Origin of the sequence: Pseudomonas viridiflava, from assembly GCF_900184295.1 — a bacterium.
Lineage (GTDB): Bacteria > Pseudomonadota > Gammaproteobacteria > Pseudomonadales > Pseudomonadaceae > Aquipseudomonas > Aquipseudomonas viridiflava.
The window spans coordinates 566,605-792,435 of record NZ_LT855380.1 but is presented as its reverse complement, the minus strand read 5'-3'; the positions used below and the strand labels follow the sequence as shown (position 1 = coordinate 792,435).

Genomic DNA, 225,831 nt, shown 5'->3' with positions numbered 1-225,831 from the left:
GATGCCACGCCTCTCCAAGCCGCCAAAGCCCAGACCGCCGCTCCGGCCGTTGCGCCAACACCCGCACTGGTTGTCGATGACTCCCTGACCATTCAGCCCGCCGTCAGCTTCGCCGAATGGCAGGCAGGTTTTCGCGCTCAGGCTCTGAAGGCCGGGATCCGCGCCGACGTCTTCGATCAGGCCTTTGCCGGGGTCACGCCGGACATGAGCGTCGTCAAGGCCGATCGCAGCCAGCCCGAGTTCAGCCGTCCGGTGTGGGAATACCTGGATGGTGCGATTTCTGCCGCTCGCGTGCGTAAAGGTCAGGCACTGCTCTCGCAATACGCTGATGATCTGCAGAAGATCGAACAGCAGTACGGCGTGGACCGTCAGGCGCTGGTCGCGGTGTGGGGCATGGAGAGCAACTTCGGGCAGTTCCAGGGTTCGCAGTCAGTCATCCGCTCACTGGCAACGCTGGCCTACGAAGGCCGCCGTCCGGGCTTTGCGCAGAGCCAATTGCTCGCCGCACTGGAAATCCTTCAGCATGGCGACATCACGCCAGACAGAATGCTGGGCTCTTGGGCTGGCGCGATGGGTCAGACCCAGTTCATTCCGACGACCTACAACACCCACGCCGTTGACTTCGATGGCGACGGCCGCCGCGACATCTGGAACACGCCAGCCGACGCCCTCGCCTCCACTGCGCATTACCTGCAAAGCTCCGGCTGGCAGCGCGGTCAGCCATGGGGCTTTGAGGTCGTTCTGAGTTCAGGCTTCGACTATGCACTGGCCGACTCGACGACTCGCAAAAGCCTGGCCGAATGGCAGCAACTGGGTCTGAAACAGCCTGACGGTTCGGCGATTCCGGTCGCCGCCAGTCAGCAACAGGCAGCGCTGCTGTTGCCAGCCGGTTATCGCGGTCCGGCGTTCCTGGTGCTGGATAACTTCCGCGCGATCCTCAAGTACAACAACTCGACGTCCTACGCGCTGGCGATCAGTCTGCTTTCTGATCGATTCAAGGGCGCAGGTTATGTCGTGGGCAGTTGGCCACGCGGAGACGTGCCGCTGAGCCGCTCTGAGCGCATCGAGCTGCAAACCCTGCTCTCTGCCCGTCAATACGACGCAGGCGCGCCAGACGGCATCATCGGCGCCAATACGCGCAAGGCCATCCGCAGCGCACAACAATCATTCGGCTGGCCCGCCGATGGCTACCCGACGCATGAACTGCTGAACAACCTGCGTAAGCCGTGAGAATGTGACGCAGAGCGTGGGCACGATCAACATCACAATCTGATCGTTCCCATGCTCCGCGCTCATCGTTATACACAAGTCTGCCTCGACACTGATCGTGCCCATCGCTCCGCGTGGGCATGCATCCTGTGACGCTCCGCGTCACAAATGGCACAGACTGAAGACTCAGTGAGCCGAGCGCATGACGTGGATAACGCTGGAGCTTGGGCGCGCATCTGCGCCACATTCAAGAGCGGACGCGGAGCGTCCTGAGCGGCATTCCCACGCGGAGCGTGAGGAACGATCAGAGTGATCTCAGGCACGCCGATCATGCCCCTGCCAGCGCAATAATCCAGAGATAAAAAAAGGCCAGGTATCACTACCAGGCCCTTTTTGTCTTGCCGCGTATCGTCAGAGCATCGCTTTGGCGATCTTGGCCTGCTCATCAGCGTGGTACGAAGAACGTACCAGCGGGCCCGATGCGACATTCTTGAAGCCCATCTTGTAGCCTTCTTCGGCGAACCAGGCGAACACGTCCGGATGAACGAAGCGTTGTACCGGCAAGTGGTTACGCGAAGGCTGCAGGTACTGACCCAGGGTCAGCATGTCGATGTCGTGCTCGCGCATGCGTTGCATGACTTCGATGACTTCCTCGTCGGTCTCGCCCAGACCCAGCATCAGGCCGGACTTGGTCGGTACGTGCGGGACCATCTGCTTGAAGCGTTGCAGCAGGGTCAGCGACCACTGGTAATCCGAACCCGGACGCGCAGCCTTGTACAGGCGCGGCACGGTTTCCAGGTTGTGGTTGAACACATCCGGTGGCTCGGCAGCCGTGATTTCCAGCGCCACGTCCATACGACCGCGGTAGTCCGGCACCAGCGTTTCGAGCTGCACGCCCGGCGAAAGCTTGCGGATTTCGCGGATGCAGTCGGCAAAGTGCTGGGCACCGCCGTCACGCAGGTCATCACGGTCAACCGAGGTGATCACGACATACTTCAAACGCAAGTCGGCAATCGCGACAGCCAGGTTCATTGGCTCATCGGTGTCCAGCGCCTTGGGACGACCATGGCCGACGTCGCAGAACGGACAGCGACGGGTGCAGATGTCGCCCATGATCATGAAGGTCGCGGTGCCGCCGGAGAAGCACTCGCCCAGGTTCGGGCAGGACGCCTCTTCGCAGACGCTGTGCAGCTTGTGCTTGCGCAGCAGTTGCTTGATGCGGTCGACTTCCGGGGAAACCGGAATACGTACACGGATCCAGTCAGGCTTTTTCGGCAGATCGACCGTCGGAATGATCTTCACCGGAATGCGCGCAACCTTCTCCGCGCCGCGCAGCTTGACGCCGGCTTCGACTTTCGGACGGGCCACACGCTCGGATACGTCGAGCGCCGGGATCAGGGTTTGCACGGTGTCAGTCATATTCGTTTATTCCGCCCGTTAGGGTCGCCTGCTCAGCGTAGTCGAGGTGTCTGACGAGCTGCGCGCGCAGTCGGGCACTTACCTCGGAAAATTCTATCTGCTCTGCGTGATCGCTCAGCTGGGTCATTGCCAGCCCGGCGTAGCCACAGGGGTTGATCCGGCGGAACGGCTCAAGGTCCATGTCGACGTTCAGCGCCAGACCATGAAACGAGCAACCGTTGCGAATGCGCAAACCCAGCGATGCGATCTTTGCGCCATTCACGTATACGCCCGGTGCATCCGCCTTGGCGGCTGCCGTCACCCCGTAACTGTCCAGCAGGGCGATGAGCGTGTTTTCGATCCGGGTGACCAGATCGCGCACGCCGAAACCGAGGCGCCTGACATCCAGCATCAGGTACGCCACCAGTTGACCGGGGCCATGATAAGTCACTTGGCCGCCACGATCGACCTGTACGACAGGAATATTGCCCGGCAACAGCAAATGCTCCGCCTTGCCGGACTGTCCCTGGGTAAAAACAGGAGGATGCTGCACCAGCCAGACTTCGTCCGCCGCGTCTTTGCCGCGGCCATCGGTGAAGCGCTGCATGGCGTGCCAGGCGGTTTCGTAATCGATAAGACCCAGATCACGAAAGCCCAGAGCGTCACCCATCAGAGCACCATGTGCACGACACCCGTAGCGCGCAGAGCACTATTGATATCGCGCAACTGGTCTTCGCCCGTGGCGACGATATGCAGTTGTACGGTGGTGTACTTGCCGTTGCTGCTCTGACGCTCGGCGAGCGTCTTGATGTCGATCTTGGCGTGTCGGCTCAAGACCTCGATCACGGCATCGGTGAAGCCGACACTGGTGTCACCGATCACCTTGATCGGGTAGTCAGCGCAGGGGAATTCGATTTTGTGCGACTTGACGTCGGTATCTGTCATGGCAGTAAAGGTCTCACAAGCCGTGACGACGGACACGCGGCCCGCTCAGATCATGAGCAGGCCGCGAGAAGGTCGGCATTGATTACTAATAAGGTCAGTTGAACAAGCCGTAGAAGAACAGGCGGATGCTATCCCACACGCGGCGGAAAATGCCACCTTCCTCGACAGGTTCCAGCGCAATCAGATTAGCGGTGTGAACCACCTTGTCTTCCATCTTCACTTCAACCTTGCCGATCACGTCGCCCTTGGCGATTGGCGCAACCAGTTGCGGGTTCATGGTCATGCTGGCAGACAGTTTTTTCATGTCGCCTTTTGGCATGGTCATGCTCAGATCTTCAGCCAGACCGGCCTTGACCTGACGAGCCGTACCTTTCCAGACCGGAGCCTGGGCCAGTTCGGTGCCCTTCTGGTAGAAGTTCTGGGTTTCGAAGAAGCGGAAACCGTAGGTCAGCAGCTTCTGGGTCTCGGCTGCACGGGCCTGCTCGCTGTTGGTACCGAATACCACGGCAATCAGACGCATGCCGTCACGCACAGCGGAGGACACCATGCAGTAGCCGGCCTCTTCGGTGTGGCCGGTTTTCAGACCGTCAACGGTCTTGTCGCGCCACAGCAGCAGATTGCGGTTAGGCTGCTTGATGCCGTTCCAGAAGAACTCTTTCTGCGAGTAGATCGCGTAGTGAGCCGGATCTTCGTGAATGATCGCGCGGGCCAGCTTGGCCATGTCGTGAGCCGACGAGTAGTGGTCCGGGTTCGGCAGACCGGTCGGGTTCATGAAGTGGCTGTTGGTCATACCCAGATCGCCAGCCGTCTTGTTCATCATGTCGGCGAACGCGTCTTCGCTACCGGCGATGTGCTCGGAGATCGCGACGCTGGCGTCGTTACCCGACTGGATGATGATGCCGTGCAGCAGATCGCTGACGGTTACCTGGCTGCCCACCTTGATGAACATCCGCGAACCGCCTGTGCGCCAGGCGTTTTCACTGATGGTCACCGGATCGTTCTCGCCGATCTGGCCACGACGGATTTCCAGGGTCGCGATGTACGCGGTCATCAGCTTGGTCAGGCTCGCAGGCGCCAGACGCTGATCACCGTTGTTCTCGACCAGGACGTTGCCACTGGTAGCATCCATCAGCACATAGGCCTTGGCGGCCAGCTGCGGCGCGGCCGGTGTCATCTGTTCTGCGGCCCAGGCAGCCGGAGTGATTATCAGGGGTACAAGCAGGCACAAACGTTTTGCAAAGGTGGTGATGTTCATCCGTCTCTCGAAAATGCTAATGGGCAAACATGCCCTTGCGGGCAAAGCTGAACAGACCGGCGAAGCGAAAACACTTCGGTACGGCTCGTGGCGCCAGGCTGTAACCCTGGCTGACAAAGTCGTCTGTTCGACACACGACCTCGTGGGCAGTTGCCTGCATCGCCTGCTCGAAGGCAAAAGCGCGAAGCCTGCAACTGCAGCTCGCCCTCCACTACTGCTGGAGGGCGACTGTCATAAAATCCGTTACTGGTCCGATGTCACCACGCTCGGCTGACCGAGGTTGGCCGACCGAACGCTGTCCTGCAACTGCTGGGCTTCACCCGGCGTGCCGACGGGTCCCATCCTCACGCGATAAAGCGTCTGCTGATTGCGCGCTATCGAACTCACGAAAACCGGCGCTCGAACCATCCCGCTCAGCTTCGACCTCAGGAGCTCCGCAGCGTCCGGATTCGCGAAGGCTCCGACCTGGAGAAATAGCCCAGCGGCTTGTCCTGAATCGTTTTTTTTTGCGTCAACCTGTACAGGCACGACGGGAGCAGCGTGTTGCTGAGGTGGCGGTGTGTACTGTTCGACCGTTCCGGTGGAGGTACTCAACGCAGGCGGTGTCGCCTGTGCCACCACTTGCGGCTGATTGAGCATCAGCGGCGCAGGGCGCCCGCGCTGCGCCCACCACTCCTGCGGATCGATGCCTTCGACCTTGACCCGCGCGGTACCGCTTTCGGCGTAACCCAGCTTCTTCGCAGCAGCGTAGGACAGGTCGATGATGCGATCCGAATAGAACGGACCACGGTCGTTGACCCGCAGAATCACCGTGCGGTTGTTGTCCAGGTTGGTCACTTTGACGTAACTGGGCAGTGGCAGCGTCTTGTGCGCCGCGCTCATGCCGTAAAGGTCGTAAACCTCGCCGTTGGCGGTGTTCTGGCCATGAAACTTGGTGCCGTACCAAGACGCGGTGCCCGAAGCGACGTAGCGCTTGGACTCGCTCATCGGGAAGTAGGTCTTGCCCAGCACGGTATAAGGGTTGGCCTTGTAGGGACCGGTGTGCAGGGTCGGCGTCGCGTCCGGGATGCGTGAAACATCCACATCCCACCACGGCGCGCCGTCCTTGTGGGCACGGTTGATGTCCAGACCCGGCATAGAGCGCACTACCGCGCCGCCCTTGGGCGACTGCTGCGTGGTACGCGATGGAGACGAGCAACTGGCCACCAACAGGGCCAGCCCTGAGAACGCCAGTAATTTCAATGATGTACGAATCGGCAATGCCCGCATTACTTGACGCCTCGAGCTTGAACCAACGATTCAGACAGCTGATACACGGCCATGGCGTACATCACACTGCGGTTATAACGGGTGATTGCATAAAAATTGTTCAAACCCATCCAGTATTCGGGACCCTTGTCGCCGTCGAGGCGAAACGCTGTCACCGGCATGTCGTCGCGCAGCGCATCATGACTCGCCCAGCCCAGCCCTCGCAACTCCCCGACCGACATCACCGGATCAAGGCCCGGACTCAATCCCTCGTCAACGCGGTCGCCACGAGCATCTGCACGGCTGACGACCTGCTGTCCGCCCACCCAGCCGTGGCGCTTGAAGTAGCTGGCCACACTGCCGATGGCATCATCAGGATCGGTCCAGATATTGATGTGGCCGTCGCCGTCGAAGTCCACGGCGTAGGCGCGGAAGCTGCTCGGCATGAATTGCGGCAGGCCCATGGCACCGGCGTATGAACCCTTCAGCGTCAACGGATCGACCTGCTGTTCACGCGCCAGCAACAAAAACTCTCTCAGTTCCTTGCGAAAGAACGGCGCGCGGGGCGGATAGTCGAAACCCAGCGTCGACAGTGCATCGATCACGCGGTAATTGCCGGTGTTGCGACCGAAGAAGGTTTCAACGCCAATGATCGACACGATGATCTGCGCCGGAACGCCGTATTCCTGCTCGGCACGCGCCAGGGCGGCCTCATGCTGACGCCAGAAATCGACGCCGCGGGCAATGCGCGTGTCGGTGATGAACATCGGGCGGTAGTCTTTCCACTGTTTCACGCGCTCGGCAGGACGGGAAATGGCATCGAGGATGGCCTGCTTGCGCTCGACCTCCCGGAACAACCCCATCAACTGCTCGCCGGCAAAACCGTGGTCACGGGTCATCTCGCCGACGAATTCGGCCACTTGAGGCGAGCCATCGTAATCCCCGGCAATGCTCTCCTGCACCGATCCAAGGATGCCCACCAGGCCGACCACCGGAGCATATCGAGCCCAGTTACGCATTGCTTGCATTGAGTTGTTCACCTTAATCAAACCTGAGCGATCCATTTACGATGCGTATGGATCGACATCAAAACCCCAAACGCTGACAGTAGGGTCACGAGCGAAGTTCCGCCGTAACTAATGAAGGGCAGCGGGACACCTACAACCGGCAGCAGGCCACTGACCATACCGATGTTGACGAAAACGTAAACAAAAAACGTCATGGTCAGCGCCCCTGCGAGCAACTTTCCGAATAATGTCTGCGCCTGGGCGGTAATCACCAGCCCGCGACCGATCAGCAGCATATAGATGATCAGCAGCGCACAGATGCCCACCAGACCGAACTCCTCGCCCAGTACCGCGATGATGAAGTCAGTGTGGCTTTCCGGCAGGAAGTCCAGGTGCGACTGGGTGCCCAGCAGCCAGCCCTTGCCGAAGACGCCACCCGAACCGATGGCCGCCTTGGACTGGATGATGTTCCAGCCGGTGCCCAGCGGGTCGCTTTCCGGGTCAAGGAAGGTCAGGACGCGCTGCTTCTGATAGTCGTGCATGAAGAAAAACCACATCGCCACGGCCGCCGGCACAGCTGCGGCCAGTACGCTGATGATCCAGCGCCAGCGCAAACCGGCCATGAACAGCACGAAGGCACCCGATGCCAGGATAAGCAACGAAGTCCCGAGGTCCGGCTGGCGTACGATCAGAATAAACGGCACCCCGACCAGCGCCAGGCTCACCACCACATGCTTGAGGTGCGGCGGCAATGTCCGCTTGGACAAGTACCAGGCAATGGTCGCCGGCATGATGATTTTGAGGAATTCGGAAGGCTGAAAGCGGATGACGCCCGGAATATTGATCCAGCGCGTCGCGCCCATGGCGTTGTGCCCCATGACATCCACGACCACCAGCAGCAGCACGCCAATCACGTACAGGACCGGCACCCAGCGGGCCATGAACCTGGGTTCCAGTTGGGCGATGACCACCATGGCAACAAGACCGATGCCGAACGAGCTGGCCTGCTTGATCAGCAGGTCCCAGTTCTTGCCGCTCGCCGAATACAGAACGAACAGGCTGCCCGCCGCCAGCGTCAGCAGCAGAATCAGCAACGGACCGTCGATGTGAATGCGCTGCAAAAAAGTGGCGCGGCGGCGCATCACATCTTCGCTGGACAGGATGCGGTCGAAATTACTCTTCACGGGCCGCAGCCTCCAGATTCATGGAATCGGCGTACTCGGGCTTGAGCTGGCCGTTCTCGTCTAGCAGCCAGGCATCCATCACCTGACGAACAACAGGTGCCGCCACGCCGGAGCCGGACTCGCCGTTCTCCACCATCACTGCGACGACGATTTTCGGATTGTCGGCGGGCGCAAAGCCGACGAACAGGGCGTGGTCACGATGCCGTTCCTGAACCTTGGTGCGGTCGTACTTCTCGCCCTGCTTGATCGCCACGACCTGTGCCGTACCGCTTTTGCCGGCGATGCGGTATTGCGCACCGATGGCCGCCTTGCGTGCGGTACCGCGCGCACCGTGCATCACTTCCTGCATGCCGTGGTTGACTCTGGCCCAGTTGGCCGGGTCGCGCAGGATGATGTCAGGCATAGGGTTCTCGTCCACCGGCGGCTTGCCTTCGATGGTTCTGGCCAGATGCGGCCGGTTCCACACGCCCTTGTTAGCCACCAGCGCAGTGGCCTGAGCCAGCTGCAACGGCGTGGCCTGCATGTAGCCCTGGCCGATACCGAGAATCAGGGTTTCGCCGGGGAACCAGGCCTGACGGCGAGTGGCTCGTTTCCAGTCACGGGACGGCATCAGGCCTGGGGATTCTTCGAACATGTCCAGGGAGACTTTCTGGCCGATGCCGAACTTGTTCATGTACGTGGAAAGCCGATCAATGCCCAGCTTGTGGGCCAGGTCGTAAAAATAGGTGTCGTTGGAGCGCATGATGGCGGTGTCCAGATCGACCCAGCCGTCACCGGTGCGGTTCCAGTTACGGTATTTGTGGTCGTAATTGGGCAGTTGATAGAAGCCCGGATCGAACACCCGCGATCCCGGTGTCACGACACCTGCATCAAGACCGGCAATGGCGACCGCAGGCTTGATGGTCGAACCCGGCGGATAGAGCCCGCGCAGAATTCGGTTGAACAGTGGCCGGTCGATGGAATCGCGCAACTCGGCGTACGCCTTGAAGCTGATACCAGTCACGAACAGGTTCGGGTCGAAGCTGGGTGCGCTGACCATCGCCAGCACTTCACCGGTTTTCGGGTCCAGCGCCACAACGGCGCCACGACGTCCGCCCAGCGCAGCCTCCGCCGCTTCCTGCAGATTGATGTCCAGGCTCAGGACAATGTCCTTGCCGGGGATCGGATCGGTACGCTTGAGCACCCGCAATACGCGGCCGCGAGCGTTGGTTTCGACTTCCTCGTAACCGACCTGACCGTGAAGTTCGGGCTCGTAGAAACGCTCGATGCCGGTCTTGCCGATATGGTGGGTGCCGCTGTAATTGACCGGGTCGAGGCTTTTAAGCTCTTTCTCGTTGATGCGGCCCATGTAGCCGACCGAATGCGCGAAATGCGGCCCCTGCGGATAATGCCGGACCAGTTGCGCCACGACCTCGACGCCCGGCAGGCGGAACTGATTGACCGCAATCAGGGCAATCTGCTCTTCCGTCAGCTCGAACAGAATGGGAACGGGCTCAAATGGACGCCGCCCCTGCTTCATGCGTTTTTCGAAAATGATCCGGTCGTCAGGCGTGAGCTGCAGTATCTCGACGATGGTGTCCAGCACTGCGGACCAGTCGCCGGAACGCTCACGCGTAACCGAAAGACTGAAACTGGGCCGGTTGTCCGCCACCACAACGCCGTTGCGGTCATAGATCAGGCCCCGGCTGGGCGGGATCGGCTGAACGTGAACACGGTTGTTTTCCGAGAGCGTCGAGTGGTAGTCGTACTGAATGACCTGCAGAAAATACAGGCGAGCGATCAGCACGCACACCAGCAACACGACCGCCACAGCACCGAACACGACCCTGCCGCGCACCAGGCGTGCGTCTTTCTCATGGTCTTTGAGGCGGATCGGTTGAGACATTTAGGCCGTATTCACAGTAAAAACGATGCTACTTGTGATAAGGGTGCCCGGACAGAACTGTCCAGGCGCGATACATCTGCTCACCGATCAGGATACGCACCAGCGGATGCGGCAAGGTCAGCGGCGACAGCGACCAGCGTTGCTCGCTGCGGGCACAGACTTCCGGCGCAAGCCCCTCGGGACCGCCCACCATCAGATTGACCGTGCGTGCATCCAGGCGCCAGCGATCGAGTTCGACCGCCAGCTGTTCGGTGCTCCACGGTTTGCCCTGCACTTCCAGCGTGACAATGCGCTCGCCCGGCTGCACCTTCGCCAGCATCGCTTCGCCTTCCTGACGGATAAAGCGCGCGACGTCGGCGTTCTTGCCACGGGTATTGAGCGGAATTTCCACCAGTTCAAGCGCAAGCTCGGACGGCATCCGCTTGGCATACTCATGCCAACCTTCTTCCACCCACTTGGGCATGCGCGAACCAACGGCGATCAGACGCAAACGCACGATAATGCCTTATTCGTTACCCGGAGTATGGTGCGCAGCGCTGGCAGCGCGGCTTTGCTCGGCACCCTGCCACAGACGTTCCAGGTCATAGAACTGGCGTGCAGCGGCAGTCATCACGTGAACGATAACGTCGCCCAGGTCCAAGAGGACCCAGTCGCTGTCGCCCTTGCCTTCTTCGCTCAGCGGCATGAGGCCGGCAGCCTTGACCTTCTCGCGAACGCTGTCGACCAGTGCATTCAGCTGGCGATTGGACGTACCGGTGCAGATCAGCATGTAGTCGGCGATGCTGGTCTTGTCACGGACATCGATGGACAGAATGTCTGCGCCCTTGACGTCTTCCAGTGCGGCGGTTGCCACGGCGACGACTTCTTCACTGCTCATTTTTTGCTTTGTCATATAAAACTCATTCAGCTCGTATGTGTGGGAGCGCCCAAACGCTTATCTGTAAAAAAGCAGTTTCAGGGCGACCCATCAGTGTTCGGCGCACGGTAAAGCCCGTGCGCATCGATATAGGCCAGTACCGCGTCTGGCACCAGAAAACGTACCGACTTACCGCTGGCCAGCAGTTGACGGATCTGGGTGGCAGACACCGATAAAGGCGTCTGCCAGACGAATGTAATGTTGCCGCCCGGCCCTTTCAGGGCTTTTGGATCGCTGACTGCGCGTGCCGCCAGCAGGTTGCGCATGGCATCCGGCGACTCGCTGTCCGCGTCCGGGCGTTGCAGCACCACGATATGGCAGTGCTCCAGCAATTCTTCCCACCGATGCCAGGAGGGCAGCCCGCAAAAGGCATCCCAACCCAGCAACAGAAACAACTGGTCCTGAGGCGCGAGTTCGGCGCGCATCGATTCCAGGGTGTCGAGGGTATACGACGGTTTGTCCCGCTTCAGTTCACGGTCATCCACCGTCAGGGGTGACACGCCTTGCACTGCACTGCGGACCATCGCCAGACGATCCTCGGCCGTGACACTCGGCATGTCGCGATGCGGGGGCCTGGCGCTGGGCGTCAGGCGCAACTCATCGAGTTCCAGCAGTTCGGCCACTTCCAGCGCACCGCGCAAATGGCCGATATGAACCGGATCGAACGTGCCCCCAAGCATGCCGATACGTCTGGGCAGCGTTGTCATGGGCTCGCTCAAGTCAGGCTTGTCCGCGCAGCTGACCGTCACCGATCACGATGTACTTCTCGCAGGTCAGCCCTTCCAGGCCGACCGGTCCGCGGGCGTGCAGCTTATCAGTAGAAATGCCGATCTCGGCACCCAGCCCGTATTCGAAGCCGTCGGCAAAGCAGGTCGGCGCGTTGACCATCACCGAACTCGAGTCGACTTCCGCCATGAACCGGCGCGTCTGACCCTGATGATCGGAAACGATGGCATCGCTGTGATGCGAGCCGTAATGGTTGATGTGCTCGATGGCTTCATCCAGACCAGTGACGACACGAATCGACAGAATCGCCGCCAGGTACTCGGTGTGCCAGTCCTCTTCGGTTGCCGCATTGACATCAATCAGCTCGCGGGTGCGCTCGCAACCACGCAGCTCGACGCCCTTCTCACGGAACTGCGCAGCCATGGGCGGCAGAAACTCGGCGGCAACGGTCTGATCGACCAGCAGGGTCTCCATCGCGCCGCAGATACCGTAGCGATACGTCTTGGCGTTGAACGCGATCTTCTGCGCCTTCGCCAGATCGGCATGGGCACTCACGTAGACATGACAGATGCCGTCCAGATGCTTGATGACGGGAACACGGGCGTCACGGCTGACGCGTTCGATCAGGCCCTTGCCGCCACGCGGAACAATGACGTCCACGTACTCGGGCATGGTGATCAGCGCACCGACGGCAGCACGGTCGGTGGTTTCGACCACTTGCACGACGGCAGCAGGCAGCCCGGCATCGGCAAGACCACGCTCGATGCAGGCGGCAATCGCGCGATTGGAATGAATGGCTTCTGATCCGCCACGCAGGATGGTCGCGTTACCCGACTTCAGGCACAGACTGGCGGCATCAATGGTCACGTTCGGACGCGACTCATAGATGATGCCTACAACACCCAGCGGCACGCGCATCTTGCCAACCTGAATACCCGACGGCCGATAACTCATGTCGCGAATCGCGCCGACCGGGTCCGGCAGACTGGCGACCTGACGCAACCCGACGATCATGCCGTCGATGCGTGCGGGGGTCAGGGCCAGACGTTCCAGCATGGCCGGCTCGAGACCGTTGGCCTGACCGTTGGCCAGGTCCAGCGCATTGGCGGCGGACAGCTCGGCACGGGCTTCGTCCAGAGCGGCAGCAGTGGCCAGCAGCGCGCGGTTTTTCTGCGCGGTGCTGGCACGGCCGATCACTCGCGAAGCTTCGCGGGCGGCGCGACCCAGGCGGGTCATGTAGTCAAGAACGGACTCAGTCATGGTCTCAGTGGTCTTGGCAAAGAGGAAAGCGGCCGATTATAGCTGTCGAGCCGCTCGAACGACAGCGCAGACAGGCGGATGGTCGATAACAGTGCGCACTTTTCTGCAACTGTCGCCATTCGCAACGGTCGAGATACCGCCATGACGCGCATCAGGCGTGCCTGAGCCCAGTCACTTTCAGAAACAACAAAGTTTGCCGACACGACACATTCAGCTGCAATTCAAGCAGCGCTTGTTATTATCGGCAGCCTCCTATTTCAGTTGCCAGCCTATGCCGACCGCACTTCCCGACAGCTTCTTTCATCGCGACGCCCAGACACTGGCGCGCGAGCTGCTGGGCAAGGTCATCCGGCACAAGGTTGGCGAGCTGTGGCTGGCGGCGCGCATCATCGAGACCGAAGCCTACTACTGCGCCGAGAAAGGCAGCCACGCCTCGCTGGGCTATACCGAGAAGCGCAAGGCACTGTTTCTCGAGGGCGGTCACATTTATATGTATTACGCCCGGGGCGGCGACTCACTGAACTTCAGCGCCGAAGGGCCGGGCAATGCGGTGCTGATCAAGTCGGCGTACCCATGGACCGACTCGGTCAGCGATGAAAACGCGCTGGCGCAGATGCAGTTGAACAACCCTGACGCCAGCGGTGCCATCCGTCCTCCACAGCGGCTGTGTGCGGGTCAGACGCTGCTGTGCAAGGCGCTGGGCCTTAAAGTGCCGATGTGGGACGCAAAGCGTTTCGATCCACAGAAGCTTCTGGTCGAGGATGTCGGCCAGCACCCGACTCGTATCATCCAGACCACACGACTGGGCATTCCCACCGGGCGCGATGAGCACCTGATGTATCGCTTCGTCGATGCCGATTACGCCCGCTTCTGCACGCGAAATCCTCTCAGACGCGGCCAGGTCGAAGGCCGCGACTACTTACTTCTCGATCAAGGAAACTGACCCATGGGCGAACTGCTCAATGGCATGACCGGCTGGCTGACGGCAAACCCTTCGTGGGTCGCCGTCGCGATCTTTGTGGTGGCGTTCATAGAATGCGTCGCGATTGTCGGGATCGTCGTGCCGGGCACGGTCATCATGTTTGCCATTGCCGCACTGGCCGGCAGCGGCATCCTGCCGTTGAGCGAGGTGTTGCTGCTGGGTTTTCTTGGCGGATTGCTGGGCGACGCAGTGTCGTACTTCATTGGCCGTCGCTTCCATCAGCGAATCCGCCAGTTGCCGGGGCTGCGCACCCATCCTGAATGGATGACGGGCGCGGAATCCTATTTCCACAAATACGGCATCGCCAGCCTGCTGGTGGGACGCTTCATCGGCCCGCTGCGGCCAATGCTGCCCATGATCGCAGGCATGTGCGACATGCCGTTCCCGCGCTTTGCGGCGGTGAGCGTAGTGGCCGCCGCCGGCTGGTCGATTGCCTACCTGATGCCGGGCTGGGCCGCCGGTGCGGCCATCCGGTTGCCGCTGCCGGAAGGCTTCTGGCCAGAGGCCGCTGTAGTCGGTGCAGGTCTGGCACTGCTGATCGGGCTCAGCATTCAAAGCAGCATTCGCCAGAAGCGTTATGCAACCAAAGTGATATCACTGACCAGCCTGCTGCTGGTCGCCTCGCTGTTCGTGGGCTGGCCGTACCTGAAGGATTTCGATAACGGACTCATGACGCTGGTGCAGGAGCACCGCAGCGAAACGGCTCAACACATTGTGGTGCTGGTCACTGGGCTGGGCGACTTCAGGACTCAGTTGTTTGCTGCCGCGTTGCTGATCATTGTGCTGCTGATCGCCAGACAATGGCGTCATGCAGCGTTCGCGCTGGCGACCACACTGGGCACCGCTATTGCCAATGGCACGTTGAAAGCATTCTTTGCGCGGGCTCGCCCGGAAGTGCTGCTCGATCCGCTCACCACTTACAGCATGCCGAGCGGGCACAGCTCGGCGGCATTCGCGCTGTTCATGACCGTCGCCGTGCTGGCCGGACGTGGCCAGCCGGTGCGGCTGCGCCTGACGTGGTTGCTGGTCTTCGGGATTCCGGCACTGGCGATTGCCCTGTCGCGGGTGTACCTGGGCGTGCATTGGCCGACGGATATTCTGGCAGGCATGCTGTTGGCGTTTTGCATCTGCGCCGCGAGTCTTGCGATCATCCAGCGCAACGAGTCGCTGCCAGCCATGTCACCCAAAGTCTGGTGGCTGATTATCCCGGCCCTGACCGCCCTGCTCGGCTCGTTTGCCGTGCACGCCCTGTCGCACGGGGTGCTGCGCTATCAGTATTGAGGACTGACGCTGATCGTTCCGACGCAGAGCGTGGGCACGATCATTCATACGACTCCAGGCCCTAACGCTGATCGTTCCTACGCTCCAGCGTGGGAATGCATCTCGGGACGCTCCGCGTCCAAGGGGTCACGCCGAAACATCTGCGTGACCGGACGTAATGGAGTGCGGAGCGTCCCGGGCGGAATGCCAACGCAGGCTCAGGCCTGCAGATCGCCCTGCATCTCATCCAGCAATTCCTGAATGGCATCCAGGCGCTCTTCGGGATCGTCGATTTCCAGCAGTTCGATCTTGTCTTCTTCGGTAAACGGCAGCAGATACGCCAGCTGATTGGACAGCGACTGCTGACCCGTGGCGCTGACGCCCATGTTCAGCGACGCAACCATCGGGTGTTCGGCCAGCGCTTCGAGCAGCGCAACCAGATCGGCATCCTCTTCCTGCAACGGGCGCTCTTCGGGCTCGTCCAGCCACTCCACGTCTGCCACCAGCAACTGATCGCGCTGCACCTCTGCGGCCACCACGCGGAAGCGTCGTCCGCCGACCACGCGAATACCCAGCAGGCCATTGTCCTGCTGCTGAAAATCCTGAACCAGCGCTTCGCAGCCGATCAGCGAGTAGCCGCCGGGAGCAGAGCCCGTTTCACTCCCCTGAGTGATGCACACCACACCGAACCCTGCGCCCTGCTTCATGCAGCGGCCGATCATGTCCAGATAGCGTGCCTCGAACAGTTGCAGGTCAAGCACGCAACCCGGAAACAGCACAGCGTTCAATGGAAACAAAGGCAACGTCATAAAAAGCCCCTTTAAACGACCAACGACATCGCCAACGGCAGAAACACTGCCGTCGCAACCCCCATCAGGCTCATCGCCAGTGCAGCGAAAGCCCCTGATTCTTCTCCTTCCTGCAGCGCGACGGAAGTCCCGACCGCATGCGCTGTCAGACCCAGGGCCATGCCCCGTGCAGCCTGATTCTCGACACCCGCCAGCGACAGCAGACCGGGGCCGAAAATGGCACCGAACACGCCGGTAATCAATACGAATACCGCCGCCAGCGCTGCGACGCCACCCATCTGCTCCGCCACCAGCATGGCGATGGGCGAGGTCACCGATTTGGGCGCCATGGTCATCAGAATCATGTGATCAGCGCCGAACAACAGGCCCAGTCCCACGCAAAGCCCCGTGGCAAAAACGCCGCCAATCACCAGCGTAGTCAAGGTCGGCCACAACAACTGCCGAATGCGGCGCAGATTCAGATAAAGCGGCACGGCCAGCGCGACGGTGGCCGGCCCGAGCAGAACCCCTAGTATTTCAGTGCTTTTACGGTATTCGGCGTAGTCCAGACCACACGTCAGCAGAATACCGATCACCACCAGCATCGAGACCAGCACCGGCTGCAGAAACAGCCAGCGGGTTTTCTCGTAGGCGGCCATGGCCAGTTGATAGGCGCCCAGCGTGATGGCAATGCCGAATAGCGGATGATGGATCACCGAGACCCACGCGCCGTGCCAGTCCAGATTCATGACGGCTCCCGACGGCGGGCCTGACGCTCGATGAGCTTCTGCATCAGCCAGCCGGCGAACGTCAGGGAAATCATCAGCGACAACGACAAGGTGCCGAAAATGGCCCAGAAATCCTGAGCAATGGCGCCCGCGTAGACCATCACGCCCACTGCGGGCGGCACCAGCAACAACGGCAGGTAACGCAACAGACTGCTCGCGGCCACGCTGACGTGTTCACTGACCTCACCGCGCATCATCAGAAACGCCATGAGCAGCACCAGACCGATGATCGGCCCTGGCAGTATTGATAGAAACAAATGGTTGAGCGCTGTCCCCAGTAATTGGAACAGCACCAGCCAGGTCAAACCTCTTAGCAACATGAGCACTCCAGCACACTAGACAGATCCGGCGAATTCTCGGCCGCATTATAAACATGACGCGCCAGTGCCTATGTGCAGGTATTCGCCTGCATGACGTTCCTTGACCAACCTGCAACCCTCTGCTGATCTAGTGGTTCGCCCGCAGGCAATGTCCTACGCGGGCAGCGGCATCACGCTACAACATCACATGACAAGGAGAGTGAAATGCCTTTTGTACCGGTTACAGAACTCAAGAACTACATCGGCAAGGAACTGGGATGTTCCGACTGGCTGACCATCGATCAGGAACGCATCAACCTGTTCGCCGAGGCGACAGGGGATTTTCAGTTCATCCACGTCGATCCGGTCAAAGCTGCAAACACCCCGTTCGGCGCAACCATCGCCCACGGTTTTCTCACGCTGTCGCTCATCCCCCAACTGATGGGTGATCTGTTAGTACTGCCCGAAGGCATGAAGATGGTGATCAACTACGGACTGGATACCGTGCGCTTCGTTCAGCCGGTGCTGGTCAATTCCCGTGTGCGCCTGAAGGTCGAACTGACCGATGCTACCGAGAAGAAGCCCGGCCAGTGGCTGCTCAAGGCGACCACGACCATGGAGATCGAGGGTCAGGAAAAACCGGCGTTTGTCGCCGAGCCGCTGTCAATGTGCTTCGTGTAACCTGTCTGAAAAACGAAACAGTCGTAACAGACTGTTTCGTACCCGTTACTCACTGCGGCATACTCGCCGACGGTTGAGACATAACATCTGCAAAAGCAGAGCCACGCTCAATCCTGAATCACTCTTCCGGGATCTCACATGCGCGCGCTCGCCCCACTGGCTTTGACACTCTTGATCGCAGGCTGCGGTGATGGCGAATCACTGCTGCCTCCAGACGGCCGTCTCGCGGATGGCGGGCGCTACCGTGGCGATCTGGTCGACGGCGTGCTGCAGGGTCAGGGCCGGATCGATTACCCCAACGGCAGTTGGTACGAAGGCCAGTTTGATCGCGGCCAGAGAAATGGTACCGGCGAGTTGCACGCCAGCAACGGCGACATTTACAAAGGCGGCTTCGAACAGGGCCTGTTCAACGGCCAGGGCAAGCTCACCACCAGCAGCGGCGCCAGCTATGTCGGCGGCTTCAGGCTGGGGCGCCGCGAAGGCGAAGGCACCCAGAAGGACAAGGGCCTGATGTACCGCGGCCAGTTCAAGGAAGGCCTGTATGACGGTCCGGGTCGCCTGGAACTGGAGGACGGCAGCCAGTACCAAGGCCTGTTCGCCAACGGCAAGCCCAACGGCGAAGGCATACGCAGTGACGCCAGCGGCAATCAGTACAGCGGCATGTTCGTTGATGGCCAATTGCAGGGCAACGGCAGCTTCACCAGCGCGGACGGCGACCAGTACGTTGGCCGCTTTCGCAACAGTCAGCTCGACGGCCAGGGTCGCTATGAGAACAGTGACGGCGACGTCTGGAGCGGCGAATTCAAGGAAGGCGCGCTGACCGGCAAGGGCGAACTGCTCGGTTCCGACGGCAGCCGCTATCAGGGCAGCTTCGATAACTGGCGCTTCGCAGGCGAGGGAAAGCTGCACCTGCCGGACGGCAGCACCTATGTCGGTGAGTTTGCCGATGACACCTATCAAGGCAAAGGCGTACTGACCGCGGCCGACGGCACGGTGCAGAGCGGCATCTGGGCCAACGGTCAACGTATCCGCGACGCCAGGGGCAAGCTGTTGCCCGACGCGCTGGAAACAGGCCTGCTTGCTCAGGGTTCGCTGCTGGAAAAAGCGCTGGCTGCCGTGCCCGCCTCCACCGCCGCACCCGAACTGTACAGCCTGGTGGTGGGCGGCGACGGCAAGCAAAGCGTGTTCATGCGCGAAGCGGATTACGTGAGCAACCTGCTGGCCACGCGTTTTGGCGCAGTCGGGCAGATCAGCCTGGTCAATCATCGCGAACATATGGACGACCGGCCGATGGCGACCCGCGAGACCATCACCCGCGCCGTGCAGACGTTGGCGCAGCGCACCGGCCCTGAAGACCTGATCTTCATTTACCTGACCAGCCACGGCACGCAGGACCACGAACTGGTGCTCGACCAGCCGCGCCTGTCACTGGCCGACCTGCCTGCCGACGCACTGGCTGCAGCGCTGGCTCCGCTGAAAAACCGCGACAAGGTCGTGGTGATATCGGCCTGCTATTCAGGCGGTTTCATCCCGGACCTTAAAGACGAGCGAACGGTGATCATGACCGCGTCCCGCGCTGACCGTGTTTCCTTCGGCTGTTCGGAAGAGGCCGACTTCACTTATTTTGGCGATGCACTATTCGGCAGGGCGCTGGTCGAAACCGATGACCTGCAGCAGGCTTTCAATGACGCCAAAGCCTACGTGTCCCGACGCGAAACCGAAGACAACTTCGAAGCGTCAGAGCCGCAGATCTGGGCACCCAAGGGCGTTATTGCCCGCTGGCAACTGCTGCGCAGGAATCAGGCAGAACGCGCGCTGAATACGGCGTTGAATCGCAAGGAAGCGAAGACCTCGAGTAGCCGCTAGGCTTATCAGTATCAAGGGAGAAACATTATGTACTTGACGCCGCAACACATCCTGCTCGCAGGGGCCACTGGCCTGACCGGCGAACATCTGCTGGACCGCCTGCTCAACGAACCTACCGTCAGCCGCGTTCTGGCTCCCACACGCCGGGCGCTGGCAGCGCATCCTCACCTTGAAAATCCGGTGGGCGACCTGAACACGTTACTGCCGTCGCTGGGTGGCCGCGTGGACATCGCGTTCTGCTGCCTGGGAACGACCATCAAACAGGCTGGCTCGCAAGACGCCTTCAAGGCCGTTGACCTGGATCTGGTTGTGGCCTTCGCCAAACGGGCACGTGAGCTGGGTGCCCGACACCTGCTGGTCATCAGCGCCGTCAATGCAGATGCCAGATCCAGCGTGTTCTACAGCCGCATCAAAGGCGAGATGGAACAGGCGCTCAGGGCACAGGACTGGCCGCAACTGACCATCGCCCGCCCGTCCCTGCTGGTGGGCAATCGCCCGGAAACCCGCTGGGCCGAGCAACTGGCCGCGCCAATCGCCAAACTGATCCCCGGCAAATATGGCGCCATCGAAGCCTGCCAACTGGCCCGAGCGCTGTGGCGACTGGCGCTGGAAGAACAGGACGGAGAACGCATTGTCGAGTCGGATGAGCTGCGCAAGCTGGGGAAATAAAGAAGTCCCTGATCGTTACCACGCTCCAGCGTGGCAACGCCTCCCGTGACGCTCCGCGTCACAAAGCGGACGCAGAGCGTCAGGGGCCTGCATGCCGACGCAGAGCACTCAGCGTTATACACAAATCATCTGGTTGTCCGGAGAGTCAACGGCACTGATGTGCTTTTGTAGCGCGATGGCATGAACACCGCAGAACGCGACGTGGGTGAAGGCTGAGTCCTGGCGCTGATTCGGGGGGCAATCGGCATGGATGCCGATTGAGCTGCACTGGGCCATGGATGGCCCATTTGCAGCGACCCCCGAATCAGTGTCAGGACGAAGGAACCCCGGCGAAGCCGGGGCCGGAACCGGAGCAAAAGGCTTTGCTTACTTTGGCCTCTCAAAGTAAGTCGCCGAGGGGCGAAAAGGTGACGGAAGCCATGCGCTCGGCTCACTGAGTCCGCAGTCTGTGCCATTTGTGACGCGGAGCGTCACGGGAGGCATGCCCACGCGGAGCGATGGGCACGATCATTCTTGAGGCGGATTTGTGTATAACGACGAGCGCAGAGCATCGGCCCGATCAATATTCAACGACCGTCAAAGCCCGCCCGTGGCCTGAACACCGAAACCCAGTGCTGTCAGCAGCGACAACGGCAGCAATAACGTGTCGAGGACGGCGCTGCCCGGCATGTCCAGTGCCGGATAGCTCGGCGCTTCAGCCCCGAAACGGTCGGTCGCACAGCAACCGCCCTCCAGCGCATACATGTTGAGCCGCGTACCGGCGTAAACCACCGGCGCGCCGGGCTTGGCGGCGTTAAGCGTGCGTGCGGTGGCGCAGCCGGTCATGACCAGCGCCAGCGCAATCACCAGCAGCTTATTCATCGCCACCGACATGGTGCTCGCCCCAGCGCGGCAACATGTCTTGCGGCACGTTCAGCAGATTGAGAATTCGCGCGACCACGAAATCCACCAGATCGTCGATGGTCTGCGGCTGATGGTAGAAGCCGGGCGATGCGGGAAGGATCACAGCGCCCATGTTCGACAGCTTAAGCATGTTCTCCAGGTGAATGCTGGAGAACGGCGCCTCGCGTGGTACCAGAATCAACTGACGACGCTCTTTCAGCGTCACGTCGGCCGCTCGCTCGATCAGGTTGTTGCAGGCGCCGGTCGCAATCGCCGACAGCGTGCCGGTCGAACAGGGCACCACCACCATCGCACTGGGCGAGCCCGACCCCGAGGCCACTGGCGACATCCAGTCATCGCGGCCATAGACCCGAATCTGCCCCGCCGCCGCACCGGTGTACTCGGTGAGGAACGCCTGCATCATCATCGCCTTGGGTGGCAGGCGCACATCGGTTTCTGTGGCCATCACCAATTGCGCCGCCTTGGAGATCAGAAAGTGCACCTCCCGATCCTCACGCACCAGACAGTCCAGCAGGCGCAGACCGTATTGCGCGCCCGAGGCGCCGGTCATGGCGACGGTAATGCGCTCTGGCCCGCTCATTTCAAGGCCTCTGCCAGTTTGCCATGCAGGCCGCCAAAGCCGCCGTTGCTCATGATCACAATATGCGTGCCCGGTTGAGCCTGGCTCTTGACCCGCGCAATGATCGCTTCAAGCGAATCGCAGACCACCGCAGGCACCGAACACTCGGCCGCTGTGGCGCCCAGGTCCCAGCCCAGATTGGCAGGCGCATACCAGACCACCTGATCGGCCTGCTGTACGCTTTCCGGCAGACCGTCGCGGTGTGCGCCGAGCTTCATGGAGTTGGAACGCGGCTCGATCACGGCAATGATCGAAGCGTCGCCGACCTTCTTGCGCAGACCGTCCAGCGTGGTGGCAATCGCTGTCGGATGGTGAGCAAAGTCGTCATAGATCGTGATGCCATGTACCTCGGCAACCTTCTCCATGCGTCGCTTGACGCTCTTGAATGCACTGAGCGCTTCGACGCCCTGCGCAGGCACCACGCCCACATGACGCGCTGCCGCCAGGGTCGCCAAGGCATTGGCTACGTTGTGCTGTCCCGTCATGTCCCACTCGACCGTGCCCTGCACCTGGCCTTCAAAGATCACCTCAAAACGCGAGCCGTCTTCGCTCAACAGACGGGCCTGCCATTGGCCGCCCTGCCCGGTGGTCTGTACGGGTGTCCAGCAACCCATCTCGATGACCCGCGACAACGCTGGTTCGGTCGTCGGATGAATCACCAGACCTTCGCTCGGAATGGTGCGCACCAGATGATGGAACTGGCGCTCGATGGCTGGCAGATCCGGGAAGATGTCCGCGTGATCGAACTCAAGGTTGTTGAGAATTGCGGTGCGCGGGCGGTAGTGGACGAACTTGGAGCGCTTGTCGAAGAAGGCACTGTCGTACTCGTCAGCCTCGACCACAAAGAACGGTGTTTCACCCAGACGCGCCGACACTGCGAAATTCTGCGGGACACCGCCAATCAGGAAGCCTGGGCTCATGCCTGCGTGTTCGAGCACCCAGGCCAGCATGCTGCTGGTGGTGGTCTTGCCATGCGTACCCGCCACGGCGAGAACCCAGCGACCTTGCAGCACATGGTCCGCCAGCCACTGCGGGCCGGACACATAAGGCAAACCTTTATTCAGGACATACTCGACCGCAGGGTTGCCACGCGACAGGGCGTTGCCGATCACGATCAGGTCCGGCGCAGGATCGAGCTGCGCAGGGTCGTAACCCTGGGTCAGTTCGATGCCCTGGGCTTCGAGCTGCGTACTCATGGGCGGATAGACGTTGGCGTCGGAGCCCGTGACCCGATGCCCCGACTCTTTGGCGAGCACCGCCAGCGAACCCATGAACGTGCCGCAGATACCAAGGATATGAATGTGCATGACCAACCTCTCAGAACATCCCGGCAGGTTAACGTAGGGACGGTGAAATGGCACCCAGAGTTTGTCCGTGGTCACGTCGTTCAGGGTCTGGTCGAGCGCACAGACATGAGGCTAAAGTTCAGGTCCCGAAGGCGAGGCAAATAGCCTACTCTTGATAACCTGCTGCCAGATGTTTGAAAGCTGAATCGATACAGACTTCCTCACAACAAGAACCAGGAGACATACCATGCGCTACGCTCATCCCGGTACCGAAGGCGCCATCGTCAATTTCAAGGAACGCTACGGTAACTACATCGGCGGCGAGTTTGTCGCCCCGGTCAAAGGTCAGTATTTCACCAACACCTCGCCTGTTACCGGCAAGGCCATCGCCGAATTCCCCCGCTCCACCGCCGAAGACATCGACAAGGCGCTCGACGCCGCCCATGCAGCCGCAGAAGCCTGGGGCTCGACCTCGGTGCAGGCCCGCTCGCTGGTCCTGTTGAAGATCGCAGACCGCATCGAAGCCAATCTGGAAATCCTGGCCATCACCGAAACCTGGGACAACGGCAAGGCGATTCGCGAAACCCTGAACGCCGACATCCCGCTGGCCGCCGACCACTTCCGCTACTTCGCGGGCGTACTGCGCGCGCAGGAAGGCAGCGCTGCCGAGATCGACGGCAACACCGTGGCCTATCACATTCATGAACCGCTGGGCGTGGTCGGGCAGATCATTCCCTGGAACTTCCCGATCCTGATGGCCGCGTGGAAACTTGCGCCTGCGCTGGCAGCCGGCAACTGCATCGTGCTCAAGCCTGCCGAGCAGACGCCGCTGGGCATCAGCGTGCTGATCGAACTGATCGGCGATCTGCTGCCACCGGGCGTATTGAATATCGTGCAGGGCTATGGCCGTGAAGCAGGCGAAGCGTTGGCCAGCAGCAAGCGCATCGCCAAGATTGCCTTCACCGGCTCGACCCCGGTCGGCTCGCACATCATGAAGCTGGCGGCGGACAACATCATTCCGTCCACCGTGGAGCTGGGCGGCAAGTCGCCGAACATTTTCTTCGAAGACATCATGAGCGCCGAACCGGAGTTCATCGAGAAAGCCGCCGAAGGTCTGGTGCTGGCGTTCTTCAACCAAGGCGAAGTCTGCACCTGCCCGTCCCGCGCGCTGGTGCAGGAGTCGATTTATCCACAGTTCATGGAAGCGGTGATGCGCAAGGTCGAGAAGATCAAGCGCGGCGATCCGCTGGACACCGACACCATGGTCGGCGCTCAGGCGTCCGAGCAGCAGTTCGACAAGATTCTGTCCTACCTCGACATCGCCAAGGGCGAAGGCGCCGAGCTGTTGACCGGCGGCAAGGTCGAGAAGCTGGAAGGTGATCTGTCGAGCGGCTATTACATTCAGCCGACGTTGCTCAAGGGCAACAACAAGATGCGCGTGTTCCAGGAAGAGATCTTCGGCCCGGTGGTCAGCGTCACGACCTTCAAAGACGAGGCCGAAGCGGTGGCCATCGCCAACGACACCGAGTTCGGTCTGGGCGCAGGCCTGTGGACCCGCGACATCAACCGCGCCTACCGCGTGGGCCGCGCCATCAAGGCCGGTCGTGTCTGGACCAACTGCTATCACCTCTACCCCGCGCATGCGGCGTTCGGTGGCTACAAGAAATCCGGCGTCGGCCGCGAAACCCACAAGATCGCGCTCGAGCACTATCAGCAGACCAAAAACCTGCTGGTGAGCTACGACACGCATCCGCTGGGGTTCTTCTGATCCACTGACGGGATGATCGTGCCCATCGCTCAGCGTTGGGCATGCATCTCGTGATGCTAAGCGTGACAGTCGAGTGCTTGAGATCACGCTGATCGTTCCTACGCTCCGCGTGGGAATGCCTCCCAGGACGCTCCGCGTCCGCTCTCGAAGGTGGCGCAGATGCGTGGACAAGCTCCAGCGTTATCCACGTCATGCGCTCGGCTCACTGAATCCGCAATCTGTGCCATTTGTGACGCGGAGCGTCACGGGATGCATGCCCACGCGGAGCGATAGGCACGATCAGTGTCGAGGCAGATTTATGCATAACGATCAGAGCTCTGCATGGGCACGCTCAGCTATGTGCGCACTATCGTCGTGCGCCCTTTTGCCAGGCAATGCTCCGGCATGACGCATCTTCCCTCAGACTTACCCGCTACGCCCCGCAAACTCGCACTCATCGTCAGGATGGAGTATTAATTGCTTACATCGCTTCCCACAGTCGTTTGAACCGGGACGTCACCGGTTCGGCCGAAAGACCACGTCCGACGCGAGCAGCGGGACGTCATGGAGAATCTGTATGGCGAGCTTTTCTCATTCTGTCGGCGCGCAGACGTATCGCTTCGACAGCCTCAAAGAAGTCATGGCCAAGGCCAGCCCTGCGCGTTCCGGCGATTTTCTGGCCGAAGTCGCAGCGCAGAACGATGGCGAGCGTGTAGCCGCGCAGATGGCGCTGGCCAACATCCCGCTCAAGCACTTTCTTGAAGAAGCGCTGATTCCGTACGAAGACGACGAAGTCACGCGTCTGATCATCGACACCCACGACGCCCTCGCCTTCGCGCCTGTCAGCCACCTGACCGTCGGCGGCTTTCGCGACTGGCTGCTCAGCGATCAAGCCGATGAAACCAGCCTGCGAGCACTGGCTCCCGGTCTAACGCCGGAAATGGCTGCCGCCGTTTCGAAGATCATGCGTGTACAGGATCTGGTACTGGTTTCGCAGAAAATCCGCGTCGTCACGCGCTTTCGCAACACCGTCGGCCTGCGCGGTCGCCTGTCGACCCGCCTGCAGCCCAACCACCCGACCGATGATCCGTCCGGCATTGCAGCCAGCGTGCTGGACGGCCTGCTGTACGGTAACGGCGACGCCATGATCGGCATCAACCCGGCCACCGACAGCACCTCGTCCATCATCGCGTTGCTGGAAATGCTCGACGCCATCGTCCAGCGCTACGAGATTCCGACCCAGTCCTGCGTGCTGACCCACGTCACCACCTCCATCGAAGTGATCAACCGCGGCGTGCCGGTGGACCTGGTGTTCCAGTCGATCACCGGCACCGAAGCTGCCAACGCCAGCTTCGGTATCAACCTGAACCTGCTGCAGGAAGGTTACGAAGCGGGACTGAGCCTCAACCGCGGCACGCTCGGGCAGAACCTGATGTATTTCGAGACCGGGCAAGGCAGTGCGCTGTCGGCGAACGCGCACCATGGGGTCGATCAACAGACCTGCGAGACCCGCGCCTACGCCGTTGCACGGCATTTCAATCCGTTCCTGGTCAACACTGTGGTCGGCTTCATCGGCCCCGAGTACCTGTACAACGGTAAACAGATCATCCGCGCCGGGCTTGAAGACCATTTTTGCGGCAAATTGCTGGGCGTGCCGATGGGCTGCGACATCTGCTACACCAACCATGCCGAAGCCGATCAGGACGACATGGACACGCTGCTCACGCTGCTGGGCGTCGCCGGGATCAACTTCATCATGGGCATCCCCGGCTCCGACGACATCATGCTCAACTACCAGACCACCTCGTTCCACGACGCGCTCTATGCCCGGCAAAGCCTGGGCCTGCGTCCGGCTCCGGAATACGAGGCCTGGCTGGAAAAAATGGGCATCTTCACGCAGGCCGACGGACGTGTGCGTTTCGGCGACAGCCTGCCGCCCGCCTTCCGCCACGCCCTGGCGCATCTGGCATGAGGGAACCGCCTGTGAATGAAATGGAAAGCATTGAAGCCAGGCCGGACGCCACGCCGCCCAATCCCTGGCTGGAACTGCGTCGCCTGACATCGGCTCGTATCGCCTTGGGCCGTACCGGCACCAGCCTGCCGACCTCGGCGCAACTGGACTTTCAGTTGGCCCATGCCCAGGCACGCGACGCTGTGCATCTGGCATTCGATCATGCAGCCATCAGTGCCCAACTGGCGGGAAAAGGCCGAGAAACCCTGTTACTGCACAGCGCCGCCGCCGACCGCGACAGCTATCTGCAAAGGCCGGATCTGGGAAGACGCCTGAACGATGAGTCTGCCAGCCAGTTGCGCGACTACGCCGCCGCTCATCCGGGCGGGCTCGATCTGGCGATAGTGGTGGCAGACGGCCTGTCGGCGTTGGCCGTTCATCGCCACGCGGTGCCCTTTCTGGTGCGCCTGGAAGAACAGGCTGAAGCAGAAGGCTGGACGCTGTCGCCTGTGATCATGGTGGAACAGGGTCGCGTGGCCGTCGCCGACGAGATCGGCGAGCTGCTTGGCGCAAAAATGGTGGTGATCCTGATCGGCGAACGCCCCGGCCTCAGTTCTCCTGACAGCCTGGGCCTGTATTTCACCTACGCGCCGAAAGTGGGGCTCAACGATGCGCACCGCAATTGCATCTCCAACATTCGCCTGGAAGGCCTGAGCTACGGGATGGCAGCCCATCGCCTGCTGTACCTGATGCGCGAGGCCTGCCGCCGTCAGGTGTCAGGGGTAAAGCTCAAGGACGAAGCCGAGCTCAAGACTGTGGAATCCGACGAGGCCGCCGACAACCTGAACAGACGCACTGGCAATTTCCTGCTCGCCGGTCCCGACGACCCGCATTAGATTGCGCTTTCTAAAGCCGCCAGTCAGCATCGCTGTGACCATCCTGGCGCATTGCATTAGCCCATAGTGAAGTTGAGGCCCGACCATGCGGATCATAAAAGCCACGCTCGAACACCTGGACCTGCTCTGCCCGTTGTTCGTCAAATACCGTGAATTCTACGGCGAGCTGCCATTCCCGGATTCGTCACGGGACTTTCTGGAGAAGCGCCTGCGCCGCGAAGAGTCAGTGATTTATCTCGCGCTGGCGAAGGATGACGAGAACAGATTGCTGGGCTTCTGCCAGCTCTACCCCAGCTATTCCTCGCTGTCGCTCAAGCGCGTGTGGATTCTCAACGACATCTACGTCGCCGAAGACGCCCGCAGACAATTGGTCGCCGACCACCTGATGAAAGAAGCCAAGAAAATGGCCAAGGAAACCCAGGCCGTGCGCATGCGCGTGTCGACCAGCAGCAACAACGACGTGGCGCAGAAAGTCTACGAGTCGATTGGCTTCAAGGAAGACACCCAGTTCAAGAACTACGTGCTGCCGATCAACTCGGACCGTTGATTCTGTTCGCGAGCAATCCGGTTTTTTCCGCTTTTGCTCGCCAATACCTCCTGCCTCGTAACAGTTGTAACATCTCTGTTGAAAGCTTGCGGCCCTCTGCCCGCATTCTCCTTCTATAATGCCGCGCGTACTGCACACGTAGTTTCTTCCGCATGCGACCCGGTCAAGGGTTCTCGCCTCAGGTGCTTCAATGGAATTCAACCCGCTCGACCTCATCCTGCATCTCGATGTTTACCTCGACATGCTGGTGACCAACTATGGCACGTGGATCTACGCGATTCTGTTTCTGGTGATCTTCTGCGAGACCGGTCTGGTGATCATGCCGTTCCTGCCGGGCGATTCCCTGCTGTTCATCGCAGGTGCCGTGGCAGCCGGTGGCGGCATGGACCCGGTTCTGCTCGCCGGGCTGTTGATGCTGGCAGCGATACTGGGCGACAGCACGAACTACGTCATCGGCCGCACGGCCGGTGAAAAACTGTTCAGCAACCCCAGGTCGAAGATTTTCCGTCGCGACTACCTACTGCGCACCCAGGTGTTCTACGAGCGTCATGGCGGGAAGACCGTCACGCTGGCGCGCTTCCTGCCGATCATCCGCACCTTTGCCCCCTTCGTGGCGGGCGTCGGCCGCATGCATTACCCGCGCTTCGTCGGTTTCAGCATGCTGGGTTCGGTGCTGTGGGTGGGCAGTCTGGTCACGCTCGGTTTCTTCTTCGGCAACGTGCCGTTCATCAAGCAGAACCTGACGTTCCTGGTCTTGGCAATCATCGTACTTTCCCTGCTGCCGATGATCATCGGCGTCGTGCGCAGCCGCACAGGCCGCTCTGTCGACGTCAGCTGATCCATGTGGTCATTCAGCAACTGGCGCAGGCAACGCACGCTGGCGAAGCACCCGGTCTCCACTGAGCTGTGGCAAACCGTTCGCCAGCGCCTGCCGATCCTCGACGGCCTGAGTGCCGAGCAGGAAGCGCAGTTGCGCGATGCCTGCGTGCTGTTTCTGCACGACAAGCATCTGACCGCACTACCGGGCGTTGAACTGAACGATGAACACCGGCTGTTTCTGGCCGCACAGGCGCAACTGCCGTTGCTGAATCTCGGCGACCTGAACTGGTATCAGGGCTTTCACGAGATCGTGCTCTACCCTGACGACTTCGTCAGCCCGCAGCGTCATCGCGACGCCAGCGGCATCGAACACGAATGGGACGGCGAACACAGCGGCGAGGCATGGCTGCAAGGCCCGGTGATTCTGGCCTGGCCAGGCGTGGTGTCGAGCGGTGACTGGGACGGCTACAACCTGGTGATCCACGAACTGGCACACAAACTGGACATGCTCAACGGCGACGCCAACGGTCTGCCACCGCTGCACAGCGATATGCGCATTACCGAGTGGGCCAGCATCATGCAGAGTGCCTTCGACGACCTCAACCGTCAGCTCGACCTGAACCCAGACGCCGAAACCACCATCGACCCGTACGCCGCTCAGGACGCCGCCGAATTTTTCGCCGTCACCAGCGAATACTTTTTCAGCGCCCCCGACCTGTTGCACGCCAGCTATCCCGCTGTCTACGACCAACTCAAAGCCTTCTACCGCCAGGACACCCTCGCCCGGCTGAAGGCTTTGCAGGAGCAGGACCCGGCTTACAAGGACACCGACTGAAACCGCCAACCCCGCGCGTGGCAACCAAAACAGAATATGCCTATAATCCGGACCACTTTTTGGCGGTTCGCGCCAAAATCTGTCTGGTCAACTACGGGGGCAAAGCCCAATGAGCTACAGCAAGATTCCGGCGGGTAAAGACCTGCCGAACGACATCTACGTCGCGATCGAAATCCCGGCCAACCACGCGCCGATCAAGTACGAAATCGACAAAGACACCGATTGCCTGTTCGTTGATCGTTTCATGGCCACCCCAATGTTCTACCCAGCCAACTACGGCTTCATCCCCAACACCCTGGCGGATGACGGCGACCCCCTCGACGTGCTGGTCGTGACCCCATACCCGGTTTCCCCAGGTTCGGTCATCCGCGCACGCCCGGTCGGCATCCTGCACATGACCGACGACGGCGGCGGCGATGCCAAAGTCATCGCAGTCCCGCACGACAAGCTGTCCCAGCTGTACGTCGACGTCAAAGAGTACACCGACCTGCCAGCCCTGCTGCTTGAGCAGATCAAGCACTTCTTCGAGAACTACAAGGATCTCGAAAAAGGCAAATGGGTCAAGATCGAAGGCTGGGGCGACGCAGAAGCCGCCCGTGCTGAAATCACCAAATCGGTTGCAGCCTTCAAAGGCTGATTGACGGTTTGCTGTGTCGAGACACCTGCGTTGCGGGTGTCTTGGCATAGATGTCCGTAACACCCTCCCCTCGCAACGCCCCTCTACTGCGATTTTTTTCAAAACCCGCGTTTAAAAATGCGTTTAATCGCTCTCTCGCAATAAACATCCCGTCAACGCCCGCACACCCGGCCTGAACAAATCCCTCAGCGTTTATCCAAAATTCGGCGATTACGGAACATGCCTACACAACAAACGTCCCGTCTGTAATACCTCTAGCCGTACACCCCCAGCGACAACGCCGACATCAACACCTCGTTCATTTAAACGCCCTGATCGCGCCAGTAAACTCGGCCCCATGAATACATCAGGCGATCGACTCCGCATCCTTCTCAAAGAGTGCCACCTCACTGCGACTGATTTTGCTGCCAACCGCAAGATCACGCCGCAACACGTCAATAATTGGTTCAAGCGCGGCGTCCCCATGGCGCGTATTGATGAGGTGGCTGAATTATTAACCGTTAACGCCCGCTGGCTGCGCACCGGCGAAGGCCCCAAACACCCGTCCGACTCCGCCAATGAAAACAACGGCGGCGACACTCGACTGATCGTCCATCAGGATCAAGGAAGAAACATGCTGCGTGGAGACGTGGAAATTCAGATCTTCAAGGAAATCGAATCCACCCATGGCGTCAGCAAAACCGTCCTGGCCGAAGCCCCCGGACAAAAAATCCGCCTGCCGCTGCAGGTCCTGCAAACCATGGGCATCGACCCCAGAAACTGTCTGTGCGTCGCCATGGTCGGCAACAGCATGGCCGACAAGATCCAGGATGGCTCGATTCTGGGTGTGGACCGCGAACTGACGCAGGTTATCGACGGCGAAATCTACGCTATCGAACACGGCGGCATTCTGCGCGTGCGCTACCTCTACCGCCTGCCCAACGGCGGCCTGCGCCTGCGCAGCCACAACGACGCCGAATACCCCGACGAAATCTTCAGCGCCGAAGACATCGAAGACGAACGCATCCGCATCCTGGGCTGGATCTTCTGGTGGTCCACCCTCAACAGCCGTAGAAATGCGATGCTGCTGTTCTGACACGGGCGTGATGGCACATCAAGGCTGGGCATGGGCGGCAAACATCAGTATGCTGTCCGCCATCCAAAGCATCCCCGCCCAGCGGCGATGCCACGGCACGGCAGATGACGCATCTGCCCTGCTCTCTTATCAGCATTCCTTGCGAATGCACCTTTTGCAGGCGATTGCGGTTTACCAAAAATAGACCAAAATTGCCCACGAGAAGCCGGCCACAAGCCGGCTTTTTAATGTCTGAAATAATCCTGCCCCATCCAAGAATCTTCCTGAAAGCTTAGCTATTCCGGGGGTTCAGACATTTCCCTGTCCGATGGTGTCAACGCCATTTGACCTCATCCGAGGATGAAGTGAGGGACAGGTGGGGGGGGGGGGACCGCACTATTGAATTGAACCAATAACAACCGAGCTACTCAGGTCTTTCTGGAGACTAGGCAGGCCGATCCCAAACCTCTAAAAATACGCAGCCTTGCTCAGTAACCGACTTCTTTCTGATGCCGAAAGGCCAATTCATAGACAGCATCACCCGCGCGCTGATGCCTATAGAGCGCCACATAACCCGAATCACCAAACTCGATAATTAGCTCACGTAACTCCGGCAGATCTGGAAATGGGCGACCTACTTCGGGCCTCCTTCCAAGCGAGCAAATTGTCGCTCAATCACTTGGGCCGCTCGCTGCGCTATCTGTGGACCCTTTTCGACAAGCAACCGACGACAACACTCCAAGCCTTGCGCAGTACCTTCAGTGATAATCAATCGTGGCACTTGGGAAGCTCCGCCTCAGCCTCAGTACCCCAGGTATTGAGCCAGGCCCGAGCCTCTTGGCCGGTCATATGCCGACCCGTTTCCTGATAGACGGCCCACGACGCCAAGGCTTCCTGCTTGAAGCCCTCGCGAGCTTCTTCGCGATCGACGTACTGCGCTATCGCTTCGCGCATAACCCAATGGGGCGAACGTTGACGCAGACCAGCCAAGTGCTGAATGCGACTTTTCAGCTCGTCATCAATTTTGATTGAAGTGGCCATAGCCGAACCCTCGTTATCTAAAGGTATTACCTTTTGATAAGTTATTAGTCCCCCTGCTCATCTGTCCATACGCCCAGAAGACGGACGACTGCACGCAGAGCCAGAATGGGGGGACAGCGGAGGGGGATAGATACACGATTAACACAGCGTTGGACAATTGACTCGGTAGAAGCATGAGTCCTGCATCCAGCACGTTTTCCAGGCAGGCGACTGGTTGCGCTGCATCAGTCTGCGAAGCCCAGCCTCCTCCGCCGCGCCACCAACGCCCGTCGCAACGCGACATCCGCATACTCCATGAAAATCCCCGCCAACCTCTTCAGCGCTGCCTCCTCCCCTTCGCTGCCCACGATAAAATCAAACCCCAACGCCCGCTTGTTCTGATCGGGCAGCTCATCCCAACTGGTCATGAGGTAGCCGTACACAGCACTGACGACATGATGCCTATTCGTCGATCCAGACCTGGCAACAGATGCCCCGACACGGTTGCGAACACCCGGTCGACTGCGCTGGAAAACTCGGCAGTTTTTACACAGCAGTTGGGTTGATGCAGCCCTGCGAAGCGGTTTCTGTTTTTTATTCTGGCTCATGATTTCTGATCCTTGCGCTCTCGCGACGACTCGTCCTTATGAAACACATTCGCGCTAAAGAATGCTATAGCGTGTAGTGCTATAACGTGCATTCAAGCGAAATCCCTTTCTTTTGTAAAGGGGCAGCGCTATGAAACTGAGTAAAGCAATCGGCGCCGCACTCAAGGAGGCGCGTGAGGCGAAGGGACTGACGCAAGAGGACTTTGTCGGGGTCAGTGGCCGCACTTATCTGTCTGAAATCGAGCGCGGGCTGAAGAGCCCGACGTTGGAGAAACTCGACCAGCTCGCCACCAGAATCGGTATTCATCCACTGGAGTTGCTGGTTTCGTGTTACGCCATGCAGTGCTCGATGAGTGAACGCGAGTTAGTGGATCTGCTGGATGAGCGTTTGAGAAAAGCGCAGGACCCACTGTGAAGGCCAAGCACCTCAGCCCAAACCCTGGTGCCAGAAACTGACACCCCGCCATGCTCAGATAACCCTGGTGGGAAACGATCCCGGCGCAAGGCCCTGATCTTTGCGGAAATCACTCTTTGAAAGCTTTTGAGAGGCTCGTCAAATGGCGTTCAAAAAACCGTCTCTAGCCTGGATAGTGCTGGTTCCTCTGCTTGCCTGGACAACGCCCGGCTGGACACAAACGCCTGAGGTCAACGACCAGATTGACGGCCTTGTCAGAGAGCCTCTTGTCCTGAACGTCCTTCTGCCTGACGGACAGACGGCGACGCTGGATGCATTTGTCACACGCCCCGACAGGCCCGGACGCTGGCCGGTTGCGTTGATCACCCATGGCACCGATGGCAATCAGATTGATCGCGCTATCAGCCCTAACCGATTTTCATCCGCGGCAATAGCCTTTGCTCGCCATGGTTACGCGTCAGTTGTGGTCATGCGCCAAGGGTATGGAAAGTCTTCAGGCGTCACCGATTACCAGCACCAGGTTGGAACCTGCGAGCACCCCCATCATGCGAAGGCCGGTAAAATTGCAGCCGACGATCTCATCGCCGCTCTGAGCGCCATCCGGCTTGAATCGTGGGCCTCGCCTGATGAAGCCATCATGATGGGGCAATCTGCAGGAGGCTTCGCGGTATTGGCTGCCGGTGCCGACAATCCTCCGGGCGTGCAAGCGATCATCAACTTCGATGGTGGTCGTGGCGCAACCAAGTCGGGTGGGGTTTGCGACAAAGAGCACTTGTTAGCATCCATCGCAAGCTTTGGCAGGCGATCACATATGCCTGCCCTCTGGCTTTATGCCGTCAATGACGAGGTGTTTCCTATGCCGCTGAGCAGAGAGATGTTTGATACCTATCTCTCTGCCGGAGGCATCGGTGAGTTTCAGGAGGCTCCGGCATTCGAAAAAAACGGTCATGTCTTTATAGAATGGGCGCCTGAACAAACGTGGTGGAATACCGTTGCCGACTTTCTGAGCAAACAGCAGCTTGCATCTCAGGAAATCGTGGCACTGCCTGCAACCGATCTTCCCGCACCCGCAGAACTGAGTGCTGCAGCAAAGGACGCCTTGCGTGCATATGCGCAAGACCAGTCGTACGAGAAAGCGTTCGCAACCAATGGCAAAGGTGTCTGGGGCTGGAGTAAGGGTGAGCGAACTCAAGACGATGCCGCTGCCAGGGCGATGGAATACTGTCAAAAGAATGTTATTGACGATGGGCCCGCTTGCACCGTCTACGCGCTAGGCAACCATCTGATGGCTTCAGGTGCGTAAGTTGACGCCAGCTCCCACTGAAGGACGCCGGACGTCAGCCGCTAATCCGCACACTCACCAGACCGGTCCAGCCCCCGATCTCTCCAAAGCCTCCAGACCTTGTCCCATCCGGCCTCATGGCTCACCCCCTCAACCACCACCACCCGATTGCACACACCGCTGCGCAACCGCTCGCGATACGCCTGCGCCAGCGCAGTCGGAACGACTTCATCCAGAGTCCCTGAGAAATGCCGTTGAGGGATGCCCGCCAACCGACGCGGGTAGTCCAGTGGATCGAGTGATCCTGCAAGGGGTGTCAGGTGTTGGGTGTGTGCCCATAGGCGCGGGCTGAGGTTGCCTGCGAGCGTCTGGACTTGGGTCACGTCATCTCGCTGAGCAGCCAGCAGCAGCGCCAGGGCGGCCCCGCCGGAGTAGCCGACCAGTTCGAACGACGGGTTCCCGTAACGCTGCTTCAGAAGGTCGAGTGCCTGACTGAGGCTGGTGACGACTTCCTGCGAGAAACGTCGATCTGTCCAGAGCGCTGTCCTGCAGCCAGGCGAGGTGACGAACTGACAAGGTCGTGCGAGGTAGGCGTTGGGTGTCGGGTCGTCGATGGCCAGACGCAACACCAGCAATTTTCGGGGGCTGGGGTCGAGGCTGGGTTGGGTCGCGCTGGCCCAGGCATGACCGTCGCCTTCAAGGTAAACGCGCAGACGGCCCGCAGGCGGGACATGGTTCGGCAGCAGCGCAGCCAGCGCGAACGGCTGGCCGGGCAGGATTTGCAGCTGCCGTCCGTGCTCGTCAGCCAGTTGTTGCAATGCCTGACGCGGCGATTGGCAGCCTGCGATGAGGGCGCCGATCAGCAGCGCCATCAAAGCCTGAAGGAAAACGCCCCAGCGGTGAGGGCCGGGACGGGAGTTAGTCATCAGAAGTCGTAACGCACTTTTGCCGAGAACACATCGGCATCGAAATCCGACTTGCCGATGTAGTCGTAATTCAGGCCAAGGGTGATCGCCCCCAGCTTGTAGTCCGCACCCACGCCTGCTTCGTAGCTGTCACGTACCGCCCTGGCACCGCTGGTCACGAACGGTGTGCTGCCGAGCAGGAAGGTCGATGTGCTCTTGGCCTCGTCGGCGGCGAAGTCGTGATACGCCATCAGTTTGGCTTGCGGTTCCAGCGTGCCCGCGCCGAGAACGAAACTGCCCGCCACTCGTACACCCGCGCCCAGCTCGATGGCTTCATAGCGCTGGTCTTCGACCTTCAACGCGGCCGACGAGTTTTTCTCGCGATAGCCGTCGATGTTCACCTGGCTGTAACGCGCAGCCAATCGTGGCTCGATCAGCGTTTGCGGGGTGACGTGGTAGGTGTAGCCGCCCACCAGATTCAGGCCCAACAGGTCGCTGTCATAGTCCGATTTGGCACGCGTACCGGCAATGCTGCGTTTGCCCTGATTGTCGTTGAGGCCGTAGGTCAGGCTGGAATCGACAAAGTAGTTGCCCAGTTCGAAACCGCTGTACAGGGTGAATGCATGGCTGTCGACTTCGGTCTTGTTGCCGTTTTTGCCATTCACGTCGGTATTGATGAAGCTGTACGCCAGACCCACGGTCAGGTTCTCGTTCAACTTGCCGTCAGCGCCGACTGCAACGCCGTGGCTATAGGCGTTATAGCCCGCCACGCCGTCACGCTGGCCTTGAGTGGCGTCGCTGTAAAGCGACTGGACCCATACGCCCGCTTCCTTGAAGCCTTCGCCCGACGACGCGCCGCGTATCGAGCTGGTGCGGCTGCCGGTGACGCCACTGATCAGGCTCTGGCTGGTGGTCGCGGCACGGGTTGCGCCGCCGTTGATTTCCGGCGTCAGTTGCGAGGCCAGCCTGGCAACCTGAGCTTCATCAGCGTTCAGCAAGGCTTGCTTGAACGGATCGCTATCGTTCATTTTGCCGATGATGCTGTCATCGACGAGGTTGACCAGCGTTTTCTGGCTATTGGTCGAGCCGCCGTTATCGGTGACGATCTGGGCAACCTGTTCCTTGCCTTTGGCCGTCACCACCGCAACCACTTGAGTACCGCTGACGGTGTAACTGTCGACGTTGAGCAGCGCCGATGTGCTGACGACATCAAGCTTACCGTTCGGGTCGACTTTCACACCCTCTTTGTCAAGCAGATCAATTCGGCCTGCCTCGAGCAGTTTGTAGGTAGTGCCTGTGGCGCTGAAATCCTCACCCTTGGCGGCCAGCCTGATCTGGGCACCTGGTTCGAACTGGGCGGCGTCGGTGACTCTCAGGACGGCCGTATTCACGTTGGTGGCACTGCTGAGATTCAGGGCCAGCGCAGAGTTGCCTGCGACGTAAATGCCGCCATTGATGCTGGTGTGCGGAGCTTCCAGCGTAAAGGTGGTCGACGGGCTGTCGATATAACCTACTGCGATCACACCATCCTTTTTCAGACGGATGTTATAGCCGTCAGTGCTGGTATTGGTCGCCGTGAAGGACGTGTCACCTTCCAGTTCAATATTACTCAGGTCTATCAGGTTGCCGACAATGACACTGCCCTTGCGCAGGATCAGTTCGACCGGGCGATTGCTTGCTGAGGCATCGATGGCCTTGTCGGCAGAAATGATCGAGCCATTGTTGAAGATATTGAAATCGCCTCTTTCAAGGAACCACGGCTGAGCGCCCGGCAAATTGAAGCGAGTATTACCGATGGCGATGGCAGTACCCTGCCCGCGTATCGTCCCGTCGTTGGTCAGGTGCGTGGTGTTGCCGGTGAAGCTGGCGCCGTCGATCCGCACGCCTTCAGCGTTTTCACCTGTAGCGACAATGGTGCCCTGGTTGTTGAAATAGCCCAGCTCTGCAAAAGCCCCCGAGCTGCTGGTGGTCAGGTCAACACCCGTCGCGCCCTTGCCGGAGACATCGATCTGGCCACGATTGAAGAAGGTGCCGACGATCTTGCCGCCCTCTACGCTGACACCTTTCACCCCTTCTCCGCCGCTGCTGGTGATGGCGGCATTGAGAATCAGATCCTTGTCGACCCTCGAACCGTTGAGACCGACGATAGTCTGCAAACCGCTCCCGCTATAACTTCCGCCCATGTCGAGGTTACCAGTGTGAGTCTGGCCCTGGCTTTTGAAGCCGGCATTGGTCAGTTGAACGGTTTCGGCGAATGCGGGCATCGCGTAGGCGGCCACCGAGAGGGCGAGCAGGGTCTTGCGCAGAACAGGGATCACAGTTCATTCCTTTAACAGCGTATTGGACAAGCTTCCGTGCGTGGTAGAACCTGACTGTAATAGCGGGCAGTGGCGTCGCGCAGAAGGGCGCGGCGAGAATACAGAAAGGCCATCATAATGGCATCATTTATTTGACGTCATTAAAACGACAACAGCCTGTATTCGAGACTACTCATAGATAAAATAAAACTACGATATCCGCGATTTTTGCAGCAATCTGCTGCACAACAGCTCGCCGTTGCAGACTGAAAAATCTGCAATCGAACGCTTGACGCGGTTTTCAACTCATACCTTCAGCGTTCAACGATTCCCACCTCACACCACTCACTGAGGCCTTCCGTATGACTGACACTCCCTATACTCCGCCCAAGGTCTGGCAGCACGAAGCCGCGTCAGGCGGCACCTTCGCCAGCATCAATCGTCCCACCGCCGGCCCTACGCACGAAAAGGAACTGCCGGTCGGCAAGCACCCGCTGCAGCTTTATTCGCTGGCCACGCCGAACGGCGTCAAAGTCACGATCATGCTGGAGGAATTGCTGGAACTGGGACACAGCGGCGCGGAATACGATGCTTGGCTGATCAAGATCTCCGAGGGCGATCAGTTCTCCAGTGGGTTTGTCGGGGTCAATCCGAACTCGAAGATCCCGGCGCTGGTGGATCGCAGTCACGACACGCCGGTGCGTGTGTTCGAATCGGGATCGATTCTGCTGTACCTCGCGGAGAAGTTTTCCAGCTTCCTGCCCGCCGATCCGGCCGGGCGGACCGAAACATTGAACTGGCTGTTCTGGCAGATGGGTGCAGCGCCTTATCTGGGCGGCGGTTTCGGGCATTTCTATGCCTACGCGCCTGAGAAACTGGAATACCCGATCAACCGTTTCGCGATGGAAGCCAAGCGTCAGCTGGACGTGCTGAACCGTCGTCTTGGAGAAAGCCGTTATCTGGGAGGCGACACTTACACCATCGCCGACATCGCCGTCTGGCCGTGGTATGGCGCGCTGGTGCAGAACAAGGTGTATTCGGCGGCAGAGTTTCTATCGGTGCACGAATACCCGAACCTGATCCGCTGGACCGAAGAAATCGCAGCGCGGCCTGCAGTGATACGCGGCAAGAAGGTGAATCGCACCTGGGGCGAGGAATCGGAGCAGGTTCCAGAGCGGCACCAGGCGTCTGATCTGGATAAGTAAGGCGTCACGCGGCGCTGTTGTGATGCTTCAACCAGCATCACATCAGTGCCGACACGATGGCCAACATCGCTTAACCTTATGCGCTGTTGATCCGCCATCTGACACCGGAGCCCCACATGCCGCACGACAAAGACCCACGCGCCCACACCGCCCTGTCGCAACGCGGCCGCAGTGCAGGCAGCGGTCCGGGGTTGTCGGTCAATCCGCCGGTCGTGCGGATCAGTACGGTCCTGTTCGACAGCCTCGCGGCCTTGCGCGAAGCGGAAGTGCGGACGGCCGGGCCTGAGCGCTCGTTGACGTACGGTGCCAACGGCAACCCGACGGCGTTTGCGTTGCAGGACCTGATCACTGAACTGGAAAGCGCCCACGGCACCTGCCTTTATCCCACCGGGCTGGCTGCGGTCGCTCAGATGTTTCAGTCGTTTTTGCGTCCCGGCGATCATGTGCTGATGACAGAGTCGGTCTACGGGCCGGTGCGGCGTCTGGCCAACACGATGCTGAAAGCGTTCGACATCCAGTTCGATTACTACGCCGCGAATGGCAGCAACATCGAATCTCTGATCAAGCCCAACACACGCATGATCTACGCCGAAGTGCCCGGTTCGCTGACCTTCGACATGTGTGATCTGCCTGCGCTTTCGCGGCTGTGCAAAGCGAAAAATCTGTTGCTGGCTGTGGATAACTCGTGGGGGTCTGGCGTGTTGTTCAAGCCGCTTGAGCTGGGTGCAGACATTTCACTGATGGCGCTGACCAAGTACGTGGCCGGGCATTCGGACGTGATGATGGGCAGTGTCAGCGTTACCGAAGCCCATTGGAAAACCCTCAAAACCATGAACATCGCCGTTGGCAATACGGTCAGCCCGGACGATGCGTATCTGGTGCTGCGTGGCGCCCGCAGTCTGGCGGCACGTATGGCTATGCATGAGCGTCATGCCCTGCAGGTTGCGCAGTGGCTGCTGGAGCAACCGCAGGTGGCGCGAGTGCTGTATCCGGCGCTCGAGAGCGATCCGGGCCACGCCATCTGGAAGCGGGATTTCCATGGCTGCAATGGTTTGCTCAGTTTCGAATTCAAGACGACCGATCGTCAGGTGCTCGACCGTTTCGTCGGTGCCCTGAAGCTGTTCGGGATCGGTTATTCGTGGGGCGGTTTCGAAAGCCTCATCACCGAGATTGAACAACATGGCCCCGATCGCGGTGACGGCCCGATGCTACGCCTGCAAATCGGTCTGGAAAGCCCGGACGACCTGATCGCCGACCTGCGGTCAGGTTTCGCCGCAGTCTGAACCCTGCGGGCTAATCTGAAAGCGCTACAGCGCTGTCATCCGGCTGCCGAACAGGTCGCCGTCATTTGCCCCACGGGCGTCGCTCTGCTAGTGTCGCCCGGTTTAATCTCTACCGGAAATGCCCTCATGGCCCGCAAGAAAGCTGCACTGGATTTCGAACAGTCTCTCGCTGATCTGCAAACGCTGGTAGAGCGACTGGAGAATGGCGAGTTGTCACTGGAAGACTCTCTCACCGCCTTCGAACAGGGCGTGCGTCTGACGCGCGACTGTCAGAGCGCTCTGACCGCTGCCGAGCAGAAGGTTCAGGTGTTGCTGGAGCGCGATGGTGAACTGGCCGAAGAGCCTTTCGACGACGCGGAATTGCCTGAATGATCGCGAGCTACCAAGCGCAAAGCCAGGCCCGCGTCAACGCGGCGCTCGAAGGTCTGTTTCAAGCCCCAACCCCTGAATTGACACGCCTCTACGACGCCATGCGCTACAGCGTTATGAATGGCGGCAAACGCGTGCGCCCGTTGCTGGCCTATGCAGCATGTGAGGCACTGGGTGGTGTCGCGGAAGATGCCAACGGCGCGGCCTGTGCGGTCGAGCTGATCCATGCCTATTCGCTGGTGCATGATGATTTGCCTGCGATGGACGATGACGATTTGCGTCGCGGCCAACCCACGACCCACAAGGCGTTTGACGAAGCCTGCGCGATTCTGGCGGGCGACGGCCTGCAGAGTCTGGCGTTCACCGCCCTGCTCGCGCCGAACCTGACCTCACGTGACGCGCAGACGCGCCTGCAGATGGTCAGCACTCTGGCGACAGCAGCCGGTCCGGCCGGCATGGTGGGTGGTCAGGCGATCGATCTGGGTTCGGTGGGTTTGAAGCTGGATCAGGCTGCACTGGAATACATGCACCGCCACAAGACCGGCGCGTTGATCGAAGCCAGTATTCGACTGGGCGCACTGGCCAGCGGCCGCGCAGACCAGACACAACTTGATGCACTTCAAGTGTATGCCCGGGCCGTAGGCCTGGCTTTTCAGGTGCAGGACGACATTCTCGACGTGGAAAGTGACACTGCCACCCTCGGCAAACGCCAGGGCGCCGACATTGCACGCGACAAGCCGACCTACCCTGCCTTGCTGGGGCTTGAAGCTGCCAAAGGCTACGCCCTGGAGCTTCGCGATCAGGCGCTGACTGCACTAGAATTGTTCAGTAATGCAGCAGAACCTTTGCGCGAACTGGCCCGTTACATCGTTGAACGCCGTCACTGATCAGCATTACCGACCATCGAAATCGGGTGAATCAACAGCGCTTCATCCGGTCACAGTCATCAGGTCCGGTTCAGCCGGACGCCGCTGATGCACTTCATGGGCAGCTTGCGATGCATAAGGTAAACTGCCGCCTCTTTTACTTATAACGATTCGCCTGATGCCCACGACGTTCAAAGAGATTCCCCGCGAGCGCCCGGTTACGCCGTTGCTCGACCGAGCCAATACACCGGATGGCCTGCGCCTTCTGGGTGAAGCCGAGCTGGAAACCCTGGCCGATGAGCTGCGCCTGGAACTGCTCTACTCCGTTGGCCAGACCGGAGGGCATTTTGGTGCCGGTCTCGGCGTCATCGAGCTGACCATCGCCCTGCATTACGTGTTCGACACGCCGGACGACCGCCTGGTGTGGGACGTTGGCCATCAGGCCTACCCGCACAAGATCCTGACGGGCCGTCGCGCGCGCATGTCCACGCTGCGCCAGAAAGACGGTGTCGCGGCATTCCCGCGTCGCAGCGAGAGCGAGTACGACACGTTCGGCGTTGGTCACTCCAGCACCTCGATCAGCGCGGCTCTGGGCATGGCGATTGCCTCGCGCCTGCAGGGCAGCGACCGCAAGTCCATCGCCGTGATCGGCGACGGTGCGCTGACGGCGGGCATGGCATTCGAGGCGTTGAACCACGCCCCGGAAGTGGCCGCGAACATGCTGGTCATCCTCAACGACAACGACATGTCGATCTCGCGCAACGTTGGCGGGCTGTCTAACTATCTGGCCAAGATCCTTTCCAGCCGCACGTATGCAAGCATGCGTGAAGGCAGTAAAAAGGTGCTTTCGCGCCTGCCCGGTGCTTGGGAAATTGCCCGTCGCACCGAGGAATACGCGAAAGGCATGCTGGTTCCCGGCACGCTGTTTGAAGAGTTGGGCTGGAATTACATCGGGCCTATCGACGGTCACGACCTGCCGACGCTGATCGCCACGTTGCGCAACATGCGTGACCTCAAGGGGCCGCAGTTCCTGCATGTGGTCACCAAGAAAGGCAAGGGTTTCGGTCCTGCCGAAGTCGACCCGATCGGCTACCACGCGATCACCAAACTCGAACCGTTGAATGCGCCTGTCGCGATCCCGAAAAAGGTCAGCGGCCCCAAGTATTCCGGGGTGTTTGGTCAGTGGCTGTGCGACATGGCCGAAGCGGATTCGCGGCTGGTGGGCATTACTCCAGCCATGAAGGAAGGCTCGGATCTGGTCGATTTCAGCGAGCGCTACCCTGAGCGTTATTTCGACGTGGCGATTGCCGAGCAGCACGCCGTCACGCTGGCTGCAGGCATGGCCTGTGAAGGCAGCAAACCTGTGGTCGCGATCTATTCCACCTTCCTGCAACGCGGTTATGACCAACTGGTGCATGACGTGGCGGTGCAGAACCTCGATGTACTGTTCGCCATCGACCGCGCCGGTCTGGTGGGCGAAGACGGCCCGACGCATGCGGGCAGCTTCGACTTGTCTTACCTGCGCTGCATCCCCGGCATGGTGGTGATGACGCCGAGCGACGAAAACGAACTGCGCAAGATGCTCAGCACCGGCTACCTGCATAACGGCCCTGCCGCCGTGCGCTATCCGCGTGGGACGGGTCCAAACGCCGTGATCGAAAAGGACCTTGAGCCTGTTGAAATCGGCAAGGGCATCGTGCGTCGTCAGGGTCAGGGCGTCGCGATTCTGGTGTTCGGCGTGCAACTGGCCGAAGCCTTGGTCGTTGCGCAGAAGCTGGACGCTACAGTCATCGACATGCGCTTCGTGAAGCCGCTCGATGAAGCACTGGTTCGTGAGGCAGCAGCCAATCACGAACTGCTGGTCACGCTCGAAGAGAACGCCATCATGGGTGGCGCGGGCGCGGCGGTCAGTGAGTTCTTGGCGCGAGAAAACATCCTCAAATCCGTGCTGCACATTGGTTTGCCGGACGTTTACGTCGAACACGCCAAACCTGCGCAGATGCTGGCCGAGTGTGGCCTGGATGCGCCAGGCATCGAAGCGGCGATCAACAAGCGGCTGACGCTGATTGGTTGATTGACGCGAAAACATTGAAAGCGCTCATTGAGCGCTTTTTTTGTGTTTAACACCGCTCAGGACGCTCCGCGTCCGCGCTCCCCCGCTGCCGTCAGCCTAGCTGCGATGGAATCCGGTACAGATACAGCAGCACCACGCTCGCAAATGCCAGCAGGCAGACGGGCAATGGGTGCAGGCCGAAGAGCACGGCAATGGCGGCGATCCAGGCAGGGAGCCCGGCGTAGAGGAAGGCCAGACGTCGAACAGCGGCAAGGTGCAGCCAGGCGGCGGGTTCCTGAGGGGTGTCGAGTGCGGTCTGGGTGGTGATCAACGCACGCTTGTAAGCCCCGAACGGCTTGAGGCTGACGAACATCGACCCCACGCCTGCGACGAACAGCGGAAGAGCCAGCACGGTCATCATCGGTTCGTTACTGCCGAAAAACAGGCAGACGACCAGCAACGGCGCAAGGGTGAGGCCGAGCTGGCGCCACCATGCCATCGCCAGTCGCTGGCGAACCTGACTGCGGGTCAAGCGGGCCCAACCTCGCTCTGATGCTCGTTGCCCATCATATGGCCCAGCTTGCCGGCCTTGGTGGCCAGGTACAGCTTGTTATGCGGATTCTGACCGGTGTGCAGCGGCACGCGCTCCGCAACCTTGATCCCCATGTCGGTCAAGGCTTTGACCTTGCGTGGATTGTTGGTCATCAGACGCAGCGACTGGACGCCCAGATGCTGGAGCATTGGCAGGCAGATCGCATAGTCGCGCTGATCAGCCGCAAAACCCAGACGCTCGTTGGCTTCAACGGTGTCGGCACCACCGTCCTGCAATTCGTAGGCGCGGATCTTGTTCATCAGGCCGATACCGCGACCTTCCTGACGCAGGTACAACAGTACGCCACGGCCTTCAGTGGCAATGGCGCGCAAGGCGGCTTCAAGCTGGGAACCACAATCGCAACGCTGACTGAACAAGGCGTCGCCGGTCAGGCATTCGGAATGAATACGACCCAGAACAGGGGTGCCATCTGCCACGTCACCCAGACTCAGGACAACGTGTTCACGCCCGGTTGCCGACTCGATGAAGCCGTGCATGGCAAATTCTGCAAAAGGTGTGGGCAGTTTGGAAGCGGCGACAAATACGACGGGCACCGTGTGCTCCTAATCAGTATGAAGACTGGAAATTCGCAAGATTTGCATTGTAACAGCAGGTTCCTGCAGACGCTTAGGCTGAATTCTCGGGCATTCAGATCGTAAAGTTCGATCGATAGAACCCAATCGAACCCCAAGCGGGCGGGACATTCACGACCCACCCCGAAAATGCTGGTAACCACGGGTCGACGGCGTGACGTCCTGTCCGTCGCCATCAATCAGCGCGACGCCCTGCCCCGCAACGACTCGGCCGATGACATGCACCGGCCAGCCGGCTTCCAGCAAGGCTGCCAGATGAACCGGTGGCAGCGTGAACGCCAACACGTAGTCATCGCCGCCGCTGAGAGCCTTTTGCCGAGCGGACTGAGTGTCGAAAAGCGTGAGCAGTTCGGCGGACATTGGCAGCGTGTCGCGCTCGATCAACAGTCGGACGTTCGATGCCTGGGCAATATGTCCACAGTCGGCGAGCAGACCGTCGGAAATGTCCAGCGCGGACGTGGCCTTGCCCCGCAGCGCCTGGCCGAGCGCCAGTTGCGGCTGAGGCGACCAATAGCGCGCCAGCAGAGGCTCTGCAACAGACGGCTCGGCGTTGCGCTCACCCAGGACCAGTGGCAAGGCTCCGGCAGCGTCACCCAGCGCACCACCGACGCACAACAGGTCGCCTTCCCGGGCACCGCTGCGTGTCAGCGCCAGCCCGGCGGGCACGCCGCCAAACACAGTCAGCGTCAGGCTCAACGGTCCACGGGTCGTGTCGCCGCCGATCAGGCTCAACGAACAATGTTGCGCCATCCGGCTCAGCCCGAACGCGAACGCCTCGAGCCAGTCGATATCGACGCTCGGCAAGGTCAAAGCCAGGGTGAAGCCGACGGGACGCGCGCCCATGGCCGCCAGATCACTGGCAGACACCGCCAGCGCGCGTTGGCCGAGCAGAAAAGGGTCGCAGACTTCGGGAAAATGCACCCCGGCAACCAGGGTGTCGGTGGAGATCGCCATCTGTTCACCGGGCGGCAACGCCAGCAAGGCGCAGTCGTCGCCGATGCCCAGCGCCACTTCTTCGCGCGCCTGCGCACAGGGCGCAGCGGCGAAGTAATGACGGATCAGCTCGAACTCTCCCATGAAGGTCAGGCGCTGATCAGCGCTTGTGGGCCTTCACTTCGACTTCACGCAGGCGCGGCGCCAGCTTGTCCAGCACGCCGTTGACGAACTTGTGGCCGTCAGTGGAGCCGTAGACCTTGGCCAGCTCGATGCCTTCGTTGATCACGACGCGGTAAGGAACGTCGATACGCTTGAGCAATTCGAAGGTGGACAGGCGCAGAACCGCCAGCTCGACCGGATCGAGTTCTTCGATGGTCAGGTCCAGGCAAGGCGACAGCGCTGTGTCGATCTCGGTCTTGTTGGTGGCAACACCGTGCAGCAGCTCACGGAAGTAGGCGCCGTCAACGTTGCTGAAGTCGTTGTCGACACGGAACTGTGCCTCGATTTCGTTCAGCGAATGACCTGCCATGTGCCATTGGTACAGGGCCTGGGTCGCCATCTGACGCGCTTCGCGACGCTTGGCGCTCTTGCCTTTGGCGGCCTCGGGCGACTTGGCATCGCGCGGGTTGAACTGATCGGTATCGTCGGAAATCACTTGGCCTCCAGCTGCGACAGCAGACTGACCATTTCGATGGCGGACAAGGCAGCTTCAGCGCCCTTGTTGCCAGCCTTGGTGCCGGAGCGTTCGATGGCCTGCTCGATCGAATCGACCGTCAGCACGCCGAAGGCAACCGGAACACCGAACTCCATGGAAACCTGAGACAGGCCCTTGACGCACTCACCGGCAACGTATTCGAAGTGCGGGGTGCCGCCACGAATGACTGCGCCCAGCGCGACGATGGCGGCGAACTCGCTGCGTTGCGCAACTTTCTGCACAACCAGTGGAATCTCGAAAGCACCCGGCGCACGGATGATGGTGATGTCGCTTTCGCTCACGCCATGGCGTACCAGCGCATCAACGGCACCGCTCACCAGGCTTTCCACGACGAAGCTGTTGAAACGGCCAACCACCAAGGCATAGCGGCCTTGGGGGGCGATGAAGGTACCTTCGATGGTCTTCAAGGTCATTCGGTGAGTCTCGTATTAAAGAGCAAGCCCGCCTTGAGGCGGACTTTGGAGGATTTTAGGCCACGAATCACAACTGTCAGGCCGATGGACACGAAAAACAGGCTTTCGCGTGCATCGACCTGCCGGTATTTATTCGGAGGGCACGTATTCTACAACTTCCAGATCGAAACCGGATATCGCATTGAACTTCATTGGTGAACTCATCAGGCGCATTTTGCGCACGCCCAGGTCACGAAGGATCTGCGAACCCGCGCCGACGGTGCTGTAAGTGGTCGGTGTCTTGATCGGTTGCTGCCCGGCCGTTTCGCGGATATGGGCCAGCACCACGTCGCCATCCAGCGGATGACCCAGCAGCAGAACCACGCCGCTGCCTGCCTTGGAGACCGCGCTCATCGCGGCTCTCAGGCTCCAGCGGCCTGGCTGCCTGACCATCAGCAGGTCGCGCAGCGGGTCCATGTTGTGCACACGCACCAGGGTCGGTTCTTCCGCGCAGATCTTGCCCAGCGTCAATGCGAGATGGACATCGCCTTCGACCGAATCGCGGTAGGTCACCAGGTTGAAATGCCCCAGTTCGCTGTCCATCGGCTGCTCGGCAATCCGCTGAACGGTACGCTCGTGGATCATCCGATAGTGAATCAGGTCGGCGATGGTACCGATCTTGATGTCGTGTTCGAGGGCAAATGCCTCAAGCTCCGCACGACGCGACATGGTGCCATCGTCGTTCATGACTTCGCAGATCAGACCGCTCGGTTCGAAACCGGCCATTCGCGCCAGGTCGCACGCGGCTTCGGTATGACCGGCGCGGGCCAGCGTGCCGCCTGCCTGAGCCATCAGCGGGAAGATATGGCCGGGGCTGACGATGTCATCTGCCTTGGCGTCCTTCGCAGCAGCAGCCTGCACGGTGCGCGCGCGGTCTGCAGCCGAGATGCCGGTGGTCACGCCTTCGGCGGCCTCGATTGACACGGTGAACTTGGTGCCGAAACCGGAACCGTTGCGCGGCGCCATCAGCGGCAGCTTCAGGGTCTCGCAGCGCTCGCGGGTCATCGGCATGCAGATCAGGCCACGTGCGAAACGGGCCATGAAGTTGATGTGCTCAGGCTTGACGCATTCGGCGGCCATGATCAGGTCGCCTTCGTTCTCGCGGTCTTCGTCATCCATCAGGATGACCATCTTGCCCTGGCGAATGTCTTCTACCAGTTCTTCGATACTGTTGAGCGCCACGCGGCACCCCCTTCAATCAATTCAGGATTTGAGGTAGCCGTTCTCGGCCAGAAAGCTTTCGGTGATGGTGCCGTGACCCGGCTCTGCGGCCTTGTCGCCCAGCAGCAGACGCTCCAGATAGCGCGCCAGCAGGTCGACTTCCAGATTCACCTTACGGCCTGGACGGTAGTCGGACATGATGGTCTCGCTCAGCGTGTGCGGGACGATGGTCAGCTCAAACTCGGCGCCGTTGACCGAGTTGACGGTCAGGCTGGTGCCATCGACCGTGATCGAGCCTTTGTGGGCGATGTACTTGGCCAGTTCACGCGGCGCTCGCACACGGAACTGGATGGCGCGGGCGTTATCTTCACGCGAGACGATCTCGCCCACGCCGTCGACGTGACCGCTGACCAGATGACCGCCCAGACGCGAGGTTGGCGTCAGGGCCTTTTCCAGGTTCACGCGGCTGCCTGACTTGAGGTCAACGAAGGCGGTGACGGTGAGGGTTTCACGACTGACGTCGGCCCAGAAGCCGTCGCCGGGCAGTTCGACGGCCGTCAGGCACACGCCGTTGACGGCGATGCTGTCGCCCAACTGGACGTCGCTCAGGTCGAGCTTGCCGGTTTCCACATAAACGCGGACATCGCCGCCTTTAGGGGTCAGTGCGCGGATGCTGCCGATGGAAGCGATGATGCCGGTAAACATGAGTCCTCCTGGAGAACAAGGGCTTCGCGTTTAGCGAAAGTCTGGAATTATACGCCGGGTACGGGAACAGGGAGAGCAATGACTCGCCAGTCATTGCCGACGGCGCGCATTTCTACGATCTTCAGTTCCAGCGCTTCGCTCATCTGCGCCAGCGGCAGGTCGAGCAATGGTCGGGCCGAGGAACCGAGAAACTTGCCGGCGATGAAAATCTGGAATTCGTCCACCAGCCCAAGACGCGTGAACGCACCCGCCAGCCGCGGACCGGCTTCGACCAGTACTTCGTTGACGCCGCGAGTCCCCAGTTCAGTGAGCAACTTGCGCAGGTCCACGTGACCTGCGCTGTCAGCCATCGCGACAATCTCGTGGCCTTCATCGTGATAACGACCCCGGGCCGACGCTGCGGCGCAGGTGGCGACCAGCGCACTGCCTGCCTGAAAGAATGGCGCGTCGAGCGGCACGCGCAGACGGCCGTCGATCAATACACGCAGTGGTGCACGAGCCGCCGCCAATGCAGTCAACTCAGCGTTCAGGCCCAGCTCGTCCGGGCGCACGGTCAGGCGGGCCTTGTCGGCCAGCACGGTATCGGCACCGGTCAGCACCACACTCGATTGCGCCCGCAGACGCTGAACCGCAGAGCGCGCTTCGGGACCTGTAATCCACTGGCTTTCACCGCTGGCCATGGCCGTGCGGCCATCCAGACTCATCGCCAGCTTGACCCGCACATAAGGCTGGCCGGTTTCCATGCGCTTGATAAAGCCCTTGTTCAGGGCACGCGCTTCGGCTTCGAGCACGCCGCACTGGACTGCAATGCCTGCGGTCATCAATCGCAGCAAGCCACGACCGGCCACCTCCGGGTTGGGGTCCTGCACGGACGCCACGACCCGTGTGACCCCGGCATTCACCAGCGCATCGGCGCAGGGCGGCGTACGACCATGGTGGCTGCACGGCTCAAGGGTGACGTAGGCGGTTGCGCCTCTGGCCTGTTCGCCAGCCTGACGCAACGCATGGACTTCGGCATGAGGCTCGCCAGCAAGGGCATGCCAGCCCTCGCCGACGATCTGTCCTTCCCGCACGATCACGCAACCGACCCGAGGGTTGGGGTGCGTGGAATACAGCCCTTTTCGCGCCAGTTCCAGCGCCCGGGCCATGTAATGAACGTCCAGAGCAGCCTGTTCAGTCAGCAATGCACTCATTCCTTGCCAGGCTCGCGGGCCAGGCGGTCGATTTCTTCACGAAATTCGTTGAGGTCCTGAAAGCGCCGGTAAACCGAGGCGAACCGGATGTAGGCCACTTCGTCGAGTTTCTGCAACTCGCCCATGACCAGTTCACCCACGACGAGGGATTTGACTTCACGCTCCCCGGTCGCACGCAGCTTGTGCTTGATGTGCGCCAGCGCCGCTTCGAGACGTTCGACACTGACGGGGCGTTTCTCAAGGGCACGCTGCATACCGGCGCGCAATTTCTCTTCATCGAAGGGCTGACGGCTGCCGTCGGTCTTGATCAGGCGCGGCAGCACCAGCTCGGCGGTTTCGAACGTGGTGAAGCGTTCGCCGCAGGCCAGACACTCGCGACGGCGGCGGACTTGTTCGCCTTCGGCGACTAGGCGGGAGTCGATGACTTTGGTGTCATTGGCACCGCAGAAGGGACAGTGCATGGTGGCAGGCAACAAAAGAATGAGGAGCGCCATGGTAGCGCATCCCGCTGGCAAGACAAGGCTTGGGGTTTACGGTATATAGACGCGCAATATCGTGATGTGAAATTGCCCGAGCTCGGTAATACTGCATCGGTATCCGGCGTCGTACAGCCTTTCGTTTTTTGTCTTGTGGAGCTCTTGATGACGCTACGCCCCCTTTTTCTGCTCGGACTGTTCGGCTTGCTGGCCGCCTGCAGCAGCAATGACGCCCCCGAGCCGGTCCCGGCCAAGCCTGTTGCGCCAGCGATCAAACTTCCCACCGGCCCAGGTCCGTTGCAGCCTTATCAGCGCGAATTGAGCGGTCAATTGCTGGGTGTACCAGCTGGGGCCGAAGTCGAGCTGGCGATGCTGGTGGTCGATGAACGCAATCGTCCGCAGAAATTGCTGACCAGCACCAAGCTGCAAGGTAACGGGCAGTCGCTGCCGTTCCAGTTGCGCTTCAACCCGGAAGCCTTTCCGGTGGATGGCCGGGTCGAGTTGCGTGGCCGGGCCAGCCAGTCGGGGCAGTTGATTCTGCATCTGCCGTCGATGCGTATTCAGCAGGCCACCAGCCAGGCCTTGGGGCAGTTGCAGTTCGTCAAGGCACCATGACCGCCCCGCAACACCTTCAGCAGGCGCTGCACGAATTGCTCGGCGATGCCCGATTGGTCGTGACAGCGCTGCCGCAGACCACGCTGAAGCTGTGGCTTATCGACGCCGACAACATGGACCGCGCCTTCAGCCCGGACGAGACGCGCCGCATCCTGGAAGAGCCGCCTTACTGGAGTTTCTGCTGGGCGAGCGGTCTGGCGCTGGCGCGTTTTCTGGCCGAGCAGCCGCACTGGGTAAAGGGCAAGCGCGTGCTGGACTTCGGTGCGGGCTCAGGCGTCGCGGGCATTGCTGCCGCCAAGGCGGGCGCGCTGGAAGTGGTGGCCTGCGATCTCGATCCGTTGGCAATCGCTGCGTGCAAGGCCAACGCAGACCTCAACGACGTGCGCTTGAACTACTCGGCGGACTTCTTCGCCGAGGCCGACCGCTTCGACCTGATTCTGGTCGCAGACGTACTCTACGACCGCGCCAACCTGCCCTTGCTCGACCACTTCCTGAGGCGCGGCCGTGAAGCGCTGGTGGCAGACTCGAGGGTTCGGGATTTTCAGCACCCTGCCTATGAACGCCTGGACATGCTCCATGCGCTGACCCTGCCCGATCTGGCCGAGCCGCACGAGTTTCGTGATGTGAGCCTGTATCACGCCGTACGCGTATAACGGCCCTCAAGGACAGGCCCAATTTGCCAGACAACATGCAGGCTGCATGAGAACCACACTCTATGTGGGAGGCGGCTTGCCGGCGATGGCGTCAGGACAGTCACTGAAGCGTCGCCTGAAAGAATGCTTCGCCGGCAAGCCACCTCCCACAGTTTGAGCCGGTGTCCGACCAACCTGATCTACTGATCCCCCCCCGCTCTCGCCGAGACTTCCCTTCCAGCATTCCCCGGCGGGCTTTATAGTTGGCGGCATTCAGATTCTCCGAGACGCGCCATGAGCCAGGACACTGCTTACATCTTCGATGCAACCACGGCGACTTTCGATCAGTTGGTGATCGACAAGTCATTCGACCAACCCGTACTGGTGGATTTCTGGGCCGAGTGGTGTGCGCCGTGCAAGGTGCTGATGCCTCTGCTGCAACAGATCACCGAGAGCTACCAGGGTGAGTTGCTGCTGGCCAAGGTGAACTGCGACATCGAGCAGGACATCGTCGCCCGTTTCGGCATCCGCAGCCTGCCAACCGTGGTGCTGTTCAAGGATGGTCAGCCGGTGGACGGTTTTGCCGGAGCACAGCCGGAATCTGAAATCCGCAAGATTCTCGAACAACACGTGGTCATGCCACCACCGCCCGCCGCTGATCCGCTCAAGCAGGCGCAGGAATTGTTTGCAGAGAGCCGCTTTGCCGACGCTGAAGCCATGCTCAAAGTCGTGCTAGGCGAAGACAACACCAACGCGGCGGCGCTGATTCTGTACGCGCGCTGCCTGGCAGAACGTGGCGAGCTGAGTGAAGCGGGTCAGGTGCTGGATGCCGTCAAGAGTGACGCCCACAAGGCCGAGCTGGCGGGCGCCAAGGCGCAGCTGACCTTTCTTGCCGAAGCCGCCACCCTGCCGGATGCCGCCGAGCTTAAAAGCCGTCTGGCGCAGAATCCGCAGGACGACGAAGCGTCCCATCAACTGGCCATCCAGCAGTTGTCCCGTCAGCAGTACGAAGCGGCACTGGACGGACTGCTCAAGCTGTTCATCCGCAATCGCAACTACGCCGAAGGCCTGCCGCACAAGACGTTGCTGCAGGTGTTCGACCTGTTGGGCAACGACCATCCGCTGGTGACGATGTACCGTCGCAAGCTGTTCGCAGCGCTGTACTAAGCAAGACGCTGGCCGGTGCCGGTATCCCAAGGATGCCAGACACCGGCCAGCGTTGAATCATTTCGCAGCGACCCAACTGTACAGCGGCGCATCCGCCCCGCTCTCGACCTTCACATTCGCGCAATGCCGCAAACGCACCAACAGGCGTTTGCCCGCTGCAGTGCTGCCCGCAACGCCTTCCAGTTGCGCCAGAAGGTCCGGCCCGCTCATCTGTCCGGCCTTTTGCAAAAGGTCCTGCGCCACCTGCCAGACCTTGTCGTCCTGATTGACCGGCCTGCTCTCGACCACAACCGCCGCTGCTTCAGGCGCCGAGGCCTTCAACTGCGCGCCCAACTGGGCCCAATCGCCTTCGTCCAGTTCCAGTGTCAAATCCACCGGCCACTGGCCCACGGTTCCACGAATACGCAACATGATATGCACCTGCCGACAGTCAGAGGCACATGCTCCCACACGTGGGCGCGCATTCCCACGCTCAGTCACACAGCCAGCGACTCATCAATGCCTCATCGCCCATCATGAAGCTGCCGAACGCCCTGATGTCGTAAACGTTTTCCCAGTGCTCGACGATCTTTCCATCGCGAAAGCGCCACAGGCCGCAGAACGGCATGGCGATTTTCTTGCGTTCGCAGGTGGCGCGCATGTAACCCATGACCGAACCGAAGTGATCGTCCGCAACGATCTCGTGAACGTCCATGTACAGGGTCTGGCGGGTGTGCTCAATCAGGTCCAGCTCATGGTTCTGCACCGACCGTCTGCCGATGACCATGGACAATCCGCCCCGGGCACCTCGATCCGCCTTGTGCAGCACAATATCGTGATCCGCGAACTCGGCGATGCGGGCCAGATCCTTGTAGATCGCACGCAGGGTTTCAACGTTGGGATGGAGCTTTTTCATGAGGGGTCTTCCTTGATGCGGTGCAGGTCCCTGGATGTATTGCTGCCACTGACGACGCATCCTGCATTCATTCAGTGGCTACCCCATTCAGGGTAGGATCTGACGACCTGGTCCGTGAGAACGGTTCGGCATAATCCGAACCTGCGCTATTCCAGCCCTCGTTACTGGAAGCACCGTCGCTCAGGAAAAAACACCTCACGCCACACATGACTTGTTATAAGATCACATAACGATTTTTCCCGAAAACGCACTACCGGAGTCTGTTATGCGCCGTCTGCTACTCGCCCTGCCCTTCGCCCTGCTGCCACTCGCTGTCGCCCATGCCGCTGAAGAACACGATCATGATCACGGCGCAGAACACGGCAGCCTTGGCGCTCATGAGCACGGTGTCGGGCGTCTGGACGTGGTATTGGAAGGCAAGACGCTGGAGTTCGAATTCGACAGCCCGGCCATGAACATTGTCGGGTTCGAGCACGAGGCAACGTCGGCTGAAGACAAGGCCAAGCTGGCCAAGGCGCGTGAGTTTCTGCTCAAGCCCAATGCGCTGTTCAGCATCGCCGATGCCGCCAACTGCTCGGCCACGTCGGTCAAAGTGGAAAGCCCGCTGTTCGGCGACAAGGATGATGATCACGAAGAACACGCCAAAGACGGCGACGCCGATCATCACGAGCACAGCGAAATTCATGGCACCTACAAATTCGTCTGTGATGCACCTGCCATCCTGAAGAAGCTGGACCTGTCGCAGATCTTCAAAACATTCCCCGATACCAAGAAGCTTCAGGTACAACTGATCTCGCCAAGTGGCCAGTCGGGCGCAGAAGTGATCGCAGCGAACCCTACGCTGAAGTTCTGATCCCCCTTCGCGGCACATTGACCGGGCCTGGCCCGGTCTTTTGATTTTCAACCGAGCGTGAGTCAGACCATGACCCAAGCACTGATCGAGCTGTCCGACCTGAGCTTCAACTGGCCGGGTCAGCCGCAGCTTCTGGACATCCCCGAATTTCGCCTGGAAACCGGCGAAACCCTTTTCCTGAAAGGTCCGAGCGGCAGCGGCAAGACTACGCTGCTGGGCCTGCTGGGCGGTGTGCAAAAACCCACTCGCGGCACCATCCGCCTGCTGGGGCAGGAGCTTTCGAGCCTGTCCGCAGCAGCGCGGGACCGTTTCCGTGTCGACCACACCGGCTATATTTTTCAGCAGTTCAACCTGCTGCCGTTTCTGTCGGTGCGCGAGAACATCGAACTGCCCTGCCACTTTTCCAAAGTCCGCGCCGAGCGTGCGAAACAGCGGCATGGCAGCGTTGAAAAAGCGACAACGACCCTGCTGACTCACCTGGGTCTGAAAGACCCGGCCATGCTGACCCGACGTGCAGACTCGCTGTCCATCGGCCAGCAACAACGCGTCGCCGCAGCACGCGCCCTGATCGGTCAACCGGAACTGGTGATCGCCGACGAGCCGACCTCCGCACTGGACGCCGACTCACGCGAAGCCTTCATTCGCCTGCTGTTCGCCGAATGCCGCGAAGCCGGCGCCAGCCTGTTGTTCGTCAGTCATGACCAGAGCCTGGCACCGCTGTTCGATCGCAACCTGTCGTTAAGCGACCTCAATCGCGCCGCCGTTGCCGTGGAGATTTGAGATGTATCTGTTTCGTCTGGCCATGGCCAGCCTGGCCAACCGCCGCTTCACCGCGTTCCTCACTGTCTTCGCCATCGCCCTGTCGGTCTGCCTGTTGCTGGCCGTCGAGCGGGTGCGTACCGAAGCACGTACCAGTTTCGCCAGCACCATCAGCGGCACAGACCTGATCGTCGGCGCACGCTCCGGCTCGATCAACCTGCTGCTGTACTCGGTGTTTCGCATCGGCAACGCCACTAACAACATCCGCTGGGACAGCTTCGAACATTTTGCCGAGAGCAAGCAGGTGAAATGGGCGATTCCGATTTCACTCGGCGACTCGCATCGCGGCTACCGGGTGATGGGCACCAACGCGTCGTACTTCGAGCATTATCAGTTTGGCCGCCAACAGCATCTGGAGCTGGCCGAAGGGCGTGAATTCAAGACCGATCCGTTCGAAGTCGTGCTCGGTTCGGAGGTCGCCAAGGCGCTGCATTACAAGCTGGGTGACAAGCTGGTGCTGGCTCACGGCGTAGCAGCGATCAGTCTGGTTAAGCATGACGACAAGCCGTTCACCGTGGTCGGCATCCTCAAACCCACCGGCACACCGGTAGACCGCACACTGCACATCAGCCTGGGCGGAATGGAAGCCATCCACATCGATTGGCACAACGGCGCGCCGGCTCGTGGCAATGAACGCATCTCTGCCGATCAGGCGCGCAACATGGACCTGACGCCGACAGCGATCACAGCATTCATGCTCGGCCTGAACAGCAAGATCTCGACCTTCAGTCTGCAGCGCGAGATCAACGAATACCGTGGCGAACCCATGCTTGCGATTCTGCCGGGCGTGGCCTTGCAGGAACTGTGGAGTCTGATGGGCACGGCTGAAAAGGCTCTGTTCGTGATTTCGCTGTTCGTGGTGCTGACGGGGCTGATCGGCATGCTGACGGCCATCCTCACCAGCCTCAACGAACGCCGCCGCGAGATGGCAATTCTGCGGTCGGTCGGAGCCAGACCCTGGCACATCGCGAGCCTGCTGATACTCGAAGCCTTCGCGCTGGCGCTGGCGGGTGTTGTCAGCGGCCTTGCACTGCTCTATATCGGTATCTTCGTGTCTCAGGATTACGTAATAAATACTTACGGTTTGTACCTCTCGCCTATGCCACCTGGCCAATATGAATGGACATTGCTGGGTGGCATCCTCGCTTGCGCGCTGTTGATGGGAACCGTGCCAGCCTGGCGAGCCTACAGGCAGTCACTGGCAGATGGTCTGTCGATTCGTTTATGAGGACCTTCATAATGCGGCGCATGCTACTCACTCTGCTGCTCTCGGTTTCCACGTCACTGTGGGCCGCCGAGCCGCGTGTACTGACCTGGGCCGAAATGATTCCGCCTGATGCACCTGTCGTGAAGCCGGTGACCACGCCGATGCACGACCTGTCGAAGATGTCCGATGCATTGGCCATGGAGCAAGCACCTGCGGCCAGCCAGCTGGCGCCCCACGCGCCGGTGGTCAAGGCACTGGATGGCAAGCAGGTGCGTCTGCCGGGTTACATCGTGCCACTGGAGGTCAGTGAGGAAGGCAGAGTGATCGAGTTTTTGCTGGTGCCGTATTTCGGTGCCTGCATCCATGTGCCGCCGCCGCCGGCAAACCAGATCGTGCATGTCACGAGTGAGCTGGGTGTGAAGGTCGATGAGCTGTATCAGCCGTACTGGATCGAAGGACCGATGCAGGCCAAGTCGTCTTCAAGCGAACTGGCAGAAGCGGGTTATCAGATGCAGGCAGACAAGATTTTTGTCTACGAATTGCCAGACACGTGAAGAGAAAGGGGTTCCCAGCGATTTCATTGAGCTGAGTCAAAGTCGCCGCTCGACAGCGCTTTAACATTCCGCCCATAAATTTCGACTGATTTCCTGGAGCCCCAATGAACAGACATCTGCTTCGCGCCTCTCTCGTCGCGCTCGCCATCGCCGCCCCTACTGCCGCCCATGCATACGAGGCTGGCGACTTCATCGTTCGCGCTGGCGCGGCGCACGTACAACCCAACGAAGACAGCGGCGAGGTCAGACTCGACGGCTCCAAGGTTTCAGGCACCAAAGCCACGCTCGACGGCAATACCCAGCTCGGTCTGACGTTCGCCTACATGCTGACCCCGCACATCGGCATTGAACTGCTGGCCGCCACCCCGTTCAGTCATACCGTTGCGGTGAAGGGCCTGGGCCCGGGTCTTGACGGCAAGCTGGCCGACATCAAGCACCTGCCGCCGACCCTGTCGTTGCAGTACTACCCAATGGAGCCGTCCTCCAAATTCCAGCCTTATGCGGGCGTGGGCATCAACTACACCATGTTTTTCGACGAAGACCTGACGGGCGACCGCAAGAACCAGGGCTTCAGCAACCTCAAGCTGCAGGACTCGGTCGGCCTGGCCGCGCAACTGGGCATGGACTACATGATCACTGACAACGTACTGGTGAACGCATCGGTCTGGTACGTCGACATCAACACCCAGGCCACCGTGGACGGCCCGTCGGCACTGGCGGTCGGCCGCACCAAAGTGGATGTGGAAATCGATCCGTGGGTCTACATGGTCGGCGTGGGTTACAAGTTCTGATCCACTGCGCGTCAGTCGTTTAAAACACAAAGGCACCCGTTGGGTGCCTTTGCTTTTATGGGCGTTCAAATGCCTTGAACGTGCCACCGTCTATGTGAACGGTCGAGAATAACCGTGGGCCATTGCTTGCTCTTGGAAACTCCAATTCGTAATGGGCCCAGAGAAACTGGTCAGGCGTCTTCAAAACAGTGTTGTCGTGTGCGTCTATAAAGCGTCCGACAGACGTGATAACGAAGCCCAGGACCGTAATCAGTCCTGGATACATCTGTAGGTACTGAAAGAAAGTAGGCCCCGTCGAGTAGCTGTATCGAACAGAGCTCGGGCCAAAAATAACCATAAGAGCCCCACAAATCGTCAGGATAAAACCACACGTAGTCACAAACCCTGGCGCGATGGGGCCTACGTCTCTGCGACCCGCCTTCGCTGCATCCAGATAACGTGAATACCGGTCCATGAAATCATCGACGAAGAACTCGCCAGGCACATCGCGCACTACAATTTTTGGGCGGTTATCAACATCGTTTTTGTCCTGCATGCCGTACGTCCGCTGTAAAAGGACGACGGATGCTAAGAGTCGTTATGCGGGTTGAGAAGATCAAAAGTCGCAACTACAAAAAAGACAGAACGATCCTACAGCCTCGATACCGAGCGCGGACGCGGAGCGTCCTGGACGGCGTTACCACGCAGAGCGCTCATCGTTATACACAAGTCCTCTTGGAGGAATACGATGATGATCGTTCCTACGCTCTGCGTGGGAACGCCTCCCAGGACGCTCCGCGTCCGCTCTTGAATGTGGCGCAGATGCGTGCCTAGGCTCCAGCGTTATCCACGTCATGCGCTCGGCTCACTGAATCCCCAGTCTGTGCCATTTGTGACGCTCTGCGTCACATTCGGGGTTCGGCTTTCACACTGATCGTGAATCAGCGCCCTATCAACAGTGCCAGCCCCGTGTTCAATGGCGTGGGCGCGTCGATGTTGAAGTGATCGAGCAGCCGCTGATTGCTGGCCCGCGAATGCTTGATATCGCCTGAGCGCGGCGCCTGATAGCTGACCTGCGGTTGCTTGCCTGTGACCTGCGCCAGCGCGGCGAGCAATTCGTTGAGCGAGGTGGTCTGGTTCAGGCCGACATTGACGGCACCTTCGATGACGCTGTCCAGTTCCAGTCCCTGCAGCAGCAGCTTGACCAGATCGCCGATGTAGAAGAAATCGCGGGTCTGCTCGCCGTCGCCGAATACTGTGATGGGCAGGCCTTTTTCGATGCGTTCGGCAAAGATGCTGATCACGCCGGAGTAAGGCGATGAAGGATCCTGACGCGGCCCGAAGATGTTGAAGAAGCGGAAGATCACCGGTTCAAGTCCGTGCTGGCGACGATAGAAGTCCAGGTAGAACTCACTGGCCAGCTTGTCCGAGGCGTAAGGCGTCAGCGGCGCTTTGGTGGTGTCTTCGGTGATGGCCTGGCCTTCGCCGTTGTTGCCATAGACCGCAGCACTGGAGGCAAAGATCACCCGTTTGACGCCCGCTTCGCGCATGGCCTCGCACACATTCAGGGTGCCGATGAAATTGCTTTGATGGGTGCGCACAGGATCGTCCACCGAGGCCTGCACCGAGGCCACCGCCGCCAGATGCACAACCGCCTGACAGCCCTGCGCAGCTCGCCTGACCAGTGCAGCATCGGCGACATCGCCCACGATCAGCTCGACCTTGGGGTTGTCCAGCGGCAGGTTGCTGCGTTTGCCCGCCGACAGGTCATCGAGGATGCGCACGGCATGTCCGCGAGCCAGCAACGCGTCGGTCAGGTGCGAGCCAATGAAACCCGCGCCGCCAGTGATCAGAACAGGAGCATCAGACATGTCGGTAATACCGGTCCAGCAGGCTCGGCAGTCCTGCACGCCAGGCGCGGGGCTTGATGCCGAAGGTATGGAGAATTTTCTTGCAGGCCAGCACGGCGTGCTGCGGCTCTTCGCCCGCATCGGGACGTGCGGCGTGGGCCTGCGCGGTGGGCGACTCGACGGCCAGCGGATGCAGCAGGCGCGCCTCGGTCAGCACCGCCTGCCCCAGCGCCAGCGGCGTGGTGGCCTCATGTCCGGCGTAGTGGTACGTGCCCCAGAGCGGCGCTTCGCAGTCGAGCTGCTTGAGCACCGAAATCAGCACGCGGGCTGCGTCATCGACCGGCGTCGGATTACCTCGACGGTCATCGGCCAGCAGCAATTCCTGAGGTTTTTCGGCACTCGACAGGAAACGACCCAGCACCCCATCGGCGCTGTCATCCAGCAGCCAGCCGAAACGGACCAGCACGTGTTGCGGACAGGTTGCACGCACGCTCTGCTCGATACGCCACAGCGCCTGACCACGCAGGCCAAGCGGCACGGGCTCGTCCTTTTCGCTGTAGGCAGTGGCACGCGAACCATCGAAGACTCGATAGCTGGAAGGCTGGACCAGCGTGATGTTGTGGTGCTGACACAATTCGGCCAGCCGCTCGACGGAGCGTTCCTGGCGGGTCAGACGCGCTTCGCTTACCGTCTCCGCCTGAAACCAGTCGAAGTAGTAAGCAAGGTTGATCAAGGCATCGGGACGGGTGTCATCGAGCAGTTGCGTCAGGCTCGCTGCGTCCCAACCGTCTTGCGGTGGACGCGGCGCGAGGAAGCCAATGTCTTCCTCGGCACCCAGACGAATCAACGCCTGCCCGAGGGCATTCCCGCCGCCCAACAGCATAAGGCGCATTCGCATAGAGTCAGCAGGCTCGGTATCAGAATCATCAAATAGATAAATGAAAAACGCCTGCAAACATAACACGTTGGCCGCCAACCCCCAACAGTTGCGCAGCCTGGCGGGTTAATGACGCGTCAAGTGGCTGCCGTACCGGGCGCACCGCCGCCCTTGGGCAGGCTCAAAGGTGCCGGGGACGCCGACGGTGCCGATGGCGCTGGCGGCCCCTCGGCTTCGGTACCCGCCTGAGGCCCTGCGATGCCGGGGCTCATCACCATCTGTGGATAAGTCTGGGCGAAGCGCACGCTCGGGTGTTTATCCACAAGCCGCTTGAGCCGCTCGTTGAAGGCACGCCCGACTGCGTATTGCCCACCGGAAGAGGTGCGGAACTGCGCGGTAAGGACCACGCCGTTGAGATCCATGCGATCCACACCGAACACTTCCAGGGGACCTTGCAGGTTGTTCTTGAGCAAAACATCTTCGGTGATCGAGTGCCCGACTTCACGGATCAGCGACAGCGCATCATCGATGTCCGAGTCGTAGGTGAACTGCACCGAGAAGAACGCGTAGGCAAACTGGCGGGACTGGTTGGTGACGGCCTTGATCTGCCCGAACGGCACCGAGTGCACGAAACCCTTGCCATCACGCAGGCGCACGGTACGAATGGTCAGGCTCTCGACGGTGCCGGAATGTCCGGTGCTGAGCACCACCCAGTCGCCGATGGAAAAGGTGTCTTCCACAATAATGAACAGGCCGGTAATCACGTCCTGCACCAGTTGCTGCGAACCGAAACCGATCGCCAGACCGACCACACCGGCACCGGCCAGCAACGGCGCGACGTTGATGCCCAGATTGGCCATGGTGGTGATCGCGCAAATCACCACCAGCACGATCTTCACGGCGTTGCGCAGCAGCGGCAGGATGGTCTTGACCCGCGTACTTGGCTGACGACCGCTGCGATGATTGATCGGCGGCTTGAGAGCTTCCTGAATCGCAGTGTCCAGCACCACCCACAACAGCCAGGTCACCAGGAAAATCAGACCAATACTGCTCAGCGATTCACTGATGACCCGGCCGAGCGTATTGCGCTGGGCGAACTCGAACATCGAGAAGCCCCAGATCCGGCCCAATACTTCGATAAACGTGATCGCCAGCGCGATGCGCACCACCGCATACAACAGGCTCAACAGACGCGCCTTGTACACGTGTCCGCCACGCCCGAGCTCTTCGGCAGGCTTGAACAGGTGCTGGAAAACGGTGCTCATGAACACCGTGGCAATCAGCAGAATGGTGGTGAACAACGCGCAACGCAGCGCTTCCTGACTGTCTTCGCCAGCACCGATCAGGTTGATGGCCGACACCAGAATCATCAGCAGGATAGGCAGGTGCCACAGGTTCGAGAAGATTTTCAGCGACTGTTGCAAGGCCGGACGCTGCAGACGACTGCTCAACGAACGGTTACGAATCAGGTGGGCCACCGGGCGACGCACCTTGATGATCAGCATGCAGAACACGACCGAGGCAAACAGACCGGTAAACACAGCGACACTGGTGGTCACGTTGCTGCCCAACTGACGGGCGATCTGCGGGCTGGTCAGTGCATCGCTGAGCGCGGCCAGAAAGCCGACCACGAACAAGGGCCTTGGCGCATAGCGGCGGATCATGCGTACCGCGGCACGCTTGTGCCCGGAGTTGAACATCACGATCACGCACAGCAACACCGAAGTCGAGACAATGCCGCTGCTGGTGGCGTAGGCGAAACACAACGCCAGCGCCCGCCCGACCGAGGAAGGCATGAAGTGGCTGACGTAGAGGGTCAGCGGCAGACAGATGATAGCGGGCAGCGTGAACGGCAGGACATACTTGAGCAGCGCCTGACTGCGCTGACGCACACTTAGGAACGCCGTTCGACACAGCCGGACGGCGATGAAACGTCCTACGGTGGTCAGGACCGCAAAAGCGCCTATCCAGACGAAAGACAGAATCAGGAAGTCGCCGACGACACTCCACGGCGAACGCGTGGTGCGTTTGTTGACCAGTTTTTCGAGCTCGTCGGCCGCCCGATCGGCACGCAGTTGCCATGCGTCCAGCAGGTTCTCGTCGAGGTTGAGCTTGTCCTGCACGTCATCAATGCTGGTGCTGATTGCGCCCAGCAGGCCGCCTTGCACAAGGAGCTCGGCAGCGGGTTCAGTGGCCGCGGGGTCTGCTCCATCTGCCGCCTTGGCGTCGGCTTTGTCTGAAGCCTTGGAATCGGCCTTGGCATCGGCTTTGTCAGCCGCCTTGCTGTCCGGCTTTTCAGCGGCCTTGTCGTCGGCGGGGACTGCGGCACTCATCGGCAACGCAGGCACATCCGCGGCTTGAACATGGAAGCTGCCCGCGAACAACAGCAGACCCGTAAGGATCAAGGTTTTCAGCTGAGACGCCACGCAGTTTACTCCTTCAATGGACAGGCAGGGCTTCAGCCCCAAGGAACTGATTCCTGTTTGCGTGGCAAGTTCGGTTTCGACCCGGGAAATAGATGAGCCGATGTTTCAGATGGCCTTTTGCCGGTTAACGCTTATGCAGTGCCTTGCCAATCACCAGCGGGCCGGGACCGGTGATTGCCAGCCCGGCGAACAGGATCATCAGCAGCCAGGCGAACTGGCCCTGCTCGAGTGACCATTCGGGGTGAACGAAGAGGACCGCCACAGCCAATACGGCCAGAATCGGCAGACACGCCAGCCGCGCCCACACACCCAGTATCAGAAGCACCGGGCAGATCACTTCGGCAAACACTGCCAGCCCCAGCGTCAGGGTACCGCCGAGGCCGAACGGGTCCTCTATGCGCTGCACTTCCACGCTCCAGTGCATCAGCTTTGGCAGGCCGTGCACGTGCAGTAACAGCAGCGAGACGCTGACGCGCATGAACAACAGCCCCCAGCCAATAAGGGTTTGAGCGCGTTTCGGCGACACGCCGGACTGAAGGTGCGATGCGTTGGACAGCATGGTCTAGGATCTCTCGGGCAGGCTGGGCTTTGGCAGGATTATGCGGCGAGCCGGTTGCAGGAAATTGTTTCGATGTGCCGAGTTCACGGACAGGCAGATGGGCACATACACGCAATTTCTGCGAGCGGACTGGATCGATACTGCAGCAGTGCGCCCGGACAACTGCGCCAGCCCGATCAACCCGACACGAGAGAGAGAACTGCATGAGCACTTTCAAGACAAAAGACGGCACCGAGATCTATTTCAAGGACTGGGGAACGGGCAAGCCAGTGCTCTTCAGTCATGGCTGGCCGCTGGACGCGGACATGTGGGAATACCAGATGGAGTACCTGAGCAGCCGTGGCTATCGCACCATCGCGTTCGACCGTCGCGGGTTCGGCCGCTCAGACCAGCCGTGGACCGGCTACGACTATGACACCTTCGCCGATGACATCGCTGCACTGATCGAACACCTGGACCTGCGCGACGTGACGCTGGTGGGCTTTTCCATGGGTGGCGGTGACGTGACCCGCTACATTGGCCGCCACGGCACCGAACGTGTCGCCAAACTGGCACTGCTGGGTGCGGTGACACCCTTTTTCATGAAAACCGATGACCATCCGCAAGGCGTGGACAAGTCGGTTTTTGATGGCATCAAGGCGGGCCTGCTCAAAGACCGCGCACAATTCATCGCCGACTTCGCCACCCCGTTCTATGGCATCGATAAAGGCCAGACCGTCTCTGATGGCGTGATGACCCAGACACTGAACATCGCGCTGTTGGCTTCGCTCAAGGGCACCGTGGACTGTGTGACCGCGTTCTCGGAAACCGACTTCCGTCCCGACATGGCAAAGATCGACGTACCGACGCTGGTCATTCATGGCGACGGCGACCAGATCGTGCCGTTCGAGGCGACCGGCAAGCTGGCTGCCGAGATGATCAAGGGCGCTGAATTGAAGGTCTATTCCGGCGCGCCACATGGCTTTGCGGTCACCCATGGGCAGCAACTCAACGAAGACCTGTTGGCGTTTCTGGCTGATTGATGCCCACGCAAGCCGCCTGACAGTTCACCGGACTGTGGAAGGCGGCTTGTCGGCGATCGCGTCAGTTCAGTCTGTGATGCAGCGCCTGAAAAAACGCATCGCCGGCAAGCCGGCTCTTATCAAACAACCTGTAACCCACTGAAGAAACTGGATTTTGTGGGAGCGGACCGGGCGGCGTTCCGTTTGTCCGCGAATACTGTATTTCAGACGATGAATATTCGTCGGATGTACTGGCCTTTTCGCGGACAAGTCCGCTCCCACTGAGTTTGCTGCGCGACAGCGCTACGTCGAAGACGTGGTGGCGCCTCCCACGACAAGCAGAGTGTCTTCAGTCAGTTACGCACTGGCTGAAGACATGCGATCAGTCAGCCTGCACGGTCAACTGATTCTGCTCACCCAGTCCGGCGATCCCGAGGCGGATGCGCTGGCCTGCCTTGAGAAAGACCGGTTCGGGCTTCACGCCAAGGCCCACACCAGGCGGTGTGCCGGTTGAAATCACGTCGCCCGGCTGCAGGCTCATGCAGCGGCTCAGGTAGGCGATCAATTGCGGGATGGTGAAGACCAGCGTGCGGGTGTTGCCGTTCTGATAGCGATGGCCATCGACTTCCAGCCACAGGTCCAGCGAATGCGGATCGGCGATCTCGTCGCGAGTCACCAGCCAGGGACCGAGCGGACCGAACGTGTCGAACCCCTTGCCCTTGTCCCAGGTGCCGCCGCGCTCCAGTTGCCATTCGCGTTCGGACACGTCGTTGATGACGCAATAACCGGCCACATGCTCCATGGCATGGGCTTCGTCGATATTGCGCCCGCCCTTGCCGATCACCACACCCAGCTCCACTTCCCAGTCGGTCTTGACCGAGCCTCGGGGAATCTCGATGTTGTCGTTCGGGCCGCAAATGGCGCTGGTCCATTTGTTGAAAATGACCGGCTCCTTGGGCACTTCCATGTTGGATTCAGCGGCATGGTCGGCGTAGTTGAGGCCGATGCACACGAACTTGCCCACCTGCCCGACGCAAGCGCCGATGCGGGGCTGGCCTGTGACCAGTGGCAGACTGACGGGATTGATGGTTGCCAAGGCGGCAAGGCCGGCCGGGGTCAGTACATCGCCCGCAATGTCTTTGACATGGCCGGACAGGTCACGAATCTGATTGTCAGCGTCCAGCAGGCCGGGTTTTTCCGCGCCTTTTTCTCCGTAACGTAGCAGTTTCATCGGGTTCTCCTGTTGTCTGTCGAACATGCAAACCGGGGTCAGACGCTCATGCCGCCATCAATGACGTGCACCGCACCTGAGGTGTATGAAGACGCATCAGAGCCCAGGTAAAGGACCAGTTGCGCGATTTCCTCGACGCTGCCGATGCGCCCCATGGGCTGGCGGTCGACGAACTGTTGATAGACCTGAGCCTCGGAAACACCTTGTTGCTCGGCCTGGGCAGCGATGCGCGTGCGCAGCGACGGCGAATCCACCGTACCCGGACAAATAGCATTGCAACGAATGCCCTGCCCAATGAAATCTGTGGCCACCGACTTGGTCAGCCCGATTACCGCCGCCTTGCTGGCACTGTAGGCAAAGCGATTGGGCACGCCCTTCACGCTTGAAGCCACGGATGACATGTTGATGATCGAACCGCCGCCGCGGGCAAGCATGCCGGGCAGAAACGCCTGAATCATGCGGTACATGGCCGTGACATTGAGGTCCATGGAGCGCTGCCACGCGGCCTCGTCGCAATCCAGAATCGTTCCTGCGTGCACGTACCCTGCGCAGTTGAACAGCACGTCTACCGGGCCGATCCGCTCGCAGGCCCGCTGGATATCCTGCGCAGAGGTCACGTCCAGCCGGATGGCTTCAACGCCTTCAATGCCCCGCAGATTGTGCAGATTGATGTCGGTCGCAATGACCTCGGCACCAGCGTTCGCGAACGCCTTGGCACTGGCCAGACCAATACCCTGCCCCGCCGCCGTTATAAGGACTCGCTTGTCGTTCATGATGCTTCTCCTTGCGAAAGAACAGCACCGACAACCCTAGTTTGCCAACACTCTGCACGCCGAGAATCGGACCGATGCCACTGATTCACGCTGAACTGAAAGTCTGCACGTAGACGCCTTCATTTCGATGACGTCGATCGGGCTTGCTGTGCAGATCTGGTCGAAGCTAACCCGATAAACCTTTCAGATGCCTGAACACGACAGCCAATTAGAGGGCTGCCACATGGCGTTTTCTTAATAAATCGACGCTCTGGTTGGTGATAAAAACGATCGATCTGCAACAGCGCAGGCAGTGTTGAATCAGATCAACGTTTTCTACCCGCCGGAGGTTCCTCTCATGAACGACTATCTGTTAGGTCATTCTTCAGCAGAACTGGAGCGCCTTAAATTCCAGGCGAACATTCTGTCGCCCATCACCACACGCCTGCTGATAGAAAGTGGCCTGGAGGAAGGCATGCATGTGCTGGACCTCGGCAGTGGGCCGGGCGACGTCGCCATGCTGGCGGGCAGGCTTGTCGGACCGACGGGCAGTGTCACAGGAATCGATCGCAGCCCCGAAGCCGTCGAACTTGCAAACTTCAGAGCCGCGGAAGCAGGGTTGAGAAACGTCAGGTTTGAGGTCTTTGATATTCAGGACTTTCAGAGCCCGTCACCTTTCGACTGCGTCGTGGGGCGCTGTGTGACGATCCATCAGCGCGATCCGGTCGCTTTTCTGCGTCAGGCGGCAAGCCTGGTCAAGCAAGGAGGAACACTGGCGCTGCATGAGGTGTTCATGGCGAACTTGCCGATGGAGTCGTACCCAAATATCCCTATGCTGACCACTGCGGGCCAACTTATCTGCGCAGCCTTCGACACCGGTGGCGTAACGCACGGCACTGCGGCACACCTGATCAAACATTTTTCAGACGCAGGGCTGCCCCAACCTGAGCTCTTCTGCCAGCGGCACGTTGGCGGGGGCGAGCACTCATTCATGTACCGCTGGGCCGCAGAAACGCTGAAAACCGTGTATCCGCACCTGATCAGTATCGGGCGGGTCACTGCCGACCCGGAATACCTGGAAACGTTTGAAGACCGACTGAAAGCCGAGGCAGTGGCCACCTGCGCCCAGATAATTGGGCCGAACCAGATCACCGCTTGGGTCAGGCTATGACAACCAGCGTTTGAGCAGAAAGATCAAGGCGCAACGTCTGCGGTCATAATTAATACACATCATGAGTACTAATATCACTGCCAGTCGAACGGCCCCTGCGCTTCGTGCGCCGGGGCCGTTCTTTTTTAGCTGGCAAGCGGCGTCCAGACCCTGGCTGAACCTGCCCCATCCAGCGCAGAAACCCTTGATGTCATCAGGAAAAACGTCATGAACAACAGTTCGATAGCGCGCTCTCGTCGATTTCCGGTCACCCGTCTGGCGCTGCTGATTTCACTGAACTCTGCATGCCTGTTCAGTCCGTTGAGCCAGGCAGATGAAGCACCTGCGGCGACCAGCGACGAAGCGGCCACGACGCTGGGCACGGTATCGGTCATCGGGCAGGGTGAGACGCGACAGGTGCAGCGAGTCACGCAGAAAGATGTCGAGGCCTACTCAGCCGGCACCAGCCCGCTGAAAGTTCTGCAGCGCCTGCCTGGAGTCAATTTCCAGTCCGGCGATCCGCTGGGACGTGAAGAAGGCAGTCAGCGCATCAGCCTGCGCGGATTCGACATGCACCACCTGGGCTATACGCTGGACGGCGTCACGCTGGGCAACATGAGCTTCGGCAACTTCAACGGACTGAGCATCACCCGGGCGATCATTGCCGAGAACATCAAGGCCAGCGAAGTGGCGCCGGGGATCGGCTCGCTGGGCACCGCGTCGAACAGTGATCTGGGCGGCACCATCCAGTTCACCACGTCCGATCCGGACAAGGAATTCGGCGCGCGCCTGTCGCAGACGCTGGGCAGCTATGACACCCGCCGCGAATTTATCCGCGTGGACACCGGCGAGTACAACGGCCTGTCCGCCTATGTGTCGGGCGAGAAATACGACGCAGACGCCTGGAAAGGCCACAACAATCCACAGCAGTCGGACGCGGTGAACGCCAAGGTCAATTACAACTTCGGCGACAACCGCATCAGTTTCTTTCACAGCACCTCATCCCACGAAGAGGCCAACCTGCCCTCGTTGTCGCAGAGCATCATTCAGCGACTGGGCTACAACTGGAGCTACTACACGCCGGACTGGACCCGCGCGGTCAATGCGGCCAACGGTATCTACACAGGCGGCGTGACCAGCGCGTCCGATGCAACTTACAACGCCAGCAGTCTGCGCGATGACGAACTGGACATTCTCAACGGCAACTTCTCCCTGACCGACGATCTGGTGCTGGACACCACGGTCTACCACCACCACGACTCCGGCCGGGGCAACTCGTATTACCCGTTCATCTTCACCAGCGGCTCGACGACGGTGCCCAGCAACTCGATCCGCAGCACGGTGTACGGCATCGACCGTACCGGCTTCCAGACATCGCTTACCTACTACCTGGGCCAGCATGAAATCCAGGGCGGTTTCTGGATTCAATCGAACAAGAACGACATCGCCCGTTACCTGTTCGATACCACCAACGCGACGCCGCAGAACCACATCGTCAAAACCAACGGTCTGCCGCTGGCGGCCACGGTGCTGGACCAGGACTACAACGACCTGACCCGACAGTTTTACCTGCGCGACACCTACACCCTGCTCGACGACCGTTTGAAGCTTGAGTTCGGCGCCAAGAACACCGTGACAACGTCCACCGCAAGGGGCAAGGGCGGTGGTTACGCCAGCGGTTCGCTGGAAGCGCGGGATCGATTCCTGCCGCAGGTGGGCGCGACGTACAAGCTCGATGACGAGGATGAAGTCTTCACCTCGTACTCCGAGAACATGGCCGCATTCCCCAGCGGCGGCTACAGCCCGTTCTTCACCACGCAGACCGCAGTCGATGCGCAGAACGGCTTCAAGGACCTCAAACCGGAAACCTCGAAGACCGTTGAACTGGGCGTACGGCGCAGCACTGCGCTGTATTCGGCCTCGGCGGCGATCTACAGCACGAAGTTCGATAACCGTCTGGTGGCCATCACCAATTGCACCGGTATCGTGATCTGCCAGAACGGCGTGGCCAACGTCGGTTCCGTGACCAGCCGGGGCATGGAGTTGTCATTCGGCCTGACGCCCGATGAGCACTGGCGCTGGTCCAACTCCCTGTCCTACAACCACAGCACCTACGATGACGACTACGTCAGCGGCGGCAACACCGTACCGGTGAAAGGCAAGACGGTCGTCGATACGCCGAAACTGATGTACGCCAGCAACCTGGACTGGAACTGGGAGCACTGGAACGCGGGGCTGCAAGGCAATTACCTCAGCAAGCGTTATTACACCTACACCAATGATTCGAGTGTCAGCGGCTACTGGGTGGCGAACGCCAACCTGGGGTATGACTTCGGCAAACTGGGCGCGGTGAAGGACACGAGTCTGTCGCTGAACGTGGTCAACCTGTTCGACAAACGCTATATCTCCACGCTCAACACCGACGCCAGCGCGGCCACCGACCCACTGGGCAACCTGCAGATTCTGCAGGTCGGCACGCCGCGCAGTGCGTTCGTGACGTTAGGCGTCAAGCTCTGAGGCAACCTGCACTCAGACGAAAAAGCGGTCCTTGAGCGGTACCAGCGCCGCACCAATGGCGGCGGCATCGCCATTGGTTTCGCTGAGCAATAATTTGGGACGCGGTGGCGGCGCCTGATAACGATGCGTCCCCCAGAAGGTGGTGGACGCGATCAGACGCCGTCCCAGCGCAGGCGGCAACTGCCCGCCGAACACCACGGCCTGAGGATCGAACATACCCGCCAGGGCGTTGACCAGCCGGTCCAGCGTCGGTTGGGTGCGCTCGATCCAGGTGTCGACACCCGGCCAGTCAGGATCGAAGCGCGCGCGCAGGTCCTCGACAGAATCCACCTCGATGCCATTTTTGTGCAGTTCCTCGACCAGATAACGCAACGCCGGTCGATTGACCGCTTCTTCGTCGGTATAGAGCGTGATCTCGCCTGCATTGCCGTGACTGCCGAAGTACGGCTTGCCGTTGATGACCACGCCAGCGCCGAAACCATAGTTGAACGACAGGTAAATGAAGTTGCTGGCCCAGGCGCCCGCGCCCACCAGGCTCTCGCCGATGGCGGCCGTGGTCGCGTTGTTTTCGAGCCACACCGGCATGTTGAATCGCTCTTCCAGCACGGGCTGCAGATCCATCAACGACCAGTCACGCAAGGGCTCTGGCGCATTGACCTGACGGTTCTTGAGAAAGAAACCGGCGATGGCGAAGCCCATGCCCACCACACGCTCGGGTTTGATGCCGTTGCGCTGCAGGACTCGCTCGATGGTCTTCTGCAGCGCGTCCAGCGTGCTGTTGCGGCTCAATGGCGGCGTACGCAGGACGACCTGCTCCAGCAGGTTGCAGCTCAGATCGGACACACAGACCACCGCCGATCCGGTGTTGATCGAAACGCCAATGGAATAGACCGCCTCGTTGACCAGCTCGATGCGCGGGCTGGGCTGACCCCGACCGTTCCTGACCCGCTCACCACTGCGCAGGAGTCCCCGACCGATCAGTTCCTCGATCAGTCGGTGTACGGATTGCTGCGCCAGATCCATCTCCGCCGAAACAGTGGCGCGAGTGATCGAGCCTCGACGACGGAGGATATCCAGCAGTTTGCGTTCATTGAGGCTCAGCGAAGCGTGCGTATCAGGTGGAGTATCGCGATCAAGGGGCATGGGTTCGACAGTCAGAAAGAGGATTAAAACAGTCCGTGTGTAGAGCAGTGTATCGCCCCGCCACAAACCAAATACTTCAATCATGAAAATTTAATAATGGAGCTGCAGGTAACAAATACTACACATTACCTGTATTAGATAGCTTCCAGTTCACACGGGGTGCTTTCATGCTTTCAATCAGTCATACGCTCTGGGCGTTGACCTTGCTGGCCATCACCGGCCAGGCCAGCGCCACCGAGTTCTGGTACAGCCATAGCGGTCCGACAGCCTCGGCCATTGCCGATCTGTGCAGGCATTTCAATGCCGAACGTGACGAACAGGACCGCCTGCACTGCATCCGCCAGGGCACTTATGAACAGACCCTGCAGAAGACCGTTGCCGCATACAGGGCCGGTATCAGCCCGGCGCTGGTCGAAATCTACGACGTCGCCACGCCTGACATGTTGCTGGGGGCCGCCACTGTTCCTGTCGAAGCCTTGATGTCCCGACAGCAGAGAGCCTATTCGGCAGACACCTTCCTGCCTGCGCTCAAACGCTATTACTCCGACGAACATGGCGTGCTGGCCGCCCAACCGTTCGCCGTCTCGACTGCCGTGCTCTACGTCCACCGCGACGCACTGGCTGCTGCGGGAATCACCGAAACACCGACCACCTGGGCAGCCTTTTCCACGGCACTGCGCTCTCTCAAGAACAACCACCATGACTGCCCCATGGCCACTGACTTTTCGCCGTGGATCTGGCTGGAACAGACCAGCGCGGCCCAGGGTTCCGCCATCGCAGTCAGATCCGGTGGTGTAGACCGATATCGATTCGATCAGGGCACGCATTTGCAGTTGATGAACGATCTGGCGCAATGGACCCGTGAAGGCCTGGTCCGCCATCAGGAGTCGACCCGCAGTGGTCAGCAGGCACTGGCCTTTGCCAGCGACGAGTGCGCGATGCTGCTGGACTCCACAGGTTCGTGGAACACCGTACGCAGCACACTCAAGCCCGATGTCGACGTCACTCTGCTGCCGATCTACGCCGACACCCGAAGGCAGTCCAACCTGCCGGGCGGCTCTTCGCTGTGGGTCATGCAAGGGCATTCCACACACGAGTACGACGTCGTGTCGGAGTTTCTCGCGTTCGTGCTGCGTCCCGATAATCAGCGTGTGTTCAGCTCCCGCACCGGCTATCTGCCTGTGACCCAGGCGACGGCCAAAGCGGTTCGAAACGACGAGCGTGCCGCGCTGGCGATCAAGGTGGGTCTGTCGTCTCTCGATGACATCGACAGCGCGCCGGACAATCCACTGCGCTGCGGCTTCATCACCCTGATGCGGGTGATCTGGTCGCAGGAGACCGGGAACGCACTGGCAGGTCGGCAGAACATGGGGCGTGCCCTGAGCCAGACCGCTCTGCGCGGCAACGAATTGCTCGGCCTGTTTCAACAGATGCATCAGCCGCTGGCTCAGAATCAACAGAGCGAACGGCTGCCATGAAGGCCAGTGGATACTTCCCGCAGCCACGCGTGGCGTTGTTGTTCGCATTGCCGCAATTACTGGCGCTCGCCCTGTTTTTCTACTGGCCGGCGCTTCAGGCCATCTGGTGGTCGTTCCATCTGGTTCTGCCGTTCGGCGGGCATGAAGTGTTCGTGGGCCTGAGCAATTATTGGCGCGTGCTGAGGGATCCGGGCGTGCTCGCCTCCCTCGGCTCGACCCTGATCTTCAGCCTGTCGAGCGTCGCGCTGTCAATGCTCATCGCCCTGACACTGGCGCTGTGCCTGGAGCTGAAACTGCGCGGCAACGCCATATTTCGCAACCTGCTGATCTGGCCCTACGCAGTCTCCGGCGCCACCATCGGCATCGTCTTTCACGTGCTGGCCAACCCGGTCATGGGCATTCTGGCCTGGCTCAATGCAGTGGTGCCCGGCACATGGGCGCCTTACGCCAACCCGCTGCAAGGCATGCTGCTGTTGATCGTCGCCTACGCCTGGTGTCTGGTGCCGTTCAATTTCGTCATGCTGGTGGCGAGCCTGAAATCCGTTCCAGACGATTACCTCGCAGCAGCAGCGCTGGACGGTGCAGGTCCGTGGCGGCGCATGATCGACATGCAACTGCCGCTGATTGCGCCCTATCTGTTGTTCGTCTTCATCATCGACCTGCTGGAAAGCCTCTCCAACAGTTTCGGGCTGATCGACACCCTCACCCAGGGCGGCCCCGGCGACACCACGCAGGTACTGGCCTACAAGATCTACACCGACGGCTTCCGCGGACTGGACCTGGCAGGTTCTTCAACGCTGTCAGTGCTCATGCTGTCGGCGGTCGTGCTGCTGAGCGTCGCGCAGTTCAAGCTCATGTCGCGGCTCAAACGACGCGGGGTGAAGGCATGATCCAGCACAACCGACTGCTCAACCTCGGCGCTTACCTGCTGCTGACCCTGGGGCTGATTTTCGCGCTGGGCCCGCTCTATATCGCAGTCTGCTCGGCCACCGTGGACAACCCGCAGTTGCTCGAACATGGCCTGGCGGTTGTTCCGGGCGATCAGTTACTGGTAAACCTGCAGAAAGTCACTCAGCGTCTGGACCTGTTGCGCCTGCTGGGCAACAGCCTGATCGTCGCGATCATGGTGGTCATCGGCAAGCTCGCGCTCTCGGCGCTGACCGCGTTTGCCGTGGTGTACTTTCGCAGTCGCTACACCACCTGGATTTTCTTCGCTGTGCTGGGCGCGTTGTTGCTGCCGCTCGAAGTACGCATCATCCCGACCTACGCCGTGGCGAGTGATCTGCTCGGCCCGCTGCGTACCGTGCTGCGCTGGCTGGGCATCGAAAGCCTGCCGGTGCCGACTCTCAACCTTCTCGACAGTTACACCGGTTTGGCGCTGCCACTGATCGCCTCGGCCACCGGCACGTTCCTGTTCCGGCAGTTTTACCAGACGCTGCCCGCCGAGCTGGTTGAAGCAGCGCGCATGGACGGTGCCGGGCCGTGGCGCTTTTTCATCGACATTCTGGTGCCGCTGTCAAAAACCAATTTCGCGGCGCTGGGCACGCTGGTGTTCATCGGCGCCTGGAAAGACTACCTGTGGCCGCTGGTTGCGACCAATCGCGAAGACATGCGCACGCTGGTGCTGGGCGTGGCCAGCTTTCTGCCCACCGATGCCAGCCAGCTTCCCGAATGGAACCTGCTGATGGCCGCCGCCGTTGTCAGCATGCTGCCCCCTATCCTCGTCATTGCGCTCATGCAGCGATGGTTCGTCAAAGGCCTGATCGGAGTCGGCAAATGACCGCGCTTCTTCCTGTTACCGATTTCCCGACTGCGCGTTCACCCCAGATAACCCTCAGGAATCTGCACAAATCACAGAGTTCGGGACCGCTCTTTCAAGGGCTGGATCTGGTGTTCAAAGCCGGTGAACTGAACGTGATTCTGGGTCCGTCCGGCTGCGGAAAGTCCACCCTGTTGCGCATGATCGCCGGGCTGGAGGACGTCACTCAGGGCCAGATTCTGATGGGGGAGCGCGACGTCACAAAGCTGCCGCCCAAGGAGCGCGGCTGCGCCATGGTGTTCCAGAACTATGCGCTCTACCCGCACATGAGCGTTGCCGACAACATCGGCTACCCGCTCAAAATGGCGGGCATCGCCTACAAACAACGCGTGCTGCAAATCAAGGAGTGCGCCACCTCGCTGGGGCTGGAAACCCTGTTGGAGCGCAAGCCGGGCGAGCTGTCCGGTGGTCAGCGCCAGCGTGTAGCCATTGGCCGTGCCTTGATCCGCAAACCGCCCGTGCTGCTTTTCGACGAACCGCTGTGCAATCTGGACAGCGCGCTGCGCCATGAAATGCGCCTGTTGATTCGTCGCCTGCATCAACAGACCGGCGCAACGATTTTGTACGTCACCCACGATCAAACCGAAGCGATGACGCTTGCCGAGCATGTGGTGATTCTCAACCAGGGCCGTGTCGAACAGATCGGCACGCCAAGCGACATTTATGACCGGCCCGCCAGCACGTTCGTTGCCGGGTTTATCGGCACACCGTCCATGAACCTGCTGCCGGTGTATTGCCTTGAAGACAAGGTCCTGACGCTGGCCGACGGACAACGGCTCCCGCTCAAACTGCACCTGTCTGGCAACAGCCCGGGCAAGTGGCTCATGGGGCTGAGACCCGAGGCATTCAGTCTCAGCCAGGACGGTGTTCGCGCTGTCGTGGAGTCGTCGGAAAATCTCGGCAGCCACAGCCTGCTCTACTGCCAACTGGCCGGCATTCGTTGCGTCGTCAACCTTGCTGGCCGCCATCTGCTCGCCCCCGGCACCCAGGTCCGTCTGGCTTTCGGCCCAACGGCACTGTTGTTCGACCCTGAAAGCGGTCGCCACCAGCCCGCTTCTTTCTCCAACCCTGTGTAAGTGATCCCTGACATGTCCAACCGTGCTCCGCTCGTTCGCTCATCGCTGATTGCCCATCGCGGCGCTAAAGCCTATGTACCGGAAAATACCCTGCTCGCTCTGGAAACCGCCGCGCAGCATGGCGCCAAATGGGTTGAAATCGACGTAAAGCTGACCCGCGACGGTCGGCCCATCGTCATCCACGACGACCTGCTGGACCGCACCACCAATGGAAAAGGCGCGGTCGTGCTGCACACCTTCGAAGACATCCGCAAACTGGACGCGGGAAGCTGGTTCTCACCCACCTTCGCTGGCCTGCAGGTGCCGACCTTCGAGGAAGTGGTGGCCTGTGCGTTACGCCTGAACCTCGGCTTGCAGGTCGAGCTCAAGCCCACCATTGGCGACGACGTGGAAACCGCCGAGGTCGTCATCCCGATACTCAGGCGAATGTGGCCGGTAACGCTGGAGGGCCTGTTTGTCTCGAGCTTCTCAGTGCGCTCGCTCGTCCGCGCCCGCCAGTTGTGGCCGCAAGTGCCGCTGGCAATGGCCTCTCTGGTCGCTCCCGCTGATCCGGCTGCGTTGCTGGCCGAGTACGGCTGCCGGATTCTGCATGTGCTGGACGACATGCTCGACGACCACCACCTCGCACGCCTTCGTCATAGTGGCGTCGAGTTCGCCGTGGCAACCATCAACAACCCCTATCGAGCGCGCTACCTGCTGGCCCGGGGCGCACAATCGATTCTCAGTGACTACCCTGACTTGCTCGACAAGCCCGACGAAGAGGATCTGCAATGAATGATCGATTGAGCATTGCCCTGCGCTGCGTCGAACAGGCGAGCGCGCTGGCTCTTGAGCACTTCAACAATCGCCACACCCTGGACATCGCCACCAAAAGCCCGCAGGACCTGGTGTCCGAGGCAGACCTCGAGGTCGAGCATCTGATACGGGCCCGGCTCAATGAGTATTTTCCGGATGAGCCTGTACTGGGCGAGGAACTGGGCGGCGAAGTCATTATCGACGGCTGGGCGCTGGACCCCATCGACGGCACCGGCAACTTTCTGCGCGGCTCGCCGTTGTGGGGCATTTCGCTCGCCTATCTTTCAGCGGGACAGCCCGTGATCGGCGTCATCGCCTACCCGGCACTGGAGTACACCTTGTCAGCCCAGTCCGGCAAAGGTGTCTGGCTGAACGGCGACCCCTTCGCCCGCCCGGAACCGCCACAGAATCTGCGCATCGTCGGCATTGGTTCGAGCAACAACTGGCCTGCCGAGTCGCTGGCACAACTGGAACTGAGCCTGCGCCACAACGGCTGGGGGCTGGCCGCTTACCGTTGCGCCACCATTGGCCTGGGCTTCGCGGCGCTCGGTCAGATCGATGGTTACCTCGAACGGTTTACCAATTTGTGGGACATCGCCGCAGGCGCCGTTATCTGCCGGGAAGCGGGTTTGCTATGCAGGATCGAGGGCAAGCAGATACCGGCCGCCATGAGCGTTGCCGTGGGAAGCGAGGAATTGATGGCAATCTTTGCAGGATCTCGCAGCGACTGAACCCGCAGGAAAAACGCATCCGTCATGGCGACGGATGCGTGACAGGCGTCAGGCGGTGGCCTGGGCCAGCGTCGGATAATCGGTATAACCCTCTGCACCACCGCCGTAGATCGTGGCCGGATTCATCGGCGTCAGCGGCGCGCCCGTCTTCAGACGTTCGGTCAGATCCGGATTGCTGATGAAGGGACGACCGAACGCCACCAGATCAACATGACCATCCACCAACTGCGAAGTAGCCAGATCAAGGTCATAGCCGTTGTTGGCCAGATAGGTCTGATGGAAGCGTTTGCGCAATTGTCCGTAATCGAACGGCGCCGCATCGCGCGGCCCACCGGTCGCGCCCTCGACAACATGCAGGTAAACAACGCCCAACACATCGAGTTCTTCAACGATGTAGTTGTACTGCGGCTGAGGATCGCTGCTGCTGATCGCGCCAGCCGGAGATGCAGGCGAAATACGCACACCGGTGCGCTCGGCACCGATCTCGGCAACCACCGCAGCGGTGACTTCCAGCAACAGACGCGCACGATTCTCGACAGAGCCGCCGTAAGCGTCAGTCCGCGTATTCGCGCCATCCTTGATGAACTGCTCCAGCAGATAACCGTTCGCGCCATGCACTTCCACACCATCAAAGCCAGCCGCAATGGCATTCGCCGCCGCTTGACGGAAATCATCCACGATGCCCGGCAATTCACTCAACTCCAGCGCACGCGGCTCGGAAACATCATGGAAACCGTTGTTCACGAACGTCTTGGTCTCCGCCCGAATCGCCGAAGGCGCAACCGGCGCAGCGCCATCCGGCTGCAAATCCACATGGGAAATACGCCCTACGTGCCATAACTGCACAAAAATACGCCCACCCCTGGCATGCACCTCGTCCGTCACCTTGCGCCAGCCATCGATCTGCGCCTGGGTATAGATACCCGGCGTGTCCTGATAACCCTGCGCCTGCGGCGAAACCTGAGTGGCCTCGGTGATCAGCAAACCGGCAGAAGCGCGCTGACCGTAATAGGTTGCAGCCAGCTCACTCGGCACCAGTCCTGCGCCCGCACGGTGCGGGTCAGAGGGGCCATGACGATACGGTTGGCAAGGATTAGATTGCCTAGGCGGTACGTGTCGAAGAGGGTTTTTTCGGTCATTTCAGGGCCTGTGATCTGGAGAGTTTTGGTCAGTAGGATGAGCTTTGGGCGCGTATAGGAGGAAGCGCTTGAGGACATCTTTGGATAGAAAACAGGATTATGATGATAACCAAAATCTAAACCGTCAAGCCTTTTGATGTTAAGCAACATCTATATAGGGATGGAGATACGCAGGCATAAAAAAAGCGAAGCCAGGTGAGTGGCTTCGCTTTGGGTGTTGCGGTTCTGAAGGCGTTGCGATCAGAACGGAATATCATCATCAAAACTATCGAAATCAGCAGCCGGCTGCGGTGCTTGCTGCTGTGGCGCAGGGCGGGATTCGCGTTGCTGTGGAGGCTGCTGGTTGTAGTTCTGCTGTGGCGGAGCCGACTGCTGCGGGCGCGACTGCTGTGGACGAGGGGCGGACTGGTTAGGGGCGGACTGGTTGTAGTTGCCGCCACCCTGGCCCTGTTGTGCGTCGCCCTGTGGACGGCCGCCCAGCAACTGCATGGTGCCTTGCATGTCAACGACGATTTCGGTGGTGTAACGCTTGATACCGTCTTTTTCCCACTCGCGGGTCTGCAGCTTGCCCTCGATGTAGACCTGCGAACCCTTGCGCAGGTATTCGCCAGCGATTTCGGCAACCTTGCCAAACATCGAAACACGGTGCCACTCGGTCTTCTCGACCTTCTGACCGGTCTGCTTGTCAGTCCACTGTTCGCTGGTTGCCAGACTCAGGTTGGTCACGGCGTTACCGTTAGGCAAGTAGCGAACTTCGGGATCCTGGCCGCATGTACCGACCAATATGACTTTGTTAACCCCACGGGCCATAACGTTCTCCTAGGCTTCGCACGCTTCTGATGCTGGGTTGATCAGCTTTTCGAGAGAGGCACGATCCAATAATTTTGTATCCAGTTTGATATAGATGGCTGCCTCCTCGGCAACCACCACTGCATCCGTTACGCCGGTTACGGACTTTAAACGCTCTGCCAGGCCTGCATCACGCTGCGCCTCTGGCGACAACGGCAGACGTAGGCTGGTCACGTAAGGCGGTTCACGCATGGTCATTGCAAACGCAAGCCAGACGGCGGCCATGGCTGCACCACCAAGGAACACCACATCGAGCCCACCGTGCTGGAACAACCAGCCGCCCAGTATCCCACCTGCAGCCGATCCAAGAAACTGGCTGGTGGAATAAACCCCCATTGCCGTCCCTTTTCCGCCAGCCGGTGACACTTTGCTGATCAGCGACGGCAAAGACGCCTCCAGCAGGTTGAACGCGGTGAAGAATACCACTGTCCCTATGACCAGTGTCCGCAACGTGTTACCAAATGCCCAGAAGTAGAGCTCGGATACCATCAGCACCGTCACGGCACCGAGCAGAACGCGCTTCATCTGGCGCTTCTTCTCACCGTATATGATGAACGGGATCATCGCAAAGAACGAAATCAGCAGTGCGGTCAGGTAGACCCACCAGTGCTGTTCCTTGGGCAGACCGGCTTTTTCGACCAGCGCCAGCGGCAGTGCGACGAAGCTGGACATGAGCATGGCGTGCAATACGAAGATGCCCAAATCCAGACGTAGCAGGTCCGGGTGACGTAACGTCTGCCCGAGCGCCTGTTTGGCGACGCCGGACTCACGATGCAGCAGCGGGCCGTTTGCCTTGGGCACGATGAACGCGATGATCAGGATTCCCAGCAGAGCCATGCCGCCGGTGGCCAGAAACAGCCCCGACAACCCGAACACGCCGGTGATGACCGGACCGACGACCATTGCGACGGCGAACGACAGACCGATGGTCATGCCGATCATGGCCATGGCCTTGGTGCGGTGCTGCTCGCGGGTCAGGTCGGAAAGCAGCGCCATGACCGCAGCGGAAATCGCACCGGCACCCTGCAGGATACGGCCGGCGATGATGCCCCAGATTGAATCCGCATTCGCCGCGACAACGCTGCCGATGGCGAAGATGATCAGACCCAGGTAGATGACCGGACGCCGACCGATGCGGTCGGAAATGATCCCGAACGGGATCTGCAGCACAGCCTGGGTCAGGCCGTATGCGCCGATGGCCAGACCGATCAGCGCGGGGCTGGCGCCCGCCAGGTCCATGCCGTAAGTGGCCAGGACCGGAAGCACCATGAACATACCGAGCATGCGGAACGCAAAGACCAGCGCAAGACCGCCTGCGGCACGTGTCTCGCCGCTGCTCATTCGTTCGCTGTGGAGATCGTGCATGGAGAAACCTCGTGTGAACCGGCGGCGATTCTACCAGTCCCATCGATTGACGGGGTATATCGCGACGCTTTGCCGCGTTTACATGACAGAGTATTCATCTCTGCCTGTAAAGCCGGCGGATAGTGTGTATCCATCCAGTATTTATCCGTATACTCCCATGTTTTCGACGCCCGCCGTGCGAGGCCATTTTGGACAAGATCCTGATTCGTGGGGCTCGAACCCACAACCTGAAAAATATTGACCTGACCCTTCCACGCGACAAGCTGATCGTTATCACCGGATTGTCCGGCTCTGGCAAATCATCATTGGCTTTCGACACGCTCTACGCCGAAGGGCAGCGGCGTTATGTCGAGTCGCTGTCAGCCTATGCCCGGCAGTTCCTGTCGATGATGGAAAAGCCGGACGTCGATACCATCGAAGGCCTGTCGCCTGCGATTTCCATCGAACAGAAGTCGACGTCCCACAACCCGCGCTCGACCGTGGGCACCATCACCGAGATCTACGACTACCTGCGTCTGCTGTATGCGCGAGTCGGCCAGCCTCGCTGCCCGGACCATGACATTCCGCTGGAAGCCCAGACCGTCAGCCAGATGGTCGACCTGGTGCTGGCCCAGCCAGAAGGCAGCAAGCTGATGTTGCTGGCGCCGGTCATTCGCGAGCGCAAGGGCGAACACCTGTCAGTCTTCGAAGAGCTGCGTGCCCAGGGCTTCGTGCGGGCTCGGGTCAACGGCAAGTTGTGCGAGCTGGATGAACTGCCGAAGCTCGATAAGCAGAAGAAGCACTCCATCGATGTGGTCGTGGACCGCTTCAAGGTGCGTGCGGACCTGCAGCAGCGTTTGGCCGAATCCTTCGAAACGGCATTGAAGCTGGCCGACGGCATTGCGCTGGTTGCGCCGATGGACGATGAACCGGGTGAAGAGACGATCTTCTCCGCACGCTTTGCCTGCCCTATCTGTGGCCACGCGATCAGCGAGCTGGAACCCAAGCTGTTCTCGTTCAACAACCCGGCTGGCGCGTGCCCGACCTGCGACGGTCTGGGCGTGAAGCAGTTCTTCGACATCAAGCGACTGGTCAATGCCGAACTGACGTTGGCCGAAGGCGCGATACGCGGCTGGGACAGGCGAAACGTCTACTACTTCCAGATGCTCGGCTCGCTCTCCAAGCACTACGGCTTCAGCCTGGAAGTACCGTTCAAGGAATTGCCTGCCGATCAGCAGAAGATCCTGCTCAACGGCAGCGGCTCGCAGAACGTCGACTTCCGCTACCTGAACGACCGTGGCGACATCGTCAAACGCGCACACCCTTTCGAGGGCATCGTGCCGAACCTGGAGCGTCGCTACCGGGAAACCGAATCGGCAACTGTACGCGAAGAGCTGGCCAAGTTCCTCGGCACCCAGCCCTGCCCTGACTGCCGCGGCACGCGTCTGCGCCGTGAAGCGCGTCATGTGTGGGTGGGCGAGAAAACACTGCCAGCCGTCACCAATCTGCCGATTGGCGATGCCACTCACTACTTCGACACCCTGAAGCTGACCGGTCGCCGTGGCGAAATTGCCGACAAGATTCTCAAGGAAATCCGCGAGCGCCTGCAGTTTCTGGTGAACGTGGGCCTTGATTACCTAACCCTGGATCGCAGCGCGGACACCCTGTCAGGTGGCGAGGCGCAGCGTATTCGTCTGGCCAGCCAGATCGGTGCGGGTCTGGTCGGGGTGATGTACATCCTCGACGAGCCGTCCATCGGCCTGCACCAGCGTGACAACGACCGCCTGCTCGGCACGCTCAAGCACCTGCGGGACATTGGCAACACGGTGATCGTGGTCGAGCATGACGAGGATGCGATTCGTCTGGCCGACTACGTGGTGGACATTGGCCCTGGGGCTGGTGTGCATGGCGGACATATTGTCGCCGAAGGCACGCCTGATCAGGTCATGTCACATCCCGACTCGCTGACCGGCAAGTACCTGTCGGGCCGCGTCAAGATCGAAGTCCCAGCCAAGCGCACGCCTCGCAACAAGAAGCTTTCGCTGACGCTGAAAGGCGCTCGCGGCAACAACCTGCAGAACGTGAACCTCGAGATCCCGATTGGTCTGCTGACCTGCGTCACGGGCGTCTCGGGATCGGGCAAATCGACGCTGATCAACAACACGCTGTTCCCGCTCAGCGCAACTGCACTGAATGGCGCGACCACGCTTGAAGCCGCCACACATGACAGCATCAACGGCCTGCAGCATCTGGACAAGGTCGTGGACATCGACCAGAGCCCGATCGGTCGCACGCCTCGCTCCAACCCGGCGACCTACACCGGACTGTTCACCCCCATCCGTGAACTGTTTGCCGGTGTGCCGGAGTCGCGTTCACGTGGTTACGGTCCGGGCCGGTTCTCGTTCAACGTCAAGGGCGGGCGCTGCGAAGCCTGTCAGGGCGATGGCTTGATCAAGGTGGAGATGCACTTCCTGCCGGACATCTACGTGCCGTGCGATGTGTGCAAGAGCAAGCGCTACAACCGCGAAACGCTGGAGATCAAGTACAAGGGCAAGAGCATCCATGAGGTGCTGGAAATGACCATCGAAGAGGCGCGTGAATTCTTCGATGCCGTTCCCGCCCTGGCGCGCAAGCTGCAGACCTTGATGGATGTGGGGCTTTCCTACATCAAGCTGGGTCAGTCGGCGACGACGTTGTCGGGGGGCGAGGCTCAGCGCGTCAAGCTGTCGCGCGAGCTGTCCAAGCGTGATACCGGCAAGACGCTGTACATCCTCGACGAGCCGACCACAGGCCTGCACTTCGCGGATATCCAGCAACTGCTCGACGTCCTGCACCGCCTGCGCGATCACGGCAACACCGTGGTCGTGATCGAGCACAACCTGGACGTCATCAAGACGGCGGACTGGCTGGTCGATCTGGGTCCGGAGGGCGGTTCGCGCGGCGGACAGATCATCGCCACCGGCACGCCGGAACAGGTCGCAGAGATGAAGCAGTCCTATACCGGGCATTACCTCAAGCCGTTGCTGATACGCGACAAGGCTTGATGGTTTCCGACCTGCCGGGTCTGGCTTCGGCCGGATCCGGTCAGGTCCCTGCCTGAAAGCTCGAATCGAAGACGAAAAAAAGCTCCTGTCACGCAAGTGCAGAAGCTTTTTTCGTTACAGCCGATGTCGGATCAGAACTGAGATTGCAGGTAGTTCTGCAAGCCGATGGACTTGATCAGACCCATTTGCTGTTCCAGCCAATAGGTGTGGTCTTCCTCGGTATCCGCCAATTGCACACGAAGGATGTCACGGCTGATGTAGTCCTTGTGCAGCTCGCAGAGGGCGATGCCCTTGCACAGCGCAGCACGGACCTTGTACTCGAGACGAAGATCGCTGGCGAGCATCTCAGGCACTGTGGTGCCGATATCCAGATCGTCCGGACGCATGCGCGGCGTGCCTTCAAGCATCAGGATACGACGCATCAACGCATCGGCGTGTTGCGCTTCTTCTTCCATCTCATGATTGATGCGCTCGTAGAGCTTGGCGAAACCCCAGTCTTCGTACATACGCGAATGGATGAAATATTGGTCACGAGCCGCCAGTTCGCCAGTGAGCAATGTGTTCAGATAATCGATTACTTCTGGATGGCCTTGCATCGCACCAGATCTCCTGCTTCAAAGGCGATAGTTTGAACCAAGCGTCGCCGCAGGTCACTCGGAAAAACGCAATAATCCGATAAAAAGCGTCGAATTTACGCCATCCAGAAGCGAAAAACCGCCCAAATGAGGGCGGTTCTGTTTCTCACTTCGACTCAGCCCAGTTTCATACCCAGAGCGTCGGCGATGCCTTGACCATAAGCGGCGTCAGCTTTGTAGAAGTGCTGCAACTGACGCTGCACGACGTCGCTGGATACGCCACCCATTGCACCGGCAATATTATTGATCAACAGCGCCTTCTGATCGGCGCTCATCAGATTGAACAACTTGCCCGCCTGACTGTAGTAATCACCGTCCACGCGGTGGTCGTGACGATCAGCGGTACCGCTCAATGCCAGTGCTGGCTCGGCATAGCGCGGATCCTGCTTGGGCGCGTCCGAGTAGCTGTTTGGCTCGTAGTTCGGTGCAGCGCCACCGTTGGTGCCAAATGCCATCGAACCGTCACGCTGGTAGCTGTAAACCGGGTTCTTCGGCGCGTTGATCGGCAGTTGCTGGTGGTTGGTGCCTACGCGATAGCGGTGGGCATCTGCGTAGGCGAACACACGACCTTGCAGCATACGGTCTGGCGAAAGCCCTACACCAGGCACCATGTTGCTCGGACCAAACGCTGCCTGCTCGACTTCAGCAAAGTAGTTAAGCGGATTGCGGTTCAACTCCATCTCACCGACTTCAATCAACGGGTACTCTTTCTGCGACCAGGTTTTGGTCACGTCGAACGGGTTCTCGTGATGGTTGTTGGCCTGAGCTTCAGTCATCAACTGAATGCACACCTGCCACTTCGGGAAGTCGCCTTTTTCGATAGCAGTGAAGAGATCGCGCTGAGCATAATCAGGATCGGTACCGGCAATGCGTGCAGCATCCTCGGGCGTGAGGTTCTTGATGCCTTGCCTGCTTTTGTAGTGCCACTTCACCCAGTGACGCTCGCCATTGGCGCTGATCAGGCTGTAGGTGTGGCTGCCAAAGCCGTGCATGTGGCGGTAGCCATCAGGAATACCGCGATCCGAAAACAGGATAGTGACCTGGTGCAAGGCTTCTGGAGAGTGCGACCAGAAGTCCCACATCATCTGCGGACTTTTCAGGTTGGTCTGCGGCAGACGCTTCTGCGTGTGGATGAAGTCAGGGAATTTCAGCGGATCACGGATGAAGAACACCGGCGTGTTATTGCCCACGATGTCCCAGTTACCTTCCTGGGTATAAAACTTCACAGCGAAGCCACGAGGATCGCGTTCAGTGTCAGCCGAGCCGCGCTCGCCACCGACCGTGGAGAAGCGAATGAAGATGGGGGTCTGCTTGCCTACGGTGTTGAACAGATCGGCGCTGGTGTACTGAGTGATGTCTTTGGTCACGGTGAAGGTTCCGTGAGCACCCGAGCCCTTGGCGTGTACGCGACGTTCTGGAATGTTCTCGCGATTGAAGTGTGCGAGCTTCTCGATCAGATGGAAATCGTCCAGCAGCAAAGGACCCCGTGGGCCTGCCGAGCGGGAGTTCTGGTTGTCGGCGACTGGCGCACCACTGGCGGTCGTAAGCGTCTTCTGGGTCATGCAATGTCTTCCTCAGGCTCTATATAGCCGGCTAATCAGCTTGAGCGAGATTATTATTCGAAAGCATCACATGAGGAAATTTATTAATTGTTAAATGTTGATAGGATTACTTAATTTAAGGCAACAAAAAACCGGGCGCAGGGCCCGGTTTCTTGTTCAAACTGATGTCTTATTCAGCAGCTTCTACAGAGCCACCGATAGGACGATCAACCAACTCGACGTACGCCATAGGCGCGTTGTCGCCAGCGCGGAAACCGCACTTGAGGATGCGCAGGTAGCCGCCCTGACGGGTTGCATAGCGCTTGCCCAGATCGTTGAACAGCTTGCCGACGATTTCTTTCGAACGAGTACGGTCGAAAGCCAGACGACGGTTAGCAACGCTGTCTTCCTTGGCCAGGGTGATCAGCGGCTCGGCAACGCGGCGCAGTTCCTTGGCTTTCGGCAGGGTAGTCTTGATCAGCTCGTGCTCGAACAGCGACACCGCCATGTTTTGAAACATGGCTTTGCGGTGAGAGCTGGTACGGCTCAGGTGACGTCCACTTTTACGATGACGCATGGTTCATTCCTTACCAAACTCACGTTCGGTGATTACGACGATCAGGCCGTAGCCTTGTCGTCCTTCTTAAGACTTGCCGGCGGCCAGTTGTCGAGGCGCATGCCGAGGGACAGACCACGGGAGGCCAGAACGTCTTTGATCTCAGTCAAAGACTTCTTCCCAAGGTTCGGAGTTTTCAACAGTTCTACTTCGGTGCGCTGAATCAGGTCACCAATGTAGTAAATGTTCTCCGCCTTAAGGCAGTTAGCCGAACGTACAGTCAGTTCCAAATCGTCAACCGGACGGAGCAGGATCGGATCGATCTCGTCTTCCTGTTCGATTACCACTGGTTCGCTGTCGCCTTTGAGGTCGACGAACGCAGCCAACTGCTGTTGCAGAATGGTTGCAGCGCGGCGAATGGCCTCTTCAGGATCCAGCGTACCGTTGGTTTCCAGATCAATAACCAGCTTGTCCAGGTTGGTACGCTGTTCGACACGGGCGTTTTCCACCACGTATGCGATACGGCGAACCGGGCTGAACGAAGAGTCAAGCTGCAAGCGACCAATGCTGCGGCTTTCGTCTTCATCGCTTTGACGCGAGTCTGCCGGCTCATAACCACGACCACGAGCTACGGTGAGCTTCATGTTCAAGGCGCCGTTAGACGCCAGGTTAGCGATTACGTGATCGGGGTTAACGATCTCGACATCATGATCCAGCTGAATATCGGCAGCGGTAACCACCCCCGAACCCTTCTTCGACAAGGTCAGCGTAACTTCGTCTCGACCGTGCAGCTTGATAGCCAGACCTTTAAGGTTCAACAGGATTTCAATGACGTCTTCCTGTACACCTTCGATGGCGCTGTACTCATGGAGTACACCGTCAATCTCGGCCTCGACTACTGCACAGCCGGGCATGGAGGACAACAAAATGCGGCGAAGCGCGTTGCCCAGGGTATGGCCGAAACCACGCTCGAGAGGCTCGAGAGTGATCTTGGCGCGGGTTGGACTGACAACCTGCACATCAATATGGCGGGGTGTCAGGAACTCATTTACCGAAATCTGCATGGATGCACCTATTTTCTAGCCCTTACTTGGAGTAGAGCTCGACAATCAGGCTTTCGTTGATGTCGGCGGATAGATCACTGCGAGCTGGTACGTTCTTGAAAACGCCCGATTTCTTCTCAGTGTCTACTTCTACCCATTCTACGCGGCCACGTTGGGCACACAGATCGAGAGCCTGGACAATACGCAGTTGGTTCTTAGCCTTTTCGCGGATAGCAACAACGTCGCCAGCACGAACCTGATAAGAAGGAACGTTAACGGTTTTGCCGTTGACGCTAACAGACTTGTGCGAAACCAATTGACGGGATTCGGCACGAGTCGAGCCGAAGCCCATGCGGTATACAACGTTGTCCAGACGGCATTCGAGCAGCTGCAGCAGGTTCTCACCTGTTGCGCCTTTCTTGCCGGCGGCTTCTTTGTAGTAGCCGCTGAACTGACGCTCGAGAACGCCGTAGATACGACGGACTTTTTGCTTTTCACGCAGCTGAGTACCGTAATCGGACTGGCGACCGCGGCGCTGGCCGTGGATGCCTGGAGCTGCTTCGATGTTGCACTTGGATTCGATAGCGCGAACGCCGCTCTTCAGAAAGAGATCGGTGCCTTCACGACGAGCAAGTTTGCATTTTGGACCAATGTAACGAGCCATTTCTTACAGTCTCCTGGATTACACGCGGCGCTTCTTCGGCGGACGGCACCCGTTGTGCGGGATTGGCGTCACGTCGGTGATGCTGGCGATCTTATAGCCACAGCCGTTCAATGCACGGACAGCGGATTCACGACCTGGGCCTGGACCCTTGACATTGACGTCGAGGTTCTTCAGACCGTATTCCAGCGCAGCTTGACCAGCACGTTCAGCAGCTACCTGAGCAGCGAACGGCGTGGACTTGCGGGAACCACGGAAACCCGAACCGCCGGAGGTAGCCCACGAAAGAGCGTTACCTTGACGATCGGTAATGGTGACGATTGTGTTGTTAAACGACGCGTGGATGTGGGCGATGCCATCAACCACTGTCTTTTTAACTTTTTTACGAGGACGAGCAGCAGGTTTTGCCATGACTAAATTCCTGTCGTTGCGCTGGAGCGATTACTTGCGGATCGGCTTACGCGGACCTTTGCGAGTACGCGCGTTGGTCTTGGTACGCTGACCGCGTACTGGCAGACCACGACGATGACGCAGACCGCGATAGCAGCCCAGGTCCATCAAGCGCTTGATTTTCATGTTGATTTCGCGACGCAGGTCACCTTCAGTGGTGAACTTCGCCACTTCGCCACGCAGCTGTTCAATCTGCTCGTCGCTCAGATCTTTGATCTTCGCCGCCGGGTTAACCCCGGTGGTTGCACAAATTTTCTGTGCAGTGGTGCGACCAACACCATAGATGTAGGTCAGCGAGATAACAGTATGCTTGTTATCTGGAATGTTAACGCCTGCAATACGGGCCATTCAGTGGGACTCCAATTGACAGCTACCTACGCCCCGGAAGCCAAGAAATAGGGCGCGAGATAATATCGCTGTAGTAACAAATAATCAACCCAGCAGCGCACTAGCTGCTGGGCTTAAGCACAAATCACAATCAGCCTTGGCGCTGCTTATGACGTGGTTCCGCGCTGCAAATTACTCGAACAACACCTTCGCGGCGAATAATCTTGCAGTTACGGCACAGCTTTTTCACCGATGCACGAACTTTCATCACCAACTCCTCGAACCTTAGGGGTGCTTCAGCGCAGCATACCGCCGCTGCCACCGTAGCCCTTCAGGTTGGCTTTCTTCATCAGGGATTCATACTGGTGCGAAACGAGGTGAGATTGCACTTGGGACATGAAGTCCATCACAACCACGACCACGATCAGCAACGAGGTCCCGCCAAGGTAGAACGGTACGTTTGCCGCAACCACCAGAAACTGGGGAAGCAGACACACGGCCGTCATATAAAGAGCACCGAACATGGTCAAACGAGTCAAAACGCCATCAATGTAGCGCGCCGACTGCTCGCCTGGACGAATACCCGGAATAAAGGCACCGGACTTCTTCAGGTTTTCCGCTACGTCTTTCGGATTGAACATCAACGCCGTATAGAAGAAGCAGAAGAAAATAATCCCTGCACTAAACAGCAGAATATTCAACGGCTGACCAGGAGCGATCGACTGCGAGATGTCCTGCAACCAGCCCAGACCTTCAGACTGACCAAACCAGGAACCCAGCGAAGCCGGGAACAGCAAAATGCTGCTCGCAAAAATGGCCGGAATCACACCAGCCATGTTCACTTTCAGCGGCAAGTGGCTTGTCTGCGCAGCGAAGACCTTGCGGCCCTGCTGACGCTTGGCGTAGTGAACGGCGATACGACGCTGACCACGCTCAATGAAGACCACGAAACCGATGATCGCTACTGCCAGCAAACCGATCGCGACCAGAGCGAAGATATTGATATCACCCTGACGTGCAGACTCGAAAGACTGCCCTATCGCTCTCGGAAGACCGGCGACGATACCTGCGAAAATCAACATCGAGATACCGTTACCGACACCGCGTTCGGTAATCTGCTCGCCCAGCCACATCATGAACATCGCACCTGCCACGAAGGTGGTTACGGCCACAAAATGGAAACCCAGGTCCCCAGAAAACGCTACGCCCTGACTGGCCAGGCCGACGGACATGCCGACAGCTTGAACCAGAGCCAGGACTACGGTGCCATAGCGGGTGTACTGGCTAATCTTGCGACGGCCAGCTTCACCTTCCTTCTTCAACTGCTCCAGTTGCGGGCTGACGGCGGTCATCAACTGCATGATGATCGATGCCGAAATGTACGGCATGATCCCCAGTGCAAAGATGCTCATCCGTTCCAGCGCGCCACCGGAAAACATGTTGAACAAGCTAAGAATGGTCCCCTCATTCTGTCGAAACAGTTCTGCGAGTCGGTCCGGGTTGATACCTGGAACCGGGATGTGTGCGCCTATTCGGTAGACGATAATCGCCAGGAACAGAAAACGCAGACGAGCCCAGAGTTCAGACATACCGCCTTTGCCGAGCGCAGAGAGAGCACCTTGCTTAGCCATTTATTCCTCGAACTTGCCGCCAGCTGCTTCGATAGCCGCACGCGCACCTTTGGTGGCGGCGATACCTTTGATGGTGACAGCGCGAGTAACTTCGCCCGACAGCATGATTTTCACACGCTGTACGTTCTGGTTAATCACGTTGGCATCCTTCAGGGTCTGCACAGTTACGATGTCGCCTTCCACCTTGGCCAACTCGGACAGACGCACTTCTGCGCGGTCCATGGCTTTCAGGGAAACGAAACCGAATTTTGGCAGGCGACGATGCAGCGGCTGTTGGCCGCCCTCAAAGCCCGGAGCAATGGTGCCACCGGAGCGGGAGGTTTGACCTTTGTGGCCGCGGCCACCAGTCTTACCCAAACCGCTACCGATACCACGGCCCGGACGATGCTTTTCGCGACGGGAACCCGGCGCTGGACTCAGATCATTGAGTTTCATCGATTAACCCTCGACTCGCAGCATGTAGTAAGCCTTGTTGATCATCCCGCGATTTTCGGGAGTATCCAGGACTTCTACAGTGTGACCGATGCGACGCAGACCCAAACCCTTAATGCACAATTTGTGATTAGGGATGCGGCCGGTCATGCTTTTGATCAGCGTTACTTTTACGGTAGCCATGATCAGATGATCTCCTCAACACGCTTGCCACGTTTGGCAGCGATGGACTCAGGAGACTGCATGCCCTTCAGACCCTTGAAAGTGGCGTGAACCACGTTTACAGGGTTAGTCGAGCCGTAGCACTTGGCCAACACGTTCTGAACACCAGCAACTTCCAGCACTGCGCGCATAGCGCCGCCAGCGATGATACCGGTACCTTCAGAAGCAGGCTGCATGTACACCTTCGAAGCGCCATGGGCGGACTTCATTGCGTACTGCAGTGTGGTGCCGTTCAGATCCACCTGGATCATGTTGCGGCGAGCAGCTTCCATCGCTTTCTGAATTGCAGCAGGCACTTCACGTGACTTGCCACGGCCAAAGCCAACGCGCCCTTTACCATCACCCACTACGGTCAACGCAGTGAAAGTGAAGATACGGCCGCCTTTTACGGTTTTGGCCACGCGGTTAACTTGAACCAGCTTCTCGATGTAGCCTTCGTCGCGTTTTTGGTCGTTATTTGCCATAACTTAGAACTCCAGCCCGCCTTCACGAGCAGCATCAGCCAGCGCTTTGACACGGCCGTGGTACTTGAAGCCAGAACGGTCGAAAGCCACTTGCGATACGCCCGCGGCTTTTGCACGCTCGGCGACCAGCTTGCCAACCTTAGTGGCCGCGTCGATGTTGCCAGTGGCGCCATCACGCAGTTCTTTGTCCAAAGTCGAGGCGCTTGCCAGGACTTTGCTGCCGTCGGCCGAAATGACCTGGGCATAAATGTGCTGCGAAGAGCGGTGCACGCAGAGACGCACGACTTCCAGCTCGTGCATTTTCAGGCGTGCTTTGCGAGCGCGACGCAGTCGGGTAACTTTTTTGACGGTCATTTGCTATGCCCTACTTCTTCTTGGCTTCTTTACGGCGGACGACTTCGTCCGCGTAACGCACACCTTTGCCTTTGTAAGGCTCAGGACGGCGGAAGTCGCGGATCTCAGCGGCCACTTGACCAACCAACTGCTTATCGATACCGCGAATCAGGATATCGGTCTGGCTGGGGGTCTCAGCGGTGATGCCATTCGGCAATTCGTAATCCACCGGGTGCGAGAAGCCAAGTGCCAGGTTCAGGACCGTGCCTTTTGCTTGCGCTTTGTAACCAACACCGACCAGCTGGAGCTTGCGCTCGAAGCCTTGGCTTACGCCCTGGACCATGTTGTTAACCAGTGCACGAGTTGTGCCGGCCATTGCGCGGGTTTGTTGATCGCCATTGCGAGCGGCGAAACGCAGCTCACCAGCTTCTTCAACAATCTCAACAGACGAATGGACGTTCAGTTCTAGAGTGCCCTTGGCACCCTTCACCGAAAGCTGCTGGCCGACGAGTTTGACTTCGACGCCGGATGGCAACTTAACGGGGTTCTTAGCTACGCGTGACATGCTTATCCCCCCTTAGAACACAGTGCAAAGCACTTCGCCACCGACACCGGCAGCGCGCGCAGCACGATCCGTCATCACACCTTTGTTGGTGGAGACGATAGACACACCGAGACCGCCACGAACTTTTGGCAGATCGTCGGAGGACTTGTACTGACGCAAGCCTGGGCGGCTGACGCGCTTAACTTCTTCAATGACCGGACGGCCTTCGAAGTACTTAAGCTCGATGGACAGCGATGGTTTAACTTCGCTGCTGATCTGATAACCCGCAATGTAGCCTTCGTCCTTCAGGACTTTTGCTACAGCAACCTTCAACGTGGAAGATGGCATGCTTACGACGGGCTTTTCAGCCATCTGGGCATTACGGATACGAGTTAGCATGTCCGCTAACGGGTCCTGCATACTCATGGGCTAGACGCTCCTAAAACAAAATAATTAGCCTTACGGCTACAGCTTATCGCCGAGATTTTCCGGGCAAGTGAAAACACGGGCTCAGGCGAGCCGGCAATTCTAGTCCTACCCCGGAAATGAATCAAGCCCCAAAAGGGGCTTGATTCAAATTCAGGCTTCATTCCAACCGACAACCTGCGCCGTCGATCGGATTGAAGCGAGAGTTGCGCCTTACCAGCTGGCTTTAACCAGACCTGGTACGTCGCCACGCATGGCAGCTTCACGCAGCTTGTTACGGCCAAGGCCGAACTTGCGGTAAACGCCGTGTGGACGACCAGTGATGCGGCAACGGTTACGCATGCGCGCAGCGCTTGCGTCACGTGGTTGCTTCTGCAGAGCTACGGTAGCTTCCCAACGCGCTTCTGGACTTGCGTTCAGATCAACGATGATTGCTTTAAGCTCGGCACGCTTCTTGGCGTACTTGGCAACAGTGAGCTGACGCTTCAGCTCACGGTTTTTCATGCTCTTCTTGGCCATTTTCCTACTCCAATCAGTTGCGGAACGGGAATTTGAAAGCACGCAGCAATGCGCGGCCTTCATCATCGTTCTTGGCAGTGGTGGTCAGGGTGATGTCCAGACCGCGGAGAGCATCGATCTTGTCGTAGTCGATTTCCGGGAAAATGATCTGCTCTTTCACGCCCATGCTGTAGTTACCACGACCATCGAAGGACTTGGCATTCAGGCCGCGGAAGTCGCGAACCCGAGGCAGGGAGATCGACAGCAGACGATCCAGGAATTCATACATACGATCGCGGCGCAGAGTCACTTTGACGCCGATCGGCCATCCTTCACGGACTTTAAAGCCAGCGATGGATTTCCGAGCGTAAGTCACAACGACTTTTTGACCGGTGATCTTTTCCAGGTCAGCAACAGCGTGCTCGATGATTTTCTTGTCGCCGATCGCTTCGCCCAGACCCATGTTCAGGGTGATTTTGGTAACGCGCGGAACTTCCATCACGTTCGCGAGCTTAAGTTCTTCCTTAAGCTTCGGAGCGATTTCCTTCCGGTAAATCTCTTTTAGTCGTGCCATGGTCTTCTACCTAGCAGTGTTCAAGCATCAACCGCTTTTTGGGTCGACTTGAAGACACGAATTTTCTTGCCGTCTTCAACTTTGAAACCAACGCGGTCAGCCTTGTTGGTTGCGCCGTTGAAAATGGCGACGTTGGAAGCGTGCAGTGGCGCTTCTTTCTCGACGATACCGCCCTGTACGCCCGACATCGGGTTAGGCTTGGTATGGCGCTTCACCAGGTTGATCCCACCAACGACCAGACGGTCGTCAGCGAGAACCTTGAGCACCTTACCGCGCTTACCTTTGTCTTTGCCGGCGATCACGATGATCTCGTCGTCACGACGAATCTTTTGCATGTCGGATCTCCTTACAGAACTTCTGGGGCGAGCGAGACGATCTTCATGAACTTCTCAGTACGAAGTTCACGCGTCACTGGCCCAAAGATACGGGTACCGATCGGCTCCTGCTTGTTGTTCAACAGAACAGCAGCATTACCATCGAAGCGGATGATGGAGCCGTCTGCACGACGAACGCCATGGCGAGTGCGGACTACAACAGCAGTCATCACTTGGCCTTTCTTCACCTTGCCGCGCGGAATTGCTTCCTTCACGGTTACTTTGATGATGTCACCGATACCAGCGTAACGACGATGGGAGCCACCCAGCACCTTGATGCACATAACGCGGCGTGCGCCGCTGTTATCGGCCACATCGAGCATGGATTGAGTCTGAATCATATAATTTCTCCGACCCTTAGCCCTTAGACTTCCACAGCGCGTTCGAGGATATCAACCAATGCCCAAGACTTGGTCTTGGCTACCGGACGAGTTTCACGAATCGTGACCTTGTCGCCGATATGGCACTGGTTGGTTTCGTCGTGCGCGTGCAGCTTAGTCGAACGCTTAACGTATTTACCGTAGATTGGGTGCTTTACGCGACGCTCAATCAGAACGGTGATGGTCTTGTCCATCTTGTCGCTGACGACACGGCCAGTCAGCGTACGGACGGTTTTTTCGGCTTCAGCCATGATTACTTACCTGCCTGCTGGTTGAGCACAGTCTTCACGCGAGCGATGTCACGCTTAACTTGCGAGAGCAGGTGAGACTGCCCCAACTGGCCAGTTGCTTTCTGCATACGCAGATTGAACTGGTCGCGCAGCAGGCCGAGCAGTTGCTCGTTCAGCTGCTGTGCTGATTTTTCACGAAGTTCATTCGCTTTCATCACATCACCGTCCGCTTAACAAAGGAGGTGGCGAGTGGCAGCTTTGCAGCAGCCAGGGCGAAAGCCTCACGCGCCAGCTCTTCAGTAACACCCTCGATTTCATACAGGACTTTGCCTGGCTGAATCTGGGCAACCCAGTACTCGACGTTACCCTTACCTTTACCCATCCGAACTTCGAGTGGCTTCTTGGTGACAGGCTTGTCCGGGAATACACGGATCCAGATCTTGCCGCCACGTTTTACGTGACGGGTCAGAGCACGACGCGCTGACTCGATCTGACGAGCGGTGAGACGACCACGAGCGACAGACTTCAGCGCGAACTCGCCGAAGCTGACTTTGCTACCGCGCAGTGCCAGACCACGGTTGTGGCCGGTCATCTGCTTGCGGAACTTCGTACGCTTTGGTTGCAACATTTGGCGTACCCCTTACTTAGCAGCTTTTTTACGAGGCGCTGGTGCTTGTGGTTTCAGTTCTTCTTGGCGACCACCAATTACTTCGCCTTTGAAGATCCAAACCTTTACACCGATCACACCATAAGTGGTGTGAGCTTCGTAGTTGGCATAGTCGATGTCGGCACGCAGGGTGTGCAATGGCACACGCCCTTCGCGATACCATTCAGTACGTGCGATTTCAGCACCGCCGAGACGACCGCTCACTTGGATTTTGATGCCTTTGGCACCAATGCGCATTGCGTTCTGTACAGCGCGCTTCATAGCGCGACGGAACATTACACGACGCTCCAGCTGCTGAGCTACGCTCTGCGCAACCAACATACCGTCCAGCTCCGGCTTGCGGATCTCTTCGATATTGATGTGCACAGGCACACCCATTTGCTTGGTCAGGTCCTGACGCAGTTTCTCAACATCTTCACCTTTCTTGCCGATCACGATGCCGGGACGAGCGGTGTGGATGGTGATACGTGCAGTCTGAGCCGGACGATGGATATCGATACGGCTTACGGACGCGCTTTTTAGTTTGTCTTGGAGATACTCTCGCACCTTCAGATCAGCGAACAAATAGTCCGCATAAGTCCGACCGTCGGCGTACCAGACGGAGGTGTGCTCCTTGACGATTCCCAGGCGAATGCCAATGGGATGTACTTTCTGACCCATCTCTTCGACTCCGTTACTTGTCAGCAACCTTGACAGTGATATGGCAAGACCGCTTGACGATGCGATCAGCACGGCCTTTGGCACGTGGCATGATTCGCTTCAGCGAACGCCCTTCGTTGACGAAAACGGTGGAGACCTTAAGGTCATCAACGTCTGCGCCTTCGTTATGCTCGGCGTTGGCTACAGCCGACTCCAGCACTTTCTTCAGGATCTCGGCGGCTTTCTTACTGCTGAAAGCCAACAGGTTGAGCGCTTCGCCCACCTTCTTCCCGCGGATCTGGTCGGCGACCAAGCGGGCTTTCTGGGCGGAGATTCGAGCGCCCGACAACTTAGCGGCTACTTCCATCGTTCCTTACCCCTTAACGCTTGGCTTTCTTGTCTGCCACGTGCCCACGATATGTGCGGGTACCGGCAAACTCGCCCAGTTTATGGCCGACCATGTCTTCGCTCACGAGAACGGGAACATGTTGACGACCGTTATGCACTGCAATGGTCAAACCGACCATTTGTGGCAGGATCATCGAACGACGCGACCAGGTTTTAACTGGTTTGCGATCGTTCTTTTCCGCCGCCACTTCGATCTTCTTCAGTAGGTGAAGATCAATAAAAGGACCTTTTTTCAGAGAACGTGGCACTGTCGTATCCCTCTATTTACTTGCGACGACGGACGATCATTTTGTCGGTACGCTTATTACCACGAGTCTTCGCGCCCTTAGTCGGGAAGCCCCACGGCGATACCGGATGACGACCACCAGAGGTACGACCTTCACCACCACCATGTGGGTGGTCAACCGGGTTCATGGCAACACCACGAACGGTTGGGCGAACGCCACGCCAGCGTTTGGCACCAGCTTTACCCAGCGAACGCAGGCTGTGCTCGGAGTTCGAGACTTCGCCAAGCGTTGCACGGCATTCAGCCAATACTTTACGCATTTCACCGGAGCGAAGACGCAGGGTTACGTACACACCTTCACGAGCGATCAGCTGTGCGGAAGCACCAGCGGAACGTGCGATCTGTGCGCCTTTACCTGGCTTCAATTCGATGCCGTGTACGGTGCTACCAACTGGAATGTTGCGCAGTTGAAGAGCGTTGCCCGGCTTGATTGGTGCCAGAGCACCCGCAATCAGCTGGTCGCCAGCACTCACGCCTTTAGGGGCGATGATGTAGCGGCGCTCGCCGTCTGCGTAAAGCAGCAGAGCAATGTGAGCAGTACGGTTTGGATCGTATTCGATACGCTCGACAGTGGCAGCGATGCCATCTTTGTCGTTGCGACGGAAGTCGACCAGACGATAATGCTGCTTATGGCCACCACCGATGTGACGGGTAGTGATACGGCCATTGTTGTTACGACCACCAGACTTCGATTTTTTCTCGAGCAGCGGTGCGTGAGGAGCGCCTTTATGCAGCTCCTGGTTGACCACCTTGACCACAAAACGGCGGCCAGGGGAAGTCGGTTTGCATTTAACGATTGCCATGATGCACCCCTTCCTTACTCAGCACTGCTGCTGAAATCGAGATCTTGGCCTGGCTGAAGGGAGATAACTGCCTTCTTCCAGTCATTACGCTTGCCCAGACCGCGAGCAGTGCGCTTGCTCTTACCCAGAACATTCAGGGTAGTAACACGCTCTACTTTCACGCTGAACAGGCTTTCGACGGCCTTCTTGATTTCCAGCTTGGTTGCGTCAGTTGCAACCTTGAAAACGAACTGGCCTTTCTTGTCAGCCAGAACCGTGGCCTTTTCGGAAACGTGCGGGCCAAGTAGAACTTTAAATACGCGTTCCTGGTTCATCCCAGCAGCTCCTCGAATTTCTTCACGGCCGACACGGTGATCAACACCTTGTCGTATGCGATCAGACTAACTGGATCGGAACCCTGTACGTCACGAACATCAACGTGCGGCAGGTTACGAGCAGCCAGGTACAGATTCTGGTCAACAGCGTCAGACACGATCAGGACATCAGTCAGACCCATGCCATTCAGCTTGCTCAGCAAGTCTTTGGTTTTCGGTGCTTCAACAGCGAAGTCCTGAACCACGACCAGACGATCAGTACGAACCAGTTCAGCAAGGATGGAGCGCAGTGCTGCGCGATACATCTTCTTGTTGAGCTTCTGAGAGTGGTCCTGTGGACGAGCTGCGAAAGTGGTACCGCCGCCACGCCAGATTGGGCTACGGATAGTACCGGCACGAGCGCGGCCAGTACCCTTTTGACGCCATGGGCGCTTACCGCCACCGGATACGTCAGAACGGGTCTTTTGCTGCTTGCTACCCTGACGACCGCCAGCCATGTAGGCCACGACTGCCTGGTGAACCAGCGTCTCGTTGAATTCGCCGCCAAATGTCAGTTCGGAAACTTCGATTGCTTGAGCGTCATTTACATTTAATTGCATGTCAGCTTCCCCTTAACCGCGAGCCTTGGCTGCCGGACGTACAACCAGGTTGCCGCCAGTAGCGCCAGGAACAGCACCCTTGACCAACAACAGATTGCGTTCAGCGTCCACGCGCACTACTTCCAGGGACTGCACGGTCACGCGCTCAGCGCCCATATGACCGGACATTTTTTTGCCCTTGAATACACGACCAGGAGTCTGGCACTGGCCGATAGAGCCCGGGACGCGGTGGGAGACGGAGTTACCGTGGGTGTTATCCTGACCACGGAAATTCCAGCGCTTGATCGTACCCTGGAAGCCTTTACCTTTGGACTGACCGGTTACATCAACCAGTTGACCTGCAGCGAAGATTTCAGCGTTGATCAGATCGCCAGCCTGGTAGTCGCCTTCTTCAAGACGGAACTCCATGATGGTACGACCGGCAGCTACGTTCGCCTTGGCGAAGTGGCCAGCCTGAGCGGCTGTAACACGCGAAGCACGACGCTCGCCGACAGTGACTTGCACTGCACGATAGCCATCGGTTTCTTCGGTTTTGAACTGAGTGACGCGATTCGGCTCGATCTCAATGACCGTGACCGGAATGGAGACACCTTCTTCGGTGAAAATACGGGTCATACCGCATTTACGACCGACTACACCAATAGTCATGTTGTAAACCTCATGAGTGTACGGGGCTTTCACCCGCTATGGCCGCCCATTTCAGAGCGTTACACGACTAAGACCCAAGTCTTAGCCGAGGCTGATCTGAACTTCCACACCGGCCGCAAGATCGAGCTTCATAAGAGCGTCAACGGTTTTATCCGTTGGCTGGACGATGTCCAGAACGCGCTTGTGAGTACGGATCTCATACTGGTCGCGCGCGTCTTTGTTGACGTGCGGAGAAACCAGAACGGTGAACCGCTCTTTACGAGTCGGCAGTGGAATCGGACCACGCACCTGTGCACCAGTACGTTTCGCGGTTTCCACGATTTCCTGGGTTGATTGGTCGATCAGGCGATGGTCAAAAGCCTTCAACCTGATACGGATTTGCTGGTTTTGCATTGGATTCAGACTCCAGATTGCTGTTCCCACCGAGCGCAATACGCCCGTTAAAAGGAGGCGCAATTCTATAGACGAGCAGACAGGGTGTCAACCCAATAAAAAAGCCCCCGCAAGGCGGGGGCTCTTTCAGGACATCAACGCTTAGGCGATGATTTTGGCTACGACGCCAGCGCCGACGGTACGACCGCCTTCACGGATAGCGAAACGCAGACCGTCTTCCATTGCGATAGGCTTGATCAGGGTAACGGAAACTTTAACGTTATCACCTGGCATAACCATTTCGGTGCCTTCCGGCAGTTCGCAGCTACCAGTTACGTCGGTAGTACGGAAGTAGAACTGTGGACGATAGCCTTTGAAGAACGGAGTGTGACGACCGCCTTCTTCCTTGCTCAGAACGTAGATTTCAGCTTCGAACTGAGTGTGCGGCTTGACGGTGCCTGGCTTGACCAGAACCTGGCCACGCTCAACGTCGTCACGCTTGGTGCCACGCAGCAGAACGCCGCAGTTCTCACCAGCACGACCTTCGTCCAGCAGCTTGCGGAACATCTCGACGCCAGTGCAAGTAGTCTTGGTAGTGTCACGCAGACCTACGATTTCTACTTCTTCCTGGATCTTGATGATGCCACGCTCAACACGACCGGTTACAACAGTACCGCGACCGGAGATGGAGAAAACGTCTTCGATTGGCATCAGGAACGGCTTGTCGATAGCACGAACTGGTTCTGGGATGTAGCTGTCCAGAGTTTCAACCAGTTTCTTGACAGCAGTAGTGCCCATCTCGTTGTCGTCTTGGCCGTTCAGAGCCATCAGAGCCGAACCGATGATGATCGGAGTGTCGTCACCTGGGAAATCGTAGGTGCTGAGCAGGTCACGCACTTCCATTTCAACCAGTTCCAGCAGCTCAGCGTCGTCAACCATGTCAGCCTTGTTCAGGAAGACAACGATGTACGGAACGCCAACCTGACGGGACAGCAGGATGTGCTCGCGAGTCTGAGGCATCGGGCCGTCAGCAGCGGAGCAAACCAAGATAGCGCCGTCCATCTGCGCAGCACCGGTGATCATGTTTTTTACGTAGTCGGCGTGACCTGGGCAGTCAACGTGCGCGTAGTGGCGAACGGCCGAATCGTATTCAACGTGAGCGGTGTTGATGGTGATACCACGAGCCTTCTCTTCCGGGGCGCTGTCGATCTTGTCGAAGTCAACCTTGGCGGAACCGAAAACTTCGGAGCAAACACGAGTCAGAGCTGCGGTCAGCGTGGTTTTACCATGGTCAACGTGACCGATGGTGCCAACGTTGACGTGCGGTTTGTTACGTTCAAATTTTTCTTTAGCCACGACAAATAACTCCTAGCCTAAAGGCGCTGAATCAGCCTTGTTTTTTGGTTACAGTTTCGACGATGTGCGACGGCGCTGTATTGTATTTTTTGAATTCCATAGAGTAGCTTGCGCGACCCTGAGACATGGAGCGAACGTCGGTCGCATAACCGAACATCTCACCCAACGGAACCTCGGCGCGGATAACCTTGCCGGAAACCGTATCTTCCATACCCAGAATCATGCCGCGACGACGGTTAAGGTCGCCCATCACGTCACCCATATAGTCTTCAGGCGTAACAACCTCTACCGCCATGATCGGCTCAAGCAACTCACCACCGCCCTTCTGGGCCAGTTGCTTGGTCGCCATGGAAGCAGCCACCTTAAACGCCATCTCGTTCGAGTCGACGTCGTGGTAAGAACCATCAAACACGGTAGCCTTCAGGCCGATCAGCGGATAGCCGGCAACAACGCCGTTCTTCATCTGCTCTTCGATACCCTTCTGGATAGCCGGGATGTATTCCTTAGGAACAACACCACCCACCACTTCGTTCACGAATTGCAGACCTTCCTGACCTTCGTCAGCAGGCGCAAAACGGATCCAGCAGTGACCGAACTGGCCACGACCGCCGGATTGACGAACGAACTTGCCTTCGATTTCGCAGTTCTTCGTGATGCGCTCACGATAGGAAACCTGAGGCTTGCCGATGTTGGCTTCGACGTTGAACTCACGGCGCATCCGGTCAACCAGGATGTCCAGGTGCAACTCGCCCATGCCAGAGATGATCGTTTGACCAGTCTCTTCATCAGTTTTTACGCGGAAAGACGGGTCTTCCTGAGCAAGTTTGCCCAGTGCGATACCCATTTTTTCCTGGTCATCCTTGGTCTTTGGCTCAACGGCAACCGAAATAACTGGCTCCGGGAAGTCCATGCGAACCAGGATGATTGGCTTGTCAGCGTTGCACAAGGTTTCACCAGTGGTGACGTCCTTCATGCCGATCAGGGCCGCGATGTCGCCAGCGCGTACTTCCTTGATCTCTTCGCGGGCGTTTGCGTGCATCTGCACCATACGACCCACGCGCTCTTTCTTGCCCTTGACCGAGTTGATCACTCCGTCGCCGGATGCCAACACGCCCGAGTAAACGCGGACGAAGGTCAGGGTACCCACGAATGGGTCGGTAGCGATCTTGAACGCCAGAGCCGAGAACGGCTCGTCGTCGTCTGCATGACGCTCCATTTGAATTTCCTCGTTATCAGGGTCGGAACCCTTGATAGCAGGAATATCGATTGGAGCCGGCAGGTAGTCGATCACGGCGTCGAGAACCAGGGGAACGCCCTTGTTCTTGAACGAAGAACCGCAAACAGCCAGAACGATCTCGCCAGCAATGGTGCGCTGACGCAGAGCGGCCTTGATTTCCGCGTTGGTGAGCTCTTCACCTTCGAGGTACTTGTTCATCAGCTCTTCATTGGCTTCGGCCGCAGCCTCGACCATGTTGCTGCGCCACTCGTCAGCCAGCTCCTGAAGCTCTTCAGGGATCGGCTTGCGAACAGGAACCATACCCTTGTCGGAATCATTCCAGTAAACAGCCTCCATGGACATCAGATCGATCTGACCCTGGAAGTTGTCTTCGGAACCGATAGCCAACTGGATTGGCACTGGCGTGTGACCCAGGCGCTGCTTGATCTGAGCGATAACGCGCAGGAAGTTAGCACCGGCACGGTCCATCTTGTTCACGTAAACGATACGTGGAACACCGTACTTGTTGGCTTGACGCCATACGGTTTCGGACTGCGGCTCTACGCCGGAAGTACCACAGAACACCACGACCGCGCCGTCGAGTACACGCAGGGAACGTTCAACTTCAATGGTGAAGTCAACGTGGCCCGGGGTATCGATGACGTTGAAGCGATACTGGTCCTTGTGCTGCTTTTCCGAACCCTGCCAGAAGGCAGTGATGGCAGCAGAAGTAATGGTAATACCACGCTCCTGCTCTTGAACCATCCAGTCCGTGGTCGCGGCGCCGTCATGCACCTCGCCCATCTTGTGACTTTTGCCGGTGTAAAAAAGGACGCGCTCGGTGGTGGTGGTTTTACCAGCATCCACGTGAGCGACGATACCAATGTTACGGTAACGGCCAATCGGTGTAGTACGAGCCATAAAGCCCTCGCAAAATTAGTGACGCTGAAATTAGAAGCGGTAGTGCGAGAAAGCCTTGTTGGCCTCAGCCATACGGTGCACATCTTCACGCTTCTTGACCGCAGCACCTTTACCTTCGGCGGCGTCCAACAGTTCGCCAGCCAAACGCAGAGCCATAGACTTCTCACCGCGCTTGCGCGCGAAGTCTACCAGCCAACGCATTGCCAGAGCATTACGACGGGACGGACGAACTTCGACAGGAACCTGGTAAGTAGCACCGCCTACACGGCGCGACTTTACTTCGACCAGCGGAGCGATGGCGTCGAGAGCTTTCTCGAAGATTTCCAGGGGATCGCTGTTCTTACGCTCTTTAACCTTCTCCAGCGCGCCATAAACGATACGCTCGGCAACGGCTTTCTTGCCGCTTTCCATCACGTGGTTCATGAACTTCGCCAGAATCTGGCTTCCGTATTTTGGATCGTCAAGCACTTCGCGCTTGGCTGCTACGCGTCTTCTTGGCATGGATAAGCCCTCAAACGGTCTTCAGGTTAGCTCGGGACCACCATCCTGAAAAGGATGCGCCCGACCTTACTCTTATCGACTCAGAAAAATAGAAATCTGCAATTTTAATCAGAAACCAAATACTACTTAGGCTTCTTGGTACCGTATTTCGAGCGACCCTGGTTACGGCCTTTAACGCCGGAGGTATCCAGAGAACCACGAACGGTGTGATAACGAACACCTGGCAAGTCTTTTACACGACCGCCACGGATCAGTACCACGCTGTGCTCTTGCAGGTTGTGACCTTCACCACCGATGTACGAGGAAACCTCGAAACCGTTGGTCAGGCGCACACGGCAGACTTTACGCAATGCCGAGTTAGGTTTTTTCGGCGTGGTGGTATACACACGAGTGCACACACCGCGACGCTGCGGGCAGTTCTGCAGCGCAGGCACGTCGGATTTCTCGACGATACGCTTACGCGGCTGACGTACCAGCTGGTTGATAGTTGCCATCTACTAGCTCCACTGTTGTCTTGCGACGCTATTGTCTTACAAGAAAAGCAAATGACAGGGCACAAGCCCCGCCAAATTTAGGGGTACAAGAGTCTAAAGAGGATCCTGTCCCCAGTCAAGACAAAGCCCCGACGTCCACATCAGGCGAACAGCACGAATGCTGTGCGACTGATCCGAGTGCCGAGGCTTTAGTCTCAGTTACCGCTGGAGTTCAACGCTTCAGTCAGAGCGGCTTCTACCTCGCTCGCACTGACACGCATCGGTTTGTCCATTTCACGGCGACGCTTGCGCTCGCTGTGATAAGCCAGACCGGTACCGGCCGGGATCAGACGACCCACGACCACGTTCTCCTTCAGGCCGCGCAGGTAGTCGCGCTTGCCAGTCACAGCTGCTTCGGTCAGTACGCGGGTTGTCTCCTGGAAGGAGGCCGCGGAAATGAACGACTCAGTGGACAGCGATGCCTTGGTGATACCCAGCAGTACGCGTGTGAACTTGGAGACAAACTTGTCTTCCGTGCTCAGACGCTCGTTCTCTACCAGTACGTGAGTCAACTCCATCTGGTCGCCCTTGATGAAGCTGGAATCGCCAGACTCGGCAATCTCAACCTTACGCAGCATCTGACGCAGAATGGTCTCGATGTGCTTGTCGTTGATCTTCACGCCCTGCAGACGGTATACGTCCTGGATCTCGTTGACGATGTACTTGGCCAGCGCACTCACACCCAGCAGACGCAGGATGTCGTGTGGATCGCTCGGACCGTCGGAGATAACTTCGCCGCGGTTCACTTGTTCGCCTTCGAAGACGTTCAGGTGACGCCACTTCGGAATCAGCTCCTCGTACGGATCGCTACCGTCGTTCGGGGTAATGACCAGACGGCGCTTGCCTTTGGTCTCTTTACCGAACGCGATGGTACCGCTGACTTCTGCAAGGATCGAAGCCTCTTTCGGACGACGCGCTTCGAACAGGTCGGCAACACGCGGCAGACCACCGGTGATGTCACGGGTCTTCGAAGTTTCCTGCGGAATACGAGCGATAACATCACCGATCGCGATCTGCGCACCGTCCGCAACACCAACAAGGGCGTTTGCAGGCAGGAAGTACTGGGCAGGTACGTCAGTACCCGGCAGCAACAGATCCTTGCCATCCAGACCTACCATCTTCACGGCCGGACGGATGTCCTTGCCGGCAGCTGGACGGTCTTTGGCATCGAGCACTTCAATGTTGGTCATACCGGTCAATTCGTCGGTCTGACGCTTGATCGTGATGCCTTCTTCCATGCCGACGTAGGTAACAGTACCTTTCATCTCGGTGACGATTGGGTGAGTGTGCGGATCCCACTTGGCAACGATAGAGCCAGCGTCGACCTTGTCGCCCTCCTTCACCGAAATCACTGCACCGTATGGCAGCTTGTAACGCTCACGCTCACGACCGAAGTCATCGGCGATTGCCAGCTCACCGGAGCGGGATACCGCAACCAGGCAACCGTCAACACGTTCAACGTGCTTCAGGTTGTGAAGACGGACAGTACCGCCATTTTTCACCTGAACGCTGTCAGCTGCGGAGGTCCGGCTTGCCGCACCACCGATGTGGAACGTACGCATTGTCAGCTGGGTACCCGGCTCACCGATGGACTGTGCAGCGATAACGCCGACAGCTTCACCAATGTTGACCTGATGCCCACGAGCCAGGTCGCGACCGTAGCACTTGGCGCAGATGCCGTAGCGGGTTTCACAGCTGATCGGCGATCGAACGATCACTTCGTCGATGCTGTTCAGCTCGATGAACTCGACCCACTTCTCGTCTACCAGCGTACCGGCAGGCACGATCACTTCTTCAGTGCCTGGCTTGAATACGTCACGGGCGATGACTCGACCCAGTACGCGCTCACCCAGAGGCTCGACAACGTCACCGCCTTCAATGTGCGGAGTCATCAGCAAGCCGTGTTCGGTGCCGCAATCGACTTCGGTAACTACCAGATCCTGCGCGACGTCTACCAGACGACGAGTCAGATAACCGGAGTTAGCGGTTTTCAGTGCGGTATCCGCAAGACCCTTACGAGCACCGTGAGTCGAGATGAAGTACTGAAGTACGCTCAAACCTTCACGGAAGTTCGCAGTGATCGGCGTTTCGATGATGGAGCCGTCCGGCTTGGCCATCAGACCACGCATACCGGCCAGCTGACGGATCTGGGCAGCAGAACCACGCGCACCCGAGTCAGCCATCATGTACATCGAGTTGAAGGATTCCTGGTCGACTTCGACACCATGACGGTCGATCACCCGCTCTTTCGAGAGGTTCGACATCATCGCCTTGGATACTTCGTCGTTCGCCTTGGACCAGAGGTCGATCACCTTGTTGTACTTCTCGCCCTGAGTAACCAGGCCCGAGGCGTACTGACTTTCGATCTCTTTAACTTCTTCGGTGGCCGCGTCAATGATGCGAGCCTTCTCGTCCGGGATAACGAAGTCGTTAACGCCGATCGAAACACCCGAGATAGTCGAGTAGGCAAAACCGGTGTACATCAACTGGTCAGCGAAAATGACGGTCTCTTTCAGACCAACCACACGGTAGCACTGGTTGATCAGCTTGGAGATCGCCTTCTTCTTCATCGGCTGGTTGACGACGTCGTAGGACAGGCCGGCCGGAACCACCTGGAACAACAGCGCACGGCCGACAGTGGTGTCGACGATACGGGTGTTCTTGACGCTGCCACCATCACGATCGTTGACCGTTTCGTGGATGCGGACCTTGACCTTGGCGTGCAGCGCTGCTTCGCCGGCGCGGAATACGCGGTCGACTTCCTGCAGGTCTGCAAACACACGGCCTTCGCCCTTGGCGTTGATCGCTTCACGGGTCATGTAGTACAGACCCAGTACAACGTCCTGCGAAGGAACGATGATTGGCTCACCGTTGGCTGGCGACAGGATGTTGTTGGTCGACATCATGAGCGCACGCGCTTCGAGCTGGGCTTCCAGCGTCAAAGGAACGTGAACGGCCATCTGGTCGCCGTCGAAGTCGGCGTTGTACGCAGCACAGACCAGAGGGTGCAGCTGGATAGCCTTACCTTCGATCAGTACCGGTTCAAATGCCTGGATACCCAGACGGTGAAGCGTTGGCGCACGGTTCAGAAGCACTGGGTGTTCGCGAATCACTTCAGCGAGAACGTCCCACACTTCCGGCAGCTCGCGCTCGACCATCTTCTTGGCAGCTTTGATCGTCGTGGCCAGGCCACGCATTTCCAGCTTGCCGAAAATGAACGGCTTGAACAGCTCGAGAGCCATTTTCTTAGGCAGACCGCACTGATGCAGACGCAGGGTCGGGCCAACGGTAATTACCGAACGACCGGAGTAGTCAACGCGCTTACCGAGCAGGTTCTGACGGAAACGACCTTGCTTACCCTTGATCATGTCAGCCAGGGATTTCAGAGGACGCTTGTTGGAACCGGTGATTGCGCGACCGCGACGACCGTTGTCCAGCAGGGCATCGACCGCTTCCTGCAGCATGCGCTTTTCGTTGCGCACGATGATGTCAGGAGCGGACAGATCCAGCAGACGCTTCAAACGGTTGTTACGGTTGATCACTCGACGATACAGGTCGTTGAGGTCGGACGTCGCGAAACGGCCACCGTCCAATGGAACCAGAGGACGCAGATCTGGCGGCAGAACCGGCAGAACGGTCAGCACCATCCACTCAGGGAGGTTGCCGGAACCCTGGAAGGCTTCCATCAGCTTCAGACGCTTGGACAGCTTCTTGATCTTGGTCTCGGAATTGGTTTGCGGAATCTCTTCACGCAGACGGCCAATTTCGTGCTCCAGATCGATAGCGTGCAGGAGTTCACGGACAGCTTCGGCACCCATACGGGCGTCGAAGTCGTCACCGAACTCTTCCAGCGCTTCGAAGTACTGCTCGTCGTTCAGCAGCTGACCCTTTTCGAGGGTGGTCATGCCTGGATCGATAACGACATAGCTCTCGAAGTAGAGAACGCGTTCGATATCACGCAGGGTCATGTCCATCAGCAGGCCGATACGGGACGGCAGGGACTTCAGGAACCAGATGTGAGCGACTGGCGAAGCCAGTTCGATGTGAGCCATGCGCTCGCGACGAACCTTGGCCAGAGCCACTTCCACACCGCATTTTTCGCAGATGACACCGCGGTGCTTCAGGCGCTTGTACTTACCGCACAAGCACTCGTAATCTTTTACCGGGCCAAAGATCTTGGCGCAGAACAGACCGTCACGCTCAGGCTTGAACGTACGGTAGTTGATGGTTTCCGGTTTTTTAACTTCACCGAACGACCACGAGCGGATCATCTCAGGCGACGCGAGGCCGATGCGGATAGCATCGAACTCTTCGACTTGACCCTGGTTTTTCAGCAAATTCAGTAGGTCTTTCAAGGCCTTTCCTCCTGGCGGAGCAGGGAGCAGGGATTTACGCCCTGCTCCCGATTCACGTCACGTGTTATTCGGTTTCCAGATCGATATCGATACCGAGCGAACGGATTTCTTTGATCAACACGTTGAAAGACTCGGGCATGCCCGGCTCCATACGGTGATCGCCGTCCACGATGTTTTTGTACATCTTGGTACGACCGTTCACATCGTCCGACTTGACTGTGAGCATTTCCTGCAGAGTGTACGCCGCGCCGTATGCTTCCAGCGCCCACACTTCCATCTCCCCGAAACGCTGACCACCGAACTGTGCCTTACCACCCAGCGGCTGCTGGGTAACCAGGCTGTAAGAACCAGTGGAACGCGCGTGCATCTTGTCGTCCACCAAGTGGTTCAGCTTCAGCATGTACATGTAGCCAACTGTTACAGGACGCTCAAACTTGTTGCCTGTGCGACCGTCGAACAGTTGCATCTGGCCGCTCTCTGGCATGTCAGCCAGCTTGAGCATTGCCTTGATTTCGCTTTCCTTGGCGCCGTCGAACACCGGAGTGGCCATCGGAACGCCGTTACGCAGGTTCTTCGCCAGATCCAGAACTTCCTGGTCGGTGAATTCGTCCAAGTTTTCCTGCCGGCCACCGATCTCGTTGTAGATCTCGGTGAGGAACTTGCGCAGCTCAACCACTTTACGCTGCTCTTCGAGCATGCGGTTGATCTTCTCGCCCAGGCCCTTGGCCGCGAGGCCCAAGTGGGTTTCAAGGATCTGACCGACGTTCATACGCGAAGGTACGCCCAACGGGTTGAGTACGATATCCACCGGCGTACCGTTGGCATCGTGCGGCATGTCTTCAACCGGCATGATCACAGAGACCACACCCTTGTTACCGTGACGACCGGCCATCTTGTCGCCCGGCTGGATGCGACGACGGATTGCCAGGTAGACCTTGACGATCTTCAGTACGCCAGGTGCCAGGTCATCGCCCTGTTGCAGCTTGCGCTTCTTGTCTTCGAACTTGTCGTCCAGCAGACGGCGACGATCGACGATGTAGGCCTGAGCTTTTTCGAGCTGCTCGTTCAGAGCATCTTCAGCCATGCGCAGCTTGAACCACTGACCATGCTCAAGACCGTCGAGGACTTCGTCGGTGATTTCCTGACCTTTCTTCAGGCCAGCACCGCCTTCTGCAACACGACCGACCAAGGCAGAGCGCAGACGCTCGAATGTAGCGCCTTCAACGATGCGGAACTCTTCGTTCAGATCCTTGCGGATCTCGTCGAGTTGCGACTTCTCGATGGACAGTGCACGTGCATCACGCTCGACACCATCACGGGTGAAGACCTGAACGTCGATGACAGTACCTTTGGTACCGGTCGGTACGCGCAGGGAAGTGTCTTTAACGTCGCTGGCTTTCTCACCGAAGATCGCACGCAGCAGCTTTTCTTCCGGAGTCAGCTGGGTCTCGCCTTTCGGAGTGACCTTGCCGACCAGGATGTCGCCGGCGCCGACTTCGGCACCTACGTAAACGATACCGGCTTCGTCCAGCTTGTTCAGCGCCGCTTCACCCACGTTCGGGATGTCGGCAGTGATTTCCTCTGGGCCAAGCTTGGTGTCACGGGCCACACAGGTCAGTTCCTGAATGTGGATCGTGGTGAAGCGATCTTCCTGAACCACACGCTCGGACAGGCAGATGGAGTCTTCGAAGTTGAAACCGTTCCAGGCCATGAACGCGATGCGCATGTTCTGACCCAGTGCCAGCTCACCCATGTCGGTGGACGGACCATCGGCCATGATGTCGCTGCGCTGAACGCGATCACCCTTGCTCACCAGCGGACGCTGGTTGATGCAGGTGTTCTGGTTGGAACGGGTGTATTTGGTCAGGTTGTAGATATCTACACCGGCCTCACCTGTTTCAACTTCGTCGTCAGCAACACGAACCACGATACGGCTGGCGTCAACCGAGTCGATCACACCGCCACGACGAGCCACGACGCAAACGCCGGAGTCACGCGCAACGTTGCGCTCCATGCCGGTACCGACCAGCGGCTTGTCAGCACGCAGTGTAGGTACAGCCTGACGCTGCATGTTGGAACCCATCAACGCACGGTTGGCGTCGTCGTGCTCAAGGAATGGGATCAGGGACGCTGCTACCGATACAACCTGCTTGGGCGAAACGTCCATCAGGGTAACGTCGGCAGGTGCCTTGACCGTAAATTCGTTGAGGTGACGTACCGCAACCAGCTCGTCGATCAGCTCTTGCTTGTCGTTCATTGCGGCCGAAGCCTGTGCAATGACGTGATCCGCTTCTTCGATTGCCGACAGGAAAACGATCTCGTCGGTAACCAGACCTTCTTTAACAACGCGGTACGGGCTCTCGAGGAAACCGTACTGGTTGGTGCGAGCGTAGGCTGCCAACGAGTTGATCAGACCAATGTTCGGACCTTCCGGCGTTTCAATCGGGCACACGCGGCCGTAGTGAGTCGGGTGAACGTCTCGAACTTCAAAGCCGGCGCGCTCACGAGTCAAACCGCCAGGGCCGAGTGCAGAGACACGACGCTTGTGGGTGATCTCGGACAGCGGGTTGTTCTGGTCCATGAACTGGGAAAGCTGGCTGGAACCGAAGAACTCTTTCACCGCTGCAGCGACTGGCTTGGCGTTGATCAGGTCCTGAGGCATCAGGCCTTCGCTCTCTGCCATCGACAGACGCTCTTTGACCGCGCGCTCTACACGCACCAGACCTACACGGAACTGGTTTTCGGCCATTTCACCAACGCAACGAACGCGACGGTTACCGAGGTGGTCGATGTCATCGACGATGCCTTTGCCGTTACGGATGTCAACGAGGGTCTTCAAGACCGCTACGATGTCTTCCTTGCACAGCACGCCCGAACCTTCGATCTCGGTGCGACCGATACGACGGTTGAACTTCATCCGGCCTACAGCCGACAGGTCGTAGCGCTCCGGGCTGAAGAACAGGTTGTTGAACAGAGTCTCGGCAGCATCCTTGGTTGGTGGCTCGCCAGGACGCATCATCCGATAGATCTCGACCAGCGCTTCCAGTTGGTTGCTGGTGGAATCGATCTTCAATGTATCGGAGACGAACGGACCGCAGTCGATGTCGTTGGTGTACAACGTTTCGATGCGAACAACCTGAGCCTTGGCGATCTTGGCCAGGATTTCAGTGTTCAGCTCGGTGTTGCACTCGGCGATGATTTCACCGGTAGCCGGATGCACGATGACCTTGGCTGTGGTGCGGCCCAGGACGTAGTCCAGCGGCACTTCGAGCTCTTTGATCCCGGCCTTTTCCAGCTGGTTGATGTGACGAGCAGTAATACGGCGACCTTGCTCGACAATGACCTTGCCTTTGTCGTCCAGGATATCCAGGACAGCAATCTCACCACGCAGGCGCTGAGGCACCAGCTCCAGGCTCAGGTTTTCACCGCGAACATGGAATACGTTGGTGGTATAGAAAGCATCGAGCACTTGCTCGGTGGTGTAACCCAGTGCGCGCAGCAGTACGGACGCAGGCAGCTTGCGACGACGGTCGATACGGACGAATACGCAGTCTTTCGGATCGAACTCGAAGTCCAGCCACGAACCGCGGTAAGGAATGATACGAGCGGAGTACAGCAGCTTACCGGAGCTGTGCGTCTTGCCACGGTCGTGGTCGAAGAATACACCAGGCGAACGGTGCAGCTGAGACACGATAACGCGCTCGGTACCGTTGATTACGAAGGTACCGTTTTCAGTCATCAGGGGGATTTCACCCATGTAGACTTCTTGCTCTTTGATGTCCTTGATCGCTTTGTTCGACGACTCTTTGTCGAAGATGATCAGACGAACCTTGACTCGCAGAGGTACAGCGTAAGTCACACCGCGCAGCACGCATTCCTTGACATCAAATGCCGGTTCGCCCAAGCGATAACCTACATACTCCAGCGCAGCATTGCCGGAGTAGCTGATGATCGGGAAAACGGATTTGAAGGCTGCATGCAGACCGACGTCGCGGAACTGATCTTTGGTCGCTCCCGCCTGCAGGAATTCGCGATACGAATCCAGCTGGATGGCCAAGAGATACGGCACATCCATTACGTCCGGCAACTTGCTAAAGTCCTTGCGGATACGTTTTTTCTCAGTATATGAGTAAGCCATCAGCGTTCCCCAGCTTGGTCACCTGCTTGTTTGGCTCCCTCCCGACGGAAGCAGCCAGAAAATCGTGCAAACCCCTTGGTTTGCGCCACCGTCATCGGTGGATCCTGCACGTTAAAGACATTGACCGCGCCAATCGTCTATAACGGAAAAAGGCCGGTGGCAAAAGCCACCAGCCATCAGCCTTTCGCTAGATGCGTGGGCTGGACACTCAAATCGATGCTTATTTCAGCTCGACTTTAGCGCCTGCTTCTTCCAGAGTAGCTTTGGCTTTGTCAGCTGCGTCTTTGGCAACAGCTTCCAGGACCATTGCTGGGGCGCCGTCAACGACTGCCTTGGCTTCTTTCAGGCCCAGACCGGTCAGTTCACGAACTGCCTTGATGACGTTAACTTTCTTCTCGCCAGCTTCCAGCAGCATGACGTTGAATTCAGTTTGCTCTTCAACAACAGCAGCAGCAACAGCTGGACCAGCCGAAGCAGCGGCAGCAGTAACGCCGAATTTTTCTTCGAAAGCTTTGATCAGCTCAACAACTTCCATTACGGACATGTTGCCAACGGCTTCGAGGATATCGTTTTGAGAGATAGACATGACTCTAATTCCTGATTTGGGGACGGCCTACGCGACCATCGAAAAAAACAAAAAACGCGAGAAGCGGCGAACCCTTAGGCTGCAGCTGCTTCTTTCTGGTCGCGAACAGCCGCCAGAGTACGAGCCAACTTGCTGGTAGCGCCTTGAATCACGCTCATCAGCTGAGAAATTGCTTCGTCACGGGTCGGCAGGGTTGCCAGTACATCGATCTGATTAGCTGCGAGGAACTTGCCCTCGAACGCAGCTGCCTTGATCTCGAACTTGTCCTGACCTTTTGCGAATTCCTTGAACAGACGAGCAGCAGCGCCCGGATGTTCGTTGGAGAATGCGATCAAGGTCGGGCCTGTGAACACGTCGTTGAGGACACTGAAATCAGTGTCGGCAACAGCGCGCTTGAGCAGGGTGTTACGTACAACACGTACGTAAACGCCAGCTTCACGAGCCTCTTTACGGAGTCCGGTCATAGCGCTAACTGTCACGCCGCGGGCATCAGCCACGACTGCGGACAGACCAGCTTTGGCAGCCTCGTTGACTTCAGCGACGATGGCCTTCTTGTCTTCGAGTTTAATTGCCACGGGTTTAACTCCTGCTTGTTACCGTTTCACCTGGCCGAAGCCTGATGTCGTTTTGGTGTCTGATTCGGTAAGGAACCGGGAGCACCATCTGCGTAGGCTTGAGTTTTAAGACTTGCGCCGCCTACGGTCTTGGATAGCCCCCGCCAGGCAGGGACCCCAATTTTTTTGGCGGCACGTCAGACGTGCCGCCTTTGTCTTACGCGTCCAGCGAGCCCTGATCGATCACCAGGCCTGGGCCCATAGTGGTGCTCAGAGTAACGCGCTTGACGTAGATACCTTTCGAGGAAGCAGGCTTGATACGCTTCAGATCAGCGATCAGTGCTTCAACGTTTTCCTTCAGCTTGACGGCGTCGAAGCCGACCTTGCCAACGGAAGTGTGGATGATGCCGTTCTTGTCGGTGCGATAACGAACCTGACCAGCCTTGGCATTCTTGACGGCGTTAGCAACGTCAGGAGTAACAGTGCCGACTTTCGGGTTAGGCATCAGACCGCGAGGACCCAGAACCTGACCCAACTGACCCACAACACGCATTGCGTCCGGGGAAGCAATAACCACGTCGTAGTTCAGGTCGCCAGCTTTCATTTCGGCAGCCAGGTCGTCCATACCAACGCGATCAGCGCCGGCAGCCAGAGCGGCTTCAGCAGCAGGACCCTGGGTGAAAACTGCAACGCGTACAGTTTTGCCAGTGCCGTGCGGCAGAACGGTAGCGCTACGAACTACCTGGTCGGATTTACGAGGGTCAACGCCCAGGTTTACAGCGATGTCAACGGACTCGCTGAACTTGACAGTCGACAGCTCGGTCAGCAGAGCAGCTGCGTCTACAAAGTTGTAGGCCTTGCCAGCTTCGATCTTGCCAGCGATTGCCTTTTGACGCTTGGTCAGCTTAGCCATTACACACCCTCCACGTTAAGGCCCATGCTACGAGCGGAACCGGCGATGGTACGCACGGCCGCATCCATGTCAGCAGCAGTCAGATCCGCATTTTTTGCTTTTGCGATTTCTTCCAGCTGAGCACGGGTCACGGTGCCAACTTTAACGGTGTTCGGGCGAGCCGAGCCGCTGGTCAGACCTGCAGCTTTCTTCAGCAGAACCGACGCAGGGGTACTTTTTGTTTCGAAAGTGAAGCTACGGTCGCTGTATACAGTGATGATCACTGGAGTCGGCAGGCCTGGCTCAATACCCTGGGTACGGGCGTTGAACGCTTTGCAGAATTCCATGATATTCACACCGTGCTGACCCAGAGCCGGGCCTACTGGCGGGCTTGGGTTAGCCTGAGCGGCTTTCACTTGCAGCTTGATGTATGCACTAATCTTCTTGGCCATGAGGCACTCCAATTACGGGTACAAGCGCCAATAAAGGCTCCCCGGTTGCTTACGCGTATATCCCAGTGACGAAAAAACCCCACAGCCTTAGGCTGCGGGGTATGGGATTCCAGCTCAGTTATGCCTTTTCGACCTGACTGAACTCCAACTCTACCGGAGTAGAGCGTCCGAAAATGAGCACCGCCACCTGGATACGGCTCTTTTCGTAGTTGACTTCTTCGACCGTGCCATTGAAATCGGCAAACGGACCGTCGGTGACGCGAACAACCTCGCCTGGCTCGAACAGAGTCTTCGGCTTCGGCTTGTCGCTACCGTCGGCGACACGACGCAGAATCGCTTCTGCCTCTTTGTCGGTGATAGGTGCAGGCTTATCAGCGGTACCGCCGATGAAGCCCATGACACGTGGGGTATCCTTGACCAAGTGCCAAGTACCCTCATTCATGTCCATCTGAACCAGCACGTAACCAGGGAAGAACTTGCGTTCGCTTTTGCGTTTCTGGCCATTACGCATTTCAACCACTTCTTCAGTGGGAACCAGAATTTCGCCGAAGCCATCTTCCATGCCTGCGAGCTTCACACGCTCGACCAACGAGCGCATGACATGCTTCTCGTAACCCGAGTAAGCATGCACTACGTACCAACGCTTAGCCACGGGACACCCTTAGCCAACAATCAAGGAAACAAGCCAGCCGAGCAGGGAATCAAGCCCCCACAACAGCAACGCCATAACCAGAACAACAGCCACAACAATCAGCGTGGTCTGCGTGGTTTCTTGGCGAGTAGGCCAAACGACTTTACGGATCTCGGCACGTGCCTCCTTCGCCAGAACGAAGAAGGACTTGCCCTTGCCAGTCTGCAGAGCGACAAACGCAGCTGCAGCAGCGATAACAAGGAGAGCGAGAACACGGTACAGGATCGGCTCAGCAGAATAGTACTGATTGCCGACGACACCCACGACGACCAAAACGACTACGAGGAGCCACTTCAGCATATCGAAGCGAGAGTCTGATGCTTCAGCCTTGGGATTCATCTACGGAGATCCTGTGAAAAGAAAGCCAGATTACATCTAGGGAATCTGGCAGGTCAGGAGGGAATCGAACCCCCAACCTACGGTTTTGGAGACCGTCGCTCTGCCAATTGAGCTACTGACCTAAAAGCAAAATCAGGCCGACCATTATGCGGACCTGACAACAGTATTTCAACACCTTATTCAAATCCCACCAACCAATGGCGCAGACCTGAACAGCTCCAGGCAAACCGCGCATTGCGCGTCTACCTAAAACAAAGGCAGATATTTTCATATCTGCCTTTAGCAATGGAGCTCTTGAGCGGATTCGAACCGCTGACCTCACCCTTACCAAGGGTGTGCTCTACCAACTGAGCTACAAGAGCAATACAATCTGCATAAGCTGCAAACATGGAGCGGGTAGCGGGAATCGAACCCGCATCATCAGCTTGGAAGGCTGAGGTTCTACCACTAAACTATACCCGCGCAATTTGCAGCTCGCGCTAAATCTGGTGGAGGGGGAAGGATTCGAACCTTCGAAGTCGTAGACGTCAGATTTACAGTCTGATCCCTTTGGCCGCTCGGGAACCCCTCCTGAGCAGGGCAGCATTCTCAACTCATGCCACCCTTCTGTCAACCTTTTTCTCAGTAAAAACCTGAGGTTACATGCGTTGACCATTTCCACTTCGTTCGCGAGACTTACACCTCACTGCGAAGCGGGCGCCATTCTATGCAAACTATTCTGCAGTTGCAATGCCTTCACATGACATTATTTTGTTTTTTAACTGAGGGAAGTCCTGAGCCAGCTGGTTAATGACTCCAGACTCGACAAGACGTCGACTTTCAGGCGCGATTTTCAGCCAGTAACCCGCACCGGCGCCGGGCTGCAGAGCCTGGAACTGCGACTGGATATCCAGGCTATTGAGCCGCTGCTCCACCGCGCGAGCGTCTTCCTGGCGTGAGAAACCGCCCAGGTAAAGGCAGTTCGAATCGGCATCTCGGGGCAGATGCGCAGGATCAGACTCACTCAGCAAGCGTATGTCCTGCTGCGCAGCGCGATGCAATGCCAGCGGAAGCACTTCCTTCGCCCGCAGAGGCGCCTCTTGTTGATGCCAGATGTAGTAGAAGCCATTCAACATCAACAGAAGAAGAAACAACCAACGCATAGAAACCTCAGGGCAGCGGGCAAGCCAAGGCCAGACCGACAAAAACCAGATCAGGAACAATACGAGCGCCCGGGATAACATCGGCGATAAGACTCGCATCACCGCCCGTGATGAATACGGCAAAATCCTCGCCCCAATATTCTCGCGCAATTTCCAGCTGCGTCATCGCAAAACCACGAATCATCAGAGAGCAGCCACGCTCTACCGCCTCAGCAGTAGAACGACCGGGAACGAGATCCGTAAGAGCTCGCTGCGCTGTTGCATCGTCATACCTTATACGACGTGTGTGGGTGCGCAGCTGATCACGCATCAGAGGCATGCCCGGGCATATGAAACCGCCCAGGTGCTTGCCATCAGAAGCCACGAAGTCAGAAGTGACAGCAGTACCGAGATCGATGACCAGACAAGCCTTTCGAACGCCATGGTAGGCACCGACAAAGGCCAGCCAGCGATCAAGCCCAAGTCGCTCGAATTCCTCATAGCCGTTCACGACGCCTGCCAGCTCACGCGCTGGCAAAGCGCAGACCGGACTGACAGCGAATTCACTGGCAAGTATCGACACCAGCGCCTCCGTCTCTACAGCGTTGCGCACACTCACCAGACGACAATGACTCAACGCTAGGCCCGGCAGCTTCTGTAGATTGCCCAGCAAGGCACTGTCCGAATCGACGACACCACCCGCCAGTACCGCAGCATCGCCTCGCGAGGTTACACGCCACTTGATGAAGCTGTTGCCACAGTCAAGTTCAAGAATCATCGCGCAACCTCAGGCTGAGCTCACCACCGCTAAAGCTTTTTTCCACGCCATCCACTTCCAAACGCAATGCGCCGAGCGCATCGATACCCAAGACAATACCGTTTACAGGCTCGACACCCGAGAGCAACGTGACGGCCGAGCCCTGCCACAAGTGACCACACTCCCACTCATCACGAAATGCCTCGAATCCCTTTTGACGATGCTCAACCAGATACGACTCAATCTTTTGACTCATGCGAACAGCCAGCTCATTGCGATCCACAAGGGCACCGGTCTCGAGACGGATAGACGTCCAGGACTGATCAACCTCGGCGCAAAGCTGCATATTTACGTTGACCCCCACGCCTATGATCACGTGACAGACGTCAGCAGGGTCTCCGATCAACTCAAGCAGTATTCCGGCGATCTTCTTTCTACCTACGAGGACATCGTTGGGCCATTTAAGGCCTGCACGCTCAACGCCCATATCGCGAAGCACAGTCATGACGGCAAGACCTATGAGTAGGCTCAACCCCTCCAACTGGCGCATACCGCCGTCGATACGCAGCGCAAGGCTGTAGTACATGTTGGCCGCAAAAGGGCTTACCCACTTACGACCACGACGCCCCCTGCCTGAGCTTTGTCGCTCAGCCAGAACGAGAGCAGGCATGCTGCAATCACGAGAGATAAGCCGTGCAGCTTCGGCATTGGTTGAGTCAACAGAGTCGAGCGTATGAAAAGTCCAGCCATCGGGAAGGCCTAGACGCGACAACGCGTCGCCATCCAGCAAAGACACAGGCGTGGATAGCTTATAACCACGCCCACGTACCTTATGAATTTCGATACCCAGATCCGTCTCGAGCAGTTGAAGCTGTTTCCAGACCGCGCTTCGGCTGATTCCGAGGGCATCTCCCAAGACCTGTCCTGAATGAAAGGCCCCATCAGCAATAAGCTTCAACAACGTCAACATGTAAGGATCGCCTTGCAATAAGGCACGCATGATAGCCACGCGGAAGCACGCTGCATAGAAACGAACGCTGGATTTTTGAAACGCAGAAAAGACAAAACCCCTCACCGCGTGAGCGATGAGGGGTTCTGGAATTGAATCTTGACGATGACCTACTCTCACATGGGGAAACCCCACACTACCATCGGCGATGCATCGTTTCACTGCTGAGTTCGGGATGTGATCAGGTGGTTCCAATGCTCTATGGTCGTCAAGAAATTCGGGTACCGAAGCGTGCCGTGCGGCGCGATTCAGCAAATTGGGTATGTGATATCGGTATCGTTCGTGACGCAAACTTTCGGTTCGTGTCGTCTTCACAGTCACCGCAATCTGTGCTCGTTCGAGTCGCAGATTGCTTGGGTGTTATATGGTCAAGCCTCACGGGCAATTAGTATTGGTTAGCTCAACGCCTCACAGCGCTTACACACCCAACCTATCAACGTCGTAGTCTTCGACGGCCCTTCAGGGAACTCAAGGTTCCAGTGAGATCTCATCTTGAGGCAAGTTTCCCGCTTAGATGCTTTCAGCGGTTATCTTTTCCGAACATAGCTACCCGGCAATGCCACTGGCGTGACAACCGGAACACCAGAGGTTCGTCCACTCCGGTCCTCTCGTACTAGGAGCAGCCCCTCTCAAATCTCAAACGTCCACGGCAGATAGGGACCGAACTGTCTCACGACGTTCTAAACCCAGCTCGCGTACCACTTTAAATGGCGAACAGCCATACCCTTGGGACCGGCTTCAGCCCCAGGATGTGATGAGCCGACATCGAGGTGCCAAACACCGCCGTCGATATGAACTCTTGGGCGGTATCAGCCTGTTATCCCCGGAGTACCTTTTATCCGTTGAGCGATGGCCCTTCCATACAGAACCACCGGATCACTAAGACCTACTTTCGTACCTGCTCGACGTGTCTGTCTCGCAGTCAAGCGCGCTTTTGCCTTTATACTCTACGACCGATTTCCGACCGGTCTGAGCGCACCTTCGTACTCCTCCGTTACTCTTTAGGAGGAGACCGCCCCAGTCAAACTACCCACCATACACTGTCCTCGATCCGGATAACGGACCTGAGTTAGAACCTCAAAGTTGCCAGGGTGGTATTTCAAGGTTGGCTCCACGCAGACTGGCGTCCACGCTTCAAAGCCTCCCACCTATCCTACACAAGCAAATTCAAAGTCCAGTGCAAAGCTATAGTAAAGGTTCACGGGGTCTTTCCGTCTAGCCGCGGATACACTGCATCTTCACAGCGATTTCAATTTCACTGAGTCTCGGGTGGAGACAGCGCCGCCATCGTTACGCCATTCGTGCAGGTCGGAACTTACCCGACAAGGAATTTCGCTACCTTAGGACCGTTATAGTTACGGCCGCCGTTTACCGGGGCTTCGATCAAGAGCTTCGCTTGCGCTAACCCCATCAATTAACCTTCCGGCACCGGGCAGGCGTCACACCCTATACGTCCACTTTCGTGTTTGCAGAGTGCTGTGTTTTTAATAAACAGTCGCAGCGGCCTGGTATCTTCGACCGGCGTGGGCTTACGCAGTAAATGCTTCACCCTCACCGGCGCACCTTCTCCCGAAGTTACGGTGCCATTTTGCCTAGTTCCTTCACCCGAGTTCTCTCAAGCGCCTTGGTATTCTCTACCCAACCACCTGTGTCGGTTTGGGGTACGGTTCCTGGTTACCTGAAGCTTAGAAGCTTTTCTTGGAAGCATGGCATCAACCACTTCGTGTCCTAAAGGACACTCGTCATCAGCTCTCGGCCTTGAGACCCCGGATTTACCTAAGATCTCAGCCTACCACCTTAAACCTGGACAACCAACGCCAGGCTGGCCTAGCCTTCTCCGTCCCTCCATCGCAATAACCAGAAGTACAGGAATATTAACCTGTTTTCCATCGACTACGCTTTTCAGCCTCGCCTTAGGGACCGACTAACCCTGCGTCGATTAACGTTGCGCAGGAAACCTTGGTCTTTCGGCGTGGGTGTTTTTCACACCCATTGTCGTTACTCATGTCAGCATTCGCACTTCTGATACCTCCAGCAAGCTTCTCAACTCACCTTCACAGGCTTACAGAACGCTCCTCTACCGCATCATCAAAAGATGATACCCGTAGCTTCGGTGCATGGTTTGAGCCCCGTTACATCTTCCGCGCAGGCCGACTCGACTAGTGAGCTATTACGCTTTCTTTAAAGGGTGGCTGCTTCTAAGCCAACCTCCTAGCTGTCTAAGCCTTCCCACATCGTTTCCCACTTAACCATGACTTTGGGACCTTAGCTGACGGTCTGGGTTGTTTCCCTTTTCACGACGGACGTTAGCACCCGCCGTGTGTCTCCCATGCTCGGCACTTGTAGGTATTCGGAGTTTGCATCGGTTTGGTAAGTCGGGATGACCCCCTAGCCGAAACAGTGCTCTACCCCCTACAGTGATACATGAGGCGCTACCTAAATAGCTTTCGAGGAGAACCAGCTATCTCCGAGCTTGATTAGCCTTTCACTCCGATCCACAGGTCATCCGCTAACTTTTCAACGGTAGTCGGTTCGGTCCTCCAGTCAGTGTTACCTAACCTTCAACCTGCCCATGGATAGATCGCCCGGTTTCGGGTCTATTCCCAGCGACTAGACGCCCTATTAAGACTCGCTTTCGCTACGCCTCCCCTATTCGGTTAAGCTTGCCACTGAAAATAAGTCGCTGACCCATTATACAAAAGGTACGCAGTCACCCAACAAAGTGGGCTCCCACTGCTTGTACGCATACGGTTTCAGGATCTATTTCACTCCGCTCTCCGCGGTTCTTTTCGCCTTTCCCTCACGGTACTGGTTCACTATCGGTCAGTCAGTAGTATTTAGCCTTGGAGGATGGTCCCCCCATATTCAGACAAGGTTTCTCGTGCCCCGTCCTACTCGATTTCATTGCAAAGAGACTTTCGCGTACAGGGCTATCACCCACTATGGCCGCACTTTCCAGAGCGTTCCGCTACTCTCAATCCAACTTAAGGGCTGGTCCCCGTTCGCTCGCCACTACTAAGGGAATCTCGGTTGATTTCTTTTCCTCAGGGTACTTAGATGTTTCAGTTCCCCTGGTTCGCTCCATACACCTATGTATTCAGTGTAAGGTAACCATCTTATGATGGCTGGGTTCCCCCATTCAGACATCTCCGGATCACAGTCTGTTTGCCGACTCCCCGAAGCTTTTCGCAGGCTACCACGTCTTTCATCGCCTCTGACTGCCAAGGCATCCACCGTATGCGCTTCTTCACTTGACCATATAACCCCAAGCAATCTGGTTATACTGTGAAGACGACATTCGCCGAAAGTTTGTTCTCACAAACTTTACCTTAGCCTGTTCACCACCAGTGAAAGTGGTCAACAGTCTATTTCTTTCTATCACATACCCAAATTTTTAAAGAACGATCTAATCAAAGACTAGAAATCAACATTTAGCCTTCATCCGAAGGAAATGCTCATTTCTAAGCTTTACAGAAGCAGTAAATGGTGGAGCCAAGCGGGATCGAACCGCTGACCTCCTGCGTGCAAGGCAGGCGCTCTCCCAGCTGAGCTATGGCCCCGTAACCGGGTGTCGTACGCGCTCTGACCAACTTCACCAGGTAACTGGTGGGTCTGGGCAGATTCGAACTGCCGACCTCACCCTTATCAGGGGTGCGCTCTAACCAACTGAGCTACAGACCCAATATAGGGTGTGCAAAGCAAAAGCTGCTTCTAATCGTCTTCTTCAATGAATCAAGCAATTCGTGTGGGTGCTTATGGTGCAGCTGAGTCGTCGATTAAGGAGGTGATCCAGCCGCAGGTTCCCCTACGGCTACCTTGTTACGACTTCACCCCAGTCATGAATCACACCGTGGTAACCGTCCTCCCGAAGGTTAGACTAGCTACTTCTGGTGCAACCCACTCCCATGGTGTGACGGGCGGTGTGTACAAGGCCCGGGAACGTATTCACCGCGACATTCTGATTCGCGATTACTAGCGATTCCGACTTCACGCAGTCGAGTTGCAGACTGCGATCCGGACTACGATCGGTTTTGTGAGATTAGCTCCACCTCGCGGCTTGGCAACCCTCTGTACCGACCATTGTAGCACGTGTGTAGCCCAGGCCGTAAGGGCCATGATGACTTGACGTCATCCCCACCTTCCTCCGGTTTGTCACCGGCAGTCTCCTTAGAGTGCCCACCTTAACGTGCTGGTAACTAAGGACAAGGGTTGCGCTCGTTACGGGACTTAACCCAACATCTCACGACACGAGCTGACGACAGCCATGCAGCACCTGTCTCAATGCTCCCGAAGGCACTCCTCTATCTCTAAAGGATTCATTGGATGTCAAGGCCTGGTAAGGTTCTTCGCGTTGCTTCGAATTAAACCACATGCTCCACCGCTTGTGCGGGCCCCCGTCAATTCATTTGAGTTTTAACCTTGCGGCCGTACTCCCCAGGCGGTCAACTTAATGCGTTAGCTGCGCCACTAAAATCTCAAGGATTCCAACGGCTAGTTGACATCGTTTACGGCGTGGACTACCAGGGTATCTAATCCTGTTTGCTCCCCACGCTTTCGCACCTCAGTGTCAGTATGAGCCCAGGTGGTCGCCTTCGCCACTGGTGTTCCTTCCTATATCTACGCATTTCACCGCTACACAGGAAATTCCACCACCCTCTGCCCTACTCTAGCTTGCCAGTTTTGGATGCAGTTCCCAGGTTGAGCCCGGGGATTTCACATTCAACTTAACAAACCACCTACGCGCGCTTTACGCCCAGTAATTCCGATTAACGCTTGCACCCTCTGTATTACCGCGGCTGCTGGCACAGAGTTAGCCGGTGCTTATTCTGTCGGTAACGTCAAAACAATAACGTATTAGGTTACTGCCCTTCCTCCCAACTTAAAGTGCTTTACAATCCGAAGACCTTCTTCACACACGCGGCATGGCTGGATCAGGCTTTCGCCCATTGTCCAATATTCCCCACTGCTGCCTCCCGTAGGAGTCTGGACCGTGTCTCAGTTCCAGTGTGACTGATCATCCTCTCAGACCAGTTACGGATCGTCGCCTTGGTGAGCCATTACCTCACCAACTAGCTAATCCGACCTAGGCTCATCTGATAGCGCAAGGCCCGAAGGTCCCCTGCTTTCTCCCGTAGGACGTATGCGGTATTAGCGTCCGTTTCCGAGCGTTATCCCCCACTACCAGGCAGATTCCTAGGCATTACTCACCCGTCCGCCGCTCTCAAGAGAAGCAAGCTTCTCTCTACCGCTCGACTTGCATGTGTTAGGCCTGCCGCCAGCGTTCAATCTGAGCCATGATCAAACTCTTCAGTTCAAACATCTAACTGGGTTTTGAGAAAACCCTAAACTTGGCTCAGCAATCGTTGGTTACATCGTTGATTTCTCGCGGAGTAACTTGGGTTGCTGATAATCTGTTGACTTCAGTCTGACACCACAAGCACCCACACGAATTGCTTGATTCAGTTGTTAAAGAGCGGTGGGTTGAGCCTTTCGTCTCAACCGAGGCGCGCATTCTACAGCGTCCTCTGTAACTGTCAAGCGATTATTTTCTGAAGTTTTCCAAGTTTCCTTATCAACTTCAATCACTTGCGCTTCGATCAACTCTGCGTTGCTCGTCAGCGGGAGGCGAATTCTACAGCGTTACAACCGCGTGTCAAACTCTTTTTTCTCACCGCTGTCGATTCAGACAAACTCGACCGACTTCCTCGCTGACCTCATCCGATAAACCCTTGTAACTCATTGAACTACAAGGCTTTTTCGTTTCCGTCTGCGCCGGAAGTGGGGCGAATTATAGACACCTCAACGAGCGCGTCAACCGTTATTTTGAACTTTCTTCAGAAACCAGCGTAACGCGCCCAAAAGCCTTCTTGCCGGCCTGGCAGACATGCGTCGAACCCAGCTTGAAGATAAAGCCGCGATCCACGACCTCTCCATCTATACGCACACCACCGGAAGCCAACAGATCACGAGCAACTGCTGCGTTCTTTACCAGGCCCGCCTTATTAAGGACGGCCGAGATCGGCATGTCTTCAGCAGCCCCTACCGATATCTCCGGCAGATCGTCAGGCAGCTCGCCTTCCTTCATACGGTTACCCGCAGAGCGGTGCGCATTGGCCGCAGCTTCTTCGCCGTGAAAACGCGCGACCAGTTCTTCAGCCAGCTTGATCTTGATGTCACGCGGATTGGCACCCGCCTCGCAATCAGCCTTGAAGCCCTCGATCTCTTCCATGCTGCGGAAGCTCAGCAGCTCGAAGTAGCGCCACATCAAGGAGTCAGGCATCGATACCAGCTTGTTGTACATGATGCCCGGTGCTTCCTGGATACCGACATAGTTACCCAGCGACTTGGACATCTTCTTGACGCCATCCAGCCCTTCGAGCAACGGCATGGTCAGGATGCACTGCGGCTCCTGCCCATAAGCGCGCTGAAGCTCACGTCCCATCAGCAGGTTGAATTTCTGGTCGGTACCGCCCAGCTCGATATCGGCGCGCAGCGCGACCGAGTCGTAGCCCTGAACCAGCGGATAGAGGAATTCGTGAATCGCGATCGGCTGACTGCCTTTATAGCGCTTGTCGAAATCATCACGCTCGAGCATGCGCGCGACCGTGTACTGCGAAGACAGACGAATGAAGTCGGCAGGACTGAGCTTGTCCATCCAGGTGGAGTTGAACGCCACCTCGGTTTTGGCAGGATCGAGAATCTTGAACACCTGAGCCTTATAGGTCTCGGCGTAGTCCAGAACCTGCTCACGGGTCAATGGCGGACGAGTGGCGCTCTTGCCGCTCGGGTCACCGATCATGCCGGTGAAGTCACCTATAAGGAAGATGACCTGATGACCCAGGTCCTGGAACTGGCGCAGCTTGTTAATAAGGACGGTATGACCCAGGTGCAGGTCGGGTGCCGTCGGATCGAAACCGGCCTTGATGCGTAGCGGCTGGCCGCGCTTGAGTTTGGCGACCAGTTCGGCCTCGACCAGGAGTTCATCCGCGCCGCGCTTGATCAGCGCCAGCTGCTCTTCAACCGACTTCATATCAGCCCCCAATTTAAAGGGAACCAACCATACAAGATCAGAGCCCAATTACAAGTTTTTGCCCAGCGCACACCTACGATTCCAGAAGGGATTCGTGGGGAGGGTTGCTTCGGGCAGCTTTTGGTTATATTTTATACAGTTATTTCATCTTCATCATGTCATTCATCTTTTCCATTTCACCTTTTTCAAAGTCAAAATTACCTATGATAGACACACCGCCTAAAGCGCCCCCGCTTTATCCGAAGAGTCACCTGCTCGCTGCAAGCGGCATTGCTGCCCTGCTGAGCCTGGCTCTCCTCGTTTTCCCATCCAGCGAAGTTGAAGCCAAACGAACCAATCTGGCGCTCGATCTGGAAATGCCCACAGATCCGAACGCACAAGACCAAGACGCTCCGCAAGCCGCTCAAGCCACACCTGAAAACTCCGAATCGCCCTTCGCTCAGATCGACAATGGCGATGAACAGACCGCCGAGACCGCCAGCAAGCAGCCCGAGCCAGCCAAACCGGCGCCGGAAGCAGCCAAGAACCCGAATCATCGTGAAGTCGTAGTCGCCAAGGGCGATACCCTGTCCACCCTGTTCGAAAAGGTGGGTCTTCCGGCAACGACCGTCCATGAAGTACTGGCCAGCGACAAGCAGTCCAAGGAGTTCAGCAAGCTGCAGAACGGCCAGATCCTGCAGTTCGAGCTCACGCCGGATGGTCAGCTCAAGCAATTACACACCAAGCTCAGCGAGCTCGAGACCATCAGCCTGTCCAAATCGGCCAGCGGTTTCACGTTCAGCCGCGAAGTCAGCAAGCCCAACGTTCGTAACGCGTACGTCCATGGCGTGATCAACAGCTCGCTCTCGCAATCCGCGCAGCGTGCAGGGCTGACTCACAGTATGACGATGGACATGGCCAACATCTTCGGCTACGACATCGACTTCGCCCAGGACATTCGCAAGGGTGACGAATTCGACGTGGTCTACGAGCAGAAAGTCGTCAACGGCAAGCCCGTCGGCACCGGCAATATCCTGTCCGCCCGCTTTACCAACCGCGGCAAGACCTACACAGCGGTTCGTTACACCAACAAGCAGGGCAACACCAATTACTACACCGCCGATGGCAACAGCATGCGCAAGGCGTTCATCCGTACTCCGGTGGACTTCGCCCGCATCAGTTCGATGTTCTCCATGGGTCGCCAACACCCGATCCTCAACAAGATCCGCGCCCACAAAGGCGTCGATTACGCAGCGCCACGTGGTACACCTATCAAGGCAACCGGCGATGGCAAAGTCCTTCTCGCAGGTCGTCGCGGCGGCTACGGCAATACCGTGATCATCCAGCACGGCGATACCTACCGCACGCTGTACGGCCACATGCAGGGCTTCGCCAAAGGCGTACAAACCGGCTCATCGGTGAAGCAAGGTCAGGTGATCGGCTATATTGGAACAACCGGCTTGTCGACAGGCCCGCATTTGCACTACGAATTCCAGGTCAACGGCGTACATGTCGACCCACTGGGCCAGAAACTTCCGATGGCGGATCCTATCGCCAAGTCCGAAAAGCAGCGGTTCATGCAGCAAAGCCAACCTTTGATGGCGCGCATGGATCAGGAAAAGGCCACCACGCTGGCCTCGAATAAAAGGTAATCCATGGCCTTCTTCTATATAGGTGTGATGTCCGGCAGCAGCCTCGATGGGATTGATATCGCCCTATTGGAGCAAGACGACCGACCAAGACTTCTGGCAACCCACTACATTCCCATGCCGGAAGACCTGCATGCGGAATTGCTGGGTCTCTGCTCCAGTGGCACGGATGAACTGACGCGCGCGGCAATTGCCGAGCAGAAGTGGTGCCATCTGGTTGCCAAGGGTGTTTTGCAACTGCTGGAAGAACAAAACATGGTCGCCGGCCAGATCCGAGCAATCGGCAGCCACGGTCAGACTATCCGCCACGAGCCGGCACGCGGTTTCAGCATCCAGATCGGCAACCCTGCGTTGCTGGCCGAGCTGACCGAAATCACGGTCGTCAGTGACTTCCGCCGTCGTGACATCGCAGCAGGAGGCCAGGGCGCACCCTTGGTCCCGGCCTTCCACGAAGCGTTGTTCGATGACAACAAGGAACACCGCGCAGTACTCAACATCGGCGGGTTCAGCAACCTGAGTCTGATCGAGTCCGATCGCCCGGTGACCGGTTTCGATTGCGGCCCGGGCAATGTCTTGCTCGATGCCTGGATTCAGTCGCAGCGCAATCTGAGCTATGACAAGGATGGCGCCTGGGCCGCCAGCGGACAGGTAGATGCGGCGTTGTTGAAGACGTTGTTGAGCGACCAGTTCTTCCTGACCAAGGGTCCGAAGAGCACTGGCCGCGAAGTGTTCAACCTCGGCTGGCTGCATCATCATCTGTTCCAGTTGCCAACCCTGGCACCGGAAAACGTCCAGGCGACATTGCTTGAACTGACCGCGCTGACCATTACCGAATCTCTGCAGTCGGCTCAGTCGAGCACGATGGAACTGCTGGTCTGCGGCGGCGGCGCTCACAACACTGCGTTGATGAATCGACTGGCCGAGTTGTTACCCGATACACGTGTCAGCAGCACCGCGAAGTTCGGCGTCGATCCTGACTGGGTGGAAGCCATGGCGTTTGCCTGGCTGGCGCATTGCTGTCTGGAAAGCGTACCGGCCAACCGTCCTACGGTGACCGGTGCCAAAGGTCTGCGAGTGCTGGGTGCTATCTACCCGGCCTGATGCCCCGGCTGATCCAAAGCGCCAGAACGAAAAACGCCGCTCAATGAGCGGCGTTTTTGTAACTGCAGCGTACGATCAGATAGAGAACGACGAACCGCAACCACAGGTCGTGGAAGCATTCGGGTTCTTGATCACGAAGCGCGAGCCTTCCAGTCCTTCCTGATAGTCCACCTCGGCACCCGCCAAGTACTGGAAGCTCATCGGATCGACCACCAGACTGACGCCTTCGCGTTCGACGATGGTGTCGTCGTCTGCAACGTCTTCATCAAATGTGAAGCCATACTGGAAGCCGGAACAACCGCCCCCCGTCACGAAGACACGTAGTTTAAGGCGATCATTGCCCTCTTCATCGACCAGGGATTTCACCTTGTGCGCTGCACCTGGGGTGAATTCCAAAGCCGTCGGAGTGAAGGATTCGACACTCATGTCAGATATCTCCCGGCGATAAGCCGTCGTAATGCGTAATGACGGGCATTATCCGCTTGTCCTAGAAAATCGGTCAACTATTTGCAGAGCAGCGGCAAATGGAGCAGCACCCCGCTTGCCGCTTGATCCCGAGTCTTACGGCATCATACCGGCGTGGGACAGGCCCAGCCGTTCGTCCAGACCAAACAGGATGTTCATGTTCTGCACCGCCTGACCCGACGCGCCCTTGACCAGGTTGTCGATGACCGAGAGCACGACGACCAGATCACCGCCCTGCGGACGATGCACGGCGATACGGCAGACGTTTGCACCGCGCACGCTGCGTGTTTCCGGATGGCTGCCTGCAGGCATTACGTCCACGAACGGTTCATCGGCGTAACGCTTCTCGAACAGCGCCTGCAGATCGACCGACGTGTCGGTGACTGTCGCGTAAAGCGTGGAGTGAATACCACGGATCATCGGCACCAGATGCGGGACGAAGGTCAGACCGACGTCACCACCCGCCGCGCGGCGAAGCCCCTGAGTGATTTCGGGCAGATGACGATGACCTTTGACGGCATAGGCCTTGAAGCTTTCGTTGGCTTCCGAGTACAAGGAACCGATGCTCAGACCACGCCCGGCACCACTGACACCCGACTTGCAGTCGGCAATCAAACGCGTGTTATCGGCAATGCCTGCTTCCAGCAACGGCAGGAAACCCAACTGGGTTGCAGTCGGGTAGCAGCCAGGAACCGCAATCAAGCGAGCATTCTTGATTTGCTCACGATTGACTTCCGGCAGGCCGTAGACCGCATCCTGCAACAATTCAGGTGCGCCGTGCGGCTGGCCGTACCACTTCGACCACTCGACAGGGTCCTGCAGGCGGAAATCTGCGGACAGGTCGATCACCTTGGTGCCCGCCGCGAGCAACTCGCCAGCCAGCGCATGGGCAACGCCATGAGGTGTCGCGAAGAACACCACGTCACAGGCACCCAGTGTTTGAACATCCGGAACGCTGAACGCCAGACCGTCGTAATGGCCTCGCAGGTTCGGGTACATGTCGGCGACGGGAAGACCGGCCTCCGAGCGGGAAGTAATCACCACCACTTCAGCCTGCGGATGCTGTGCCAACAGACGCAGCAGCTCGACTCCGGTGTAACCCGTGCCGCCGACGATACCGACCTTGACCATAACCTGCCCTCAACGAAACAACTGGAAAGCGGTCGATAATATGGGCCTATGGCCTCTGCGACAACCGACAACGTGACGTATGGACACTCTAGCCTCTACTATTCGGCCACCGTGAACCTGGGAATAACCAAAAATGCTCTATCTATGGATCAAAGCGCTGCACATCATCTCGATGGTCTGCTGGTTTGCAGGTCTCTTCTACCTGCCACGACTGTTCGTTTATCACTCCATGAGCGAAGACACCATAAGCCGCGACCGCTTCTGCATCATGGAGCGCAAGCTGTACAGAGGTATCATGGGCCCGGCAATGATCGCGACCCTGATCTTCGGCGGCTGGCTCATCAGCTTCAATCCAAGCGGATATTTCAGCCAGGGCTGGATGCACGTCAAGCTTACGCTGGTGGTGTTGCTGATCGGTTACCACCATGTGTGCGGCGCGCAGGTCAAACGTTTCGCCCGGGGCGAGAACGGACGCAGCCATGTGTTCTACCGCTGGTTCAATGAAATCCCGGTCCTGATTCTGCTGGCCATCGTCATTCTGGTAATCGTCAAACCATTCTGATGCACGACTGGATGGTGCTCATTCGGGTCTCATTCAAATAACAGGCGCTCTGCCCTTTTGCAGATGCGCCTGGCTCGCTCTCACTTCAAGACAAGGAAGCCCTGTATGGCCGAAACCCACTTCAAGATCGTTTTTGAAGGACAGGTGCGTGATGGCGTAGAGCCCGAGGTTGCGAAAGCCAATCTGGCGCGTCTGTTCAAGAGCGAAACCGCGGCTGTCGAAAAACTGTTCAACGGTCAGCCTGTTGCACTCAAGCGGGGCTTGCCCCACGACGAGGCCGAGCACTACATAAAGGCGCTGTATGAAGCTGGCGTCGAGGCGCGGATTGAACCGGATCCGGCAATCAGCCTGAGCATCAACGAGAAAGACCTTCCCGCGCCCGCCTCCCCTTATGCGCCACCTCGATCACACGTGGGAACTGCCGAGTTCGCCGAGCACTCAACGCTCAAAATATTCAGCATCAACGGAAGGATCGGTCGTCTGCGTTACCTAGCATGGACGCTGGTGCTGAGCGCTGCCAGCCTGGCGCTGCTGTCCATCGCAATCACGATCATGAGCCAGTCACTGATCGCCGGCGGGCTGCTGATCGCGATCATTGCGATGGTATTCGTGGTCATCAGCTCAATGATGGGCGTTCAGCGGCTGCACGACATCGGCTGGTCAGGCTGGCTTCTGCTGCTCAATCTCGTGCCTTTCGTGGGCAGTGTCTTCCCCTTCGTGATGACTGCCATGCCCGGCACCAAAGGACCCAACCCATACGGGGCACCGCAGCCGCCCAACTCACGCGGCGTCAAGGTTCTGGCCGGGCTGTGGTTGCTGCTGATTCCCGTCATCCTCGTCAGCGGCATTTTCGGCGGGATGAACACACTCAAGGAAGAAATTGAGGTGCAGACCGACGAGTACGAGCAGTCCCTGCCTTATGACGATGAAGCGCAACGCGACAACGCCCAATCCAGCCAGGCCGACACTGAAAATGTGCCTGAAGACGAAAGCGACTCGCAATAAAAGGCTCATGGCCCGGTAGACTGCCGACCGCACTACGCTCAATGGAGAACTGCATGACCCGTTACGCCCTGATCACCGGTGCATCCAGCGGCATAGGCCTGGCCATGGCCGAAGCACTGGCGCGCCGTGGTCGCAGCCTCATTCTGGTCGCTCGCCAGCGAGATCATCTGGAAACCATCGCTCTGGAGCTGACGCAGCGATTTGGCGTGGAAGTGCTGTTTCGCGCCTGCGATCTGGGCGAGCCTCTTCGGCTTTCCGGGTTTCTGCTTGAGCTGGAAGACGGCGCGCATCAGATCGATCTGCTGGTCAACGCAGCGGGTATTGGTAGCAGCGGCCCATTCCTCGCGCAGGACTGGGGCGTCGAACAGGATCTGATCGACCTGAATATTCTGGCGCTGACGCGTCTGTGTCACACCGTCGGCAATCTGATGGCGATTCAGGGTGGCGGCCAGATACTCAATGTCGCGTCGGTGGCTGCATTCCAGCCCGGCCCATGGATGAGTACGTATTACGCGAGCAAGGCTTATGTCCTGCACTTTTCCGAAGGCTTGCGCGAAGAAGTGAAGAAAACCGGGGTCAAGGTATCGGTGCTCTGCCCCGGTCCGACCCGGACGGCTTTTTTCCGTACCGCTCAGCTCAAGGTCAATATCGACAAGATGATGAGCCCCGAAGAAGTTGCGCTGTACACCGTACGGGCCTTGGCGAAGAACCGCGCCGTCATCATACCGGGCTGGCGCAACAGGCTCTGGACGTTCAGCCCGCGACTGGTTTCACGCTGGCTGGCCAGACAGATCAGCGGTTACATCAACAAATCCTGCTGCCCGCGCTGACCCACAAAATGGCTGGGCGAGCCCTGTCTCGCTCAGTACACTCGACAGCGGTGATACCCCGCACGCACCATCAACCGATAAGGAGCATACGGCTGTGGATACTTTGTTCACCAAGATCATCAATCGGGAAATTCCGGCGAAGATCATCTACGAAGATGATCAAGTGCTGGCGTTCCACGATATCGCCCCTCAGGCCCCGGTACACTTTCTGGTCATTCCCAAGAAGCCGATTCGTACGCTGAACGATCTGACCGAAGAAGATAAAGGCCTGGCTGGACACATCCTGTTCACGGCGCAGCGTCTGGCACTTGAGCTGGGCTGCGAAGAAGGATTTCGTGTGGTCATGAACTGTAACGAGCTGGGTGGACAGACCGTTTATCACATTCACATGCACGTGCTGGGTCAACGCCAGATGAACTGGCCGCCGGGCTGAGTCAGCTTTCCAGCCCCATACGTCCTTCCAGCTTCCGGCATCGAGAGGCTGGCAAGGCGGTACCCTGCTCCGCTGATTCGGTTAAACTCCTTCTCAGGATCTATCCGGAGGTGCCCATGGCTACCGAACGTCACTACTCCCCCATTGACCGCTTGCTGCTGCAGGCCGACAGCGCGATGCGCACGTTGCTACCGTCAAGCGGCCACTCCCGTCGGCCGTCACCTGCCGTTGTGCAGACTGATCACAAGATGAGCGATGTCGACTCCCGTCACGTCGCGGGCCTGATGCGCATCAACCATACAGGTGAAGTCTGCGCCCAGGCGCTGTATCAGGGTCAGGCGCTGACCGCCAAGCTGCCCAAGGTGCGCAAGGCCATGGAGCATGCGGCCGAAGAAGAAATCGACCATCTGGTCTGGTGCGAACAACGCATCCATCAGTTGGGCAGTCACACCAGCGTGCTCAACCCATTGTTCTACGGTCTGTCATTCGGAATGGGTGCAGCGGCCGGTATCATCAGCGACAGGGTGAGCCTGGGTTTCGTTGCAGCGACTGAAGATCAGGTCTGCAAGCACCTGAGCGAACATCTGGAACAACTGCCCGTCGAGGACAACAAGTCTCGGGCGATTCTCGAACAGATGCTCAGTGACGAGGAGCATCACGCAGAATCGGCACTGGAAGCGGGCGGTTTTCGCTTTCCGGCACCGGTCAAGTTCGGCATGAGTATCCTGGCCAAAGTCATGACCAAGAGCACTTACCGCATCTGACAAAACCGCATGAACAAAAAAGGCGCCCTCGAGAGGCGCCTTTTTTAGTTACGGCTGCTGGCCGATCCGAGTCTGGACTCAGACCGCTACGTTACGACCGTAGAAGATTTCCAGCATCTCGTGCTTGACCTTCGCGGTCACCTGCTCACGCTGTTCGGTGGACAGGTTGCTGGTCGCATCGCCGAACAGGTAGTTATCCAGTTCGAACTCTTTGAGCAGCATCTTGGTGTGAAACAGGTTTTCCTGATACACGTTCACGTCGGTCATCTGGTAACCGTTGCGGGTGTCTTCGGACAGGTAGTTCTGGATCGAGTTGATCTCGTGGTCGATGAAGTGCTTCTTGCCTTCCACGTCACGGGTAAAGCCACGCACACGATAATCGACCGTCACGATATCCGACTCGAACTTGTGAATCAGATAGTTCAGGGCCTTGAGCGGTGAAATGACGCCACAGGTCGACACATCGATATCCACGCGGAACGTGGCGATGCCGTCTACCGGGTGAATCTCCGGGTAGGTGTGAACTGTGATGTGGCTCTTGTCCAGGTGGGCCAGAATGGTTTCCGGCAATGGACCTGGGGACTCTTCGATCTGGCTTTCGGTAGGCGTCACCGGCTGCTCGGAGATCAGAATGGTCACACTGGCGCCCTGAGGATCGTAATCCTGACGCGCAATGTTCAGGATGTTGGCACCAATGATATCGACAACATCGGTCAGAATCCGCGTCAGGCGTTCTGCGTCATACACACTGTTGATGTATTCGACATAAGCCTGCTGGTCTTGCGGAGTTTCCGCATAGCAGATGTCATAAATGTTGAAGCTCAAGGTCTTGGTCAGGTTATTGAACCCGTGGAGCTTGAGTTTGCTTTTCACCGTTAAAAACTCTCTATATGTGTGCGGCGCCGGCCGCGTGATCAAGCATGCCCGTCAGATGAGTCCGGCTCAGCTGCGTAGGACGGTTAACACCTCTTCGCGTTGGCGATTTTGGTTGTCTGTTCGGGCGCGACAGCAGATAACCAATGCACGCTGCGCCCTGAAAAAGTGGCGCATTATGCAGACGTCCGAAGCCGTCTGCCAGAGTGTGCGCCGTTTTTATGATCGTTGGATGTCTGGAGGTCAGCCCAGTTCGACGATTTCATAATCGTGGGTGATCTTCACACCCGCATTGCCGAGCATGATCGAGGCAGAGCAATACTTTTCTGCGGACAGCTCGATGGCGCGTTTGACCTGGGCTTCTTTAAGCCCGCGACCTTTGACGACAAAGTGCAGATGGATTTTGGTGAAGACTTTCGGATCCTCGTCTGCACGCTCTGCCTCGAGGAAAGCTTCACAGCTCTCGACCGGCTGGCGGGACTTCTTGAGGATGCTCACGACGTCGTAATTGCTGCAACCGCCCAGACCGATCAGCACCATCTCCATAGGACGAACGCCCAGATTGCGACCGCCACTTTCGGGCGGGCCATCCATGACCACTACGTGACCGCTGCCGGACTCACCGAGGAACATGGCTTCACCAGCCCATTGAATGCGTGCCTTCATCGCCAAGACTCCAGTGCTAAAAAAGGGGCGTCAGCTTAGCACAGGGCCACCCCGCTCCCTGATCACATGATGAAAAATGCCTTTCGCAGCCGATGTGTAGGAATATTCGGAGATTGGGCCTGCAGCTCGTCGAAAAGCTGGCGAGAATGCAGGTGCAGCCGATACCTACAGGTATGCCATTTGGCGCAGGTCCTCATTTCGGAATTCACGCATGGCCGCACTCACACTTGCATCTAAAACAAAGAATCTGGAAAAGCTTCTTCCACACGCACAACGCCGTCGCTACGCCGCCAAGAGCAACATCATCAACGCCGGTGACGGCTCTGACTCGCTGTTTCTCATCATCAAGGGATCGGTCACGATCCTGATCGAAGACGACGAAGGCCGCGAGATGATCATCGCCTACCTCAACAGCGGCGACTTTTTCGGCGAGCTGGGTCTTTTCGAACAGGCGGGGCAGACGTCAGTGCGCAGCGCCTGGGTAAGGGCAAAGACTGAGTGCGAAGTGGCCGAGATTGCCTACGACAAGTTTCGTGAACTGACGCAGCAGGAGCCGGATATTCTTTATGCCCTTGGTGGCCAGATGGCGGATCGCCTGCGCAACACCACGCGCAAGGTGGGGGATCTCGCATTTCTGGACGTCACCGGACGTGTGGCTCGTACCCTGCTGGACCTGTGCAAGCAACCCGATGCCATGACCCACCCCGACGGGATGCAGATCAAGATCACCCGTCAGGAGATCGGTCGCATCGTGGGCTGTTCACGGGAAATGGTGGGGCGAGTGCTCAAGGCGCTCGAAGAGCAGAGCCTGATCGATGTCAAAGGCAAGACCATGGTGGTGTACGGCACACGCTGACGTGCGAACGGGTCAGATATCCGCAAGCAACTGCCGATAGGCGCTCAGCAGCCCGGACACATCAGCCTCGGGAAACGCTTCATGCAACGCGATATGGCTTTCGGCCCGGACGTGCGCGTCGAGCTCGCAGATCACGTTGAAGCGATTGACGGCGGCGACCATCTGCACCCTTTCATCGTCCAGCAACAAGGCGGCGTGAGCCAGTACAACAGGTCGCGCGCCGCCCTGGCTCTGACGCCAGCGCTGGGCCGTGCCGACCATCTTGCGACCGTCGAGGTTGACGTTGAAACGACCGTCGCAGAACGCACCCTCCACTTCACCCAGCGAAGCCTCGCCACCCAGCTCATTCAACATGTCGAGAATGGGCTGACACAGACGGCGATACGCTGTCTCGATACGGTCCCGATCAAGGTCAGTCGAAGGCTGTGCATAGACCAGTGCAATGTTCACGGTGGCGGACGACTGCGGCACCGGTTCGCCGCCGGTTTCCCGCAGCAGGATCGGCCATCCGTTATCCGCCAGGGTTTCGCTCGCTTCGACGAAGCCAGGAAGCCGGCTCAAGCGACGCGGCATCACCAGCGCCTGATCATTGGGGCGCCAGAACAGCACCCCATGCTCTGCCTCGCCCGCACACACAGCAGCCAGAACATCCTGCTCGGCCTGCAGTCCTTTTTCGACACAGATGTCGATGATCGAGTCTGACATACGAACGCTCTGGCTCCTGCTACGTGTGGAACAGTCAGTCGAGTGTCGAGCCGCTTACAGGTGCTCCGCGCTCAGGGAAGAACAGGCGCTGCAGTTCCGTACCTGGATGTTCAGCACGCATGAACGCCTCACCGACCAGAAACGCATACACATCACTGATTTCCATCAATTCGACATCGGCACGATTGAGAATGCCGCTTTCGGTGATGACCAGACGGTCGCGAGGAACACGCGGCAGCAAGTCCAGCGTGGTTTCCAGACTGACATTGAACGTGTGCAGGTTACGGTTGTTGATGCCTACCAGCGGGGTGTCGAGTGTCTTGAGTGCGCGATCCAGCTCGTCGCCGTCATGCACTTCGACCAGCACATCCAGCCCCACGTTTTTGGCGACGGCGGCCAGTTCGGCCATCTGCACGTCGTCCAGCGCCGACACGATGAGCAGAACACAGTCCGCGCACAAGGCACGGGCTTCGACGATCTGATACGGATCGATCATGAAATCCTTGCGGATCACAGGCAGGTTGCACGCCGCCCGGGCATCTCTCAGGTATTGATCCGAACCCTGAAAGAAGTCGATATCGGTCAGCACTGACAGGCAGGTTGCGCCACCGGCCTGGTAGCTTTTGGCGATCTCGGCAGGCAGGAAGTTTTCCCGGATCACGCCTTTGCTGGGCGATGCCTTCTTGATTTCAGCAATGACCGCAGGCTGCTTCTTCCTGGCCTGTTCGATCAACGCCTTGGCAAAGCCACGCGCAGGATCGGCTGCAGCAGCTTGTTGCTCAAGCTCGGCCAGGCTGACGACAGCGCGGCGGGCCGCGATTTCCTCAGCCTTACGGGCAAGAATCTTTTCCAGTACGGTTGGTACGCTCATTCTTCGTTCTCCTGCTTGAACACTGCCGTAAAGGCGCCCAACTCTTCCAGTTTTTCCCGGGCAAGGCCGGTATGAAGCGCGTCATGCGCCAGTGCTACGCCCTCCTTGAGGCTCGTGGCGTGGTCTGCAGCATAAAGTGCAGCCCCTGCATTGAGCACAATCATTTCGGCGGCTTTCTGACCGTTCTCGGTCTTGCGACGACCCAGAGCATCACGGATCAGCTCAAGCGAGGCCGCCGGGCTTTCCACCGCCAGGCCATACAGGCTCTGACTCTTGATGCCCAGGTCTTCAGGCTGCACCCAGTATTCGGTCACTTCGCCATTCTTGAGTTCCGCGACGAACGTCGGTGCGGCCAGGCTGAACTCGTCCAGCCCGTCCTGCGAGTGCACCACCAGCACATGCTTGCTGCCCAGACGCAGCAACACTTCGGCCAGCGGACGGCACAACGCCTGATTGAACACGCCAACCACCTGATGGCGTACGCCGGCCGGATTCGTAAGCGGGCCGAGCATGTTGAACAGGGTGCGCAGGCTCAGGTCACGACGCGGACCCGCCGCGTGCTTCATGGCGCTGTGATGAGACTGGGCGAACATGAAACCGATGCCGACGCTGTCGATGCAACGCGCCACCTGAACCGGCGTCAGGTTCAGGTAAACGCCTGCGGCTTCCAACAGATCGGCACTGCCGCTCTTGCCCGAAACCGCACGGTTGCCATGCTTGGCCACGGTGCAGCCCGCTGCTGCAATCACGAAAGCGGATGCGGTCGAAACGTTGAAGATGTTGGCGCCGTCGCCGCCGGTGCCGACGATATCGACCACGCCTTCCAACGTCTTCAGCTCGACGTGATCGGCCAGCTCACGCATGACCGACACCGCGCCGACGATCTCATCGATGGTTTCGCTTTTCATGCGCATGCCCATCAGGAAAGCACCGACCTGTGCTTCAGTGCACTGGCCGGTCATGATCTCGCGCATGACATCGCGCATCTCGTCCGTGGTCAGATCCAGCTGGTTGACCACGCGGTTCAGCGCGCTTTTGATATTCATGGGGGTATTCATAAAAAGTCCTTAACCCTGACGACTGCCGCCGCGCTGCTTGAGGAAGTTGGCGAACAGCTCATGGCCCTGCTCGGTCAGGATCGACTCGGGGTGAAACTGTACCCCTTCGACGTTCAGTGTCTTGTGACGCAGGCCCATGATCTCGTCAACCGAGCCGTCGTCATGTGCTGTCCATGCAGTCACTTCCAGAGCGTCAGGCAGTGTATCCAGCTTGACCACCAGCGAGTGATAACGCGTGACGACCAGCGGATGGTTCAAGCCTTCGAACACGCCCTGGTCTTCATGGATCACCGGACTGGTCTTGCCGTGCATGACCTGACGCGCACGGACCACGTCACCGCCAAATGCCTGACCAATGGACTGATGCCCAAGGCAGACGCCCAGAATCGGCAGTTTGCCCGCGAAGTGCTTGATCACTTCCAGCGAGACACCGGCTTCATTGGGTGTGCAAGGACCGGGCGAAACGACGATGCGCTCGGGGTTCAGGGCTTCGATCTGCGCGATGGTCAGCTCGTCATTGCGGATGACCTTCACGTCGGCGCCCAGTTCGCCCAGGTACTGCACGACGTTGTAGGTGAAGGAATCATAGTTATCGATCATCAGCAGCATTTTGCTATTAACCTTTTGAATTTACTGACTTCGTTTACGCCTTCAGATCGCGATTCGCTCAAGCATCCGCCTTTTCAGCCACATCGAATGAGGTGACAGTGGCGGGAGAACATGACGAATTGAAGACATACAGGTGCGGGTCCGGCAGGGCCGGCAAGGAAATAGTCAGGCGCGCCAACGCCAGCGGGCGTGAGCCTTGATAACGCGCATCAAGAGTTTGCTGACAATCGTCACGGAAGGGGTCTCATCGGTACGTTTCGGGACATTAGCGTACCGATGAGAGCGGTGCAATATGAATGTATCGGGCGAAGCGCTCGATAACGTCGATGGGCGAGCCTGGGAAAGGCTGCAAGAAGGCCGCGCCTCCGTGTGGAGGCGGGAAAGAGGCAGGTCGTTCAGAACGCGATCTCACGCACGTAGGCCTGGCAGGCCTTGAGCGCAATCAGTCCCTGGTCGCCGTCGTCGGCGATGGCGACAATTCGTTGAGCAGCCGTTGGGTCAAGTTCGGCTCGCGGCCCTCCATGAACCACGCGGCCGGAGTCGGTGGCGGCTGACACTCCAGCACCACCGCTCGGGGTGGCGAGGAGGACTGACAGCCGCAGATCAGCAGTGGCCAGGCGATCACGCAGGCGGACCTGAGAAGTCTGTGCATCACTCAATTCCTTGTGAAGGGTTGTGTCGCTGTTTTGCAGACGGACTTCCAGCGCCCGTCGCCTGGCCTGCTCAGCGGTTTGCCAGTCGCTGACTGCCCTGGACGCCAGTTCGCGCTCCTGCAAACAGGCCATCGCCTGCTCGGAGAGTTGCTGCTCGTAGCGCGTGGCCTGCCATTCCCAGGCAAGCCAGCCACCGAGGCCTGAACCGACCACGACCGCCAACAACACGAAGCGCAGATCCAGACCATTCACGGCAGCACCTCCAGGGCGCGTTGATAGAGCGCCTGTCGATCGGCCAGACCATTGATGCCGCCATTGATACGCCGGGTGATCATCAGGAAATCGCCCTTGTCCGCCAGCGCGTTCAGGTTGGCGCGATCCCAGAACCATGCCGCCGACATCGCGGCATGGTCGGGCCTTTCAAGCAGCTCGGGCTGGCGCAACAGATCCAGACCCAGCGCCTCCCCGCACGCTTCATAGTTGGCCCGCCCCGTGACCTGAATCAGCCCACGACCCCGGTAAAGCTGGCCGTCGCCGTCTGCGTCGGGCGTGTTGCCCAGACGCAGCGCCAACTGACCCGTGTCGTACTTCGCCAGGTAACTGTCGTTGCCCAGTTCACGCACGTACCGCAACTGGCCGGACTCATGACCGATCTGCGCGATGAATGCCGCCACGCGCAGCCGTGTGTCGATGCAGTAGCAAGTCATCGCGATGTTGAGAGCAGGAACGAAAACGCCGGCTTTAAGGCCGGCGTTGGGGAGGATGTTTAGCAATTGTTGCTGGTTGACAGGCATGGGTCCTCCTTGGGCAGACGGGCTCAAACAAACGGCGTTGCTGGCGCAACAGGCCATTCGAACGACACGGGAAAGCCAGGCAGCGCATCGAGTTGGGCAAGCTGCACGCGGTAAAGCCAGTACGCATCACGCTCGGCCTGTAGCGCAGGCAGGGATTTGAGTTGAGCCTCGATGGTGCTTTGCAACGTGCCCAGCGTGTTGTTCAACGCCTCGATTTTCGCAGTAGCCATGGCCGCATAGCGGTCACGCTGAACTCGACCGTCTACGGTGACGACAGGCTCAAGCGGTTCAAGCGGCTCAAGAACCGGGCCAAACTCGCTGAAGATTGCACGATCAAACAGCTTTCTGGCTTGCGGCCTCGGGTCGTTGAAGGAAACGGTGACCGCCTCTTCACCACGCGTATCTTTGGTTTTCTCGAAAACCACCAAAAGAATAATGGCGTTATGGGACTGATCGGCCCAGCGAGGGTTGCGAATGCTCGACATCACCCAGGGCAGCTCATCATCGCTCACACCTGTCGGCGGCGTTGGCACTTCAGGCGGCTTTACGTACACGAACGGCGACGCAGGCGGAACCGGCCATACGAACGACATAGGAAACCCCGGGATGTCTTCGAGGTGGGCGAGGTCTGCCCGGTAAGCCATGTAGGCATCAAGCTCGGCCTGCAGCGCAGGCAGGGATTCAATCTGAGCCTGGGTGGCCGTTCCCGATGCGACAGCGTTCTGCAGGACAGACAGATCGTTGGTCAGTGCATCGATTTTGCGGCTCTCGTCGGCCGAGTAGTTGCCACGCTTCATCATGACGGCGATCCGCACCATCTGCTCGGTGGGCTCGGCAATGACTCCAAACTCACCCGCGACGGCGCGATTGAACAGCGCGACAACTTGCGGATCCTGGTCATTCGCAGAGATGGATATCCCCTCCTCACGACCGGAATCCTTGTTTTCTTCAAAAATCACCCACAGGTTCAGGGTGGTGTGGGCTTGATCCGCCCAGCCAGGGTTGCGGGCGCTGAGTACTGTTTTCATGTGAATACCTTTTAATCATTATTGAGAGCAAAAAAACGCCGGCGTGAACGCCGACGCTGGGGGAAGGATCCAGGGAGGTTGTTTTCCAAGACGCATGCCCCGTTCACTATTGGGCACTTCGGCGCCACTGATGCTTTAAGCAGACACGGCTTCTTCGACTGGCTGCACATACACAAACGGCTTTGCCGGAGCCACAGGCCAATCGACCTTCGCTGGATAACCTTCCAACGTTTCAAGCTGGGAAAGTTGCACGCGATAAAGACGGAACGCATTGAGCTCGGCCTGTATCGCAGGCAAGGAGTTCACTTGCGCTTCAGTCTCCATCTTCAACGCCGTGGCGTCTTGCAGCGTATCCAGCTCAGCAACCAGCTCGTTGATTCTGGCAGTGGCTGTTGCTGAAAAGGCTTCCCGCTGGAGCGTAACCAGCGTTAATACCGTTTGCTCGGTGGGCTCCAGTACCTCGCCAAACTCACCGGCGACAGCACGGTTGAACAGGTCGACGCCGTGAGGCTCGGAATCTTTGGGAGACGCAGCAAAAGGCACCTCACCATAGATATCTTTCATTTCTTCAAATAACACCCACATCTCAATAGAGGTGTGTGCCAGATCGGACCAGCGAGGGTCGCGAGCGCTTAATACTGTGTGCATATAAATACCCTTAGCTGGTTCTTTGAAAGAGAGTGCGTTCGCCGTTGGAGAAAGCGCCATGCGCACGCCATGTGCCGACACCAATGGTTCCTGAGTTATTGGTACTGCCATCACTGCCGTTCGTGGAGCTGTAAATGAGATTGTTGCCCGCTACCAATCCACCCTGATTGACCGCACCCATAGAGTTGATGACGCGCGCGAATGCATAAGAACCCGTCCCGCCCAGCCCTATACCGACAATTTTTGCCATCAAGTTCTGATCATTGATCAGGTCGCCGAAATCCGCTGCATCTACTTGAAGGCGTAAACTTCCCGCACCGTTGTAACCAATACGTATTTTATTGGCGGTCATGTAAGGACCGCCGCCTTGTTCGATAGGCATATAACCCAGCTTGGTCTGAAGCGCACACATCGCCGAATCAGAGGCTCGCCGCATGTAAGGTTGTGTAATATCCCCGGCGGCCAGTCCTACGTAAGTGATGCTGTCAGCTAACGATCTGCTTGCGACGCGCGAATCCACTTCGCTTTTTACGTACACGTCGGCTACGTTGGCTTTACTGGCCGGATTAAAGTTATTGGAATACCAGAGATTGCCCAGATCGGCGGCGTCGACCGTCGCTTTCAAGCCCGTCGAGGACCAGCCTATTTTGACCAGATTGGCTAGCTGGCCTACTCCACCGCCTTGCTGAACGGGCGTATAACTCAGCTTGGTCTGAAGCGCGCACATAGCCAAATCCGACGCTCGACGCATGTAGGGTTGTGTCACGTCACCGCCGGCCAGCCCCACATAAGTGATACTGTCAGCTAACGCCCTGCTTCCCACACGTGTATCGACTTCACTTTTGACGTAGACGTCAGCCACGTTGGCTTTATCGGCCGGGTTAAAGTTTTTGGAGTACCACAGATTGCCCAAGTCGGAGGCATCGACGGTCGCTTTAAGATCTGAACCGGACCACCCTATTTTTATCGAATTACCTTGTTGCCCTACGCCGCCGCCCTGCTGAACAGGGTCAAAACCCAGCCTTGACTGCAGGAAATAAATACCCCCGTCCGACTCACGACGCATATACGGCGAATCAGCCTGGTTGCCTGCCATGCCTACATGAGTAATCGAATCGCGAAGAGGTCGCTGAGTATGCCGAAAGTCTGACTCCGCCTTGGTATAAGCATCCGTAACACCGTACCCGGCAAGCGTCGTAGGATTACCCCCCTCCTCAACCTGCCCATACCGATTGACCTTCACCCGGCTATAACTACCCGCCGCCACGCCACTTCGCCCCAGCGCTCGCTCGAAGACCAAGCCTGTGGTGCCCAAAACCGGAGCCGTTGTGTTGGTCAACTGCCAGACCGTACCGCCGTTCCTCGTACCTGCCTGCACCGGCACAAGGTGACCGGGGGTGCACTCGGTACTTTCATTGGCGTCCTGCGCTCGTGTCCAGGCGTCTGCTGCTGCCAAATAGATCCAGTTCTGCGCCGGGTTGTCCTGGTTCTTGACCAGTACCCGGTCGCCTGCCACCAGCGTGACGTCGTCGATGGTCTGCAAGCCGCTCAAGCCGATCGCCATGGTCGTGGCGCAGCGCACGGACTTTTTGTAGTCCGAAGCGGCGAGACCGAGAATGGCCCTGTGCAGTTGCGTGACATCCGCTTCGCTGGGCACCAGACCGGCCCCCAGAATCACGTTCAGAATCTCCTGCGTCACCGAGTTTCCCCACTGCGCCGGAATCAGCGAGCCGGGGGTGCCGGTCGCCGGGTTTTCATCTACAAACTTGCCGCTGACCAGGCCTACGCCTGGCACACTCTTGGGATAATCCATAGGTTGTTCCTCAGTTGAAATTAACGAATTCGATGCCGTGCGCCGGTGCTGCTCGACGAATCAGGCATTCGATTGCGGTTCCGGGATTGACCCCGAAACGCTCTCCCCAGTAACTGGCGCCAAAGCGCCGACCCAGCCGCTGGCGCCCGCCGGTGTTCAGGGTCCACATGAATTGCGCGTTCCAGGTGCCGAAATGCGCCTGCCCAAAACGAGAACGCCCCATACGGGGCGTTCTGAATTCGGTGACGGAGGCATCGGGATAGCCCTGGCTGACGGCAATCCCGACGTAGAACGCCGCGTTCTGCCCTCCTACGGCTACCAGCCGCTGACGTACCGATAGGCGTCGGTCTTCGAACAGTGGCTTGAGGCCAAGGCAGGGGTCGGGCAGGTTCATGACCCGCTCCCAATCCGGAACCAGTTCGCTGACGGTGGCCGGGTCCATCTCGTTGAGCAGGTCGAAGGCGCGGCCGTCAATGCGAGCGAACTCATGGGACAGGCCGGCGATCAGTTGCTGCACCTCGGGCACGCGCTCCGGGTCCCAGGCAGGTCCGGGCGGTAGCAGGGCTTGCAGTTGTTCGGCGTAATGCTCGGCGGTTCTTATGACGACCATAGAATCCCCCCGAAGGTGAGCAGCTGATTGGCGGCTGCCGTGACATTGGCCGTCGGTGAGATCAACACGTGGTCGGTTTCTCCGGTCGCCCGGCTGATGGCCTCGGCAATGTGCGTCAGCAACAGGGTTTCACCCAAGCCCGCCTCGCGGTTATGCAGGTCCGCCAGTTGCGCCTGCACAGCGGCGCGCACCGCCGTGGTGTCCGGCGTCAGGCTGATGGTGTAGGTCACTGGTTTCTGCACCGGCGCCAGCACGTACAGTTCGGCCGTGACCGGGCGCAGCGGCTCGATGTATGCCGCCACCTGGGCCAGCTGATCCGCATCCGGCGTCGGGGTGGCGTCATCGTCGCGCATGAAAAACACCGCGACGGTGCCCGGCCCCATATAACGACGTACACACCAGGCTCGTGTTACGCCCGGCACGTCCAGCGCCCAGGTGACGTAGTCGTCCTGATTGCCGCCGTGCGGGATGACCCTGTAGGAACGCACGACACGAGCCCGCAGCGACTCGGTGCTTTCCCGGGCGATGCCGCCGGTCAGGCCGTCGGCGATCACGGTAAAGCTGCTGTCGATGCCTTCGACAGGCTGCACGACGGTCATGACCTGACCGGCATCCGCATTGCCCAAGGCTCCCGCGTCCACCGCCTCGACAGTGGTCGTGTTGTTGCCTGCCACTGTGGTAACGCCCTGGGTTACGCGATAGAAACGCCCATCGCTGAACTGCAGGATCGTGTCGACATCCAGCACAGCGCCCGCGGCCGCCACAAAACGCACGGCGCCGGTGGCAGGCTGCGCGGGTTTGCGCGGTTGCCTGAGACGCAGGATGGCCTGGCGCTCCAGGGTTTCTTCATCGGCGGTGTCCGGCAGAATCTGGTCCGCGATCCAGTCCTGATAGCCATACAGCCCATAGGCAGCGCCACTGTGGGCGCGGGACAGCACGCGGGCATCGGACTGACGAAGCGCGTCGCCCGCCAGATCAACCTGTGTGCGGTTGACGAGTGCGGGTAACGTGGGGGTTTCAAACGGCATAAATCACCTGCCACTGTTCTGAAGGGTTGAAGCGCACGACCTGACCGTCCGGGACGACCAGCTCGACGCCCAGGTTCAAGCGATTGCTCTGAACCTGTTCGGTGAAGATATTGATGCGTTGGACGTGACCGTCGTCGATCAGCCAGCTCAACGCTTCGCGGGCATAGAACTCGGCGTCGCGCTGCGTCTGAGCGGTGAGCTTGACCCTGCGCAGCAGCCAGAGCCTGGAACCAATCCGGTCATTGGCAACGGCCGGGTAGGTGTCGCCCCACCAGCCGAAGCGCTCTGCATCGTCGAACGGATCGTCCGCTTCGGCGCGGCGCCAGGTGAACAGGCTGATGATCACCGAGCGCAGCAACGAAGCCTGCAAGGAGCCTTCGATAATCATCAGCCACCTCCAACGGGCGGCCCGCTCTGGTCGGGACCGGAGCGCACGCTGCCGTGCAGATGAGTGATCTGGCTGATGCCGCCGGCAATCTGGTCGCCCTGGGAAACGATCTTTCCGGTCTGGGTGATCTGCGGCGTATCGAAGTTCACCGCCGTCGCCGCCTTGATGTTCAAGGTGTTGGTTTCGATGTCGATGACCTTGCCGCGCTTGAAGTGCACCTTGTCGCCCTCATCGGTGTAGATCGCCACTTCGCCCGACTCCAGTCCCTGAAGGCGATAACGGCGGTCGGCGACGACCAGCAGCAGCCCATGGGAGCGGTCGCCGCCGATGAAGGCAGCGATGCCTTCGGCGCCGGCCAGCGGGTTGCTGGTGAAACCGTAGGGTTCGAAATGCTCCATATCGCCCCTGACCTCCCCTGCCGTCAGACGCATTTGCAGCGCCTGCATTTTGCTGCTGGCCCTTGCGAGCACGACCGTGCCGCGCACCAGCATGCGGTTGAATAGACTCATGCAAGTGTTCCTTCGTCATTGGGTTGCGCGTAGCTGTAGGCGTCCTTGTTGACCGGCACCTTGCTGCGCTTTTCAGGATCACCGGGCTCGGCTTCAAAACCCTCTATCGGCCCCACCACCAGCGTGGTGGTGGTGCCCTTATCGCTGAGCGAATAGGTAATGGCTGAAATCAGCATTTCCTGATCCAGATCGAGGATCGAATCAACGACCCGGACCAGGGTGTTATGGCGCCATAGCGCGCCGTTGGCCTGCCGCCAGCCCTGCACCTTGTAGGTCGTGAGCCGCGTCTTGCCCTGGCGATGACCGCGCTCCCATTTGGCACGGCTCAACGCCAGTGCCGGTGTGATTGGCGACTCCTCATGGATGACCAGCACACGCGCAGGCGTAACGCTGCTGTCAGTGACCGAGGCCGATACCTCGGACGCCGCCTTGCCGAATGTCTTGTCATTGCCCGCCTGCTGGCCAATGACCTGGTACTCGGAAAAGAGTCCGGAAAAATCCAGCGGCGCAACGGCTGACAGTACGTTCCTGCCCAGTTCCAGCGCGTCCACTGCATTGCCCATGCTGCCGGGCCTGGCGAGCACGACATTGCCGTATTCGTCATCGGTGGAAAATATCCGGAACACGGTCAGCAGGCGGTCGATGGACTTGAACACGGTCTCACCGGGCTCGATGGTGTGCTTCGATTTCCTCGAGGTTTCCGGTATCTCGCTGAGCACCTTCACGTTGTAGGACGCGGCCAGCTCCCTGACGATGGTCAGCGCCGACACGTCGTTCCACTCGCCAGGTTTGTTGATCGCAGAACAATCAATGAGGTCGGCCGTCAGGGAGCGCCCGGAGATCTTCAAGGTGATCTGCTTGTCGTCATAGCTCACAGGTGTGGCGAACACCCGGCCTGTCAGGATCAGCTCGCCGCCGATACTGACCGCACACCGGGCACCTGCCCGAACAGGTCTGACCATGTCCGTTCCAGGCCATTGCCAGGTCAGGCTGATGTCGAAGCTGCGCGCCTGACGCTCGATGCCTGCGGAGATTTCCACGGTTTTCCAGCCAGCGTAATCCTTGTCATCCACCGTCAAGGTGACAACATTGGGGTCGATCATGGGTTACTCCTGAGCGATCTTGAGCGTGCCGGGCGGCACGAAGCCTGGATGCGGAATACGGTTGCGCTGAACCACTTCGCGCGAGCGGCTTGCGTCGCCGAAACGACGGTACGCCAGCACCAGTGCCGGTAAAGGTTCGGAGACCTTCATGTCCTGCAGGCGTACACCGGAAGCAGCCACTGCGTTGAGGTGACTGATCAGTGCATGACGCAGCGTATTGAGCGCCAGGTAATGCTCCGGATCGGCTTTCAATGAGGCGTCCCAGATCGCCGCGCTGAGCGTGTCGCGCAGTTCGATCACATCGTCGGCCACCGGCACATCCGCACGTTGCAGCGGTTGAACCCGTTGCTGATCCAGCGAAGGAACGACCAGAATCGGTGTCGTGCTGACCGCCACCGGCATGCTGGCCACAACCCGCGCCACCTTGACGAGCAGCGCGTCCTGCACCAGATCCGCCGTGGCCTGAGCAGTCACCCCGGTATCGAGACCTCCGCCCTGATTGACCTGATTGATGCTGGAGACCGCCTGCGCCTGTTGAGTGGCGTCGGAGATGATCGAGCGATACGGAACCGCCTCGACACCCGAATTATTTCGGGAGACCGAGGCGCCGGACGCAACGTTACCGACGCTACCTGTGCCATTGGAACCGCTGGAACCACTGGAGCCGCCGCTACCCGAGCTACCGGAACCACTGCCGGAACTGCCCCCCGTATTGCCACTGCCAGAACTACCTGAACCACTGCCTGTGCTGCCACCGCCAGAACTTCCGCTGCCAGATCCAGTGCCGCCTGCGCCGACGTTGCTACTGCCGCGCTCTCTGCTGCTCCGGCGGCTGTCACCCTGGAAGCTGGCAAAGAACGTGGAGAACATCGTACTCACGGTGTAAGGCGCGTTGACCAGCGAATGCACCAGTGCGGTGGCATCCGAATAGACCGTCATGAACGAGGAGAACTGCCGCTGAATCGTGGCGAATACGCCAGACAATGTGCTGCGCAGCGCCTGAATGTTGATGCGCACCGCATCCACCGTCGCCATGACCGCCCGGTAGCGCCTGAGCGCAGAACCCAGCAATCCGTCCGACGCCTGCATGAGCTGGCGTCCCGTGTTGAGCGTCGACGTCGGAAACTTCAGCGGCTGATCCGGGTAGAACTTCAGGTTCAGACGCACGATTCCGCCTTCGGCCAGGCTGTGCGTCATGTCGCAATCGCCAACCTGCACCTGCATCCGTCCCAGCCAGGGATGCACCAACTCACCAGCGCCCGACGCTTCCAGCGCCTGAAGCAGCTTGTCCCTTTGCTCAAAACAGTCCGGCCCGACAATGAACGCCGTTACCGTATGGACTTGCGATTGCTTGCCCAGCGACTCGAAGTAAGGTTCGTTGCGCTGCGGAAACTCATGCAGTTGTCCTTTGCGTCCTATCGGAACGGCCGTACTGCTGATGAAAAAGCCGACACCCCGAAAGGACGCGGGCAACAGGCTGTCACGCCATGTACTCATGATGCGGCTCCTGCGCCGAGGGTTCGATAACCCACGCTTGGCGATATCGTCAAACCCGGTTGATTGGTCTGCATCTGTTCAGTGCGCATGCCAGGCGGCGCGTTTTCAAAGCGAATATTGAGCTCGCCTTCAAGCCGTGAACCCATGCCTGCGCCCTGTTGCAGCAACAGGCTGCCAGGGGCTGGCAGGTTGGGCGCACTCAGCAACTGGCTGGTTGCCGGTATGCCCATTGCCTGATTGATCTGCTGCTGTTTCAACTGGCTGACCTGCACAGCGTCGGAGGTCAGAAACGCCCCTTTGCCACCACCGGGACCGGCGTTATCCACACGCCGTTCTTCAGCGAACTCGTTGAGCTTTTGAGTGGCTTTTTGCAGCAGAGACTTGTCCTCGGAGCCCATACCGAACCAGCTCAGGATCGGGTCAATGAACGGCTTGATGTCCGTGAACAGAACCGAAAAGAAGGTTTTGATCGGCGCCCACTTCTCGTTGATCGAATCCATCGGCGACCAGTTGAACAGCCCCGTCAGCGCGTCCATGAGCGGCGCGGTCTCGGCCTTGATGCCTTCCCAGATACCCGTGAAGAAACCGCTCACGGGTTGCCAGGCAGCCGAAACCATGTCCATTGGCGACCAGTCGAACATTGATTGAAAGTAACCAATCACCGGCGAAGCCAAGGCCTGGATAACACCCCAAAGCGCGCTGAAAAACGCGGACAACGGCTCCCAGTTCGAGATGATCAGTCCGATCGGCGACCAGCTGAACAACGTCTTCATCACGTCGAACGCCGACGCAGCCAGCGTCTTGATGCCGTCCCAAAGCCCACCGAAAAACGCGGATAACGGTTGCCAATTCGAGACGACCAGACCGATCGCCGTCCAGCCGAAGACTGTCTTGAATACTTCCCACAACGCCATGACCGGCTCACGGATCGCAGCCCATACCGCCTGGAAATAAGGGGCAACGGTCGACCAGTTGGCGATCAGCAGACCGGCGGCCAGCGCCAGCGCCCGCACGATAATGCCCACCGGAGACATACCGAGGACCGAGCTCAGCACTCTGCTGGCGTTGGTCGCCGCGATGACGGCCACCTGCAGCACGCCAAAGGCAATCGCAGCGCCCACCACACCCTTGATGACGCCCGGGTGTTCGGCGGCCAGTGCTGCGACCTGAGAAATCATCGGCCCGATCACGGCCATTGTTTCGTTCATCGCAGGCAGAAACATGCTGCCGATGTTGATGCTCAGGCGATCAACCCGATTCTCCATCTCTTTGAGAGCGACCGCTGTCGTCTCCGAGTTGGCCTGGAACTCCTGCTCGATAGTCCCTGCCGACTGCACCCCTTCTCCGACTTTCGCCAGGTTGGAGCGCAGCACATCCAGGTTCTTCAGCAGCGGCGTGATAGCGCCCAGCGACTCTTCACCAAACAGTTGCGTGATGACCGCCGACTGTGTGCCCGGATCGACCGTCGAGATGGCCTTCAGTACCTTCTCGATGGTCCCGGACGGGTCCTGTTGCATGCCCTGGGTCAACTGGTTGATGTCCAGCTGCAGGGCCTCAAAAGCCCCGGCCTTGGCTGCGCCGCCCTCGGTAATCGACTGCATGAAACTCTTGATGCCCTTGGCGGCCACATCGGTCGGTACATCCACCCCGGCCAGCGTGGCGCCCATGGCGGCAATCTCGCCCGACGCCCGACCCGCCACAGGCCCGAGCGGGCCCATCGCGGTGACCATGGTCGCAATCTGCTTCTCCAGATTGTTGCCGCCCAGCACGTTGATCTTCTCGGACAGCGCCGCGACCTGTGGCTGAGTCATCTCGAATGAAGAACGCCACTTGCCCATCATCTCGCCAGACTGAGCTGCGGTCTGGTCGAACGCGATGCCCATTTTCACGGCATCGGTGGCAAACCCGGTCAGCTCGGCGCGTGGCACATTGGCCTTGGCGCCTTCAGTGACAATCGCCGCAAGACCACTGGCGCTTTCCGGAAGCCGTTCACTCAGGTCAAGAATGTCACGGCTCATCGCCTGGAATTGCTGCGGGGTATCAAACGTCACCGACCGTTTCACACCGGCCATGCTTGTCTCGAAACCCATTGCGGCCTTGACCGCATCGATCAGCGGCTGCGCCAGGGTGCTTTCGTTGATCATGTTTTCGAGCGGGACTTTTCCCAGCCCGGAGTCCTCAAGCCCTTGCTGGAATCCTTTGACGTTCTTGTTGATCGTCTCCAGCGTTGGAGACAGTTGATCGACGCCGGTGATCAGCGTTTTTATAGTGTCTGCCATCACTCCCCCTGCAGGATCTGGTTGATGCGTTGCGCCTGCAAGATCGACTCGGTGATGATGTCCAGCTCCCTGGACATCATCAGTTCGGGGTCGGTCTTCCAGAAGTACGCGAGGTCGTAAACGACGGCTATCAGGCCTTCAAGGTCGCTGATGCCGCTGCCATGAAAAAACTCGCGACCTTCCAGCTCAACGTGTTGATGTCACACAGATCCATCTGGTTGACGGACGACGGCGGAATGCCGGCGCAGACGGCGATGTATTTCGCCGCCACGTCCAGATCGAGGGACACGTCCTCGTTCTTGTCGATCCGGTAAGGCAGGGCCTTGATGGCGCGCGCTTCCTGTGCGGTGGGGCGGCGAAACGTCAGTTGCGAGACGGTTTCACCATGAGCCTCGATCGGGCTCACCAGTTCGATGATTTCGCTCATTGCCAGCTCCCCTGACTGCCATCGAATCGCAAGTCGATGGTGCCGTCATCGGCCTTGCTGACAGGTTCTTCGACCAGATAGGCGCCGGACAGAACGTAGGTCTTGCCATTATTGAATTCGCAGGTGATGGTCATATCCACACCGGTGGTGAGCAGTTTGAGCGGCATGTCTGGCGTGTGTACGGCCTTGAATTTCAACCAGGCGGCTTTATCCACTTCCTTGAAGTAGCCCGGCACGACGGTGTCACGCTTCACGTTCATCAACGGGGCTTCACCGCCGCCGCTGATGGTCAATTGGGTGCCATCCACTTTGATGTAGCAGGTACCCGCAACTTTCTGAGCCATGTTCTTTTATCTCCAGAATGAAAAAACCCGCACGAGGCGGGTTTGAAAGTGATGTTGGTGGAAAAACTTACGCCGCTTCGTCGTACTGCAGGCGGAACTGGTTGAGCAGTGCAAACACGCGCAGGCCGTTGATGTAATCCGGCGGGAACATCACGTTCACGCGGCTCGGATCGTTGCCGTCACGTTCAACGATAAGGTGCTGGGCGAACACTTCCGCGTTCTCCACATGGCCTTCTTCTTCAAGACGGGCGTACTGCGCGATCAGCTCACCGCGAATGGTGCTCGGCGTGATGATCGGCTGACCGGCGCCGAAACGCGTGCCATCGCTGGCCAGCTTGTGGCGACCGTACTTGCTGGTAATCACACCCTGCAGACGGCGAATGATGAACGCCGACTGGTGCATGGTTTCGCTGTCCAGGTAAGAGTTGTCGGCCTGGCCGTAAGCGTTCTTTTGATAGGTGGTGATCGAGCGCTGAATGCGCACATAACCGCCTTCGTAGTACGCCGTGGCAATGCCGTAACGCAGCAACGATTCACGCTCGGTCAGCGTGAAACGCTGGCTGGCCGGTGCAGGGTCCAGACCGGGCATGGTGCCGCTCTGGGTCGGACGGCTGGCGTCGGCGGAAATGAACACAGCCGTGCGTGCCGCCAGAGCAGCCGCTTGCAGCCAGACCGGCTGTGGCGCTGCCATCTCGACGGCCTGAATGGTGATGTGCTGATCGTTGCGCAGTTGACCTGCGGCGACCAACGTACCGACCGTGCCACGCTTGGCGCTGTAGACATGACCGTACAGTTGACGCGCCCAGCTCCAGCGACCGGTGCTGTCGTCCATGGCCGCTTTCCAGGCATCCAGCGTGCTGGTGTCGGTCCATGGCAGGCACAGGAACTCGAAAGGCTCATCGCCCAGAGCAGCCAGCGCCTGAACCTGGTCAGGGGTGCCGACGCCGCCGGTCATGGCGGTGACTTCAGCGGTGAGGCCTGCCGGAATCGCTTCGCCATTGGTCTTGCCCAGGCGGTTGAATTCCAGGCGGATGTCGTTGCCGCTCACGCCGCTCCATTTGCAAGAGAGGGTCAGCACGCCCGCGTCGACGACCGACCGGACTGGCAGGTCAGGCGTGGCGTTGATCTTCACCGACAGGGCATTGGCAGCCTGAGCCGCCGTTGCGCCATTGACCACAGTAGCTTGCACGCGCACGCCGCCGACATACAGGTTCAGCAGACCGGTTTCGGTCGCTGCGCCCGCTACGGTAACCGTTGCAACGGCTTTGGCGCCTTCGGTGTTGAGTAGCGGCAGGCACCAGACTTCACCGGTCGGGTCGGCCTTGCGCCAGGTTTCGTACATGGCGGCGAGCATGGAGCCCTGACCACCAAGGTTCTTCGCCAGCGCCACGCTTGGCACCAGCACCAGCGAACCGATTTCCGGGCCGGTGACATCGTCGTTGACCTGAGCAACGATCAGACGGCGCATGCCGGCCGACGCGCTGTTGGCGGCCGAGTTGTCCATCTCCGCATAGAACAGCGGCACGCGGACATCGGATGGAATGTTGTTAAAGCTGATAGCCATTGTTTGGCTTCCTCTTGATTAAGCCGTTTCGGCGGATTGAGTGGGGGATTGCTCGGTTTGCAGGGTGATATCGCCGTCGTTGTGACGGCGTTGCCACCAGGCGTTGAACGTCACGACGCGTCCTTCGGCAGGCAACAGATCGCCTGCTTCAGGGTCGGGCACGGTGCGGCCTTCGGCCGGTAGAACGGTGATGCGTTGGGTCATGGTTTTACATCTCCTGAGAATTTCACTTCGATACGCCCGTCCGGGCCTGGGTATTTCAGGTTGGGGTCTGCCGGGTCGATGCTGTCCATCTCGAACGTGGCACCGGTAAAGCCCGGCAACCCGTCCAGATACGCCTCGTGCCAGGTTTCGGCGGGCTGGCTTTCAAGGTTGCGACCCAACTGAAACTGCGAGGCGAAGCCGAAGCGATAGGTCACGCGGTCACCGCTGATCTGCACCAGCGCGCCACCCTGGTATTGCATCGGGTCGTACTCGCGCTCCGGGCTCCAGCCCACCAGCGCACGCCATAGCTCGGCGCGAATGGCATGCAGTTGTTCACTGGCTTCCTGTCCGCGCTTGTCGCCGCCATCAAGCACCACCACCACGTCCAGCCGGTCGGTGATGGTCTGGCGAACGACGTTCTGCAGATCGTTGGCCGTGGCGAGATCGCCGGTGGCAATCACATAAGCCGAGGGATGCGCGAGTTGATCGCCGAGGGCAACAGCCGCCCAGTCGATCCCTGCACTGATTCGCCCGGCAAAGGTCGGGCAGGTCGCCTGCAGATGGGCAACTATCGGGGTTATCTTCATGAGTGAATCCGCGTGTAAGAAATGTCGATCCAGCACGCCAGCAATGGCTGCCAGTCTGGAAGGTATGGACGGCTGAACGCCTTGAGCTATTGGGTTGCCTTGTCGAGCACCTTGTTGGCCTTGTCGGCAGCACGACTGGCCGTGTGCGCTGCCTCGCTGGCAACCGTGGCGGCGCTTTCGACCTTGCCAGCGGCTTCGGTCGTACTCTCGGCCAGCCGGTCCAGACGAAGATCGCGCCTGCCCAGTGCTGCGTCGTAGGCCTTGCGCACCTCGGCCAGCTGTTGAGTGTGTTCGGTATTCGCCGACCATTGACCGGCCTGAAACCCGAGCATCAGGCAGCCTGCGATCATCAACGCGGCGATCACCCAGACCTCGATCTGGCGCCAGGCGCGACGGGCGATGAAATCAATTACGCATCTGTGCATCGTTGGCACCTCCGAGCTGGGAACGAAGCCGGGCTATCTCGGCGCTTTGGGTGGTCACCTTGTCGGTGAGCTGCACGATGTGGCTGGTCAGCGCTTCGATCTTGCCCTCCATGCGGCCAACGGCTGCGGCGAGTTCGTTGCGCTCCTTGGCGAACTGATCAGCCCGCGCTTCAGCCTCCTTGCGAATCTGTCGCTCGGAGTCGAGCAGTTCATTGAGGCGCCGGACGGTGCCGATGTCGGCGTTATCCATCGCCCGGTCGGCGGCGTCTCTGGAAAGAAACTTGCGCAGCCATAAAAAGCCGCCAAGCAGAATGGTGCCAGTGCCGCCCAGCCAGGTAGCTGTGCCTGGTCCAAGGTCGGTTGGGTCCATCTTTGCTCCACGCATAAAAAAGGCCGCACAGTGGCGGCCGGGGAAATCCATGACGGTAGTCCGCCAGGGCGGGCTTCGGGGCGGATCACGAATGACCCGTTTCAACAGTTGCGCGGCCTGCCTTGAGCAGCAGTTCCGAGGCGCAAATCGCATATCGTGGGACCTTTTTACCCCCCTCCGGAAAGGCTGGGAAGGGGCAATTTCGGGGTGGGTCGAGTTTGACCGGACTTCAACCCGAGTTCGACCGCAGCTGTGCAGTCAACCCGGATGAGCGGTGCGAAACACCGCGTGATCCGACGCGAAATCAGGCTCTGTGTGCGACCTCCTTCCTGTTGCTTCGAGAGGCGCTACGCGCAGAAAGCGCAGCCAGGATGCTCTGATGGAGCTTGTCGACCCAGTTGCGGTAGGTTCGATCGGCGCCTTCATTAATGCCCAGCAAACGCATCTGCTCGCGCACCGGCAACGACTCCACATAACGCAGGGTGGCGAGCTGCGCCAATTCAGGTCCTCTGCTCCTGGCCGGGCTGCGCGCCATCTCGGCAACAGCGGCTTCGACTTCGCTGCTTATATAGTCCATGCCGCTGCCATTGCCGATCAGCGAGCGCGAACCCGGCGTGCTGCGGGGAATGTAAGCGCCCCATTCCATGATCCCGGCCATCGGGCTACTCAATCCGCCGCTCAGCCCGATGCGATTGCGCTGCTCGCCCCAATGCATCATCACCGCTTCTACTTCTTCAATCATTGTGTCGCTCCTGACTTCTGTACAAAGAACGCCTATCGACGTCCTCAGGAAAGGCAGACAATACAATCTGTATTTTTTATACACAACACGCCATTACAATGTGTATATTGAAGAACACCCTACAGCCTGTATGATTCGACGCATGAATAAATGGTATGAAGTCGCGAGACAGGTCATGGATACCCAGCAGATCAGCCAGGAAGAAATGGCTGAACGCATGGGGGTTACGCCCGGCGCGGTCGGGCATTGGCTGAACGGCAAACGCGAGCCCAAGATCGAGGTCATCAATCGATTGCTTGGCGAGCTGGGCCTGCCGATCCTCACTACCTCCATCCCTTGGAACGAGCCCGGACAGCAGAACGTTGCGCCAACGGAGCAGCCTTCGCGTTTCTATCGCTACCCGGTGATCAGCTGGGTCGAAGCCGGTGGCTGGAACGAGGCGGTCGAGCCCTATCCGGTCGGTTACTCGGACACCTTCGAATTGAGCGACTACAAAGCCAAGGGCCGAGCCTTCTGGCTGGTGGTGCGCGGGGATTCGATGACGGCACCCGCAGGCCAGAGCATTCCGGAAGGCATGTTGATTCTGGTGGACACCGGCATCGAGCCAACCCCTGGAAAGTTGGTGATTGCCAAGCTCCCGGAAAGCAATGAGGCAACGTTCAAGAAACTGGTCGAGGACGCCGGGCGCTACTTCCTGAAGCCGCTCAACCCTGCCTATCCCACCATCGCGATCAGCGAAGAATGCAAACTGATTGGTGTTATCCGGCAGATGACCATGCGCCTCTGATCACCGTGGTGATCCCCAAGCCTCGCACAGCGAGGCTTTTTTATGCCCGGCATTCGGGGTCATGACTTCCAGATAGGAAAGGTTTGCCGCTTGCGTGGGAAATATTACTCAACTACTGTACGCACATACAGTAAAAAGGAGTTCACGCATGCAAAACCTGAGACCTGAAGCCTCGCAACACGATGCCTACCTGACGCTCGCCCAGCGTATCCAGGACCTGATCACCAGCCCCAAGGCGCAGATAGAGCACCAGGTACTGTTAGTCCGGGAGCCTGGTGAATCACCTGTTCATTGGGAGCAGATCGTCGAGCAGATCAGCGAGGCCGAGGGTATCAACGTGACGCGTAACTTCGAAAACGGCTCGGTCAACGTGTCGTGGTACGTCGAATCCGCAGACGCGTACTAATACAAATCGTATTTAAATATACAATCTGTATTGCGCCACTCCGCTACATATCGTATTGTTTGTTCGCACCTCGTCATGGAGTACGAACATGCAGACCACACGACCCAAAGCACGCTGCCCGGTGTATCTGCACCCGGCAGCCTGCGACAGACATCTCATCGAGATGATCCAGCGGCAGACCGGGCAGTTCCTGGTCCTGACAAATTCCAGCCACAGGCCCTCGCCTGCCATCAATACGCACCCTGCCCCGTCAGGTGGAGACGCGGCATGACGCTACGCCTTTCATCTGCACCGACACAACCACAAGGAGTCACGGAATGAACGACATACTCGACCAGCTTCGCAAGGAATTCGCCACGCCGTGCCCATCGCTGAGTGCCGTGCGCGAGCGCTACTTCTCCCATCTGTCCAACGACCGCAACCTGCTGCGCAAGATCAACGCCGGGCGTATCGCCCTGAAGGTCAGCCGCACCGGCGGCACGCGCCAGGGCCATCCGTTCGTCTACCTGCACGATCTGGCGAATTACCTCAACGATATCGTCACGGACAGGGCCGCATGATTTACGCCAGTGATAGGCCAACCATTGGGCGGTAACTTTCGATAGCGCTGGCGGTCATGAAGAGGCTTGCTACGTTTCCTAGACAGAATAAAAAACAGGAAAGGATCTTTCTCATGATCACGATATCAAGGCGATGGCCCTTCGCGGCCTGTCTGCTTTCGCTGGCCTGTAGCACGGCCGTTGCCGCGCCTTACTCGACCATGGTGGTGTTCGGTGACAGTCTGGCCGATGCCGGGCAGTTTCCCGACACGGACGGACCTGCCGGTTCGACCCTGCGCTTCACCAATCGGGTCGGGCCGACCTATCAGGACGGCAGCGGCGAGGTTTACAACCTCAACTCGTCCACGCTTATCGGCAGAATGCTCAACGTTCCTGCTGGCGATCTGGCCGCTTCGACCTCACCCGTCAACGCTGCGCTGGGTCTGCCGGATGGCAACAACTGGGCGGTGGGCGGCTATCGGACCGACCAGGTTCTGGACTCGATCACCACGCAGTCCGACGCGGTGACGCCCATCACCAGCGGATCGCAGACCGTTCTGCGCAGCCGCCCGGGCTATCTGCCGACCAACGGGTTTCGTGCCGATCCGAACGCGCTCTATTACCTGACCGGAGGCGGCAACGATTTCCTGCAGGGCCGCGTACTGAGTTTCGGCGATGCCGAGGATGCCGCCGACCGTCTCGCCGACAGCGCGCAGGTGCTGCAGCAGGCGGGCGCACGCCACATCATGGTCTGGCTGCTGCCGGACATCGGCCAGACGCCTGCGTTGAGCGGCACGGTGCTGGAGTCCTTGACGTCCAGGCTCAGCGCCCGATTCAACGAGCAGCTGGTCAGCCGCCTTTCACAGATTGATGCGCAGATCATCCCGCTCAACGTGCCGCTGCTGATCAGCGAAACCCTGGCGCAGCCTGCGCGATTCGGCTTCGATCCAAATGAAGACCTTGTCGGCACCTGTTTCAGCGGCGACAGCTGTGACGAAAGCGCCACCTTCGGACGCTCAGGCACAACACCTGATCCGACCAAGCTGTTCTTCAACGACCGCGTTCACCCGACCGAAGCCGGGCAGCGGCTGCTGGCCGACTATGCGTATTCATTGTTGTCGGCGCCCTGGGAAATCACCCTGCTGCCTGAAATGGCCAACAGCACCCTGCGTGCTCATCAGGACGAGCTGCACGCCCAATGGCTCAGCGACTTTGGCAACTGGCAGGCGGTCGGCCAATGGCAAGGCATCCTCTCGGCAGGCGGTCAGAAACTGGACATCGACGCTCAGGACACCGCTGCAGATGCAGACGGCAAGGGCTACAACCTGACGATCGGCACCAGCTACCGTTTCGCCGAAAACTGGCGCACGGGTGTCGTTGCGGGCGCCTATCGACAGAATCTCGAGGCGGGACCGCGAGATTCGGACTACAAACTCAACAGCTACATCGCCACCGCGTTTCTGCAGTATCAGGCCAACCACTGGTGGGGTGATCTGGCGGCCTCGGGCGGCAAACTGGATTACGAGAACGCCGAGCGCAAGTTCGCATTGGGCGTGAGCCAAGGTCAGGAGAAAGGCGATACCGACGGTGAAATGTGGGCTGTGAGCGCACGTGTCGGCTTCGACATCGCAGGCACGGCCAGTCGCTGGCACCTGTCGCCGTTCATCAGCGCGGACTATGCGCACATCGATGTGGACGGCTACTCAGAAGAAGGCGCTCGTTCGACAGCTCTGACCTTCAGCGACCAGACGCGCAAATCCAAACGAGCAGGCGTGGGTTTGCAGGGCAAGTTCCAGGTCACTCCATCGACGCAGGTCTGGGGAGAAGTCGCGCGTGAACGGGAGTTTGAAACCGATCAGCAGGACGTGACCCTGTCGCTCAACAGCGTATCGTCCATCGACTTCACGCTGGACGGCTACACGCCGCAACGCAACCTCAACCGCGCCACACTGGGCGTCAGCCAGAAACTCACCCAGGACCTCACGCTGCGCGCCAACTACAACTGGCGCAAGAACGATGACGTGACCCAGCAAGGGGCTAACGTGGCGCTGAGCCTGAACTTCTGAGTGAAGGAATGGGACGCGAAGCGTCCCCGGATGCATGCGGAAGATGATCGTTCCCACGAGAGCGCTCATCGTTATACACAAGTCTGCCTCGACACTGATCGTGCCCATCGCTCCGCGTGGGCATGCATCCCGTGACGCTCCGCGTCACAAATGGCACAGATTGCGGATTCATTGAGCCGAGCGCATGACGTGGATAACTCTGGAGCTTGACCACGCATCTTGCGCCACATTCAAGAGCGGACGCGGAGCGTCCTGGGAGGCATTCCCACGCAGAGCGTGGGAACGATCAGCATGACCTCAAGCACTCCGATCATGCCCATCCATGCTTGTGCTCAGCGTTATACCCGTATCTTGCTGCGACCACGGACTGTGGAGGCTCTCACTCCGCTGCGGTCTGCTCCGCCAGCGCCACTGCGCGGAACATCGCGCGGCGTTTGTTGAGGGTTTCTTCCCACTCCAGCGCAGGCACCGAATCAGCCACAATCCCGCCGCCCGCCTGCACATGCAGTTCGCCGTTCTTGATCACCGCCGTACGAATCGCGATGGCAGTGTCCATGTTGCCGTTCCAGGCAAAGTAGCCCACGGCGCCGCCGTAAACGCCACGCTTGACCGGTTCCAACTCATCGATGATTTCCATCGCGCGAATCTTCGGTGCGCCGGACAAGGTGCCCGCCGGCAGAATCGCCCGCAGAGCGTCCATCGCCGTCAGGCCTTCCTTCAACTGGCCGGTGACGTTGGAGACGATGTGCATCACGTTGGAATAACGCTCGATGACCATCTTCTCGGTCAGCTTGACTGTGCCGATCTCCGATACCCGACCGGTATCGTTACGACCCAGGTCGATGAGCATCAGATGCTCGGCGATTTCCTTATCGTCGGACAGCAGGTCTTTTTCCAGCGCCAGATCGGCTTCTTCGTTGGCACCGCGCGGGCGGGTACCTGCAATAGGACGCACAGTGATGAGGTTGTCCTCGACCCGCACCAGCACTTCCGGCGAACTGCCAACGACATGGAAATCGCCGAAGTTGAAGAAGTACATGTAAGGCGTCGGGTTGAAGCAGCGCAGCGCCCGGTACAGATCGATGGGCGCGGCCTTGAAGTCGATGGACATGCGTTGCGACGGAACGACCTGCATCACGTCGCCCGCCAGGATGTACTGCTTGATGGTATCGACTGCGGCTTCGTAATCGCCCTGAGTAAAACTGGAGCGGAATACCGGATCGGGCGCAGGAGGACGGTCCAGATCCAGACCACGGCGCGGCGTGATTGGCTGACGCAGTTTGTCCATCAGTTCATCAAGCTGCTTGCGCCCATGCTCATAGGCATCCTGCTGTGCAGGATCGACCAGCACGATGGCGTGCATCTTGCCCGCCAGGTTGTCGAACACCACAACCGCATCGGACACCATCAGCAGGATATCGGGCACGCCCAGTGGATCCGGGTTCGGGCAGTTGGCCAGGCGCTTCTCGACATAACGCACGCAGTCATAACCGAAATAACCGACCAGCCCGCCATTGAAACGCGGCAGACCGGCGATGGTCGGCACGTTGTAGCGCGCCTTGAATACTTCGACGAACGCCAGCGGGTCTTCCGATTCGTGAGTTTCGATCTCGACGCCATCGTGGGTAATGCTGACGCGATGGCCATGCACACGCATCACGGTGCGACATGGCAGACCGATGATCGAATACCGCCCCCACTTCTCGCCGCCCTGCACCGACTCCAGCAAATAGGAGTTCGGCTGGTCGGCCAGTTTCAGGTAGATCGACAGCGGTGTGTCGAAGTCAGCGAGGGTTTCGCGGGCAAGCGGAATGCGGTTGAAGCCATCAGCGGCCAAACGCAGGAATTCTTCACGGTTCATGAGCAACCTCGTGGTTTGAGGATAAAACGGTCAGTAAGGCAAACGCACCGGCAGGCCGGCCAGAAACAAGTCAGGCGCGCCAACGCCAGCGGGCCAGGGCCTTCATGACTTTCATCCAGAGTTTGCGAGTGACCACCACGATGGAATCTCTAAAGGAGGGACGTTCGATGTCGGGCAACAGTATCTCAGCGTCCTGATCCAGGCAACCGGGAATCAGCTTGCGCAGATCATCGATCACCATCGCCGGAGACTCCTCGGCAATCGGGCGACCATGGTTGTAGCCGTAGCTCATCGCAACGCAGGCCACACCGGCAGCCTTGGCAGCCTGCACGTCGGTCCGCGAGTCGCCGACGAACAGGGATTGCGAGGCCGGAACACCGGCCATTTTCATGACGAAAAACAACGCCGCAGGATCGGGCTTCTTTTGCGGCATGGTGTCGCCACCGACGATCCAGCGAAAGAACCGGCCCAGCTTCATTTCATCGAGCAACGGCGCAACAAAGCGCTCCGGCTTGTTGGTGATGAGGGCCATCTGCACGCCCATCTTCTGCAGCCACTTCAGAGTTTCCCGCACGCCCGGATAGACCACAGTGAACTCGTGCTTTTGCGCGTAGGCTTCCATGAAGATGTCCAGCCCGCGCTCGGCCAGCGCGTCATCGACATGGCTGTGGTCGATGTCATTGGCCAGCGCACGACGCACCAGCACCGGCGCACCGTTGCCAACCCAGGCGCGTACCGACTCAAGCCCGGCCGCAGGACGACCCAGCTCAAGCAGCATTTTGTCCACGGCGACGGCAAGGTCCGGCACGGAGTCCACGAGGGTTCCGTCCAGATCGAACATGATCAGCTTGGGCAGTTGACCTGCAAACAGCTGCTCGAAGCCGCTCATGCGTGGGCAGACGCCAGTTCGGCACGCATTTTCTCGATCACTTCGCGGTAATCGGGCGCGTTGAAGATGGCAGAGCCTGCCACGAAGGTATCGGCACCGGCAGCCGCGATTTCGCGGATGTTGTTGACGTTGACGCCGCCGTCGATCTCCAGACGGATATCGCGACCCGACGCATCGATCAGCGCCCGTGCTTCACGCAGCTTGTTCAGCGTGCCGGGAATGAACTTCTGGCCACCGAAACCGGGGTTGACGCTCATGAGCAGGATCATGTCGACCTTGTCCATGACGTACTCCAGCAGGTTCAAGGGCGTCGCAGGATTGAACACCAGACCCGACTTGCAGCCGCCTTCACGGATCAACTGCAACGAGCGGTCGATGTGCTGAGTGGCTTCAGGGTGGAAGGTAATGTACGTGGCACCGGCTTCGACGAAATCGCCGATGATGCGGTCCACCGGGCTGACCATCAGGTGCACATCGATGGGCGCTGTAACGCCGTACTTACGCAGCGCGCTGCACACCATCGGACCAATGGTCAGGTTCGGGACGTAGTGGTTGTCCATGACATCGAAATGCACGAAGTCCGCGCCTGCGGCCAGCACATTGTCGACTTCCTCACCCAGGCGGGCGAAGTCAGCGGAAAGAATCGATGGGGCAATAACGAAGGGCTGCATGACGCACCTGTTTGAGCAGAATCACAGTGGCGCGCATTGTACTCCAACGTTTCTGGATATGTCGCAGGTGCACTCTGGATGTTTTTGTCAGGCATTCAGCGGGTAAATGTCAGAGATCGCTTCATGCCTGATACAACCCGAGCAATTGTCGGAGGCGTCCGATGCGCAACGGCATCAGGCCGCCTGCGTCCTCAATTTCTCGCTCCGCCCACGCAGCCACTCCAGCACCAGCAGCAACACCACCGAAAAACCGATCAGCAGGGTGGCGGCAGCGGCGATGGTCGGGCTGAGGTTTTCGCGGATACCGCTGAACATCTGACGTGGCAATGTCGCTTGCTCGGGACCGGCGAGAAACAGCGTCACCACCACTTCATCGAACGAGGTCGCGAAGGCGAACAGCGCACCGGAAATCACGCCCGGCGCGATCAGGGGCAAGGTCACGCGGCGAAACGCAGTCAGCGGCGAGGCGCCCAGGCTGGCCGCTGCACGCACCAGATTGTGATTGAAGCCCTGCAACGTCGCCGACACCGTGATGATCACGAAAGGCACACCCAGCACCGCGTGCACCAGAATCAGCGAGGTATAGCTGTTGCCCAACCCGAGCGGTGCGAAAAACAGGTAACTGGCGACCCCGACGATCACCACCGGCACCACCATCGGCGAGATCACCAGCGCCATGACCAGCGCCTTGCCGGGGAAGTTGCCCCGCGTCAGGCCAATGGCCGCCAGCGTGCCGAACACCATGGCCAGCACGGTCGCGGCCGGAGCGACGATCATGCTGTTCTTCAGCGCACGCATCCACTCGGCAGAGTTGAAGAAGTCCTGATACCACTGCAGGGAAAAGCCTTGCAGCGGATAGACCAGAAAGCTGCCGGAGTTGAACGACAGCGGAATGATGACCAGCACCGGCAGCACGAGGAACAGCAGCACCAGCGCACAGATGATGCGCAGCGCGAAATACCAGATACGCTCGATCGGCGATGTGTAAGGATTCAGCATGGTGACGCTCCTCAGCTCAGACGCAGGCGGCTGGCGCCGACCAGCCAGCTATAAATCAGATACAGCACGATGGTCGCCAACAGCAGCAGACCTCCCAACGCTGTGGCCATGCCCCAGTTGATGCTGGTGTTGGTGTAGAACGCGACGAAGTAGCTGACCATCTGATCGTTCGGGCTGCCCAGCAGGGCCGGGGTGATGTAGTAGCCGATCGACAGAATGAACACCAGCAGGCACCCGGCACCGATCCCGGCGTAGGTCTGCGGGAAGTACACGCGCCAGAAGCTGGTGAACGGATGACAGCCCAGAGAAATCGCGGCGCGCATGTAGGTCGGGGAGATGTTCTTCATCACGCTGTAGATCGGCAGGATCATGAACGGCAGCATGATGTGCACCATCGAGATGTACACACCCACCCGATTGAAGACCAGTTCCAGCGGCTTGTCGATAATGCCCATCGCCAGCAACGCGCTGTTGATCAGTCCGCTGGACTGGAGCAATACGATCCAGGCCGCAACCCGCACCAGAATCGAGGTCCAGAACGGCAGCAGCACCAGAATCATCAGCAGGTTGCTTTGCCGTGAAGGCAGGCTGGCGAGCAGGTAGGCCAGTGGATACGCCAGCACCAGACAGATGACGGTAATGACCAGTCCCATCCAGAAAGTGCGGGCGAAGATGTCCAGATAGATCGCTTGATCGGGGGTCGCGGGGGCCACTTCACCGAGGTCATCGATGCGATGATCCAGCGCGGCCAGTACGTAATACGGGGTGATGCTGCTGGTGTTGCGGCGCACGGCCTGCCAGTAGGCAGGATCGCCCCAACGCTCATCCAGCGCTTCGAGCGCTTCTTTATAAGAGGCAGGCTCAGTCTTGAACGGCAACGCACGAGCCGTCTTGCTCAGCAGGCTGCGATAACCGGCCAGCTCTACGTTCAAGCGTCTGGACAGATCGCCCAAGGTCGAATTCTTGCGGGTTTCAGCCAGGTCCAGGCTCATTGCCTTGTAGACCGACTCGGGCGGCAGCCCTTTTCCATCCCATTTCTGGACTTCGATCACGGTGCTCGGCAAGGCGGCAACGACTTCCGGGTTATCGACGCTTTTGTAGAGCAGCGCGGCGATAGGGACCAGAAACACCAGCAACAGGAAGATGACCAGCGGAGCGATCAGTGCCTGGGCCTTCCAGCGGTTGACCCGCTCTGCGCGAGCAAGACGTTGCTTCAAGTTGGGGCTGGCGCCTTCAGTCAGGGGCACGGCGATGGCCATAGCGAACTCCGGAATCTTTCAACGAAGGGTGTTCCCCTTGGTACAGGGAACACCCGGATCTAACGCAACGTGACGCGCTTACTTGGCAGCCCAGGCAGTGAAACGCTGCTCCAGGGATTCGCCGTTGTCAGTCCAGAACGACACGTTCATCTGCACCTGATCCTTGATGTTCTCAGGGGTCGTCGGCATGTTCTGCAGGGTTTCCTTGTCCAGCAGCGGTACCGCCTGAGTGTTGGCCGGGCCGTAGGCAATGTTCTGCGAGTAGACCTTCTGCTGTTCCGGGCTCAGGCTGTAGGCGATGAATTTCTTCGCAGCTTCAGCGTTTTTCGAACCCTTTGGAATGGCCCATGCGTCGAAGTCGTAGACGCCGCCAGTCCACACCACTTTCAGGTTGCTTTCTTTCTGTACGGCGGCGATGCGACCGTTGTAGGCCGAGCTCATCACCACGTCGCCGGAGGCGAGGTATTGCGGCGGCTGTGCGCCAGCTTCCCACCACTGGATGTTCGGCTTGAGCTCATCGAGCTTCTTGAACGCGCGGTCCTGGCCGTCTTTGCTGGCCAGCACTTTATAGACGTCCTTCGGCGCAACGCCGTCGGCCATCAGAGCGAATTCCAGGGTGTACTTGGCGCCCTTGCGCAGGCCACGCTTGCCCGGAAATTTCTTGGTGTCCCAGAAATCCGCCCAGCCGCTCGGTGCGCTGGCAACCTTGTCGGCGTTGTAGGCGAGCACAGTGGACCAGACGAAGAAACCGGCACCGCAGGTGGTGATGGCGCCCGGAACATAGTCGGAAGCCTTGCCCAGCATGGCCGGGTCAAGTTCCTCGAACATGTCCTCGTCGCAGCCACGCGCCAGCTCCGGCGACTCGACTTCTACCAGGTCCCAGGACACGCTCTTGGTGTCGACCATGGTCTTGATCTTGGCCATTTCACCGTTGTACTCACCGGCGATGATCTTGCCGTTACCCGCCTTTTCCCACGGCGCGTAAAAGGCTTTTTCCTGCGCGGACTTGTTGGCACCGCCAAAGGAAATGACCGTCAGGTCAGTGGCTGCCATGGTCTGCGCTGCGCACATCATCCCCAGGGTGATGGCGGTGAACTTCAATGATTTCAGCATTTATTCTTTTCTCCACGAGCAGTGTTGGTAAGCGATTGGAATGGGCGATCGATTCGCCTCTGTTATTGCTTTTATCGATAGATCAATGCACTTGCTGCAAGGGGTCGAGCGCGCGAACGTGCTCGACTTGCCATCCGATGGGCACCACGTCACCAACGCTCAGCGCAGGGTCCAGCTCGGCGATGGGCTGCTTGACGAAGAAGTCGGTCTTGCCTGCCACTTCCAGACGCACACGCACGTGGTCGCCCAGGTAGATGAACTCGGCAACACGGCCAGAGAAACGATTGGTGCAGCTCTCGCTGCGGCCATTGAGGTGGATGCGTTCCGGGCGAATGGACAGCGTGACCGGACCGCCCGGCTGCCCGACGTTGATCGCCAGCGCGTGGACTTTCTCACCGCGCTCCAGCTCGACGACACAGCGGTCGCCATCCTGGCTGACCAGACGGCCGTTGAGGCGGTTGTTCTCGCCGATGAAGTTGGCCACGAAGGTGTTTTTCGGCTCTTCATACAGGCTGCGCGGCGGCGCGATCTGCTGGATTTCACCCTGATGGAACACCGCCACGCGGTCGGACATGGTCAGGGCTTCGCCCTGGTCGTGGGTCACGTACACCACCGTCACGCCGAGGCGCTGGTGGAGGTGCTTGATCTCCATCTGCATATGCTCACGCAGTTGCTTGTCGAGTGCGCCGAGGGGTTCGTCCATCAGCACCAGCTGCGGTTCGAAAACCAGCGCGCGGGCAAGGGCCACGCGCTGCTGCTGGCCGCCGGACAACTGGGCCGGATAGCGATGCGCGAACGTATCCAGCTGGACCATGCCCAGCGCACGTTTCACTTTCTCGCCGACATCGGTCTTGCTCATGCCACGCACCGACAGCGGGAACGCGAGGTTCTCGGCCACCGTCATGTGCGGAAACAATGCGTAATTCTGAAACACCATGCCGATGTCGCGTTTGTGCGGCGGCACGTTATTGATGGCACGGCCGCCGAGCAGGATTTCACCGGCAGTCGGGGTTTCGAAACCGGCCAGCATCATCAGGCTGGTGGTCTTGCCGGAACCGGACGGTCCGAGCAGGGTAAGAAACTCGCCTTTGCGAATATCCAGGTTGAGGTCTTTGACGATCAGTGCTTCGCCGTCGTAGCTCTTCTGCACACCACGAAAGCTGACCAGAACATCACTTGCTCCAGCGCTTGTATCGACGTCGCTCATTACCCACACCTTTGTTTTCTGTCTGCGTGGCTCGAAGACTAGAACAGCCCGAAGCCCCCGCAAATCGGGGCTGATGAGAGATTAGCCTAGGCAGGCTGGAAGGCCAGGGGTAGGGATTGCCCTACAAGGATGGCGGGGATGGGTATGTCTTCTAAACTGCGCGGAATCAGGTGGGAGCGGACTTGTCCGCGAAAAGTAGCCAACCCTGAGCATCTGCGTCGCCTGACCCATTCTTCGCGGACAAGTCCGCTCCCACGGGTCGGTGTCCAAAACTCTGATACATGTCGTTTTCAGACTCAGAGCAGCTTGTGCTCCATCGCATATTTCACAAGGTCAGCCAGCGAGTTGAGCTTCATTTTCTGCATCAGGCGCGCCTTGTGGGTGCTGATCGTCTTGCTGCTCAGTGCCAGTTGCTGGGCGATGTCGTTGACGTTCGCGCCCTGGGCCAGTCGTTCGAATACCGAAAATTCGCGCTCGGACAGCAGCGAGTGCAACGGGCGGTTGTCGGTAAGGCCCACTTCGAACACCATGCGGTCGGCCAGTTCGGGATCAATGTAACGCCCGCCTGCCGCCACGCGACGGATCGCCGTCAGCAGCAGCGCCGGATCGCTGTCCTTGGTGGCGTAACCTGCGGCACCGACCTTCAAGGCGCGGGCCGCCATCTGCGCCTCGTCATGCATCGACAGCACCAGAATGGCTGGCGGATTGTTCAGGGCACGAATTCTCGGGATCGCTTCAAGTCCGTTGACACCCGGCATGGAAATATCCAGCAGCACCACCTCGCAAGCCACGTGGCGCAGCGTCTCCAGCAGTTGCTCGCCATTGCTCGCCTCGCCCACCACCTGCAGGTCCTTGGCCAGGCCGATCAACTGCTTGATGCCCTCACGCACGATGGTGTGGTCTTCGGCTACCAGTACACGGATCACTTTGCTCGCTCCTGTCCAGCGGGGTCCAACGGAATATAGGCGCGCAAGGTTGTGCCCTCACCCAGCTCGCTGTCCAGCTCCAATCGACCGCCCAGCATCAATACCCGTTCGCGCATCCCGACCACGCCGAACGACGCCGACCTGCCGGACTCGATGACAAAGCCCTGCCCGTCGTCGGCAACCGTCATGCAGAGCATGTCGCGCTCGAGCGTCAGGCTGATTTCGACCGTGTGCGCCTGCGCGTGGCGCATAACATTGGTCAGCGCCTCCTGAAGGATCCTGAACATCCCCGTCGCCTTCGCATCGCTGAGCGACGGTAGATTATCCGGAACCTGCACCAGACACGGGATCTGCGTGCGCGCCTCGAAACGCCGGGCCTGCCACTCGATGGCCGACGCAATGCCCGCATCGAGAATCGGCGGTCTGAGCGCGGTCGCCACATCGCGTACCAACTGGAACAACTGCGCGATCAGCTTCTTCATGCTGCCCAGCCGTTCTCTCAGGCCGGGGTCCAGATCGGCGTAGGCCAGTTCGCACATCGAGGTTTCCAGCTTGAGCACGGTCAGCATCTGCCCCAATTCGTCGTGGACCTCGCGGGCGATCCTGGCTTTTTCTTCTTCACGCACGCTTTCCAGGTGAGCCGACAGTTCACGCAACTGATCATGGGCGCGACGTCGTTCGCTGACATCGCTGAGGAAGACCACCAGATATTCCGCCTCGCGAAAGCGCAGAAAGCTCAGCGACACATCGACTGGCAATACGCTGCCGTCGGCGCGCACACAATTGGTCTCGAACAACTGCGGGCTTTCTTCAGTCGAGCGAGCGTTTTTCCACAGGTTGAGCCAGCGATCCATATGCAGGCTGGGATCGAAATCAATCAAGGGCCTTTCGACGACTTTACCCGGCGCATAACCGAGCATGGTTTCTGCCGCCCGGTTGGCGTAGCGCACGCGGCTGTCCCAGTTGACCCAGAGAATGCCGACGGTGCTCTGGTCGATGGAAAACTGCGCCAACCGTAGCGACTCCTCGCCTTGCACCCGGCGGGCGATGTCATCGCGGGCCGTGAGCAACTCCTGCTCGAGCGCCTGCTGCTGACGACGTTGCCAGATCACGATGGCGAAACAGGCCAGCAGCATCACCAGCAGCAGGATGCACAGGTTCTGCCAGAGGCCCGGTGATTCGCTGAAATGCGAAGGCGTCAGCGGCATCCAGCGGGTGTGCAGTTGGTCCAGTTCTCTGGCCGGAATGGCACGCAACGCTTCACCGATGATGTCCGCAAGCTCCGGGGCATCCCGGCGCGACGCGACCCTCAGCAACAGCGGCAGGCCGATGTCGCCCACCACCGCAAGACCTGCAAACTCGGGCTCGCGCAGCAGGCGACTGAGCTGGGCTTCATCGGCCACGGCATAGCGCGCCTGCTGACTGAGCAGCAACTGCAAGGCCTGACGCTCCAGCGGTACGCCTTGCAGATTCAGGTGCGGGTAATTGCTGCGCAGGTAATCGGCCGTGGCGCTGGGCATGCGCACCGCCACTCGGGAGAGACTGTCGAGCTTGTCCAGATCCACGGCGGTGCTGCCGTCCCGTTCGCCGATCAACAACTGGGACACTCGCAGATAGGGATCGGAGAACAGCCAGAGCTTGAGTCCTGCAGGCGTTTGGGTCAGACCAGGCGCAACGTCCACTTCGCCCTCGGCCAGCGCTTTCTCGAGCGCAGCCTGATCAGCGAAATTTCGCCACAGCAATTCCACCGGCAGCGTGGCCGCCAGGGCATTCATGAACTCGACGTTGGCCCCCGACAACTGCTGCAGGCGCTGATCGAACTGCGCATAGGGCGCACGCAGGACAAGGCCGACGCGCAACGGGCCATGCTGTTTCAGCCAGTCGCGCTGCACCGGACTCAGTTGGGCACGTGCAGCAATGTCAGATGCATCGAACTGTGCATTTGCCGCCTGCGCCATCAAGAGCACAGCCAGGCAGCCGATAAAACCGATGCACCGAAGACGAGTTAGCAACGTGTCGTTCTCATATAGAGGTAGTGCGCCCAGGCTCACGCCTGACAAAAGCCGATCAACCCATTAGGCTGCCGGTATCGTTTCTGGCTTGGAATATCCGATGTCCCACACCATTCGCGCAATGTTTCCTGCATTGTTTCTGTCATTGATCATTCCTTGTGCCCTGCCTGCCCTGGCAGCAGATGCACCAAAGGACGCGGCCAAAGACGCTCCCGAAGAGCGCGCGCCACTGCCCAGCCGCGCGCAGGAAGATGCCATCGCGCTTGAGCGTCAACTGCCCAAAGAGGATCAGCAGCAACTGCAGGCAGGCGACGAAAGCTTTCTGGCGCTCTGGAAACCGGCCAACACTGACGAGCCGCAAGGTGCCGTCATTATCCTGCCTGGCGCAGGCGAATCGCCGGACTGGCCCGACGTGGTCGGCCCGCTGCGACGCAAGTTTCCCAATGTCGGCTGGTCCAGCCTGAGCGTCACCTTACCGGACGCACAGGACACTGCGCTGATGCCGCGTGACACTGACGCCGCGACCGGCGACGCCAGCGCTGAAAAACCCAAGGAAGCGCCAAAGGATGCGCCTGCCAAGGATGCGGCCGCCGAGGCAGAAGCCCAGGCCAGCGCCGACACGGCCAAGGCAGCGGCCGATGAAGAACGCAACAAGGCCCAGGCTGAAAGGGTCTTTGCCCGCATTGATAGCGCGATTGCCTTTGCGCAGCAGAACAAGGCGCACAGCATCGTATTGCTCGGCCACAGCAGCGGCGCTTATTGGGCGACGCGCTACATGAGCGAGCGCCCGTCGCCTCTGGTGCAGAAACTGGTGTTGGTGGCCGCACGCGAACCGCTCGACACGCCACCGTCACTGCTGGACATGGTGCCCACGCTGAAGGTCAATACCGCCGACTTCATCTACAAAAACCCGCCCCAGCAGGCAGCGACCGAACGCCTCCAGGCCAGCAAACGCGCCAAGGGACCGGGCTTCACACAAATCGGGCTGATCAATATTGCAGGCAATGCAGAGACAGAACAGGAACAACTGTTCCGCCGGGTTCGCGGCTGGGTCGAGGCCAAATAGGCCGGGGATGCTCTTGGCGTGTTGAAACACGCTGTCCGTAGCAATCACCCGATTGTGGGAGGCGTCACCACGTCTTCGACGTAGCGCTGTCGCGCAGCACACACCGGACCGTAGGAGCGGACTTGTCCGCGAATGCTGCATTTCAGTCGCTGAACCTTCATCGTCTGCACCACCCCTTCGCGGACAAGTCCGCTCCCACAAAATCCAGTTTCTTCAGTGGGTTGCAGGTTGTTTGATAAGAGGCGGCTTGCCGGCGATGAACGATGACGCGACTTTCCTGACATGCCGCGTCGACTGCATCGCCGGCAAGCCGCCTCCCACTCATAGGAGTGAGCATCATCACTGAAACCCGCGGCGCGCCTTGATCAGTCGATAAGCGTTGTGCAGTTCGCTGGTTTTCTCGGTCGCCACACGCACCTGCAATGAGCTGGCGCCCGAGCCTGCGATCTTGTCCGGGTGGTGGCGGCTGAGCAGCCGCCGATAGGCACGCTTGATGGTCACAGGATCCGTGTCGGCCTGCACGCCCAGCAACAGCAGTGCACCCTTGTAGGCGTCAGTGCTGCCGATTGACGGCCGCTTCATCGGATCATGTTCGGCGGCCAGTGCTTCGATCTGCGGTTCGGTCCAGCCCAGCCACATGCCCCACACACCAATCAGCTCGCGCTCGGCCCGGGACGCCTTGCCATCGGCCCATGCCATTCGCCAACAGGCGCGTAACAATCCTTCGGCGTTGTCCGGTTTATCTCTCAAACCGCGCAGATAACTGCGCAGCCCATCGGATCCGTCCTTGCCGCGCTTGAACGCATTAATTGCACGCAACTGGCCCGCCTTGTCCATGCTCAGTCGTTGCATCTCGACCCGCGCCTGATGAATGTGACTGGCGACCACGCGCCCGTCACATTTGGCCAGGCGCCCCAGCAGCACGAACAGTAATTCATCGTCATGAACAGCCGGGCGACCACCCAGACGCTCACGCAGATGCGCCCAGCTGTACAGTTTCAATCGACGGTCCAGCGCCTGCCCCAGCAAGGCGCCCAGCATCGCACCGGGTATGTCGGCAATCGCGTACCCGATACCAGCGCCTGCCAGTGTGCCCGGCCAGATCATTCAGTACGTCCCGCCAGCAACTGCTCCACTTCGGCCAGCCGTTCATGAGTACCGACATCCACCCAGCGTCCGCTGAAATGCTCACCGGTTACCTGCCCTTCACGCATGGCATCACGCAGCAACGGCGCCAGCTTGAACGCGCCCGCCTCGCAACCGGCGAACAGTTCAGGATGCAAAATCGCGATACCGCTGTAGGTGAGGCGATGCCCAGCCGAGTCGTCATCGAGTACCTGACCGTCAACCAGCGAGAAATCCCCCGTCGGGTGATGCGCCGGGTTGTCGATCAACACCAGATGCGCAAGCCCCGTCAACGGTCGACGCAGCGAGGCGAAGTCGTAGTCCGTCCAGATGTCGCCATTGACCACCACAAACGGCTCGTCGCCCAGCAAAGGGAGGGCGCGGAAGATGCCGCCACCTGTTTCCAACGGCTCGCCTTCAGGGGAGTAACGGATGTTCAGGCCGAAGCGTTGGCCGTCGCCGAGCCAGTCTTCGATCTGCTGCCCCAGCCACGCATGGTTGATGACCAGATCGTGAAACCCGGCCTCACGCAAAGCATTGAGGTGATATTCGATCAAAGGCACACCACCTGCGCGCACCAGAGGTTTTGGCGTGTGCAGGGTCAACGGGCGCATGCGCTCGCCTTTCCCGGCAGCGAGAATCATCGCTTTCATGCAATCCTCTTCAACACAATCGGTACCTTTTTCAAAATGAGTCAGACGGCTGTCTCGACGGGCTGCTGCAGGCTGGTCAGCAACTGACCCAGTTGCGCCAGTTCCGGACGTCGCGAAAGAACGGCTTCTATATAGGCGAAAAAGCGTGGAACGTCGCCCAGATAACGCGGCTTGCCATCGCGATGACAGATACGCGCGAAGATGCCGATGACTTTCAAGTGACGCTGTACGCCCATCAGGTCGCTGGCCCGCTCGAACGCAGCGAAGTCTTCATGGACCGGAATGCCCAGCGCCCGCGCCTTGTCCCAGTAGATTTTCAACCAGTCGCTGACGCGCTCCTGCGGCCAACTCAGGAACGCATCCTTGAACAGGCAGGTGATGTCGTAGGTGACCGGGCCATACACGGCATCCTGAAAATCCAGCACGCCCGGATTGGGCTCGCTGATCATCAGGTTCCGAGGCATATAGTCGCGATGCACCAGCACCTTGGGCTGTATCAGCGCACTTTCGATCAACAAATCACTGGCCTGCTGCCAGTCAGCCAGTTGCGCCTCGTCCATGTCGATGCCCAGATGACGCTTCACGTACCACTCGGGAAACAGCTCCAGCTCACGGCGCAGCAAGGCCACGTCATAGCTGGGCAACGGCGCATCCATCGGCAATTGTTGATAAGCCAGCAACGACTCGATGGCGTCGGCAAACAACACATCCGCGTTATCGGCATCGATCACGTCCAGATAAGTCTGGCGACCCAGATCGTTGAGCAGTAAAAAGCCCTGCGCGAGATCTTCAGCGTAAATTTTCGGAACATTTATGCCGGACTTTTCCAGCAAATGAGCGATATCCACAAACGGTTTGCAGTTTTCCTGGGGTGGCGGCGCGTCCATCACAATAAAAGTTCGCCCTTCGCCCTCCCAACGGAAATAACGACGAAAACTCGCATCGCTGCTGGCCGCAGTCAACGTGGCCGGGGGTACGGCGCCCCAGTTCTGCGCGGCGAACAGCGCTGGCAACTGCTTATCCAGCCAAACTTTCAGGGATTGCAGGCGTATATCTTGATCTGGCATTACAAGGGTCTCCGACGGCGCTAGCCGTCAAGCGGGTCATGCTTTATTATCCGGAATCTTTTTCAGCCCATCGAGAGGCGTGCGGCCCCCCCGCGGGCAGATGGCGCGCAGGAAGCCCGGACTAATAAGATGGCATTGAAATCCCCCGCGTTTCGTAAAAAATTTCCGTTGCTCGTAACCGGCAGTCTGCTGGCGATGCAACCTCTGGCCACTCAATTCGTGGTTGCCGCGGAACAGTATGACTGCTCAGTCTCTGCTTCGGGTGCCTGGAATTGTGCGCCTAAATCCGGCACCGCTGCCGTTGAACTGCCTCCGCGCCCCGTGCACAGCACGACGTCGGTCAGTTCCAACGGTACTGTGACCTCGGAAAGCACTTCCGCCGGCGAACCGGTTGCGACCACGCAACTGGTCACCGAAGCCAAGGGCAAAGGCCTGAGGTCGCGTAGTGCTGACTACAGTCACCTCGATTGGGTTCCTCGTGAAAAGCTCACCGCAGCGCAACTGGCCGAAACCGGTCCGTATTGCTCGGGTGCCTACGTAGAGCCGATTCGCCCGGGCATGGACGACAAGACGAAGATGAGCGATGCACCGATGTTCGTCGGTGCAAAAGCCTCGCGTTACGAGCAGGAAGCACAGGTTGCGACCCTCGCTGGTGACGTCGTGTTGCGTCAAGGCAGCATGCAGGTTCAGGCTCAGGAAGCCGCCCTGCATCAGGCCGAGAACCGTGGCGAGCTGAACGGTGACGTGCGTCTGCGTGACAACGGCGCACTGATCGTCGGCGACAAGGCCGAACTGCAGCTCGACACCGGCGAAGCCCGTGTCGACAACGCCGAGTACGTCCTGCACAAGTCGAACATTCGCGGTAACGCTCTGTACGCCAAGCGTGCCGAGAACGCGATCATTCGCCTCAAGGACGGCACATACACCACGTGCGAGCCGAACAGCAACGCCTGGACGCTCAAAGGCAACAACATCACGCTGAACCCGGCCACCGGTTTCGGCACCGCGACCAACGTGACGCTGCGGGTCAAGGACGTACCGGTACTCTACACGCCGTACATCTACTTCCCGATCGACGACCGTCGCCAGTCCGGTTTCCTGCCGCCTACCATCGGTACAGGCAGCGACACCGGTTTCACGCTGGTCACGCCTTACTACTTCAACCTGGCGCCGAACTACGATGCCACGTTGTACCCGCGTTACATGGCCAAACGCGGTCTCTTGATGGAAGGCGAGTTCCGCTACCTGACCAAGAGCAGCGAAGGCCAGTTCGGTGGCGGCTACCTGAACGACGAAGACGACGAGCGCAAGCTGCAGTCGGACTACGACAAGACGCGCTGGATGATCAACTGGCAGCACACGGGCGGGCTTGATTCGCGCTGGCTGACCAAGGTCGACTACACCGATATCAGCGATCCGTACTATTTCCAGGATCTGGAAACCGATCAGATTGGTGTGAGCAGGACTGATTTCATCAATCAGCAGGGGTCCCTGACGTATCGTGGCGACAGCTACCGCGCCACGTTCAATGCCCAAGCGTACAAGCTGGCGACGATTGCGAACATTACGCCATACAACCGCCTGCCGCAGATCACCTTGAACGGTACTCTGCCTTACAATCCGGGCGGATTGAAGTTCGATTACGAGACCGAAGCGGTTCGTTTCGAGCGTGATCTGCGCGACGGCAACTTCATTGATGAAAATGGCAACTCATCGGTGCGACTGGACAGAAACGTTGCAGGTCTGGCGCGCTCCAATGGCGATCGTCTGAATCTGGCACCGTCCATGAGCTTGCCGATGAACTGGACCTATGGGTTCCTGACGCCAAAGCTCAAGTATGTATACACCCAGTACGATCTGGATCTGGACAGTCAGGGCAAAAACACGCTGTTGGCTGACGAAGAGTACAGCAGTAGCCAAAGCCGCAGCGTGCCGATCTTCAGTGTCGACAGCGGCCTGTATTTCGACCGCAACACTCAGTGGTTCGGCAAGAATTATCGTCAGACCCTCGAGCCGCGCCTGTTCTATCTTTATGTTCCCAAGAAAGATCAAACCGATATCCCGGTTTTCGATTCGGGTGAAAGCACGTTCAATTACGCGTCTCTATTCCGCGATAACCGATTCAGTGGTGTCGACCGTATCGGTGACGAAAACAAGCTGTCGCTGGGCATCACCAACCGCTGGATCGAAGACAACGGCTTTGAGCGTCAGACATTCAGTATTGGTCAGGCGATTTACTTCCGAGATCGCGAGGTTCAGTTGCCCGGCATCACCTTTGCCGACCGTGACGATGCCAAGGCCAACGTTTCGCCTTACGCCCTTGAATACGCCTACCGCTTTAACCGCGACTGGCGCTTCAACTCGGACTTCAACTGGGATCCGGACAGCAAGAGCACCCGCTCGGGCAGCGCGATGTTCCATTACCAGCCTGAGGACAACCCGAACAAGGTCGTGAACTTCGGCTATCGCTATCGCGATGACCAGATCCGTTTCGACCAGACAACTGGCCGTTGGACCGTGGGCGGTGGCGACTATGGCACACCGGGCACCCCTGGCTACGTAAAGGACTACTACAAGATCCAGCAGCATGACTTCTCGGTCATCTGGCCGATTGTCCCGCAGTGGAGCCTCATCAGCCGCTGGCAGTATGACTACAACCGCGACCGTACCATCGAAGCCTTTGGTGGTTTCGAATACGACAACTGCTGCTGGAAGCTGCGCCTGATCAACCGTTACTGGATTGATTACGACGAGTTCAGCCAGGAAGCGCCTCAGAACGAAAAAGGCGACCGCGGCATATTCCTACAAATCGTGTTGAAGGGACTCGGCGGCGTGACCGGCGCCAAAGTAGAGAGCTTCCTCGACAAAGGCATCCAAGGTTATCGTGAACGTGAAGACCAAGCTTTCTGATTGTCTGCGCCCGCTGATGCTGGGCGCGTTACTCCTGAGCGGTGCTGTGCATGCAGCGGTTCAGCCTCTGGACAGTGTCGTGGCCATCGTCGACAACGACGTGATCATGAAAAGCCAGATGGACCAGCGTGTTCGTGAAGTTCAGCAAACCATCGCCAAGCGCGGGTCGGGCGTACCGCCTGCCGAAGCACTGCAGCAGCAGGTTCTGGATCGTCTGATTCTGGAAAACCTGCAGTTGCAGATTGGCGAGCGTTCCGGCATTCGCGTCACTGACGAAGAACTGAACCAGGCCATCGGCACCATCGCTCAGCGCAACAACATGAGCGTTGACCAGTTCCGTGCAGCGCTGGCCCATGACGGTCTGTCATACAACGATGCACGCGAGCAGGTTCGTCGCGAGATGATCATCAGCCGTGTGCGCCAGCGTCGTGTGGCAGAGCGTATCCAGGTCTCCGAGCAGGAAGTGAAGAACTTCCTGGCCTCCGATCTGGGCAAGGCTCAGCTGTCCGAAGAGTTTCACCTGGCCAACATCATGATCGCCACGCCTGACAGTGCATCGTCCGATGCCATTCAGGCGGCAGCGCGCCGGGCCAAGGACGTTTACGACCAGTTGAAGAAAGGCGCCGACTTCGCACAGATGGCGATTGCCAAATCGTCGAGCGAAAGCGCGCTGGAAGGCGGCGACATGGGCTGGCGCAAGGCGGCCCAACTGCCACCTCCGTTCGGCGACATGCTCAGCTCGATGCCGATTGGTGACGTGACGCCTCCGGCGCGCACACCGGGCGGTTTCATTATCCTCAAGCTGCTTGAAAAGCGCGGTGGACAGGGTCAGGCACAGATGCGCGATGAAGTGCATGTGCGCCACATCCTGATCAAGCCAAGCGAAATCCGCAGCGAAGAAGAAACCAAGCGTCTGGCTGCCAAGATCTATGACCGCATCGAAAACGGCGAAGATTTCGGCGAACTGGCGAAGAGCTTCTCGGAAGATCCGGGTTCGGCACTCAACGGCGGTGACCTGAACTGGGTCGACCCCAACTCGCTGGTTCCAGAGTTCCGTGAAGTCATGGCTGAAACGCCTCAGGGCGTGGTGTCCAAACCGTTCAAGACCGCTTATGGCTGGCACGTTCTGGAAGTTCTGGGCCGTCGCGCCACGGACGCCACCAGCCAGGCTCGTGATCAGCAAGCGTTGAACGTACTGCGTAACCGCAAGTACGACGAAGAGCTGCAAACCTGGCTGCGTCAGATCCGTGACGAAGCCTACGTTGAAATCAAGCTTCCTGGCGCAGCCCAGGCTGCTCAGTGAAACCAAAGCGCTTCGCTCTGACACCCGGCGAGCCGGCCGGCATAGGTCCTGACCTTTGCCTGCTGCTCGCCACGCAGCCTCAGCCACACCCCCTGATTGCCATTACCAGCCGCGACCTGCTCACCGAGCGGGCCGCGCAATTGGGCGTGGCCGTCAACCTGCTCGAAGTGATGCCAGATGCCCTCCCCGACTCGCCCGCCCCTGCGGGCAGCCTGTATGTCTGGGATACCCCGCTGGCAGCGCCAGTGGTCACGGGTGAGCTGAACACGGCCAACGCCGGGTTCGTGCTGCAAACCCTGACACGCGCCGGGCAAGGCTGCCTCGACGGCCTGTTCAGCGGCATGATTACCGCCCCGGTGCACAAGGGCGTGATCAACGAAGGCGGCTTTGCCTTCTCCGGACACACCGAATTCCTCGCAGAACTGACCCATACCGAACAGGTGGTGATGATGCTGGCCACTGGCGACCTGCGAGTCGCACTGGTCACCACACACCTGCCGTTGCGCGATGTGGCCGATGCCATTACCCCGGACCGGCTGGAACGCGTCACGCGCATCCTGCATGCCGATCTGGTGAACAAGTTCGGTATCCCTCACCCGCGCATCCTGGTGTGCGGTCTCAATCCGCATGCCGGCGAGAGCGGGCATCTGGGGCGCGAGGAAATCGACATCATCGAACCGACTCTGGAGCGCCTGCGCAGCGACGGCCTGGACCTGCGTGGTCCGCTGCCTGCCGACACTCTGTTTACCCCCAAATATCTGGAGCACTGCGATGCGGTGCTGGCGATGTACCACGATCAGGGCCTGCCCGTACTCAAGTACAAAGGCTTCGGCGCAGCCGTCAATGTGACGCTGGGCCTGCCGATCATCCGTACGTCCGTCGACCACGGCACCGCGCTGGACCTGGCGGGCAGTGGCAAGATCGACACCGGCAGCCTGCACGTCGCACTGCAAACCGCCTACCAGATGGCCGAGACCCATTCATGACCGAGCTCTACCAACACCGGGCGCGCAAGCGTTTCGGGCAGAACTTCCTGCACGATGCAGGCGTTATCGACAAGATCCTGCGCGCGATTCGCGCCAAACCCGAAGACCGTCTGCTGGAAATCGGTCCGGGTCAGGGCGCATTGACGGAAGGCCTGCTCAACAGCGGCGCCCACCTCGACGTTGTGGAGCTGGACAAGGACCTGATCCCGATCCTCAACAGCCAGTTCGCCGGCAAGCCGAACTTCAACCTGCATCAAGGTGATGCGCTGAAGTTCGACTTCAACAGCCTGGGTGCCGAGCCGCGCAGCCTGAGGGTCGTCGGCAACCTGCCGTACAACATCTCGACGCCGCTGATCTTCCACCTTTTGCAGAACGCCAGTCTGATCCGCGACATGCACTTCATGTTGCAGAAGGAAGTGGTCGAGCGCCTTGCAGCCGGCCCTGGCGGCGGTGACTGGGGTCGCCTGTCGATCATGGTCCAGTATCACTGTCGCGTAGAGCACCTGTTCAACGTGGGGCCTGGTGCGTTCAACCCGCCGCCCAAAGTGGACTCGGCCATTGTGCGCCTCGTGCCGCACGAAACCCTGCCCCACCCGGCCAAGGATCACCGCCTGCTGGAGCGCGTCGTACGTGAAGCCTTCAACCAGCGTCGCAAGACCCTGCGCAACACCTTGAAACTGCTGTTGAGCAGTGATGACATCACCGCTGCGGGTGTAGACGGCAGTCTGCGTCCGGAGCAACTGGACCTGGCCGCTTTCGTTCGTCTGGCCGACAAGCTGGGCGAGAAAGCCCTCGCGGAGTAAGCATTGGTGACAGGTAAGCGGCTGACGGCCATTGGTCATTTTCCGTTTACTTGTCCTAGACTGATGCTGCTGTTGAGCACTCCGTTTTTTTCGCTATGGATTTCAAGGCCTACTGAATGTCCGATTCCCGTTATCAGGTCGACGTCAGCGTCGTCACGCGCTTCCTCGCAGAACAGTCCCAACCCGAGCAGAATCGCTTCGCGTTCGCCTACACCATCACGGTCCAGAACAATGGCGAGCTGCCTGCCAAGCTGTTGTCCCGGCACTGGGTCATCACGGATGGCGACGGTCACGTCGAAGAAGTCCGTGGCGAAGGCGTGGTGGGCCAGCAACCGCTGATCAAGGCTGGTCAGAGCCACACGTACAGCAGCGGCACTGTGATGACGACCAAGGTCGGCAACATGCAGGGCTCGTATCAGATGCTGGCCGAAGACGGTAAACGCTTCGACGCCGTCATCGCCCCGTTCCGCCTTGCCGTTCCGGGTGCCCTTCACTGATGGCGGTGTACGCCGTAGGCGACCTGCAAGGTTGCCTGGATCCGCTGAAGTGCCTGCTTGACGATGTGCAGTTCGACCCTGAAAAGGATCAGTTGTGGCTGGTGGGCGATCTGGTCAACCGCGGCCCCCAGTCGCTGGAGACACTCCGGTTCCTGTACGGCATCCGTCAATCGTTGGTCTGCGTGCTGGGCAATCATGACCTGCACCTGCTGGCCGCCGCACGCAGCATCGAGCGCCTGAAAAAAGGCGACACGCTGCGTGAGATCCTGGAAGCGCCGGATCGTGACCAGCTGCTGGGCTGGATACGCCAGCAGAAACTGATGCATTACGACGAATCGCGCAACGTCGCGATGGTCCACGCCGGAATCGCACCGCAGTGGTCGCTGAAGAAAGCGCTCAAGCATGCAGCCGAAGTCGAACAGGCTCTGCAGGACGACAATCTGTACGAACCGTTTCTGGACGGCATGTACGGCAACGAGCCTGCCAAGTGGGACAACGATCTGAACGGCGTCACCCGGCTAAGGGTCATCACCAACTACTTCACGCGGATGCGTTTCTGTACCAGCGATGGCAAGCTCGACCTCAAGGGCAAGGAAGGCGTCGAGACGGCCAAGCCTGGCTACGCGCCCTGGTTCACTCACAAGAACCGTAAGACTCGCTCGGTGAAGATCATCTTTGGCCACTGGGCCGCGCTTGAAGGTCGCTGTGACGAGCCGGACGTCTTCGCGCTCGACAGCGGCTGCGTGTGGGGCGGTGCCATGACGCTGCTCAACGTCGACACCCTTGAACGTCATCAATGCAATTGCGATGCTGTCGGCCACGTAGCAACACCGACCATCACCCGAATACCGGCAGACGCCAGCCGTCATCAGCAGCCACAGGCTCAGGAGCCCACGCAATGACCGATTTCAAACGCATCCCCCCCGAACAGGCTCAGGCACTGCGCGAGCAAGGCGCGGTCGTGGTCGATGTTCGTGACGCCCAGACGTTCGAGAGCAGCCACATTCCCGAGTCACAGCACCTGGACAACCACTCGATCGCCGACTTCATCGCCAAAGCCGATCTGGACAAACCCCTTGTGGTGATCTGCTATCACGGCAACTCCAGCCAGAGCGCAGCGGCCTATCTCGTGGGTCAGGGATTCTCGGACGTGTACAGCGTGGACGGCGGCTTCGAGCTGTGGCGCTCGACTTTTCCTGCCGAAACCGTACAAGGCAACTGAAAAATATTTTTATGACAGTCGATCCCGCGTTCTACGCGGGCTCGCGCCCCAACTGACGAACGGTCAGCCCGTCTTCTCGCTCATCCCTTCTTTATCTTTCCGAATCCGAACTATCCTTAGCCTAGGCCATCCGAAATCAGGGGAGAGCCGGTACACCGGCGCGTGGGTCATCGGTAGTTACTTTTATGGTGTTCTGGGGGGTAAACGGCATCTGGATACTCAGCTGCTGCCAGCATCGACTGACGATCCGCCGCCGGCTCAACGTATCGAGCGAGGTGACGTCATGAGTATTTTTAGCCACTTCCAACAACGCTTTGAAACCACACGTCAGGAAGAGCTCTCGCTGCAGGAGTATCTTGAGCTCTGCAAACAGGATCGCAGCGCATACGCCTCGGCGGCAGAACGTCTGCTGCTGGCCATAGGCGAACCTGAGCTGGTGGATACTTCCGCCAACTCGCGGCTGTCGCGAATTTTCTCCAACAAGGTGATACGTCGCTATCCGGCGTTTGCAGACTTCCATGGGATGGAAGAATGCATCGACCAGATTGTCTCGTATTTCCGCCATGCCGCCCAAGGCCTGGAAGAAAAGAAGCAGATCCTCTATCTGCTCGGCCCGGTTGGCGGTGGTAAATCGTCTCTGGCTGAAAAACTCAAACAACTGATCGAAAAAGTCCCGTTCTACGCCATCAAGGGCTCGCCGGTATTCGAGTCGCCATTGGGCCTGTTCAATGCCAATGAAGACGGTGCCATTCTCGAAGAAGACTTCGGCATCCCGCGGCGCTACCTGAGCACCATCATGTCGCCCTGGGCGACCAAGCGTCTGGCTGAGTTCGGGGGCGACATCAGTCAGTTCAAGGTCGTGAAACTCTATCCATCAGTTCTCAACCAGATCGCTGTGGCCAAGACCGAACCGGGTGACGAGAACAACCAGGACATCTCGGCACTGGTCGGCAAGGTCGATATCCGCAAGCTGGAAGAGTTTCCGCAGAATGACGCCGACGCCTACAGCTATTCGGGCGCGCTCTGCCGGGCCAACCAGGGCCTGATGGAATTCGTCGAGATGTTCAAGGCGCCGATCAAGGTCCTGCACCCGTTACTGACGGCTACTCAGGAAGGCAACTACAACAGTACCGAAGGGCTGGGCGCGATTCCGTTTACCGGCATTCTGCTGGCGCACTCCAACGAATCGGAATGGCACAGCTTCCGCAACAACAAGAACAACGAAGCCTTCATCGACCGTATCTACATTGTGAAGGTGCCTTACTGCCTGCGGGTTAGCGACGAGATCAAGATCTACGACAAGCTGTTGTTCAACAGCTCTCTGTCCAAGGCGCATTGCGCACCGGACACGCTGAAGATGCTGGCGCAGTTCACCACCCTGTCGCGCCTCAAGGAGCCGGACAACTCCAATATCTACTCCAAGATGCGGGTGTACGACGGCGAGAACCTCAAGGACACCGATCCGAAAGCCAAGTCGATTCAGGAGTACCGCGACAGCGCGGGCGTCGACGAAGGCATGAACGGTCTGTCGACCCGTTTCGCGTTCAAGATTCTGTCCAAGGTGTTCAACTTCGATCCGCATGAAATCGCGGCCAACCCGGTGCATCTGCTCTATGTGCTGGAACAGCAGATCGAACAGGAGCAATTCCCTGCCGAGACGCGCGAGCGTTATCTGCGCTTCATCAAGGAATACCTGGCACCGCGCTACATCGAGTTCATCGGCAAGGAGATTCAGACCGCTTACCTGGAATCCTACAGCGAGTACGGGCAGAACATTTTCGACCGCTACGTGCTGTACGCGGACTTCTGGATTCAGGATCAGGAATACCGCGATCCGGAGACTGGCGAGATTCTCAACCGTGTGGCACTGAACGAGGAGCTGGAAAAGATCGAGAAACCTGCCGGTATCAGCAACCCGAAAGATTTCCGCAACGAGATCGTCAACTTCGTGCTGCGCGCCCGCGCCAACAACAACGGCAAGAACCCGACCTGGCTCAGCTACGAAAAGCTGCGTGTCGTGATCGAGAAGAAAATGTTCTCCAACACCGAGGACCTGCTGCCGGTCATCAGCTTCAACGCCAAAGCCAGCAAGGAAGACCAGCAGAAGCACAACGACTTTGTCACTCGAATGGTTGAACGGGGCTACACCGATAAACAGGTACGTCTACTCTCCGAATGGTATCTGCGCGTACGCAAGTCGCAGTAATGGCAGCGGCAAGCGGCAGGCTGTAAGCCTCAGGCGGGCGTAGGTTCGTCTGAGGTGCTGTTTTTGTGCCAGCGCTTGCTTTTAAGCTTCAGCCTCACGGCTTGAAGCTTGCAACTTGAAGCTGCCCGGAGGGCCTATGAGCTATGTGATTGACCGACGTCTCAACGGCAAGAACAAGAGCACGGTAAACCGGCAACGGTTTCTGCGGCGTTACCGTGACCACATCAAGAAGGCAGTGGAAGAAGCTGTCAGCCGCCGCTCCATTACTGATATGGAGCATGGCGAACAGATCAGTATTCCCGGTCGAGACATCGACGAGCCTGTGTTGCATCACGGACGTGGCGGCAAACAGACCGTCGTTCACCCTGGTAACAAGGAATTCACCACCGGCGAGCACATCGCCAGGCCGCAAGGCGGCGGTGGCGGCAAAGGACCTGGCAAGGCGAGCAATTCCGGCGAAGGCATGGATGAGTTCGTGTTCCAGATCACCCAGGAAGAATTTCTCGAATTCATGTTCGAGGACCTGGAGTTGCCCAACCTGGTCAAACGCAACCTGACCGGCACGGACACCTTCAAGACCGTGCGCGCCGGGATCAGTAACGAAGGCAATCCTTCGCGCATCAACATCATCCGTACGCTGCGCTCCGCCCATGCGCGACGCATTGCCCTGTCGGGCAGCAGCCGGGCAAAACTCAAGGAAGCCAACAGCGAACTTGAGCGCATGAAGCGCGAAGAACCTGACAATTTCGGAGACATTCAAGCGCTTGAGGTGGAAATCGAACGCCTCAAGGCGCGCATTCGTCGCGTGCCGTATCTGGACACCTTCGACCTCAAATACAACCTGCTGGTCAAGCAGCCCAACCCCAGCTCCAAGGCTGTGATGTTCTGCCTGATGGACGTTTCCGGCTCCATGACCCAGGCGACCAAGGACATCGCCAAACGCTTTTTCATCCTGCTGTATCTGTTCCTCAAGCGTAACTACGACAAGATCGAAGTCGTGTTCATTCGCCACCATACCAGTGCCCGCGAAGTGGACGAGGAAGAGTTTTTCTATTCTCGGGAAACCGGCGGCACCATCGTCTCCAGCGCCCTGAAACTGATGCAGGAGATCATGGCCGAGCGTTATCCGAGCAGTGAATGGAATATCTACGCGGCCCAGGCTTCCGACGGCGACAACTGGAACGACGACTCGCCGATTTGCCGCGACATCCTGACCAAGCAGATCATGCCGTTCGTGCAGTACTACACCTACGTGGAGATCACGCCGCGCGAACATCAGGCACTTTGGTATGAATATGAGCGCATCGGAGAGGAATATGCCGACACGTTCGCCCAGCAGCAGCTTGTCTCTGCCGGTGATATCTATCCGGTATTCCGCGAACTCTTCCAGCGAAGGTTAGTGTCATGACCGCCAGAGAGCAGAAACGCCAACCCATTTCCACGGGGTCAGAGTGGACGTTCGAACTGATCCAGACCTACGACCGCGAAATCAGCCGTATCGCTGATCGTTATGCGCTGGACACTTATCCCAACCAGATCGAAGTGATCACCGCCGAGCAGATGATGGACGCCTATGCCTCGGTCGGCATGCCGTTGGGCTACCACCACTGGTCCTACGGCAAACACTTCCTCAGCACTGAAAAATCCTATACGCGCGGCCAGATGGGTCTGGCGTACGAAATCGTCATCAACTCCGACCCCTGCATCGCTTACCTGATGGAAGAAAACACCATCTGCATGCAGGCGCTGGTGGTCGCTCATGCCTGCTATGGCCACAACAGTTTTTTCAAGGGCAACTACCTGTTCCGCACCTGGACCGATGCCAGTTCGATCATCGATTACCTGGTGTTCGCCAAGCAGTACATCATGCAGTGCGAGGAACGCCATGGCATCGACGCCGTGGAAGACCTGCTCGACTCCTGCCATGCGCTGATGAACTACGGCGTGGACCGCTACAAGCGTCCGTATCCGATTTCGGCGGAAGAGGAGCGGCGTCGGCAGAAGGATCGGGAAGAGCACCTGCAGCGCCAGATCAATGACCTGTGGCGCACCATCCCGAAAAGTGCGAAGGAAGGCGGCAAGGAAGACAATGCACGCTTCCCTGCCGAGCCTCAGGAAAACATTCTCTACTTCATCGAGAAACACGCGCCGCTGCTGGAGCCCTGGCAGCGCGAAGTGGTGCGCATCGTGCGCAAGATTGCGCAGTACTTCTATCCCCAGCGACAAACACAGGTGATGAACGAAGGCTGGGCCACGTTCTGGCACTACACATTGATGAACGACCTCTATGACGAGGGTCTGGTTACCGACGGCTTCATGATGGAGTTCCTGCAGTCGCATACCAGCGTCATTTATCAACCCGGCTTCGACAGCCCCTACTACAGCGGCATTAACCCTTACACGCTGGGCTTTGCGATGTATCAGGACATCCGCCGGATGTGCGAGCACCCGACCGAAGAAGACCGTCAGTGGTTTCCGGAGATTGCCGGCACTGACTGGCTGACCGCGATCAAGTTCGCGATGAGCAGCTTCAAGGACGAGAGCTTCATCCTTCAGTACCTCTCGCCCAAGGTCATACGCGACCTCAAACTGTTCAGCATCATGGACGACGACCTGAAAGATGATCTGCTGGTCCCGGCCATCCATGACGAGAACGGCTACCGCACCATTCGCGAAATACTGGCCGCGCATTACAACCTGGGTAACCGCGAGCCCAACATCCAGATCTACAGCATCGACCGGCGCGGAGACCGTTCGCTGACCCTGCGTCATCAGCAGCACAACCGCAAACCGCTGGGCGACTCCACCGATGAAGTGCTCAAGCACTTGCATCGCCTGTGGGGGTTCGACATCCATCTGGAAACCCTGCAGGGCGATCAGATCGTGAAAACCCACCACGTACCACCGAGAGGCGAGCACGCCGACAGTGAATATCCCCGGCTCGATTTGGCGGTTGTACACCTCTAAATCCTGAAGACGTGAAGCTTAAACCGGTCATCGTTCGGTTTTAGCCTCCGTAAGGACGACGCAAGGTTTATCCTGTCGCGCTTACGGAGGTTTTTTATGCAGATTTTTAAAGTGGGCGGCGCCGTACGCGACCGCCTCCTGGGTTTACCCGTCACCGATATCGACTGGGTGGTCGTCGGCGCGTCGGCTGAAGACATGCTGGTCAAGGGCTATCGTCCGGTCGGCACCGATTTTCCGGTATTTCTCCACCCGCTGACGGGCGAGGAATATGCGCTGGCACGCACTGAGCGCAAAAGTGGCGTGGGGTATGGCGGCTTTGTTTTTCATGCGAGCCCTGACGTTACGCTCGAGCAGGACCTGATCCGTCGCGACCTCACCATCAACGCGATGGCCGAAGACAAGGACGGCAACCTGACCGACCCCTATCACGGCCAGCAGGACCTAGAAGCGCGCATTTTGCGTCACATTTCCCCCGCGTTCGCCGAAGATCCCCTGCGTGTACTGCGCGTTGCCCGTTTCGCCGCTCGTTATGCGCCGCATGGTTTCAGCATCGCTCCCGAGACGCTGGGCCTGATGCGGCAACTGAGTGAATCCGGCGAGCTCAAGGCGTTGACACCCGAGCGCAGCTGGAAGGAAATCTCTCGCGCCCTGATGGAAAAACAACCACAGGTGTTCATCGAGGTGCTGCATGAGTGTGGCGCGCTGAAAGAACTGATGCCCGAAGTAGAGGACCTGTTCGGCGTACCTCAGCCAGCCGCGCATCACCCTGAAATCGACACCGGCGTGCATGTACTGAGTGTGCTGGAGCAGGCTGCCCTTCACGAGCATCCGTTGAGCGTGCGCTGGGCCTGCCTGCTTCATGATCTGGGCAAAGGGCTGACCCCGGAGTCGGAATGGCCAAGACACATCGCCCACGAGCACACCGGCTTGCGCCTGATCAAGGCTGTCAACGAACGCTTCCGGGTACCGAGGGAGTGTCAGGAATTGGCGTTGCTGGTCGGCCAGTACCACACACACGGACATCGGGCGCTGGAACTCAAGCCCTCCACTGTGCTGGAACTGCTGCACAGCTTCGACGTGTACCGCAGGCCGCAGCGCTTCGAGGAATTCATCGCCGCGTGCGAGATGGATGCACGAGGCCGTCATGGTTTCGAGCAGCGCAGTTATCCACAGGCGCAGTACCTGCGCGGCGCCGCAGAAGCGGCACGGGCGGTGTCGGTACAGCCACTGCTCGAGAAAGGCTTGCAGGGTCAGGAGCTGGGCAACGCCCTGAAAAATGCGCGACTGGATGCGCTGAAAGTGTACAAAGCGGAGTATGGCAATAGGTAAGTCGATCGATTCCTAGGCTCCAGCGCTCATCGTTATACACAAGTCCGCAAGCCGCGCAAAACGGGGGCCTAAACGAAAGTGACTGACTGAATGCATACCCCTTGGTCGTAGCAAGACTCGGGTATAACGCTGAGCACAAGCTTGGGCATGATCGGCGTGCTTGAGATCATGCTGATCGTTCCTACGCTCTGCGTGGGAATGCCTCCCAGGACGCTCCGCGTCCGCTCTGGAATGTGGCGCAGATGTGTGCCCAAGCTCCAGCGTTATCCACGTCATGCGCTCGGCTTAATGAATCCTCAGTCTGTGCCATTTGTGACGCGGAGCGTCACGGGAGGCATGCCCACGCAGAGCGATGGGCACGATCAGTGTTGAAGCGGACTTATGTATAACGCCGAGCGCGTGGGCACGATCATAAGCCCTTGAGCAACTGCGCAGGCGTCAACGCCTGGCCTTTCCACTCGAACGCCACAGGCCATAGCTGCTGATCGATCTGCGCGTCAGCCCACAACGTGCTGAACGGCACACCAACACCTGGGTGCAGACGATCAGGGGCAATCAGCGACAAAGGCCACAAGACGAACGCATTCTTGAGAATTTCGGCGCGAGGCAGGATAAGCCCGTCGAAGTTGCCGACCTGCTCGCCATACAGCAGCACGTCGATGTCCAGCGGCAGTCCTTTGCGATCCGGGGCGTAGCGGCCGTTGTCGGCCTCGATGAATTTCAGACGGCGGTCCAGCTCCATCAACGGCAGATCGGTCAGAGCCGACACCACCAGGTTGAAAAACGGACCGCTCTTGATGCCCACCGGATGACTCTCGAAGACCGGCGAACAGCTCAACTCACTCAGAAAGCTGTCCAGCGCATCGAGCCCGGCATGCAGGTGTTTTTCGCGCTCGATGTTACTGCCGAGCCCGAGGAAAATCCGCGTCAGCGACATCCGCGCTCGATCTCCACGCCCACACCGGCGGCGGCAGCGACCGCACCGGGCTTGGTCAGCCTCAGGTGCAGCCAGGGGATATTGAACTCAGCCATCAGCACCTCGGCCAGGCGCTCGGCAAACGTCTCGACCAACTGAAACTGCGCCTGCTCGGCAAAGGCCTGGATGCGGGTCGAAACACTGGCGTAGTCGAGTGCCTTGCTCAGGTCATCACCCGCGGCCGCAGGTCGGTTGTCCCAGGCAAAACTCAGGTCAAGACGCAGGCACTGACGAATGCCGCGCTCCCAGTCGTACGCGCCGATCACGGTATCGACCTCAAGACCCTGAATGAAAACTCTGTCCAAGCACTACTCTCCACTGCACGACAAGGGCGCGATGCGCCGTTAGAATCAGGGCATCCTCGCCCGGAATGGTTAGCATGTTTTGGTTACTGGCGACCTTCGCCTACCTGCTCGGCTCACTGTCCTTCGCCATCCTGCTCAGTCGCCTCAACGGCGGTCCCGACCCGCGTGAAAGCGGTTCAGGCAACGCAGGCGCGACCAACATGCTGCGTCTGGCCGGTAAAAAAATGGCCATCCTCACGCTGATCGGCGATCTGTGCAAAGGTCTGGTCCCGGTACTGATCGCCAGCGCCTGGGGGCTTGATCCTTCGCAACAGGGCTGGATCGGCGTGTGCGCCGTACTGGGCCATCTGTTCCCGCTGTACTTCCGCTTTCGCGGTGGTAAAGGTGTCGCCACGGCTGCCGGCGTGCTGCTAGGTCTTTATCTTCCCGCTGCCGCACTGGCCATCGCCGCCTGGCTGCTGACGTTCCGCCTGACCCGCACCAGCTCGCTGGCCGCGCTGATCGCCACACCCCTCACACTGCCATTGCTGGCCTGGCAGGAACCTCGGGCATTGCTGCCCATGAGCGTCCTGACACTGCTGATCGTCTGGCGACATCGCGGCAATCTACGCGACCTGCTCGCCGGGCGCGAACGGCATTTCTGATCGGTGTATTACAGCCCCGACAGTTGCTCCATTGGCCAGCGCGCCTGCACGCTGATGCTCAGGTCTTCCTTCTGGCCTGCCTGCAAACGCTGACAGCCCGCATAGGCGATCATCGCGCCGTTGTCGGTGCAGAACTCGGGACGCGCATAAAACACTTGCCCGCGCAGATCGCCCAGCATGCTCTCCAGCGACTGACGAAGCGCCTTGTTGGCGCTGACACCGCCCGCGATGACCAGGCTCTTGAGGCCCGTCTGCTTGAGCGCGCGCTTGCACTTGATGGTCAAAGTCTCCACTACCGCCTGCTGGAAGGCCAGAGCGATGTCGCAACGGGTTTGCTCGCTGTCGTCCCCGGCACTCTGGCACTGCTGCCAGGTGTTGAGTGCAGACGTTTTCAGACCGCTGAAGCTGAACATCAGGCCAGGACGATCCGTCATCGGCCGCGGAAACGTGAAGCGCCCCGCCAGACCCTGAGTCGCCAGTCTGGAAATCTCCGGACCGCCGGGGTATTGCAGGCCCATCATCTTGGCGGTCTTATCGAACGCTTCGCCTGCCGCGTCATCGAGCGTCTCGCCCAGCAACTCGTATTGGCCGATGCCATCGACACGAACCAGCTGCGTGTGGCCGCCGGACACCAACAAAGCGACGAACGGAAACTCGGGTGGATTTTCTTCCAGCATCGGGGCCAACAGATGGCCTTCCATGTGGTGCACGCCCAACGCCGGAATGTCCCAGGCGAACGCCAAGGCCTGTGCGCAGGACGCACCGACCAGAAGAGCGCCCACAAGTCCCGGCCCTGCGGTGTAGGCAATGGCGTCGATGTCGGTTGCGACGCAGTCGGCCTCGGCCAGCGTCTGGCGAATCAGGGGCAGCATGCGCTTGACGTGATCACGCGAAGCCAGCTCCGGCACCACGCCGCCATAAGCACGGTGCAGGTCGATCTGACTGAATAATGCATCGGCCAGCAAACCGCGCTCACTGTCGTAAAGCGCGACGCCGGTTTCATCGCAGGACGTTTCTAATCCCAGTACTAGCATGGGTTTGCGCCTTGTAGGGGGCAGATTCGAAGGCGCGCATAATAGTCGCCGACCGAGGTGCCGACCAGCGGTTTTCGATCAGAGGCTTTGCATTCCTCTCAATGAGGGGTTAACATCCGCAACCCTTAAAAACCGACGTACTTTTGTGCAGTGTTTGCACGAAGCGTTGACCCCGGTAATGAATGAAGGTAGCTCTGGATGCCAGCCGTCAAAGTTAAAGAGAACGAACCCTTCGACGTAGCTCTGCGTCGTTTCAAGCGCTCCTGCGAAAAAGCCGGTGTTCTGGCTGAAGTTCGTAGCCGCGAATTTTACGAGAAGCCGACTTCCGAGCGTAAGCGTAAGGCAGCTGCTGCTGTCAAACGTCACGCCAAGAAAGTTCAGCGCGAGCAGCGCCGCGCCGTTCGTCTGTACTAATACAGACTTACGTCGAAAGCTTCTGCCTTGCCCGGCCTTACAGTCGGGCTGTCGGCAGTTGCAGTTATAGCATCACGCTAGATTGACCGAGCAGCCAAGGCAGCACATGCGACCCGGGCTTCAGTCAAGCACGTCCCGCCTGCTTACAGGCAACATTGGTCATGCCCTCTCGGGCAGCACATCGATCAATGGACAAGACGAGTATGCCTTGATGACTTCGCAAGAAGCTCAGCCAAGGCAGCGTCTCGTGCATATGAAAATCCCTTTTCATACCCAAGCACCGACCTTCGGATGCCAAGACGTGCCCGCTTGTTGCAGTGCCTTTCAAAAAGGCGGCTGACAGGCCGACGGAACGCTCGTAGAGTCACCACGATAATTTCGCGACACGCTTGATATGAGAATGCCATGGCCGGGCTGATTCCCCAGAGCTTCATCGACGACCTTCTGAACCGTACCGACATCGTCGACGTGGTCAGCTCGCGTGTGCAGCTCAAGAAAACCGGGAAGAACTTCAGCGCCTGCTGCCCGTTTCACAAAGAGAAAACACCCTCTTTCAGCGTCAGCCCGGACAAACAGTTCTATTACTGCTTTGGCTGCGGCGCGGGTGGCAACGCCCTTGGTTTCATCATGGACCACGACAACCTGGATTTTCCCCAGGCCGTCGAGGACCTCGCCAAAGCCGCCGGTATGGAAGTGCCCCGCGAGCAGGGCGTCAAAGGCCAGAAGCCGCGCCAGCCCACCGATTCGCCGCTCTACCCGCTGCTGACTGCCGCCGCAGAATTTTACCGTCAGGCCCTGAAGAACCATCCGACGCGCAAAGCTGCGGTGGACTACCTAAAGGGCCGCGGCCTGTCAGGCGAGATCGCGCGGGACTTCGGCCTCGGCTTCGCACCTCCAGGCTGGGACAACCTGTACAAACACCTGAGCAGCGATACCCTGCAGCAAAAGGTAATGATCGACGCCGGCCTGCTGATCGAAAACGCAGAAACCGGCAAGCGCTATGACCGCTTCCGTGATCGGGTGATGTTTCCGATTCGCGATTCCCGCGGGCGGGTCATCGCGTTTGGCGGCCGGGTACTGGGCGACGACAAACCCAAATACCTGAACTCGCCGGAAACACCGGTCTTCCATAAAGGCCAGGAGCTTTACGGCCTGTTCGAAGCCCGCAAGTACAACCGCAACCTCGATGAAATCATCGTCGTCGAGGGTTACATGGACGTCATCGCGCTGGCTCAGCAAGGGCTGCGCAACGCCGTTGCCACGCTGGGTACAGCCACCAGCGAAGAACACCTGAAGCGTCTGTTCAGGGTCGTGCCCAACGTGCTGTTCTGCTTCGACGGCGACCAGGCAGGCCGCAACGCCGCCTGGCGAGCGCTTGAAGCGACACTGTCGAGCCTGCAGGACGGAAGGCGGGCACGCTTTCTGTTTCTGCCCGAAGGCGAGGACCCGGACACCCTGGTGCGCTCGGAAGGCACCGACGCATTCAGGGCGCGCATCAACCAGCACGCGCAGCCGCTGGCGGATTACTTCTTCGAGCAACTGACCAAGGAAGCCGACCCGCGCTCGCTCGAGGGCAAGGCTCATATGGCCACCCTCGCCGCTCCGCTGATCGACAAGGTGCCCGGCGCGAACCTCAAGACCCTGATGCGTCAGCGCCTGACCGAAATCACCGGCCTGAGCGGTGAAGCGGTCAGCCAGCTGGTGCAGAGCGCACCCTCGGAAGCGCCGCCCAGCTACGACCCGTATGTCGATTATGACGCGATGCCTGATTTTGCCGACTACCAGCCACAGGGCGGTTATGAAGCGCAGCAGGACTGGACGCCGAAGAAAACCGGCGGTCCGAATCAGAAAAAATGGGAAAAGAAACCCTGGGACAAAAAAGGCAAGCGTGGGGACTTCGAACCGCGCGCGCCACGTGTGCCAACAGCGGTTGAACCACCGATGCAGGCCGCACTCAGAACATTACTGCACCACCCCGAACTGGCCGAGAAAGTCGAAAATGCCAGCCATTTCGCGGCAGAAGACCAGTCTCAGGCTCAATTATTGGTTTCTCTTATTGAAGCCCGGCAAAAGAATCCCAATCTTCGGTCGTTACAGTTGATAGCGCGGTGGCATGGAACCGAACAGGGCCGTTTGCTGCGCGCTTTGGCCGAAAAGGAATGGTTGATCGAGGCCGACAACCTTGAACAACAGTTTTTCGACACTATAACTAGCTTATCCGCTCGCCAACGCGAGCGTAGCCTGGAACATCTGATCAGCAAGGCACGTCAAACCGAACTGAGTGCAGAAGAGAAAATTCAGCTTCGGGACCTGCTAAATCGCAATGTTCCTGCACAAACCCCGACCTCAACTGGCGCGTGAGGTCATAGCTCGGGTATAATCCTCGGCTTGTTTTTTGCCCGCCAAGACCTTCAGTGGATAGGGTGTTATGTCCGGAAAAGCGCAACAGCAGTCTCGTATCAAAGAGTTGATCACCCTGGGTCGTGAGCAGAAGTATCTGACTTACGCAGAGGTCAACGACCACCTGCCCGAGGATATTTCAGATCCTGAGCAGGTGGAAGACATCATCCGCATGATCAACGACATGGGGATCCCGGTACACGAGAGTGCTCCGGATGCGGACGCCTTGATGCTGGCCGACGCCGATACCGATGAGGCAGCCGCAGAAGAAGCGGCCGCAGCATTGGCAGCGGTTGAAACCGACATCGGTCGTACCACTGATCCCGTTCGCATGTACATGCGTGAAATGGGTACCGTTGAACTTCTGACCCGTGAAGGCGAGATCGAAATCGCCAAACGTATCGAAGAAGGCATCCGTGAAGTGATGGGCGCAATTGCGCACTTCCCTGGCACGGTTGACCATATTCTTTCCGAATACACACGTGTCACGAGCGAAGGCGGTCGCCTGTCCGACGTTCTCAGCGGATACATCGACCCGGACGACGGCATTGCGCCGCCTGCCGAAGTGCCTCCGCCTGTCGACCCCAAAGCCGCCAAGGCCGAAGGTGCCGACGACGACGAGGAAGAATCGGCAGACGCTTCCGATGAAGAAGACGAAGTCGAAAGCGGCCCGGATCCGGTCATCGCTGCACAGCGCTTCGGTGCTGTCTCCGATCAGATGGAGATCACCCGCAAGGCCCTGAAGAAGCTCGGTCGCGAAGACAAGCACGCCATTGCCGAAATGGTTGCTCTTGCCGAACTGTTCATGCCGATCAAGCTGGTTCCAAAGCAGTTTGAAGGTCTGGTAGAGCGTGTGCGTGGTGCCCTCGAGCGTCTGCGTGCCCAGGAACGCGCCATCATGCAGCTGTGTGTACGTGATGCACGTATGCCGCGCGCCGACTTCCTTCGCCAGTTCCCTGGCAACGAAGTCGACGAGAGCTGGACCGATGCGCTGGCCAAGGGCAAGAGCAAATACGCTGAAGCCATTGGCCGCCTGCAGCCTGACATCCAGCGTTGCCAGCAGAAGCTGTCTGCGCTCGAAGAAGAAACCGGCCTGAAGATTGCCGAGATCAAGGACATCAACCGTCGCATGTCGATCGGTGAGGCCAAGGCCCGCCGCGCGAAGAAAGAGATGGTTGAAGCGAACCTTCGTCTGGTGATCTCCATTGCCAAGAAGTACACCAACCGCGGTCTGCAATTCCTCGATCTGATCCAGGAAGGCAACATCGGTCTGATGAAGGCGGTGGACAAGTTCGAATACCGTCGTGGTTACAAGTTCTCGACTTATGCCACCTGGTGGATCCGTCAGGCGATCACTCGCTCGATTGCCGACCAGGCACGCACCATCCGTATTCCGGTGCACATGATCGAGACGATCAACAAGCTCAACCGTATTTCCCGCCAGATGTTGCAGGAAATGGGTCGCGAACCGACTCCGGAAGAGCTGGGCGAACGCATGGAAATGCCTGAGGACAAGATCCGCAAGGTACTGAAGATCGCCAAAGAGCCGATCTCCATGGAAACCCCGATCGGTGACGACGAAGATTCGCATCTGGGTGACTTCATCGAAGACTCGACCATGCAGTCGCCAATCGATGTCGCCACGGTCGAAAGCTTGAAAGAAGCGACACGCGAAGTGCTGTCGGGCCTCACGGCTCGTGAAGCCAAGGTTCTGCGCATGCGTTTCGGCATCGACATGAACACCGACCACACGCTGGAAGAAGTTGGCAAACAGTTCGACGTGACCCGCGAGCGGATCCGTCAGATCGAAGCCAAGGCACTGCGTAAACTGCGTCACCCGACCCGTAGCGAACACCTGCGTTCGTTCCTCGACGAGTAATACGCGCAACACGCTATGCGTTCAAACAGAACCCCCCGGCCCGCCGGGGGTTTTGCGTTTCAGACCCGCCGAAATTTCAAAGCGCTCTATCTCGGGTGTTTCATTGAATCCCCCTCGAAAACACGCCTGTCAGCCGTCGCCCGGCAGGCAAAATTCCGAAACCTGACCTACAACTATGTGTCACTGCAGGCAAAAAGCCTGCTCGTGATCCTTTGGCCTATCGGTTGTTGCCAGGATATTTACCGCAGCATCGTGCGCAGACTTGCCGTGATGTTGAGACCTTCTGCTAGCAATAAATCAGCAGCGGTAATGACCACAACCCTGGCCCGCTCGTGCGCAACGATACGGAGCAAGTGCTGTGGCCCCCGCGATATCGGCAGCCAGACCAAGCACGGACGTGAGCACTTATGCGTGGATTAATGACCGACATCAGTGACATCAAACAAACAGAAGAAGCGTTGCGTCTATCTGAAGACAGGTTTGCCTCCGTCTTCGCCCACTGCCCGGACATCATGGTCATCGCCAGCCTCATCGATGGTCAGATTCTGGAAGCCAACAAAGCGTTCGTTGAACAATCGGGAATCACCGCCGAAGAAGCCATTGGCAAAACGCCCACCCAGATCAACGTCTGGGCCGTTCCCGGCATGGGTCCCGGCCTGCTCGAACAACTGCAAAAAGGCACTATCCGCAATCTGGAGGTGCCCTTGCGGCGCAAGGACGGACAGACCTTTTCCGGGCTCATGTCCGCCCAACCCTTCGAACTGGGTGCCAAGCCCGCTGTGCTGGTGGTGGTCCGCGACATCACCCCGCTCAAACAGGCCCAGCGACAACTGCAGCTCTCGGAAGAAAAGTTCGCCAAGGCCTTCCACGCCTCCCCCGACGGGCTGACCATCAGCCGCGTGCGCGACGGGGTGATTCTCGAGGTCAACGAAGGCTTTTGCCGGATCACCGGCTATACCGAAAAACAGTGCATGGCGCGCTCCACGCTCGAATTGGGCATCTGGGCCGACCTGAACGAACGTCAGACCATGATCAGGCACATCAAGCGCCATGGCTCGATTCACGAGTTTCGGGTCAGGATCCGGGGTTCCGAGGGCAACATCCGACTCTGTGAACTCTCCGCGCACCCGGTACTGATCGATGGCGAGGACTGCCTGCTGACCATCAGCCGTGACGTCACCGAACGCCAGCACATGCAGGAAAAACTGCACCTGGCCGCCACCGTGTTCGAGAGCACCGCTGAAGGCGTGCTGATCACCGACACGCGCCAGCGCATCCACGCCGTCAATCGCGCCTTCAGTGAGATCACCGGTTACAGCGAGGCAGAAGCCATCGGCCATACGCCCCGCCTGCTCGCCTCAGGCCAGCACGACAGCGCCTTCTATGCCGCGATGTGGCATCAACTGACCGCAGAAGGTCACTGGCAAGGCGAGATCTACAACCGCCGCAAGAGCGGCGATATCTACCCGAGCTGGCTGACCATCAGCGCCGTGCGCAACAAGGACGACCTCATCACCCACTTCGTCGCCGTGTTCGCCGATATCTCCAGCCTCAAGCACGCTCAGGCACGCCTGGACTATCAGGCACACCACGACCCCCTCACCGGCCTGCCCAACCGCACCCTGTTCGAAAACCGCCTGCAGACCGCCCTGCTGCACAGCGAAGAATCCGGCAGCCTGGGCGCCGTGCTGTTTCTGGACCTGGACCGCTTCAAGCACATCAACGACAGCCTCGGCCACCCGGTCGGCGACCTGCTGCTCAAAGGCATCGCCCAGCGTCTCAAGGAACACCTGCGCGACATCGACACCGTCGCCCGGCTCGGCGGTGATGAGTTCATCGTCCTGCTGCCCGGCCTGCTGCAACCCAGCGACGCCGTCAGCATCGCCAACAAACTGCTGGCCTGCTTCAGCGCGCCCGTTCAGGCGGGCGAACACGAATTCTTCATCAGCTCTAGCATCGGCTGCAGCCTGTTCCCCACCGACGGCACAGACGTCGCCACGCTGGTCAAAAACGCCGACGCGGCCATGTACCGCTCCAAAGCCAAAGGCCGCAACCGCGTCGAAAGCTACACCCGTGACCTCACCTCCCAGGCCAGCGAACGCATCGCGCTTGAGCAGGAACTGAGACGCGCACTGGACCGCAACGAACTGAGCCTGTCGTTCCAGCCCAAGACCAGCCTGCACACCAACACCATGGTCGGCGCCGAAGCCCTGATCCGCTGGAGCCACCCGACCTTTGGAGAAGTGCCACCGGAGCACTTCATACCGCTGGCCGAAGAAAACGGCATGATCCTGCAGATCGGCGACTGGGTCATCGAACAGGCCTGCCTGCAAATGCACGCATGGCGCAAAACCCACAAACCGTTCGGCCCACTGTCCGTCAACCTTGCCGGCGCACAACTGCGCCAGCCACACCTCGTGACCCGCATCGAACAACTGCTGGCCGACAACGGCCTGGAACCCGGCTGTCTGCAACTGGAAATCACCGAAAACTTCATCATGAGCCAGACCCAGGAAGCCCTGGCCGTGCTGCACAAACTCAAGAAACTCGGCGTCCAGCTGGCCATCGATGACTTCGGCACTGGCTACTCGTCGCTCAGCTACCTCAAACGCCTGCCACTGGACATCCTCAAGATCGACCAGTCCTTCGTCCGCGGCCTGCCAGAAGACACCCACGACGCCGCCATCGTCCGCGCCATCATCGCCCTGGGCCGCAGCATGCAACTGACCGTCATCGCAGAAGGCGTCGAGAACAGCGAACAGCAGCAATTCTTGGCCGCAGAAGGCTGCGAACAGATGCAGGGCTACATCGTCAGCCTGCCCCTGCCACCCGAGGAATTCTGCGCCAGGTTTCTTCTTATGAACGTTTAGGACTTTTCGGATAGCACAGCCGCGAAACCGCCGTTATAATCCGCGTCCTGCTGAGGGCCCATAGCTCAGTTGGTTAGAGCAGAGGACTCATAATCCTTTGGTCCACGGTTCGAGTCCGTGTGGGCCCACCATACTCAAAGCCGCGCATTGCGCGGCTTTCGCGTTTCTGGCTGGTTCTCCACTAATACAGTCCTATGGTCCAAAGGTACAAAATCGGTACAGTGCTGGTGCGCCAGTACACCTTTGGAGTCCTTTCAGATGGCAACACTAGTCAAAACTCCTTCCGGCACCTGGAAGGCTTTGATCCGCAAAACCGGCTGGCCAACTGTGGCTAAAACCTTCCGCACCAAGCGTGATGCGGAGGACTGGTCTCGGCGTACCGAAGACGAGATGGTCAGAGGTGTGTATATCCAGCGTAGCGGTTCCGAACGCATGACGCTGGAAGCGGCCCTAAAGCGCTACCTAAGCGACATTACCCCCACCAAGAAGCCCACCACTCAGCGCGGCGAAGCCTCGAAGGCAAAGAAGCTCATCGAGCATCTGGGCAAATATTCACTGGCTGCCCTATCCGCTGAAATTATCGCAGGGTATCGCGACAAGCGCCTGAACGAAAAAGGACGCGTTGGAACCACCAGTAACAACACCGTGCGCCTGGAACTTGCGCTACTTAGCCACCTGTTTACCGTAGCCATCCAGGAATGGGGCTTGGGCCTGACCTTTAACCCCGTTCTGAATATTCGCAAGCCGAGCCCTGGTGAAGGTCGTAATCGTCGACTATCCGCCGATGAGGAGAGGCGGCTGATGGCCGCAGTGAATAGACACAGCAATCCTACGCTGGGCTGGATCGTTGGCATCGCCCTGGAAACGGGCATGCGCTCTGCGGAGATCAGCACGCTTCGCAAGCCTATGGTCGATCTGGAACGACGCATCGTGAAGCTTGTAGACACGAAGAACGATGGCCAGCGGACTGTGCCATTAAGCAAGCGAGCAACTGAGCTGTTCAAGGCCGCTATGGCAAACCCTGCAAGACCAGGCGACTGCCAACTTGTTTTCTTTGGTGAGCCAGGTAAAGACAAAAAGCGTCGACCCTACGCTTTTACAAAGATCTGGGGATCACTGGTTAAAGAACTTGGGTTATCCGACTTTAGATTTCATGACTTGAGACATGAGGCTGTAAGCCGGTTAGTCGAGGGTGGATTGTCCGACCAAGAAGTTTCGGCGATAAGCGGACACAAATCCATGCAGATGCTAAAGCGATATACACATCTTCGCTCTGAAGATTTAGTTAAGAAGATTGATAAAATAAAACAACGACCCAGGTTAAAACTTTAGCTAAACAAGCCGCAATCAGACTCGAACACAAGCCTGACTTTCGATATATCGAATGGTGTAATTACAAATTTTAGCGGCTAAAATCTTAAGCGAACAACCAAAATAATAATCACACACCAAAAATGCTTTAATACGCAAAAAAACACTAGAAAAAAACAACCGATATATCGAAACTAGATAAATCAAGCAATTGAAAATAAAGGATATTTATTTTTTCTGTTTCCACCTAACAAAAAACTCTTTTAAGCTCTTCGAAACTTCTCTAGGATTGTTTTAGATTTACGAACCCGGAGTAATACTATGAGCACTGAACAAACCATTCTAGAAAAATACGATGGCGCCCCGCTGCTCTCTATTGATCAGCTAGCTGAGATACTACTGAGAAGCAAAAATGGCTTACGCCTCAGTCTCTGCGGCGACAATGAAGTCTCGCGTAAATTTTTGCCTTGCAAGGTAAAGATAGGCAGACGGATTTACTTTCGCACCACGGACGTAGCAAAAGCCTTAGACCAGGACTAACCCAATGGGCATCATACTAAAGGTTGAAAAAACAAAGCCCGAAAATGGCTACACCATTATTCACAATCATATACTCAAAGATAAAAACCTCAGTTTTAAAGCGAAAGGAATTTTGTCGCTATTGCTTTCTCTACCGCCTAATCCAAAGCATCTGAGCATTGAGCTTATCGCAAAAAATAACCGGGATGGCATTTCCTCCATTCGCTCAGGAATCGAGGAGCTGAAAAGCGCTGGGTACCTGGCAGTGCACCAAATTAATAACGCTCGCGGGCAATATGACGGGGTTGAGTGGAGCCTTCGAGATACGGCGCTCGGGGTTGAAAACCTAGATAAAAAGCGCGAAATACCGGATGTGGAAAACCCGAACTCGGATCGGCCGCCTTCGGGGAAGCGCGGGCTTATAAATACATACAAAACAAAAACCTTAAAAAACAAGAAAACTACTACTGCTCCCGGTTCGGAAGATGAGAAAAGCCTAGAGGACCTCAGGTTTACCGCCACGATGCTTGCTGAGACCCAGATTCAGGTCCGCAAAGCATTGGAGCAGGTCGCACCATACGACCGACAGAGGATGCTCGACGATTTCTGCGCTGCGGTCAGGGCTGGAGACATAAAAAAATCCGAGCTTGGCTGGCTTCATGGGGTGATCAAACGCTATCGGAACGGTGAATACAACTTTAAGGCGCCTCCGCCAAAGCCCGCATCGGAGCTGACCAGGACGTCTTCACCGAATACAAACTTACCCTATCCGTCTCTCGGCCCCCCAAGTGTCACACCCGCAGAGCGATCGACCGTAGGGTTAGAAAGTTTGAGTAAGTTAAAGAAAAACAGATGCAGGCCTAGCTAAATGCTTTAACCCTCTTTCGACAACTGAAGCCCCATCAAATCTAGCTACTTACTTCGGAAGACAACGATGAAAACCTTGAGCCTCAGAATCGCGGAGCGGGTAATCAAAAACGAAGATCCTCGTAGCGCTTTAGCTCATCGAGCAGTAGTAGTGATACATAAAAAGGAAATCCAAGAGGCTATTCAGCGCGGCTATTCACTACTCAGCATTTGGACGACCTTGCGCGAAGAAGGGATGGTCAATTTCGGCTATCAAGCATTCAGCCGTCATACCCGGGCAATCGTCAAACCTCTACTCGATGATACGGAATTGAACAATAAGCGCTGCTCCAGCGAACATAAGTAACTAACAAGCTAAACAACTGCAACATTTTCTGACGCAGCACCGACTAATGCCGTTGAAAAACCAACCAACTCTAAATTGTTTGCTCCTAACACTGTGATTTGCCAAGCGAGGCAACCAGCACTACTTGGAAAAGCAACGGTGATTTCGAGGGCAAGATAGGTGAAGTTAGCCAACCGACAAGTCGGTTAGCCAATTTCACTATCGCGTATTCGCGCCTGCGGCACTCAATGCTGTCTTGCTCTGCGAGGCAGGTCGCTCCCGCGACGTTATGAACACCAGAAGGAGGTTAGAAATGAGTCCTCACAAACAGCAGGAACACACACGAAAACACGGAAAGCATCTGCGAGTGCCGGTCTTACCTGACGAAGAGCAAACGATTAAAGACAACGCAGCAAATGTTGGTCTGACAGTGGCGGAATATCTACGCCGCTTGAGCCTCGGATACGAGGTCAAGAGCACGCTGGATTCCACCTACGTATTGCAAATCGTAAAGATTAACGCTGACCAAGGCAGATTAGGTGGATTGCTAAAGCTGTGGTTAACAGATGACCCCAAGTTGGCTGTCTGTGGTGGCAATTGGACGCCCGCAGTCGTACGCGCACTTTTAAAGCGGATTGAGACCAACCAGGACGAAATGCTCCGACTGGTACAGGCGCTGAAATTTTAGCGGCTAAAAAATTCACATCACCCTCCCCTTTGGAGTCCAAATGAAAATTCCAGAAACCCCACAGTGGATTAGCGTGCTTATCGCCGCGGCCATACCTCACATCGCAATGGCAGGCGTTCCAGTATTCGACGGCGCTAACACCAGCCAAACGACCATTAGCGCAATTCAGAACGTTGCGGCAGTAGCCAAACAGATTGAGCAGTACAAAATTCAGCTTCAGCAATATCAAACCATGCTGCAGAACACAGCTGCGCCGGCGGCCTACATCTGGAGTGAGGCTGACCAGACGATTTCAAAGCTACTCGCGGCTCAGGACACGCTCAGCTACTACAAGAATCAAGCTGGGAGCTTAGAGCAGTACCTTTCCCGTTATAGGGATGCAGCTCACTACGCCAATGCACCCTGCATCGGTATGGACACGTGTACGGCTCAAGATCAACAAGCAATTGCCGACTCGCAGGGCGATGCCACCACCGCCAGAAAAAGGGCAAATGACGCCCTTTTAACAAGCGTTTCGCGTCAGCAAGAAACCTTGCAGTCCGATGCCCAAGCTCTTGCAGGTATGCAGCGTGCTGCGAGTGGCGCTACAGGTCAGCTGCAGGCTATTCAATCAGCAAACCAGCTCGCCAGCGCACAAACCAGTCAGCTTTTACAAATTCGCAGCCTGCTAATTGCACAGCAAAACGCGCTCGCAACCAACGCACAGGTGGAGGCTGATCGTGACGCACAGAAGCTTGCTGCGGATCGAAAAGCTCTCAGCGGCCGCAATAGCCAAAGCGCAGACAGGCAGTGGTGACGATATGAATGCTTTCATTCGGCAAAGCACGGGCCTTGTTCTCATAGCGTTAATGACCAGTGGTTGCGGAGCCGCTGATGACAGCAAGCCTTCTGGTTGCGGAGCGCCACAAACAGAGCAGGCGTCGCCTAAAACGAACAACCAGGAAGCGTGTGTCCTGGGGCATAAAAATACTCAAAGCTCAGACAGGAAATGGTGACCCTATGAAAAGGCTACTACCAATCCACATGCTGCTAATCGCGTTAGCATTCAGCAGTACGGCTCAAGCAGCAGGCCTGGACAGCGGCAACATGCTGAACAAAATTCTGGATAGCTTCTCGACGGTTGCAGTGACTTGGAAAGACGAAATCACAGAACGCGCCTCATGGCTGTTTTGGGGGCTTGCATCCATAAGCATGGTTTGGACTTATGGCCTGATGATCCTGCGTAACGCAGACATCCAGGCCTTCTTCGCCGAGACCATTCGTTTCTTCGTAACCTTGGGATTCTTCTGGTGGTTACTAATCCATGGGCCAGCTATCTCCTTGTCTATTATCGACACTATGCGAGAGGTCAGCGCAAACGCTTCTGGGCTTGGAAGCGGCCTGTCGCCGTCGAGCATCGTGGACATAGGCTTCAACATTCTCACCAAGGTCAGCGAGTCAGCCTCGCTGCTATACCCGGTAATAACTGCCCTGATGCTAGCAGCAGCTATCGTGGTGTTGGTGATCCTTGCACTGATCGCGGTGAACATGCTTCTGCTGCTCATCTCAGCATGGCTGCTGGCCTACGCCGGTATCTTCCTACTAGGGTTTGGCGGTAGCCAATGGACCTCAGATATAGCGATCAACTACTACAAAACTGTACTTGGCGTCGGCATCCAACTTTTCACCATGACGTTTCTGATCGGTGTAGGAAAATCATTTTTGGACCAGTACTACCAGGCCTTTTCAGTTGGGACGCCTGACCTGAATAGCCTATGCGTACTCCTGGTCGCATCCGTGGTATTGCTCACCCTGGTCAATAAGCTACCTCCTATGCTTGCTGGCATCATCAGCTCCGGAGGGCAAACTTCAGGCATCGGTAGTTTCGGCGCGGGAGCGGCGATAGGGGCAGCAACCATGGCTGCCTCTGCGGCAGCTTCGGCAGGGAGCGCCGCGTTGGCGGGAGCCAACGAGATAGCTGGAGGCACTTCAGCACTCACGGCGGCCTTTAAAGCTGCCGAAGCCCACCTGGACAGCGGCTCCACTGACACAGGTAACTTTGAATATGGTTCCGGCAGCGAGCAGCACACAGCGAGTGGTTCGGGACAATCGGCTTTTGGGCAAGCCATGGGCAATGGACAGAACACAGGCTATGCTTCGAGGGTGGCCCAGACTGGAAGGTTGGCAGCAAGTGCCGGGGCGCTCATCGCCGAACAGGTGGGCCAGAGCATAAGCAGTCGAGCCAGTGCAGCGGTAGCAGATACGGCGGGCGGCAGGGTCGCGGCTTCGATCAATGAGAATAGCAAAGCGTCCCTTTCCGACAAGACCGAAAAGTTCGACGGTGATAGTGTGAGTGGATCCGATGAGTTTGCAGATTTCATTAACAGAGATCCTACTCCGGATTAAGTATTACGGAGACCGCCGCAACTGAGCTGCGGCGGATACCCGTGTCATTTAGACTCGAGATAAAATCATGGAAAAACAGACACCTACTACGGAACAACTATTCGTGGATGATAAAAACGGTCTAATCGAGCCTCTACCCATCTTCGTCACGCACACGACCCTACGAGCGATTCTCAACAAACAAGGAGCGAAAATATCGGATCTTGACACGGGTTCAACATCTTCAAAGACTGACGAAATGATGCCCTCCAATGCAACAACGGATGAGCTGCTGTCTGGAAAAAAATAGATAGTCATTCGCGGCGAAGGAGCTGCCCAACAGGGCTCATGTTACCTAACGGCATAAGCTCAGCGTGGTCCGAGGCGGCTTCGCACCCCTCCTCTTTGTCGCTAGAATCACAGGAACACTCAATATCAATCTAGCGAAGGCGAATGAACAGAGGCTTTTTATCATCCGCGGTCAACACCAAGGCCTACATGGATGTTGCCGCTGATGCAGAATTGACCCAGCTGCCGAAATTTCGCTGACCCAAGCTTCTACTTCGTAAAGCGTTTGCAGGTCTGACTTAATGCTGAGTGCTTATGGGCAACACCAAGTCGGCAGCTGGGTAAATTCTGCATCAGTGATAACAGTGTCGATGCCATATCCTGCTATATAGCCTGAAGCAGGCAGTAGCGGATGAGGGCCTGTTCAACACTTTGCTTGCTACCTAACACGAGCGCCACGACGATGACATTTATATCGCCTGCGTCCCTCACCTCGTAAAAGATCCGGTATCCGTCAGTGTTCAGCTCACGATAGTGCAGTACACCCAGCTCACTCAATTGATGACTGACCGGGTAACCCAACGGGGTAGACAGGAGCTTGTCTTGGATGGCATCGATAAGGGTATCTATGCGTTGAGCAGCTGATGAGAATCCCTGATGGACAGCCAGGTGTTCAACCTGATCCTCAAGGCTTTGCTGGGCAACATCGGTAAAGCGCAGTGCAAACGTATTCATTAATGCTCCTATTTATTTCTGGGTAAACCTCCTGCTCAATCGGGCTTTGAGTTCGTCAGTGGAACAGTGCTTGCCTTGGGAGTACTCGCGGGAGCTGATTGCCAGGAGCTTCACCAAGGCGATTGACTCATCGCGGCGCTTACGATCAGCGTAAGACTCCACCACGTAGGCCGGGACACCATTTTGCGTGACGACCAAGGGCTCATCGAGAGGCAGGTCGGCTGCGTTGCGTTTCAGAAAACTGATTGTTTCAACTCGCATGAGTTGAGACCTCCTTCATGTTTGTATTTGCACCGCGAAAAACTGGTGCATAACGCTTGGTTGTCTTAGGCCGAGGATCACCTAAGCTAATGTTAGAAGTCCAAATATAGACCAAATATAGGCTCTTTACTAGTTTTATTTTTCCTTCAGAGTCAAGACCATTGTTTGGTAATGCAAAAATATCACACCGTGTAATTTTTATGGTTACTGGTGATAAAATAGGTTATCACCAATTATTGCCGTTTATCGGTTTTAGCAACGGAGGACTGATATAGCGATGATTTTGTGACCGAAAGCTTTGAGAACGATTGCAGGATAGCCAATGATGAGAACAATATGCAGGAACTGACGAAAAACCATACGAATGATCAGCGTCGGCTCACGTCGGTCGAATTTCAGACGCTGGCCAAGGTTCCGGCCGCGGTCGAGTGGTTTGCCAACCTGGACAACCCTCGAACACGACGTGCTTACCAAAACGACCTGGAAGACTTCTGTAGTTTTGTCGGCTTGGCTTCGGCCGATGAATTTCGGGTCGTGACCCGATCGCATGTTTTAGCCTGGCGCGCCCAGCTCGAGCATCGCGGTTTGGCCGGAGCCACGATCCGGCGCAAATTGGCCGCGCTGGCCAGCCTCTTTGATCACCTCCTGGAGAACAATGCGATCGCCGGCGGCAATCCAGTGCATGGGGTAAAACGTCCCAGGATAGAAAGCAATGAAGGCAAGACGCCGGCGTTGGGTGACCACCAGGCGAAGGCGCTGCTCGAGGCGCCGGATGAAACAACACTTAAAGGGCAGCGCGACCGGGCGCTATTGGCTGTTCTTCTCTATCACGGACTGCGCCGTGAAGAAGCGGCGCTGCTGCAGGTTAGCGACATTCAGGAGCGCCGCGGTATTCAGCATCTGAAGGTTCACGGCAAGGGCGGCAAGGTGCGATACCTCCCGTTGCACCCGATCGCAGCCGGGCGTATTCATCAGTACCTGGAAAACTCAGAGCATCATCTGGCCGAACGGAAGGTGCCACTGTTCATGCCGCTGCGAGGTAAATTGACCGGCGCCGGTATCACGGCAAACGGCATCTATGCCGTCGTCACGGCCTACGCGAAAAAGGCCGGGATTGAGGTCGACGGCCTTGGGGTTCATGGACTCCGAGCAACGGCAGCCACCAACGCCTTGGAGCATGAAGCCGATATCGCCAAGGTCCAGGCCTGGCTGGGTCATGCCAACATCAGCACGACCAAGATCTACGATCGGCGGGAGAACCGGCCGGAGGATTCACCCACCTATAAAGTGAAGTATTAATTGAAGTGATCGAGGCCTAAGCGGCAGCTCACCCACGCGCACTGCCGAGGATGTGGTGCAACGCTGCCCATGGATGATGACCTTCCACATCGCTGGCTGGACAGGTGTCGGCATGTAGAAAGGGGCTTTCGCAGTCTTCCAGCGCTTGGCTTTCCATGCAGCCAGTGCATACAGCACGTCCGGCAACGATCGACCATCGACCGTTCCATTCCTCAACACCTCGTTCAGTATCCACTGTTTCGACTCCTCAGCGTACGTTTGTTAGATGCTGAAGGTAGCGCTGTGCGGGCCGGTTTGATACGCCCAAAACCATACCCTTGTTTGAGTTGTAAGCCATGCGCACCAACCAATAAAGCGACGCCTGTTGGTCGGCTTATTAACGGCAGCTTTCGGCCATAAGCAGACCTTCGCCCGCATATTTACGATGCCCTACCGTTCTAATTGGCGTTGCCTCAGAATATCGGTCCACTAGCGGCTGGATGGAACCACCATGCGCATCGTCACAGACTCCCGGCCAAACGAAATCCTCAGGCTGGCGTTACGGGAATACGTCCAAGGTGTACCGTACCTCGGCCCCATTTTTCGTTGAAATGATCCATCAAAAGATTTATGAGGCGCGGCGGCTGTATGTTGGCGAAAATATCAGGTGTGTATTCTTCTGGTTTGCGCCACTGACAAAGCCAGTGGCGTAAGCCAGCCTATTAATTATTTGACGTTACGGCTTGGCAACGTGCCAGACTTGGTTGACGCCGTCACCGGTTGTATCCCCTGGCTTGGTATCTTTGACCCAGCTGTAAAGTGGCATGCCTTTGTATGCCCATTGTTTTGTGCCATCGTCTCGAGTGACGACAGAGTAATCATGACCCGCTTTCGCGTCTGCGGATACCGGTAAAGGTGGCCAGTTTGAAGCGCATGGCCCATTGCAGACCGACTTGCCCGAGGTGTCCTTACCGAAGGTATAAAGAGTCATTCCTTTCACGTCTACGAGTACTTTTCCCTTGTCCGTTTCAGCAAGCTTGACTGGCGCATCGGCGAGCGCCAAACCCGACATGCAGCTGGCGGCAACAGCGACGGTGAGAATCATCTTTTTGAACATATGTATTTCCTTTGGTCATTTTTAATTTTTAGAAGACCCACCTGCTTTTGAAACGGCAAGCGATCAGACAGTAGACGAGCCACAAACAGGTTAATTCGATTCCGTAGAAAAAACGTCCCGATATCATTTTTTGCTGGAATGCTGGGCTCCCCCCCGGACCCTATGCCTTCCTCAATTGAGCAAAGCGACGCTCACGGTCACGCATCACTGGCTCATCTCAATGAGCGACGGCGATCCATCATCCAGGACTCATCATTTTCACTCATTATTATTCACTTGGTCGTGGAGTATCAGCAGGCCCCCATGAAGGCCTGCGCTGTTCAATCAGTCGGCCTTGAGCGTCGACACCACCTTGTTGCTGTCGAGATCGACTGTGGAGATACTCAAGTCCTCATTGAGGACATACGCCTTCGACTTGTCTTTGGTGAAGACAATGGCCTGGCGGGGTGCCTTCAAACCGGTCACAGTGGTGGTCACTTTCAGCGTTTTGGTGTCGATCACTGAAAGGCTGTTGTCACCGAGGTTACCCGAGTAGACGTGCAGCCCGTCTGGAGTGAGGGCTGCGCCGTAGGGGTCTTTGCCAACCATGACGGTGGTTGTGATGGCGCGTTTTTGAGTGTCGACAACTGCGATGCTGTTACTGCCGCTGTTAGCCGCGTACAGCGTATTGCCGTCCGCCGATATGGAGATGGCGCGCAACTTGTTGAAGCCAGTGATCTCACCTTCAATCGTATTGGTCTTGCTGTCGACCAGGGTAATTTTGTCCCCAAGAAAGTTGGTGACATAGACGGTTTTGCCGTCAGGGCTTACTCGGATGCCCTGGCGCGGTTGGGAGAAGCCAGGTACCACAGCTACTGGCCGCTGGTGATCAAGGTCAATGACCGACAGCGTGCTGGCCGCTTCATTGTTGACGTAGAGCAGGCTTCCGTCCTTGCTGAGTGTGGTACCAAAAGCACCTGCGCCCAACGGAATATCTGCGATCACTTTTAAAGTCTTGGTGTCAATCTTGCGCACGACCCCCAAACTGCTGTCGGAGAGGTAGAACACATCGCCAGTTGGCGAAAACACAATATTTCGCGGCGTGACGTAGCCGGTGAGAACCTGGCGAACCTTACCGGTTTTCAAATCATAAACCACTACATCTGGACGCTGACTGTAAGAGACCACCGCCGTCGTTTCATCAGGGCTGACGGCCAGCGAGTTGTTGTGAATATCGCCGTCAAACGTCCAGCGATCTTGCGCGGCCCACGCGCTCATCGATGCGGCCAACGCAACACCCAACGTCAGGGCTGTGACGGTTTTCTTTATCACATTCATCAGAGTTTCCTCATAGGGTAAGCAAGGCATCCAGTCGCGCCTTGGCATATACAACTCGTTCATCGCTGCAAGGCAATGAGTTGACTTTATGCGTCGTTGATAAATTCCGGAAACAACTTGTTTTGGTAGCTCTTACCTGTTTTATAAATAGGTCTAGCTATTCCTGGCTCACGAATTGACTGCAGTTTTCCCAGAATCGCTCAAGCCCAGGCGAGATGTATTTGTCCCGGTGGCGGATCAGAAAAAAACGTCGGGTCAGTGCAGGCAACGCGTGCGGCAGTTCAACCAGAACTTCAGAGGCCAGTAGATCCCGAACGACCCAGCGGGACAGGCAACTGATGCCAATGCCTTGTGCGAGGGTATGCTTGATGGCCTCCGAACTGCCGATCTGGCGCGTTTCGGCGAGATCGTGCAAATGACGCAGCAGCAATTGTTCGACTTCTTCACGGGTACCAGAACCTGGCTCGCGCAGTAGCCATTCAGCGGTACGAAGATCATCAAGTGTGACCTGCTGCTTTAGTGCCAAGGGGTGCCGTTGGCCTGCGACAATAAGCAACTCATCAATAAGCCAAGGCTCGGCACTGAGTTCGGGCAGGTGGCAAGGCCCCTCGATCAGGCCCATATCAATCTCGAAATCAGCGACTCTTCTTGCGATAGCCATGCTGTTGGCCATGTCGACATCGACCCTCAAATGTGGTGTTGATTGACGTAGCTCACCGAGAATTAATGGCAGAACATAATTGCCTATCGTGGTACTGCATCCTACCCGCAAGCGTGTCTTCAGCCCGGCATGGCCGGGTAAGAAACTGGCCTCTATCTGTTGTGCATTCTCAAGCATCCTTCTGGCTTGAGGCAGTAAGGCATGGCCGTTATCGTTCAGCACTAAACGCTTGCCTACACGGTCGAACAGCCTGGTATCCAAGGCGCTTTCCAACTCGTTCAGTGCGGCGCTGGTTGCAGATTGGGACAGTGATACCGAAATGGCGGCGCTGGTGGTGCTACCGTGCTGCGCGACGGCGCAGAAAATTTGTAGCTGGCGTAGGCTTAGCTTCAAGTAATCTACCTTCTTAATAGGTAATATAAACCTATACTATCCGTTTTTACCGCTATGCCCATCAAGCTATACTTCAACCATATCATATTGAAGGCACACTGAAGCGGGAGCGCGAAAATGAGTGAGACACGACTCGCAGCTATAATGGGCGGCAGCCATCCACTGGCGGCTTTGTCCAATCCACGAGAAGCGATCCGGCAGTTCACACCCAACTGGTTCGCCGCCACGATGGGCACCGGGATTCTGGCGCTGGCTCTGGGCCAACTGCCCTTTGTTGCGCAGTGGCCCAAAGCGTTAGGGGAAGCCTTGTGGTTTTTTAATATCGTGCTGTTTTGCCTGTTTACGCTGATGTACGCGAGCCGTTGGGTATTGTTCTTCGACGAGGCCAAACAGATCTTCGGCCACTCCACTGTATCGATGTTTTTTGGAACTATCCCCATGGGATTGGCGACCATCATCAACGGTTTTCTCCTTTATGGTTTGCCACGCTGGGGGGGTGGGGTAGTCGCTTTAGCGGAAGTGTTGTGGTGGATCGATGTCACCATGGCATTGGCCTGCGGGGTGCTGATCCCGTATATGATGTTTACTCGCCAGCAGCACAGCATTGATCAGATGACAGCGGTATGGCTGCTGCCAGTAGTTGCGGCTGAGGTGGCTGCCGCCAGTGGCGGTCTATTGGCTCCGCACCTCGCTGATGCGAGCGCACAGTTCACCATGCTCATCACCAGCTACGTGCTGTGGGCCTACTCGGTGCCCGTCGCCTTGAGCATACTGGTGATCCTGTTACTGCGCATGGCGCTGCACAAACTACCTCATGAAAGCATGGCAGCATCGAGCTGGCTGTCTTTAGGGCCGATCGGTACCGGGGCTTTGGGGATGTTGCTGCTGGGCAACGATGCTCCAGCAATCTTTGCTGCTCATGGAATGGCAAGCATCGGCGGCGTAGCCGAGGGCATTGGCTTGATCGGTGGTGTGCTGTTCTGGGGGCTGGGATTGTGGTGGATGGTATTGGCGCTGCTAATTACCGGGCGCTACTTTAGGGAGGGCATTCCCTTCAACCTCGGCTGGTGGGGCTTCACCTTTCCGCTGGGAGTGTACGCCGTAACAACCCTCAAATTGGGCTCTATGCTGCACCTCACGTTCTTTAGCTTCTTTGGCGTGGTGCTGGTGTTGATGCTGACTGTCATGTGGATGATCGTCGCGGCTAAAACCCTGGCTGGTGCCTATCGCGGCAACTTGTTCGTCTCGCCGTGTATCCACTCGCTGAACAAGGCGAGCAAAACCTGAGCCTTTGGCTACTTGATCGACTGTTTGGCGTGACGCAGTGTGGACAAAATGCGCTGCCTAACATTCGGGTGAGTGCAAACAGAAAGGGGACTTGGGTGTGGCATTTCCAGCAATGAAAAATTAGGGAAGGCGAGCCGAACACGCGGTATGGCTTTCTGGGCAACACGTCCGGCAAACACGATAGTGACGAGATCAGGGAAAAGCGTCAGTAGCGTGATCAGCATCTCGATACCTTCCTCAATTTGCGCTCTGCGGAGCGGACCCTTGGGCTTATCGAGATCTGGTAACCAAGGGTACAAATTCCAAAGGACGGTTTTGTGACGTGCCAGTCCAACCTGCTCAATGAAACCTTTCAGGTTGCGTTGTGCAGGCCCCGGATTGTCTCTTGAGACATACCGTGGAAGACTGACCGTTCGAGCGGGCGATTCCAACAAGATCAATACCCTTGCGAAGACGCCGCCATCCAGTGGATCGAAATACGGTAAAGTTCTTCCGCCCGTGGACTGGGCCATTACCCAGCGCGTCAATTCAGCAGTTTTCGGCAGCAGCAAAAAGTCTTCTCTTACCTTCAGAGAAATTTCCTGCTCTGCGCTCTTCTGATTGAGTAACACTACTTGCAAGCCTCCTTCTTCAGGTTATAGGCCGCTACCGATTTACGAATATCTTCCCGCGCTTCGTCTGCGCTCCCCCAGCGGCCCATTTTCACCCACTTACCCGGCTCTAACGCTTTGTAGTTTTCGAAGAAGTGCTGAATCTGTGCGAGGAGTAACGCAGGGAGGTCAGAGCATTCCTTTACATTGCTGTACATAGAGCTGAGTTTTTCATGAGGCACTGCGATTACCTTGGCATCCGCACCAGCTTCGTCCGTCATGTACATCACACCTACTGGGCGACTGCGGATGACAACGCCAGGTGATACCGGGTAAGGGCAAATCACGAGGACGTCCAAAGGATCGCCGTCATCGCTCAAGGTATTTGGAATGAACCCGTAGTTAGCCGGGTAGAACATCGGCGTGCTGAGGAAGCGATCAACGAAGATCTGTCCACTTGGCTTGTCCACCTCGTACTTGATCGGCGAGTGGTTTGCAGGAATCTCGATAACGGTGAAAAAGTCATCGGGGATCGCGTTACCAGCTGGAATGTCCGTATAGCTCATGTTCACAGCTCCGAAGCTTTGGAAGGGGCTGAGCTGGAAGGCGTTTTTCCAAGTGTGCCCATCTCGATTGGCGTCTTGGTGAAAAACACCGATATTTCCTCACAGTCCAGTCGCTTGAATAACCGCTCTGCCTCATCCTCCGTGATTGCCAAGCGAATCTCCGTGGGTTGATCAGCCAGCTCAAAAAAGTGCGATGAGTGTAGTTTCCCAGTGTGTCCAAAACCTTCGATTCCAGTACATAGCGTGGCACCGCGCAGCCCCATTTCCTTAGCCACGTCGACGATCCATTCGCCAAGCATTTTTCCTTGATAACGACGGTTTTGTTGGGTGAAGAAAACGACCATATAACCTTTCATTTTAATCTCCTCAGCGAGTACCAATCATTTGGTAGGACAGTAGTCCGGCAGCGGTCATCGCTAACGAACCTACGACGTGCAATGAAATTGAGCCGAGGGCCCAAAGCAATCTCCCTTCTTGGATTAGGGCAACTGTTTCGGCTGAAAAGGTGGAAAAGGTGGTAAGTCCCCCACAAAAACCCGTGATAATTAGCAGGCGCCATTCGGGGCTTAAGGAGGGAGATGCGGCCAAGAACGCGATGGCCAGGCCGATGATGTAACCCCCGACCATGTTCGCCACCACAGTGCCTGGGGGAATTGTCGGGAAGAGTGCGTTGAGCTTCATGCCTAGGAGCCAGCGCAACCAAGCACCAAGTGATGCACCGATGGCGATAACTAATAGTGATTTCAGCATGGCTGCAATTCTCCTCTGGTCTGGTAGAGCCGAGGAGGTACTGATAATCGCAGATTGCGATAGAGAGCTGCTATGAGATTTGAAGTCAAGATCCTGTCCTAGATTAGAGGACAGGGAGGCGAACCTACGCACCCTGTCCAGGGTTTACGTAGGCATCATCAGCACGAGGCGGTTTCAAGGAGGAATGCCATCTCCTGTGCAGATCCTATAGCAACAGTACCGATAACTTCAACCTCCACGCCCCGAAATCAGTGCGGCCTATAGGTACGCTGTCTCTACTGTCATAGTGACCTGAGCCTACCCAGCGACCTCAATGGAAGTTCGAAAATAGGTACATCGGAATTCCAATCCAGTTGTTCAAGACGGGTTCGGCAGACGCTTACTCTCAGGGCGTGCAAGGCTCCAGCTTTTAGCGAAACGCTCGATGACTCGTTGGCGGAGCGGATGGTGGTCCATTCATTCAATTCCTAGCGTTACGAAAGCCCAGGGTCAGGGTTCAATAATCGTCATTTGAGGAGCTGAGAATGACTTTGAATCGCCATCCTATCCCTGGGATTTCACCTACGAGATACAGGATGAATACGCTGACAATGAAAAACGCAGCTATTCCTACAATCCAACCAATAATTGGTAGCTTTGACGATTTTGCGGCAAGGACACCGGGCCAAATGGATAATCCCAAACAGGCGGCCATGACAGGAAGGTAAAGAAGATGCGTACAGGTCCAGAGAACAAACGATGGTAGGAAGTGACGGCTATTCCAAGCAGACATAACTCCTGATACCCCGCACAAAACGAGATAGCCAATCAGGATGCCTTTCCAAGGTCCATATCGGTGTTTTTCGATAAAACGTTTGATGTACTCCAAACCGCAACCCCCTGATTCATCAGCTCCTATTCGTCTAGATCGGCACTTTGCGTTTTACAGCCCTTGGTGACCCAGGCGTCATAGTCCATGCGAAGCTCAGAAGGCAGTTCAGGTAAGCCTTGAGCGGCATTAACTAAAGATTCAGCGTCTTCAAAACGGCCCAGAATCCACGTAATGAACCGGATGCGCGATGTAGGGCGAGGCTCTGCATTCACATCCAGGGCGTCGGCTAAAGCCGATGCTGCTTCCATCGTTAGATCCAGCTCACTCGATGACGTCATTCGAATTCCCTCTCCTTTTTTCCGGACGCAAGGTTGTGCGTCCTTCTACCTACTTAGCCCCGCGTTTACGGCAGGGATTGTGGTGTACTTGGGCGATTTACCTACGTATGTAGGGGCTGAGTTAAGTAAGTCGGCTCTGGTCGTTATCGAAGTAGAGGCTCATTGGTTCAGTCTCTTGATTTTATTCTTAACCAACCCGTGGAAAAAATGACAAATCCCGCAGATTGCTGCCATCAGCATGATGAGCGGTGTCCAGCCTTCGGCAATGGCTTTTTGGTCCACTGGTTGTTCGGCGGCTAAACCCAACATAACGATGGCCACCATCGCGAAAACAACTAGCACACCGCAGAAGAATGCAGATCTACACGCTTTGCGTAGCTTTGCCTCGACTATCAGTAGGTGGGCTTTTTCGTTTCTCATAGCTTCATCCTTTTTAGTTCATGTTCCGTTGTTCGTGGAGCTGGTGGTGGACGGGGGTAACGTCACCCTATAGATCAGCTGCCTGCAAGCCTGCGAGTGCTGGATGGTTTGTTAAGCATTTAGCCCCTCCTGCGGGGCCTCATTTGCCACCAAAAAAAAGAGGCTGTGATCACTGCGCCGATTACGGTTGCAGGTGCGACAATTAAGAGCCCAATGATACCAAGGCCAAAGTCATCTGCCAGCTCAGCTCTTGATTTGGCTCCCGTGCTTGCCATTTCAAACATCACTGCCGCTTCGCCGAGCAACCAGTAGATTGATGGGAGTGCGATCAGAAAGGCCAGTGTTGTAATTGCAGCGCGCTTCATCATTCCTCTTTTTCCTATCGTCCGTCAGGGTCAACAGCGACCCACGCTTTCGCGCCGTTGTAGTCGTCGCCACCTTCTGCTTTGAAGACCACTCCGGCCTTGTCCACGGCGTAGGCGCCTGGGCGCTCGCTTTCAGGATCGCGTAGTTCGTTCTTCCAGCCGTACACCACGCCTTCCCATACCAGCACGACACCGCCAGGGTGTTCCTGGTTACCTGCCCGCCACTTTGTGGCGGTTGCGCGTAGCGCCTCGATCAGCTGCGTCATAGGCGATTTTTCCTTCGTTCGTGGAGCTAGTGGTGGACCGGGTGACTTGCCGCCCTGGATGGCAGCAGCCAGCAAGCCCATAGCGCTAGACACCTATTTGTCGACCGCTGAATGTGACTCAAATCTTTGAGCTAGCTCTTGCTCTATATATGCGGCGAAAACCTTCACGTTTTCGGAAATATCACTGACCTGCTGCCCCGTCAGGACGACTGCTCTTCCCTGCTTGTCTCGACCGCCCCGGTGAATGATGTCATGCCTTATTTCTACCTCTTTCATCAAAAAACCGATGTCAGGTATTGTTATCTTCAAACCCCGCTGCATTAGTGATCTCACTTTTTCAAAGCGATGCCAGACCAAATCTTGCAGGTACTTTTCTAGCCGAGCATGGAGTCCTTCCATCTCTTTGAAAATATCTGAAACCGAAAGCTTGGCCTTCTGGAACTCCTCAATAGAGCTGACTAAGTCACGGAACACATACTCGTCCTCATTCGCCCAGTAGGTCACTGTCTCAGAGAGGTAAGCTTCGAGGGCTGAAATGATTCCTGCATGGGCGAGCTGATTAGCCACTTGTGTGACATCAAAATTGCCGTTAATTGACGCTACTTGCCTGATCTGATCAAGCCGAGTGCAAAGCATTTGGTATGGTTCACCGGGACCTGACGCAACCATAGCAAGGGCTTCGTCGTAATCCGGCTCCCAATCCGCTGGTGCCCATTCATCTCCAACCTCAGAATACAGTTCGTTTACGAGCTGCTCTATAACCCCGTATTCGACAATATTGCCAAATCTGTCCTGTAGCTCCTCGTCGGGATCGTATGGACCACCATGGATGAATTGATAGCCCCCCTCACCGCCGTCATAAGGCGTTTCTTGAGCCGGGTCCACGAATCTAGCCTGGAACCACCGCTTCATCGCTTCAAGTTGATGCTCCGGCTGAGCACTTGATAACCACTCATCATTAGGCTCAAAAGGATGAGCATCCGGGATCACAGCCTCTTCTGGCAGGTCGATATAATCCGTATCAATGTAGTCATCCCAGCTCATGAGCATTTTTCCTATTTATATCCATACGCCGATCAGCTGCAAAAATGTGCCTGCAATAACCAGCCATAGAGCCGTGCGGACGTTGAAGAACGAGAGGTTACGTAGCTTGGTGGCTATGGGTCGGTCGGGATTGTCTATGACCTGTCGTGCAACGCGTGATGGGGCCCATCCAGGATACCGCTCCAAGTCTGAATACTCGGAAAAAAGGTTTTGAAAAAAATTGCTGATCTCTAGCTGAAGCACACCAGCCAGAGCCATCAAGATACCTCCCGAGGTCACTAGCTTGCCGCTGAAGGCGGGCAACTCCCAAACGGACCATACGCCTAAGATAAGACTGATTACCGACGCGCTTAGGCAAGATAAAAATGCAATTTTGGTCAGACGTTTGATCATGATCTTTCCTTGAACTAGCTCGTGTAGGTCCATGAGGTAGTTTCCCCACGAAAGGGAACCTCAAGATCCGTGCCGACGATCTGAACCGGCTTCACCTCATTGATAGGTGGATTTCCGATAATCCTTCCAGATACTTGACCCAGCAGCTCAAGCGTTCCGTGGTTGATTACGTTGCGTGATACCTGACCGTGGACTATCGCATGGCCTCCCTCATCAATGATTAGCCCCCCAGCCAGCTGGCCATGGGCAATCAGAAATCCGCCTGAACGAACGTAGGTTTTTCCGTGGAATCAGTCGAACCCGCGCAGAGGCTGGCAGGCGTGCATCACATTGCCAGCAGGATCAGCGGTGCCTTCAACGCAAACGTTGAAGCTCACGCCATAGGGCAAACCGATATGCCTGGAGGCGTTGTAATTCAGCCTGATGGTTTTGGACGTGACAACTTGGTCTTTCAAGGGTACGTCGTGGAGTTGATACCCTGTATTGCTGACTTTGTCGTGCACGGTTTGCGAGCCACCAACGTCGAGATGCAGATCGACCCGAACGGTTGCCTCATCTCTGCTGAGGCCTAACACTGTTGTCTTGCTCTGCAACTTTCCTTTTCCAACCTTGCAGTCCGTCTTGTCATCGTTGCAGGAACGTAGGTTGAAGATCGCCAGCTGGTTATAAGAATCGCCCACTTTTAGCGTATTCGGGCCACTTGCGGAGAACGGATCAATTTGGCCTTGAAAAAGTGCCGGTGCAGTCATTAGTGAGGATACTGTGACCTCTGTAGGACCACCTATAATCGCCGCGCAACCGCCGAGAGCGGCTAGAGTCAACATGCTAACTATACCTTTCATCATCATCTCATTCGTCCTTTTTTCCCTAGTCCTCGACCTGGGCAGCTTTGGCCTGGTCATTCAGTTTCGACCCGCCCGGCGAGGCGTTCCAAGGGGGCATGGCCATGTCGTCATGCCTTAGATGTGGTGGATACCAAAGCGGCATCCTCTATTTACTCGGCCCCACACTTGGCGGGGCTTTGGCGTTCCTTTCCTTTAATCGGAAGCCAAGCCCATGTGCATAACGTACCAGGCACCTACCTACCAGCCGCGAACCTGGGCATGTAGACGACTAACGACAGGATGCGACCACTTGATGCGTTCAAGGTCAGACCTACGACCTTTGACCATAGCTTGGGCATCCTCCTCCGACGTGAAAGCCTTACGGGCCTCCTCCTCACCCCGAGCCTGAGCATACTGCTCGAAGCTTCGCTGGTCAGATCTGCGTCTAACAACGAGCTCCATCACACCATCGGCAAAATCGAGAGCTCTCCTTGCACTGTCGAGCTGGGCAATGACGTCAGACCGCTGCTGATCGGTATACCAGAGGCGCACAATCTCAATATCCGACTGATGTCTCTGGGACTGTGCAAGCCCTTTTATCGCGCTGGCTAACGGCTCCATTTGGCTTAATGCAGATATCAAGTCTGCTGATTTCAAGTTCGAATCATCTGGATTTGGGGTCATAAATTTCTCTGTTGTGTCAGTTTTGCGAGTCAAAGGCGTGTCACACGTAACGGGTGATTTCCTATTTACTTCGACGGTCAAGGCGTTGGCTTCGAATAGCCGCGCTGTGCGTTTTTTTCAAGTGGGTGGGGGACTTTATCGAATCGGTCCACCACCTCATTAATTTGGCCCGCGAACTGCTCCAGCTTGAGTAACTCTGCAACCCCAACTGCAACAGGAATGGCTCCATAAAGACAGTAATAGAGTGACGCTGCGATCTCGTCAGGCCCACCTGCACCGACTTTGTAGTTCCAATACTTTCGGCCTTCGTGAGGCTCAATGAAATGATCGAGGGATGTGGCTGATACATGTCCAGCGTCATCAGAGAGCACCTGGTAGGTAAAGTACGCGGGCTCCAAAGCCCCCAGCGCGGCTACCGCTTTGGGACTCATGATGCTAAGTGATTTCTCAAGTTGATCTATCGCTGTCTGCAGCGTTTTCCGCGTACCAGGGTCAGTGCTGTGGGTATGCAGGGTTAGGTAACAGCATCACATCACGCTCTGGCATGCGGCCAGTTACGGATGCAACGCGGATAAGGTGCTTAAATTGTCCAGGGCGAAGCGAAGTAGCGCGGCGGGTGGTCATGCGGCCTCTCTGTCAGGATGGCACGGGAATCGTGCTCGATCTGGAGAGAGTCAGGCCGGGGCCTCCTGACAAGGGTATCAGCAGGCCCCACCTGGTGTTCGCGGAAAATGGTGCTGTACCAATTTCTCAGCATGAACGAGATTAAGGCGCTTCTGGCAAAAGCAGAGAATGCGCATCCCGAATGATGATCCGGCTGGGGCAGTGCTTCAAGAGGGAGCTTGCTGCGACAGATTGCGGCCTCCTGGTGTAACCGGAAGCCGGGGCTCAGCCGCTACCAATGCCAAGAGCCCATTCGAGGCCAAGCATTCGCCTCTTCAGAATTGAACATGGTGACCGCGTTACATTAAGTCGAAGCTTATACGCTGCAAAATCAGTACAACCACGGTACAGTACTCAGCTTGATCAACCTTCTCAAAACTACGCTCAACACCATTAACTACGGGGCCTCCAGCTATGCCAACCTACGTTCACCTACGAACGATTTCTCTAGGCATAGCACCTCTCCCTGCAACTCATAATCCTTTGGTCCACGGTTCGAGTCCGTGTGGGCCCACCATACTCAAAGCCGCGCATTGCGCGGCTTTCGCGTTTCTGGGGGGTGCATAACAATTACGGTTCTATGGACTATTGTAGAGATGACCCACTACTCGCTGTCAGCTTGCTGAATACCCCTGACAACGCATATGAATCACGAAACCGAGGGCCTACCAAATGGTGCTCGCCCTCAATCAGATTGCGCTCCACCCTATCCAAAGTCGACATTACCTGGCTTTTTCATCTCTGTAATAGAGACGGCCAAACCCGTTCACTTAACTATTTCCACTGCATTGGTAGTGATGAAGTATTGAAGGGCGATGCAAGCCAGCCTGTAGCCCGCGAGCCACCAGCTATCAGAAAAATACTTATTTGTAGCTCTTGGGCCACATTAATCGGTAAACCATTGCGAAAATGTAGCCCATAAGCTACATTTTTCGATATTACATCTGTTTCTGACGCTCAAGGGCCACAAGTGACCTCTCTATACGATATTTCCGAGATGCTCAAACACGCGCGCGGTGACGCGAAGCTGAGCCAAGAGACGCTGGCCAGCCGTGCTGGTGTCTCGCGCTCCACCGTGGCGCGTATGGAAACGCTGGCTAAAGGCGACATGAGCGTTTCGGCGTTGGTTCGGCTGTTGGAAGCTGCGGGCTATGATCTGAAACTGGTTAAGACCGGACACCAACGCACAGTTGAAGACATCCTCAACGAGCAGCGATCAGGGAGCGCTTGAGCATGATGCTGGACGTCCACGTCAGCGCAAGGTTGGTAGCCAAGCTCTACCGGGAGCGCGATGAATACATACTGAAATACCTTCCAGACACAGCACCTGAAGACTTTGTCAGCCTGACGATGCCTGTTCGTGAGGAAGCATGGCGCTGGCCCCGCGACCTGTTCCCGTTTTTTCGGCAAAATCTTCCCGAGGGTTATTTGCTCAGTGTTATCCGCGAAGAATTCGGCCCCTTGCTCGACGGCACTGATTTGTCACTGCTGGCCGTAGTGGGAGGCACCGGTATCGGTAGAGTCTCGATCACTCCTGAAGGCGTGCGGCCTGGCGTCGAGATGGCCCCCTTGGAGATAGAACACTTGCTCAAAACGGAGAACACTAGCGAACGGTTCGCCACATTGGTACGGCAATATGCTCGAGTAGCCATATCAGGGGTCGTGCCGAAATTCATTGCCGCCGACACCGCCGGAACTCAGGAGCCGCTAGGCAAACCGACTCTGCGTACCGGCTTTCACATCATCAAAGGCTCCGACGACACAACTCCTTTTCTGGGTTTTAACGAGTTCTATACCATGCGCGTACTGGCCAGGCTTAATGTCGTGCCGGTCGCAGCCTGTCGTATGTCAGAGGACGGCAAAGTATTGGTAGTGGATCGCTTCGATGTGGACGACCGCGGCATCCCACGCGGTGGAGTCGAAGATGCCTGTGGGTTGCTGGGTTTACCACCCCATGAGAAGTACGCCCCCACCACCGAGCGACTATGGAATGCTACACGCCCCTATATTCCTGCTGACCGTCTGCAAACACAACGCGAGCATCTGGGCTGGCAACTGCTTACCAACTACGTCGTGCGTAATTCAGACTGTCACGCGAAGAACATCGCACTGCTTTACACCTCACGTGCGGACGTGGTTTTTACCCCGGTCTATGATCTAGTGACCACTCAGGCCTACCCACGCTTCGCCAGCAACCCTCCCGGTCTTTCCATAGGCGGCAGGAAAACCTGGACACCAGGTCGCTCGGTAGAAACGTTCTTCAAAGCTGTCTTAGGCATTTCACCGCGCCAGTACGCTGCAATGGTCGAGCAGCTCTGTGAGTCGGCTGTAGCCGTCGGTAAGGAAGTGATCGAAGCGTCAAAGAATGAGCCAGCTTGGCGCGATGTAGCCAAACATATGGTGCACGCTTGGAACGAAGGGATGGAGACATTGCGCAGCTCCAAGGCGGCCCCGCATTTTCGCGGTCTGGATACTTTCATCGAAGAAGCCGGCTTATCAGGGCCGAGCAAATCAGAACGCAGTCGTGACGTGATTGGCCGCTCTGAATTACTAGCAAAGAAGCGCTGAAATTTATAAAGAGGTGAAATGGCCCAATGATCCCGGACACCTCTAAAGGACGGTATGACTCTACCCCGCTCCACACATGACTAAACCGGACTCACCTGCCCACACTCAGCCGCCACACCCCCCGTTGCCAACCAAAGCGCATATTTCCTGAACCGCTCATGGTTAGCCACCTTCAAAAAAGGCTGCAGCCCCATCTGGGTGATCCCCGCCTCGTATTTCTTCCAACTGCTGATACTGATCCCCACGACCTCGCAGAACTCAGTCTGGGTCAGGCCTTCCTTCTTACGGATGGCTTTCATTTTTGCTGGCAGATCCACTTTTTATCTTCCCTGTTGAAAAGCCACAAAACTCGGGGAGTGCTAAATCGTTCAGGCAAGCGACATTCAAAACAGCCCAGTCAAAAAGCCGTTTTCAGCACGAGGTCTGGAGCGGCAATACGACGAGAAACTACCATGCGGTGCTCCTGACACACTGCGTCGACTGCGTCGACTGCATCGCCGGCAAGCCGCCTCCCATGGTTGAGTGTTTGGTCGAAGACGCGGTGGAACCTCCAAGGCACGGCGATTAACGGCGCACTCATCAATCAACCGACGGCCCAGTCCTCAGCCCTACTCCGCACCAACCTGACCACAATCAGGAGCGGTTTCACCCGTCATCAACCACAGAGTGTACTTCTTGAAATCCGGGTGATTGCTCACCTTGCACAGCGCCCCGTATCCCATCTCAAACATCGAGGCCTCGTATTTTTTATACGTGCTGAGGCTAATGCCCACCCGCTCGCAAAACTCGGACTGGGTTACCCCTTCCGTGCGCCGGATCGCTTTCAATTTAATAGCCAGGTCCACGATTCACCCTCTTAACAGGATCCTATATGGGGCACACCATTTGGAACCTATATAGGATCCATATTTGCCATCACAGCTGGAGAGATTATCAGAACGCCGCTCTTGACCGGTTCGGTCTGCGTAACCGCAGGTGAGCAGGCTGACTTTGTTACCTGAAAGCAGCCGATAACTCAGCCCCAAAAAACACATCAAACAAAAAACGCTGCACCAGCGCCAACGGGATTGGCTCGCCCGAAAAACGCCCAAACCCCGCATCTTCAATTATCCAAGGAGGTATCACATGACAAAAATCACACTGCACTGCCTGTCGCAACTCCAACCCCGCCCCGAGCACGCCACTGATCACACCGGCAAACGTCGAGGGAAGTTGACGGCGATTGAGTCCCTGCGCCCAGTTGGACGTCAGCGTCTATAGCGCACACACATCTCACCGCCCAGACTGTCTCTTTCAGGTTGACAGACAAACCTTTTTCAAGCGATTTTTCAACGCTCAGATGGACATTAATCTAGCCACACGTTGAAACGACAGCCATTCACCACTTCGAAAAAGGATTCCATGATGACTAACGCCACTTACAACCGCCTGAACAAAGACGACGCCGTAGTTCTGCTGGTCGATCACCAGACAGGTTTGATTTCGCTGGTACAGGACTTCACGCCGAATGAGTTCAAGAACAACGTATTGGCGTTGGCCGATGTGGCGAAGTTCTTTGAGCTCCCGACCATTCTGACCACCAGCTTCGAA

Annotated in this window: 234 protein-coding genes, 7 tRNA genes, 3 rRNA genes, 1 pseudogene and 1 riboswitch (2 of these 246 cut by a window edge); of the genes and pseudogenes, 82 read left to right on the top strand and 163 right to left on the bottom strand. The window is 58.0% G+C overall.

Going from position 1 to position 225,831, the window contains the following annotated elements; genetic code table 11:
- Positions 1 to 1,230 carry the 3' portion of a lytic murein transglycosylase gene (locus CFBP1590_RS03935; RefSeq protein ID WP_004885829.1) on the top strand. Its footprint begins 99 nt before the window's first position, so the window shows 1,230 of its 1,329 coding nt (coding positions 100-1,329); its start codon lies beyond the left edge, outside the window; it ends in the stop codon at positions 1,228 to 1,230.
- A gap of 390 nt (positions 1,231 to 1,620) precedes the next feature.
- On the opposite strand, the gene lipA is transcribed toward CFBP1590_RS03935, so the two are convergent.
- The 4 genes from lipA to CFBP1590_RS03915 all read right to left on the bottom strand — a co-directional run bounded on the left by lipA (position 1,621) and on the right by CFBP1590_RS03915 (position 4,807).
- Positions 1,621 to 2,628: a lipoyl synthase gene (lipA, locus tag CFBP1590_RS03930; protein ID WP_004885832.1), complete on the bottom strand. Its 1,008-nt coding sequence runs from the start codon at positions 2,626 to 2,628 to the stop codon at positions 1,621 to 1,623.
- Positions 2,621 to 3,277 carry a lipoyl(octanoyl) transferase LipB gene (lipB, locus tag CFBP1590_RS03925; RefSeq protein WP_004885835.1) on the bottom strand — a complete coding sequence of 219 codons (657 nt, stop codon included), beginning with the start codon at positions 3,275 to 3,277 and terminating at the stop codon, positions 2,621 to 2,623. The genes lipA and lipB overlap by 8 nt, the downstream gene beginning before the upstream one ends.
- Complete coding sequence (locus tag CFBP1590_RS03920; RefSeq protein WP_004885838.1) at positions 3,277 to 3,552, bottom strand: DUF493 domain-containing protein; 276 nt, start codon at positions 3,550 to 3,552, stop codon at positions 3,277 to 3,279. The genes lipB and CFBP1590_RS03920 overlap by 1 nt, the downstream gene beginning before the upstream one ends.
- A 94-nt stretch (positions 3,553 to 3,646) precedes the next feature.
- Complete coding sequence (locus CFBP1590_RS03915; protein WP_004885841.1) at positions 3,647 to 4,807, bottom strand: D-alanyl-D-alanine carboxypeptidase family protein; 1,161 nt, start codon at positions 4,805 to 4,807, stop codon at positions 3,647 to 3,649.
- Here CFBP1590_RS03915 and CFBP1590_RS03910 point away from each other — a divergent pair.
- Positions 4,800 to 5,081, top strand: coding sequence for a hypothetical protein (locus CFBP1590_RS03910; protein WP_231991821.1), 282 nt, complete (start codon positions 4,800 to 4,802; stop codon positions 5,079 to 5,081). The two genes, CFBP1590_RS03915 and CFBP1590_RS03910, sit on opposite strands and share 8 nt — an antisense overlap.
- On the opposite strand, the gene CFBP1590_RS03905 is transcribed toward CFBP1590_RS03910, so the two are convergent.
- From CFBP1590_RS03905 to CFBP1590_RS03870, 8 genes are all read right to left on the bottom strand, one after another.
- On the bottom strand, positions 5,051 to 6,076 hold the full coding sequence (locus CFBP1590_RS03905) for a septal ring lytic transglycosylase RlpA family protein (RefSeq protein ID WP_004885844.1): 1,026 nt from the start codon (positions 6,074 to 6,076) through the stop codon (positions 5,051 to 5,053). The two genes, CFBP1590_RS03910 and CFBP1590_RS03905, sit on opposite strands and share 31 nt — an antisense overlap.
- A complete protein-coding gene (mltB, locus tag CFBP1590_RS03900) occupies positions 6,076 to 7,095 on the bottom strand; it encodes a lytic murein transglycosylase B (RefSeq protein WP_371306678.1) in 1,020 nt (339 codons plus the stop codon). Before mltB ends, CFBP1590_RS03905 begins: the two co-directional genes overlap by 1 nt.
- Before the next feature lie 5 nt (positions 7,096 to 7,100).
- Positions 7,101 to 8,204 (bottom strand): rod shape-determining protein RodA, encoded by a 1,104-nt coding sequence (gene rodA / locus CFBP1590_RS03895; protein ID WP_043305283.1) that lies wholly within the window; start codon positions 8,202 to 8,204, stop codon positions 7,101 to 7,103.
- 31 nt (positions 8,205 to 8,235) lie between these two features.
- Positions 8,236 to 10,131, bottom strand: coding sequence for a penicillin-binding protein 2 (gene mrdA, locus CFBP1590_RS03890; protein ID WP_029241195.1), 1,896 nt, complete (start codon positions 10,129 to 10,131; stop codon positions 8,236 to 8,238).
- Between the two features lie 28 nt (positions 10,132 to 10,159).
- Positions 10,160 to 10,627: a 23S rRNA (pseudouridine(1915)-N(3))-methyltransferase RlmH gene (rlmH, locus tag CFBP1590_RS03885; RefSeq protein WP_003313894.1), complete on the bottom strand. Its 468-nt coding sequence runs from the start codon at positions 10,625 to 10,627 to the stop codon at positions 10,160 to 10,162.
- 9 nt (positions 10,628 to 10,636) lie between these two features.
- On the bottom strand, positions 10,637 to 11,023 hold the full coding sequence (gene rsfS, locus CFBP1590_RS03880) for a ribosome silencing factor (protein WP_004885856.1): 387 nt from the start codon (positions 11,021 to 11,023) through the stop codon (positions 10,637 to 10,639).
- A 62-nt stretch (positions 11,024 to 11,085) separates the two neighbouring features.
- Complete coding sequence (gene nadD / locus CFBP1590_RS03875; protein WP_161627631.1) at positions 11,086 to 11,745, bottom strand: nicotinate-nucleotide adenylyltransferase; 660 nt, start codon at positions 11,743 to 11,745, stop codon at positions 11,086 to 11,088.
- Positions 11,746 to 11,767: 22 nt separating this feature from the next.
- Positions 11,768 to 13,033, bottom strand: coding sequence for a glutamate-5-semialdehyde dehydrogenase (locus CFBP1590_RS03870; protein WP_088234499.1), 1,266 nt, complete (start codon positions 13,031 to 13,033; stop codon positions 11,768 to 11,770).
- 271 nt (positions 13,034 to 13,304) lie between these two features.
- Here CFBP1590_RS03870 and CFBP1590_RS03865 point away from each other — a divergent pair, with 271 nt between their 5' ends.
- The gene (locus tag CFBP1590_RS03865) at positions 13,305 to 13,976 is read left to right on the top strand and encodes a DNA-3-methyladenine glycosylase (protein WP_025995543.1); all 672 of its coding nucleotides are present in this window, start codon (positions 13,305 to 13,307) and stop codon (positions 13,974 to 13,976) included.
- Between the two features lie 3 nt (positions 13,977 to 13,979).
- A complete protein-coding gene (locus CFBP1590_RS03860) occupies positions 13,980 to 15,296 on the top strand; it encodes a bifunctional DedA family/phosphatase PAP2 family protein (protein WP_043305231.1) in 1,317 nt (438 codons plus the stop codon).
- A 197-nt stretch (positions 15,297 to 15,493) separates the two neighbouring features.
- On the opposite strand, the gene CFBP1590_RS03855 is transcribed toward CFBP1590_RS03860, so the two are convergent.
- The 3 genes from CFBP1590_RS03855 to CFBP1590_RS03845 are packed head-to-tail and all read right to left on the bottom strand — an operon-like array spanning position 15,494 to position 17,171.
- Positions 15,494 to 16,084, bottom strand: coding sequence for an LON peptidase substrate-binding domain-containing protein (locus CFBP1590_RS03855; RefSeq protein WP_004885870.1), 591 nt, complete (start codon positions 16,082 to 16,084; stop codon positions 15,494 to 15,496).
- Positions 16,085 to 16,095: 11 nt separating this feature from the next.
- A complete protein-coding gene (locus tag CFBP1590_RS03850; protein WP_170968973.1) occupies positions 16,096 to 16,806 on the bottom strand; it encodes an LrgB family protein in 711 nt (236 codons plus the stop codon).
- A gap of 2 nt (positions 16,807 to 16,808) precedes the next feature.
- Positions 16,809 to 17,171 (bottom strand): CidA/LrgA family protein, encoded by a 363-nt coding sequence (locus CFBP1590_RS03845; protein WP_004885874.1) that lies wholly within the window; start codon positions 17,169 to 17,171, stop codon positions 16,809 to 16,811.
- A gap of 204 nt (positions 17,172 to 17,375) precedes the next feature.
- On the opposite strand from CFBP1590_RS03845, the gene CFBP1590_RS03840 reads away from it, so the two are divergent.
- The 3 genes from CFBP1590_RS03840 to CFBP1590_RS03830 all read left to right on the top strand — a co-directional run bounded on the left by CFBP1590_RS03840 (position 17,376) and on the right by CFBP1590_RS03830 (position 20,366).
- Entirely contained in the window at positions 17,376 to 17,831 is a 456-nt protein-coding gene (locus CFBP1590_RS03840; RefSeq protein ID WP_025995547.1) for a MaoC family dehydratase, read from the top strand.
- A gap of 138 nt (positions 17,832 to 17,969) precedes the next feature.
- Positions 17,970 to 19,697: a C13 family peptidase gene (locus tag CFBP1590_RS03835; protein WP_088234497.1), complete on the top strand. Its 1,728-nt coding sequence runs from the start codon at positions 17,970 to 17,972 to the stop codon at positions 19,695 to 19,697.
- Between the two features lie 27 nt (positions 19,698 to 19,724).
- Entirely contained in the window at positions 19,725 to 20,366 is a 642-nt protein-coding gene (locus tag CFBP1590_RS03830; protein ID WP_029241192.1) for an oxidoreductase, read from the top strand.
- A 576-nt stretch (positions 20,367 to 20,942) separates the two neighbouring features.
- On the opposite strand, the gene CFBP1590_RS03825 is transcribed toward CFBP1590_RS03830, so the two are convergent.
- The 3 genes from CFBP1590_RS03825 to mpl are packed head-to-tail and all read right to left on the bottom strand — an operon-like array spanning position 20,943 to position 23,195.
- The gene (locus CFBP1590_RS03825) at positions 20,943 to 21,227 is read right to left on the bottom strand and encodes a YceK/YidQ family lipoprotein (protein ID WP_029241872.1); all 285 of its coding nucleotides are present in this window, start codon (positions 21,225 to 21,227) and stop codon (positions 20,943 to 20,945) included.
- Positions 21,220 to 21,849 carry a flavin prenyltransferase UbiX gene (gene ubiX, locus CFBP1590_RS03820; protein WP_004885884.1) on the bottom strand — a complete coding sequence of 210 codons (630 nt, stop codon included), beginning with the start codon at positions 21,847 to 21,849 and terminating at the stop codon, positions 21,220 to 21,222. Before ubiX ends, CFBP1590_RS03825 begins: the two co-directional genes overlap by 8 nt.
- Entirely contained in the window at positions 21,846 to 23,195 is a 1,350-nt protein-coding gene (gene mpl, locus CFBP1590_RS03815) for a UDP-N-acetylmuramate:L-alanyl-gamma-D-glutamyl-meso-diaminopimelate ligase (RefSeq protein ID WP_025995549.1), read from the bottom strand. The genes ubiX and mpl overlap by 4 nt, the downstream gene beginning before the upstream one ends.
- Positions 23,196 to 23,421: 226 nt before the next feature.
- Between mpl and exaC the strand changes: the two genes are divergently transcribed.
- The 8 genes from exaC (at position 23,422) to CFBP1590_RS03775 (ending at position 31,681) form a co-directional block, all read left to right on the top strand.
- Entirely contained in the window at positions 23,422 to 24,942 is a 1,521-nt protein-coding gene (gene exaC, locus CFBP1590_RS03810; RefSeq protein WP_004885889.1) for an acetaldehyde dehydrogenase ExaC, read from the top strand.
- Between the two features lie 556 nt (positions 24,943 to 25,498).
- Positions 25,499 to 26,893, top strand: coding sequence for an ethanolamine ammonia-lyase subunit EutB (locus CFBP1590_RS03805; RefSeq protein WP_058432976.1), 1,395 nt, complete (start codon positions 25,499 to 25,501; stop codon positions 26,891 to 26,893).
- Entirely contained in the window at positions 26,890 to 27,768 is an 879-nt protein-coding gene (gene eutC / locus CFBP1590_RS03800) for an ethanolamine ammonia-lyase subunit EutC (RefSeq protein ID WP_088234496.1), read from the top strand. Before CFBP1590_RS03805 ends, eutC begins: the two co-directional genes overlap by 4 nt.
- Before the next feature lie 85 nt (positions 27,769 to 27,853).
- Positions 27,854 to 28,315, top strand: coding sequence for a GNAT family N-acetyltransferase (locus tag CFBP1590_RS03795; protein ID WP_004883763.1), 462 nt, complete (start codon positions 27,854 to 27,856; stop codon positions 28,313 to 28,315).
- 190 nt (positions 28,316 to 28,505) lie between these two features.
- Positions 28,506 to 29,153, top strand: coding sequence for a DedA family protein (locus tag CFBP1590_RS03790; RefSeq protein WP_029241876.1), 648 nt, complete (start codon positions 28,506 to 28,508; stop codon positions 29,151 to 29,153).
- Between the two features lie 3 nt (positions 29,154 to 29,156).
- Entirely contained in the window at positions 29,157 to 29,969 is an 813-nt protein-coding gene (locus CFBP1590_RS03785) for a M90 family metallopeptidase (protein WP_029241877.1), read from the top strand.
- Between the two features lie 109 nt (positions 29,970 to 30,078).
- Positions 30,079 to 30,606, top strand: coding sequence for an inorganic diphosphatase (ppa, locus tag CFBP1590_RS03780; protein ID WP_004883760.1), 528 nt, complete (start codon positions 30,079 to 30,081; stop codon positions 30,604 to 30,606).
- A 337-nt stretch (positions 30,607 to 30,943) separates the two neighbouring features.
- Positions 30,944 to 31,681 carry a LexA family transcriptional regulator gene (locus CFBP1590_RS03775; protein WP_043305238.1) on the top strand — a complete coding sequence of 246 codons (738 nt, stop codon included), beginning with the start codon at positions 30,944 to 30,946 and terminating at the stop codon, positions 31,679 to 31,681.
- Positions 31,682 to 32,428: 747 nt separating this feature from the next.
- On the opposite strand, the gene CFBP1590_RS03765 is transcribed toward CFBP1590_RS03775, so the two are convergent.
- Together CFBP1590_RS03765 and CFBP1590_RS28020 are read right to left on the bottom strand one after the other, a co-directional pair.
- Positions 32,429 to 32,701, bottom strand: coding sequence for a CopG family ribbon-helix-helix protein (locus CFBP1590_RS03765; protein ID WP_029241878.1), 273 nt, complete (start codon positions 32,699 to 32,701; stop codon positions 32,429 to 32,431).
- 224 nt (positions 32,702 to 32,925) lie between these two features.
- Positions 32,926 to 33,288 (bottom strand): hypothetical protein, encoded by a 363-nt coding sequence (locus tag CFBP1590_RS28020; RefSeq protein ID WP_231991819.1) that lies wholly within the window; start codon positions 33,286 to 33,288, stop codon positions 32,926 to 32,928.
- Positions 33,289 to 33,418: 130 nt separating this feature from the next.
- On the opposite strand from CFBP1590_RS28020, the gene CFBP1590_RS03755 reads away from it, so the two are divergent.
- Together CFBP1590_RS03755 and CFBP1590_RS03750 are read left to right on the top strand one after the other, a co-directional pair.
- Positions 33,419 to 33,703 carry a helix-turn-helix domain-containing protein gene (locus CFBP1590_RS03755; protein WP_029241880.1) on the top strand — a complete coding sequence of 95 codons (285 nt, stop codon included), beginning with the start codon at positions 33,419 to 33,421 and terminating at the stop codon, positions 33,701 to 33,703.
- 142 nt (positions 33,704 to 33,845) lie between these two features.
- Positions 33,846 to 35,006, top strand: coding sequence for an alpha/beta hydrolase family protein (locus CFBP1590_RS03750; RefSeq protein WP_088234495.1), 1,161 nt, complete (start codon positions 33,846 to 33,848; stop codon positions 35,004 to 35,006).
- Positions 35,007 to 35,047: 41 nt separating this feature from the next.
- Here CFBP1590_RS03750 and CFBP1590_RS03745 read toward each other — a convergent pair whose 3' ends face one another.
- Together CFBP1590_RS03745 and CFBP1590_RS03740 are read right to left on the bottom strand one after the other, a co-directional pair.
- Positions 35,048 to 35,911: an alpha/beta hydrolase gene (locus CFBP1590_RS03745; protein WP_088234494.1), complete on the bottom strand. Its 864-nt coding sequence runs from the start codon at positions 35,909 to 35,911 to the stop codon at positions 35,048 to 35,050.
- Positions 35,911 to 38,154 carry an autotransporter family protein gene (locus CFBP1590_RS03740; RefSeq protein ID WP_050575360.1) on the bottom strand — a complete coding sequence of 748 codons (2,244 nt, stop codon included), beginning with the start codon at positions 38,152 to 38,154 and terminating at the stop codon, positions 35,911 to 35,913. Before CFBP1590_RS03740 ends, CFBP1590_RS03745 begins: the two co-directional genes overlap by 1 nt.
- Before the next feature lie 395 nt (positions 38,155 to 38,549).
- Between CFBP1590_RS03740 and yghU the strand changes: the two genes are divergently transcribed.
- The 5 genes from yghU to dxs all read left to right on the top strand — a co-directional run bounded on the left by yghU (position 38,550) and on the right by dxs (position 43,984).
- Complete coding sequence (gene yghU, locus CFBP1590_RS03735) at positions 38,550 to 39,392, top strand: glutathione-dependent disulfide-bond oxidoreductase (protein ID WP_025995558.1); 843 nt, start codon at positions 38,550 to 38,552, stop codon at positions 39,390 to 39,392.
- 116 nt (positions 39,393 to 39,508) lie between these two features.
- On the top strand, positions 39,509 to 40,675 hold the full coding sequence (metC, locus tag CFBP1590_RS03730) for a cystathionine beta-lyase (RefSeq protein WP_029241885.1): 1,167 nt from the start codon (positions 39,509 to 39,511) through the stop codon (positions 40,673 to 40,675).
- Between the two features lie 126 nt (positions 40,676 to 40,801).
- Complete coding sequence (locus tag CFBP1590_RS03725) at positions 40,802 to 41,047, top strand: exodeoxyribonuclease VII small subunit (RefSeq protein WP_004883751.1); 246 nt, start codon at positions 40,802 to 40,804, stop codon at positions 41,045 to 41,047.
- Positions 41,044 to 41,931 carry a polyprenyl synthetase family protein gene (locus CFBP1590_RS03720; RefSeq protein ID WP_029241886.1) on the top strand — a complete coding sequence of 296 codons (888 nt, stop codon included), beginning with the start codon at positions 41,044 to 41,046 and terminating at the stop codon, positions 41,929 to 41,931. The genes CFBP1590_RS03725 and CFBP1590_RS03720 overlap by 4 nt, the downstream gene beginning before the upstream one ends.
- 157 nt (positions 41,932 to 42,088) lie before the next feature.
- Positions 42,089 to 43,984: a 1-deoxy-D-xylulose-5-phosphate synthase gene (gene dxs, locus CFBP1590_RS03715; RefSeq protein ID WP_088234493.1), complete on the top strand. Its 1,896-nt coding sequence runs from the start codon at positions 42,089 to 42,091 to the stop codon at positions 43,982 to 43,984.
- A gap of 91 nt (positions 43,985 to 44,075) precedes the next feature.
- Here dxs and CFBP1590_RS03710 read toward each other — a convergent pair whose 3' ends face one another.
- The 9 genes from CFBP1590_RS03710 to nrdR all read right to left on the bottom strand — a co-directional run bounded on the left by CFBP1590_RS03710 (position 44,076) and on the right by nrdR (position 50,771).
- Entirely contained in the window at positions 44,076 to 44,495 is a 420-nt protein-coding gene (locus CFBP1590_RS03710) for a hypothetical protein (RefSeq protein WP_004883748.1), read from the bottom strand.
- A complete protein-coding gene (gene ribA, locus CFBP1590_RS03705) occupies positions 44,492 to 45,109 on the bottom strand; it encodes a GTP cyclohydrolase II (RefSeq protein ID WP_029241888.1) in 618 nt (205 codons plus the stop codon). The genes CFBP1590_RS03710 and ribA overlap by 4 nt, the downstream gene beginning before the upstream one ends.
- A gap of 150 nt (positions 45,110 to 45,259) precedes the next feature.
- Entirely contained in the window at positions 45,260 to 46,225 is a 966-nt protein-coding gene (gene thiL, locus CFBP1590_RS03700; RefSeq protein WP_088234492.1) for a thiamine-phosphate kinase, read from the bottom strand.
- A gap of 16 nt (positions 46,226 to 46,241) precedes the next feature.
- Positions 46,242 to 46,739 (bottom strand): transcription antitermination factor NusB, encoded by a 498-nt coding sequence (nusB, locus tag CFBP1590_RS03695; protein ID WP_004883745.1) that lies wholly within the window; start codon positions 46,737 to 46,739, stop codon positions 46,242 to 46,244.
- Positions 46,736 to 47,212 carry a 6,7-dimethyl-8-ribityllumazine synthase gene (ribH, locus tag CFBP1590_RS03690; RefSeq protein ID WP_002555427.1) on the bottom strand — a complete coding sequence of 159 codons (477 nt, stop codon included), beginning with the start codon at positions 47,210 to 47,212 and terminating at the stop codon, positions 46,736 to 46,738. The genes nusB and ribH overlap by 4 nt, the downstream gene beginning before the upstream one ends.
- 129 nt (positions 47,213 to 47,341) lie before the next feature.
- Positions 47,342 to 48,433: a bifunctional 3,4-dihydroxy-2-butanone-4-phosphate synthase/GTP cyclohydrolase II gene (gene ribBA / locus CFBP1590_RS03685; protein WP_004883744.1), complete on the bottom strand. Its 1,092-nt coding sequence runs from the start codon at positions 48,431 to 48,433 to the stop codon at positions 47,342 to 47,344.
- A 21-nt stretch (positions 48,434 to 48,454) separates the two neighbouring features.
- Positions 48,455 to 49,117 (bottom strand): riboflavin synthase, encoded by a 663-nt coding sequence (locus tag CFBP1590_RS03680; protein ID WP_004883743.1) that lies wholly within the window; start codon positions 49,115 to 49,117, stop codon positions 48,455 to 48,457.
- Between the two features lie 47 nt (positions 49,118 to 49,164).
- Complete coding sequence (gene ribD / locus CFBP1590_RS03675; RefSeq protein ID WP_088234491.1) at positions 49,165 to 50,310, bottom strand: bifunctional diaminohydroxyphosphoribosylaminopyrimidine deaminase/5-amino-6-(5-phosphoribosylamino)uracil reductase RibD; 1,146 nt, start codon at positions 50,308 to 50,310, stop codon at positions 49,165 to 49,167.
- On the bottom strand, positions 50,307 to 50,771 hold the full coding sequence (nrdR, locus tag CFBP1590_RS03670) for a transcriptional regulator NrdR (RefSeq protein WP_004883741.1): 465 nt from the start codon (positions 50,769 to 50,771) through the stop codon (positions 50,307 to 50,309). The genes ribD and nrdR overlap by 4 nt, the downstream gene beginning before the upstream one ends.
- Positions 50,772 to 50,951: 180 nt before the next feature.
- Between nrdR and CFBP1590_RS03665 the strand changes: the two genes are divergently transcribed.
- The 3 genes from CFBP1590_RS03665 (at position 50,952) to trxA (ending at position 53,200) form a co-directional block, all read left to right on the top strand.
- Entirely contained in the window at positions 50,952 to 51,401 is a 450-nt protein-coding gene (locus tag CFBP1590_RS03665; RefSeq protein ID WP_004883740.1) for a YbaY family lipoprotein, read from the top strand.
- Complete coding sequence (locus CFBP1590_RS03660) at positions 51,398 to 52,054, top strand: class I SAM-dependent methyltransferase (RefSeq protein ID WP_088234490.1); 657 nt, start codon at positions 51,398 to 51,400, stop codon at positions 52,052 to 52,054. Before CFBP1590_RS03665 ends, CFBP1590_RS03660 begins: the two co-directional genes overlap by 4 nt.
- A 273-nt stretch (positions 52,055 to 52,327) precedes the next feature.
- Complete coding sequence (gene trxA, locus CFBP1590_RS03655) at positions 52,328 to 53,200, top strand: thioredoxin (RefSeq protein WP_088234489.1); 873 nt, start codon at positions 52,328 to 52,330, stop codon at positions 53,198 to 53,200.
- Positions 53,201 to 53,257: 57 nt separating this feature from the next.
- Here the strand turns inward: trxA and CFBP1590_RS03650 are convergent, their stop codons facing one another.
- Complete coding sequence (locus tag CFBP1590_RS03650) at positions 53,258 to 53,611, bottom strand: hypothetical protein (RefSeq protein ID WP_088234488.1); 354 nt, start codon at positions 53,609 to 53,611, stop codon at positions 53,258 to 53,260.
- A gap of 61 nt (positions 53,612 to 53,672) precedes the next feature.
- Positions 53,673 to 54,095: a nuclear transport factor 2 family protein gene (locus CFBP1590_RS03645; RefSeq protein WP_043305252.1), complete on the bottom strand. Its 423-nt coding sequence runs from the start codon at positions 54,093 to 54,095 to the stop codon at positions 53,673 to 53,675.
- 265 nt (positions 54,096 to 54,360) lie between these two features.
- Between CFBP1590_RS03645 and CFBP1590_RS03640 the strand changes: the two genes are divergently transcribed.
- The 5 genes from CFBP1590_RS03640 (at position 54,361) to CFBP1590_RS03620 (ending at position 58,319) form a co-directional block, all read left to right on the top strand.
- Complete coding sequence (locus tag CFBP1590_RS03640) at positions 54,361 to 54,948, top strand: DUF2796 domain-containing protein (RefSeq protein WP_029241894.1); 588 nt, start codon at positions 54,361 to 54,363, stop codon at positions 54,946 to 54,948.
- A gap of 69 nt (positions 54,949 to 55,017) precedes the next feature.
- A complete protein-coding gene (locus CFBP1590_RS03635) occupies positions 55,018 to 55,728 on the top strand; it encodes an ABC transporter ATP-binding protein (RefSeq protein ID WP_043305254.1) in 711 nt (236 codons plus the stop codon).
- Position 55,729: 1 nt separating this feature from the next.
- Positions 55,730 to 56,995 (top strand): ABC transporter permease, encoded by a 1,266-nt coding sequence (locus CFBP1590_RS03630; protein ID WP_004883733.1) that lies wholly within the window; start codon positions 55,730 to 55,732, stop codon positions 56,993 to 56,995.
- Positions 56,996 to 57,006: 11 nt separating this feature from the next.
- Positions 57,007 to 57,528 (top strand): DUF3299 domain-containing protein, encoded by a 522-nt coding sequence (locus tag CFBP1590_RS03625; RefSeq protein ID WP_004883732.1) that lies wholly within the window; start codon positions 57,007 to 57,009, stop codon positions 57,526 to 57,528.
- A gap of 104 nt (positions 57,529 to 57,632) precedes the next feature.
- Positions 57,633 to 58,319, top strand: coding sequence for an OmpW/AlkL family protein (locus CFBP1590_RS03620; RefSeq protein ID WP_025995578.1), 687 nt, complete (start codon positions 57,633 to 57,635; stop codon positions 58,317 to 58,319).
- 55 nt (positions 58,320 to 58,374) lie between these two features.
- Here the strand turns inward: CFBP1590_RS03620 and CFBP1590_RS03615 are convergent, their stop codons facing one another.
- The 5 genes from CFBP1590_RS03615 to CFBP1590_RS03590 form a co-directional block, all read right to left on the bottom strand.
- Positions 58,375 to 58,854, bottom strand: a complete 480-nt coding sequence (locus tag CFBP1590_RS03615) for a hypothetical protein (protein WP_088234487.1) — start codon at positions 58,852 to 58,854, stop codon at positions 58,375 to 58,377.
- A 385-nt stretch (positions 58,855 to 59,239) separates the two neighbouring features.
- On the bottom strand, positions 59,240 to 60,169 hold the full coding sequence (locus CFBP1590_RS03605; RefSeq protein WP_088234486.1) for an NAD-dependent epimerase/dehydratase family protein: 930 nt from the start codon (positions 60,167 to 60,169) through the stop codon (positions 59,240 to 59,242).
- Positions 60,162 to 61,046: a sugar nucleotide-binding protein gene (locus CFBP1590_RS03600; RefSeq protein WP_004883728.1), complete on the bottom strand. Its 885-nt coding sequence runs from the start codon at positions 61,044 to 61,046 to the stop codon at positions 60,162 to 60,164. Before CFBP1590_RS03600 ends, CFBP1590_RS03605 begins: the two co-directional genes overlap by 8 nt.
- 116 nt (positions 61,047 to 61,162) lie before the next feature.
- Positions 61,163 to 63,451, bottom strand: a complete 2,289-nt coding sequence (locus CFBP1590_RS03595) for a mechanosensitive ion channel family protein (RefSeq protein ID WP_088234485.1) — start codon at positions 63,449 to 63,451, stop codon at positions 61,163 to 61,165.
- 124 nt (positions 63,452 to 63,575) lie between these two features.
- A complete protein-coding gene (locus CFBP1590_RS03590) occupies positions 63,576 to 63,929 on the bottom strand; it encodes a DoxX family protein (protein ID WP_370454400.1) in 354 nt (117 codons plus the stop codon).
- Between the two features lie 284 nt (positions 63,930 to 64,213).
- On the opposite strand from CFBP1590_RS03590, the gene CFBP1590_RS03585 reads away from it, so the two are divergent.
- Positions 64,214 to 65,032 (top strand): alpha/beta fold hydrolase, encoded by an 819-nt coding sequence (locus CFBP1590_RS03585; protein WP_088234484.1) that lies wholly within the window; start codon positions 64,214 to 64,216, stop codon positions 65,030 to 65,032.
- A gap of 361 nt (positions 65,033 to 65,393) precedes the next feature.
- On the opposite strand, the gene CFBP1590_RS03580 is transcribed toward CFBP1590_RS03585, so the two are convergent.
- Positions 65,394 to 66,242, bottom strand: coding sequence for an ureidoglycolate lyase (locus tag CFBP1590_RS03580; RefSeq protein WP_043305261.1), 849 nt, complete (start codon positions 66,240 to 66,242; stop codon positions 65,394 to 65,396).
- 38 nt (positions 66,243 to 66,280) lie between these two features.
- Positions 66,281 to 67,015, bottom strand: coding sequence for an SDR family oxidoreductase (locus CFBP1590_RS03575; protein WP_088234483.1), 735 nt, complete (start codon positions 67,013 to 67,015; stop codon positions 66,281 to 66,283).
- 337 nt (positions 67,016 to 67,352) lie between these two features.
- Here CFBP1590_RS03575 and CFBP1590_RS03570 point away from each other — a divergent pair, with 337 nt between their 5' ends.
- Both CFBP1590_RS03570 and CFBP1590_RS03565 read left to right on the top strand, forming a co-directional pair.
- The gene (locus CFBP1590_RS03570) at positions 67,353 to 68,165 is read left to right on the top strand and encodes a class I SAM-dependent methyltransferase (RefSeq protein WP_088234482.1); all 813 of its coding nucleotides are present in this window, start codon (positions 67,353 to 67,355) and stop codon (positions 68,163 to 68,165) included.
- Between the two features lie 207 nt (positions 68,166 to 68,372).
- The gene (locus CFBP1590_RS03565; protein WP_088234481.1) at positions 68,373 to 70,661 is read left to right on the top strand and encodes a TonB-dependent receptor; all 2,289 of its coding nucleotides are present in this window, start codon (positions 68,373 to 68,375) and stop codon (positions 70,659 to 70,661) included.
- A gap of 12 nt (positions 70,662 to 70,673) precedes the next feature.
- Here CFBP1590_RS03565 and CFBP1590_RS03560 read toward each other — a convergent pair whose 3' ends face one another.
- Positions 70,674 to 71,804 carry an ROK family transcriptional regulator gene (locus CFBP1590_RS03560; protein WP_088234480.1) on the bottom strand — a complete coding sequence of 377 codons (1,131 nt, stop codon included), beginning with the start codon at positions 71,802 to 71,804 and terminating at the stop codon, positions 70,674 to 70,676.
- A 167-nt stretch (positions 71,805 to 71,971) separates the two neighbouring features.
- Between CFBP1590_RS03560 and CFBP1590_RS03555 the strand changes: the two genes are divergently transcribed.
- The 6 genes from CFBP1590_RS03555 to CFBP1590_RS03530 are packed head-to-tail and all read left to right on the top strand — an operon-like array spanning position 71,972 to position 77,703.
- Positions 71,972 to 73,282, top strand: coding sequence for an extracellular solute-binding protein (locus tag CFBP1590_RS03555; protein WP_058431720.1), 1,311 nt, complete (start codon positions 71,972 to 71,974; stop codon positions 73,280 to 73,282).
- Complete coding sequence (locus tag CFBP1590_RS03550) at positions 73,279 to 74,172, top strand: carbohydrate ABC transporter permease (protein WP_004883717.1); 894 nt, start codon at positions 73,279 to 73,281, stop codon at positions 74,170 to 74,172. Before CFBP1590_RS03555 ends, CFBP1590_RS03550 begins: the two co-directional genes overlap by 4 nt.
- A complete protein-coding gene (locus CFBP1590_RS03545) occupies positions 74,169 to 75,062 on the top strand; it encodes an ABC transporter permease subunit (protein WP_004883716.1) in 894 nt (297 codons plus the stop codon). Before CFBP1590_RS03550 ends, CFBP1590_RS03545 begins: the two co-directional genes overlap by 4 nt.
- Positions 75,059 to 76,177 (top strand): ABC transporter ATP-binding protein, encoded by a 1,119-nt coding sequence (locus CFBP1590_RS03540; protein WP_088234479.1) that lies wholly within the window; start codon positions 75,059 to 75,061, stop codon positions 76,175 to 76,177. The genes CFBP1590_RS03545 and CFBP1590_RS03540 overlap by 4 nt, the downstream gene beginning before the upstream one ends.
- Before the next feature lie 12 nt (positions 76,178 to 76,189).
- Positions 76,190 to 76,951: a glycerophosphodiester phosphodiesterase family protein gene (locus CFBP1590_RS03535; protein WP_029241911.1), complete on the top strand. Its 762-nt coding sequence runs from the start codon at positions 76,190 to 76,192 to the stop codon at positions 76,949 to 76,951.
- Entirely contained in the window at positions 76,948 to 77,703 is a 756-nt protein-coding gene (locus CFBP1590_RS03530; RefSeq protein WP_088234478.1) for an inositol monophosphatase family protein, read from the top strand. Before CFBP1590_RS03535 ends, CFBP1590_RS03530 begins: the two co-directional genes overlap by 4 nt.
- Positions 77,704 to 77,751: 48 nt before the next feature.
- On the opposite strand, the pseudogene CFBP1590_RS03525 reads toward CFBP1590_RS03530, so the two are convergent.
- The 3 genes and pseudogenes from CFBP1590_RS03525 to CFBP1590_RS03515 form a co-directional block, all read right to left on the bottom strand.
- Positions 77,752 to 78,842: pseudogene (locus CFBP1590_RS03525) on the bottom strand (alkene reductase).
- Between the two features lie 240 nt (positions 78,843 to 79,082).
- Positions 79,083 to 79,652: a single-stranded DNA-binding protein gene (locus tag CFBP1590_RS03520; RefSeq protein ID WP_058431724.1), complete on the bottom strand. Its 570-nt coding sequence runs from the start codon at positions 79,650 to 79,652 to the stop codon at positions 79,083 to 79,085.
- 9 nt (positions 79,653 to 79,661) lie between these two features.
- Positions 79,662 to 81,056, bottom strand: a complete 1,395-nt coding sequence (locus CFBP1590_RS03515) for an MFS transporter (protein ID WP_004883702.1) — start codon at positions 81,054 to 81,056, stop codon at positions 79,662 to 79,664.
- A 188-nt stretch (positions 81,057 to 81,244) separates the two neighbouring features.
- Here CFBP1590_RS03515 and uvrA point away from each other — a divergent pair, with 188 nt between their 5' ends.
- The gene (gene uvrA, locus CFBP1590_RS03510) at positions 81,245 to 84,079 is read left to right on the top strand and encodes an excinuclease ABC subunit UvrA (RefSeq protein WP_029241913.1); all 2,835 of its coding nucleotides are present in this window, start codon (positions 81,245 to 81,247) and stop codon (positions 84,077 to 84,079) included.
- 131 nt (positions 84,080 to 84,210) lie between these two features.
- Here the strand turns inward: uvrA and bfr are convergent, their stop codons facing one another.
- The 55 genes from bfr to tyrS all read right to left on the bottom strand — a co-directional run bounded on the left by bfr (position 84,211) and on the right by tyrS (position 126,587).
- A complete protein-coding gene (bfr, locus tag CFBP1590_RS03505) occupies positions 84,211 to 84,675 on the bottom strand; it encodes a bacterioferritin (protein WP_004883697.1) in 465 nt (154 codons plus the stop codon).
- 155 nt (positions 84,676 to 84,830) lie between these two features.
- Complete coding sequence (locus CFBP1590_RS03500) at positions 84,831 to 86,276, bottom strand: catalase (RefSeq protein ID WP_088234477.1); 1,446 nt, start codon at positions 86,274 to 86,276, stop codon at positions 84,831 to 84,833.
- A gap of 169 nt (positions 86,277 to 86,445) precedes the next feature.
- Positions 86,446 to 86,832 (bottom strand): 50S ribosomal protein L17, encoded by a 387-nt coding sequence (gene rplQ / locus CFBP1590_RS03495; RefSeq protein ID WP_003317096.1) that lies wholly within the window; start codon positions 86,830 to 86,832, stop codon positions 86,446 to 86,448.
- Between the two features lie 41 nt (positions 86,833 to 86,873).
- The gene (locus CFBP1590_RS03490) at positions 86,874 to 87,875 is read right to left on the bottom strand and encodes a DNA-directed RNA polymerase subunit alpha (protein ID WP_003176403.1); all 1,002 of its coding nucleotides are present in this window, start codon (positions 87,873 to 87,875) and stop codon (positions 86,874 to 86,876) included.
- Between the two features lie 22 nt (positions 87,876 to 87,897).
- Complete coding sequence (gene rpsD, locus CFBP1590_RS03485) at positions 87,898 to 88,518, bottom strand: 30S ribosomal protein S4 (RefSeq protein ID WP_002555465.1); 621 nt, start codon at positions 88,516 to 88,518, stop codon at positions 87,898 to 87,900.
- A gap of 18 nt (positions 88,519 to 88,536) precedes the next feature.
- A complete protein-coding gene (gene rpsK, locus CFBP1590_RS03480; protein WP_002555466.1) occupies positions 88,537 to 88,926 on the bottom strand; it encodes a 30S ribosomal protein S11 in 390 nt (129 codons plus the stop codon).
- Between the two features lie 30 nt (positions 88,927 to 88,956).
- Positions 88,957 to 89,313, bottom strand: a complete 357-nt coding sequence (gene rpsM / locus CFBP1590_RS03475) for a 30S ribosomal protein S13 (RefSeq protein WP_004883692.1) — start codon at positions 89,311 to 89,313, stop codon at positions 88,957 to 88,959.
- A gap of 130 nt (positions 89,314 to 89,443) precedes the next feature.
- Positions 89,444 to 89,560: a 50S ribosomal protein L36 gene (rpmJ, locus tag CFBP1590_RS03470; RefSeq protein ID WP_002555468.1), complete on the bottom strand. Its 117-nt coding sequence runs from the start codon at positions 89,558 to 89,560 to the stop codon at positions 89,444 to 89,446.
- A gap of 28 nt (positions 89,561 to 89,588) precedes the next feature.
- Positions 89,589 to 90,923, bottom strand: a complete 1,335-nt coding sequence (secY, locus tag CFBP1590_RS03465; RefSeq protein WP_004883689.1) for a preprotein translocase subunit SecY — start codon at positions 90,921 to 90,923, stop codon at positions 89,589 to 89,591.
- Positions 90,924 to 91,358 carry a 50S ribosomal protein L15 gene (gene rplO, locus CFBP1590_RS03460; RefSeq protein WP_004883688.1) on the bottom strand — a complete coding sequence of 145 codons (435 nt, stop codon included), beginning with the start codon at positions 91,356 to 91,358 and terminating at the stop codon, positions 90,924 to 90,926.
- Between the two features lie 3 nt (positions 91,359 to 91,361).
- Positions 91,362 to 91,538: a 50S ribosomal protein L30 gene (gene rpmD / locus CFBP1590_RS03455; protein ID WP_003444363.1), complete on the bottom strand. Its 177-nt coding sequence runs from the start codon at positions 91,536 to 91,538 to the stop codon at positions 91,362 to 91,364.
- 2 nt (positions 91,539 to 91,540) lie between these two features.
- Positions 91,541 to 92,041, bottom strand: coding sequence for a 30S ribosomal protein S5 (gene rpsE / locus CFBP1590_RS03450; RefSeq protein ID WP_024687031.1), 501 nt, complete (start codon positions 92,039 to 92,041; stop codon positions 91,541 to 91,543).
- Positions 92,042 to 92,044: 3 nt separating this feature from the next.
- The gene (gene rplR / locus CFBP1590_RS03445; RefSeq protein WP_002555473.1) at positions 92,045 to 92,395 is read right to left on the bottom strand and encodes a 50S ribosomal protein L18; all 351 of its coding nucleotides are present in this window, start codon (positions 92,393 to 92,395) and stop codon (positions 92,045 to 92,047) included.
- 10 nt (positions 92,396 to 92,405) lie between these two features.
- The gene (rplF, locus tag CFBP1590_RS03440) at positions 92,406 to 92,939 is read right to left on the bottom strand and encodes a 50S ribosomal protein L6 (RefSeq protein WP_004883684.1); all 534 of its coding nucleotides are present in this window, start codon (positions 92,937 to 92,939) and stop codon (positions 92,406 to 92,408) included.
- Between the two features lie 12 nt (positions 92,940 to 92,951).
- Positions 92,952 to 93,344: a 30S ribosomal protein S8 gene (gene rpsH / locus CFBP1590_RS03435; protein ID WP_004883681.1), complete on the bottom strand. Its 393-nt coding sequence runs from the start codon at positions 93,342 to 93,344 to the stop codon at positions 92,952 to 92,954.
- Between the two features lie 213 nt (positions 93,345 to 93,557).
- Positions 93,558 to 93,863 carry a 30S ribosomal protein S14 gene (gene rpsN, locus CFBP1590_RS03430; RefSeq protein WP_002555476.1) on the bottom strand — a complete coding sequence of 102 codons (306 nt, stop codon included), beginning with the start codon at positions 93,861 to 93,863 and terminating at the stop codon, positions 93,558 to 93,560.
- 13 nt (positions 93,864 to 93,876) lie between these two features.
- Positions 93,877 to 94,416 carry a 50S ribosomal protein L5 gene (gene rplE, locus CFBP1590_RS03425; RefSeq protein ID WP_029241915.1) on the bottom strand — a complete coding sequence of 180 codons (540 nt, stop codon included), beginning with the start codon at positions 94,414 to 94,416 and terminating at the stop codon, positions 93,877 to 93,879.
- 20 nt (positions 94,417 to 94,436) lie between these two features.
- Complete coding sequence (rplX, locus tag CFBP1590_RS03420; RefSeq protein ID WP_002555478.1) at positions 94,437 to 94,751, bottom strand: 50S ribosomal protein L24; 315 nt, start codon at positions 94,749 to 94,751, stop codon at positions 94,437 to 94,439.
- 11 nt (positions 94,752 to 94,762) lie between these two features.
- Entirely contained in the window at positions 94,763 to 95,131 is a 369-nt protein-coding gene (rplN, locus tag CFBP1590_RS03415) for a 50S ribosomal protein L14 (protein WP_002555479.1), read from the bottom strand.
- A 23-nt stretch (positions 95,132 to 95,154) separates the two neighbouring features.
- Positions 95,155 to 95,421: a 30S ribosomal protein S17 gene (gene rpsQ / locus CFBP1590_RS03410; RefSeq protein WP_002555480.1), complete on the bottom strand. Its 267-nt coding sequence runs from the start codon at positions 95,419 to 95,421 to the stop codon at positions 95,155 to 95,157.
- A gap of 2 nt (positions 95,422 to 95,423) precedes the next feature.
- On the bottom strand, positions 95,424 to 95,615 hold the full coding sequence (rpmC, locus tag CFBP1590_RS03405; RefSeq protein WP_002555481.1) for a 50S ribosomal protein L29: 192 nt from the start codon (positions 95,613 to 95,615) through the stop codon (positions 95,424 to 95,426).
- Entirely contained in the window at positions 95,615 to 96,028 is a 414-nt protein-coding gene (gene rplP / locus CFBP1590_RS03400; protein ID WP_002555482.1) for a 50S ribosomal protein L16, read from the bottom strand. Before rplP ends, rpmC begins: the two co-directional genes overlap by 1 nt.
- 12 nt (positions 96,029 to 96,040) lie before the next feature.
- Positions 96,041 to 96,727, bottom strand: a complete 687-nt coding sequence (gene rpsC / locus CFBP1590_RS03395) for a 30S ribosomal protein S3 (protein WP_003176422.1) — start codon at positions 96,725 to 96,727, stop codon at positions 96,041 to 96,043.
- A gap of 13 nt (positions 96,728 to 96,740) precedes the next feature.
- Positions 96,741 to 97,073, bottom strand: coding sequence for a 50S ribosomal protein L22 (gene rplV / locus CFBP1590_RS03390; protein WP_002555485.1), 333 nt, complete (start codon positions 97,071 to 97,073; stop codon positions 96,741 to 96,743).
- A gap of 13 nt (positions 97,074 to 97,086) precedes the next feature.
- The gene (gene rpsS, locus CFBP1590_RS03385; RefSeq protein WP_004883670.1) at positions 97,087 to 97,362 is read right to left on the bottom strand and encodes a 30S ribosomal protein S19; all 276 of its coding nucleotides are present in this window, start codon (positions 97,360 to 97,362) and stop codon (positions 97,087 to 97,089) included.
- Positions 97,363 to 97,378: 16 nt separating this feature from the next.
- Positions 97,379 to 98,203 (bottom strand): 50S ribosomal protein L2, encoded by an 825-nt coding sequence (rplB, locus tag CFBP1590_RS03380; RefSeq protein ID WP_003186055.1) that lies wholly within the window; start codon positions 98,201 to 98,203, stop codon positions 97,379 to 97,381.
- A gap of 14 nt (positions 98,204 to 98,217) precedes the next feature.
- Positions 98,218 to 98,517 carry a 50S ribosomal protein L23 gene (gene rplW / locus CFBP1590_RS03375; RefSeq protein ID WP_002555488.1) on the bottom strand — a complete coding sequence of 100 codons (300 nt, stop codon included), beginning with the start codon at positions 98,515 to 98,517 and terminating at the stop codon, positions 98,218 to 98,220.
- A complete protein-coding gene (rplD, locus tag CFBP1590_RS03370; RefSeq protein ID WP_004883668.1) occupies positions 98,514 to 99,116 on the bottom strand; it encodes a 50S ribosomal protein L4 in 603 nt (200 codons plus the stop codon). The genes rplW and rplD overlap by 4 nt, the downstream gene beginning before the upstream one ends.
- A gap of 12 nt (positions 99,117 to 99,128) precedes the next feature.
- On the bottom strand, positions 99,129 to 99,764 hold the full coding sequence (rplC, locus tag CFBP1590_RS03365) for a 50S ribosomal protein L3 (RefSeq protein ID WP_024687032.1): 636 nt from the start codon (positions 99,762 to 99,764) through the stop codon (positions 99,129 to 99,131).
- A gap of 81 nt (positions 99,765 to 99,845) precedes the next feature.
- Complete coding sequence (rpsJ, locus tag CFBP1590_RS03360; protein ID WP_003186070.1) at positions 99,846 to 100,157, bottom strand: 30S ribosomal protein S10; 312 nt, start codon at positions 100,155 to 100,157, stop codon at positions 99,846 to 99,848.
- Positions 100,158 to 100,298: 141 nt separating this feature from the next.
- Complete coding sequence (gene tuf / locus CFBP1590_RS03355; RefSeq protein ID WP_025995600.1) at positions 100,299 to 101,492, bottom strand: elongation factor Tu; 1,194 nt, start codon at positions 101,490 to 101,492, stop codon at positions 100,299 to 100,301.
- Between the two features lie 31 nt (positions 101,493 to 101,523).
- Positions 101,524 to 103,629 (bottom strand): elongation factor G, encoded by a 2,106-nt coding sequence (gene fusA, locus CFBP1590_RS03350; RefSeq protein WP_004883662.1) that lies wholly within the window; start codon positions 103,627 to 103,629, stop codon positions 101,524 to 101,526.
- 30 nt (positions 103,630 to 103,659) lie between these two features.
- Positions 103,660 to 104,130: a 30S ribosomal protein S7 gene (rpsG, locus tag CFBP1590_RS03345; protein ID WP_002555493.1), complete on the bottom strand. Its 471-nt coding sequence runs from the start codon at positions 104,128 to 104,130 to the stop codon at positions 103,660 to 103,662.
- A gap of 122 nt (positions 104,131 to 104,252) precedes the next feature.
- On the bottom strand, positions 104,253 to 104,624 hold the full coding sequence (rpsL, locus tag CFBP1590_RS03340; RefSeq protein WP_002555494.1) for a 30S ribosomal protein S12: 372 nt from the start codon (positions 104,622 to 104,624) through the stop codon (positions 104,253 to 104,255).
- A 194-nt stretch (positions 104,625 to 104,818) separates the two neighbouring features.
- A complete protein-coding gene (gene rpoC, locus CFBP1590_RS03335) occupies positions 104,819 to 109,018 on the bottom strand; it encodes a DNA-directed RNA polymerase subunit beta' (RefSeq protein WP_004883660.1) in 4,200 nt (1,399 codons plus the stop codon).
- A 64-nt stretch (positions 109,019 to 109,082) separates the two neighbouring features.
- On the bottom strand, positions 109,083 to 113,156 hold the full coding sequence (gene rpoB, locus CFBP1590_RS03330; RefSeq protein ID WP_029241916.1) for a DNA-directed RNA polymerase subunit beta: 4,074 nt from the start codon (positions 113,154 to 113,156) through the stop codon (positions 109,083 to 109,085).
- 220 nt (positions 113,157 to 113,376) lie between these two features.
- Positions 113,377 to 113,742, bottom strand: coding sequence for a 50S ribosomal protein L7/L12 (gene rplL / locus CFBP1590_RS03325; RefSeq protein WP_004883656.1), 366 nt, complete (start codon positions 113,740 to 113,742; stop codon positions 113,377 to 113,379).
- A gap of 74 nt (positions 113,743 to 113,816) precedes the next feature.
- Entirely contained in the window at positions 113,817 to 114,317 is a 501-nt protein-coding gene (rplJ, locus tag CFBP1590_RS03320) for a 50S ribosomal protein L10 (protein ID WP_004883655.1), read from the bottom strand.
- A 196-nt stretch (positions 114,318 to 114,513) separates the two neighbouring features.
- On the bottom strand, positions 114,514 to 115,209 hold the full coding sequence (gene rplA, locus CFBP1590_RS03315; RefSeq protein ID WP_004883652.1) for a 50S ribosomal protein L1: 696 nt from the start codon (positions 115,207 to 115,209) through the stop codon (positions 114,514 to 114,516).
- Complete coding sequence (gene rplK, locus CFBP1590_RS03310; protein WP_004883650.1) at positions 115,209 to 115,640, bottom strand: 50S ribosomal protein L11; 432 nt, start codon at positions 115,638 to 115,640, stop codon at positions 115,209 to 115,211. Before rplK ends, rplA begins: the two co-directional genes overlap by 1 nt.
- A 118-nt stretch (positions 115,641 to 115,758) precedes the next feature.
- On the bottom strand, positions 115,759 to 116,292 hold the full coding sequence (nusG, locus tag CFBP1590_RS03305; RefSeq protein WP_003317113.1) for a transcription termination/antitermination protein NusG: 534 nt from the start codon (positions 116,290 to 116,292) through the stop codon (positions 115,759 to 115,761).
- A gap of 9 nt (positions 116,293 to 116,301) precedes the next feature.
- Complete coding sequence (gene secE, locus CFBP1590_RS03300) at positions 116,302 to 116,670, bottom strand: preprotein translocase subunit SecE (protein ID WP_004883646.1); 369 nt, start codon at positions 116,668 to 116,670, stop codon at positions 116,302 to 116,304.
- Between the two features lie 46 nt (positions 116,671 to 116,716).
- A tRNA-Trp gene (locus CFBP1590_RS03295) sits at positions 116,717 to 116,792 on the bottom strand.
- A 164-nt stretch (positions 116,793 to 116,956) separates the two neighbouring features.
- Positions 116,957 to 117,032, bottom strand: a tRNA-Thr gene (locus tag CFBP1590_RS03290).
- Positions 117,033 to 117,058: 26 nt separating this feature from the next.
- Positions 117,059 to 117,132: transfer RNA gene (locus tag CFBP1590_RS03285), tRNA-Gly, on the bottom strand.
- 24 nt (positions 117,133 to 117,156) lie between these two features.
- Positions 117,157 to 117,241, bottom strand: a tRNA-Tyr gene (locus CFBP1590_RS03280).
- Positions 117,242 to 117,383: 142 nt separating this feature from the next.
- Positions 117,384 to 117,812, bottom strand: coding sequence for a hypothetical protein (locus CFBP1590_RS03275; RefSeq protein ID WP_025995603.1), 429 nt, complete (start codon positions 117,810 to 117,812; stop codon positions 117,384 to 117,386).
- Between the two features lie 7 nt (positions 117,813 to 117,819).
- On the bottom strand, positions 117,820 to 118,569 hold the full coding sequence (locus CFBP1590_RS03270; RefSeq protein ID WP_088234476.1) for a pantothenate kinase: 750 nt from the start codon (positions 118,567 to 118,569) through the stop codon (positions 117,820 to 117,822).
- On the bottom strand, positions 118,559 to 119,518 hold the full coding sequence (gene birA, locus CFBP1590_RS03265; RefSeq protein ID WP_029241918.1) for a bifunctional biotin--[acetyl-CoA-carboxylase] ligase/biotin operon repressor BirA: 960 nt from the start codon (positions 119,516 to 119,518) through the stop codon (positions 118,559 to 118,561). Before birA ends, CFBP1590_RS03270 begins: the two co-directional genes overlap by 11 nt.
- A 136-nt stretch (positions 119,519 to 119,654) precedes the next feature.
- A 5S ribosomal RNA gene (rrf, locus tag CFBP1590_RS03260) occupies positions 119,655 to 119,770 on the bottom strand.
- Between the two features lie 151 nt (positions 119,771 to 119,921).
- Positions 119,922 to 122,814: ribosomal RNA gene (locus CFBP1590_RS03255) — 23S ribosomal RNA — on the bottom strand.
- Positions 122,815 to 123,041: 227 nt separating this feature from the next.
- Positions 123,042 to 123,117 (bottom strand) — tRNA-Ala (locus CFBP1590_RS03250).
- Positions 123,118 to 123,161: 44 nt separating this feature from the next.
- A tRNA-Ile gene (locus CFBP1590_RS03245) sits at positions 123,162 to 123,238 on the bottom strand.
- 96 nt (positions 123,239 to 123,334) lie between these two features.
- Positions 123,335 to 124,871, bottom strand: a 16S ribosomal RNA gene (locus tag CFBP1590_RS03240).
- The 16S, 23S and 5S rRNA genes sit together here with 2 tRNA genes alongside, the layout of an rRNA operon.
- A 504-nt stretch (positions 124,872 to 125,375) precedes the next feature.
- Positions 125,376 to 126,587: a tyrosine--tRNA ligase gene (gene tyrS, locus CFBP1590_RS03230; protein ID WP_088234475.1), complete on the bottom strand. Its 1,212-nt coding sequence runs from the start codon at positions 126,585 to 126,587 to the stop codon at positions 125,376 to 125,378.
- Positions 126,588 to 126,790: 203 nt separating this feature from the next.
- Between tyrS and CFBP1590_RS03225 the strand changes: the two genes are divergently transcribed.
- Positions 126,791 to 128,218 (top strand): peptidoglycan DD-metalloendopeptidase family protein, encoded by a 1,428-nt coding sequence (locus CFBP1590_RS03225; protein WP_029243340.1) that lies wholly within the window; start codon positions 126,791 to 126,793, stop codon positions 128,216 to 128,218.
- Positions 128,219 to 128,221: 3 nt separating this feature from the next.
- Positions 128,222 to 129,316: an anhydro-N-acetylmuramic acid kinase gene (locus tag CFBP1590_RS03220; protein ID WP_025995994.1), complete on the top strand. Its 1,095-nt coding sequence runs from the start codon at positions 128,222 to 128,224 to the stop codon at positions 129,314 to 129,316.
- A gap of 75 nt (positions 129,317 to 129,391) precedes the next feature.
- Here the strand turns inward: CFBP1590_RS03220 and erpA are convergent, their stop codons facing one another.
- A complete protein-coding gene (gene erpA / locus CFBP1590_RS03215; protein ID WP_004885454.1) occupies positions 129,392 to 129,742 on the bottom strand; it encodes an iron-sulfur cluster insertion protein ErpA in 351 nt (116 codons plus the stop codon).
- Between the two features lie 135 nt (positions 129,743 to 129,877).
- Complete coding sequence (gene argC, locus CFBP1590_RS03210) at positions 129,878 to 130,912, bottom strand: N-acetyl-gamma-glutamyl-phosphate reductase (RefSeq protein WP_025995993.1); 1,035 nt, start codon at positions 130,910 to 130,912, stop codon at positions 129,878 to 129,880.
- Positions 130,913 to 131,045: 133 nt separating this feature from the next.
- Here argC and hemJ point away from each other — a divergent pair, with 133 nt between their 5' ends.
- The 5 genes from hemJ (at position 131,046) to coq7 (ending at position 134,506) form a co-directional block, all read left to right on the top strand.
- Positions 131,046 to 131,474 (top strand): protoporphyrinogen oxidase HemJ, encoded by a 429-nt coding sequence (hemJ, locus tag CFBP1590_RS03205; protein ID WP_025995992.1) that lies wholly within the window; start codon positions 131,046 to 131,048, stop codon positions 131,472 to 131,474.
- 105 nt (positions 131,475 to 131,579) lie between these two features.
- Positions 131,580 to 132,479, top strand: a complete 900-nt coding sequence (locus CFBP1590_RS03200) for a DUF805 domain-containing protein (protein WP_088234474.1) — start codon at positions 131,580 to 131,582, stop codon at positions 132,477 to 132,479.
- Positions 132,480 to 132,532: 53 nt separating this feature from the next.
- A complete protein-coding gene (locus CFBP1590_RS03195) occupies positions 132,533 to 133,309 on the top strand; it encodes an SDR family NAD(P)-dependent oxidoreductase (protein ID WP_025995990.1) in 777 nt (258 codons plus the stop codon).
- Between the two features lie 94 nt (positions 133,310 to 133,403).
- Positions 133,404 to 133,742: a histidine triad nucleotide-binding protein gene (locus CFBP1590_RS03190; RefSeq protein ID WP_003316306.1), complete on the top strand. Its 339-nt coding sequence runs from the start codon at positions 133,404 to 133,406 to the stop codon at positions 133,740 to 133,742.
- A 116-nt stretch (positions 133,743 to 133,858) separates the two neighbouring features.
- On the top strand, positions 133,859 to 134,506 hold the full coding sequence (gene coq7 / locus CFBP1590_RS03185; protein WP_004885443.1) for a 2-polyprenyl-3-methyl-6-methoxy-1,4-benzoquinone monooxygenase: 648 nt from the start codon (positions 133,859 to 133,861) through the stop codon (positions 134,504 to 134,506).
- Positions 134,507 to 134,584: 78 nt separating this feature from the next.
- Here coq7 and speD read toward each other — a convergent pair whose 3' ends face one another.
- Both speD and CFBP1590_RS03175 read right to left on the bottom strand, forming a co-directional pair.
- Positions 134,585 to 135,379, bottom strand: a complete 795-nt coding sequence (speD, locus tag CFBP1590_RS03180; protein WP_004885441.1) for an adenosylmethionine decarboxylase — start codon at positions 135,377 to 135,379, stop codon at positions 134,585 to 134,587.
- Between the two features lie 243 nt (positions 135,380 to 135,622).
- Positions 135,623 to 136,045 carry an OsmC family protein gene (locus CFBP1590_RS03175; protein WP_025995989.1) on the bottom strand — a complete coding sequence of 141 codons (423 nt, stop codon included), beginning with the start codon at positions 136,043 to 136,045 and terminating at the stop codon, positions 135,623 to 135,625.
- A 211-nt stretch (positions 136,046 to 136,256) separates the two neighbouring features.
- On the opposite strand from CFBP1590_RS03175, the gene crp reads away from it, so the two are divergent.
- Complete coding sequence (gene crp / locus CFBP1590_RS03170) at positions 136,257 to 136,901, top strand: cAMP-activated global transcriptional regulator CRP (RefSeq protein ID WP_088234473.1); 645 nt, start codon at positions 136,257 to 136,259, stop codon at positions 136,899 to 136,901.
- Between the two features lie 12 nt (positions 136,902 to 136,913).
- On the opposite strand, the gene CFBP1590_RS03165 is transcribed toward crp, so the two are convergent.
- From CFBP1590_RS03165 to CFBP1590_RS03050, 24 genes are all read right to left on the bottom strand, one after another.
- On the bottom strand, positions 136,914 to 137,606 hold the full coding sequence (locus tag CFBP1590_RS03165; RefSeq protein ID WP_088234472.1) for a lipoate--protein ligase family protein: 693 nt from the start codon (positions 137,604 to 137,606) through the stop codon (positions 136,914 to 136,916).
- 34 nt (positions 137,607 to 137,640) lie between these two features.
- The gene (trpC, locus tag CFBP1590_RS03160; protein ID WP_088234471.1) at positions 137,641 to 138,477 is read right to left on the bottom strand and encodes an indole-3-glycerol phosphate synthase TrpC; all 837 of its coding nucleotides are present in this window, start codon (positions 138,475 to 138,477) and stop codon (positions 137,641 to 137,643) included.
- A complete protein-coding gene (trpD, locus tag CFBP1590_RS03155) occupies positions 138,474 to 139,523 on the bottom strand; it encodes an anthranilate phosphoribosyltransferase (protein ID WP_057410148.1) in 1,050 nt (349 codons plus the stop codon). The genes trpC and trpD overlap by 4 nt, the downstream gene beginning before the upstream one ends.
- A gap of 21 nt (positions 139,524 to 139,544) precedes the next feature.
- Positions 139,545 to 140,144 carry an aminodeoxychorismate/anthranilate synthase component II gene (locus CFBP1590_RS03150; protein WP_029243345.1) on the bottom strand — a complete coding sequence of 200 codons (600 nt, stop codon included), beginning with the start codon at positions 140,142 to 140,144 and terminating at the stop codon, positions 139,545 to 139,547.
- Positions 140,145 to 140,539: 395 nt separating this feature from the next.
- A complete protein-coding gene (locus CFBP1590_RS03145; RefSeq protein ID WP_058431020.1) occupies positions 140,540 to 141,049 on the bottom strand; it encodes a lysis system i-spanin subunit Rz in 510 nt (169 codons plus the stop codon).
- A complete protein-coding gene (locus CFBP1590_RS03140) occupies positions 141,046 to 141,591 on the bottom strand; it encodes a glycoside hydrolase family 19 protein (protein WP_029243347.1) in 546 nt (181 codons plus the stop codon). The genes CFBP1590_RS03145 and CFBP1590_RS03140 overlap by 4 nt, the downstream gene beginning before the upstream one ends.
- A gap of 23 nt (positions 141,592 to 141,614) precedes the next feature.
- Complete coding sequence (locus tag CFBP1590_RS03135; protein WP_088234470.1) at positions 141,615 to 142,619, bottom strand: phage tail protein; 1,005 nt, start codon at positions 142,617 to 142,619, stop codon at positions 141,615 to 141,617.
- A 135-nt stretch (positions 142,620 to 142,754) separates the two neighbouring features.
- Positions 142,755 to 143,267 (bottom strand): tail fiber assembly protein, encoded by a 513-nt coding sequence (locus CFBP1590_RS03130; RefSeq protein ID WP_088234469.1) that lies wholly within the window; start codon positions 143,265 to 143,267, stop codon positions 142,755 to 142,757.
- A gap of 10 nt (positions 143,268 to 143,277) precedes the next feature.
- A complete protein-coding gene (locus CFBP1590_RS03125) occupies positions 143,278 to 145,080 on the bottom strand; it encodes a phage tail protein (RefSeq protein ID WP_088234468.1) in 1,803 nt (600 codons plus the stop codon).
- A 10-nt stretch (positions 145,081 to 145,090) separates the two neighbouring features.
- Positions 145,091 to 145,690 (bottom strand): YmfQ family protein, encoded by a 600-nt coding sequence (locus tag CFBP1590_RS03120; RefSeq protein WP_025995979.1) that lies wholly within the window; start codon positions 145,688 to 145,690, stop codon positions 145,091 to 145,093.
- Positions 145,678 to 146,718, bottom strand: a complete 1,041-nt coding sequence (locus CFBP1590_RS03115; RefSeq protein ID WP_058431025.1) for a baseplate J/gp47 family protein — start codon at positions 146,716 to 146,718, stop codon at positions 145,678 to 145,680. The genes CFBP1590_RS03120 and CFBP1590_RS03115 overlap by 13 nt, the downstream gene beginning before the upstream one ends.
- The gene (locus tag CFBP1590_RS03110; RefSeq protein WP_004885412.1) at positions 146,708 to 147,106 is read right to left on the bottom strand and encodes a phage GP46 family protein; all 399 of its coding nucleotides are present in this window, start codon (positions 147,104 to 147,106) and stop codon (positions 146,708 to 146,710) included. Before CFBP1590_RS03110 ends, CFBP1590_RS03115 begins: the two co-directional genes overlap by 11 nt.
- On the bottom strand, positions 147,106 to 147,615 hold the full coding sequence (locus tag CFBP1590_RS03105) for a phage baseplate assembly protein V (RefSeq protein ID WP_004885410.1): 510 nt from the start codon (positions 147,613 to 147,615) through the stop codon (positions 147,106 to 147,108). The genes CFBP1590_RS03110 and CFBP1590_RS03105 overlap by 1 nt, the downstream gene beginning before the upstream one ends.
- Positions 147,612 to 148,718, bottom strand: coding sequence for a phage baseplate assembly protein (locus CFBP1590_RS03100; protein ID WP_029243351.1), 1,107 nt, complete (start codon positions 148,716 to 148,718; stop codon positions 147,612 to 147,614). Before CFBP1590_RS03100 ends, CFBP1590_RS03105 begins: the two co-directional genes overlap by 4 nt.
- Before the next feature lie 3 nt (positions 148,719 to 148,721).
- Positions 148,722 to 150,215 carry a DNA circularization protein gene (locus CFBP1590_RS03095; protein WP_088234467.1) on the bottom strand — a complete coding sequence of 498 codons (1,494 nt, stop codon included), beginning with the start codon at positions 150,213 to 150,215 and terminating at the stop codon, positions 148,722 to 148,724.
- Entirely contained in the window at positions 150,212 to 152,494 is a 2,283-nt protein-coding gene (locus CFBP1590_RS03090) for a phage tail tape measure protein (RefSeq protein ID WP_088234466.1), read from the bottom strand. The genes CFBP1590_RS03095 and CFBP1590_RS03090 overlap by 4 nt, the downstream gene beginning before the upstream one ends.
- Before the next feature lie 130 nt (positions 152,495 to 152,624).
- Positions 152,625 to 152,921, bottom strand: a complete 297-nt coding sequence (locus tag CFBP1590_RS03085; RefSeq protein WP_025995972.1) for a phage tail assembly protein — start codon at positions 152,919 to 152,921, stop codon at positions 152,625 to 152,627.
- The gene (locus CFBP1590_RS03080) at positions 152,918 to 153,265 is read right to left on the bottom strand and encodes a phage tail tube protein (protein ID WP_029243354.1); all 348 of its coding nucleotides are present in this window, start codon (positions 153,263 to 153,265) and stop codon (positions 152,918 to 152,920) included. The genes CFBP1590_RS03085 and CFBP1590_RS03080 overlap by 4 nt, the downstream gene beginning before the upstream one ends.
- 67 nt (positions 153,266 to 153,332) lie before the next feature.
- A complete protein-coding gene (locus CFBP1590_RS03075; protein ID WP_088234465.1) occupies positions 153,333 to 154,829 on the bottom strand; it encodes a phage tail sheath subtilisin-like domain-containing protein in 1,497 nt (498 codons plus the stop codon).
- An 18-nt stretch (positions 154,830 to 154,847) separates the two neighbouring features.
- Positions 154,848 to 155,033 (bottom strand): DUF2635 domain-containing protein, encoded by a 186-nt coding sequence (locus tag CFBP1590_RS03070; RefSeq protein WP_004885397.1) that lies wholly within the window; start codon positions 155,031 to 155,033, stop codon positions 154,848 to 154,850.
- Positions 155,030 to 155,620 (bottom strand): phage tail terminator protein, encoded by a 591-nt coding sequence (locus CFBP1590_RS03065; protein ID WP_058431030.1) that lies wholly within the window; start codon positions 155,618 to 155,620, stop codon positions 155,030 to 155,032. Before CFBP1590_RS03065 ends, CFBP1590_RS03070 begins: the two co-directional genes overlap by 4 nt.
- Before the next feature lie 86 nt (positions 155,621 to 155,706).
- Positions 155,707 to 156,045, bottom strand: coding sequence for a hypothetical protein (locus CFBP1590_RS03060; RefSeq protein ID WP_025995968.1), 339 nt, complete (start codon positions 156,043 to 156,045; stop codon positions 155,707 to 155,709).
- Positions 156,026 to 156,415, bottom strand: a complete 390-nt coding sequence (locus CFBP1590_RS03055) for a DUF3450 domain-containing protein (protein ID WP_004885392.1) — start codon at positions 156,413 to 156,415, stop codon at positions 156,026 to 156,028. The genes CFBP1590_RS03060 and CFBP1590_RS03055 overlap by 20 nt, the downstream gene beginning before the upstream one ends.
- A 304-nt stretch (positions 156,416 to 156,719) precedes the next feature.
- Positions 156,720 to 157,157: a hypothetical protein gene (locus CFBP1590_RS03050; protein ID WP_088234464.1), complete on the bottom strand. Its 438-nt coding sequence runs from the start codon at positions 157,155 to 157,157 to the stop codon at positions 156,720 to 156,722.
- Between the two features lie 175 nt (positions 157,158 to 157,332).
- Here CFBP1590_RS03050 and CFBP1590_RS03045 point away from each other — a divergent pair, with 175 nt between their 5' ends.
- The 4 genes from CFBP1590_RS03045 to estP all read left to right on the top strand — a co-directional run bounded on the left by CFBP1590_RS03045 (position 157,333) and on the right by estP (position 160,955).
- The gene (locus CFBP1590_RS03045) at positions 157,333 to 157,944 is read left to right on the top strand and encodes a LexA family protein (protein WP_025995966.1); all 612 of its coding nucleotides are present in this window, start codon (positions 157,333 to 157,335) and stop codon (positions 157,942 to 157,944) included.
- 148 nt (positions 157,945 to 158,092) lie between these two features.
- A complete protein-coding gene (locus CFBP1590_RS03040; protein ID WP_088234463.1) occupies positions 158,093 to 158,350 on the top strand; it encodes a DUF1654 domain-containing protein in 258 nt (85 codons plus the stop codon).
- Positions 158,351 to 158,667: 317 nt separating this feature from the next.
- Positions 158,668 to 158,910, top strand: a complete 243-nt coding sequence (locus CFBP1590_RS03030) for a pyocin activator PrtN family protein (RefSeq protein ID WP_004885381.1) — start codon at positions 158,668 to 158,670, stop codon at positions 158,908 to 158,910.
- Positions 158,911 to 159,023: 113 nt separating this feature from the next.
- Positions 159,024 to 160,955: an esterase EstP gene (estP, locus tag CFBP1590_RS03025; RefSeq protein ID WP_088234462.1), complete on the top strand. Its 1,932-nt coding sequence runs from the start codon at positions 159,024 to 159,026 to the stop codon at positions 160,953 to 160,955.
- A 379-nt stretch (positions 160,956 to 161,334) separates the two neighbouring features.
- Here estP and trpE read toward each other — a convergent pair whose 3' ends face one another.
- The 9 genes from trpE to CFBP1590_RS02980 all read right to left on the bottom strand — a co-directional run bounded on the left by trpE (position 161,335) and on the right by CFBP1590_RS02980 (position 171,838).
- Positions 161,335 to 162,816: an anthranilate synthase component I gene (gene trpE / locus CFBP1590_RS03020; RefSeq protein ID WP_029243360.1), complete on the bottom strand. Its 1,482-nt coding sequence runs from the start codon at positions 162,814 to 162,816 to the stop codon at positions 161,335 to 161,337.
- Between the two features lie 70 nt (positions 162,817 to 162,886).
- On the bottom strand, positions 162,887 to 163,705 hold the full coding sequence (locus CFBP1590_RS03015) for a phosphoglycolate phosphatase (RefSeq protein ID WP_025995962.1): 819 nt from the start codon (positions 163,703 to 163,705) through the stop codon (positions 162,887 to 162,889).
- A complete protein-coding gene (rpe, locus tag CFBP1590_RS03010) occupies positions 163,702 to 164,376 on the bottom strand; it encodes a ribulose-phosphate 3-epimerase (protein ID WP_029243361.1) in 675 nt (224 codons plus the stop codon). Before rpe ends, CFBP1590_RS03015 begins: the two co-directional genes overlap by 4 nt.
- Before the next feature lie 174 nt (positions 164,377 to 164,550).
- Positions 164,551 to 165,375 carry an ABC transporter permease gene (locus CFBP1590_RS03005; protein ID WP_004885370.1) on the bottom strand — a complete coding sequence of 275 codons (825 nt, stop codon included), beginning with the start codon at positions 165,373 to 165,375 and terminating at the stop codon, positions 164,551 to 164,553.
- Between the two features lie 11 nt (positions 165,376 to 165,386).
- Complete coding sequence (locus CFBP1590_RS03000; protein WP_004885368.1) at positions 165,387 to 166,634, bottom strand: ABC transporter permease; 1,248 nt, start codon at positions 166,632 to 166,634, stop codon at positions 165,387 to 165,389.
- 78 nt (positions 166,635 to 166,712) lie between these two features.
- Complete coding sequence (locus tag CFBP1590_RS02995) at positions 166,713 to 167,747, bottom strand: polyamine ABC transporter substrate-binding protein (protein ID WP_004885367.1); 1,035 nt, start codon at positions 167,745 to 167,747, stop codon at positions 166,713 to 166,715.
- 82 nt (positions 167,748 to 167,829) lie between these two features.
- Complete coding sequence (locus CFBP1590_RS02990) at positions 167,830 to 168,954, bottom strand: ABC transporter ATP-binding protein (protein WP_025995960.1); 1,125 nt, start codon at positions 168,952 to 168,954, stop codon at positions 167,830 to 167,832.
- Between the two features lie 296 nt (positions 168,955 to 169,250).
- Entirely contained in the window at positions 169,251 to 169,880 is a 630-nt protein-coding gene (locus CFBP1590_RS02985) for a response regulator (protein ID WP_004885362.1), read from the bottom strand.
- Entirely contained in the window at positions 169,877 to 171,838 is a 1,962-nt protein-coding gene (locus tag CFBP1590_RS02980) for a sensor histidine kinase (RefSeq protein ID WP_374729054.1), read from the bottom strand. Before CFBP1590_RS02980 ends, CFBP1590_RS02985 begins: the two co-directional genes overlap by 4 nt.
- Before the next feature lie 154 nt (positions 171,839 to 171,992).
- Here CFBP1590_RS02980 and CFBP1590_RS02975 point away from each other — a divergent pair, with 154 nt between their 5' ends.
- Positions 171,993 to 172,958, top strand: coding sequence for an alpha/beta hydrolase family protein (locus CFBP1590_RS02975; protein ID WP_058431035.1), 966 nt, complete (start codon positions 171,993 to 171,995; stop codon positions 172,956 to 172,958).
- Positions 172,959 to 173,297: 339 nt separating this feature from the next.
- Here CFBP1590_RS02975 and CFBP1590_RS02970 read toward each other — a convergent pair whose 3' ends face one another.
- Genes CFBP1590_RS02970 through CFBP1590_RS02960 form a run of 3 tightly spaced genes read right to left on the bottom strand, consistent with a single transcriptional unit; the run spans position 173,298 to position 175,803 of the window.
- Entirely contained in the window at positions 173,298 to 174,065 is a 768-nt protein-coding gene (locus CFBP1590_RS02970) for a TerB family tellurite resistance protein (RefSeq protein ID WP_088234461.1), read from the bottom strand.
- Entirely contained in the window at positions 174,062 to 174,736 is a 675-nt protein-coding gene (gene murU / locus CFBP1590_RS02965; RefSeq protein WP_088234460.1) for an N-acetylmuramate alpha-1-phosphate uridylyltransferase MurU, read from the bottom strand. The genes CFBP1590_RS02970 and murU overlap by 4 nt, the downstream gene beginning before the upstream one ends.
- A 41-nt stretch (positions 174,737 to 174,777) precedes the next feature.
- Positions 174,778 to 175,803, bottom strand: coding sequence for an aminoglycoside phosphotransferase family protein (locus CFBP1590_RS02960; RefSeq protein ID WP_088234459.1), 1,026 nt, complete (start codon positions 175,801 to 175,803; stop codon positions 174,778 to 174,780).
- A gap of 129 nt (positions 175,804 to 175,932) precedes the next feature.
- Between CFBP1590_RS02960 and CFBP1590_RS02955 the strand changes: the two genes are divergently transcribed.
- The 11 genes from CFBP1590_RS02955 to CFBP1590_RS02905 all read left to right on the top strand — a co-directional run bounded on the left by CFBP1590_RS02955 (position 175,933) and on the right by CFBP1590_RS02905 (position 190,026).
- Complete coding sequence (locus CFBP1590_RS02955; protein ID WP_088234458.1) at positions 175,933 to 178,713, top strand: LPS-assembly protein LptD; 2,781 nt, start codon at positions 175,933 to 175,935, stop codon at positions 178,711 to 178,713.
- Positions 178,694 to 180,016 (top strand): peptidylprolyl isomerase, encoded by a 1,323-nt coding sequence (locus CFBP1590_RS02950; RefSeq protein ID WP_057409966.1) that lies wholly within the window; start codon positions 178,694 to 178,696, stop codon positions 180,014 to 180,016. Before CFBP1590_RS02955 ends, CFBP1590_RS02950 begins: the two co-directional genes overlap by 20 nt.
- Positions 180,013 to 181,002 (top strand): 4-hydroxythreonine-4-phosphate dehydrogenase PdxA, encoded by a 990-nt coding sequence (gene pdxA, locus CFBP1590_RS02945; protein ID WP_088234457.1) that lies wholly within the window; start codon positions 180,013 to 180,015, stop codon positions 181,000 to 181,002. The genes CFBP1590_RS02950 and pdxA overlap by 4 nt, the downstream gene beginning before the upstream one ends.
- Positions 180,999 to 181,805, top strand: coding sequence for a 16S rRNA (adenine(1518)-N(6)/adenine(1519)-N(6))-dimethyltransferase RsmA (rsmA, locus tag CFBP1590_RS02940; RefSeq protein WP_004885336.1), 807 nt, complete (start codon positions 180,999 to 181,001; stop codon positions 181,803 to 181,805). The genes pdxA and rsmA overlap by 4 nt, the downstream gene beginning before the upstream one ends.
- A gap of 116 nt (positions 181,806 to 181,921) precedes the next feature.
- The gene (gene apaG / locus CFBP1590_RS02935; protein ID WP_004885335.1) at positions 181,922 to 182,302 is read left to right on the top strand and encodes a Co2+/Mg2+ efflux facilitator ApaG/CorD; all 381 of its coding nucleotides are present in this window, start codon (positions 181,922 to 181,924) and stop codon (positions 182,300 to 182,302) included.
- On the top strand, positions 182,302 to 183,204 hold the full coding sequence (locus CFBP1590_RS02930; RefSeq protein WP_088234456.1) for a symmetrical bis(5'-nucleosyl)-tetraphosphatase: 903 nt from the start codon (positions 182,302 to 182,304) through the stop codon (positions 183,202 to 183,204). Before apaG ends, CFBP1590_RS02930 begins: the two co-directional genes overlap by 1 nt.
- The gene (glpE, locus tag CFBP1590_RS02925) at positions 183,201 to 183,524 is read left to right on the top strand and encodes a thiosulfate sulfurtransferase GlpE (protein ID WP_004885333.1); all 324 of its coding nucleotides are present in this window, start codon (positions 183,201 to 183,203) and stop codon (positions 183,522 to 183,524) included. Before CFBP1590_RS02930 ends, glpE begins: the two co-directional genes overlap by 4 nt.
- Positions 183,525 to 183,807: 283 nt before the next feature.
- Complete coding sequence (locus tag CFBP1590_RS02920) at positions 183,808 to 185,730, top strand: PrkA family serine protein kinase (RefSeq protein WP_004885332.1); 1,923 nt, start codon at positions 183,808 to 183,810, stop codon at positions 185,728 to 185,730.
- 136 nt (positions 185,731 to 185,866) lie between these two features.
- Positions 185,867 to 187,138 carry a YeaH/YhbH family protein gene (locus CFBP1590_RS02915; RefSeq protein ID WP_004885330.1) on the top strand — a complete coding sequence of 424 codons (1,272 nt, stop codon included), beginning with the start codon at positions 185,867 to 185,869 and terminating at the stop codon, positions 187,136 to 187,138.
- Complete coding sequence (locus tag CFBP1590_RS02910; protein WP_088234455.1) at positions 187,135 to 188,697, top strand: SpoVR family protein; 1,563 nt, start codon at positions 187,135 to 187,137, stop codon at positions 188,695 to 188,697. Before CFBP1590_RS02915 ends, CFBP1590_RS02910 begins: the two co-directional genes overlap by 4 nt.
- 96 nt (positions 188,698 to 188,793) lie before the next feature.
- Positions 188,794 to 190,026, top strand: coding sequence for a multifunctional CCA addition/repair protein (locus tag CFBP1590_RS02905; RefSeq protein WP_043305471.1), 1,233 nt, complete (start codon positions 188,794 to 188,796; stop codon positions 190,024 to 190,026).
- A gap of 409 nt (positions 190,027 to 190,435) precedes the next feature.
- Here CFBP1590_RS02905 and folK read toward each other — a convergent pair whose 3' ends face one another.
- On the bottom strand, positions 190,436 to 190,963 hold the full coding sequence (gene folK, locus CFBP1590_RS02900; RefSeq protein ID WP_088234454.1) for a 2-amino-4-hydroxy-6-hydroxymethyldihydropteridine diphosphokinase: 528 nt from the start codon (positions 190,961 to 190,963) through the stop codon (positions 190,436 to 190,438).
- On the bottom strand, positions 190,954 to 191,307 hold the full coding sequence (gene folB, locus CFBP1590_RS02895) for a dihydroneopterin aldolase (RefSeq protein WP_004887801.1): 354 nt from the start codon (positions 191,305 to 191,307) through the stop codon (positions 190,954 to 190,956). Before folB ends, folK begins: the two co-directional genes overlap by 10 nt.
- A 74-nt stretch (positions 191,308 to 191,381) precedes the next feature.
- Between folB and plsY the strand changes: the two genes are divergently transcribed.
- Positions 191,382 to 191,951: a glycerol-3-phosphate 1-O-acyltransferase PlsY gene (plsY, locus tag CFBP1590_RS02890; RefSeq protein WP_004887799.1), complete on the top strand. Its 570-nt coding sequence runs from the start codon at positions 191,382 to 191,384 to the stop codon at positions 191,949 to 191,951.
- Between the two features lie 8 nt (positions 191,952 to 191,959).
- Here the strand turns inward: plsY and tsaD are convergent, their stop codons facing one another.
- Entirely contained in the window at positions 191,960 to 192,985 is a 1,026-nt protein-coding gene (gene tsaD, locus CFBP1590_RS02885) for a tRNA (adenosine(37)-N6)-threonylcarbamoyltransferase complex transferase subunit TsaD (RefSeq protein ID WP_058431048.1), read from the bottom strand.
- A 198-nt stretch (positions 192,986 to 193,183) separates the two neighbouring features.
- Between tsaD and rpsU the strand changes: the two genes are divergently transcribed.
- The 12 genes from rpsU (at position 193,184) to trbL (ending at position 206,643) form a co-directional block, all read left to right on the top strand.
- Positions 193,184 to 193,399 carry a 30S ribosomal protein S21 gene (rpsU, locus tag CFBP1590_RS02880; protein WP_002551877.1) on the top strand — a complete coding sequence of 72 codons (216 nt, stop codon included), beginning with the start codon at positions 193,184 to 193,186 and terminating at the stop codon, positions 193,397 to 193,399.
- 405 nt (positions 193,400 to 193,804) lie between these two features.
- A complete protein-coding gene (gene dnaG, locus CFBP1590_RS02875; protein WP_088234453.1) occupies positions 193,805 to 195,760 on the top strand; it encodes a DNA primase in 1,956 nt (651 codons plus the stop codon).
- Positions 195,761 to 195,827: 67 nt separating this feature from the next.
- On the top strand, positions 195,828 to 197,678 hold the full coding sequence (gene rpoD / locus CFBP1590_RS02870) for an RNA polymerase sigma factor RpoD (RefSeq protein ID WP_058431050.1): 1,851 nt from the start codon (positions 195,828 to 195,830) through the stop codon (positions 197,676 to 197,678).
- Between the two features lie 419 nt (positions 197,679 to 198,097).
- Positions 198,098 to 200,548, top strand: coding sequence for a bifunctional diguanylate cyclase/phosphodiesterase (locus tag CFBP1590_RS02865; protein WP_167383073.1), 2,451 nt, complete (start codon positions 198,098 to 198,100; stop codon positions 200,546 to 200,548).
- 54 nt (positions 200,549 to 200,602) lie between these two features.
- A tRNA-Ile gene (locus tag CFBP1590_RS02860) sits at positions 200,603 to 200,679 on the top strand.
- Between the two features lie 127 nt (positions 200,680 to 200,806).
- Entirely contained in the window at positions 200,807 to 201,880 is a 1,074-nt protein-coding gene (locus tag CFBP1590_RS02855; protein WP_167383072.1) for a tyrosine-type recombinase/integrase, read from the top strand.
- Positions 201,881 to 202,180: 300 nt separating this feature from the next.
- Complete coding sequence (locus CFBP1590_RS02850) at positions 202,181 to 202,399, top strand: helix-turn-helix domain-containing protein (protein WP_003316232.1); 219 nt, start codon at positions 202,181 to 202,183, stop codon at positions 202,397 to 202,399.
- Between the two features lie 4 nt (positions 202,400 to 202,403).
- Positions 202,404 to 203,246, top strand: a complete 843-nt coding sequence (locus tag CFBP1590_RS02845) for a phage replication protein (protein WP_231991816.1) — start codon at positions 202,404 to 202,406, stop codon at positions 203,244 to 203,246.
- Between the two features lie 66 nt (positions 203,247 to 203,312).
- Positions 203,313 to 203,591 (top strand): TraK family protein, encoded by a 279-nt coding sequence (locus CFBP1590_RS02840; protein ID WP_088234450.1) that lies wholly within the window; start codon positions 203,313 to 203,315, stop codon positions 203,589 to 203,591.
- A 292-nt stretch (positions 203,592 to 203,883) separates the two neighbouring features.
- Positions 203,884 to 204,258 carry a conjugal transfer transcriptional regulator TraJ gene (gene traJ / locus CFBP1590_RS02835; RefSeq protein ID WP_088234449.1) on the top strand — a complete coding sequence of 125 codons (375 nt, stop codon included), beginning with the start codon at positions 203,884 to 203,886 and terminating at the stop codon, positions 204,256 to 204,258.
- Positions 204,259 to 204,298: 40 nt separating this feature from the next.
- Positions 204,299 to 205,054, top strand: a complete 756-nt coding sequence (gene trbJ / locus CFBP1590_RS02830) for a P-type conjugative transfer protein TrbJ (RefSeq protein ID WP_088234448.1) — start codon at positions 204,299 to 204,301, stop codon at positions 205,052 to 205,054.
- A gap of 77 nt (positions 205,055 to 205,131) precedes the next feature.
- The gene (gene trbL / locus CFBP1590_RS02825; RefSeq protein WP_231991814.1) at positions 205,132 to 206,643 is read left to right on the top strand and encodes a P-type conjugative transfer protein TrbL; all 1,512 of its coding nucleotides are present in this window, start codon (positions 205,132 to 205,134) and stop codon (positions 206,641 to 206,643) included.
- A gap of 651 nt (positions 206,644 to 207,294) precedes the next feature.
- On the opposite strand, the gene CFBP1590_RS02815 is transcribed toward trbL, so the two are convergent.
- Both CFBP1590_RS02815 and CFBP1590_RS02810 read right to left on the bottom strand, forming a co-directional pair.
- Positions 207,295 to 207,645, bottom strand: a complete 351-nt coding sequence (locus CFBP1590_RS02815; RefSeq protein WP_003304103.1) for a type II toxin-antitoxin system RelE/ParE family toxin — start codon at positions 207,643 to 207,645, stop codon at positions 207,295 to 207,297.
- A gap of 12 nt (positions 207,646 to 207,657) precedes the next feature.
- Positions 207,658 to 207,906, bottom strand: a complete 249-nt coding sequence (locus CFBP1590_RS02810) for a type II toxin-antitoxin system prevent-host-death family antitoxin (protein ID WP_002556076.1) — start codon at positions 207,904 to 207,906, stop codon at positions 207,658 to 207,660.
- A 336-nt stretch (positions 207,907 to 208,242) separates the two neighbouring features.
- Between CFBP1590_RS02810 and CFBP1590_RS02805 the strand changes: the two genes are divergently transcribed.
- Positions 208,243 to 209,205 (top strand): tyrosine-type recombinase/integrase, encoded by a 963-nt coding sequence (locus tag CFBP1590_RS02805; protein WP_010924794.1) that lies wholly within the window; start codon positions 208,243 to 208,245, stop codon positions 209,203 to 209,205.
- A gap of 28 nt (positions 209,206 to 209,233) precedes the next feature.
- Here the strand turns inward: CFBP1590_RS02805 and CFBP1590_RS02800 are convergent, their stop codons facing one another.
- The 4 genes from CFBP1590_RS02800 to CFBP1590_RS02785 form a co-directional block, all read right to left on the bottom strand.
- A complete protein-coding gene (locus tag CFBP1590_RS02800) occupies positions 209,234 to 209,440 on the bottom strand; it encodes a hypothetical protein (RefSeq protein WP_161806366.1) in 207 nt (68 codons plus the stop codon).
- A 480-nt stretch (positions 209,441 to 209,920) separates the two neighbouring features.
- Positions 209,921 to 210,301 carry a COG4315 family predicted lipoprotein gene (locus CFBP1590_RS02795; RefSeq protein WP_010924793.1) on the bottom strand — a complete coding sequence of 127 codons (381 nt, stop codon included), beginning with the start codon at positions 210,299 to 210,301 and terminating at the stop codon, positions 209,921 to 209,923.
- A 324-nt stretch (positions 210,302 to 210,625) separates the two neighbouring features.
- On the bottom strand, positions 210,626 to 211,618 hold the full coding sequence (locus tag CFBP1590_RS02790) for a beta-propeller fold lactonase family protein (RefSeq protein ID WP_017709554.1): 993 nt from the start codon (positions 211,616 to 211,618) through the stop codon (positions 210,626 to 210,628).
- Between the two features lie 157 nt (positions 211,619 to 211,775).
- Positions 211,776 to 212,672, bottom strand: coding sequence for a LysR family transcriptional regulator (locus CFBP1590_RS02785; RefSeq protein ID WP_017709553.1), 897 nt, complete (start codon positions 212,670 to 212,672; stop codon positions 211,776 to 211,778).
- A 117-nt stretch (positions 212,673 to 212,789) separates the two neighbouring features.
- On the opposite strand from CFBP1590_RS02785, the gene CFBP1590_RS02780 reads away from it, so the two are divergent.
- A complete protein-coding gene (locus CFBP1590_RS02780) occupies positions 212,790 to 213,959 on the top strand; it encodes a TDT family transporter (protein WP_010924791.1) in 1,170 nt (389 codons plus the stop codon).
- A gap of 8 nt (positions 213,960 to 213,967) precedes the next feature.
- On the opposite strand, the gene CFBP1590_RS02775 is transcribed toward CFBP1590_RS02780, so the two are convergent.
- From CFBP1590_RS02775 to CFBP1590_RS02710, 13 genes are all read right to left on the bottom strand, one after another.
- Positions 213,968 to 214,570, bottom strand: a complete 603-nt coding sequence (locus CFBP1590_RS02775; protein ID WP_052739322.1) for a uracil-DNA glycosylase — start codon at positions 214,568 to 214,570, stop codon at positions 213,968 to 213,970.
- On the bottom strand, positions 214,570 to 215,115 hold the full coding sequence (gene ppa, locus CFBP1590_RS02770) for an inorganic diphosphatase (RefSeq protein WP_010924789.1): 546 nt from the start codon (positions 215,113 to 215,115) through the stop codon (positions 214,570 to 214,572). Before ppa (CFBP1590_RS02770) ends, CFBP1590_RS02775 begins: the two co-directional genes overlap by 1 nt.
- A gap of 2 nt (positions 215,116 to 215,117) precedes the next feature.
- A complete protein-coding gene (locus CFBP1590_RS02765; protein ID WP_046235779.1) occupies positions 215,118 to 215,471 on the bottom strand; it encodes a DUF190 domain-containing protein in 354 nt (117 codons plus the stop codon).
- Positions 215,472 to 215,481: 10 nt separating this feature from the next.
- Positions 215,482 to 215,865 (bottom strand): fluoride efflux transporter CrcB, encoded by a 384-nt coding sequence (gene crcB, locus CFBP1590_RS02760; RefSeq protein ID WP_010924788.1) that lies wholly within the window; start codon positions 215,863 to 215,865, stop codon positions 215,482 to 215,484.
- A gap of 142 nt (positions 215,866 to 216,007) precedes the next feature.
- Positions 216,008 to 216,069: riboswitch (Fluoride riboswitch) on the bottom strand.
- Positions 216,070 to 216,361: 292 nt separating this feature from the next.
- Positions 216,362 to 216,733 carry a hypothetical protein gene (locus tag CFBP1590_RS27470; RefSeq protein ID WP_145958166.1) on the bottom strand — a complete coding sequence of 124 codons (372 nt, stop codon included), beginning with the start codon at positions 216,731 to 216,733 and terminating at the stop codon, positions 216,362 to 216,364.
- Between the two features lie 26 nt (positions 216,734 to 216,759).
- Positions 216,760 to 216,984, bottom strand: a complete 225-nt coding sequence (locus tag CFBP1590_RS02755) for a hypothetical protein (protein ID WP_231991812.1) — start codon at positions 216,982 to 216,984, stop codon at positions 216,760 to 216,762.
- A gap of 189 nt (positions 216,985 to 217,173) precedes the next feature.
- Positions 217,174 to 217,434 (bottom strand): hypothetical protein, encoded by a 261-nt coding sequence (locus CFBP1590_RS02750; RefSeq protein ID WP_024659452.1) that lies wholly within the window; start codon positions 217,432 to 217,434, stop codon positions 217,174 to 217,176.
- A 119-nt stretch (positions 217,435 to 217,553) separates the two neighbouring features.
- A complete protein-coding gene (locus CFBP1590_RS02745; protein ID WP_024659453.1) occupies positions 217,554 to 217,802 on the bottom strand; it encodes a hypothetical protein in 249 nt (82 codons plus the stop codon).
- Between the two features lie 11 nt (positions 217,803 to 217,813).
- The gene (locus CFBP1590_RS02740) at positions 217,814 to 218,065 is read right to left on the bottom strand and encodes an antirestriction protein ArdR (RefSeq protein ID WP_122563396.1); all 252 of its coding nucleotides are present in this window, start codon (positions 218,063 to 218,065) and stop codon (positions 217,814 to 217,816) included.
- A 93-nt stretch (positions 218,066 to 218,158) separates the two neighbouring features.
- On the bottom strand, positions 218,159 to 219,109 hold the full coding sequence (locus CFBP1590_RS02735; protein WP_024659454.1) for a hypothetical protein: 951 nt from the start codon (positions 219,107 to 219,109) through the stop codon (positions 218,159 to 218,161).
- A gap of 15 nt (positions 219,110 to 219,124) precedes the next feature.
- A complete protein-coding gene (locus CFBP1590_RS02730; RefSeq protein WP_088234447.1) occupies positions 219,125 to 219,502 on the bottom strand; it encodes a hypothetical protein in 378 nt (125 codons plus the stop codon).
- Between the two features lie 290 nt (positions 219,503 to 219,792).
- Positions 219,793 to 220,347: a hypothetical protein gene (locus tag CFBP1590_RS02720; protein WP_088236350.1), complete on the bottom strand. Its 555-nt coding sequence runs from the start codon at positions 220,345 to 220,347 to the stop codon at positions 219,793 to 219,795.
- 740 nt (positions 220,348 to 221,087) lie between these two features.
- On the bottom strand, positions 221,088 to 221,441 hold the full coding sequence (locus CFBP1590_RS02710) for a hypothetical protein (protein ID WP_088234445.1): 354 nt from the start codon (positions 221,439 to 221,441) through the stop codon (positions 221,088 to 221,090).
- Between the two features lie 1,202 nt (positions 221,442 to 222,643).
- Here CFBP1590_RS02710 and CFBP1590_RS02705 point away from each other — a divergent pair.
- The gene (locus CFBP1590_RS02705) at positions 222,644 to 222,904 is read left to right on the top strand and encodes a helix-turn-helix domain-containing protein (RefSeq protein WP_004887765.1); all 261 of its coding nucleotides are present in this window, start codon (positions 222,644 to 222,646) and stop codon (positions 222,902 to 222,904) included.
- Positions 222,905 to 222,906: 2 nt separating this feature from the next.
- Positions 222,907 to 224,241: a type II toxin-antitoxin system HipA family toxin gene (locus CFBP1590_RS02700; RefSeq protein ID WP_043305479.1), complete on the top strand. Its 1,335-nt coding sequence runs from the start codon at positions 222,907 to 222,909 to the stop codon at positions 224,239 to 224,241.
- Positions 224,242 to 224,321: 80 nt separating this feature from the next.
- On the opposite strand, the gene CFBP1590_RS02695 is transcribed toward CFBP1590_RS02700, so the two are convergent.
- Both CFBP1590_RS02695 and CFBP1590_RS02690 read right to left on the bottom strand, forming a co-directional pair.
- Complete coding sequence (locus tag CFBP1590_RS02695; RefSeq protein WP_088234444.1) at positions 224,322 to 224,558, bottom strand: helix-turn-helix domain-containing protein; 237 nt, start codon at positions 224,556 to 224,558, stop codon at positions 224,322 to 224,324.
- 291 nt (positions 224,559 to 224,849) lie between these two features.
- Positions 224,850 to 225,086: a helix-turn-helix domain-containing protein gene (locus tag CFBP1590_RS02690; protein ID WP_029242333.1), complete on the bottom strand. Its 237-nt coding sequence runs from the start codon at positions 225,084 to 225,086 to the stop codon at positions 224,850 to 224,852.
- A gap of 559 nt (positions 225,087 to 225,645) precedes the next feature.
- Between CFBP1590_RS02690 and ycaC the strand changes: the two genes are divergently transcribed.
- Positions 225,646 to 225,831, top strand: the 5' portion of a protein-coding gene (ycaC, locus tag CFBP1590_RS02685; RefSeq protein WP_069142817.1) for an isochorismate family cysteine hydrolase YcaC. It continues 441 nt past the right edge of the window; only the first 186 of its 627 coding nucleotides appear in the window; the start codon lies at positions 225,646 to 225,648; its stop codon lies off the right edge, out of view.

Coding starts and splice junctions, on each gene's coding strand:
- lipA (WP_004885832.1), bottom strand. CDS start 2,628: ATGACTGACACCGTGCAAACCCTGATCCCGGCGCTCGACGTATCCGAG.
- lipB (WP_004885835.1), bottom strand. CDS start 3,277: ATGGGTGACGCTCTGGGCTTTCGTGATCTGGGTCTTATCGATTACGAA.
- CFBP1590_RS03920 (WP_004885838.1), bottom strand. CDS start 3,552: ATGACAGATACCGACGTCAAGTCGCACAAAATCGAATTCCCCTGCGCT.
- CFBP1590_RS03910 (WP_231991821.1), top strand. CDS start 4,800: ATGTTCATCCGTCTCTCGAAAATGCTAATGGGCAAACATGCCCTTGCG.
- CFBP1590_RS03915 (WP_004885841.1), bottom strand. CDS start 4,807: ATGAACATCACCACCTTTGCAAAACGTTTGTGCCTGCTTGTACCCCTG.
- CFBP1590_RS03905 (WP_004885844.1), bottom strand. CDS start 6,076: ATGCGGGCATTGCCGATTCGTACATCATTGAAATTACTGGCGTTCTCA.
- rodA (WP_043305283.1), bottom strand. CDS start 8,204: ATGCGCCGCCGCGCCACTTTTTTGCAGCGCATTCACATCGACGGTCCG.
- mrdA (WP_029241195.1), bottom strand. CDS start 10,131: ATGTCTCAACCGATCCGCCTCAAAGACCATGAGAAAGACGCACGCCTG.
- rsfS (WP_004885856.1), bottom strand. CDS start 11,023: ATGACAAAGCAAAAAATGAGCAGTGAAGAAGTCGTCGCCGTGGCAACC.
- CFBP1590_RS03870 (WP_088234499.1), bottom strand. CDS start 13,033: ATGACTGAGTCCGTTCTTGACTACATGACCCGCCTGGGTCGCGCCGCC.
- CFBP1590_RS03865 (WP_025995543.1), top strand. CDS start 13,305: ATGCCGACCGCACTTCCCGACAGCTTCTTTCATCGCGACGCCCAGACA.
- CFBP1590_RS03860 (WP_043305231.1), top strand. CDS start 13,980: ATGGGCGAACTGCTCAATGGCATGACCGGCTGGCTGACGGCAAACCCT.
- CFBP1590_RS03855 (WP_004885870.1), bottom strand. CDS start 16,084: ATGACGTTGCCTTTGTTTCCATTGAACGCTGTGCTGTTTCCGGGTTGC.
- CFBP1590_RS03845 (WP_004885874.1), bottom strand. CDS start 17,171: ATGTTGCTAAGAGGTTTGACCTGGCTGGTGCTGTTCCAATTACTGGGG.
- CFBP1590_RS03840 (WP_025995547.1), top strand. CDS start 17,376: ATGCCTTTTGTACCGGTTACAGAACTCAAGAACTACATCGGCAAGGAA.
- CFBP1590_RS03835 (WP_088234497.1), top strand. CDS start 17,970: ATGCGCGCGCTCGCCCCACTGGCTTTGACACTCTTGATCGCAGGCTGC.
- CFBP1590_RS03830 (WP_029241192.1), top strand. CDS start 19,725: ATGTACTTGACGCCGCAACACATCCTGCTCGCAGGGGCCACTGGCCTG.
- CFBP1590_RS03825 (WP_029241872.1), bottom strand. CDS start 21,227: ATGAATAAGCTGCTGGTGATTGCGCTGGCGCTGGTCATGACCGGCTGC.
- ubiX (WP_004885884.1), bottom strand. CDS start 21,849: ATGAGCGGGCCAGAGCGCATTACCGTCGCCATGACCGGCGCCTCGGGC.
- mpl (WP_025995549.1), bottom strand. CDS start 23,195: ATGCACATTCATATCCTTGGTATCTGCGGCACGTTCATGGGTTCGCTG.
- exaC (WP_004885889.1), top strand. CDS start 23,422: ATGCGCTACGCTCATCCCGGTACCGAAGGCGCCATCGTCAATTTCAAG.
- CFBP1590_RS03805 (WP_058432976.1), top strand. CDS start 25,499: ATGGCGAGCTTTTCTCATTCTGTCGGCGCGCAGACGTATCGCTTCGAC.
- eutC (WP_088234496.1), top strand. CDS start 26,890: ATGAGGGAACCGCCTGTGAATGAAATGGAAAGCATTGAAGCCAGGCCG.
- CFBP1590_RS03795 (WP_004883763.1), top strand. CDS start 27,854: ATGCGGATCATAAAAGCCACGCTCGAACACCTGGACCTGCTCTGCCCG.
- CFBP1590_RS03790 (WP_029241876.1), top strand. CDS start 28,506: ATGGAATTCAACCCGCTCGACCTCATCCTGCATCTCGATGTTTACCTC.
- CFBP1590_RS03785 (WP_029241877.1), top strand. CDS start 29,157: ATGTGGTCATTCAGCAACTGGCGCAGGCAACGCACGCTGGCGAAGCAC.
- ppa (WP_004883760.1), top strand. CDS start 30,079: ATGAGCTACAGCAAGATTCCGGCGGGTAAAGACCTGCCGAACGACATC.
- CFBP1590_RS03775 (WP_043305238.1), top strand. CDS start 30,944: ATGAATACATCAGGCGATCGACTCCGCATCCTTCTCAAAGAGTGCCAC.
- CFBP1590_RS03765 (WP_029241878.1), bottom strand. CDS start 32,701: ATGGCCACTTCAATCAAAATTGATGACGAGCTGAAAAGTCGCATTCAG.
- CFBP1590_RS28020 (WP_231991819.1), bottom strand. CDS start 33,288: ATGAGCCAGAATAAAAAACAGAAACCGCTTCGCAGGGCTGCATCAACC.
- CFBP1590_RS03755 (WP_029241880.1), top strand. CDS start 33,419: ATGAAACTGAGTAAAGCAATCGGCGCCGCACTCAAGGAGGCGCGTGAG.
- CFBP1590_RS03750 (WP_088234495.1), top strand. CDS start 33,846: ATGGCGTTCAAAAAACCGTCTCTAGCCTGGATAGTGCTGGTTCCTCTG.
- CFBP1590_RS03745 (WP_088234494.1), bottom strand. CDS start 35,911: ATGACTAACTCCCGTCCCGGCCCTCACCGCTGGGGCGTTTTCCTTCAG.
- CFBP1590_RS03740 (WP_050575360.1), bottom strand. CDS start 38,154: ATGCCCGCATTCGCCGAAACCGTTCAACTGACCAATGCCGGCTTCAAA.
- yghU (WP_025995558.1), top strand. CDS start 38,550: ATGACTGACACTCCCTATACTCCGCCCAAGGTCTGGCAGCACGAAGCC.
- metC (WP_029241885.1), top strand. CDS start 39,509: ATGCCGCACGACAAAGACCCACGCGCCCACACCGCCCTGTCGCAACGC.
- CFBP1590_RS03725 (WP_004883751.1), top strand. CDS start 40,802: ATGGCCCGCAAGAAAGCTGCACTGGATTTCGAACAGTCTCTCGCTGAT.
- CFBP1590_RS03720 (WP_029241886.1), top strand. CDS start 41,044: ATGATCGCGAGCTACCAAGCGCAAAGCCAGGCCCGCGTCAACGCGGCG.
- dxs (WP_088234493.1), top strand. CDS start 42,089: ATGCCCACGACGTTCAAAGAGATTCCCCGCGAGCGCCCGGTTACGCCG.
- thiL (WP_088234492.1), bottom strand. CDS start 46,225: ATGGGAGAGTTCGAGCTGATCCGTCATTACTTCGCCGCTGCGCCCTGT.
- ribH (WP_002555427.1), bottom strand. CDS start 47,212: ATGACCTTGAAGACCATCGAAGGTACCTTCATCGCCCCCCAAGGCCGC.
- CFBP1590_RS03680 (WP_004883743.1), bottom strand. CDS start 49,117: ATGTTTACCGGCATCATCGCTTCCATCGGCAGCATCCGCGCACTGACC.
- ribD (WP_088234491.1), bottom strand. CDS start 50,310: ATGAGTGCATTGCTGACTGAACAGGCTGCTCTGGACGTTCATTACATG.
- nrdR (WP_004883741.1), bottom strand. CDS start 50,771: ATGCACTGTCCCTTCTGCGGTGCCAATGACACCAAAGTCATCGACTCC.
- CFBP1590_RS03665 (WP_004883740.1), top strand. CDS start 50,952: ATGACGCTACGCCCCCTTTTTCTGCTCGGACTGTTCGGCTTGCTGGCC.
- CFBP1590_RS03660 (WP_088234490.1), top strand. CDS start 51,398: ATGACCGCCCCGCAACACCTTCAGCAGGCGCTGCACGAATTGCTCGGC.
- trxA (WP_088234489.1), top strand. CDS start 52,328: ATGAGCCAGGACACTGCTTACATCTTCGATGCAACCACGGCGACTTTC.
- CFBP1590_RS03650 (WP_088234488.1), bottom strand. CDS start 53,611: ATGTTGCGTATTCGTGGAACCGTGGGCCAGTGGCCGGTGGATTTGACA.
- CFBP1590_RS03645 (WP_043305252.1), bottom strand. CDS start 54,095: ATGAAAAAGCTCCATCCCAACGTTGAAACCCTGCGTGCGATCTACAAG.
- CFBP1590_RS03640 (WP_029241894.1), top strand. CDS start 54,361: ATGCGCCGTCTGCTACTCGCCCTGCCCTTCGCCCTGCTGCCACTCGCT.
- CFBP1590_RS03635 (WP_043305254.1), top strand. CDS start 55,018: ATGACCCAAGCACTGATCGAGCTGTCCGACCTGAGCTTCAACTGGCCG.
- CFBP1590_RS03630 (WP_004883733.1), top strand. CDS start 55,730: ATGTATCTGTTTCGTCTGGCCATGGCCAGCCTGGCCAACCGCCGCTTC.
- CFBP1590_RS03625 (WP_004883732.1), top strand. CDS start 57,007: ATGCGGCGCATGCTACTCACTCTGCTGCTCTCGGTTTCCACGTCACTG.
- CFBP1590_RS03620 (WP_025995578.1), top strand. CDS start 57,633: ATGAACAGACATCTGCTTCGCGCCTCTCTCGTCGCGCTCGCCATCGCC.
- CFBP1590_RS03615 (WP_088234487.1), bottom strand. CDS start 58,854: ATGCAGGACAAAAACGATGTTGATAACCGCCCAAAAATTGTAGTGCGC.
- CFBP1590_RS03605 (WP_088234486.1), bottom strand. CDS start 60,169: ATGTCTGATGCTCCTGTTCTGATCACTGGCGGCGCGGGTTTCATTGGC.
- CFBP1590_RS03600 (WP_004883728.1), bottom strand. CDS start 61,046: ATGCGAATGCGCCTTATGCTGTTGGGCGGCGGGAATGCCCTCGGGCAG.
- CFBP1590_RS03590 (WP_370454400.1), bottom strand. CDS start 63,929: ATGCGCGTCAGCGTCTCGCTGCTGTTACTGCACGTGCACGGCCTGCCA.
- CFBP1590_RS03585 (WP_088234484.1), top strand. CDS start 64,214: ATGAGCACTTTCAAGACAAAAGACGGCACCGAGATCTATTTCAAGGAC.
- CFBP1590_RS03580 (WP_043305261.1), bottom strand. CDS start 66,242: ATGAAACTGCTACGTTACGGAGAAAAAGGCGCGGAAAAACCCGGCCTG.
- CFBP1590_RS03575 (WP_088234483.1), bottom strand. CDS start 67,015: ATGAACGACAAGCGAGTCCTTATAACGGCGGCGGGGCAGGGTATTGGT.
- CFBP1590_RS03570 (WP_088234482.1), top strand. CDS start 67,353: ATGAACGACTATCTGTTAGGTCATTCTTCAGCAGAACTGGAGCGCCTT.
- CFBP1590_RS03565 (WP_088234481.1), top strand. CDS start 68,373: ATGAACAACAGTTCGATAGCGCGCTCTCGTCGATTTCCGGTCACCCGT.
- CFBP1590_RS03560 (WP_088234480.1), bottom strand. CDS start 71,804: ATGCCCCTTGATCGCGATACTCCACCTGATACGCACGCTTCGCTGAGC.
- CFBP1590_RS03555 (WP_058431720.1), top strand. CDS start 71,972: ATGCTTTCAATCAGTCATACGCTCTGGGCGTTGACCTTGCTGGCCATC.
- CFBP1590_RS03550 (WP_004883717.1), top strand. CDS start 73,279: ATGAAGGCCAGTGGATACTTCCCGCAGCCACGCGTGGCGTTGTTGTTC.
- CFBP1590_RS03545 (WP_004883716.1), top strand. CDS start 74,169: ATGATCCAGCACAACCGACTGCTCAACCTCGGCGCTTACCTGCTGCTG.
- CFBP1590_RS03540 (WP_088234479.1), top strand. CDS start 75,059: ATGACCGCGCTTCTTCCTGTTACCGATTTCCCGACTGCGCGTTCACCC.
- CFBP1590_RS03535 (WP_029241911.1), top strand. CDS start 76,190: ATGTCCAACCGTGCTCCGCTCGTTCGCTCATCGCTGATTGCCCATCGC.
- CFBP1590_RS03530 (WP_088234478.1), top strand. CDS start 76,948: ATGAATGATCGATTGAGCATTGCCCTGCGCTGCGTCGAACAGGCGAGC.
- CFBP1590_RS03520 (WP_058431724.1), bottom strand. CDS start 79,652: ATGGCCCGTGGGGTTAACAAAGTCATATTGGTCGGTACATGCGGCCAG.
- CFBP1590_RS03515 (WP_004883702.1), bottom strand. CDS start 81,056: ATGCACGATCTCCACAGCGAACGAATGAGCAGCGGCGAGACACGTGCC.
- bfr (WP_004883697.1), bottom strand. CDS start 84,675: ATGCAAGGCCATCCAGAAGTAATCGATTATCTGAACACATTGCTCACT.
- CFBP1590_RS03500 (WP_088234477.1), bottom strand. CDS start 86,276: ATGACCCAGAAGACGCTTACGACCGCCAGTGGTGCGCCAGTCGCCGAC.
- rplQ (WP_003317096.1), bottom strand. CDS start 86,832: ATGCGTCATCGTAAAAGTGGACGTCACCTGAGCCGTACCAGCTCTCAC.
- CFBP1590_RS03490 (WP_003176403.1), bottom strand. CDS start 87,875: ATGCAGATTTCGGTAAATGAGTTCCTGACACCCCGCCATATTGATGTG.
- rpsD (WP_002555465.1), bottom strand. CDS start 88,518: ATGGCTCGTTACATTGGTCCAAAATGCAAACTTGCTCGTCGTGAAGGC.
- rpsK (WP_002555466.1), bottom strand. CDS start 88,926: ATGGCAAAACCTGCTGCTCGTCCTCGTAAAAAAGTTAAAAAGACAGTG.
- rpsM (WP_004883692.1), bottom strand. CDS start 89,313: ATGGCCCGTATTGCAGGCGTTAACATTCCAGATAACAAGCATACTGTT.
- rpmJ (WP_002555468.1), bottom strand. CDS start 89,560: ATGAAAGTTCGTGCATCGGTGAAAAAGCTGTGCCGTAACTGCAAGATT.
- secY (WP_004883689.1), bottom strand. CDS start 90,923: ATGGCTAAGCAAGGTGCTCTCTCTGCGCTCGGCAAAGGCGGTATGTCT.
- rplO (WP_004883688.1), bottom strand. CDS start 91,358: ATGAAACTCAATGATCTGAGTCCAGCGCCGGGTTCCCGTCGCGAAAAG.
- rpmD (WP_003444363.1), bottom strand. CDS start 91,538: ATGGCTACCGTAAAAGTAACGCTGATCAAAAGCATGACCGGCCGCATC.
- rpsE (WP_024687031.1), bottom strand. CDS start 92,041: ATGGCAAATAACGACCAAAAACGCGACGAAGGCTACATCGAGAAGCTG.
- rplR (WP_002555473.1), bottom strand. CDS start 92,395: ATGACCGTCAAAAAAGTTACCCGACTGCGTCGCGCTCGCAAAGCACGC.
- rplF (WP_004883684.1), bottom strand. CDS start 92,939: ATGTCACGCGTAGCTAAGAACCCCGTTAAGTTGCCATCCGGCGTCGAA.
- rpsH (WP_004883681.1), bottom strand. CDS start 93,344: ATGAGTATGCAGGACCCGTTAGCGGACATGCTAACTCGTATCCGTAAT.
- rpsN (WP_002555476.1), bottom strand. CDS start 93,863: ATGGCCAAGAAGAGCATGAAAAACCGTGAGCTGAAGCGTCAGCTCACT.
- rplE (WP_029241915.1), bottom strand. CDS start 94,416: ATGGCACGACTAAAAGAGATTTACCGGAAGGAAATCGCTCCGAAGCTT.
- rplX (WP_002555478.1), bottom strand. CDS start 94,751: ATGCAAAAGATTCGTCGTGACGACGAGATCATCGTGATCGCCGGCAAA.
- rplN (WP_002555479.1), bottom strand. CDS start 95,131: ATGATTCAGACTCAATCCATGCTCGATGTGGCCGATAACAGCGGCGCA.
- rpsQ (WP_002555480.1), bottom strand. CDS start 95,421: ATGGCTGAAGCCGAAAAAACCGTCCGTACGCTGACTGGCCGTGTCGTC.
- rpmC (WP_002555481.1), bottom strand. CDS start 95,615: ATGAAAGCGAATGAACTTCGTGAAAAATCAGCACAGCAGCTGAACGAG.
- rplP (WP_002555482.1), bottom strand. CDS start 96,028: ATGTTGCAACCAAAGCGTACGAAGTTCCGCAAGCAGATGACCGGCCAC.
- rpsC (WP_003176422.1), bottom strand. CDS start 96,727: ATGGGTCAGAAAGTACATCCCATTGGCATTCGCCTGGGAATCGTCAAG.
- rplV (WP_002555485.1), bottom strand. CDS start 97,073: ATGGAAGTAGCCGCTAAGTTGTCGGGCGCTCGAATCTCCGCCCAGAAA.
- rplB (WP_003186055.1), bottom strand. CDS start 98,203: ATGGCAATCGTTAAATGCAAACCGACTTCCCCTGGCCGCCGTTTTGTG.
- rplW (WP_002555488.1), bottom strand. CDS start 98,517: ATGAACCAGGAACGCGTATTTAAAGTTCTACTTGGCCCGCACGTTTCC.
- rplD (WP_004883668.1), bottom strand. CDS start 99,116: ATGCAATTAAATGTAAATGACGCTCAAGCAATCGAAGTTTCCGAACTG.
- rplC (WP_024687032.1), bottom strand. CDS start 99,764: ATGACTATTGGTGTAGTCGGTCGTAAATGCGGTATGACCCGTATTTTC.
- rpsJ (WP_003186070.1), bottom strand. CDS start 100,157: ATGCAAAACCAGCAAATCCGTATCAGGTTGAAGGCTTTTGACCATCGC.
- fusA (WP_004883662.1), bottom strand. CDS start 103,629: ATGGCTCGTACTACACCGATTGGCCGTTACCGTAACATTGGTATCGTC.
- rpsG (WP_002555493.1), bottom strand. CDS start 104,130: ATGCCAAGAAGACGCGTAGCAGCCAAGCGCGAAGTGCTTGACGATCCA.
- rpsL (WP_002555494.1), bottom strand. CDS start 104,624: ATGGCAACTATCAACCAGCTGGTACGTCAGCCGCGTAAGCGTATCGTC.
- rpoB (WP_029241916.1), bottom strand. CDS start 113,156: ATGGCTTACTCATATACTGAGAAAAAACGTATCCGCAAGGACTTTAGC.
- rplL (WP_004883656.1), bottom strand. CDS start 113,742: ATGTCTATCTCTCAAAACGATATCCTCGAAGCCGTTGGCAACATGTCC.
- rplA (WP_004883652.1), bottom strand. CDS start 115,209: ATGGCTAAGCTGACCAAGCGTCAAAAGGCAATCGCTGGCAAGATCGAA.
- rplK (WP_004883650.1), bottom strand. CDS start 115,640: ATGGCCAAGAAGATTAGTGCATACATCAAGCTGCAAGTGAAAGCCGCT.
- secE (WP_004883646.1), bottom strand. CDS start 116,670: ATGAATCCCAAGGCTGAAGCATCAGACTCTCGCTTCGATATGCTGAAG.
- CFBP1590_RS03275 (WP_025995603.1), bottom strand. CDS start 117,812: ATGCGTTGGTTGTTTCTTCTTCTGTTGATGTTGAATGGCTTCTACTAC.
- CFBP1590_RS03270 (WP_088234476.1), bottom strand. CDS start 118,569: ATGATTCTTGAACTTGACTGTGGCAACAGCTTCATCAAGTGGCGTGTA.
- birA (WP_029241918.1), bottom strand. CDS start 119,518: ATGTTGACGTTGTTGAAGCTTATTGCTGATGGGGCCTTTCATTCAGGA.
- tyrS (WP_088234475.1), bottom strand. CDS start 126,587: ATGAAGTCGGTTGAAGAGCAGCTGGCGCTGATCAAGCGCGGCGCGGAT.
- CFBP1590_RS03225 (WP_029243340.1), top strand. CDS start 126,791: ATGATAGACACACCGCCTAAAGCGCCCCCGCTTTATCCGAAGAGTCAC.
- CFBP1590_RS03220 (WP_025995994.1), top strand. CDS start 128,222: ATGGCCTTCTTCTATATAGGTGTGATGTCCGGCAGCAGCCTCGATGGG.
- erpA (WP_004885454.1), bottom strand. CDS start 129,742: ATGAGTGTCGAATCCTTCACTCCGACGGCTTTGGAATTCACCCCAGGT.
- argC (WP_025995993.1), bottom strand. CDS start 130,912: ATGGTCAAGGTCGGTATCGTCGGCGGCACGGGTTACACCGGAGTCGAG.
- hemJ (WP_025995992.1), top strand. CDS start 131,046: ATGCTCTATCTATGGATCAAAGCGCTGCACATCATCTCGATGGTCTGC.
- CFBP1590_RS03200 (WP_088234474.1), top strand. CDS start 131,580: ATGGCCGAAACCCACTTCAAGATCGTTTTTGAAGGACAGGTGCGTGAT.
- CFBP1590_RS03195 (WP_025995990.1), top strand. CDS start 132,533: ATGACCCGTTACGCCCTGATCACCGGTGCATCCAGCGGCATAGGCCTG.
- coq7 (WP_004885443.1), top strand. CDS start 133,859: ATGGCTACCGAACGTCACTACTCCCCCATTGACCGCTTGCTGCTGCAG.
- CFBP1590_RS03175 (WP_025995989.1), bottom strand. CDS start 136,045: ATGAAGGCACGCATTCAATGGGCTGGTGAAGCCATGTTCCTCGGTGAG.
- crp (WP_088234473.1), top strand. CDS start 136,257: ATGGCCGCACTCACACTTGCATCTAAAACAAAGAATCTGGAAAAGCTT.
- CFBP1590_RS03165 (WP_088234472.1), bottom strand. CDS start 137,606: ATGTCAGACTCGATCATCGACATCTGTGTCGAAAAAGGACTGCAGGCC.
- trpC (WP_088234471.1), bottom strand. CDS start 138,477: ATGAGCGTACCAACCGTACTGGAAAAGATTCTTGCCCGTAAGGCTGAG.
- trpD (WP_057410148.1), bottom strand. CDS start 139,523: ATGAATATCAAAAGCGCGCTGAACCGCGTGGTCAACCAGCTGGATCTG.
- CFBP1590_RS03150 (WP_029243345.1), bottom strand. CDS start 140,144: ATGCTGCTGATGATCGATAACTATGATTCCTTCACCTACAACGTCGTG.
- CFBP1590_RS03140 (WP_029243347.1), bottom strand. CDS start 141,591: ATGCCTGTCAACCAGCAACAATTGCTAAACATCCTCCCCAACGCCGGC.
- CFBP1590_RS03135 (WP_088234470.1), bottom strand. CDS start 142,619: ATGAAAACAGTACTCAGCGCCCGCAACCCTGGCTGGGCGGATCAAGCC.
- CFBP1590_RS03130 (WP_088234469.1), bottom strand. CDS start 143,267: ATGCACACAGTATTAAGCGCTCGCGACCCTCGCTGGTCCGATCTGGCA.
- CFBP1590_RS03125 (WP_088234468.1), bottom strand. CDS start 145,080: ATGGATTATCCCAAGAGTGTGCCAGGCGTAGGCCTGGTCAGCGGCAAG.
- CFBP1590_RS03120 (WP_025995979.1), bottom strand. CDS start 145,690: ATGGTCGTCATAAGAACCGCCGAGCATTACGCCGAACAACTGCAAGCC.
- CFBP1590_RS03115 (WP_058431025.1), bottom strand. CDS start 146,718: ATGCCGTTTGAAACCCCCACGTTACCCGCACTCGTCAACCGCACACAG.
- CFBP1590_RS03110 (WP_004885412.1), bottom strand. CDS start 147,106: ATGATTATCGAAGGCTCCTTGCAGGCTTCGTTGCTGCGCTCGGTGATC.
- CFBP1590_RS03105 (WP_004885410.1), bottom strand. CDS start 147,615: ATGAGTCTATTCAACCGCATGCTGGTGCGCGGCACGGTCGTGCTCGCA.
- CFBP1590_RS03100 (WP_029243351.1), bottom strand. CDS start 148,718: ATGATCGACCCCAATGTTGTCACCTTGACGGTGGATGACAAGGATTAC.
- CFBP1590_RS03095 (WP_088234467.1), bottom strand. CDS start 150,215: ATGAGTACATGGCGTGACAGCCTGTTGCCCGCGTCCTTTCGGGGTGTC.
- CFBP1590_RS03090 (WP_088234466.1), bottom strand. CDS start 152,494: ATGGCAGACACTATAAAAACGCTGATCACCGGCGTCGATCAACTGTCT.
- CFBP1590_RS03085 (WP_025995972.1), bottom strand. CDS start 152,921: ATGAGCGAAATCATCGAACTGGTGAGCCCGATCGAGGCTCATGGTGAA.
- CFBP1590_RS03080 (WP_029243354.1), bottom strand. CDS start 153,265: ATGGCTCAGAAAGTTGCGGGTACCTGCTACATCAAAGTGGATGGCACC.
- CFBP1590_RS03075 (WP_088234465.1), bottom strand. CDS start 154,829: ATGGCTATCAGCTTTAACAACATTCCATCCGATGTCCGCGTGCCGCTG.
- CFBP1590_RS03070 (WP_004885397.1), bottom strand. CDS start 155,033: ATGACCCAACGCATCACCGTTCTACCGGCCGAAGGCCGCACCGTGCCC.
- CFBP1590_RS03065 (WP_058431030.1), bottom strand. CDS start 155,620: ATGAAGATAACCCCGATAGTTGCCCATCTGCAGGCGACCTGCCCGACC.
- CFBP1590_RS03060 (WP_025995968.1), bottom strand. CDS start 156,045: ATGCACAGATGCGTAATTGATTTCATCGCCCGTCGCGCCTGGCGCCAG.
- CFBP1590_RS03055 (WP_004885392.1), bottom strand. CDS start 156,415: ATGGACCCAACCGACCTTGGACCAGGCACAGCTACCTGGCTGGGCGGC.
- CFBP1590_RS03050 (WP_088234464.1), bottom strand. CDS start 157,157: ATGATTGAAGAAGTAGAAGCGGTGATGATGCATTGGGGCGAGCAGCGC.
- CFBP1590_RS03045 (WP_025995966.1), top strand. CDS start 157,333: ATGGATACCCAGCAGATCAGCCAGGAAGAAATGGCTGAACGCATGGGG.
- CFBP1590_RS03040 (WP_088234463.1), top strand. CDS start 158,093: ATGCAAAACCTGAGACCTGAAGCCTCGCAACACGATGCCTACCTGACG.
- CFBP1590_RS03030 (WP_004885381.1), top strand. CDS start 158,668: ATGAACGACATACTCGACCAGCTTCGCAAGGAATTCGCCACGCCGTGC.
- estP (WP_088234462.1), top strand. CDS start 159,024: ATGATCACGATATCAAGGCGATGGCCCTTCGCGGCCTGTCTGCTTTCG.
- trpE (WP_029243360.1), bottom strand. CDS start 162,816: ATGAACCGTGAAGAATTCCTGCGTTTGGCCGCTGATGGCTTCAACCGC.
- CFBP1590_RS03015 (WP_025995962.1), bottom strand. CDS start 163,705: ATGAGCGGCTTCGAGCAGCTGTTTGCAGGTCAACTGCCCAAGCTGATC.
- rpe (WP_029243361.1), bottom strand. CDS start 164,376: ATGCAGCCCTTCGTTATTGCCCCATCGATTCTTTCCGCTGACTTCGCC.
- CFBP1590_RS03005 (WP_004885370.1), bottom strand. CDS start 165,375: ATGCTGAATCCTTACACATCGCCGATCGAGCGTATCTGGTATTTCGCG.
- CFBP1590_RS03000 (WP_004885368.1), bottom strand. CDS start 166,634: ATGGCCATCGCCGTGCCCCTGACTGAAGGCGCCAGCCCCAACTTGAAG.
- CFBP1590_RS02995 (WP_004885367.1), bottom strand. CDS start 167,747: ATGCTGAAATCATTGAAGTTCACCGCCATCACCCTGGGGATGATGTGC.
- CFBP1590_RS02990 (WP_025995960.1), bottom strand. CDS start 168,954: ATGAGCGACGTCGATACAAGCGCTGGAGCAAGTGATGTTCTGGTCAGC.
- CFBP1590_RS02980 (WP_374729054.1), bottom strand. CDS start 171,838: ATGGCGCAGGCGGCAAATGCACAGTTCGATGCATCTGACATTGCTGCA.
- CFBP1590_RS02975 (WP_058431035.1), top strand. CDS start 171,993: ATGTCCCACACCATTCGCGCAATGTTTCCTGCATTGTTTCTGTCATTG.
- CFBP1590_RS02970 (WP_088234461.1), bottom strand. CDS start 174,065: ATGATCTGGCCGGGCACACTGGCAGGCGCTGGTATCGGGTACGCGATT.
- murU (WP_088234460.1), bottom strand. CDS start 174,736: ATGAAAGCGATGATTCTCGCTGCCGGGAAAGGCGAGCGCATGCGCCCG.
- CFBP1590_RS02960 (WP_088234459.1), bottom strand. CDS start 175,803: ATGCCAGATCAAGATATACGCCTGCAATCCCTGAAAGTTTGGCTGGAT.
- CFBP1590_RS02955 (WP_088234458.1), top strand. CDS start 175,933: ATGGCATTGAAATCCCCCGCGTTTCGTAAAAAATTTCCGTTGCTCGTA.
- rsmA (WP_004885336.1), top strand. CDS start 180,999: ATGACCGAGCTCTACCAACACCGGGCGCGCAAGCGTTTCGGGCAGAAC.
- apaG (WP_004885335.1), top strand. CDS start 181,922: ATGTCCGATTCCCGTTATCAGGTCGACGTCAGCGTCGTCACGCGCTTC.
- CFBP1590_RS02930 (WP_088234456.1), top strand. CDS start 182,302: ATGGCGGTGTACGCCGTAGGCGACCTGCAAGGTTGCCTGGATCCGCTG.
- glpE (WP_004885333.1), top strand. CDS start 183,201: ATGACCGATTTCAAACGCATCCCCCCCGAACAGGCTCAGGCACTGCGC.
- CFBP1590_RS02920 (WP_004885332.1), top strand. CDS start 183,808: ATGAGTATTTTTAGCCACTTCCAACAACGCTTTGAAACCACACGTCAG.
- CFBP1590_RS02915 (WP_004885330.1), top strand. CDS start 185,867: ATGAGCTATGTGATTGACCGACGTCTCAACGGCAAGAACAAGAGCACG.
- CFBP1590_RS02910 (WP_088234455.1), top strand. CDS start 187,135: ATGACCGCCAGAGAGCAGAAACGCCAACCCATTTCCACGGGGTCAGAG.
- CFBP1590_RS02905 (WP_043305471.1), top strand. CDS start 188,794: ATGCAGATTTTTAAAGTGGGCGGCGCCGTACGCGACCGCCTCCTGGGT.
- folK (WP_088234454.1), bottom strand. CDS start 190,963: ATGTCGCTGACGCGGATTTTCCTCGGGCTCGGCAGTAACATCGAGCGC.
- plsY (WP_004887799.1), top strand. CDS start 191,382: ATGTTTTGGTTACTGGCGACCTTCGCCTACCTGCTCGGCTCACTGTCC.
- tsaD (WP_058431048.1), bottom strand. CDS start 192,985: ATGCTAGTACTGGGATTAGAAACGTCCTGCGATGAAACCGGCGTCGCG.
- rpsU (WP_002551877.1), top strand. CDS start 193,184: ATGCCAGCCGTCAAAGTTAAAGAGAACGAACCCTTCGACGTAGCTCTG.
- dnaG (WP_088234453.1), top strand. CDS start 193,805: ATGGCCGGGCTGATTCCCCAGAGCTTCATCGACGACCTTCTGAACCGT.
- rpoD (WP_058431050.1), top strand. CDS start 195,828: ATGTCCGGAAAAGCGCAACAGCAGTCTCGTATCAAAGAGTTGATCACC.
- CFBP1590_RS02865 (WP_167383073.1), top strand. CDS start 198,098: ATGACCGACATCAGTGACATCAAACAAACAGAAGAAGCGTTGCGTCTA.
- CFBP1590_RS02855 (WP_167383072.1), top strand. CDS start 200,807: ATGGCAACACTAGTCAAAACTCCTTCCGGCACCTGGAAGGCTTTGATC.
- CFBP1590_RS02850 (WP_003316232.1), top strand. CDS start 202,181: ATGAGCACTGAACAAACCATTCTAGAAAAATACGATGGCGCCCCGCTG.
- CFBP1590_RS02845 (WP_231991816.1), top strand. CDS start 202,404: ATGGGCATCATACTAAAGGTTGAAAAAACAAAGCCCGAAAATGGCTAC.
- CFBP1590_RS02840 (WP_088234450.1), top strand. CDS start 203,313: ATGAAAACCTTGAGCCTCAGAATCGCGGAGCGGGTAATCAAAAACGAA.
- traJ (WP_088234449.1), top strand. CDS start 203,884: ATGAGTCCTCACAAACAGCAGGAACACACACGAAAACACGGAAAGCAT.
- trbJ (WP_088234448.1), top strand. CDS start 204,299: ATGAAAATTCCAGAAACCCCACAGTGGATTAGCGTGCTTATCGCCGCG.
- trbL (WP_231991814.1), top strand. CDS start 205,132: ATGACAGCAAGCCTTCTGGTTGCGGAGCGCCACAAACAGAGCAGGCGT.
- CFBP1590_RS02815 (WP_003304103.1), bottom strand. CDS start 207,645: ATGAATACGTTTGCACTGCGCTTTACCGATGTTGCCCAGCAAAGCCTT.
- CFBP1590_RS02810 (WP_002556076.1), bottom strand. CDS start 207,906: ATGCGAGTTGAAACAATCAGTTTTCTGAAACGCAACGCAGCCGACCTG.
- CFBP1590_RS02805 (WP_010924794.1), top strand. CDS start 208,243: ATGCAGGAACTGACGAAAAACCATACGAATGATCAGCGTCGGCTCACG.
- CFBP1590_RS02795 (WP_010924793.1), bottom strand. CDS start 210,301: ATGTTCAAAAAGATGATTCTCACCGTCGCTGTTGCCGCCAGCTGCATG.
- CFBP1590_RS02790 (WP_017709554.1), bottom strand. CDS start 211,618: ATGAATGTGATAAAGAAAACCGTCACAGCCCTGACGTTGGGTGTTGCG.
- CFBP1590_RS02780 (WP_010924791.1), top strand. CDS start 212,790: ATGAGTGAGACACGACTCGCAGCTATAATGGGCGGCAGCCATCCACTG.
- ppa (WP_010924789.1), bottom strand. CDS start 215,115: ATGAGCTATACGGACATTCCAGCTGGTAACGCGATCCCCGATGACTTT.
- CFBP1590_RS02765 (WP_046235779.1), bottom strand. CDS start 215,471: ATGAAAGGTTATATGGTCGTTTTCTTCACCCAACAAAACCGTCGTTAT.
- crcB (WP_010924788.1), bottom strand. CDS start 215,865: ATGCTGAAATCACTATTAGTTATCGCCATCGGTGCATCACTTGGTGCT.
- CFBP1590_RS02755 (WP_231991812.1), bottom strand. CDS start 216,984: ATGGAAGCAGCATCGGCTTTAGCCGACGCCCTGGATGTGAATGCAGAG.
- CFBP1590_RS02750 (WP_024659452.1), bottom strand. CDS start 217,434: ATGAGAAACGAAAAAGCCCACCTACTGATAGTCGAGGCAAAGCTACGC.
- CFBP1590_RS02745 (WP_024659453.1), bottom strand. CDS start 217,802: ATGATGAAGCGCGCTGCAATTACAACACTGGCCTTTCTGATCGCACTC.
- CFBP1590_RS02740 (WP_122563396.1), bottom strand. CDS start 218,065: ATGACGCAGCTGATCGAGGCGCTACGCGCAACCGCCACAAAGTGGCGG.
- CFBP1590_RS02735 (WP_024659454.1), bottom strand. CDS start 219,109: ATGAGCTGGGATGACTACATTGATACGGATTATATCGACCTGCCAGAA.
- CFBP1590_RS02730 (WP_088234447.1), bottom strand. CDS start 219,502: ATGATCAAACGTCTGACCAAAATTGCATTTTTATCTTGCCTAAGCGCG.
- CFBP1590_RS02720 (WP_088236350.1), bottom strand. CDS start 220,347: ATGATGAAAGGTATAGTTAGCATGTTGACTCTAGCCGCTCTCGGCGGT.
- CFBP1590_RS02710 (WP_088234445.1), bottom strand. CDS start 221,441: ATGAGTCCCAAAGCGGTAGCCGCGCTGGGGGCTTTGGAGCCCGCGTAC.
- CFBP1590_RS02700 (WP_043305479.1), top strand. CDS start 222,907: ATGATGCTGGACGTCCACGTCAGCGCAAGGTTGGTAGCCAAGCTCTAC.